Raw genomic sequence first — 225,493 nt, 5'->3', positions numbered from 1 at the left:
AGGCGAGCACCGCGAGACGCTGCTCGAGCTGCTGCGCGATCGCCGGATGCTGATCTTCGCGTCATGCGTCGTGCTGTTCCACCTGTCGAACGCGGCGATGCTCAACCTCGCGGCCGGCGAAGTCACGGCCGGGATGGGCGAGAACGTGCAGCTCGTGATCGCCGCGTGCATCATCGTGCCGCAGGCGATCGTCGCGATGCTGTCGCCGTGGGTCGGCCGCTCGTCGCAACGCTGGGGACGAAGGCCGATCCTGCTGCTCGGCTTCTCCGCGCTGCCGGTGCGCGCGCTGCTGTTCGCCGGCGTGAGCAGCCCGTACCTGCTCGTGCCGGTGCAGATGCTCGACGGCATCAGCGCGGCCGTGTTCGGCGTGATGCTGCCGCTGATCGCGGCCGACGTCGCGGGCGGCAAGGGCCGCTACAACCTGTGCATCGGGCTGTTCGGTCTTGCGGCCGGAATCGGCGCGACGCTCAGCACGGCCGTGGCCGGCTATGTCGCCGATCACTTCGGCAACACGACCAGCTTCTTCGGGCTGGCCGCGGCCGGCGCGCTCGCGGCGCTGCTGGTCTGGCTCGCGATGCCCGAAACGCGCGTCGAAAACGGCGACGTGACCGCCGGCGAGCCGGCCGCCGCGTCGCCCGAACAGGCGCACTGACGCGCTCGCACCGCCCCCGCTTCTTGGCACGACACGATGGATACGATCAGGACACTCAACGAAGCCCGCCAGCAGATCCAGCAGTCGATCTTCGATCTGTTCAAGGGGCTGACCTTCGGCGAACGGCTCACGCAGGGCGCGCTGATGGCGCTGCAGGCGGTCTGCGGCGCGTGCCTCGCGTACACGATCGGCCGCGCGCTGCACACCGAACAGGCCGTGTGGGCGGCGGTCACCGCGATCGCCGTGACGCAGCACAACTACTCGGACACGATGTCGCTGTCGCGCGATCAGTTCATCGGCGCGATGATCGGCGGCCTGCTCGGCTTCGCGGGCGCGGCGCTCGGCGGCGACCGCCTCGTCGCCTATGCGATCGCGGTCGCGCTCACGATCGTCAGTTGCTGGTGCCTGAACGTCGGCAGCGCGGCGCGGCTTGGCGGCGTGACCGCGACGATCGTGCTGCTGTTTCCGGGCAACGGCCCGCTATGGGACATCCCGCTGATGCGGCTCGGGGAAGTGGCGCTCGGCACCGTGTGTGCGCTGGCCGTGTGCTGGGCGATGTCGCTGATCGAGCGACGCTGGTCCCGCCGGGCGGCGGCAAAGTGACGCGGCGCCGGGCAACGCGCCCGGCAGCCGGATGAACCATCGAAAAGAAACGTTACGGACCGACCCGCAGCACGATGCCCGAACCGATCTGCACGAGCAGGTAGTCGCCGCCGACGCCGACCCACTGATAGCCGCGCGGCGGCGCACTCAGATGATAGCCGCGCCAGTCCTCGACCACGTACTGGCGATCGCGGAATTCGCCGGGAAGCCGGTCGCCCCTGTGCCACTCGCGACGCGGCTGGTCGGCCCAGCGCGGCGGCACGTCGTCCTCGTGGCGCATCTGGCCGGGTGGCATGTGCTTCGGGCCATGACCGCGGTGCATGCCATGATTGCCGTGGTTGTCATCGTTGCCGTGATCCTGCGCCATGGCTGCGGGTGCCGCGAAACCCGCCACGATCAGCGCGGCCAGCATCGTCCCGTGCATCTTGTTCATTGTTCTTCCCTCCGAGTTGTCACGTCGAACCGGAAACAACGGTGCCTGCCCGATCAAGACTAGCACACCGGCGTGACCCGGCGTCACGCCGCCTGCTGCTGGTACTGGATCCGGTGGAGGTGCGCGTACAGCCCGCCGTGGCGCAGCAGTTCTTCGTGGCTGCCCTCTTCGACGATCTTGCCGGCTTCGAGCACGAGGATCCGGTCCGCACGCTCGATCGTCGACAGCCGGTGCGCGATCACGAGCGTCGTGCGCCCTTCCATCAGCCGCTCGAGCGCGGCCTGCACGTGGCGCTCGGACTCCGAATCGAGCGCGGAGGTCGCCTCGTCGAGGATCAGGATCGGCGCGTCCTTGTAGATCGCGCGCGCGATCGCGAGCCGCTGCCGCTGGCCGCCCGACAGACGCATCCCGTTGCCGCCGACCAGCGTGTCGAGCCCGTCGGGCATCGCGGCGACCGCGTCGGCCAGGTTCGCCGCCTCGAGTGCCGCCTGCACGCGTGCGCGGTCGGGCGTCTGGCCGTACGCGACGTTCGCGGCGATCGTGTCGTTGAACAGCACGACGTCCTGGCTGACCATCGCCATCTGGCCGCGCAGCGCGTGGAGGTCGTAGTCGGCCACCGGCACGCCGTCGACCAGGATCGCGCCGCCCGTGGGGTCGAAGAAGCGCGGCAGCAGGTTCACGAGGGTCGTCTTGCCGCTGCCCGACGGCCCCGCGAGCGCGATCATCTCGCCCGGCGCGACCTTGAACGAAATGCGGTCGAGCGTCGGCCGCTCGGATGCGCCGTAGTCGAACGACACGCCGCGGAATTCGATCTCGCCACGCGCGTGCGTCAGCGCACGGCCGCCGCCCTGCGGCTCGGCCGGCTCGTCGATCAGCCCGAAGATCAGCTCGGCGGCCGTCATCCCGCGCTGCAGCGGCTGGTTCACGTCGATCAGGTGCTTGAGCGGCGAAATCACCAGCAGCATCGACGTGACGAACGCGACGAAGCCGCCGACCGTCGTCTGATCGTTGGTCGACTGCACGACCGCGATCGTGATCACGACCGCGAGCGCGATCGACGCGAGGAACTGCGTCAGCGGCTGCGCGAGGCCGCCCGAGATCGTCATGCGCATCGCGTAGCCGCGCAGGCGCTTGCTCATCGCCGTGAAGCGGTCCATCTCGTACGTCTCGCCGTTGTGCACCTTGACGACCTTGTAGCCGCCGACCGTCTCCTCGACGATGTACGACAGCTCGTTGGTCAGCGTCTGGTGCTCGCGGTTCAGGCGGCGCAGGCGGCGGTTGATCTTGCTGACGAGCCAGCCGATGCCCGGCAGGATCACCGCGACGATCAGCGTGAGCCGCCAGTTCAGGTAGAACAGGTAGCCGAGCAGGAACATCACGGTCAGCGAGTCGCGCACGAGCGTGACCATCACACCGGTCAGCACCGACAGGATCTGGTTGACCTCGAACACGATCGCGTTGATCACCGTGCTCGCCGTCTCGCGCTGGAAGAACGACGCGCCCGTGTGCAGCATCCGCTGGAACATTTCGAGCCGCAGCTGCAGCAGGATGCGGTTCGATACGTAGTTGAGCAGGTAATTCGACGCGTACTGCGACACGCCGCGCACGAGCGCGAGGCCGATCACGGCCATCGGCACATACCATTTCGCGCGGTCGCTGCCGTGCGAGCCGAAGCCGTGGTCGAGCAGCGGCTTGAGCAGCGCCGGAATCCCGGCTTCCGTGGCCGCGACGACGCCCATCGTGACGACGGCGAGCACCACGATGCCGATCAGCGGCCGGATGTACGGCCACAGGCGCTTGAGAACCGTGAGCGGCGACGTGCCCGTGCCGTCCATCGGTTTGCGAAGAGTGTTCTGGGTTTCCAAGGCAATCCTTCTTGAGCCGCGACGCGGCGCCCGGGGCATGGCTGCCCGGGATTCGCCCAGTCCGGCGGTTGCCGAAAAAGGCCCAACATTATAGCTGTACCGCCCGCGCCGGCACGGCCGTTGCCGAAGCGGCCGCCGGCCGGTGCGCGGGTATACTGCCGCTCACCGTTTTCTCCGCCTTTTCGACGATTTCATGGCAGAACCCACCCTCGGCGTCGCCCTCATCGCCCTCAACGCGGCCGCGCGGCTTGCGCAGTGCCTCGACGCGCTGGCCTTCGCCGACGACGTCGTCGTGATCGACGGCGGCAGCACCGACGATACCGTCGCGATCGCCCGTGCGCACGGCGCCCGGGTGATCGTCGAGCGTGACTGGCCGGGCTTCGGCCCGCAGAAGAACCGCGCGCTCGCCGCGCTCGACACCGACTGGATCCTGTCGCTCGACACCGACGAGGTGGTCAGCCCCGAACTCGCACAGTCGATCCGTGCGGCCATCCGTGCGCCGGCCGCGCAAGTCTACGCGCTCGATCGGCTGTCGAGCTTCTGCGGCCAGTGGATCCGCCACAGCGGCTGGTATCCGGACTGGGTACCGCGCCTGTTCCGGCGCGGCGCCGCACGCTTCTCCGACGATCTGGTGCATGAACGGCTCGTGTTCGACACGCCCGCGCAGCGGCTGCCGGGCAAGCTGATGCACTATTCGTACGAGGATTTCGAAACCGTCGTGCGCAAGCTCGATGCGTATTCGACGGCCGGCGCGCGCCAGCGCCGCGCGGCCGGCCAGCGCGGCGGCTTCGGCAAGGCGCTCGCGCGCGGCGCATGGGCGTTCGTGCGGACCTACGTGCTGCGGCGCGGGTTTCTCGACGGACGCGCGGGCTTCATGATCGCCGTGTTCAACGCGGAAACGGTGTACTACCGGTTCCTGAAGCTCGGCCACGAACCAGCCCGCTGAGCGCGGCACGGCCCGCCCCACCCCGACGCCGCCGGCATGCGGCCGGCCCGGCGTTACAATGCCGGGCTGCCTGCGTGCCATGCGCGCCCCAAGCGCGGCGCCGCGCCACGCGCCGCCGACACGACGACCACCGAATCCGACCGCCATGTTCTCCATCATCATCCCGACCTGGAACAACCTGCCGTACCTCAAGCTCGTCGTCGACAGCCTGCGCCGCCATTCGGCGTACGACCACCAGATCATCGTGCACGTGAACGACGGCTCGGACGGCACGCTCGACTGGGTGCGCGGCGAAGGCATCGAGCACACCGCGTCGCCGACCAACATCGGCATCTGCCACGCGGTGAACCTGGCCGCCGCGCGCGCGACGCGCGACTACGTCGTCTACATGAACGACGACATGTACTGCTGCCCCGGCTGGGATGCGGCGCTCGTGCGGCGCATCGAGCAGATGCCGACCGACCTGTTCATGCTGTCCGGCACGATGGTCGAGCCGGTCGACACGCGCAACCCGTGCGTCGTCGTCAGCAATTTCGGCCGCGACGCCGAGCAGTTCGACGCGGCCGGCCTCGTCGCGGCCACGCCGCGGCTCGCGCGGGCGGACTGGCTCGGCTCGACCTGGCCGCCGACGCTCGTGCACCGCGACTGGTGGAACCGCATCGGCGGCTACAGCAGCGAACTGTCGCCGGGAATGAGCAGCGACAATGACTTCTCGATGAAATTCTGGGACGCCGGCTGCCGGATCTTCCTCGGCGTCGGCGACAGCCTCGTCTATCACTTCCAGCAGAAGAGCACCGGCAAGATCGTCAAGAACGACGGCCGCCGCCAGTTCCTCAACAAATGGGGCATGACGCAGGCCACGTTCGACCGCTATTACCTGCATCGCGGCGAGCCGGCCGGCTCGCGTATCGCGCTCGACACGCCGGCCGTCGACGGGCGCCTCAAGCGCGCGCTGCTGCGCTCGCGGATCAAGCGCGCATTCAGCTGATCAGACCCCGGAAACCCCACGGAAACGCGCGCCGCTTCGCGTATACTGCGCGCTTCGTCCCGGGCACTGCCGCCGCGGGGCGCGCGGCGCGCAGCACGGTGCCCGCATGCCGCATTCGTCCATTCGACAGGTTCCGATGCTTTCGTTTTCCGCTCCCGCCACGCGGCGCCTGACCGCCGCCCGCGCCTTCGCCGTCATCGCGCTCTGCATGGTGCCCGTCTCGACCGCGCTGACCAATGTGTTCTGCGGGCTGTTCGCGGCCGCGCTCGTCATCTCCCCCGAATTCTGGCGCGACCTGCGCTCGTTCGTCACCGAACCGGCGTCGCTCGCCGCGCTGCTGATCCTCGTGGCGCTGACGGCGAGCGTCACCTATACCGTCGCGCCGCACCCGAAGGCGTGGAACTGGATCGGCAAGTACGACAAGCTGCTGCTGCTGCCGTTTGCGGTAGTCGCGTTCCGCCATTCGAACTGGGCGCCGATCGTGCGGCGCGCGTGGTTCGGCACGCTGTGCGTGATCCTGTTGCTGTCGACCACCAACTATCTCGGCCTGACCGCGATCGGGCCCGCGCATGCGACCGATCTGCCGCTGTCGCGCGCGTGGGTGTTCAAGAACCACATCGCGGCCGGCATGTTCGGCGCGCTGCTGTTCTATCAGGCCGCCGACCTGGCGCTGTCGGCCCGCACCGCGCTATCGCGCGCCGCGTATGCAGCCGTCGCCGCATGGTCGTTGATCAACGTGTTCGTGATGCTGCAGGGGCGCACGGGGCAGGTCATCGCGCTGCTGCTGATCCTCGTCGTCGCGGTGCGTTTCGTGTTGTTGCTGCGCCGCCAGTCGGCACTGCGCGCGACCCTCGCCGCCGGAGCGCTGGTCCTGGCCGGCGTCGCGCTCGTCGCCGCCGCGTGCACGGTGCACAACGGCCGCCTCGTGAAGGTCGTGACGGAAGTGCAGCAGTATCGGCAGACCGATGCGGCCACGTCGACCGGGCTGCGTCTCGAGTGGTACAAGAAGGGGCTCGAGCTGTATCGCATGCGCCCCGTGATCGGCTACGGCTCGGGCGGTCTCGAGTTCGAGTTCGAGAAGCTCACGGCAGGCAAGACGGCTGCCGAAGGCCAGCTCACGTCGAACCCGCATAACGAATACCTGCTGATGGCCGTGCAGCTCGGCACGCTCGGGGTACTGCTGTTCGTGAACCTGATCGTGCAGATCGCGCGCGGCAGCCGCGCGCTCGGCCCGCGTTCGCAGCACTTGCTGCTCGCATGGCTCGCGATCTTCGCGATCGGCAGCCTCGCGAATTCGCTGCTGCTCGATTTCGCCGAAGGTCACCTGCTGGTGCTGCTCGCCGGCATCCTGCTCGGCTGCGCCGAGCGCGGCGAAGCGCTGCCGCGCGAGACGTCGGCGATCCGGCGCAGCGCGTAACGCATCACACGCCGGGCTGGTGGGCGGCGCATGGTGCCGCCCGCCCCCGGCTCGTCTTCAATGACGGCGCGCGCCGCTGCCGGATGCGCGGCCGCACGCCTTCGACGCGTGGCGCCGCAATGCCACGCTCCGCCTTTCAAATCGGGAAATGTTCAGGGCTCGCGCGTCAGTCCGAGCGCGCGCGATGCAGCCGCGACGTGTCGATGACCGTATCGGCGGCGTCCGGCGGATTCAGCCCGAGCATCTCGGCCGCCGCCATCTTCACACGCTGCGTGCCGAGATTGACGAGGCAGTCGCTGTGGCTGTCCACATGGCGCTCGCAGCCCTCCTGCCGGCACGGCACGCAATCGCCCTCACCCTGCAGCAGCCATACGTTGCCGTGCCGCGCGGAGCCGCGCAGCGCCCACGGGTTTTCGGTCGGCGGCCAGTGCTGCGGCCACGGCCCCCAGCGCACCGGGTCGGACGGACCGAACAGCGCGATCGTGTCGACGCCCGTCGCGGCCGCGACGTGCGTCGCGCCCGTATCGGGCCCGATGAACAGCCGCGCGCGCCGCACCAGCTCCGCGCTTTCGCCGAACGTGAGGCGGCCCACCAGGTTCAGCAGGTCGCCGCCCGCCCCGGCCGCGACCTGCTCTGCGTACTCGCGCTCGCGATCGGCCGGGCCGCCCGACAGCGCGATCGCAAAACCCTGCGCGCGCAGCCATTCGATCATTTCGATCCAGCCTTCGAGCCGCCATTGCTTGTAGCGAAACATCGGGTACGGATGCAGCACGACGAGCGGCTTGCCGTCGCGGACGGCCGGCGACTCCGCGAGCCACGCGTCGAAACGCGCGCGCCGCGCGGGATCGTCGCCGATCCCCGGCGCAACGACCTCGGACACCGGCTCGATGCCGATCACCGGCGCGAGCGCGAGCGTGCTGACGACCGTATGCGCGGACTCGTGGTGATTGATCGCGATGCCGTTCAGCATCATCCGCGTGAGCCACGTGACACGGTTCGGATCGACGAGGCCGACGCGCTTGCGGCCGGCGAACCAGCTATAGAAGCGCGGCCGGTCAGAGCTCAGTGCCGCGCACGCGAGATCATAGCGGCGCCACATCGACAGCGCGTCGCGCAGCCGCTCCCGGAACCCGGCGCGCTGCGCGACGACGATCACGCGCCGCACGTCGGGGTTGTGCTCGAGCACGCCCTCGGTGCCGCGAAACACCAGCATGTCGATCTGCGCATCGGGCCAGCGCGCCTTCAGCGAACGCACGAGCGGCGTCGTCAGCAGCACGTCGCCGATGCGGCGCGGTGCGGCGACGAGGATGGTTCTGGGCGGGTGGGCGGAAGAAAACAGGGCCACGGCGATCGTTCCGTCAAGCAGGCTGGACAAGGCTCGCAATGTACAGGATTTTGCGGCGGCAGGCGTAGCGTCGGGCAGCGCGTCGAGCGTGGGCGGCACGTGCCGGCGGCGGCCGGTAGCCGGTGCTGCCCTTTCCGGCGATGCGGCAACGGCGGGCGGCGGGCGGCGGCCAGCGGGCATCGAGCGGGGGCGGCACGTCCCGGCGGCGGCCGGTAGCCGGTGCCGCTCTTTCCCGGCGACGCGGCAACGGCGCGCCGCGCGCTGCGGGACCTGCGGCCACCGCGTCGCGTTGCTCCCGTTTGCGCCCGTTTGCGCCCGTTTGCTGCCGCTGGCCTGTCCCGTGTCAGCGCCGGCCGGGCGCGCTACGAAACGATCGCACCGACCTCGGGTACGGCTAGCGTAACGTCCGGAAGCGGCAGCGCGCCGCCCGTCGCGTCGTCGGCCCGCCCGGCCTTCTCCAACAGATGCAGCACCGCGCGCTCGAGCGCGTCGACGCCGATCGCGTCGACCGTCGCGCCGGCCCGCAGGATCATGTGCGGCACGCCGAGCGGATGCCAGCGCCGGTATTTCTCGGGACGGTCCTCGAACAGCGCGGCCACCGGCACGCCGAGCGCCGACGCGAGATGCACGGGAGCGCTGTCGGCCGACACGATCGCGTCGAGCAGGCTCGTGGCGGCCACCAGTTCGGCCACCGACGACGGCGCGACATGCCGGGCGTTCACATCCCGCCACGCGTCGCCGTCGGCCTCGGCTGACACCGCGGGATCGCGAAACACGATCACGTCGGCGAACGGCGCGAGCCGCCGGCCGAGATCGCACCATCGATCGGCCGGCCAGCGCCGCTCCGTCGCCTTGTTCGAGACGAACAGCCCGACGCGCGGCTTCGTGCGGGCCCCTAGCAGCCGATACCAGGTGTCCTGCAGCGCGCGATCCGGATGGACGGACAGCGCGAGACCGTCGACGTCGGCACGACCGAGTTCGGGCACGAGCCGGAATCCCGACAGCGCTTCATGGCACATCGGCCGCGACGCAACGTGTGCGGGCTTGCGATCGTCGAATTCGGAATCGGCATCGTGCCAGCGGCAATCCTTCACGCCGAGCTGCCGTGCCAACTGGATGCTGCTGCGATGCATGCCGCCGTTCGGCACGACCACGAGGTCGAACCGCAGGCGGCGCAGCCGACGCACGAGCCGCAGCCGGTCGAAGAACGCGCGCATCCGTCCGGGGCGGTCGTTGCGCTCGCACTGACGGCTGTACACATACGTATGGACCGCGTGCACGTCCGGGTTGCCGTCCAGCGCGCTCGCGTTGTAGCGGTTCGCGACCACGTGCAGTTCCGCGTCCGGCCAGCGCCGTTTCAGCGCGCCGAGGAAAGCGGTCGTGCACAGCATGTCGCCCAGAAAATCAATCCGGATCACGAGAATCCGCCGCTTCGGTGTCCCATTGGCCATTGTTATGGTGTCACTGTCGATTTGTTATCGTCGCGCACCGACCGGCATCCTGACGTCCAGCGCCGCGCCGGCCTCCTCGCGGGGTAGCTCACGGCGCCGCGCCGCATCGTGTGCCGCGCGAACCGTCCCCGTTTTCAAGCTCGTGATGTCACGGCCGGCCGGAGGATGGACCGCGGCCGGCGTCGGATCTGCATTGCGCGCGATGGATTGTATAGCGTCCGGATGACAGTCCCAAGCACCCGCCAAAATGAAAACGGCCCGCCGCACCGCACGATGGCGATGCGACGGGCCGTAAAAGCGCCGACCGTCCGGCGGGGACGCGTTCAGTACGTGATTTCGACGACGCTGCCGTCGAAGGTCGCGCGCAGCTCCGCGAGCAGCGTGTCGCTCGGCTTCACGCGCCACGCGTCGCCAAGACGCATTTCGCCCTGCGCGCGCGCGTTGCTGTAGTGAACCTGCACCGCGAGCCCGTTCGGCAACGGTGCCTGCGGGCGACGGCCGCCGTCGCGCCCGCCGCCACGCGGCATGGGCGCCTCGACCGGAGGCGCGGCCGCCGAATCGTCCTTCGACACGTGCGGTTCGAGCACGCGGCGCAGCACCGTCGCATCCGCATTGCCGTTCATCGTGAGCCGCACCGCCTGCGCGTAGCGGCTGCGCGCACGTTCGAGATCCATCACCGTGTCGGCCGTGAAGCGCAGACCGCCGGTGAACGCGTCGTTGCGCGCCTGCCCCTGCACGATCAACAGTTCGTCTTCCTTGAACAGCGCCTTGTTCGCCTCGAACTGCTCGTTGAAGATCGTGATCTCGCACTGGCCCGAACCGTCGTCGAGCAACGCGATCAGCATCTTGCCGCGCTGGGTCATCTGCGTGCGCAACGACGCGATGATGCCCGCGACGAGCTTGTCGCGCCCCTCCTTCAGATCGCCGATCTTCTGCCTCACGAACCGGCGCACTTCGTCGCGATACGCGTCGAACAAGTGGCCGGACAGGTAGAAGCCGAGCGCGCCCTTCTCTTCCTGCAGGCGGCGCTTGTCGTCCCACGCGGGTTCGTCGACGAGCGCATGCGCGTGCGGCGACTCGGCGCCCATGTCGAACAGGCCGGCCTGCATCGCGTTCGCCGCGGCCTGCTCGGCCGCTTCCATCGCGAGCGGCACCGACGCGAGCATCTGTGCGCGGTTCGCGTTCAGCGAATCGAATGCGCCGGCGCGGATCAGCGCCTCGACCGTGCGGCGATTGACGACGCGCCGGTCGATCCGCTCGCAGAAGTCGAACAGGTCGGTGAACGGCTTTTCCTCGCGCGCGCGCAGGATTTCCTCGATCGCATTCTGGCCGCTGCCTTTCACCGCGCCGAGGCCGTAGCGGATCGTGCGCGAGCGCTTGCCGTCGGCTTCGCCGACCGGCTCGAAGCGGTAATGCGACTGGTTGATGTCCGGCGGCAGCACGACGAGGTTGTTCACGACGCAATCGTCGAACAGGATCTTCACCTTGTCGGTGTCGTCCATCGCGAGCGTCATGTTGGCCGCCATGAATTCGGCCGGATGGTGCGCCTTCAGCCACGCGGTGTAATACGCGAGCAATGCGTAGGCCGCCGCGTGCGACTTGTTGAAGCCGTAGCCCGCGAACTTCTCCATCAAGTCGAAGATCTCGTCGGACTTCTCGCGCGTGAGGCCGTTCTTCGCCGCACCTTCGGCGAAGATCTCGCGGTGCTTGACCATCTCCTCGGGCTTCTTCTTGCCCATCGCGCGACGCAGCAAGTCGGCGCCGCCGAGCGAGTAGCCGCCGATGATCTGCGCCATCTGCATCACCTGCTCCTGATAGACCATGATGCCGTAGGTCTCTTTCAGGACAGGTTCGACGCGCGGATCCGGATACTCGACCTTCTCGCGGCCGTGCTTGCGTGCGCAAAAGCTCGGGATCAGGTCCATCGGGCCCGGACGGTACAACGACACGAGCGCGATGATGTCCTCGAAGCGGTCGGGCTGCGCATCCTTCAGCATGCCCTGCATCCCGCGGCTTTCCAGCTGGAACACGGCGACCGTGTTCGCCTTCTTCAGGATCTGGAACGACGCGGGATCGTCGAGCGGCACCTGCGCGAGCGACCAGTCGGCCTTCGACGCATCGAGGCGGCGGATGTAGCGCTCGGCCCAGTCGAGGATCGTCAGCGTCGTGAGACCCAGAAAGTCGAACTTCACGAGGCCGACGGCTTCGACGTCGTCCTTGTCGTACTGGCTGACGACGCCGCCGTCGTCGCCCTGCGTGTACAGCGGGCAGAAATCGGTCAGCTTGCCGGGCGCGATCAGCACGCCGCCCGCGTGCATCCCGACGTTACGCGTCAGGCCCTCGACGCGCTGCGCGAGGTCGAGCAGCTGGTGCACTTCGTCCTCGTGGTCGTAGCGCTCCTGCAGTTGCGGCTCTTCCTTCATCGCGTCGGCGATCGTCACGTGCTTGCCCGGCTTGAACGGGATCAGCTTCGCGATGCCATCGGTGAACATGTAGCCGAGATCGAGCACGCGGCCGATGTCGCGCACGGCCGCCTTCGCGGCCATCGTGCCGAAGGTGGCAATCTGCGACACGGCGTCCGCGCCGTATTTTTCCTTCACGTACTGGATCACGCGATCGCGGCCGTGCTGGCAGAAGTCGATGTCGAAGTCGGGCATCGACACGCGTTCCGGATTCAGGAATCGCTCGAACAGCAGGTTGTAGCGCAGCGGATCCAGATCGGTGATGCCGAGCGCGTACGCGACCAGCGAGCCGGCGCCCGAGCCGCGGCCCGGGCCGACCGGCACGCCGTTGTTCTTCGCCCAGTTGATGAAGTCGGCAACGATCAGGAAGTAGCCCGGGAAGCCCATCTTCGTGATGGTCCCGCACTCGAATTCGAGCCGCTTGTAGTACGTGTCGCGCTGCGCGTCACGCTCGGCCGTATCCGGAAACAGCTGTTCGAGGCGCTTCTCGAGCCCCTCCTTCGACAGCTGGACCAGGTAATCGTCGAGCGACATGCCGTCCGGCGTCGGGAACAGCGGCAGCTTCGGCTTGCCGAGCTCGAGCTTCAGGTTGCAGCGCTTCGCGATCTCGACCGTGTTCGCGACCGCCGACGGCAGGTCGGCGAACAGCGCGACCATGTCGTCCTGCGTGCGGAAGTACTGATCGGTCGTGAAGCGCTTCTGGCGCCGCGGATTCGCGAGCATGTCGCCTTCCGAGATGCACACGCGCGCTTCGTGCGCGGTGAAATCATCGTCGGTCATGAACTGCGTCGGATGCGTCGCGACGACCGGCAGACCGAGCGACGCGGCGAGCGTCGCGGCCTGCTGGATGTACGCCTCGGCGCCCGGCTGGCCGTAACGCTGCAGCTCGATGTAGAAGCCGCCCGGGAACACCTTCGCCCAGCGCTCGGCATGACGGCGCGCGGCTTCCTCGTTACCGGCCGCGAACGCGAGCCCGATATCGCCCTGCTGCGCGCCCGACAGCGCGAGCAGCCCTTGCGACAGTTCGCCGTCGAGCCAGCTCGCGTCGAGCTCCGCGCGGCCGCGATACTGGTTCGTGAGCCACGCCTTCGACAGCAGCTCGCACAGGTTCAGGTAGCCGACCTTGTCCTTCACCAGCAGCAGCAGGCGCGACGGTTTGTCGCGATCGTCCGGATTGGTGATCCAGACGTCGCAGCCGGCGATCGGCTTGATGCCCTTGCCGCGGGCTTCCTGGTAGAAACGGACGAGGCCGAATGCGTTGCCGAGATCGGTGAGGGCGAGCGCGCCCTGGCCGTCCGCGGCCGCCGCCTTGACGATGTCGTCGAGACGCACGATGCCGTCGGCAATCGAGAATTCGGAGTGAACGCGAAGATGGACGAAGCGGGGATCTGACATGGGCGTTATTGTAGCCGCGTCGTCGCGCAGGCTGCCCAAAAAATCCCCGCGCCCGGCCGTTCGGCCGATGCACGCGATGCAGGCCGAACGCTCAGGTGCCGGCGCATGCGCAGTTTGCGGGATAATACGGGTTTTCGAATCTTCGCCCCGGCTTCGCACCCTTTTTTGCGGGGCCGCCGTGCGCCCCGCCGCACGGCCGCGGCCGTTTCCCGTCGGACCATCATGACCATCGTCAACCTCGCCGCCTACCACTTCGTGTCGATCGACGCGACCGAGCAATGGCGCCCCCTCGTCACCGCCCGCTGCAACGAACTCGGCCTGCGCGGCACGATCCTGCTCGCGCCGGAAGGCATCAACCTGTTCGTCGCCGGCCCGCGCGAAGCGACCGACGCGTTCATCGACTACATCCGCCACGATCCGCTGTTCGAAGGCAAGTTCGCGACGCTGCAGTTCAAGGAGAGCCTGTCCGACTCGCAGCCGTTCCGCCGGATGCTCGTGCGCCTGAAGCGCGAGATCATCACGATGAAGAAGCCCGCGATCAAGCCCGAGCTCGGCCGCGCGCCGTCGGTCGACGCACGCACGCTGAAGGCGTGGCTCGACCGCGGCCACGACGACGCCGGCCGCCCGGTCGTGATGCTCGATACGCGCAATGCCTTCGAAGTGGACGTCGGCACGTTCGACGGCGCGCTCGACTACCGGATCGACAAGTTCAGCGAGTTCCCGGAGGTGATCGACGCGAACCGCGCCGATCTCGAGGGCAGGACGGTCGTGTCGTTCTGCACCGGCGGGATCCGTTGCGAGAAGGCGGCGATCCACATGAAGGAAATCGGCATCGACAACGTGTACCAGCTCGAGGGCGGGATCCTGAAGTATTTCGAGGAAGTCGGCGGCGCGCACTATCACGGCGACTGCTTCGTGTTCGACTACCGCACCGCGCTGAACCCGCAACTGCAGCCGACCGAGAACGTCACGTGCTTCGCGTGCCGCGCGGTCGTCACGCCGGACGCCCAGCAATCGCCGAGCTACGTGCCCGGCAAGTCGTGCCCGGCCTGCGCGCAGGCAGCCAGCGCCGCGTAAGCGCGCGTTGCGCCGCGCCCCGATGAACGGCTACCGCGGCCGCTTCGCGCCGTCGCCCACCGGCCCGCTGCATTTCGGCTCGCTGGTCGGTGCGCTCGCGAGCTGGCTCGACGCGCGCGCGCACGGCGGCGCGTGGCTCGTGCGCATCGAGGACATCGACGGCCCGCGCACGGTGCCCGGCGCCGCTGACGACATCCTCGCGACGCTCGCGCATTTCGGCATGACGCCCGACGAGCCGCCCGTATGGCAAAGCACGCGCGATGCCGATTATGCGGCCGCCCTCGAACGGCTCGTCGCCGCGGGGCGCGTCTATCCGTGCGGCTGCACGCGCAAGGAAATCACCGATTCGCTGCGTGCCGCGCACGAGCGTCACACGACACTCGCGTACCCCGGTACCTGCCGCACCGGCCTGCACGGCAAGCCCGCGCGCGCGTGGCGGCTGCGCGTGCCGGACGGCGACGATGCGATCGTCACCTTCGACGACCGCTGGCAGCACACGCAAACGCAGAACCTCGCGACCGAAGTCGGCGATTTCGTGCTGAAGCGCGCGGACGGCCAATGGGCGTATCAGCTCGCGGTCGTGGTCGACGATGCCGACGCGGGCATCACGCACGTCGTGCGTGGCGCCGACCTGCTCGATTCGACCGCGCGCCAGATCTACCTGCAGCGCTGTCTCGGCGTGCCGACACCCGCCTACCTCCACGTGCCCGTCGTCGTCGACGCGAACGGCGAAAAGCTCAGCAAGCAGACGGGCGCGATCGCGCTCGAACGCGACGATCCGCTGCCGGCGCTGCGGGCCGCCGCCGCGCATCTCGGCCTGGCAGTCGATGGCGGTCCATCGGGCGATACGATGGATGCGTTCTACGCGGCCGCGACCGAGGCGTGGGCACGCCGCTTCGGACAGCGCGCCGATTGAATCGCGCGCAGGACACGGTCCGGGCCGACCGCGTTCCTGCATCCGTCGGCGCCGATTCAAGTTGCATGAGGACAGCACGCCCGCTGACTGCACGGCACCGGAGCGTCCCCCGGACTGCGCCGCCCCGCGCGGCACGTCATGGCCCCCGCTCACCCACGCGCTCGCAATCCACTCGCCCAATGAAAAACGGGCACATGCTCATCGCATGCACCCGTTTCTGCGGCAGCGCTCGCGCGCCGCACCAACCGCTTGACCCGCCCGCTTACGCCGACGGCTTGCGCGGCATCCCGAAGCCGCCGAGCAACGCGGCGACCTGACGTTTCGGCCCCTTCTTCTCGTGCTGCTGCGCGGACTGCGTCTCTTCCGGCTGCGTCGCCGGCACCGACGGTTCGTACGGCTTCAGGAAGAAATCGTCGACCGGCGCCTCGTGGCGACGATGGTGGCCGCCACGCTCGGACCCACCCGAACGACGCGCCGACGCACCGCGATGCTCGTCGCGCTCGCGCCGACCGCCGCGTTCACCACCGCGTTCGCCGCTGCGCTCCCCGGCACGCTCGCCGCCACGTTCGTCGTGGCGATGACGCGACGGCTTGTCGAGCGCGAGCGTCTGCACCTCGAGCGGACGCTTGATCAGCTTTTCGATATCGGCCAGCTGCTTGCGCTCGTTCGGGCTGCACAGCGACAGCGCATCGCCCGTCGCGCCCGCGCGACCCGTGCGGCCGATCCGGTGCACGTAGTCTTCCGCGTTGAACGGCAGGTCGAAGTTGATCACGGCCGGCAGTTCGACGATGTCGAGACCGCGCGCGGCCACGTCGGTCGCGACCAGCGCCTCGATCTCGCCGCGCTTGAACGCGTCGAGCGCCTGCATCCGCTCGAGCTGCGACTTGTCGCCGTGGATCGCCGACGCGACCACGCCGTCGCGCTCGAGGTTGCGCGCCAACCGGCTCGCGCCGATCTTGCTGTTGCAGAACACGATCACCTGCTTGAGCCCGCGATCGCGCAACAGTTGCACGACGGCCGAGTGCTTGTCGCCTTCGGCGACGTCGTAGACGATCTGCGTGACGTTCGCGTTGGTCGAGTTGCTGCGCGCGACCTCGATCGTCTGCGGGTTACGCAGGTAGGTCGATGCGAGCTTCTTGATTTCCGGCGAGAAGGTGGCTGAGAACAGCAGCGTCTGGCGTTCCTTCGGCAGCAGGTTCAGGATGCGCTGCAGGTCGGGCAGGAACCCCATGTCGAGCATCCGGTCGGCTTCGTCGAGCACGAGGATCTGGACCTGACCGAGGTTCGCCGTCTTTTGCTGCACGTGGTCGAGCAGGCGGCCCGGCGTCGCGATCAGGATCTCGACGCCGCGGCGCAGCTCGGCCATCTGCGGATTCATGTCGACGCCGCCGAACACGACCGCGCTGCGCAGCGACGTGTGCTTCGCATACGCGTGCACGTTCGCGGCGACCTGGTCGGCGAGCTCGCGGGTCGGCGTGAGGATCAGCGCGCGCACCGGGTGGCGCGCCGGGGACGCGCTCGTGCTGGCCTGCGGCAGCAGCCGCTGGATGATCGGCAGCGAGAAGCTCGCGGTCTTGCCGGTACCCGTTTGCGCGGCGCCCATGACGTCGCGCCCGGCGAGCACGACGGGAATGGCCTGCGCCTGGATCGGCGTCGGCGTCGTATAACCCTGCTCCGCAATGGCTTTCAGGATATCGGCGGCAAGGCCGAATTGATCGAAGGTTGCGTCGACTGGCTTGGCGACAGAATCGGACATGGTGGCGTTTCGCTCAAAAGGCGCGGCGGGGACATCGTGCGTCAGGCCCGCCGGGCCTGCGCTCATCACAATTCGGAAGTAGACGGAGCCGCGGCGCGCCGCGCGGCGCCGCTCTGGCGCTTGGGACCGGTTCGATTCGAACAGCGGGCACCACAGGCCGTGCGGACTCCGTTCGGCGCGAATGCCGGCGGAAAGGGCCGTATTGTAGCACTGCGCGGCCATCTGTCCGTGACAACACCGCGAACGGCCCCGGGTGGCGGTTCGCGGCGTGCGCCGGGAGGCTGGGCGCGGGCGATGCGCGGAGCGATCGGGCTATTCCGATCGGCCGATGGCCGCTATTAGGGGCCGGATCGCGGTCGTGGAGATCGAAAAATCACCGGATGGCCGGCGAGCCCGGGGGGCCGCCCGATCCGCCGTCCGGTTCAGGACCCCACCCGGCTGGCCGCGCCGGTCGCGGCGATCGGCACGCTCGCATCACGTATCCGATCGCGTGCGGCGCTCAGCCCTTCTTCTTTTTCTTCTTCTCGACCTGCATGCAGTCGCCCAGCAGCGGTGCCGCATTCTGGTCGGCGATCTCGTCGCGCAGCGTCCCTTCCCTGCCCTTCGTCCACCACGTATAGCGTCCGGCCTGATAACGCGCGCCCGACGCCGATACGGTGTCGACGAACAGCAACTGCTGCCCGTTGACCGGCACCAGCGCGAAGCTCTGGCCGTTGGCCGCGCGCCAGTACGACACGCGTACCGGCTGCTTCAGGTTCGCGCACTGATAGATGGTCTGCTCGCGCGCATCGGCGTCGATCTCCTCGACGGTCAGTTGCGCGGCATGCGCGACGGAAACGGCGGTGCCGGCCAGCGCGAGCGCGGCGAAGGTTTGGCGAATCATGCAGATCCTTTCACGAGACGGGTGGAAGCGCGCCCTCGCGGAACGCGCGGTTATCGTTGGTGATGGGCCGAGGGGACGAGGATTCGGCGCTCAGGGATCGATGACGTCGGCGCACGCGTCGGTCGGCGCGGCCGCGATATGGCCGACGAGCGGCACGATCTTCAACCCGGCCGATGCGACCCGGCACGGCGCGGCCGCGAGGCCGCACCCCGCGAGACTCGCGATCAGCGCCAGCGCGGTGCCCAGCCTGCCGATACGTCCGATCCGCCGCCATCTCGATGCCATCGCGCGCGCCTCGTCTCGTCAGCGCGCCGACACGGGCCGCACGGCCGCCGCGGCACGCTTCGCGCGTTCGCGGGCTTCGTCGACGCTCGCGCCGGTCGCGAGGGCGACGCCCATGCGCCGCTTCGCAAAGCTTTCCGGTTTGCCGAACAGGCGCAGGTCGGCGCCCGGCACGGCCAGCGCGTCGCGCACGCCCTCGAACGCGATGCCGCGCTCGTCGAGCCCGCCGTAGATCACCGCCGAGGCGGCCGGCGAACCGAGCGTCGGATCGACCGGCAGCCCGAGAATCGCGCGCGCGTGCAGCTCGAACTCCGACTGACGCTGCGACGCGAGCGTGACGAGACCGGTGTCGTGCGGCCGCGGGCTCACCTCGGAGAACCACACGTCGTCGCCGCGCACGAACAGCTCGACGCCGAACAATCCGCGCCCGCCGAGCGCCTCGGTCACCTTGTGCGCGATCTCGCGCGACTTTTCCAGCGCGAGCGCGCTCATCGGCTGCGGCTGCCACGATTCGACGTAGTCGCCCGCCACCTGCACGTGGCCGACCGGCTCGCAGAAGTAGGTCCGCGTCTCGAGCGTCGCCGGGTCGATCGCGCGCACGGTCAGTTGCGTGATCTCGTATTCAAAATCGATGAAGCCCTCGACGATCACGCGGCCGTGGTTCACGCGGCCGCCCGCCATCGCGTAGTCCCACGCGGGCTTCACGTCGGCTTCGGTCCGCACGACCGACTGCCCCTTGCCCGACGACGACATCACGGGCTTCACGACGCACGGCATGCCGATCTTCGCGACGGCCGCGCTGAATGCGTCGAACGAATCCGCGAACGCGTACGGCGACGTCGCGAGCCCGAGCTCCTCGGCCGCGAGCCGGCGGATGCCTTCGCGGTTCATCGTGAGCTGCGTCGCGCGCGCGGTCGGGATCACCTCGGCCAGGCCGGCCGCCTCGATCGCGGCGAGCGCGTCGGTCGCGATCGCCTCGATCTCCGGCACGATCAGGTGCGGACGCTCGGCCTCGACGACCGCGCGCAGCGCGGCGGCGTCGGTCATGTCGACCACGTGCGCGCGATGCGCGACCTGGTGGCCCGGCGCGTCCGGGTAGCGGTCGACCGCGATGACTTCGACGCCGAGCCGCTGCAACGCGATGATGACTTCCTTGCCGAGTTCGCCCGCGCCGAGCAGCATGACGCGCGTGGCCGAGGGAGAAAGCGGTGTACCGAGCCGCTGACCGATCTGCATGTGATTTCCCGCTGGTTCTGTTGGAGGACGAAAACGGCTTCGATGTTAACACGCGCACCCGCGCCGGTTTGGCCGGTTTCGTCGCGCCGCCGCCCCGCCGCGCGCGGCCCGCGGGCGGGCCGCGAACGTTTTCACGCGCGAAGTGTCGGCTCGCCTCGCGCGGGGCGGGTGCGTTACTCTTACGCCTTGATCAGAATCCGATGAGGAACGAGGCTCATGTCCCACTTGTCCGCAGCCGCACGCGCACGCACCGGTCTGCTTCGCCCGTTGCGCGCGCCGCTCTGCGCGTTGACGCTTGCCACGCTTCTCGCCGCCTGCGCGATGCCGACCCACCCCGATTCCGCCGCCCCCGCACCCGACCCGTACAACCCGGCCGCCGTCCAGCTGCTCGACGACACGAGCTGGGAGCTCACGAGCTGGCTGAACGCCGACGGCACGCCGCGCACGATTCCGCACGGCGACAACGGCGAGCCGATCAAGCTCGCGCTGTCCACCGAATCGGGCGTCCGGCGCGCCAGCGGCTTTTCGGGCTGCAACCGTTACATGGGTACCTATGCGCTCAAGAACGGCCTGCTGAGCTTCGGACCGCTCGCCGGCACGCGCATGGCGTGCCCGAACGCGCTCGGCGGCCAGCTCGAGCACGCCTACCTCGATGCGCTCGCGCACATCGAAAAGACCGGCGTGCAGATGCGCGAGCCGCAGCAACTGCAGATCGTGACCGAAGCCGGCGCGACGCTGACCTTCACGCGCCGGAGCCCCTGATGCAGCGCGCGGGCGAAGGCCGACCGGCCGCCTTCGCCACGCGCGGAACCCGGACGCATGCGTCCCGCAGCCTGGAAGCGCTCCGCTGCCTTCATGCTGCATTAGAGTCCTGTTCGTCGGCCGGTTAAACTCGGCGGGTCGCGCACCGCGCTCCCCGCCCTCTTCCTGTTTCATCAAAGCATGCACACGGTTGTCTTCGGCTGGTTCGGCATCTCCGCCGTCTGGTTCCTCCTTCTCTTCTGGCGTCTCGTTCAGGCGATGCTGCCCGGTGGCGGCGGCCTCGCCGGCCGCGGCTCGATTCGCCTGTGGCTGGGCTTCGCGGCCGTGTTCGTCGCGAGCTGCGCACTGACGAGCCCGTTGTCGGGCCCCGACACGAATGCGCTCGGCCACGCGTTCTCGAACGGCTTCGCGCACGTGCTCGGCCCGATCGGCACGCCGGTCGCGATGGTCGTGCTGTTCTTCGCGGGCCTGCCGTGGCTGACCGGCATCGGCTGGCGGCAGTTCGCCGCGTGGGTCGACACGTCGTTCGGCGTCAAGCTCGCGCGCGACGTCGACGACGACGATGTGCGCGGCGTCGCCGATCTGCCGCGCAGCGCGCTGCACCGTGACGACGACCTCGTGCAGCCGACGACCGCCCATACCGTCAACTCGATGGCGCCGCGGCAGAACGGCCGGTATTCGCGCCCGACGGTGTGGAAACCCGATCCGCAAGCCCGGCCGAAGCCGCGCAGCAAGGCAGCACCGCGTCCGCTCGCGGAGCCGGTCGCGCCGTCGGGGTGGCTCAAGCCGACGCCGGCCAGCCGGATGCCGGCACCGCCCGCACCGGGCACGGCGAGCGCAATGCCGCCCCCGACGACCGGCAGCACCGCCAGCCTCGCGCGCGCCGCCGCGAACGCCCAAGTCCCGCGCCCCAGTCCGGCCCCGCTGCCGGCCGGGTTCGAGCCCGTTCGGCCGCAACCGACCGCCGCGCGACCGGCCGCGGCCGCCCTGAAGCAGCCGGCCGCGCCTCGCACCGCGGTCACGCCGCGTCCGGTCGGCACGACGCCGCCGCGCACGCCGGCACGCCCGGTGACGGGAGCCGGCGCCGCCGGCCAGTCGCAGGATGCGGCACGCCGCCGCCCCACGCCGCCGACACCGGCACGCGCGCCGCTCTACGCATGGGTACAACAGCCCGCGGAGCCGATCACGCCCGCGCCGAGCGTTCACGACACGCTGCGCTCTATCGAGGCCAGCACCGCGCAGTGGGCGACGCTGGATGGCGTGCGCCCGACCGATGGGTCGCCGGCGACGGCCGCCGCAGCGACCGTGGTCGGCACGGTTGCCGCCGCAGGCAGCGTGGCCGCGTCGGCCTCGACGGCCGTACCGGCCGGCGTCGTTGAGGGTGCGCCTCAGTTCGCACCGCACGACGCAGCCCGTCCGGATGCGCACGAAGCTGCGTCGGCATACGACGACAACGCACCGATCGTGCTGGATGCGTTCATGCCGGCCGAGCCGATCGTGCGCGCGCCTGCTGTTACTGTTGATGCGGTTGATGCGGTTGATGCTGTTGATACCGGCACCTCTACGTTCAGTGACGCCGCGCGCCATGCCATGTCGGATTCCGCCGTCGAGGCCGATGCGCCGACGCGTCATGCGGACGGCGAGCATCGGCATGGTGCCGATGTCCCAGCCACGCCGGCATTCGATGCGCCGATCGACTTTGCGCCGTGGGAAGACATCGTCAGCCAGCCGGTTTCCGGACTCGGCGAATCACACCAGAGCCCGGTTGCCACGCCGCTGTCGGCCACGCGTGAGCCGGTGGCCGCACACACGGCTGTCGAAGCGCCTGCGGCCGCCGTCACACCGACGGCAAGCGATATGGGCCGCCCCGTCGATGCGAAGGACGTGGGAACGGCAGCCAGGATCGCCGGCCAGTTCCAGCCGCAATCCGCGCCTCCTGCCGACACCGGCGTATCGGTCGAGGCGAAACAACACGCACACGCAACCCTGGACGACGTGAAGCCCGTCCAGCCGGTCGCGCTGGGCACTCCCCTCCCCGCTTCGTCGATCGCGGCAACGCCGACGCGTCCGCCCGCCGACGCAATGCCCGTCGCGGCAACGACGACGGCGCCCTTCGCCGCGTCGAATGCCGCAGTGGCCGACGCCGTGACGGGAACGGTCTGGAAGGCAGCGGAAAAGCACACTGGCGACACCGCGCCGTTGCCCGCAGACACACAACGCGCGACGCCGGTGGCGTCTGCTGCGTCTGCTGCGTCTGCTGCGTCTGCTGCGTCTGCTGCGTCTGTTGCGTCTGTTGCGGCGACTGCGTCGACCTTCGCGAGCGCTGAATCTGCGTCCGTCGATTCCGCTGCGCCCGCGTCGTGGTCGAAACCGTTGTCGGCTGAACCCTTCGCTGCCGCGCAGACAGCCCCGGTAGCTGGCACGCCGTCGCCCATGGGCACCACGCCCGGCTCCGCTGCGCCGGCACCGGCACCGGCAAACACGTCGAACAGCACGCCGCTTGCCGCCACGCCTTCGTTTGCCGGCGTGACGAACACGGCCTCCGGTTCGCTGTCGCAACCAGCCGCATCGGTCGCGACATCCGTCCCGACGTCCGCAGCGGGCGCTTCCAGCCCGACCACGGCGCCGTCTTCCGTATCCGCGCCGTTCGCAGCGGCTGCGACGTCCGCGACGGGCGCCTCGGGCATGCCCCCCGCGCAGCCTGCTGCGACAGCGCCGAGCGTGACAGCCTCGTCGGCACCTGCATCGACCGGCGCGTCCTTCAACGCAACCGCCTCGCAACCGGCGCCAAGCACGCCGGTGTCGCCTGCCGCCGTGCCGTCCGCCGCGTCGGGTAGCGCATTTACCGCAACGTCGAGCGCGTCGACCACGCCTTCGGCAGCATCGTCGAGCCGTATGCCCGACGCTTCGGCGATCGGTCACCCGTCCATGTCGACTGGCGCAGCGCAGACGGCAACCGGCACCGCGCCTGCCGCGGCCGTTGCCGCCGCCGTCCCAGGCGCTCTCACCCCGACGAGCCCGGTCGCGGCCGCTTCGCCCGCCGCATTCGGCGGCACGCCAGTCTCGACGAGCGGTGCGCTTGCCTCCGTCGCCGTAACCCCCACCGCGACGGCATCGGCTGCGCCCGCGACTTCCGCGAGCCCGTCGGCGTCGGCCTTGCCGACCCTCTCCGTTCCGGGCGCCTCCATCGACGTGGCGACACCGACACCACCCATCGCGCCCACCCCGGCGCCGCAGGCCCAGCCGTTCGCCGCCTCGCCGGCTCCCGCTGCTTTGCTGTCGAGTTGGGCCATGCCCGGCGCAGGCGCAATGCCCACGACGACCGGCACCGCGATCCCGGCCGTCACGACCGCGCCGCTCCCGGCCGCAATGCTTCCCGCGGCCACCCTGCCGACCGCAGTCGATCCCGCCGCACTCGTGGAATCGAGCGCCCCGAGCCCCGACGCACCAGCCGCACCCGAACGCCCGCCGCGTCCGAACGCATTCGAATTCCACGCGCCCGCCTCGTTCAACGTCGAACTGCCGACACTCGATCTTCTCGAGCCCGCCTCCGGCGACGTCGAACCGATCACCGAAGAACATCTCGCGCAGACGGGCCAGGTGATCGAACAGCGCCTGCAGGAGTTCAAGGTGCCGGTGACGGTGGTCGGCGCATCGGCGGGCCCGGTGATCACCCGCTTCGAAATCGAACCCGCGCTCGGCGTGCGCGGCAGCCAGATCGTCGGCCTGATGAAGGACCTGTCGCGCGGCCTCGGCCTCACGTCGATCCGTGTCGTCGAAACGATTCCCGGCAAGACCTGCATGGGCCTCGAACTGCCGAACGCGAAACGCCAGATGATCCGCCTGTCGGAGATCCTCGAATCGCGCCAGTACCAGCACTCGACGTCGCAACTGACGATCGCGATGGGCAAGGACATCACCGGCCACCCGGTCGTCACCGATCTCGCGAAGGCGCCGCACATGCTGGTCGCCGGCACGACGGGCTCCGGCAAGTCGGTCGCGATCAACGCGATGATCCTGTCGCTGCTGTACAAGGCGACGCCCGAGGACGTGCGGCTGATCATGATCGACCCGAAGATGCTCGAGCTGTCGGTCTACGAAGGCATCCCGCACCTGCTCGCGCCGGTCGTCACGGACATGAAGCTCGCGGCGAACGCGCTGAACTGGTGCGTCGGCGAAATGGAGAAGCGCTACCGGCTGATGTCGGCCGTCGGCGTGCGCAACCTCGCGGGCTTCAACCAGAAGATCCGCGACGCGGAAGCGAAGGAAAAGAAGATCGGCAACCCGTTCTCGCTGACGCCCGAAGATCCCGAGCCGCTGTCGAAGCTGCCGCTGATCGTCGTCGTGATCGACGAGCTGGCCGACCTGATGATGGTCGCCGGCAAGAAGATCGAGGAGCTGATCGCCCGTCTCGCGCAAAAGGCGCGCGCGGCCGGCATCCACCTGATCCTCGCGACGCAGCGCCCGTCCGTCGACGTGATCACCGGCCTCATCAAGGCCAACATCCCGACGCGCGTCGCGTTCCAGGTGTCGTCGAAGATCGACTCGCGCACGATCCTCGACCAGATGGGCGCCGAATCGCTGCTCGGCCAGGGCGACATGCTGTTCCTGCCGCCGGGCACCGGCTACCCGCAGCGCGTGCACGGCGCGTTCGTCGCCGACGAGGAAGTGCACCGGATCGTCGAATACCTGAAGCAGTTCGGCGAGCCGCAGTACGAGGAAGGGATTCTCGACGGCCCCGCTGCCGACGGTGCGACGCAGGACCTGTTCGGCGACGCGCCGGATGCGGAAGCCGATCCGCTGTACGACGAAGCGGTCGCGTTCGTCGTGCGCACGCGGCGCGCGTCGATCTCGTCGGTGCAGCGTCAGCTGCGCATCGGCTACAACCGTGCCGCACGCCTCGTCGAGCAGATGGAAGCGGCCGGACTCGTGTCGGCGATGGGCATCAATGGCAGCCGCGAGGTGCTCGTGCCGGCCGCGGCCGACTGAGCATGGCGGCCGCATGGCCGCAGACGATCGTTACGGGCGCCCCGCGCAAGCAGCCGCCCGACACTGAAAGGGCGCTGCCTCGGCAGCGCCCTTCGTGCATTTACTGCGCCACGGGCACCAGCTTGAAGTCGACCGGGCTGCCGAGCGCAACCTTCTGCGGATTCGAGCCGAGCTGCCCCGTTTCGACATCGCGGCTGAACACGTAGAACGTGTCGCTGTCCTGGTTGCCGACGATCAGCCACTTGCCGGTCGGATCGATCAGGAATTCGCGCGGCGTCTTGCCGAGGCTCGACTGGCGGCCCACGAGCTTCAACCGGCCGTCGGCCTGGCTCACCGCGTAGATCACGATGTCGTTCACGTCGCCGCGGTTGGTCACGTACAGGAAGCGGCCGTCCGGCGACAGGTGGATCGCGCCGCCGCCGACCTTGCCCTTGAAGCCCGGCGCCGTCATCGGCAGCGTCTCGACCGGCGTCAGCTTGCCGTCGTGGTAGCCGAACACCTCGACCGAAGCGTTGAGTTCGCTCGTCACGTACGCGAACCGGCCGTCGGCGCCGAATACCATGTGACGCGGGCCGGAGCCGGCCTTCACGGGCGTGTAGCGCGTGTCGGTCGGGCTGATCAGCCCGCGGCTACCGTCCACCGTGTAGCGGTAGCCATAGAGCTTGTCCGCGCCGAGATCCTGCACGAACAGGTAGCGACCATCGGGCGAGAACACCGTCGAGTGCACGTGCGCGCCGTCCTGGCGCCCCTTCACGGGCCCCGTGCCTTCGTGGTGCACGGAGAGCACGGCCGGGCCGACCGCGCCGCCGTCGCGGGTCGGGAACACCGCGAAGCTGCCGCCCGGATCGGCCGCGACCGAATAGTTGGCCGTGACGAGGTACTTGCCGTCCGGCGACAGCGCGAGATAGCAGGGATCGTTCCCTTCCGACGAAACGCGGTCGATGAACGTGAGCGCACCCGTTTTCGGATCGAAGCCGAACGCGCTGACGCCGCCGCGCTGCGTGGCCGGTCCGTTGTCGCCGGGCAGTTCGTTGACCGCGTAGACGGTGCGACCGTCGCGGCTCGGCAACAGATAGGACGGATTCACGGTCTTCGCCGACGACACGGGCGCGACGCTGCCCGTTTTCGTATCGAAGTGGTACACATAGATCCCGTCGCTGCCGTGCCCCGTATAGGTGCCGACGAGCAGGTTGTAGACGCCGTCGGCCGGTGCCGGCGATTGTTGTGCGTAGACGTGGGTCGCGGACAAGGAAAGCACGAGCGCGAAACCTTTCATCCAGTGAGCGAGCCTAAGCGGGAACCCTCGTGTCGAAGCGCGTGCGTCATGCTCGCGTAAACGGTTGGGCATTGAATCCTCCTTGCATCGAGTCGCTTCAAGTGTTGAGATAGGACGAAACGCCGGCCGTTCATGCGCTCCGCCGCCCGGCCGAGTATACGGGGCGCGACGCCGACACGTGAAGCCCGGGCGACGCAGCCTGCATTGTGAACTCGAATAACCCAAGGACCGCTTGCCCATGCCCGCCCTGATCGAAGACTACGCCCTCGTCGGCGACGGACACACCGCCGCGCTGATTTCGAAAGACGGCTCCGTCGACTGGCTGTGCTGGCCCCGCTTCGATTCGGGCGCCTGTTTCGCGGCGCTGGTCGGCACCCCCGAGCACGGCCGCTGGCTGCTCGCGCCGGCCGCCGACGCCGCGATCACGCACACGTCACGCCGCTACCGCGGCGACACGCTGATCCTTGAAACCGACTACGAAAGCGTCGACGGCGCCGTCACCGTGATCGACTTCATGCCGCCCGGCAACGGCTGGTCGGAACTCGTGCGGATCGTCGTCGGCCGGCACGGCACGATGAAGATGCGCATGGAACTGGTGTTGCGCTTCGACTACGGTTTCTCGATCCCGTGGGTCACGCAGTTGTCACGCGAGAACGGGATGAAAGCAATCGCCGGACCCGATACGGTCGTGCTGCGCACACCGGTCGAGCTCACTGGCAAGAACCTGCACACGCTCGCCGAATTCACGGTGAGCGCCGACGAGCGCATCCCGTTCTCGCTCGGCTACGCGGCGTCCCACCTGCGGCTGCCGCCCGCGCGCGACCCGCTGTCGATGCTCGCGCGCACCGAGAACTACTGGCTCGAATGGTCGGGGCGCTGCCAGGTGCAGGGCCGCTACGCGGCCGCCGTGCGCCGCTCGCTGATCACGCTGAAGGCGCTCGCGTACGAGCCGACCGGCGGCATCGTCGCGGCGCCCACCACGTCGCTGCCCGAGAAGATCGGCGGCAACCGCAACTGGGACTATCGCTACTGCTGGCTGCGCGACGCGACGATCACGCTGCTCGCGCTGATGCGCGGCGGCTATTACGACGAGGCGCGCGCGTGGCGCACGTGGCTCGGCCGCGTGATGGCCGGCTCGCCCGAGCAGATCCAGATCATGTACGGAATCGCCGGCGAGCGCCGGCTGCCGGAAATGGAGCTCGACTGGCTGCCCGGCTATCAGGATTCGAAACCGGTGCGCGTGGGTAATGGCGCCGCGAACCAGCTGCAGCTCGACGTGTTCGGCGAGATCATGGCCGCGCTGCACCTCGCGCGCGTAGGCGGCCTGCAGGCCGACGACACGGTCTGGTCCGTGCAATGCACGCTGCTCGACCATCTCGAGAAGATCTGGCAGGAGCCCGACGAGGGCATCTGGGAAACGCGCGGCGGCCGCCGCCATTTCACGTTCTCGAAGGTGATGGCGTGGGTCGCGTTCGACCGCGCGATCAAGTCGGCGGAGATGTTCCGGCTGCCCGGCTCGCTCGACCGCTGGCGCGCGCTGCGCGACCGGATCCACGCCGACGTATGCGAGAACGCATGGCATGAAGGCAAACGGTCGTTTGCGCAGAGCTACGGCAGCGACGAGCTCGACGCGAGCGTGCTGCTGATGCCGCTGCTCGGCTTTTTGCCGCCGGAAGACTCGCGCATCGTCGGCACGGTCGACGCGATCGAGCGGGAATTGCTGCACGACGGGCTCGTGATGCGCTACCGCACGACCGAATACGACGACGGCCTGCCACCCGGCGAAGGCACGTTTCTCGCGTGCAGCTTCTGGCTGGTCGACAATTACGCGCTGCTCGGCCGGATCGACGACGCGCACCGGCTGTTCAGCCGGCTGCTCGCGCTGTCCAACGACCTCGGGCTGCTTGCCGAGGAATACGACCCGGTCGAAGGCCGGCTCGTCGGCAATTTCCCGCAGGCGTTCTCGCACGTGGCGTTGGTGCATACCGCCATGAACCTCATGCACCACGAAGATGCAATGGCACGCGCGGCAGGCCAGCCCGCACCGGCCATGGCGACAGGGCGCTGACCGGCGGCGGGGCGGCTTCTTCAGAGATCGTCAATTCGCAAAAGTTTGATGAAAAATCGGGGAAATGTTGCATTGCAACATCCATCGTTGTCCGATATGATCAACTCGATTGTCCGGCCGCACTGCAATATGGCCGGTTGCTGACCCACACGGCACGCCGCGACGCACCACACCGCCCCTGCGCACCGTCCCCCAAGCGGGAGTAGTCTGCATGCTTTACCAACTGCACGAATTCCAGCGGGCCATGCTGAGCCCGCTCACGGCCTGGGCCCAGGCCGCCTCCAAGTCGTTCGCCAATCCGTCCAGCCCGTTCTCGCTGATGCCCGGCGCGACGCGGATGGCGGCCGCTTACGAGTTGATGTACCGGCTCGGCAAGGATTACGAGAAGCCCGAATTCAACCTGCACCAGATCGTCAAGGACGGCCACAACATCCCGATCGTCGAGCAGACGATCGTCGAGAAGCCGTTCTGCCGGCTGCTGCGGTTCAAGCGCTATTCGGACGACGCCGACGCCGTCACGCAACTGAAGGACGAGCCGGTCGTGCTGGTCTGCGCGCCGCTGTCGGGCCACCATTCGACGCTGCTGCGCGATACCGTGCGCACGCTGCTGCAGGATCACAAGGTGTACATCACCGACTGGATCGATGCGCGGATGGTGCCGGTCGAGGTTGGCCCGTTCCACCTGCACGACTATGTCGCGTACATCCAGGAATTCATTCGTCACATCGGCGCGCGCAACCTGCACGTGATCTCCGTGTGCCAGCCGACGGTGCCGGTGCTCGCGGCGATCTCGCTGATGGCGAGCCGCGGCGAGGACACCCCGCTCACGATGACGATGATGGGTGGCCCGATCGACGCGCGCCGCAGCCCGACCTCGGTGAACTCGCTCGCGACGCAGCACTCGACCTCGTGGTTCGAAAACAACGTGATCCACACGGTGCCCGCGAATTATCCGGGCGAAGGCCGCCACGTGTATCCGGGCTTCCTGCAGCACACGGGCTTCGTCGCGATGAACCCGGAGCGCCACGCGCAATCGCACTGGGATTTTTATCAGAGCCTGCTGCGCGGCGACGAGGAAGACGCCGAAGCGCACCGCCAATTCTATGACGAGTACAACGCGGTGCTCGACATGGCCGCCGAGTACTACCTCGAGACGATCCGCGTCGTGTTCCAGGAATTCCGGCTCGCGGAAGGCACGTGGGATGTCGAAGGCGAGCGCGTGCGTCCGCAGGACATCAAGCACACCGCGCTGATGACGATCGAGGGCGAGCTCGACGACATCTCGGGCAGCGGCCAGACGCACGTCGCGCACGAGCTGTGCACGGGCATCCCGCAGGACGATCGCCGCAGCCTGACCGCGGAGAAGTGCGGTCACTACGGGATTTTCTCGGGCCGCCGCTGGCGCACGATCATCTACCCGCAACTGCGCGACTTCATCCGCGAGCATGCGCCGGAACCGAAGAACGGCGCGACGAAGACGCCCGCCGATGCCCCGGCCACGACAACCCTCGCCGCCGTGCCGTCCAGCAAGCAGCCCGAAACGACGCGCGCCACCGTCGCGAAGCGCGTGCGCGCGAAGGCCCCGGCCGCGACGGTTGCCCCCGCCAGGACGGCAACCGTGAAGGCCGCGCCGGCCGCGAAAAGCGCGGGCAGCACGCGGGTCAAACCCGTTCGCGCGCGCAAGGCCGCCTGACGCGCCGCATTCCGACGCAAAAACGCCGCCGTTGCTTGTTGGGCACGGCGGCGTTTTCTTATGCAGCGAGCGGCCGCGAGTGGGCCGCGCACCGGCGCACGACTCAGCGTCGCAGCAGATACGCGAGCAGCACCTCGGTGTTCATCCTGACCATCTCCGCACGCTCGTCGGCTTCGCTGAAGTCGCGCCCGAGCGTCGCGGCGAGCGTGAAGCGGTTCGACACGATGTAGTAGCCGAGTCCCGACAGCGTCACGTAGAAGTGCAGCGGATCGACGTCGCCGCGGAACAGCCCGGCCTTCTGGCCGCGCATCAGCACGTTGCCGAGCTTCGCGACGATCGGCGACATCATCTCGCGGATCCGCGTCGACTTGTGCAGGTAGCGCGCCTCGTGCAGGTTCTCGTTGTTGATGAGCCGCAGCAGCTCCGGATGATCGCGGTAGTAATCCCACACGAAATGCGCGAGCCGCGTGACGGCTTCGACGGGTGCGACGCCATCGAGATCCAGCACGCGCTCCGCGTCGGTCAGCGCGGAGAACGCGTGCTCGAGCACGGCCGTAAACAGCTGCTCCTTGCTGCCGAAGTAGTAATAGAGCATGCGCTCGTTGGTTTCGGCCCGGCGTGCGATCTGATCGACGCGTGCGCCGAACAGCCCTCCACTCGCGAACTCTTCGGCTGCCGCCATCAGGATGCGACGGCGCGTACCTTCAGGATCTCTTTTGATTTTTGGCTGATTCATGTGGCGTTTTGCTATGTGAGCCGCGTGATCCGGACCGGCACCCCCACCGCCTCGGCGCCGGCCGCCCTGGAACGGGCGCACCACGTGCGGCCGCCCTCCTGCTGAGCCCCTGCAAAAAAGCGGTTCGATTATGCGCACAGACGGCGTCCAGCGCAATGCGGGAAATCGGCGATAATCAAGGTTTGGCAAACCTTTCCGGCCGCGCCACACGCGGCCGAGAGCCATTCGGCGCTACAGCGCCCGTTGTCACCGTGACTGATTCCAAGACCCTCGCGGATCGCATCGAAGATCTGCTTCCCCAGACGCAATGCACGAAGTGCGGCTATAACGGCTGCCGTCCGTACGCCGACGCGATCGCCGCCGGCGACGCGAGCTACAACCAGTGCCCGCCCGGCGGCGCCGAAGGCATCGCGCGCCTCGCGCGCCTGCTCGGCAAGCCCGTGATCCCGCTGAACCCCGTCAACGGCACCGAGCATCCGCGCGCCGTCGCGTTCATCGACGAAAGCCTGTGCATCGGCTGCACGCTGTGCATGCAGGCGTGCCCGGTCGACGCGATCGTCGGCGCACCGAAACAGATGCACACGATCGTCGAATCGCTGTGCACGGGCTGCGACCTGTGCGTGCCGCCCTGCCCGGTCGACTGCATCGCGATGGTTCCCGTGACCGGCGAGCGCACCGGCTGGGACGCGTGGTCGCAGCAACAGGCGGACGCCGCACGCGAGCGCCACGACCGCCGGCTCGCCCGCCAGCGCCGCGAACGCGAGGCCGCCGAAGCGCGCGCCGCCGCCCGCCGCGCGGCCAGCGCCGGTGCGGCCAGTACGGCGCCGGCCGCGGCCGAACCCGGCAAACAGCCTGACGCACCGAGCGCCGCGCCGGCCGACGACGCCGACGCGAAGAAACGCGCGATCATCGCCGCCGCGCTCGAACGCGCGCGCAAGAAGAAGGAAGAACTGTCCGAGCAAGGCACCGGGCCGAAGAACACCGAAGGTGTGAGCGCGGCCGTGCAGGCGCAGATCGACGCGGCCGAAGGCCGCCGCAAGCGGCTCGCCGAGCAGCAGGCGCAGCGCGACGCGCAAGCCGCGGCAGCCGGCGACGATAACGACAACGACGATCCAGACAACAACGACGACCGGAGCAGCCCGTCCGCGCCGCCCAAGAACCGTCCATGAACGCCACCAAACGACGCGCGATCTACGAAACGCTGCAAAGCCTCAATCCGCATCCGACCACCGAGCTCGAATACACGACGCCGTTCGAGTTGCTGATCGCGGTGATGCTGTCCGCGCAGGCGACCGACGTGTCGGTCAACAAGGCGATGCGCAAGATGTTTCCGGTCGCGAACACCCCGCGACAAATCGTCGCGCTCGGTGAAGAAGGCGTCGCCGACTACATCAAGACGATCGGCCTGTACCGCACCAAGGCGAAGAACGTGATCGCCGCGTGCAACATCCTGCTCGAGCGCTACGACGGCGAGGTGCCGGCCGATCGCGAAGCGCTCGAAAGCCTGCCGGGCGTCGGCCGCAAGACCGCGAACGTCGTCCTGAACACCGCGTTCGGCCAGCCGACGATCGCGGTCGACACGCATATCTTCCGCGTCGCGAACCGCACGGGGCTCGCGCCCGGCAAGGACGTGCGGGCCGTCGAGGCCGCGCTCGAGAAGTTCACGCCGAAGGAATTCCTGCAGGATGCGCATCACTGGCTGATCCTGCACGGGCGCTATGTGTGCAAGGCCCGCAAGCCCGAATGCTGGCACTGCGCGATCGAGCCGCTGTGCGAATTCCGGCCGAAGACGCCGCCGCCGAACGAGTGAGCGCGAGCCGCGGCTGACGGGCCGCGCGCCTTGCAACCGGCCGGCTCCATCGTTGCGCCGGCGGCTTTCCCCTTCCCTGCTATGCGTTGGACGTCGCCGTCGCGTCGTCGGCCGCCGCACCGCCCGCGCGCACGAGCGCCAGCACGGCCGCGAGGATCGCGACGCCGCCGGCCCACTGCAGCGGCGACAGCGCCTCGCCGAACAGCAGCGCCGCGAGCGCGACCGTCACGACCGGTTCAAGCGTCGACAGCATCGACGTACGCGCGGCCCCCAGCCGCTCGAGCCCGGCGAAGAACGCGAGCATCGCGGCGACCGTCGACACCAGCGCGATCGCGAGCATCGACGCCCAGCCGGCGGTGGTCGCCGGCCAGCGCGGCGGCGCGCCGAACGCCGTGGTCCGCACGATCGCGATCGCGACGAGCGTCGCGGTCGCCGACAGGCAGATGATCGCGGTGGTCGCGAGCGGATCAACGCCGCGCGTCGCCTTCGTGCCGCCGACGATATACAGCGAATAGATCACCGCGGAAGCCAGCGCGAGCGCGATGCCGAGCGGCTCGCCGTGGCCGCCGCCGACCATCAGCGCCGAGCCCGCGACACAGAGCACGAGCGCGACCGCCTTCGCGCGCGTCAGGCGCTCGCCGAGCCACCACGCGGCCAGCAGCGTGACGAAGGCCGGATACAGGTACAGCAGCAAGGCGACGAGGCTCGCCTGCGCATGCTGGAGCGCGCTGAAATAGCAGAACGACTGTCCGACGTAGCCGAGCGCACCCATCGCCACGAGCGGCACGAGCGTGCGGCCGCGCGGCCATGCGACGCGGCGGTGCCGGGCGATCGCGGCGAGGATCGCGCCGCCGATCGCGAAACGTACGATCAGCAGCCCGAGCACGTCGACACCGGCCGCATACGCATAGCGGCCGAAGATCGCCATCGCGCCGAATGAGGCGGCGGACAGCGCGACATAGAGCGCGCCCTGCAGCGCGGGGGACGATGAGCGGGCGGTGGCGGACATGTTGAGCGGGTTGAGCGGTGCAAGCGCGACGACGGGAATCGTCGGAGTGTAGCGGCGCGGCGGCCGGCAGCCTAGCCCGCGCTTACCCGTTGCGCCGCGCCGCGGCCCGCGGCAGGCTGGCTCCCGCCCACGCCGCCCACGCCACCCCCGTGGACCGCCACGATGCGCGCCCCGCCCGCGCGCCCATCGCCGCCAGCACCGTGCGCCGACCCGGCGTACAATGCGCGACGCGGCATGACGCCGCCCGAATCACGACGTTTCCCCACCATGTTCAATCCGAGTCGCGACGAAGTCCGTCGCTTTTTCACCGAGACCTGGCGCAAGCAGCGCGCCGGCGAGATCCTGACGCCGCTGGAAGCGATGGCAGCCGACTGGATCGTCGAGCACCCCGAATACCACGCCGACCTCGCGGACGCCGACGGCGCCACCGCGCGCGACTACACGCCCGAGGAAGGCCGCACGAACCCGTTCCTGCACCTGTCGATGCACCTCGCGATCAGCGAGCAGCTGTCGATCGACCAGCCGCCCGGCATCCGCGCCGCGCACGACAAGCTGGCCGCGAAGCTCGACTCGACGCACGAAGCGCAGCACATGATCATGGAATGTCTCGGCGAGACGATCTGGGAAGCGCAGCGCACCGGCACGCCGCCCGATACGGACGCGTACCTGCAGCGCATCCTGCGCCGCGCGTCGCGCGACTGAGCGCCGCGGACAAAAAAATACCCCGCCATGGCGGGGTATTCCTGCTGCACGGACCGGCAAGGTCCGGCGCGCTTACTTCTTGAAGACGAGATCGGTCTCTTTCAGCGACTCGATGTAGGCCGCGATGTCCTTCATGTCGCTGACCGACAGGTTCTGGACCTGCGCCTGCATGATCGCGTTGTTGCGACCGAGCAGCGGGTTCGTCAGCCCCATCTGGTACTGGCGCATCGACCACACGAGGTAGTCGGCGTGCTGGCCCGCGAGGCGCGGATACTCGGCGTTGATCGGCTTGTTCAATTGCGCGCCGTGGCAGGCCGCGCAGTTGTGCGACTCGACCAGTTCCTTGCCCTTCACGGTGTCCGCCGCATGCGCGGTACCGATCGCGAGGCCGGCCGCCAGTGCAACCGCCGCCGTCTTGAATGCGTTGTTCATGAATGCTCCTGTCCCGCCGGTCAGATCGGCGGCGCGCGCTTTACTTGTAGGGATTGTCCTTCGTGTCGGCCTTCTGGGCGGCGTAGTAGGCCGCCAGATCCGCGATGTCCTGGTCCGTCAGCGAACCGGCGATCGCGTTCATCGACGGGAAATGACGATCCTTCTTGCGGTAAGCCTTCAGCGCGTTCTCGAGGTATTGCTGGTTCTGGCCGCCAAGGACGGGCACCCGGTAGACCTCCGGGTACGCCGCGCGGTAATCCTGGATGCCGTGGCAACCGATGCACATGGCGGCCTTGCCCGCCCCGTCCTTCGGGTTGCCGACCACACCGGCCGCCTGCGCGCTGCCCGCGAGCGCCACGAGCGCCGCGACAACGACGTGTTTGCCGACGAATTTGTTCATAGCTCTTGTAACCTAGCTTGAGGGGAAACTGGCGCCGAAGCGGCAACGGCCCGCGCCGTTTTGCTATCGGATCGCCACGCAGGCCAAAAAAAACGGCCAGATTGTACCGCGTCGGCGGGGAACGCGTCCACCAGGCGCCCCGGCCCGCCCCGCCGCAGCTCCGCAACGATACGCGCCCCCGGCCCGACTGGACAGCCCTTCTGACTTATACTGGGTTTTTTTGCGATTAAGAAGAGCGCCACCATGCGTTTCGAAGGATCCTCGCACTACGTCGCCACCGACGACCTGAAACTCGCGGTCAACGCCGCGCTGACGCTGCAACGCCCGCTGCTGATCAAGGGCGAGCCCGGCACCGGCAAGACCATGCTCGCCGAGGAAGTGGCGGCCGCGCTCGACATGCCGCTGCTGCAGTGGCACATCAAGTCGACGACCAAAGCGCAGCAGGGCCTGTACGAATACGACGCGGTATCGCGGCTGCGCGACTCGCAGCTCGGCGACGAGCGCGTGAAGGACATCTCGAACTACATCGTGAAGGGCGTGCTGTGGCAGGCGTTCGACGCCGAGCGCCCGAGCGTGCTGCTGATCGACGAGATCGACAAGGCCGACATCGAATTCCCGAACGACCTGCTGCGCGAGCTCGACCGGATGGAATTCCACGTGTACGAGACGCGCGAGACCGTGCGCGCGAAGCACCGCCCGCTCGTGATCATCACGTCCAACAACGAGAAGGAGCTGCCCGACGCGTTCCTGCGCCGCTGCTTCTTCCACTACATCCAGTTTCCCGACGCGTCGACGATGCAGAAGATCGTCGCGGTCCACTTCCCGAACATCCGCGAGGAGCTGCTGCGCGCGGCGCTCGAGAGCTTCTTCGAATTGCGCACCGTATCGGGGCTGAAGAAGAAGCCGTCGACGTCCGAGCTGCTCGACTGGCTGAAGCTGCTGCTCGCCGAGAACATCCCGGCAGACGCGCTGCGCAGCGTCGACGCGAAGCAGATCGTGCCGCCGCTCGCAGGTGCGCTGCTGAAGAACGAGCAGGATCTGAGCCTGCTCGAGCGGCTCGTCTACATGAACCGGCACAACCGGTAACCCACCCGCGAAGGCCCGGCCATGCTGCTCAATTTCTTCTACGCGCTGCGCGCAGCCAAGCTGCCCGTCTCGGTGAAGGAATACCTGACGCTGCTCGAATCGCTGAAGGCCGGGCTGATCTCGCCGTCGATCGACGCGTTCTACTTCCTCGCGCGCATGACGCTCGTCAAGGACGAGCAGTACTTCGACAAGTTCGACCAGGCGTTCGGTGCGTATTTCCACGGCGTGTCCGCGTTGCCGTCCGAAGCGTTCGACCTCCCGCTCGACTGGCTCGAGAAGCGTCTCGAACGCGAGCTGTCGCCGGAGGAAAAGGCGCAGATCGAGGCGATGGGCGGGCTCGACAAGCTGATGGAGCGCCTGAAGGAACTGCTCGACGAGCAGAAGGAACGCCACGAAGGCGGCAACAAGTGGATCGGCACGGGCGGCACGTCGCCGTTCGGGCACGGCGGCTACAACCCCGAGGGCATGCGCATCGGCGGCCCGTCGAACGGCAACCGCACGGCGGTCAAGGTGTGGGAGGCGCGCGCGTACCGCGACTACGACGATTCGGTCGAGATCGGCACGCGCAACATCAAGGTCGCGCTGCGGCGCCTGCGCCGCTTCGCGCGCGAAGGCGCGGCCGAGGAGCTCGACCTGCCCGGCACGATCCGCAGCACGGCCGCGAATGCCGGCTGGCTCGACCTGCGGATGGTGCCCGAGCGTCACAATAACGTGAAGGTGCTGATGCTGCTCGACGTCGGCGGCTCGATGGACGACCACATCAAGCGCACCGAGGAGCTGTTCTCCGCCGCGAAGGCCGAGTTCAAGCACCTGGAGTTCTACTACTTCCACAACTGCGTGTACGACCACCTGTGGAAGAACAACCGCCGCCGTCATGCGGAGCGCACCGCGACGTGGGACGTGCTGCACAAGTTCACGCCCGACTACAAGCTGATCTTCGTCGGCGACGCGACGATGAGCCCGTACGAGGTGCTGCAGCCCGGCGGCTCGGTCGAATACAACAACCCGGAAGCCGGCGCCGTCTGGCTGCGCCGCCTCGCCGACCAGTTCCCCCACCATGCATGGCTGAACCCCGAGCCCGAGCGGCTATGGGAATACCGGCAATCGGTCGCGGTGATCCGCGACCTGCTCGGCCAGCGCATGTATCCGCTCACGCTCGCGGGCCTCGAAACCGCGATGCGCGCGCTCAGCAAGTAACGAACCCAACCTGCAGACACGAAGGCCGCGTCCGAGCGGCCCTCTCCGGAGATAGCATGAATCCTTCGCCCACCGCGAGCGCAGCCCGCGCCGGCGGCCGCCGCTTTTTCACCGATACGTCCGTCTCCGCGCTCGTCGCCGGCTTCGTCGCGATGATGACGGGCTACACGAGCTCGCTCGTGCTGATGTTCCAGGCCGGTCGCGCCGCGCACCTGAGCGACGCGCAGATCTCGTCGTGGATCTGGGCGCTGTCGATCGGCATGGCGCTGACGACGATCGGCCTGTCGCTGCGCTTTCGCGCGCCTGTCGTGGTCGCATGGTCGACGCCCGGCGCCGCGCTGCTGATCGCGTCGCTGCCCGGCGTGCCGTATCCCGAGGCGATCGGCGCGTTCGTCGTGTGCGCGCTGCTGCTGACTGCGGTCGGCGTGAGCGGGCTGTTCGACACGCTGATGCGGCGCATTCCGGCCGGGATCGCGGCCGCCTTGCTCGCGGGCATCCTGTTCGAGATCGGCATCGAGATCTTCCGCGCCGCGCAGTTCCAGACCGCGCTCGTGCTCGCGATGTTCTTCACGTACCTGATCGTCAAGCGGCTCGCGCCGCGCTACGCGATCGTCACGACGCTGATCGTCGGCACCGCCGTGGCCGGCGGCCTCGGCCTGCTCGACTTCAGCCGCTTCCACATCGCGCTCGCGCAGCCCGTGTTCACGATGCCCGCGTTCTCGCTCGCTTCGATCGTCAGCATCGGCATTCCGCTGTTCGTCGTCGCGATGGCGTCGCAGAACGTGCCCGGCATCGCAGTGCTGCGCGCGGACGGCTACACGACACCGTCGTCGCCGCTGATCGCGACCACCGGCCTCGCATCGCTGCTGCTCGCGCCGTTCGGCTCGCACGGCGTGAACCTCGCGGCGATCACCGCGGCGATCTGCACCGGCCCCGAAGCACACGAGGAGCACGCGAAGCGCTACACGGCCGCCGTGTGGTGCGGCACGTTCTACCTGATCGCCGGGATCTTCGGCGCGACGATCGCCGCGCTGTTCGCGGCGCTGCCGAAGGCGCTCGTCGTGTCGGTCGCCGCGCTCGCGCTGTTCGGCTCGATCATGAGCGGCCTCGCGAACGCGATGCAGGACGTGAAACAGCGCGAGGCCGCGCTCGTCACGTTCATGGTCACCGCGTCGGGACTCACGCTGCTGTCGATCGGCTCGGCGTTCTGGGGGCTCGTCGCGGGAATCGTCACGCAGGTGATCCTGAACGCGCGGCGCCCCGCGTAGCGCCGCCCCACGGCGGGGCCCCCCCTGCAAACGGCACGCCAAAACGTGCGCGACACGAATCGGGCCTAAAATGATGAATCGGAGGCGGCGCCCGGCGCCGCTTCGCTTCGCTGCCGCGCTCGCGCGGCCCGTGAGAACCCCGGCGCCCCGCGCCCTCCTCCCGAATCGCCATGACTACCGCACTCGACCAGCTGAAGCAGTACACGACCGTCGTCGCCGACACGGGCGATTTCCAGCAGCTTGCGCAATACAAGCCGCAGGACGCGACCACGAACCCGTCGCTGATCCTGAAGGCCGTCCAGAAGGACGCGTACAAGCCGATCCTCGAGAAAACCGTCCGCGATCACCGCGACGAATCCGCCGATTTCATCATCGACCGCCTGCTGATCGCATTCGGCACCGAGATCCTGAAGCTGATCCCGGGCCGCGTGTCGACCGAGGTCGACGCGCGCCTGTCGTTCGACACGCCGCGCTCGATCGACAAGGGTCGCGAACTCATCAAGCTGTATGAAGACGCCGGCATCGGCCGCGAGCGCATCCTGATCAAGCTCGCGTCGACGTGGGAAGGCATTCGCGCGGCCGAGGTGCTGCAGAAGGAAGGGATCAAGTGCAACATGACCCTGCTTTTCTCGCTCGTGCAGGCCGCCGCGAGCGCGGAAGCCGGCGCGCAGCTGATCTCGCCGTTCGTCGGCCGTATCTACGACTGGTACAAGAAGCAGGCCGGCGCCGACTGGGACGAAGCGAAGAACGGCGGCGCGAACGATCCGGGCGTGCAGTCGGTGCGCCGCATCTACACGTACTACAAGACGTTCGGCTACAACACCGAAGTGATGGGCGCGAGCTTCCGCACGACGAGCCAGATCACCGAGCTCGCGGGCTGCGACCTGCTGACGATCAGCCCCGACTTGCTGCAGAAGCTGCAGGACAGCAACGACACGGTCGAGCGCAAGCTGTCGCCGGACGCGCTGCTCGACAAGCCGACCGAGCGCGTCGCGATCGACGAGGCCTCGTTCCGCTTCCAGCTGAACGACGAAGCGATGGCGACGGAAAAGCTGTCCGAAGGCATCCGCGTGTTCGCCGCCGACGCGGTGAAGCTCGAAAAGCTGATCGACTCGCTGCGCTGATCCGTGCCGCGCATGACTGCTGTCAGTTGAACTGTCAGCAACGCTGACAACAGCCGTCAGCAAGCGCTGCGAACGGCCGCGAACCTCGTGTTCGTGGCCGTTTTTATTTTTCATTCCATCGTCAAGCGCGCGCACTACAATCCACGTCACGAGTGCGCCGGCCGCATCCCGACGCGCTCTTCCCGGTCAATCTTCGAAGTACCCGGGCCGGCCCCGACACGCCAGCCCGGTCAACAGGAGACAACGATGCAAGTCCAACCGTACCTGACGTTCTACGGCCGCGCGGAAGAAGCCCTTCAGTTCTACGAAAAGGCGCTCGGCGCGAAGACGATGTTCAAGATGCATTTCAAGGATGCGCCGCCCAATCCCGATTACCCGATGACGCCGGAAATGGCCGACAAGGTCATGCATGCGAGCTTCACGATCGGCGACTCGATGATCATGTGCTCGGACGGCGACTGCAGCCAGCCGGGCGGCGGCATGCACGCCGGCTATTCGCTGTCGTTGAACCCGGCGACGGTCGACGAAGGCCAGAAGCTATTCAATGCGCTCGCCGACGGCGGCGAAGTGACGATGCCGTTCGGCAAGACATTCTGGGCGCTCGGCTTCGGGATGGCGAAGGATCGTTTCGGCGTGCACTGGATGGTCAACGTCGAGGATCTGTCGCAGCGCGAGGATCTCGCGAAACGCGCGCAGGGCTGACGCCAGCGAAAACGCCCGCCACTTCGCAGTGACGGGCGTCGTTGTTGCGGCGCGATGCGCGGCGCGCGGCGCGCGGCCGCGCCGCCCGTATCAGCTCTCGACGACGTCGAGATAATCCTCCGGCCGCGTGCGGTCCTCCGCATGCGCCATGCCCATCACGCGCACCAGCACGCTCACCGCCACCGACACCACCAGGTTCACGATCAGCGACCACACGGCCGCGTAGCCCGGAATCGCGAGACCGAACACGTGGATCGTGAAGATCGATCCGGCCAGCTTCAGCGAGATCGCCATCCACGTGCCGCACACGATGCCGGCCGCCCAGCCGGCCAGCAGGCCGCGATGGTCGAGCACGCGCGTGTACAGGCCGAGCACGATCGCCGGCAGCGTCTGGATGATCCAGATCCCGCCGAGCAGCTGCAGCTGGATCGCATATGTCAGCGGCAAGCCGAGGATGAACGCGACCGCGCCGACCTTCACGATCAGCGACACGAGCTTCGCGACGTGCGTCTCCTGCTGGTGCGTCATGTTGCGGTTCACGAACTCGCGGTGGATGTTGCGCGTGTACAGGTTCGCGGCCGCGATCGACATGATCGCCGCCGGCACGAGCGCGCCGATGCCGATCGCCGCGAACGCGACGCCGACGAACCACGACGGGAAATACTCGAGGAACAGCGCGGGCACCGCGAAGTTCGGGCCGAACGCCTTGAAGTACGGCGCGTACTGCGGCATGTCCTTCACGCCCGCCGCGAGCGCCATGTAGCCGAGCAGCGCGAGCAGGCCGAGCACGAACGAGTATGCGGGCAGCATCGCCATGTTGCGGCGGATCGAGTTGCCCGACGACGACGACAGGATCGCCGTGACCGAGTGCGGATACAGGAACAGCGCGAGCGCGGAACCGATCGCGAGTGTCGCGTACGCGCTGTAGCCGTTCAGGCTCATCGCGTCAGGCGCCTTCAGCAGCAGCTTGGCCGGCGGCACCGACGCGAAGATGTGCCCGAAGCCGCCGAGCTTCGCGGGAATCACGATGACTGCTGCTGCGATCGTGATGTAGATCAGGACGTCCTTCACGATCGCGATCATCGCGGGCGCGCGCAGCCCCGACGTGTACGTGTACGCGGCGAGGATCGCGAACGCGATGATGAGCGGCAGATCGCCGACGAAGCCGGTCGTGTCGAAACCGAGCGCGCCGATCACGACTTCGATGCCGACGAGCTGCAGCGCGATGTACGGCATCGTCGCGAGGATGCCCGTCACCGCGATCGCGAGCGCGAGCATCCGGCTGCCGTAGCGTGCGTTCACGAAGTCGGCGGCCGTCACGTAGCCGTGGCGCTTCGCGATGCTCCACAGCTTCGGGAACACGACGAACGCGAACGGATAGATCAGGATCGTATAGGGCAGCGCGAAGAAGCCCATCGCGCCGGCGCCGAACACCAGCGCGGGCACCGCGACGAACGTATAGGCCGTGTAGAGGTCGCCGCCGAGCAGGAACCACGTGACGATCGTGCCGAAGCGGCGTCCGCCGAGGCCCCATTCGTCGAGATGGGCGAGATCGCCGCGCCGCCAGTTCGCGGCCAGGAAACCGATGATCGTGACGCCGATGAACAGCAGCACAAAGACGAAGGTTGCGCCGAGGTTCATTGCGCACCTCCCTGCGGGCCGCTCGCCTTCCACGCGTTCTTGGTCTTGAAATAGACGAACGCGGTGATCACCGCGCTAATGAAGACCCACAGCAGCTGGTACCAGTAGAAAAACGGAAAACCGAACCATTGCGGTTCGATCTTGCTGTACGACGGTACCCAGACCATCGCGATCAGCGGCAGCACCAGCAGCCAGAGCCAGCGCTTCGCGGCCCGATTGGCGTCGGCATCGTGAGCCATGACGTCTCCTCTTCTTTCCCGGTTATCGATCTTGTTGAGCGGGTACGGCGCCGGGAGGAGCGGCGAAACGGGTAGGCTGCGGCTCCCCTGGCTTCGCGCCAGTATAGGAGCCGCGAGCACGCGGTCAAGCGGGGGCGAACCCGAGGTGATCCGCCCCCAGTCGCGCGGTTGCACCGGCATGCGGCCGGTGCATGAGCGTCAGATCGCGAACGAGGATTCGCGTGCGCCGGTCGTTTCTTTCAAAGCTTTCACCCACTTGCGCGCGGGCAGCTTCAGCGTGTCCTCGATCAGCTTCGCGCGTGCTTCCAGCTGCGCGAACGACACGTCGAGCACGGGGCCCGAGAACGCGATCGCGATCCGGTTGCCGTCGTGCACTTCCGGCAGCGCGATCACGCGATGGTCGAACGCCGCGTTCAGGTGCTTCATGTTGCGCACGAAGCTCGGATGGTCGCCGAACAGGTTGATCGTCGCGATGCCCGCGTCGGCGAGGCAGCCGCGCACCGCGCGATAGAACGCGACGCTGTCGAGCACCGGGCCGCGCGCGGTCGCGTCGTACAGGTCGATCTGCAGCGCGCCCGTCGTGCCGCGGTTGGCCGGATCGTTGACGAAATCCCATGCGTCGGCTTCGTGCACGACGAGGCGTTCGTCGTCGGGCGGCAGCGCGAACATCGTGCGCGCCGCGACGATCACGGCCGGGTTCAGTTCGACGGCCTCGACCTTCGCGTGCGACAGGAAGCGGTGCGAGAACTTGGTCAGCGCGCCGGTGCCGAGCCCGAGCTGGACGATCCGTTCGGGCGTTTCGAGGAACAGCAGCCACGCCATCATCTGCTGCGCGTATTCGAGCTCGATGTGCAGCGGCTTCGAGATCCGCATCGCACCCTGCACCCATTCGGTGCCGAAGTGCAGGAAGCGCACGCCGCGCTCTTCCGAGAATGTGACGGGCGCGAAGCGCGGCTTGCGCGGCGCTTCGAGCACGGGCACGTCGTCGTGTTCGTCGATCTCCGGGCGGCGCTTCATGCGCGGCGGCTGGAGCTTGTCGGAGCCGTTGTAGGCGGACGTCTTGCGTTGCTTGAACGCGCGCGCCTCGGCGGACGCGCGCTTGATGAGTCGGGACATGATTGAATCTCGCTGGGTGATGCTGGGTAATGCCGGATGAGCGGACGAGAGGATAGCATTGGTGGGAGCGGGCCGGCCGCCAGGCAAGCGCAGGACCGGTAGCCCGGCCATTCGGTCGACTTGCATGCGCTTCGGGCATGCGGGACAGTCGAACGGTGACGACGCTTGCAGTTCGCCATCCACGAGAAGGCGACTACCACTGACGACGGGGAGTCATATGAGCTCGAACGACAAAAAGATCTGGTTTCCGGCCAAGCGCTACGGATGGGGATGGGGTTTGCCGGTCGCGTGGCAGGGCTGGGTCGTGTTGCTGCTGTTCGCGATCGGGATCGGCGTCACCGCATGGCTTCTGCCGCCGCATCGATCGCCGCTGGCATACGGCGCCTGCATCGTGGTGTTGGTCGCGCTGCTGACCGCCGTGTGCTGGCTCAAGGGAGAGAAGCCCCGGTGGAGATGGGGCGAGGACGAGTGATCACGCGGCGCGCAGCGGAAACGTCTACGCTGATCTTCATCACGGCGCGCAAATGCATGCTGCGCTCGATCACGCCCTGCCAACGACTTCACAGCGCTAGCCGTGAGTGCGGCGGCAGCGCTTGGGCGCTCAGGAAGCAATGTGACGCCACTGCTCAAGCTTCTGCTCGAACGACAGCATCGCATTCGCCGGGCTCGACGAAGGCAGCACCAGCGTTTCATACCCGGCCTGCCCGATCACGTCGGCAAAGCGCCCCGCCGTCTTCCCGTTGAAACACACCTTCTTCAGCAACGGCGCATGCTCGCGCAACGACGCGAAGTCGTTCGGCTTCGCATTCCGGATCGCTGAATCGAGACTGCCTTGCCGATGGCATGCATCGAGGACATCCCAGATGCCGATGCCGTGCGAAAGCACACTTTCGAGCCGTGCGTCGTACGCAAGTTCGTGCAGCCCGGGCTCGCCGAGCACCGCACCGAGCAACCGCCAGAACTGATTGCGCGGATGCGCGTAGTACTGCGCGGCATCGAGCGACGCCTCGCCCGGAAAGCTGCCGAGAATCATCGTGTGCGTATTCGGCCCGACGACCGGCGCAAAACCTTGCAGCATCACGCGGCTCCGCGCGGCCCGTCGCCATGCGCATCGAGATGGCGCCACAACGCGGGCAGCATGCACTCGGTGACCATCAACGGCTTGCCGTGCCGCTGGAACACCGAGCGCCGCGCGACGAACGCGTGTGGCGCCCGCGCGCCCTGCAACGCATGGCTCGCGAGCGCATAGAGCGGATGACCGGCGATCACGCGCCGGCTGACGAGCGCCGAGCGCTCGACCTGCGGATCGCTGTACAGCAGCTCCGCGAGCGGCCGCGTGCGCAACCGCCGCATCGCCTGCCATACCCCCTTGCTGGCCGCGAGCGGCGCGATGCTGTGCGCGGCGACGTACGGCGTGCCGTCGACCGACAGGATCACCTCGCGCACCCACATCGGCGCGCGCGGCGCACTGTCGAGTGCGTCAGGCTCGTCGAACCACGGACAGTCGACGGCCTCGCGTGTCACGCGCACGCTCACGCTGCCGAGCCGCGCGAGATGCGCGGTCAGCGAACCGCCGCGCGTCAGCCAGTCGCGCTGGTCGAGCGTGCAGCCGGGCCGGGGCGTTTCGCGCCAGCCCGCCTGTGCGCCGTCGAATCGAATCCGCGTGCTCACGCAGTGCGCGACAGCAGCAGCGCGTTGGTTCGCTTCACGAAGCTCGCCGGATCGTCGAGCATCCCGCCTTCGGCCAGCAATGCCTGGTCGAACAGCAGATGGCACCAGTCGCCGAAATTGGCGCTCTCGGCGTTGAGCTGCTTCACGAGCGCGTGCTCCGGGTTGATCTCGAGGATCGGCTGCATCGCCGGCGCGTTCTGACCAGCCGCCTTCAGCATCCGCTGCAGGTAGCCGCTCATGTCGTTGTCGTCCGCGACGAGGCACGACGGCGAATCGGTCAGGCGGAACGTGACGCGCACTTCCTTCACCTTGTCGCCGAGCGCTTCCTTCATCTTCTCGACGACCGGCTTGATCGCCTCGCCCGCCTGCTCCTGCGCCTTCTTTTCCTCGTCGTTCAGCTCGCCGAGGTCGAGATCGCCGCGGGCAACGCTCGCGAGCGGCTTGCCGTCGAATTCATGCAGGAACGACAGCATCCATTCGTCGACGCGATCGGTCAGCAGCAGCACCTCGACGCCCTTCTTGCGGAACACTTCCAGATGCGGGCTGTTCTTCGCGGCCTGCCACGTATCGGCGGTCACGTAGTAGATCTTGCTCTGCTCCGGCTTCATGCGCGACACGTAGTCGGCGAGCGACACGTCCTGCGCATCGGTGTCGCCGTGCGTCGAGGCGAAGCGCAGCAGCTTCGCGATGCGCTCGCGGTTCGCGTGATCCTCGCCGAGGCCTTCCTTCAGCACCTGGCCGAACGCGCTCCAGAACGTCTTGTACTTCTCCTTGCCGGCATCCTCTTCCGCGTTCGCGAGTTCCTCGAGCATCGACAGCGCGCGCTTCGTCACGCCTTCGCGGATCGCCTTCACGTCGCGGCTTTCCTGCAGGATTTCACGCGACACGTTCAGCGGCAGGTCGGCCGAATCGACCACGCCCTTCACGAAGCGCAGGTATTGCGGCAGCAGCTGCTCGGCGTCGTCCATGATGAACACGCGCTTCACATACAGCTTCAGGCCGCCGCGATAGTCGCGGTTCCACAGATCGAACGGCGCGTGCGCCGGCACGAACAGCAGTTGCGTGTATTCGCTGCGGCCCTCGACGCGGTTGTGCGTCCACGTGAGCGGATCCTGGTGGTCGTGCGCGACGTGCTGGTAGAACTGCGTGTACTGCTCGTCGGTGATGTCGCTCTTCGAACGCGTCCACAGCGCGCTCGCCTGGTTGACGGTCTCGTCCTCGTCCTTCAGGACCATCTCGCCCTTTTCCTGATCCCACTCTTCCTTCTGCATCAGGATCGGCAGCGCGATGTGATCGGAATACTTCTGGATGATCGACTTCAGGCGGTGCGACGACAGCAGCTCGTCCTCGCCTTCGCGCAGGTGCAGCGTGATCGTCGTGCCGCGCTGCGCGCGCTCGATCGCGTCGATCGTGAAATCGCCCTCGCCCGCGCTTTCCCAGCGCACGGCTTCGTTCGCCGGCAGGCCGGCGCGGCGCGTCTCGACGGTGATCTTGTCAGCGACGATGAAACCCGAGTAGAAGCCGACGCCGAACTGGCCGATCAGCGCCGCGTCCTTCTGCTGGTCGCCGGACAGCTTCGTGAAGAATTCCTTGGTGCCCGAGCGCGCGATCGTGCCGAGGTTCGCGATCGCCTCGTCGCGGCTCATGCCGATGCCGTTGTCGTCGATCGTGATCGTGCGTGCGGCCTTGTCGAAGCCGATGCGGATGCGCAGGTTCGGATCGTTCTCATACAGCGCGTTGTCCGCGAGTCCTTCGAAACGCAGCTTGTCGGCCGCGTCGGACGCGTTCGACACCAGTTCGCGCAGGAAGATTTCCTTGTTGCTGTAGAGCGAATGAATCATCAGGTGGAGGAGTTGCTTGACCTCTGCCTGAAAGCTCATCGTTTCGTGTGCCATGGATGCTGTTTCCTCTTACTTGAACTTGAATGGTGTGGCGCGGGCGCCCGGCGCGCGATGCCGGAAGGCCCGTCAAGGACGACCGCCTGGCGCAAGCGGTTTGCGCGGGTATCTGGGGCCGGGCGACCGGATTTCAAGGGGCGTCGTGCCGCCCCATCATGACGCGCGCCGCGCCGCCGACTCGATATAGCGCGCGAGAAAGCCCGGCAGCGCCGGATCGCCGCAGTTCGCGACGTTGAAGCGCGTCCACGTCGACGACGACTGCTGCGGCGAGAACAGGCTGCCCGGCGTCAGCAAGAATCCTTCCTCGTGCGCGGCGGCCGCGAGCGCGTCCGAATCGACGCCCGTGTCGGCCCACAGGAACATCCCGGCTGCCGGCATCGTGAACAGCCGCAGCCCGGTGCGCTCGAGCATCCGCGCGGTCTTGTCGCGCACGCCGTCGAGTCGCGCGCGCAAGCGCTCGACGTGGCGCCGGTAATGCCCTTCGGTCAGGATCTTGTAGAGCACGCGCTCGTTGAGCTCCGGCGTCGTCATCCCGACCAGCATCTTCTGGTCGGTGATCGCCTTCGCGATCTCCGGCGCGCAGGCGACATAGCCGACCCGCAAATTCGCCGCGAGCGTCTTCGAATAGCTGCCGAGGTAGATCACGCGCTTCAACTGGTCGAGGCTCGCGAGTCGCGTCGCCGGGTAGCTCGGCGGGCACAGGTCGCCGTACACGTCGTCCTCGACGACGAGAAAGTCGTACGCCTCCGCGAGCTTCAGGATCCGGAACGCCTGCGCGGCCGACAGCGACGTGCCGGTCGGGTTCTGCAGCACCGAATTGATCACGAGCATCTTCGGCCGCCACATCTGCACGAGCGTTTCCAGCGCGTCGAGATCGGGGCCGTCGGGCGTATACGGCATGCCGACGAGCTGCGCGCCCTGCGACGCGAAGCGGCCGAACATCTGGAACCATGCGGGATCGCCGACGATCACCGCGTCGCCCGGCTGCACGTAGATGCGCGAGATCAGGTCGATCGCCTGCGTGATGCCCGACACCATCACGAGTTGCTCGGGCTTCGCGCCGATCTCGACTTCCGCGAGCCGCGTCTGCAGTTGCTGGCGCAGCGGCAGGAAGCCCTGGGGCGTGCCGAAGCCGAGCATCTGAGCGCCGGACTGGCGCCCGAGCGCGCGCAGCGAGCCGGTGATCAGCTCGCCGTCGAGCCAGCGGCCCGGCAGGTAGCCGAGACCCGGCCCCTTTTCCGGGCTGGCGGTGTGCAGCATGTTGCGCAGCAGCCAGACGACGTCGATCGTGTTGTGCACGGGCGCGGCCTCCGCCACGCGCGCCACGTTGTCGACCGGCTGCGGACCGACGGCCGTGCGCTCGCGCACGTAGAAACCGGAGCCGCGCCGCGAATCGAGATACCCCTGCGCGACGAGCCGCTCGTACGCCTCGACGACGGTGAAACGCGACACGCTCTTGTCGAGCGCGAGCTTGCGGATCGACGGCATGCGCATGCCGGGCCGGAACACGCGCTCGTCGATGCGGCGCCGCGCCCACTGGACAAGCTGGTCGACGAGCGTGAGGGTGGCCGTATCGTGCGGCGCGGGAATCTGGGCGAGAGGAACGGTGGACACGGGCGGGCAACTCCAACTGTACCGAAGGCTATCGCGCCGATTGTACCGTTACTGTGCCGGTGCCGACGATTACAGTTGACCTCAATGGCGACCTGCGGCCGCCGTTCCGGCCCGGCCGCACGCGGGGCCGCACCGCCCGGCGTGCAACGCGGCCCGGGCACCGGCCGGTCGCGCTACCGTCCGCCCACCATGACACTTTCGCTTCCCGACCGACGTTCATGCCAGCCCGCTCCCTGACCCTCGACCATCTCGTGATCGCCGCGCGCACGCTCGACGACGGCGTGCGCCATGTCGCCGACGCGCTCGGCATCCAGCCCGCCGGCGGCGGCCGCCATCCGCTGATGCGCACCCATAACGCGCTGTTCGGCGCGTGGGGCGGGCTGTACCTCGAAGTGATCGCGATCGATCCCGACGCACCGGCCACCGGCGACGACGCCACGCCGCCGCGCGCGCGGCTGTTCGGCCTCGACGATCCGGCGATGCACGCACGGCTCGCGCACGGTCCGTTCCTCGCGCACTGGGTCGCGCGCGTCGACCGCCCGCGCCAGCTCGCGCTGTGGCAGAGCCAGTACCCGGCGCGCATCGCGCCGGTCGTCGCGATGCGGCGCGGCGACCTGAGCTGGGGCCTCACGGTGCCCGACGACGGCGCGTTCCCCGCGTGGCAACGCGCCGGCGACGGCCTCGTGCCGTCGCTGATCCAGTGGGACAGCCCGCGTCATCCGGCCGAATCGCTGCCGGACAACGGCGTCGTGCTGAAGTCGCTCAAGGGCGTCCACCCGCGTGCGGACGCGATCCGCGAGCAGCTCGACTGGCTCGGCGCCAGCCATCTCCTCGACGTCGAAACCGGCGACGGCCCACCCGCGCTCGTCGCGGAATTCGACACGCCGCAAGGCGCCCGCACGCTGCGCTGACCGCCCGGCCGCCCGTTCGATTACACAAACCCAGCAATACGGAGACACCCAGTACATGAATTCGCGCGAAACCCGGGGCATGCTGCTCGGCCTCATCGGCGTGATGATCTTCAGCCTGACGCTGCCGATGACGCGTATCGTCGTCTCCGAACTCAATCCGCTGCTCAACGGGCTCGGCCGCGCGCTCGCCGCGTCGGTGCCGGCCGGCCTGCTGCTGTGGTGGCGCCGCGAACGGCTACCGACGCGCGCGCAGCTGAAAAGCCTGGCCGTCGTATCGGCCGGCGTGATCATCGCGTATCCGGTGTTCTCCGCCTGGGCGATGAAAACCGTGCCCGCGTCGCACGGCGCGGTCGTCAACGGCCTGCAGCCGCTGTTCGTCGCGCTGTACGCGGCGTGGCTGTCGCACGAGCGCCCGTCGAAGGCGTTCTGGGCCAGCGCGCTGGCGGGCAGCGCGCTTGTGATCGCGTTCGCGCTGCGCGACGGCGGCGGCACCGTGCAGGCGGGTGACGCGCTGATGCTCGTCGCGGTCGGCATCGGCGCGCTCGGCTATGCGGAAGGCGCGCGCCTCGCGCGCCAGATCGGCGGCTGGCAGGTGATCTGCTGGGCGCTCGTCGTGTCCGCGCCGTTCCTCGTGCTGCCGGTCGGCTGGCTCGCGTGGACGCAGCACGTCGCGCATCCGGCCCCGCTTGCGCTGCGCACGTGGCTCGCCTTCGGCTACGTGACCCTTTTTTCGCAATTCATCGGCTTTTTCGCGTGGTACGCGGGGCTGGCCATGGGTGGCATCGCGCGCGTCGGCCAGGTGCAGCTGCTGCAGATCTTCTTCACGATCGCCTTCTCCGCGCTGCTGTTCGGCGAAACGGTGACGCCGTCCACCTGGCTGTTCGCCGCCGCCGTGATCGCGACCGTGATGCTCGGCCGGCGCTCGGCCGTGGCCACGGCCCCGCGTCCTGCTCGCGCCGGTTGATGAGGTGCGCCATAATGTTTGTTTTGCCAGAACGGTTTTGCCCACCCGGCCGCGACGGCCCGATCGCGCTCCCGCATGCCTACCCGGCCGCGTCGACGCAATCTGCCTGATCGACCTTTCTTGACTGACCCCGATATCCGAACGAGGAGACTATGAATCCGACCGACCTGCATCCGCCGCACTGGCAGCTTTCCGAACGCGCCCGCAAGCTGACGAGCTCCGCGATCCGCGAGATCCTGAAGGTCACGGAACGCCCCGAGGTCATCTCGTTCGCAGGCGGCCTGCCGGCTCCGGCGACGTTCCCTGCCGAACGCATGCGCGCCGCAGCCGACCGCGTGCTGCGCGATGCGCCCGCCGCCGCACTCCAGTACAGCGCGACCGAAGGCTACCTGCCGCTGCGCGAATGGATCGCCGAGCGCTACAGCGTGCGCGTGTCGCAGGTGCTGATCACGACCGGCTCGCAGCAGGCGCTCGACCTGCTCGGCAAGGCGCTGATCGATCCGAACAGCCCGATCCTCGTCGAAACCCCGACCTACCTCGGCGCGCTGCAATCGTTCTCGCTGTACGAGCCGCGCTACGTGCAGGTGCCGACCGACGAGCAGGGCCTCTTGCCCGAAGGCCTCACGCCCGAGCTGACGCAAGGCGCGCGCCTGCTGTACGCGCAGCCGAACTTCCAGAACCCGACCGGCCGCCGCCTGCCCGTCGAGCGCCGCCGCGCGCTCGCCGCGTTCGCGCAGTCGAGCCCGTTCCCGGTGCTGGAAGACGACCCGTACGGCGCGCTGAACTACCAGGGCGAGCCGCTGCCGACGATGCTGTCGATGGCGCCGGACCACATCGTGCACCTCGGTACGTTCTCGAAGGTGCTCGCGCCGGGCCTGCGGATCGGCTACATCATTGCCCCCGAAGAACTCCACTTCAAGCTCGTGCAGGCCAAGCAGGCCACCGACCTGCACACGCCGACGCTCACGCAGCGCATCGCGCACGAAGTGATCAAGGACGGCTTCCTCGACGAGCACATCCCGACGATCCGCCAGTTGTACGGCGCGCAATGCGAAGCGATGCTCGCGTCGCTCGCACGCCACATGCCGGAAGGCGTCACGTGGAACCGTCCGGAAGGCGGGATGTTCATCTGGGTGAACCTGCCCGCGCAGATCGACAGCATGAAGCTGCTCGCCGCGGCCGTGGACAACCACGTCGCCTTCGTGCCGGGCGCGCCGTTCTTCGCGGACGACGCTCAACAGAACACGCTGCGCCTGTCGTTCGTGACGGTGCCGCCCGAAAAGATCGAGGAAGGCGTCGCGCGCCTCGGCAAGCTGCTGCGCGAGCGCCTCTGATCCCCGCTTTTTCCTGTCACGACTCTCTACGAGGAATCGAACGCATGGCTAACGTCTACGACAAACTGAAGTCGCTCGGCATCGAGCTCCCGACCGCCGGCGCACCGGCCGCCGCCTACGTGATGAGCGCGCAAAGCGGCAACACGGTCTACCTGTCGGGCCACATCGCGAAAAAGGACGGCAAGGTCTGGGCCGGCAAGCTCGGCGCGGATCTGCAGACGGAAGACGGCAAGGCGGCCGCACGCTCGATCGCGATCGACCTGCTCGCGACGCTGCACACGCACACCGGCGACCTGAACAAGGTCACGCGCATCGTGAAGCTGATGAGCCTCGTCAACTCGACGCTCGACTTCACCGAACAGCACGTCGTCACGAACGGTGCGTCGGAACTGATCGCGGAAGTGTTCGGCGACGCCGGCAAGCACGCGCGTTCGGCGTTCGGCGTCGCGCAGATTCCGCTCGGCGCATGCGTCGAGATCGAGCTGATCGCCGAAGTCGCGTAACTCACGTCACGCAATCGTCACGATGACCAGCCACCGCGTCCGTTTCAAGCAGGTCGACGTCTTCACGTCGGTGCCGTTCAAAGGCAACCCGCTCGCGGTGGTGTTCGACGCCGATTCGCTCGGCGACGACGACATGCTGGCGATCGCCCGCTGGACGAACCTGTCGGAAACGACGTTCGTGTGCACGCCGACCGATCCGGAGGCCGATTACCGCGTCCGGATCTTCACGCCGGGCGGCGAACTGCCGTTCGCCGGCCACCCGACGCTCGGCACCGCGCACGCGTTCCTGGAAAGCGGCGCGCGACCGCGCACGCCGGGCGTGCTGATCCAGCAATGCGGCGTCGGCCGGGTCGAACTGCGCGAACAGGCCGCCGGCTGGGCATTCGCCGCGCCGCCGGCACGGTTCACGCCACTCGACCGGTCGGACTATCCGGTGCTGGCGGCCGCGTTGCGCAGCAATGCGATCGATCCGGACGCCGAACCGTGCGCGGTCGACAACGGCGCGCCATGGCTCGTCGTGCGGCTCACGTCGGCCGAGGCCTGCATCGGCCTCGCGCCCGATCCGGCCGCGCTCGAGGCCCTCACCCATCGCTACGGCGCGCACGGCCTCGCGGCCTACGCGCCCCACCCCGACGACGGCCCCGCGACGTTCGAAATCCGCTGTCTGATGACGGGCGGCGGTTTCGGCATCGGCGAGGATCCCGCCACCGGCAGCGCGAACGCCGCGCTGGCCGAGCTGCTGAGCCGCCAGCAGCGCCGCCCCGGCACGTCGTATACAGCCCGCCAGGGCACGGCGATCGGCCGCGACGGCCGCATTGCCGTTCGCTATGACGACGACGGCACGATCTGGATCGGCGGCCACGTCGTGACGGTCGTGGACGGCACGTTCCAGATGCCCGCCTGACGTTTCGACGTTTCGCCATGTGCGATGGCCCGGCCGGGCGCCCTGAGGTTGCCCGGCTATCGCAAAAACGTTCCAACCAGTAATATCGGGCCTAATCCGTCGCTTCGGCGGGTCTGTCCATGGTTGCGCACCCCGCGAACGAACAGACGCCGGGGCGACCCCAACCATAGCCGGCCATCCCGACGAGGATGGCGCAAGCGAGCAGGACGCCGCCCTTCTTCAATGAGCTCCGCCCGGTCCAACCACACGCCGCCGACCCGGCCGCTACGTGCGCCGCGCAAATCGCGCCGGCGTGCGCTGTTCGCGATCCCGCTGCTCGGGATGCTGGCGCTCGCGCTGCTGTGGGCGGTGATCATCGCGCGACTGTCGGTCGAAAAGGACAGCGCGTACAAGGAAGCGGCGGCATCCGCGGCGATCCTGTCGTCCGCGCTCGAGCAGCACACCGTCAAGGCGATCCACCAGGTCGACCAGATCACCCGCTTCGTCAAGTTCGAATTCGAGAAATCGCCCGCGCACTTCAACCTCGCGAGCGCGGTCGAAAAAGGCGTCGTGCCGAGCGACACGTTGATCCAGGTCTCGCTCGTGAACGCGAAGGGTATCCTGTTCGCGAACACGGCCGAACTCCATCCGCAGCCGATCAACCTGTCGGATCGCGAGCACTTCAAGGTGCATCTCGCGCACAACGACGACCGCCTGTACATCAGCAAGCCGGTGCTCGGCCGCGTGTCGAGCCACTGGACGCTGCAGATGACGCGGCGCCTGAACAACCCGGACGGCAGCTTCGCGGGCATCGTCGTGGTGTCGGAAGACCCGAGCTACTTCACGAACGACTTCTACAACAACGCGGCGATCGGCAAGGAAGGCGTGATCTCCGTGGTGTCCGACACGGGTGCCGTGCTCGCGCGGCGCACCGGCTCGCTCAGCAACGCACCGGGTGCGTTCTCCGCCTCGGGCGTGTACCCGATCGCCGAGCGCGTGACGGGCACGATCATCGACCCGATCGACGGCGTGACGCGCATCGTGTCGTACCGCCACCTCGACGGCTACCCGCTCGCCGTGATGGTCGGGCTGTCGCAGACCGAGGAATTCGCGGACTACTACCACACGCGCAACGTCTACCTGCTGATGACGAGCTTCATCACGCTCGCGATGCTCGCGTTCTTCAGCGTCGCGACAGGGCTGATCGGCAAGTTGCTGGGGCGCGAGCGCGAGATGACCCAGCTCGCCGAATACGACCTGCTCACCGGCCTCGCGAACCGCTACGCGACGCTGCGCGGGCTGCGTAACGACGTGTCGATGCCGGCCAGCCTGTCGCGGCTCGGCCTGCTGTTCATCGACCTCGACAACTTCAAGACCGTCAACGACACGCTCGGCCACAACGCCGGCGACATCGTGCTGCAGATGACCGCGTCGCGCCTGTCGGATGCCGTCGGCGACGAAGGGTCACTCGCGCGGATCGGCGGCGACGAGTTCGTGGTCGTGATGAAGGGCGACGACATCGAACGGCGCGCGGTGCGACTCGCGGAAGCGATCATCCGGATGTTCGGCGAGCCGTTCGACGTGCGCGGCAGTTCGTTCGTGCTGCACGCCAGCATCGGCATCGCGCTGCACAGCGTCGCGAACGAAAGCGAGATCGACCTGCTGAAGAAGGCCGACCTCGCGATGTACAGCGCGAAGGACGCCGGCAAGAACTGCTACCAGTTCTACGCGCCGCACCTGTCGCACCGCGCGGACCACCTGATGCGCTGGGAACAGCAGTTGCGCGTCGCGCTCGCCGAAGGGCAGCTGTTCCTCGCCTACCAGCCGAAGATCGACCTGACGCACCGCACGATCACCGGCTTCGAGGCGCTCGCGCGCTGGGACCACCCCGAGCACGGAGTCATCTCCGCGAACGAATTCATTTCGATCGCCGAATCGACGGGCCTGATCGTGCCGATCGGCGACTTCGTGATTCGCACCGCATGCGAACAGATCGCGCGCTGGCGCGACGACGGCCACGACACGCTGACACTCGCGATCAACATCTCGCCCGTGCAGTTCTGGCGCGGCGACCTGATCGAGACGATTTCCCAGGCGCTGCAGGACACCGGCATCGACGCGAACCGGCTCGAACTCGAGATCACCGAAACCGCGATGATGGAATACCCGGAGCTCGTGTCCGAGAAGATCGTCGCGCTGAAGAAGCTCGGCATCCGGATCGCACTCGACGATTTCGGCACCGGCTATTCGTCGCTGTCGTACCTGCACCGCTTCTCCGTCGACACGCTGAAGGTCGACCGCTCGTTCGTGCAGGCCATCCCGAACGATCGCAGCGTGTGCGTGATGGTGTCGTCGATCGTGCATCTCGCACGCTCGCTCGGCCTGACGGTCGTCGTCGAGGGCACCGAGACCGAGGAGCAGATCGCGTGGCTGTCCGCGCTCGGCGAGATCGAGGCGCAGGGCTTCCTGTTCTCGCGCCCCGTGCCGGCCGACGCGATTCCCGCGCTGATCGCACGCTTCGGCGTGCGCGGCGCCCGGCCGAACGTCCTCGCCCACCGCGCGACCGGCAGCACGGGCGCCTGAGCCCGCAACACGCACCGCACGTGTTGCGCGGCCCATCGATTGTTTCGGCTTCCGATCCGATTGTTTAGTCCATTTACTAGCGTTTTCGCGCATGGCAGTGTCACGATGCGCGGCGGACAATCGGGAGGGCCACCGTGTCGGCGGGCCGCCGGCACGTTTTCACGCGCGAGACCAGGCCCAGCGCCAACAGCATAGTCATGACAACCGTCGAAGTCGAAGCGGCCGAACGTGTCGAACAGGCACAGGCCTCCCTATGGACCTTGTTCAAGGTCATCGCCGGCATTTCCGCCGTGTCGTGGGGCGGGCTGTCGATGATGGCGCAGCTCGAACGCCACTACGTCGACCGGTTGCAGCGCATCGAGCCGCACGTGTTCGCCGATTTCATCGCCCTCGCATGGCTCGTGCCGGGCCCCGTCGGCTGCAATGTCGCGGTGCAGGTCGGCCAGACGCTGCACGGCCGCATCGGCGCGTGGATCGCCGGCATCGCGAGTGTGCTGCCGTTCTTCCTGCTGATGACGCTGTTCGCGATCTTCTACCGCACGCCGATCGTGCGCTCGCTCGCCGCGCCGATGCTGATCAATCACTTCGGGATGGTGCTCGCCGCGCTGATCGGCGTCACATGGATCAAGCAGTTGCGTACGCTCGTGCGCACGCGGCTCGAACAGTTGATTGCCGCGCTATCGACGATTCTGCTCGCTTTCGCGCATAGTCCGGCCGCGTTCGTCGGGATTCTCTTCGCTGCGTTTGCAGCCGGCTGGCTGACCGGACCGCCGCAAGACGACGTGGTCGACTTCACGCTGTCCAGGCGCGACCGCAACCTGCTCGTGCTGCTCGCCGTCCTCGTCGCGCTGTTCGCGCTGCCGCTGTCCGGCGACTACCAGATGACGCTGCTGTGGCCGCGGCTCGCCGGCGCCGGGATGACGCTGTTCGGCGGCGGCTTCTCCGCGCTGCCCGTGCTCAAGACGCTGTTCGTGTCGCCGGGGACCGGCATCTCCGATCACGACTTCACGCTCGCGTTCGCGCTGTCGCCCGTATCGCCCGGCCCGCTGCTGAACGTCGTGCCGTTTCTCGGCTACCTGACCGACGGCTGGATCGGCGCGCTGCTCGCGACCGCCGCGCTGTTCATTCCGTCGGGGTGTCTCGTCGTGTTCGCGCAAAACCATCTGTTCCGGCTCAAGCGCCACTCGCGCTTCGAGCACGGGATGCGCCTGATGCGCGCGGCGACGACGGGCTTTCTGGTCGTCGCCGTCGTGAAGATCCTGCATCGCGAACCGGCCGATCCCGTCTATTGGCTCACGGGCGCCTTTGCGATGCTGTGCTTCGCGCGCTTCAAGGTGCCCGTGTATGCAGTCTACGGCGCGGTCGCGATCGTGTGCGGCGTATGGCTGTGGGCCGTCGCGCATTGACGGCCGGCGGCGGTCACCGCCACCGCCACCGCTTGCCGCTCAGCCTGCTTGCACCGCGACGCGGCGTGCGACCCAGCGCGCCCGCAGCGCGTCGTAGGCGAGGTTGAAGCAGAACGTGTAAGGCAGGAAGAACAGCACGATGCCGAGGTCGAGCAGCAGCGCCTCGACGAGGCTCACATCCAGCCACCACGCGGCGACCGGCACCACCATCGCGACGAGGCCGAGCTCGAACGCGACCGCATGCGCGATCCGCATCCCGAGCGTGCGCGTGAGGCCGGCCCGCCGCTCGAAGCGGTCGAACAGCGTGTTGAACGTCATGTTCCAGGCCATCGCGATCAGCGACACCATCACCGTCAGCACGCCGACGTGCGAGACCGGCATGTCGAGCAGCCACGCGCCGATCGGCGCGCACAGCGCGATCGCCACCAGCTCGAACGTCAGCGCGTGAACGAGGCGTTCCGTCACCGTTTTGTTCATCTGTTTCATGCTTCCCTCCGATTCGTTGGTCCAGCTCATGTCGGCCATTTTGATCGGCACGACCGTATGAATCCAGTTTGATATCATCGGTTTTACCGATACAACGCCGTGAGGTCCGCCGCATGCGCCACGCCCCCGAAGCCCTGCTCGCCTTCGCCGAAGCCGCGCTGCTCGGCTCGTTCACGGCCGCCGCGCGCAAGCTGGGCAAGCGGCAGTCGACGGTCTCCGAAGCGATCGCGAACCTCGAGATCGATCTCGGTGTGCAGCTGTTCGACCGCTCGACGCGCACGCCGACGCTGACCGATGCCGGCCGCGCGCTGCTGCCGCAGGTGCAGCGCACGCTGGAAGCCGGCGCGGCGATCGACCGCACCGCCGCGCGGCTCGCGCAGGGCGAGGAAGCGCGGCTCACGCTCGTCGTGTCCGATACGTACCAGTCGAAGCGATACGAGGAAACCTTGATGGCGCTCGAGCGACGTTTTCCGGCGCTCGAGCTCGAATGCCAGATCGCCGAGCACGAGGACGTGCTCGACCTGATCCAGCAGGGCCGCGCCCAGCTCGGGCTGATGGCCGCGCGCGCCGTCTACCCGCCCGATATCGGCGCGGCGACGGTGGCGGAGGAATCCGAGATCGGTCTGTTCGTCGGACGCACGCACGCGCTGGCCGCCCACGGCGACGCTGACGTGCCGCATGCGGCGCTGCGCGACGCGCGCGAGCTGCGCCTGAACACCTACGTGAAGCCGGAGGATCGCGGCGCCGACGACCGGATCGTCGTCGGCACGCAGCGCTGGCTCGCGCCGAGCTATCTGATGCTGCTGGAGATGGCGGTGCTGGGGTTCGGCTGGGCCGAGCTGCCGCGCTGGATGGTCGAGCACTTCGCGCGCGACCGGCTGTGCGAGCTGCGCTCGCGCGGCTGGCCGCGGCGCGTGCGGGTCGATGCGGTCTGGTCGCGCAACCGGCCACTCGGCCCGGCCGGCGCGTGGCTGCTCGACGCGATGCTGGCCGCGTAGCGGCGCGCGGCACCGCGCCGGCGGCGGGCGCCGAGCGGCGCCGCGGAATCGGAGGTCAGAAGCCGCGCGACAACACGGCGGCGCCGATCGTCACGACGCCGAGCACGAGATTGACGACGACGAGCAGGCGCACCGTGTTCACGGCACGCGCGCCATCGGGCCAGTTCTGCGCCTGCACCGCGCGGCGGATACGCGGGAACAGCGCGAAGCGGATGTGGCCGAAGATCAGCATCATCACGACGCCCAGCCCCGCCATCGCATGCAGCGTCCACGTCGCGTGCGCGCCGCCGAATGCCATCAGCAGGAACCCGCCGGACAGCAGGATCACGATCACCGAGCCCGACACCCAGTTGAAGAAGCGGCCGAACACGCCTTCGATCAGCGGCAGCCGGAGCTGCGGCGTCAGGTCGGACAGCGCCGGGCGCAGGCAGAAATTCGCGAAGACCATCCCGCCCACCCACACGGCGACGGCCAGCAGGTGAAGAAACAGCGCGACGGCAACAGCGTGGGACATGGCGACAATCCTGATAGGGGTTGGGTGCAACGAACAGCCGCGTCACGCGCGGTCTCGAGCGACGTTCGACCGGCGGCCCGCCGCTCGGTTCAGACCCCGGGCGGCATTTCACACTATTTTGCAAATTCCGCGTGGCGCCGCCACTGTCGCTTACCTGAATACGCCGCGCAAAAGAACAGGCCGCACGCCCGCCGAAGCGGAGGTGCGGCCTGCGATGCCGGTCGAGCCGGCAAGCGGATGCGGCGTCAGCCGAGCAGCGGACGCAGTTCGTTGACGACCTTGAGCTTCGTCTCCGGCGCGCGGCCCTTGCGTGCGCGCTTGCCGATGTGCGGCGCGAGCCCCGCGTACGACAGCGTTTCGTCCTGCGCCTTGCCGCCGCGACCCGTGCCGATCAGCACGACGCCGGCCGGGTCGATCGCGAGCGCCTGCACGAGCGTTTCCTTGTCGTCGAGCGCCATCAGGATCACGCCGCGGCCGCCGCCGGACAGCGTCTTCATCTCGTCCATCCCGAACACCAGCAGCCGGCCGCCGCTCGACAGGCACGCGACCTGCGTCGCGTTCGGCAGCACGGGCATCGGCGCGAGCGGCACCGCGCCCGTATCGATCGTCATGAACGCCTTGCCGGCCTTCACGCGGCTCACCATGTCGCCGACCTTCGCGAGGAAGCCGAACCCGTTGCTCGACGCGAGCAGCAGTTGCTGGTCGACCGGCGCCGCGTAGTAGTGCATCAGGTGCGAGCCCGATTCGAGCTCGATCAGCGATGTCACCGGCACGCCGTCGCCGCGGCCGCCCGGCAGCACCGACACGTCGACCGAGTACACGCGGCCGCTGCTGCCCCACGCGATCAACCGGTCGGGCGTGCGGCACTGGAACGCGGCGTACAGGTGGTCGCCCGCCTTGAACGTGAAGCCGGCCGGGTCGAGCCCGTGACCCTTCAGCGCGCGCACCCAGCCCTTCTGCGACACGACGACCGTCACCGGCTCGTCGACGACCTTCGCCTCGAACGTCGCGCGCTTTTCCTGCTGGATCAGCGTGCGGCGATCGTCGCCGTACTGCTTCGCGTCGGTCTCGATCTCCTTGATCATCAGCCGCTTCATCGCGCTTTCGTTCGCGAGCAGTTCCTCGAGCTTCGCCTTCTCGTCGCGCAGCGTCTCGAGTTCCTTCTCGATCTTGATCTTCTCGAGCCGTGCGAGCTGGCGCAGCCGGATTTCGAGAATGTCTTCCGCCTGGCGGTCGGTGAGGCCGAACGCGCTCATCAGCGCGGCCTTCGGCTCGTCCGCCTCGCGGATGATGCGAATCACCTCGTCGATGTTCAGGAAGACGATCATCCGCCCTTCGAGGATGTGGATGCGGTCGTCGACCTTCGCGAGACGATGGCGGCACCGGCGCGTCATCGTCAGCTGGCGGAACTTCACCCATTCGTCGAGGATCGTCAGCAGCCCCTTCTGGCCCGGCCGGCCGTCGGCGCCGATCATCACGAGGTTCAGCGTCGCGTTCGACTCGAGGCTCGTGTACGCGAGCAGCGTGTTCACGAATTCCGTCTGGTCGATCGTGCGCGACTTCGGCTCGAACACGAGCCGCACCGCCGCTTCCTTGCCCGACTCGTCGCGCACCGCGTCGAGCAGGTCGAGCATCGCCTTCTTTGTGTTGAGCTGTTCGGGCGTGAGCGTCTTCTTGCCGAGCTTGAGCTTCGGGTTGGTCAGCTCCTCGATTTCCTCGAGCACCTTCTGGCCCGACGTGCTCGGCGGCAGCTCGGTGACGACGAGTTGCCACTGGCCGCGCGCGAGATCCTCGATCTTCCAGCGCGCGCGCACCTTCAGGCTGCCGCGGCCAGTTTCATAGGCCGCCGCGATCTCGGCGTCGCTCGAGATGATCTGGCCGCCGCCCGGGAAGTCCGGGCCGGGGATCAGGTTCATCAGCTCCGCGTGCGTGAGCTTCGGATTGCGGATCAATGCGACCGCCGCCGCCGCGACTTCGCGCAGGTTGTGCGACGGGATTTCGGTGGCGAGGCCGACCGCGATGCCCGATGCGCCGTTCAGCAGCACGAACGGCATGCGGCTCGGCAGCGTCTTCGGTTCCTCGAACGAGCCGTCGTAGTTCGGCATGAAGTCGACCGTGCCCTGGTCGATCTCGTCGAGCAGCAGTTTCGAGATCGGCGTGAGCCGCGCTTCGGTGTATCGCATCGCCGCCGCGCCGTCGCCGTCGCGCGAGCCGAAGTTGCCCTGCCCGTCGATCAGCGGATAGCGCAGCGAGAAATCCTGCGCGAGACGCACGAGCGCGTCGTAGGCCGATTGGTCACCATGCGGGTGGTATTTACCGAGCACGTCGCCGACCACGCGCGCCGACTTCACCGGCTTCGCGTCGGGGCCAAGGCCCATTTCGTTCATCGCGAACAGGATCCGGCGCTGCACCGGCTTCTGGCCGTCGCACACGTCGGGTAGCGCGCGGCTCTTCACGACGCTGACCGCGTAGCTGAGGTACGCCTGCTCCGCGTAATTGCCGAGCGTCAGCGCATCGGCGTCCGGTGCGTCGGACCCGGCGAAGAGATCGGAAGTATTGTCGTCCATCTGAATTCCGTATTCGTAAATGGCGTGAGGCCGGGCCGGGCGTCATGCCCGGCCGCGCGGACTAGATGTCCGCTTCGACGTCGTTGCCCTTTTCCTCGAGCCAGCCGCGCCGCGCGGCTGCCTCGCCCTTGCCCATCAGCATCGTCATCCGCGCGACGGTCGCCTCGTAGTCGAGCTCGCCGAGCTTCACGGGCATCAGGCGGCGCGTGTCGGGGTTCATCGTCGTGTCCCACAGCTGCTCGGCGCTCATTTCGCCGAGACCCTTGAAGCGGCTGATGCTCCATTGGGTTTCACGCACGCCGTCCTTGCGCAGCTTGTCGAGCGTCGCCTCGAGTTCGCCTTCGTCGAGCGCATAGAGCTTCTGCGCGGGCTTCTTGCCGCGCGCGGGCGCATCGACGCGGAACAGCGGCGGCCGTGCGACATGCACGTGGCCGCGTTCGATCAGCTGCGGGAAGTGCTTGAAGAACAGCGTGAGCAGCAGCACCTGGATGTGCGAGCCGTCGACGTCCGCGTCCGACAGGATGCAGATCTTGCCGTAGCGCAGGTTCGACAGGTCGACGGTTTCGTCCGGGCTGTGCGGATCGACGCCGATCGCGACCGAGATGTCATGCACCTCGTTGTTCGCGAACAGGCGGTCGCGCTCGGTTTCCCACGTGTTCAGCACCTTGCCGCGCAGCGGCAGGATCGCCTGGTATTCCTTGTCGCGACCCATCTTCGCGGAACCGCCCGCCGAGTCGCCCTCGACGAGGAACAGTTCGTTGCGCGCGATATCTTCCGTCTCGCAATCGGTCAGCTTGCCGGGCAGCACCGCGACGCCCGAGCTCTTGCGCTTCTCGACCTTCTGGCCCGCGCGCGTGCGCGCCTGCGCCTGCTTGATCACGAGTTCGGCGAGCTTCTTGCCGTGCTCGACGTGCTGGTTCAGCCACAGCTCGAGCGCCGGCCGCGAGAACGACGACACGAGCTTCACCGCGTCGCGGCTGTTCAGGCGTTCCTTGATCTGCCCCTGGAACTGCGGGTCGAGCACCTTTGCGGACAGCACGAACGACACGCGTGCGAACACGTCTTCCGCGAGCAGCTTCACGCCCTTCGGCTGCAGGTTGTGCAGTTCGACGAAGCTTTTCACCGCCTGGTAGAGACCGTCGCGCAGGCCCGACTCGTGCGTGCCGCCGGCCGGCGTCGGGATCAGGTTCACGTACGACTCGCGCACGAGCGAACCTTCCTCGCTCCATGCGACGACCCACGACGCGCCCTCGCCTTCGGCAAAGGTTTCGTCGGTCGAACGCGCATCGGCAAAGCGCTCGCCCTCGAACAGCGGGATCAGCAGCTCGCTACCGTTCATCTCGTCGAGCAGGTAGCCGCGCAGGCCGTCCTCGTATTTCCAGGTCTGGCGTTCGCCGGTCTTCTCGTTGACGAGCACGACCTCGACGCCCGGCAGCAGCACGGCCTTCGAGCGCAGCAGGCGCTGCAGCTCGCCGAGCGGCAGGTTCGGCGAATCGAAGTACTTCGGATTCGGCCACACCTGCACGCGCGTGCCGGACTTCTTCTCGCCGCGGCCCGCGCCTTGCGTCGCGAGCGGCTTCACGACATCGCCGTCGGCGAAGCCGAGTTCGGCGATCTTGCCGTCGCGCCAGACTGTCACGTCGAGGCGCGTCGCGAGTGCGTTCGTCACCGACACGCCGACGCCGTGCAGGCCGCCCGAGAACGTGTACGCGCCGCCGGCGGCCTTGTCGAACTTGCCGCCCGCGTGCAGGCGCGTGAACACGATCTCGACGACCGGTACGCCTTCCTCGGGGTGCATGCCGAACGGGATGCCGCGGCCGTCGTCCTCGACCGACACCGACTGGTCGGCGTGCAGCGTGACCGTGATCTGCTTGCCGTGGCCGCCGAGTGCCTCGTCGGACGCGTTGTCGATGACTTCCTGAATGATGTGCAGCGGATTTTCGGTACGGGTGTACATGCCGGGCCGCTGCTTGACCGGCTCGAGACCCTTGAGCACCTTGATCGATGCTTCGCTATAGGCCGCGCTGGGCTTCTTCGTTGACATAGGCACTGAATTTCGTCATTCATCGGGACGTTGTCCACACCTCGTGTGGATAACGTCGTGGACAAAACGTTGAGTTCCGTAAAAAAGCGAATCGAAACAACGCTGTGCTTGGACTGCTTCGAAAGCGGGCGCGCGGCATGCGCTACGCGACCCGGGACGCGCGGTATTTTACTGGTTCCGCGTGGCGCGCCATCGCAAGATCGTCGCACGGCGCAACCGGCCATGCGACCGGTGATACGACGCGCCCGCCAGCGACGCGCCGCGCGCCGCGCGTCAGACCGGTTTGCGCTTCGCCTCGAGCGTTTCCCACCGCTCGAGCGCGGCGAGCAGTTCGTCGTCGATCGCCGCGAACCGTTCGGTCAGGCGCGTGCCTTCCTGCGGATCCTTCGCGAAGATCGCGCCGTCCTCGAGCTGCGCGTTGATCGTCTTCTGTTCTTCCTCGAGCGCCGCGATCTTCTGCGGCAGCGCATCGAGTTCGCGCTGCTCGTTGAACGACAGCTTGACCGTGCGCTGCGCGTTGCGGCCGGCCGCACTTTTCGCCGGGTCTTCCTTGACCGGCGCCGCTTCCTTCACCGCGCGCTTCGCCGCGTCCTGCTGCGCGAGCTGCTGCGAACGCTCGCTCTGGATCTGCCAGTCAGTGAAGCCGCCGACGTATTCGCGCCACTTGCCGTCGCCCTCGGCCGCGATCACCGACGTCACGACGTTGTCGAGGAACGCGCGATCGTGGCTGACGAGCAGCACCGTGCCGTCATAGTCGGCCAGCAGCTCTTCGAGCAGTTCGAGCGTCGGGATGTCGAGGTCGTTGGTCGGTTCGTCGAGCACCAGCACATTGGCCGGACGCGCGAACAGGCGCGCGAGCAGCAGCCGGTTGCGCTCGCCGCCCGACAGCGACTTCACCGGCGAGCGCGCACGTTCCGGTGCGAACAGGAAGTCGCCGAGATAGCTCATCACGTGCTTGCGCACGCCACCGATCTCGACCCATTCGCTACCCGGGCTGATCGTGTCGGCCAGGCTCTTTTCCTGGTCGAGCTGCGCGCGCATCTGGTCGAAATACGCGACCTGCAGGTTCGTGCCCGTGCGCACCGTGCCCGTGTCGGGCTTCAGCTCGCCGAGGATCAGATTGAGCAGCGTAGTCTTGCCCGCGCCGTTCGGGCCGACGAAACCGATCTTGTCGCCACGCATGACCGACGTCGAGAACGTGTCGACGACCGTTCGATCGCCGTAGCGCTTCGTCACGTCCGTCAGTTCCGCGACGATCTTGCCCGACTTCTCGCCCTGCGCGACGTCGAGCTTCACGTTGCCCTGCGAATTGCGGCGCTCCGAGCGCTCGTTGCGCATCTGCACGAGCCGCGCGATGCGCCCGACGCTGCGCGTACGCCGCGCCTCGACGCCCTTGCGGATCCACACTTCTTCCTGCGCGAGCAGCTTGTCGAACTTCTCGTTTTCCACGCGCTCGACTTCGAGCTGCTGCGCCTTGCGCGTCTGGTACGCGGAGAAATTGCCCGGATACGACAGCAGCCCGCCACGATCGAGCTCGACAATGCGTGTCGCAACGCGGTCGAGGAACGCGCGATCGTGGGTGATGAACAGCAGGCCCGCGCGCTGCGAGACCAGCAGTTCTTCCAGCCAGCGGATGCCGTCGAAGTCGAGGTGGTTGGTCGGTTCGTCGAGCAGCAGCACGTCGGGCTGCAGCACGAGCGCGCGCGCCAGCGCGACGCGCTTCTGCATCCCGCCCGACAGCGCGTCGACGCTGGCGTCGCCGTCCGTCAGGCCGATCTGCGCGAGCGTCATCGACACACGCGTGCGCCAGTTCCACGCGTCGTGCATGTCGAGCGACGACTGCAGCGCGTTCATTCGCGCGAGCAGCGCATCGTGCTCGGCGCCTTCGGGTGTGTCGGCGAGGCGGTGCGCAATCGAATCGTATTCTTCGAGCACTTCGCGCGTGTGCGTGAGCCCCGATGCCACGGCCTCGAACACCGTCGCGCCGGGTTCGAATTCGGGCTCCTGCGGCACGTAGACGGTCACGAGCTCCTGCTGGCGCGTGATCAGCCCGTCATCGGGCTTCGCGAGCCCGGCGACGATCTTCAGCAGCGACGACTTGCCCGCGCCGTTGCGGCCGATCAGGCCGACGCGTTCGCCTGCCTCCAGCGAGAAGTCCGCGTGATCGAGCAACGCGACGTGACCGAACGCGAGGTGCGCGCCGGTAATGGAATAAAGCGACATGGGGAGACGGCGAAGAGAGAAATCGGAAGCGCCCATTGTACCGGTGGCGGACGCCTGCGCCGGGATGGCCGGACGGACTATGCCGGTGCGCGGTGCTTTTTGTGCTGTGACTGCGTGCGGCGTGCGCTCGGCGGACGGCGCCGGCATCGCGCACTTCGCCGCCACGCGAAGCCGGCACGGCGGGCATCCGGCCGCAGCTTCCCGGCCGGGCGCCCGCACGCGGGAGGTGCGATTACTTCACGTTGACCGTGATCGTCGAGCTCAGCTCGGGACCGTACGAACGGTGTGCGCCGTCGCCGAGTTGCAGCGTCAGCGTGTGCTGGCCAGGCGGCAGCTTCACGTCGGTTTCGGTCTGGCCCTTGCCGAAGTGCAGCGAATGGTCGGAGGCGGGAATCACGTCGCCCTTCGGCACCGGCTTGCCGTCGATCAGCAGGTGATGGTGGCCCGTGTCCGGCGTCATGTCGCCGGCCGGCTTGAGCGCCATCCCTTCGAGGCCGAACTGCACGTGCACGGGGCTCGACACCGTCGCGCCATCCTTCGGCTCGACGAAGAACACGCGCGCCTCGGCACGCGCGAGCGTCGACACGGCCAGTGCCGCGACACATACCGCACCCGCGATCCATTTCTTGTTGAGCATCGTTTCCTCCTTCAGATTGAAAGGCTCACGAAGCATACACTGCGTGCCCGGCCCGTGCGATGACAGCCGTTGTTCGCGATGCGTACGTTTAAAAGGACGTTGCGCAGGTGTTCGGCGAAATTACGGTACTATTGCGCCTTTCGTCCGTTGGCCGCACCGCGGACGGCATGACCGACTTTCTTCATCCCGAACGCCCTATGAGCGAAGTAATCGAATACCAGAGCTGGGTCTGCCTGATTTGCGGGTGGGTCTACAACGAAGCCGAAGGGCTGCCCGACGAGGGCATTCCCGCCGGCACCCGTTTCGCCGACATTCCCGCCGACTGGCGGTGCCCGCTGTGCGACGTGGGCAAGGAAGATTTCGTCGTCGTGGATTTCTGATTTCGATTTTCGGTTTCTGGACACACTGAGCACGCGCGCCGCGCATCGGCACGCTTTCCGTCCGCCGATTCGCCGCGCGTTTGCTATACTCTGCGCGCTGTCCACATCGCCGTCCCGGTCGCGTTTTTTGCACGCGATATCGCGGACTCGGCTCTCCCCGTAGTTCAGGGGGCGGAATGATAAGCGCAAGGCTTGTCCAGCAAGGATCCAACCGGTTGCTGTAGCAAATTTATAGCACGTAAAAAAGCCCGCTCGCAGCGGGCTTTTGTGTATCTGGTTCCCGCCAAGTTACTTTGGCTCGGCCATCATGCCGTCAGCCGGATAGAGCTGCAGCATAGCGCGTGCGGCCTCGACATTCTTCGAGTGCAGCCATTCGTCATAGTCGGTCGGTTGCAAGATCACGACTGAACGCTTTTCGTCGCCGGGCTTGTGCATCCGCCCCATCACGGCATGGCCATCGGCGTTGACGGTAAGCATGGACATACCAACCAGCGTGCGGCCATCGTCTCCGTCATAGCGCCGCCAAATACCAGCGACGCAATACGGCTGCCAGTCCGTGAGCCCGATCCGTTGCCAGACGTTCCGACCTGACTCGTAACACGGCTCGTATATCCAGCGAGCCGGGATGAGGCAGCGCTGACCAGCTCGCCACGCCTTGCCGTACAGCCGGGACTCTCCGACTGTTTCCGAACGGGCGTTGACCGTGTCGAGCTTTCTCCGCTTCTTGCCGTTGTCGTCGACGCGATCAGGCTGCATGAACTTCGGCCAGAAGCCGAACACCGCCTTGACGACGCCAAGGCCGTCCCCGTCCGCCCATGCGACTGGCGCTGCGTAGTCCGGGTACACATCCGGCTCCCACGGATCGCGGCGGTACAGATCACCAATGCCAATCTTCAGCTCGTTGATGCCCGGATCTTCGTTTGGCGCTTTGTAATTTGTGCACACTGCCCGCCCCCATTTTTGAGACTTGACGGCCCCATCTTACCGCGCGATAAACTGTATATCCATACAGTGTCGTCCGCGCATCATGATATTGCCCCCATTTGACCCGCCCCGGTTCGACGCTATGTCGGAATGGTGGCGCACGTGCACGTACGCCGAAGTTCATCGGCTGATTCTAGAGGTGCTACACCTGCGGATTACGTTGACCGAGATGAGTTCGCTTACTGGCGACGCTACGCGCATGATCGCGTACCTCGAACGGGCCGACGAGTTGAAGTACGCAGCCCCACTGCGCCGGTTGTCGCTCAAGATCGACAAAGAAATTATGCGAGCCGGCCGAATGGGCAACCCACGTGCGCCCATCGCGCCGTTCTCCGACGAGTGGCGCGCACGCGAAGCCATGAAATGCAGGCTCCACGCCGTCCCCGGCGAACCAGATCCCGGCTCCGACAAGGCAACGAAGTTGCCAGAGTTCCAGCGCCTGACATGGTCCGAATTGCGCGACGCGTGGAGCGCGGCCAACTTCAAGAAAAATCGCGCGCTGACGCTTGAACAGCGCTTCGTGCTGGAAGTCGTACATGTCCGCCGAACGCTGCGACTCATGGAGAAAATGGTTTGCGCCGCAGAGCTGGAATTGAAGAAGAACGGTTATCCCGACTCGTTCGCGCTCGACCAGCTCCGCCGCATGATCGACGTCGCTCGCTTCGATTGACAATAGTTGACCGACTGCAAGATAGCCAACGACCGGCCGCTCTCCCGGAAATGGTAAATTCATACGAAAACCACACCTACGAGAGAACATATGGCCCGAGCCATGATCTGCGTCGGCGACACGACGACGCATGGCGGCCGCGTGCTGGAGGGCAGCGCGACCGCGACCATTGACGGGAAACCCATTGCCGGCGTCGGGCACAAGGTACTTTGCCCGCAGTGCAAGGGAGTCTTTCCGATCTTGCCCGCCACGGGGCGGCGATACCCGCACACCTTTGATGGACGAGAAACCGCCATCGAGGGTATGAAAACCGCGTGCGGAGCGACGCTGATCGCATCGCAGTCGTCCGCCACACTCGACGACGTCGGATCTGGCGAAGCGACGACAGGCGGCGCAGGTTCGGCCGTCGCCGCTACTGCAGCAGCGCTTGCCCCCTCACCGACGCTCTGTCTCGAATGCCTGAAAGCTGCGGCCGAGAATGCCGCGACGATGATCGCGCGCGGGTAGGACATGACCGAAAATTCGATTGAAGCATTCTTCTTCAAGCGGCAACAGCAGTTGACCATGCAGGTTCACCTGTACGCCCTTGTCGACGGCCTTCTTTACGCCGACGCGGCCAACGGTTCACCACCGCAACGATCACAGTCGGCCGCCGCCCTGTTCGACAACACTCCCGACGCGTCGCTGGCCGATGCCGGACCGTGGCTAGTCGACTACGAGCGCGCATCCGGCAATACCCGTCGCACTCTTTCTGCAATGGCCAGTAGCTCAACGGGCGTGTCCTGGCTAATCAGCGCATATCCGATCGAATCACTCGCTGACGAGCTGCGCAGCCGCCTCGACGTACGCTTGCCGGACGGAAGCACAGCCCTGCTCCGCTTCTACGATGCCCGCATCATGGCCGACATGGCGTCGCTGATGGAATTCACGCAGCGCATGCAGTTCTTCGTCTCGACATTCGACTGGCTCGTCGAAATGAATGGAAAACTGAAGGGAGTACACCCGCATGCTTGAGCTGACGAGCGAACAGGTTGCCGGACTTGCCGAGATCGACGCACGCGGATACGTCGAACGCACCAGACAGGATCTCGTCAAAGCCGACCCAAAGCTGGGCGACGACGGCACCCTACCCACGCGCCTTTGGAACGCATACATCGCTGCTCGACAGCTCGGCATTCAGTCCGATGAGAACGTCGCGGCGTTTCTTCGAATCGAGGCATACGCTCCGAAGTTTTACGAGAAGCCGGCCACGCGCGCGTGGTTGACTCGGCCTGGACGCTCGGCCGACGAACGTTTTCACGATTACCTACGCGTCATGAAATGGCGCATCGAACATCAGAACGACAAGGGAGGGGCTGAGCATGGCGGGATTGGTGGTGCCGGCGATCGAAGCGGCGATAGTGGAACTCGGACCGGTCTTGGCGCGCGCTGGCGTCGCCTTATTGGGCGGGGCGGCAGTCGCGGGAACGGGGAGTCTGTCGGGTGATACCCCAAAGGATGAAAGCAAGGCAAAGCCGGACGTCCGGGCGATTCCGCGTACAGGAGAGAGCTGCAAGAAGTGTCCACCTGAGACGGGGAGCATGCAGCGCCGCAACTGGAGCATGAGTGACAACTCCCGAGAGTATCAAGGGCGAATTACGGGGTTCCCCTATAGCGTTGAAGAGGCCTGGAGCATGGAGTGGGTCTGGCAGCGCGACTTCGACGGCTTTCGACCGGAAAGCTGTTTGTTGATAGAAGCGAAGGGAAAGTACGATCAGTTCTTGAAGAAGGACGATGTACCGTACACCAAGACCTTTGATGACATGGAGGAGCAGGCTGGAGCTCAGGCCGCGGTTGTAGATGATCATCCTCCTGCGAGGTTGAAATGGTATTTTCAGACGGAGCGGACTTGGAACTACATGAGAACGCCGCTTGCCCGTCTTCGCGTCGAATCAGAATGGGTGCCCTGACAAACATGGAAATAGTTACGCAATTTCGTAGCCCTGCCGATTTCGCCCAGCTTGGCGATTTTGCGGCTCATCTTGTCCGTCTGTGGCCGGTGGTTGAGGCTATGTCACGCGAGGACGAACGTTTAGGGCAGTGGTGGCTGAAGGCGGATACCGAGGAAGAAGCCCGTCTGTATCCCATGTATGAAGCGCCCGGCATACCTTCGACAGCCGTTTTGGCAGTCTTGGCGCAACGGTACGAAAAAAAGATGGACCTGCCTAAAGTATTTGGCTTCTGGAATGGTCAGATGGACGCGGCCGACAGCGCGAGGCTGAAGTTAGCCATCGATGCGAAGAGGCGACCCAGCGAGGTAGAAATTGGGCTACCGGCACAGAGCGCAGTCTCGGCGGACGAGCGCAGCTATAAGGGCGTGGCTAAGATAGTGTCCGCGATGGTCTCGGTTTATGACCCGATGTATGTCTCTGTTTCACCACGAGAGTATTTTCCCCGGCAGGTGTTTGATGACAAGCCGGGCGTTGGCTGGATGCTGTATCTCCCGAAGCTCCTCACGGTTCAGCAAGTCCCGGAAGCACGCGAATTGATTCCAGTTCCCGAAGCCGGTCGGAAGCAGACCGGGACGATCATTGTGAGCGTCCCAGATGCCGTTTTTTCGGTGGACAACGCCGAACACGTCGAGGTTGCCAACCGTATCGAGATTCGGCTCGTCGACCAAGACCTTCTGCCCAATTTCGCTGACCTGTAAGTGTGTAAGTCTAGACCTGATCTCTCAGTCAACGTCAGATCAGGTCTGAGATTGCTTGGACGTCACCTCTTCAAGGGCCGTGATCGACCCAATGCCGCCGCTCGACTCGGCACTACCTCAATGTCGGCTTTCAAAGGCCCAACGGTCATCCGCGCGTTGGTGTAGGCCCGTGGAGACCTTACTGCGCGTTCGTTAATGCCTGATAGAGTGCAGGGTTCACCCGCTGCAGATCCAACTGTTGCACAGCGTCCTCTGGCGAAGCACCAAGGCTCTGGCAAACGACGGCGACACTCACGTTTTGTCGTGCGGCTGCATCTTCCGTGGTCGACCGGATAGTCTGCTCCAAGCTCGGCCCCATCTGCTTGTAGAGCATGTCTTCAAGCGTATCCGCCGAATACGGTCCCCTGGCATTAATCACACGGCTTTTCGCATATAAAGCTGCGTTGTGTTGCTTGAATGCTTCGACGAAAGCAGTGATGTCGACCCCTTGCGACTTGCAGTAGTCAGGCCGGGCCCGAACATTGACGAGGTAGTATCCGAGAAACTGTCCAGCCGCCGCGTCGGCTTTCTGCGCGCCCGATTTCGCGGCCAGGTCAGCCTGACTCTGCAACGCGGCGGCCTCACGGGCGGCTTCACCAAGCGGCATCTCAGGATGCTGCTTCGCCGCCTGGTCCTGAAGCTCGCGCATCGACGCAGTCGCATTCGCAGCCCCCTGAGCTAACGCTCCCTCGTCGGCGATATGCTGCCTGTATGCTTTTACGGCTACGAACGCTACGGCGAAGCTAATCAGCCAGACAATCCGCCGTTTCCACGACGATTTTTTGGGTGGAGCGTTGGTGTTGTTCGACGCCATCTTGGTCTCCGTGTAGTGGTGCTAGCCACTAAATTTATTCAGCAGGAATTGTTCAACGAAGCCGATAATGCTATTGACGTCCGGCTCCGTGAGCTTATCCCACTGGGCATGCAACGCGAAATTCCGGAGCTTCGGCATAGCGTCGAGCAGTGTTTTTTGTGCGCCCCCTACTAGTCCGGCGCTCTTGAGCAAGTTCACTATATCCTGCATCGACTTCTCGTCTACTTCTAGCCCTTGGACTACTGCGTAACGCTTTAGCGCGTCTTCGAGCGCCGCGCTTGCAAGGACTGCGGCAACGTCTTTGTGACCTTCCGAAAGAGCTTGACGTGCCAGGACAACAAAATCGCCAAATATTTCTCCAGACACACGTAGTTCGACGTCGAACACGTAACCGCCATCAAAGTCATCCTTGGCGCTGCGAAAAATCGCATCTAGGGCCGCCACATCGCTGACGGTACCTTTGCATTTAGCATAGGTCGACGTGAAGTTCTGATAGTGCGGCGAATGCTCTCCAAAAACGGCCTTTATTAGGCTCTGCGCACTGGTCGCCCATTGCCGCCATTTTCCGTCCGGCACAACGGCCGGGAATCCGTGCCCGCTGTGCTTGGGCATCCTACTGAAGCCATCCTCCAGTTCGGAGAATCTGCGCTCAAATGTTTCATTGATCGTTGTTTGGTCCGGTCGCACCCTGGCACCTCACAAAATTAGCACAAGTTTCCGCAGTGATTTTCCGCATTTTGGCAGACACTATCAACGATGTTCGGTAACGAATGAACAACAAACAAAACAGTCCACAATGGAATCGTCCATCTGTCGTGAGTGGCGGCGATGTCGATCGTGCCACTCGCATCGTCGCCGATCGCATGGCCGTTACATGTGCGGATCCGACACTCAGGCGACCACGCGGAGGCGCCGCCGAGTGGCAGAAACTGGCCGAACTGAGTCGGACGATCTGACGCTGTCTGCTTGGTCTAGTCCAACCTCATATACCTTGTAAGCACGATGCCGGCGCGAGAGTCAGCGCCGGCATCGTCGGTTAAAACAGCCCCACGGGCTGCGCCGCGTCGTCCCAACTGAAGATGATCAACTCGTTTCGCTCGACGCCCCTCCCACCACCGACCGTGTATTGAATCGGCACGGTCTCGATATGAAATCCGTCGAACACGCGCCGAATGTCGGGATGGTCGTTGAGGCTCACGATAGCGTGCCCCTTGATTGACCGCAGACGCTGCGCCATCTTCTCGTACTCCGAGAACGGAAACGCCACGCCGTACCCTTCCGTCTCGTAATACGGCGGATCGAGGTAGAACAGCGTATGCGCGCGATCGTATCGATCAATGCAAGCAGCCCAATCAAGACGTTCAATATAGGCGCTCGCGAGCCTCAGGTGCGCCATCGATAACTCCTCCTCCAATCGCAACAGATTCAATGCCGGCGGATGTTCAGTCCGCGTCCCGAACGTTTGCCCCTCCAGCTTCCCGCCAAAGCAACTTTTCTGCAGGTAGTAGAACCTCGCCGCACGCTGGATATCCGTGAGGGTTTCCGGGACAGTTTGCTTCAGCCACTCGAACACCTGCCGGCTGGTCAGCGCCCACTTGAACTGCCTTACGAACTCCTCCAGGTGATGCTGCACGACGCGATACAAGTTGATCAGCTCGCCGTTCACATCGTTGATGACTTCGACCTTCGCCGGCGGACGCAGGAAATACAGCGCAGCCCCGCCCGCGAACACTTCGACATAGCAGTCGTGAGCCGGAAAACGCGGAATGAGGTGATCTGCCAGCCGGCGCTTGCCGCCGATCCAAGGAATGATGGGATTTGCCATTGTGAAAGCCGTTTTTAAACTTGGTGTAGAATCCGGCCCGCCTACGTAGGTAAGCAGGGCCTTGGCTGATTCACTGGCTCAGACAGTGGAAAGGCGACCGGGGGCAATGCGCGAACATTTCCCCGGTCGCCCTGTTTCTTTCGAGACCGCCCGGCCTCGATTGCCGCGCTACTGCGGCAGATCGGTTTGCGCGTCGACGATCAACGCGTCGTAACTGCGCTCGCACTGCCGACCGGCGATGCCACGCTCGTCAGCGATTCGCGCGAACTCTCCCGCAGCCTCGTCAGTCCGGCCGAGCACGTCGGCAAGCAGATCGAGGGCGTCGCCGGCTGTCGTGCTTCCGGTCGAAGCGCCGGCACGCCGGATGTCGGCAACGAGTGCGGCGACCTGCTTGCGCAGGCCGACAGCAGCACCATCGGCAGCAGCCGCATCAGCGACCGCCTGATCTCGTTCTTTCGCAGCATCGGTTGCGATCTCCTGTTGTGCCGCCAACCGGCGGCGAACCTCGTTACGCTCGTTCGTCAGGTCATCGATCTGCCTCTGCTGGTCCACAACCTTCGCGAACTGGTCAGCGTCACGGTGCCCCTTGAAGTAACCGCAGGCCGAGCCGGCGACGACGCCGGCAACGACAAGCAGCCAGATACGCGGATCGATCCACGTCATGCGACGACCTCCCCGCCGGCCGCGCGATACGCGGCCAGCAAATGCTCGATGTCGTTCTCATGCTGGCCGTAGCCGGCCCCCGGCAGACTGGCCCACACGTTCGATACCTTCGCGACGGCTTCGCGAAAGCGTCCGGCGTCGATCAACGGCAATGCGCCGTGCTCGCGCAACTGCTGCAACGCGTAACGATCCTGCGACACCGGCCCGAAGTCCGGCAGCTTCATTTGCGCCTGATAGATCCGCCACCAGCGCGTGAGGATCTGGTAACGACCGGCCGCCGTCGACGGCACCCGGATCTGCCGGTTGAGGACGTTCGGATGCGTCGCGTAGCTCGAAAACAGCAGCGGTCGCGATGCCGTCGAACCGACCAGCACGTTGTAACCATCGTCCGACTTCGCGAGCAACGCCGAGCTGATCTCGCTTACCGCGATCGCATCGAGAAACGCAACACGGTTCTTTCCGCCTGCGGCGGTCACACTGATTCGCGCCATTGTTACTTCTCCCCAAACACACGCTTTGCGTGCCGACGCAGCAGCACTTCGAGGTACTGCGACCCGACAATGCCGAGCGCGCTCCCGAGGCCGAGCAACGCGATCGGCGGCAAATCCGGAATCTGCAGCAGCGCAAGCCCGGCCACCATCGACGTCGCCGACCCCAACACGGCACGGCCTGCAACGAGCCGGAACGTCAAATGTTCATTACCCACCAACACCTTCGCGATGCCAATCAAACCGCCCATGATGATCAGCTCCAGAATCGTCTTTTCATGGTCTTGCATCGGTTCCCCTTGCCCGATAAAAAGAAAGGCCGCTCCGGTTGCCCGTGAGCGGCCTTCAAATAACAGTGCGCGGCGTTACTTCGGCGCCGGCACCACCAGATCGATCTTCTTGCCCTTCTTCTTCCCGTGTCCGACCTTCGCTTTCCCCTTGTTCCCTCCATTCAAAGTCACGACCGTGATCCATCCGCGCGATGCGAACGTGTGTTCGACCGACTCGATCAGAAACTCGCCGTCGACTCCGGTCTTGAACCCCTTCAGCGCGATCGTCTTTTCGGCCGACAGATCCGACCGGCCGCGCATCGTGAGCCGGCTCGTCGACGTATGCCGATTAAGCGTCGCCAAGCGTGACGTCGCCCCCGCTTTCGCAGCCTCCGGACTCGCGAACGCATGCCGCTCCGTATGCACCGCGGACGCACCTGGCGGAGCGTCAGGATTCGGAATCGTGAGATCGATCTTCTTCCCGGTCTTGCGGTTGTGCACCTTCGTGCGAACGGCCGCGAAGCTCGCGCGATCCGGAAAGTTGATGTCGTAATCGATCAGGTCGCCGGGCTTGAGCGTCACGATCGGTAACGGCTTACCGCTCGCGCTCTTGCCGCCGCCGCGTGGCAGCACGATCAGCTTGCCGGCCTTCACCGTCGCCGTCGCACCGTACTGGCGAGCCACGCGCGTGATGAAATGCAGGTCACTCTCGCCGAACTGGTCGATACGCGGCACGACGACGTCGACGTCACACGCGGCCGACCACTTGTTACGACGCGCGACGTCGCCGACGATGTCGGCCAGCTTCGCGTTCGACCAGCTCCCGTAACGCTGCGTCTTCGACGTCGCGCGCATGTTCGCGGGCTTGCCCCGGATCACGACGCTGGCCGGCGGTCCGCGCACGCCGACCTCGTCGACCGCGTACTCGCCAAGCATCGACAGCCCCTGCCCCTCCCACCCGATCGACACCTTCAACGTCGCGCCCTTCGGCGGAAATGCGATCCGGCCGTCGCGGTCGTCGAGCGTGATCGTGCACTCGTCTGCGTCCAGACCGGGTTTGTCGACCGCGCGGATCTCCAGCACGCGGTCCTGAATGACCTTGGTCACGTCAGAGCCGTTCGCGACGACCTGAAAAATCGCTTCCATCGCACCTCGCTATGTCCAGAGCTGGACCGATTCAACACGCGGCGCATCGAGATCCGGCAACAGGATCTCGACGCCGGCCGGGAACGGCTGCGGCCGAGCCGCAAGGCCCGGATTCGCGTCGTACACCGCCTCGACCGTTCCCTGCAACGTGCCGTAGTACCGGAAGCAGAGCGTGTCGAGCACGTCGCCGTCAGACGTTCTTAAAGTCTTCGCCATAGCGGCCGAACTCCACCGAAAAAGTTTGCTTGCGCGGCATGCCGTCGACGAGCAGCGCGGCCTGCTCCTCCTCGATCGACTGCAACAGCCACCGGCCGAGCACCTCGCCGTCGCCCGTCGTGAGCTGCACGGGCTTCATGCGCCCGCCGATCGCCCGCAGCCGGTTGATCTGCTTCGTGCCGGCCCCTAGCGACGGGAACACGACGCCCGACAGCGTGATCGTCTCGCCACCCTCGCTGACCGCCTGCAGCGCCTCCTGACGGTTCAGTCGCTCCTGCGATGCCACGCGATACCGCGTCGCCCGACGCAGCTTGTCGTGAGCGGCCGTCGACAGGTTGAAGTGGAACGCCTCGCCCGCGTCCGTCGTCAACGACATCAGGTGCGGCGTGCTCGACGTCGCTCCGTCGAACAATCCAGACAACATCGAACCGACGCCTGTCGACTTGATCACGCCCATGACCGCCGAGTCCTTCAGGCCGACCGCCGCGTTAAACTGATTCCACGCCCCGCCAAGCGCCGACTTCACGCTGTCAGCGGCAGCCTGCACAAGGGGGAAATTCGAGCCGTCGACCGCCTTCAGAATCGAGCCGATCGACGCCTGCGTCGCGTTAAAGCTGCGCAGCACTGCGCCGACCTGCGGAAACAGATCCGACGCCACCGACAGCGCGCTCGTCGCGCCCGTCAGCAGCTCGGCCGCGCTGCTCAGATTGCCGGTTGCGAGACGCTGCAGCACGTCGACCGTCGCCATGCTGGCCGCGCGGTTCCGATCGAATATGCGGACCATCTGCCGCACGCGCTCGGTCGCGATCCCTGCCTGCGTCGCCGCGCCCGTGATCTGCCGAATCACATCCATTGCGCGTCCCTTACATATGCGGCGCGTCGAACATTGCCGTTCGACTGTTCGCCTTGCGTTGTTGCTCGTCCATCATCCGCGTCAACATCGGACTGACCTGCGCGAGGAACTTGTTAGCCATGTCGGTATCGCTCGCTTCGATCTTCACGTGGAAGACAGGCGCGAAGGTGTTGGTCTGCTCGATACGTGGCCCCGGTCGAGCGCCGACACCTGCCCCATCCGGCACGAGCGCCTTCGCTTTCGCGAGCGCGGCGGTGTTCGCAGGCGTCTCGTCCGTCTTGCGATCCAGTACCTTGCGGGAAATCGCGCTGAACAGCTTGTCGCCGGCAAACGTACCCACAGCGCCACCAATGACGCCGAGCACCGCCGAGCCAATCGGCCCGCCGATCGCACCGACCATCGCGCCAAGCTTCGCGCCCATCACGCCACCGGCAAGACTGCCCGCGATCCCCGCGAACCTGTTCGCCTTCTGCGTGTTGGTATCCGTGCTCGACGCAACGGCGTACGCCTCGCGGGCCGCGAGACCGAACTTCAGCACCGTGCCGGCTATGGCCAGCTTTCCCGCGTACGGCGCGACGCGGCCGAACAGCGCACGCCCGGCGTTGAAGACTCGCCCGAGCCGCCCAAGCCGTCCGCCCCGAGCCGCCGCACGACGCGCAGCTCGACCGGCACGGCCACCACCCGCTAGATCGCCAAGCCCGCCACCGTCCACACCACCGCCCGGCATGTTCACGACGAATACGCGCTGCACACCGCCAGCGGCACCTACTGCCCCGCCGAGCGCGTCGACCGCCCGCCCGACCACGCCACCCGCCGCACCGGCCCGCCCTGCCGCCGCTCGACCGCCACGTGTAAGTACCGTGCCGCGCACGATGTCGAACACGCCCCGGCCTATGCTCCAAAGTGCCTTTGCCCCACGCGCGGCGATAACCGCCCCTGCAATGCCAACGACGGCGGCCGTCGTCTTCGGCGCGGAGTCAGCGGCAGACCGGACACCCCCACCGAGCGCCTTCGCTGCCTCGCCCGCGCGATCCGTGATCGGACGCAGCGCGTCGCCGATGCTGCGCATCGCGTCGTCCCACTGTTGCCCGACCTCGCTCCAGATCTGCTTGGACGTCTCACGGCGGGCTTCCAGATCCTTCTGGATCTCGCCGCTCGCCTGCTGCGCGTTGCGCTTCAGGTCGTTGTATAGCTCGGCGTTTTGCATGTACGCGGTCAGCGCCGCCTTGACCTGCATGTCGTTGAACAGGTCACCAGTCTTCATCGTCTCGGCGAACGCGGCCATCTGCGCCTGCCGCTTCGCCGGGTCCATCTCCGAATTGAACTGCTTCGCCGCCGTCGCAAGCTGCTTTGCCTTGGCCGGATCGACACGCTCGATGTACGCGCGGGCGAGCACGAACGACGCTTCCAGCGTCGACCAGCCCTTGCCGATCGCCTCGCGCATCTTTGCCTGATAGTCGACGCCGGCTTTCGCGTAGTTGCGCTCGGTCTCGCCCGAACCGATCTTCGAGAACCAGTTTTTCAGGTTGTTCGCGGCTTCGTCGGAGCTGCCCGCCGTCTTCATCTGCACCTGGAGCATCGCCCCGAGCTGCGTCACGGAATCCTGCCCCGTGATGCCGATCTTCTTCATCTCGGCGAGCAGCACCGGGAACCACCGCGCCATGTCGACGGACTCGAACGACCCTTCCTTGCCGAGATACGCGATCGCTTCGAGTGCCTTCGCCATCTGGCGCGGATCGACGATCTCCGCGTTTTGCTGCAACGCTTGGATCATCTTCGCGGTCTCGACCGTCGTCGCCCCTTGGCCGATCGAGAACTTCGCAACCAGCGGTGCGAAGTTGAGCGCCCGATTCAGATCCATGCCGCCCGCAACCATCTGGTTGACTGCGTCGGCCAGCTCGTTGCGACCGATGCCGTTCGACGCAGCGTCGCGTCGAATACGCGATCCCATCGCGGCCTCTTCCTGCGTACGCGCGATGCCGGCCTTGATCGCGATGTCGCGAATGATCGCCTGATAGTTCGCGGCGATCGTCGCCGGCACCGCGACCGCTGCCGTCAGCTTCACTGCATCACCGATCACGCCGCGCCCGGCCTCTTGCCCGGCTGCCAGCCGCTCGTGTCCGGACGCTTTCAGATCCAGCCCCCGCGCCGTCCGGCCCAGACGCGCATAAGCGCGATCGAGCCGGTCGACCTCGATGCCAGCGTCTCGCAGTGATTTGAGATTGCCGTCGAGCTTGCGACGGATGCCGTCCGCCGCACTGTCGCCCGCCAAGTGCAGCCGGCGAAACTCGTCCTGCAGACGCATCGTCTCGCCGATCTGGCGCTGCCAGAGCCGCGAGTCGTTCGCCCGCTTCTTCATCGCGTCGATCTTCGACGACGTGTCGGTGATCGCCTTGCCGAACGTTGCCGATACGGCCCCGCCGATCACGATGCCAAGCGCTAAGTCTTTCGCCATCCCGGCCCCCTCAATCCGTCAGCCACCAGAGCATGTCGTCGACCGTCATCACATCGATCGACGTCGGTGACATGCCAAACTCACGCACCAGCCGTTTCGCCAGTGCCTTGAGCGTTTTTCGGTCCAGCTTTGCGTACGGGTCGAAAAGAGTAGTAGGCGTCTTGCACGCGCTCGTAATCAGCCATGTCCATCGCGTCGAGATCGCTCGGCGCAACATCGGCGAGCGATGCGAAGAGGATCAGCTCCTGTTCCTCGGCATCGTTGGGCGCGAGCTTCTGTGCACCACGCATATCGCGCACCTTCGGCCGGCGCATCGTGAAGGTGTCGCACTCGACGCCGTTGAGATCGATCGGATAGTCGAGCTTGATCGTGACCTTTTCCATTGCGATTCCTGAAAAGAAAATGGCGAGCCACCGGCTCGCCATTGATTGAAGAAAGTAGCTTTGCTGCTTGATTTTCCACATGAGCGTCGAATGACGCTCACGCTGCAATCACATGCCGAGACCCTTACGGACTTCGGCGAGTTGATCGACGCCGTTGATCACGCGCTTGCACGCGAAGAGGTCGATCTCATGCACGATCGCGCCTGCGACCTCCAGCTTGTAGTAGTCGCACGACACGCTGAACTTCGCGTCGACCTTTTCGCCGGGCTTCCATTCGCCCGGATCGACTTCGTACAGCATGCCGCGCAGATAGACAGCGACGTGCTTCGCCTTGCCGCTACGGTCCATGAAAACCGCGCGAAAGACGCCGTTGAACGCCCCCTGATCCACCAGCCCGAAGAAGCGCAACACCTCGTATTCCATCGTCGACATCGAAAACGACGCATCGAGCGCTTCCATACCCTGATCGACCTTGGCCGTCCCGTCCATACCGCCCGCGCGGAAATCGTCAGTCTTAATCTTCAGCTTCGGCGGCGTCATGCTCGTTGCGCGGCCCGCGTATCCGCGGCCGTCGACGAACGCATTGCAGTTGTGCAGAGTTTCCGGAATCATCGCCCTTCCTTTAGATCTGGTTGTCGAGCACTTCGGTCAGCCACTGATTCGTGACTTCGAAGCGGAAAATCGGGTTCTCGGCAGGCGGGACATCCGTAAAGCGAATGTTCCAGTACACCTTGCCGTCTTCGAGCTGGCTCGCCGTGTTCAGCAGCGGGTCCGGATAGACCTCGAAGTTGATCAGTGCGCCCTGACGCTTCAGGTCGCGCATGAAAGCCTGCAGCCCTTCGGTCACGTCGCTGACGTACGTCGCCGTGATGCCACGGTCAACCGCCCACTTGTGCCCCGCCTGGACAGCATCCATGACGATGTCGAGCGTGCGCACCCGCGTGACGAACTTCCACTTCGGATCAGCCGACAGCGTGCGGTTCCCCCACAGGCGGAACCCGCCGTCGCGAATGATCGTCGTAATGTTCGCGTTGTTGAGCAGGTTCGCGCGACACGTCTCGTCGCCGTCGAGGTATTCGATCGGCCGGCCCGTGCCCGTGATCTCGACGATCTCCTTGTTCGACGGCGACGCCCAGAAACCGATCTTCGCGTCGGTCTGACAGAACAGCCCCGCCGCGTACGTCGATGCCGGCAGCGAGATCTCGCCGTTCGTCGCGTTGCTCCACGCCTTCGCGCCGGGGTCGACCATGTACAGGCGCTTGCTGCCGAAATTCTTCGCATACGCAATTGCCGCTTCGTCGTCGGTATTCGGACCGTCGATCACGGCGACCGCGCGCAGTTTGCCGGCGAGCGAGTCGGCCGCCGTCGCGACCGGTTGCTTGGACGTATGCCCAGGTGCGATCAGCAATCGCGGCTGCGCGTTGAAGCGCGACTTCGCATCGAGCAATGCCTGCATGCCGGTGCGTGCGCCGCCGGCCGACACACCGCCGATGATCGCCGATGTGAGCTGCGCAGCATCGGCCGCTGCCGCCACACCGACCGCAACGACAACAGCGCTGCTCTGCGCATAGATCGCACGGGCAGCCCGCGCGATCGCGCTGTTCTCGCCGAACGCCCGGACCGCCTCGCCGTAGCTGGTCAGTTGCACAGGGACATTCGGCTGGGCCAGATCAGGGCCGGGCGTGTAGGTGTCTGTCATACCAACCACCGACGACGAAGGCACCGCAATCGTACGCGGGCCGCTGTCGACGATGGTCGTCGTGATACCGTGAAAAAAGGAAGTCGCTGCCATGCGGATCTCCGGAAATTAAAAAAGCCGCTCGATTGAGCGGCTTACGAAAACGGGACGGCGTGTTATCGCGCCGGGAAAGTTACTTTGTGTCGACCTCAACGGCCGGCGCGGTATCGCTCACGCTTGCGCTGTCGGCTGACGTTGTGGATGCAGCGTCGGCTGCCATTTCGTCCGCGCTATCAACACGCGGGGCCTCCTCCTCACGCCGAGCAGCTTCCTCGGCTTCGCGAGCAGCTTTCTCCGCCCGTTCGGCCTCGACCTTGACCAGCACGGCGGCCGGATCAGGTTCGTCAGGCCACACGATGTCCTTGGGGAAGGTCGGCAGATCAACCACGCGCACAAGTGCGACCTGATACGCGGCCCATGCGTCAAACATCGCCTCATCGACGTCCGACAGCAGGTCCGCTGCTCGCGCGTCCATCTTGCCGAGATTCTGCTGACGCGCCTTTTCCATGCGCACGTAGAAGTCCGTCATCGCGGCGGCTCGCACCCGTTCGGCGACAATCGCCTCGTCGACGACCCACGCGCCATCTCGCCAGACGTACTCGTCGGACGGACGCGGCAACTCGGTGAGCCCTTCACCGTGCGGGCTGATACCGGCGACCGTGATCTCGCCGGGTTCGCCCGTATCGGTTCGATACAGGCGCACGCCGCGATAGTCAGGACGCACCACCCACTTCCCATCAATCCAGAAGGGCCAGGAACGCGTCGGCACATCGGGAAGCGGTGTGAGCGTGCAGAAGGCCGGCACGAGATACCGGTCCGCGCTCATCGGATCGCGCTCGGCGAGAAAGCTCACCACGTAGCGCCCCGTCAGGTTGTCGTATTGATTGCAAAGCATGTTCTACCTCGATTTAGTAAGCGCGAATCATGGCGAGCAGAGCAAGATTGCGCGGGCGGCTTTCGTTGCCGCCGTCGACGGCGACGTTGATCGTGTGCGAGTGAGCGCCGGCCGCGCCGATTCCGACGTTGTGCGCGTGGTTGCCGTCCGCCGCGATCGAGATCCCCGTGCCGGAGCCCGACGATCCAAAATTGTCGCCCTGATCCCAGTTATATGGGCCGCTGCCCTGACCGTAACCCGTACCGACGACCCCGACGCGACCGATGCGCGTACTGTGCGCGTGCCCCGGATCGTTGACCCCGTGAGCGTGGACACCTTGAGCGTCCGTCCATGCGCCGTGAGAGTGGTCGCCAACAGCAGCGGCAGACGCACCGTGCGCATGTAAGCGATTCAAGCTGTCCTGCCAGCTCCCGATCTGGCGCTGCGCATCCGCACCGCGCGCATCGTCCCAACAGCGAATAAACTCGCCCCGAAGATCCGGCAGCCGGAACGTCGTGTTGCCGTCTCCACTGGAAAAGCAACCGTGACGGCCCTTGCCCCAATCAGCGTCTGCGACCATCGCACCGCTGCCCTGCGCGTACGCCCACAGCAGCGGATAGTCAGCACGCTTCAGCTCGGTGCCGTTCAGCTTCAGAAAACCGGCGCGCGGCGCAGTTCGAGCCTCCCAAACGATCTGCCCGATCTGCACGTCGGCGACCGCCGCCGCAAACCATGCCGATGTGATCAGCTTGTTCGAGTTGTCGCCGGCCGGCGGCGACACGGCAGTGACCATGCCACCGATCTGCAATTGCGTGGAACCGTCGTCGCCGACCTTCCCGACCACGACGCGCCCGCCCTGCGGCATCAATTGCAACGTGCCGAGCGAATAGCTCGAACCACGGGTCACGTTAATCGCGGCCTGCGAGTTGCTGTACGCGTCGTTGACCGTACGAACCGCCAACGAGCCATCCGCGCCCGCGATCATTTCCCACGTTTTCTGGTCAGTCGGTGCGCCCTCCCGTATCAGATGAAGCGATGTCTGCCCCGCACCACCTCCGTTCGAGGCGACGAGTGCTCCCGCCGAGTTAATGCTCTTGAGCGTACCCTTGTTTTGGAACGACGAACGCCCGTCATCCCACGCGCCCCCGGACAACACGCGCCCGGTGTTTGGTACAAGCTCCAGCGTCTTGATCGACGTGCTCTGATCGGCACGCATGATGCGAATGGCCGGGATGCCGACCGTCCAGTCGTCGTCGAGTGCACGAATGCTCATGCTCTCGTTGTTCGACTGAATGTCCCACATCTTCATATCCTTGCCGGCACCGGCAGCCCGCAGGACGACGTCGCCACCCGTATTGGCGCCGAGGGTGACGCCCGAGCCCATCGTTTTAGCGTTACCTGCGCCACCGCCGAAATAGCCGACGCCTGCGCATTCCACGTTTCCGGCAACCCGAGCGTAACCGCCGAATACTGTGCCGCAGCCAGTTCCATCGAGCCGCACCACCCCGGTTTCGAGATTCCATGCGAATGGTCGATAGTCGTTCCAAGGCCCGAGTGGATCACCTTTCTTCGTCTGGAACAGATACAAGTCTCGGTCGTCGTTGCGCAGTATGACGCCGTAGTTGACCCCTACAGCTCGATACTGCCCCCCCAATGTTCCGTCAAGGTCCATCCCCGTAGAACGGACCCCGCTTGCGAACGACGCCCGGTATGCAACCTGCAATCCATCGCGCCCGTTGTCAGCCGCCGTCCCCAAGAGCGCACGCCCCTCGGGAGTAAAGCGCATCCGCTCTGCACCGCCAGAGATAAGTGCAAGCCAACCATTCGCAGCCGCCGGTCCGACGAAGCTGTTGTTGCCCTGGACTTCGAGGTGCGAAACCCCCTGCGCCCCGATCTGAAGGTACCCGTCTCGCGGCGAGAACATGCCCGTATCCGGATCGTTGTCGAACCCATAGCCGGCGTTATTGGCGTTGTTCGGAGTGATCGCACCCGCCTTCGCCTTCAACACTCCCTTCATTGCAACGCCACCCGCAATCGGCAGCTTGTCGGTGCCGAGCGAGTCGACCTGCTTGCCAATCGCATCGACCCGCTTGTCGTTAGCATCGGCCCGGTCTTTGAGGTGCCGTGTCCGATTCGCGAGTTGCTTTGACGGTACGTTGTCGACCCCATCCGGGCCGCCCTGTACGGGGTCCGATGTCTCGAACTGATAGACCCCGTCCTCCCACTTACTTTCTTCTTTCAGATTGGCCATGTACCGATCACCCCTCGCGTAAATTGACCATTGCGCGTCGCGACACCGTTGTGTCGAATCGCCACCTCAGAAAAGTCGAGCCATGCGAGCCGGCTGCGAGCCGGCGCATAGCGCTCGATTGCTCGCTTCAGGTTCTCGCCCTGATCGCGCGTTACCGGCCGCCGCAGCTTCACGATGTACTCGGCCCATGCTGTTGACCCGCCGTGCAGATATCGACCGTCGCGCATTGCCGACCCGTCGCGGCGCTTGATTTGCCGCCCCTCCTGAATGTCGATCTCGCCGAACCCGAGCCGTCGCACGATCTCGCGAATCGCCCACGGCGTGCCCTTGCGCTGGTAGATCACCAGCGACGACTTGATCAGCTCGCGCCGAGCGTCTTCGGACTCCGCCAGCTCCCATCCGTCGACTGCCAGCGACCACGCGAGCCACGGCAAGAAAGCGGCCGGGCAACGATCCGCATCCCACAACGTCCGAATCACATCCGGGTCAACACTCGGCCGCATCACCTGTGCGAGTGCAGCCTCAAGACTCGTCTGGTTCGTTGGCAGCAGTGCTTCAGTCGTCATCGTTCACCTTCGGATTCAGCATGATCGATGTGCATCGCGCGAACTGGTCGACCGCGCACACAACATCGAGCGCAGGCGACTTCAGATCGACACGGACGACGCCCGACTCCTTCGGATGCAGCGCCCCGGTCACTGCCGATCGCGGCATGCCAACGCGCAAACCCTCGCCGGCTGCAACAGCGATATCCAGATCCTGCCGTCGCGCGGTAAGCACGACGCCCGGATCAGGCCCGCGACCGATGTACACGTCCGCGACGATCTCGTAATTGACGGGCTGCGCCGGCACAACACGCAATTTGTCGTTGAGCGGCCGACGATCTTCCGGCGAAAGCGCGCGGCGCACCGTGTCGAGCAATGCGGCACTCGCGATTCCATCGTTCGAATACGACTTCACGACCACGCGCACGACACCCGGCTCCGGACGATCGACGCGCACGTCGGCGACGTCGGCCGACGCGTCCATCGCAAGCGATCGATACGAGCCGAACGGCCCGGCCGTCGACGACCGCTCGATGCCCATCTGCGTGCGCAATCGCAGTCGTTCGTCACGCTCGCCAGTCGCAGGAATCGGCGGATGCGCTTCAGGGTCACCGGGATCAACAATCTCCCGTCGCAAATTCCAGAGCACCGCGAGGTGTTCGAGATCTGCGCCCGTCGCATAGGCCAGCAACACCGCGCGCCCCGCATCGTTCACGCGCGCACGAAACCGGATCTCTTCGTATGCCGCCAGCTCCAGCAGCTTGACGACAGGATCGGATTCGAGCGCAGCCGTCCAATCCGGATAGATGCTCTTGAAATGCTGCAGCTTGAACTGATACGCGGCCTCGAAGTCGAGCGTTTCGACGAGGTCGGGCGGATCAAGCGCCGACAGATCGATCACTGTCATATCGTCACCTCGAATACAACGTCGTCGCCGTCGTAATGACCGGCGATCCGAAAAGTTACTTTGCCTTCCACAACCGACAGCGCGTTCACGCGATCGAGCGCGATGCGCGGCTCCCATCGGCCGATTGCGCGTGCGGCCTCTGCCTGCGCGGCCGAGATCCAGCCGCGCGTGACGGGCAAGTCGACCATGGCCGGAAGATCCGAGCCGTAGTCGGGCCGCTCACGGCGCGTGCCCTTCCGCGTGCCCAGAATGTCCGCGATGCTCTGCACCAGATGATCGAGTCCGCCGATCAGCCGGCCTGTACGGCGACACATGCCGACCAGCGCAACCATTACTGCACCTTCGTCGGCACGCGCTTGAAGCACACGCACGATTCGAGATATGCGATGTGCTCGGGCTGCGTGACCTCCGTCTTGCCCGCCAGCACGGCAACGTGCGAGCCATCCGGAAACACGATCACGCGACTGCGGAACTCGGTGTCGATAAACGTCACGGGCGCTGTCGCCGTGCGTTGCTGCGTGTCTTTCGCCATAACCACCCCCACAAACGAAAAACCCCGCGCGGGCGGGGTCAAAAGTTACTTTGCTGTGCTCACACTGGCGGGCCAACCAGCTCGCCGTCGCCTTGCTCACGGTGCCTGTGCTTCGTGAGCGACCGCCCGCCGGCAACGACATCGTCGGTGTATTCGGCACCGCCCGCGATTTTCATCGCGACACCGCCACCCTCGCCCGGCTTGCCCTGCATGCCGCCGTTGAACGTCAGCAGTTGTTCGGTCGTCGTGTTCCCCGTGAACGTTGAGTCAGGAACATCTGCCAGCAGCTTCGCGCTGCGCAGCGTTGCGCCGTCCGCCTTCAGCTCGAACTCCGTGCCACCGATGCGGAACACGATCCGACCACCGGCCGGCACCGACAGCACGTATTCATGGTTCGCATGGTTGTACTGCTCGAATGCCCCGTCCGGGTAGTCGGTCGCGGTTTCGTCAGGACTCGACCGCCCGGACCCGCCGTGCTGCTCCGTGTAGTAGCCGGGCGCGACGAACGCACCGGCGAGATCGCCGGACGGTGCCCACAGGGCGACCTCTTCGTCGACGGATGGCGGACGCCAATGTCGAACCTTGCCGGCGGCACCGGCCTGCCATTTGAGCCAGTCGCTTACCCAATCGCCGACACGGACTTTCACGCGCGGCGGGTCGTATGTGATCGCCTCCACGACTGCGGATTGCGTCAGGCACGCCATACGGCGATCCATCTCGCCAAGCTCGAAGTCGCTCACACGTCACCCCGTTCCCTGTTCCGCCGGATTCCAGTAGCGGTCTTCATGCCCCGGCCCCGTCTCCGGATCGACACCCCACACCACCGCGCGCCCCTTCGTCGGCGGCTCGTACGCATCGCCCAGGTCGAGTTCGTGTACCCACTCGACGAGCCAAACGAGATACGTATCCAGTTCCGGCCGGAACGGATCTTCACCGGCCGACCCGACCTGTTTGCCGGGCGTCATGGGCAATCCCCACGTCGCACCGTGCACCGCTTGCAGCACGCGCGCGGACAGCTCGCGCACCTGGACCTCGGCATCCTCCACCAGCGGGTCAACGATCACGCGGGCCTGCATGCGCGCGATCAGCGGCACCCGGCCCGTTCCGTCATCGTGCCCCGGCTCCAGCTCCGCAAGCTCGATCGCGACGAACGGCGTGTCGATCGACTTGCCGATCTTCGGATACGCATGGATGCGTTCGAGATCCGGCAGCCGCTCGCGCAGGCCGGCCTCGATGCCGGCATGCAGTTGTTTCAGGTTATCGAGCACGCCTCACCGCCTTTTGCAGTTCATAGTTGACCTCTTGCCGCAGGACCGTCATCAGCCGCGCCTCGCACGCACGCGCAGCCCGTCGAAAAGCCGGATCGCCCGTCTGCGCCCACTCGACCGTCACGACCTCGAACGGCGTGCGCGCCTTACCGGTGCGTCGGTAGATCGCGCCGTCCGGCTGCGCCTTGGTCTTTCGCCACGCGCCCTCGAACAGCGATTTGCCGGCGCGCATCCCCTTCTTCGTCCACCGTACCGCGCCGAGCCGATGCGCCTCAATCGGATTCAGCCCGAGCCACACCTTGCCCGTATCGAGCGAGCGCATGAAGAAGTACATCCGCTGCCGCAGCAGCTTCTGCTGGATGCCCGTCGCACCGCTGACCTCTTTCGCCGTCTGGCTTCGAATCCACGCGCTCGTCTTGCGCAGCGTCCGACGCCATGCCGCCTGCATCGCCGCAGGGGGCAAGCCCGCGAGCACTTCGAGCGCTCCCCTTACGTCGATCTCGACCTTCAGCAGATCCATCGTTACCTCAGAATCAGGATCGTCCAGCCCGTGCCGGTCGGGTGGATCTCGAAAACGCGGAACCGCTCGCCAGCCGCTTCGACGATGCTGCCCTCGCGCACACGGGCCGCATCGTCGTCCGTGATATCGAGGATCGGCGCAACGAGCTGCGTGCGTTGCGTTCCGAGATCCGGGCCGAGCCAAGGCGCCTTGAACATGCCCTGCAGCGGTTTGCCGTCGATCTTGACCTCATCGGACAGGTCTCGCTTCACGGCCGTGTCGACATCGACCATCAGATCCCGGAACGCCATGTCATGCCTTCAGCTTGATCAGCGCCTTCGGGCGCGTGCACAGGTGGATCGGGTTCGACTGCGCCTCGATCTCGACGCCCTTGCCGAAGTCCATCAGCTCCTGCTTGGCGTAGTACGGAATGCCCGTCGTGTTGACCGCCTCGACGTAGTCGGCCGGCGCGAAACGCGTGATGAACAGATCGGACACGCCCTCCGGCACCGCATGCGCCTCGTCGTCCGCGACATACCCGACATCGCCAACGCGACCGCGATAGCGCTCGAACGTGCACCCGCCGAAGTCGAACGCGTCGCGCGCATCGCCACGCAGCTGCGCGGCCATCACGGACGCGAGATACGTTTCCTTCACCGACTTCGCGACGATCAGCTTGTTCCAGAATTCACGCCCGCAGAGCACGCGCACGCCCGTGTACGTCATCGCACCGAGCGCATCTTCGATCGCGTCCTGCACCTCAACGCACTTCTGACGAATCTCGGTGGTCGCGGTCGATAGCTCGAACGGAATGACCGTCTGGTCGATACCGAAGTACTTCAGCAGATCGATCAGCACCGTCTTGCCGTCCGCGTCGAGCACTGCGCCCTTGATTGCGCCGATGCGATGGAATTCGTGCGTCGCATCGAGCTGCCGACGCATCTTCGCGAGTCGCCGATTCACGACGGTCTGGAGCGCCTCCAGCTCCGTTTCGGAACCGAACGCGCGCAGGTTCGCGATCTCGTCGGCCATGATCACCGCACGCTGCGGCAGATGCACCGTATTGAACGGGATCATGCTGCGCTTGCTGCCCGCGACGACAGCGGCCGGTGCACCGCGCTGGCCAGCCGCGACGAGCGACAGCGTGTCGCCGTCGCGCTCGATCTGCACCGTCGTCGTCGTGATACCGTCCTCTTCGAACAGGCCGAGCGTACCGATCCGGCCGGGAACATAGGGCTGCTCGTTGATCGCAGCACTCAGGGACGACAGCGAAAACGCATCGTCTTGAAACAGGGCGATATCCGCCATACAACCTCCGACATGAAAATGGATACAAAAAAAGCCACGCGGTCGGCGTGGCCTTGAATGGGGTTCGCCGCGATCAGCGGACGATCACGTGTCGCTCGGCGAGATCACCGCGACCGGCAGTGTCCAGGCCGTTGAGCAGCGCACCCGCGACCTCGGCGAGACGGACGATCCCGGTCGCCGGGCGAGACGCTTCGGACGCTGCCAGCGGTGCATAGAGAATCGCGGCCGCGACCTCGGAACCGTCATTCGCCGCGTTGTCGTACGGCGCGTACTCGCCGGTACTCGTCACGCCGAGCACCTGACCGGCCGGCAGCGCCGGACCGGCCTTCACGATGATGTGCTCGCGCGAGATCCGCCCGTTGCCTTCCGACACGAGAAATGCGGCCGGCAGAGTGGCCTGTACCTTCCAGTTCGACATGAGTTTTCCCCTCCTCGGATTACGTCAAAGTTACTTGCCGCTCTTGCGAGCCGCGTAGATGGACGCCGCACGCGGCGCATTCGCGACCACGGGCGCGTCTTGCGACGCAACCGGGGCAGCACGATGGTTGATCGGCTTCTGCGAGGCCGTCATGCGCTCGAACAGCCGCGCACGCACCTGATCCGGCGACAGGCCATCCGAGACAAAGCCGGCCGTCAGCTCGGTCAGGCTCGCGGCCAGACAGATACCGGCGATGTCCTGCGCGTTGCGGATCGCGGCGTCGACGCTCGCGCGATCCCGCAGGCCGGTGGCCAGCACGATGCCTTCGGCGCAGTGCTCGATGCGCGCGTCGCGGCATGCGGCATACACATGCGACGCCAGCGCCGTCACGTCCGGCGTCTGTGTCAACTGCGGCTGCGGCGCAGGATCGGCCGGCGGATTGGGTGGCGGATCAGACGGCGACACCTCGCCGTCGTCTTCCAGCACGGCCCTGATCTCGGCCGGGACCGCCGAGAAGCGCGAAGCGAGCCGCGCTGCGCCCGCGTATGCCGCGATTCGGATCGGGTCAGCAATCGCATCGCAAAAACCCTGCTCCTTCGCCTGCGCTGCCGTCAGCCAAGTTTCGGCATCCATGATCGCGCGGACCTCCTCCTCAGTCCGGCCGCTTCGCTCGACGTACGCTGAAAGCATGTTGTCGGACGTGCTGTCGAGCAGATCCGCGAGCTTGCGCAGATCACCCGCCTCGCCGGCCGCGACCGTGTGCGGGTTGTGAATCATCAGCATCGCGTTCGACGGCATCTCGATCGTGTCACATGCCATCAGGATCAGCGACGCGGCGGACGCGGCAACGCCGTCGACACGGCCGGTCACCTTCCCGGCATGCCGACGCAGCGCGTTGTAGATCGTGAACGCGTCGAACACGTCACCACCCATCGAGTTGATCGCGACAACGATCGATGTCGCCGTGGCTGCCGCCTCGTCGAGCTTCGAAGCAAACAGCTCCGCGTCGGTGCCCCAGAATCCGATGTCGCCGTAGATCCGGATCTCGACCACATTCCCACCCGCCGCGTTCACCTGCGCGCGGATGTCCCACCAGCGCTTCTTCCCTTTCATTCGCCATCCCCATTAGAAAGATTGCCCGCCCCGTCGACCGGATCGAGCGTGTCATACCGAATCCCGAGCCGGCGCTCACGCGCGAGATCGTCCGCGTTCTCTTGATCGACCTGCTCGGGATCATCACCACGCGATAGCACCGCCCCCGACCGGCTCGCCAACCCGGCGCGGATCTCCATCCGCTTCGCCGTGACGTCCTGCACCGGATGAATGTACGGCCAGCCCTGCGGCACCCATCGCACGCGCAGATAGTCGCGCCGGCGGCGGTAGTAGTCCGGCATCGGCATCGCACCCGACAACGCGCACGCGTCGACCCACCAGCGCCAGACCTTCCGGCAGAACTGGTGAATGAACACGTTCCACTGGATCTGTTCGACCGATCGGCGGAACTCATTCAAGATCACGCGAAGCACGCGATCGCTCACGTCGCGCAGATCCCCCGTCATGACTTCGTACGGCATGCCAACCGATGCCGCAGCGGCCATCAACTGCTGCCGCATGAACGGCGCATAGTCGGTTCCAGCGCCCGGTGGCTCAGCAAACTCGACGCCCTCTCCCGGAGCCAGCTCCTGCATGCTCCCCGGTTCGAGCGATACGACCGGTGAGAAGCCGTCGACGTCGTACTGCATTGCCCCGCCCGTGACGGGATCTCCGATTGTTTCCGGATCGGTCGGCGGCTTGGTGATGAAGCCCGCAAACAAGTTGCTGACCTCCTGCCGAAACAGCACCGCGTCGTCGAAGTTGTCCAGCGACTTGAGCCGCAACAGCACGGTCGACAGTTCCGGAACACCGCGCACCTGGCCGGGCCGAAGCGCGAGAAAGACATGTGCGATCTCGTCGGCCGGCACGCGAACGGTCTGCATGTTGGTTGTCGACGCACGCCCGTACTCGCCGGGATGGCGCTTGAGCAGGTGATACGCCACCCGCCGACCGTCCGCGTCGAACTCAACGCCGTTGATGATCTCCCCGTCCCGTACGATCTCGTTCTTCTCCATCGGCAGCAGATCGCCTTCGAGAAGCTGGATCTGCATCGGGACCGCCAAGCCCTCGCGCGGACTGCGCAATCGGCGACGGATCAACACCTCGCCGTCACTGAAGAACGCACGTGCGGCGAGCGTCTGCACGCCCCCCATATCGAACAAATCGTCCGCGTCGATTTCCTCGCAGCTATCCTCCCAAAGTTGCTTTTGCATCTTGCGCACCGCGTCGTTCGGATGCTGCGGATGCGCTTGGATGCCGTTCCCGATCGTGTTCGACACGAGTCGCGCGATCGCCGTTTTCGCCCACGGATCGTTTCGGATCGCGTCGCGAGCGCGCGACCGCAACAGCGGCAGGTTTTGCACCGCTGCCGCATTCGGTCCCGCGCCCGACACCCGCCACGACTTCGCCCGTGCGCCCGCCGTGCCTGCCGACTCATAGGCGGCCGCCTTCAGCCGCGTTGGCACCACGAACCCGCGCCGTGCGAGTGACGGATAACCCGACTTCATCGCACCCCCTTGCCCGCGTGACGAATCCGGACGATCGACGAACGTCCGGCAGCGCCATTCAGGTCGCGAATGATCTCGGTGCGTGCTTCGCGCAGTTCGCCGATCGAGCGATATTTCACTCGCCGGTCGGCATACTGCACTTCCAGCTCGCCCTTCGCGATTGCCGACTGGATACGCTCCAGGTCCTGCTTTGTGTATGCCATGCGATTCCCTCGTTTAGCGACGCTTCAGGTACGTTGATCGACCAACACGACGGCCCTGAATGCGCGAAACCCCGCTCGGTGGCGGGGTTTCGGCGGGTTTTGCTACAGGCGGCGACGGTCGCGCAGCCTCATTGACGTCCAGTTCATCGGGCGGATCGGGCAGCACCTCTGCAGGTAGCGCCGAAGGCAATGCCTCCAGCACCGGAACCGCATCGAACAGCGAGACCTGCGACGCGCGATGCTGCTCGACCTGCCAGTGCGCCTCGGTCATCAGGTGCACCTTCACGCTGCGGGCCGCGTGCAGCGCGTACCCTTCGCAGTCCAGCGCCTCGTTGCGCGGGCTGATCTTCTTCCACACGCGCTTACCGCCACGTGGACCGGGCACCTTTACCTCTGCGGTGAGCTGCGACAGGTAGTCGCTGCGCACGCCGCTATACCAGTGCATGCGGCCCGGCCCGTCGCCTTCGAGCTTCAGCCGGTTTTCGAGGATCAGATCCTTCGCGCGGCTCACGCCGACCATGTACGGGCGCAGCCCGTATTTCGCCGCCTTGCTGTTGTTGCGCGTCGAGTCGATCGACGCCTTCGGCACGCTGAAGATCTCCGCGTCGACGTTGCTGCTGCCCTTGGCGGCCATGACGTTGTAACCAGCCTTCTGCGCCGCGCGCACGTACTTGTACACCGCGTCCGACGTCGCGCCGTCCGACGAGTCGATCGACGTTGCACGTACACGCATCAGCCAGCCATTCTCATGGCGGTATGCGTGAGACAGCAGCATCGTCAACGCGCCCCAAACCCCGCCCGTCATCGGGTCTTGCTGCTGCTCCGTCACCTTGCCGTAGATCTCTCCCCACACGACGAGCCAGCTTTCCTCGCCGCGCCCCCAAGCACGCACGACGACCGCGAGGCGGTCGTGCTGCACGTCGACGCCAAGCGTCAGCAGCAGCCCGCCGATCGGCACCGTCAGCTCCGCGTACGGCAGCGCCCGTTGCGCGAGCACGTCCAGCTCGGGCAGGTCGGTCTTGTATTTGTACGCTCGCCCCTGCGAGTTGTTCACGAACGAGCGCATCTTCGTATCGTCGCCCTCGCGCAGCGCCTTGTCGGCCGTCAACCACTTCTTGACCAGCTCGGCCATATTCGAGCCGGGGAACGGCGACACCAGCTCGTTGATGCGGAAGCCGGCGACGCCGTGAAACGGTGCCGTCGCAACCCATCGACCGCGACGGACGGCGCGAATGCGCGTCGCGTCGTCCCACAACGAGCCGCAATGCGGGCAGGTGTATCGTGCCGACTCCGGTTGTGCGCGGCCGTAGACCTCGTGCACGACCTCGGCGCCCTCGCTCCAGGTGACGTTTTCCCACGCCAGCTCGTGCTCCTCGTCGCAATCAGGGCAAGGCACCAAATAGACGCGCTGATCCGAAGCCGCGTAGCCCTGCTGGATGCGCGACAGGCCGTCGACGGTCGGCGTCCCGCCCAAGATCATCTTGCGTCGCCGAGCCGAATAGCTCTTGTTCCGCTCCTCCAGCAGCGTGATCGAGTCACCCTGTTCGCGCACGTTCGTGTTCGCGTCGTCCGGTTCCTCGACCGCGACGACCGGGGCCGGCGTCGACTTCACGTCGTCCGGCGCGTTCGATGTGATGAACTTCAAGAAGCCGCGCGCGAACGTCTTGTGATCCCACAAGTTGTTTTTGTCGCGGGCCGCATGAACCGGCAATTTCGCCGACAGGCGAGGCGTCACCTCGACCATCGGTTCGAACTTCTCCAGATTGAACTTCTTCGCCGTCTTCTCTTTCGGGAACATGACGATCATCGGACACGGGTCGACATCGATCCGCTTGCCGATGTAGTTCAGCAGCACGCCGTCCGTCCACGCAACCTGCGCTGACTTCATGCAGACAACCTTCTGCACAGTCGGGTCGTCCAGCGCTTCGTGCATGCCGAACACCCACGGCGTGATATTCGGGTTATAGCGGCCGGGGCTGGCCGATCCCTTCGCGCTCAACCTACGATGCTTGCGCGCCCAATCCGTCGTCCCAATTCGCTCCGGCGGGCACAGCATCTTCGCGATCCGGCGAATCACCGCGTGGACTGTCTGGGTCGTATTCAGAAAGCTGCTCAAGGCATCCATATATATGCTCGTTCAACCATTCGACGTCCACCTCGACGCCGTATAGCGTGTGCAGCTCCTGCACCAGCTTGTCGGACAGCGACAGCAGTTCCGTTTGAAATGCGCCGACCATCAGGCCGTACGCCTGTTCGAGCTGCGCCGCGTTGACGAGCTGCCCCTTCTTCTCGGCCAGCGTCAGCAGCTTGATCTCGCGATCGACGCGCTCCGTCATCGCCCGCTCGGCGACGAGATCGATCCCGGTCTCGCTGGAGCGGCCGGCCGCGACCTCGCGCAGGTGCCGAATGTAGGCGATGCGGATCTCGTCGATCGACACCGCGCGGTAATCGAGCCGGACCTTGTCGACGAACCGAGAAACGGCCGACTGGTCAAGGTCGAGATGGTCGGCAATCTGCTGCTGAGTCGGCATGAATATGACCCCCTATGGAAACTCGCCAGTAGAGAAAAAACGCGGGTGCGAGCCCCCGCGTATGGCGATGCCCGTAGGGTCCCCGCCTGCTCAAAAAGTGGGCAGACCCACCCCGATCGCGACATCGGCGCTCGCGCCGTCGCCCGCGCGGTCCATCGCCCACACGACACGGTCCATTGCGTCGTCAAACACGAAGCACCGCGCGGTAACGCGCCCCATGCTTCGATCTTCATCCCACGTCGACCAGACCTCGCTCGGCCCGGCGCTCGTCGACTCGATTCGCATTTCAGCGCCCCAATGCAAAAAGCCCCGAGGGCTTTCGCACTCAGGGCTTTGACACAACCATCTAGCCGACCACGTCTCGGCTAGATACCACTTCACTTCACTTCATTTCGTTTCGCTTCGCTTCACGCACAGCTTCTCGAACAAGGATCAGAAATTTGAGCATGAAGATCAGAAATCCCTGCGCCGCATTTCGGACCTCATCGAAGTCGACAGTCTCAAGCAATTCGACGACCACATCGAGATGGCTATCATAGTGACCAGTCGCCTTATTCCTGAGCCTCTCCCAGTTTCGTATAACCGCGAGATTGGGCCGCTCCTCCTTTTGCAGCGCGCGCACTTGACTCTCAAAGTTCGCAAGGCCGTGAACTTGCGCGTATCGCAGCATCTCTTGGACCGTCACTTCTCGAAGATGCTTATCAAATTCGACCAAACGGTGAATGAGCCCCTTGGCGGCGACGGCCATCGCGAACCCTTGTGCGCCGTGAGCAAGCAATAACTCGAATTCGCGCGTCACTTCGTACTGGAACATTGTGACCTGCAACTGAATCGCCAGCAGAGTGTGATCATCGTCGACACTCCGGTGCTTGTACTTATCGTAGAAATTCGCCAACGATTTCTCAAGCTTTGGACGAAGATCGCGCATCATCTGCAACGAATCGAAAGTCGCGTCGTCCGCCCCGTCTTCACTTGCTGCCACTCCTTGCACCACGCGCCCTCCGTTTGATCAAAAGCCCTGAGCGCTTGCGCACTCAGGGCTTCGATATTCATTTCGTAAGGGCGAAAGCCCTCCCAACAGATCCCGACAGACAGTTATCGTTGTTGGTCGCGGCGCTCCCGCGATTCAGTACGCCTGTCGGGCGAAGGTTGCGACACGAGTATGCGATCGCGCATTTATCCAGTGACGCGGTAAAGGATGTGCAAAGTTTACGCGATCCGCTCTTGAAATGGAATACGTTTCATCCTCGCAATTGTCGACGCAATGTGTCGTACACCGATCCATCGACCGTATCCAGCAGCGCGAGCATGTCGTGAAAGCGCCACGACCAGTTCTTCCGATACTCGTCGAGCGATACACCAAGTGCGTGCGCCCGGCCAGCATCGTCGACCTGCCGTTTGCCGGAACCGGAACAGTCGGGGCAGATGTGCCGGCCCTTTGCATCCGACACCGGCGACGCGGCGATCCGCCCCATCCCGCCGCAGTCGTCGCATGGTTCGTATTCCCGAAAGACCAGCGGCCCGTTACGCCCTTCGAAGAACGGGATACGCTCCTCCGATACACACACCTTCCCGCTGCCCCCGCATACATCACACGCGTGCGTTGATGTCGTGACGGCACGCGCGCGACGCACGACGCCACGCCCTTCGCACTCGACACACTGATCGTTCACCCACTCGTCCAGCAACCGCAGCGCGAAGCGCTCGACGATGTCGACCTTCGAACGCTCGACAGCGTGCCCCGCACGTTGATCGCGACGCTCGTCGCGCGACAGGCCCGTGAACCGCGCACGCTTGAATCGGCCCGACGTCCGGATCATCTGCGCCAACAGCAACGTTGCACGTCGAACCATCGCAGGCGTCGGCAGCGGCCCGGCTTTGATTCGGGCCAGCAAGCTCCCGAGATCGTTCGCAAAGGCGAGCGCGCCCAAAGTAACTTTAGGATCGGCAATCGGGTCGGTGAACTGACCACGAACGCTCATCGCAACGCCCACCCGCTCTTTCAAATCGATCATCACTCTCTCCTACTCGTCCTAATGTCCCAATGTCCCAAGGGAAGAAGCTTGCAGGGGTGCGCGCCTGCGACATGCGACATGCGCCGCTCACGTCGCGCATGTCGCGCCCCTGCACCCGCGCCCGAGACCGCGCCTTGGGACGTTGGGACATGGGACGTCCACAGCGCGCCAAGACGGGGCATGTGGCGCGCTTACCGTGCAGGCACAGCGCGCCACGCGATCACAGCGGACTGTCGTCATCGCCCGCTGCGACCAGTTCGCGCTCCGCTTCCGGCTCTTGCTCTTCCTTCACGTAGTACCAACCGCGCGATCCGGTCGACTCGCGCTTGCGCACCCACCCGAGCGACTTCAACGCCTTGCCGATACGGCGCTGCTCTGCCAGCGTCCATTTCGACGTATCCAGCTTCAGGATGTCCGCGAGGATCTCTTCCATCGTCGTGCGCGACACGAATTCCAGGGCCTTGGCGATCTTGTCCTCGTACACGTCCCCTTCATAGCGCTCCGCCTGTTCGATCTCGAACAGCGGGCGCTCATGCTCTTCTACGTGCCACACGACGCCCGAGCGGTACAGGTACACGGCTTCCGCCCAAAGCTGTTCACGAACGGCCACAATGCCGTCGATGTCGACCAGACCACCGACACGCAGCGGCCAGTAACGCCGGTTGCCCGATTCGTCCTTCAGGTACGTGTCGAAGTTGACCGAGCCGGCGAACACGCACTGACGCGGGACGTCGGTCGCCCGCTTGCCGTAGAAGTTGCGGAACCGGTCGACGGCCGTCGCGAAGAAGCTCTTCACCGCCGACGAGTCAGCCTTGTTCAACGAGTCCAGCTCGGCCAGCTCGATCACCCACTTCCCGGCCAGCACCGCGTACGTGTCTTTGTTGCCGATCTGGATCGGCGTATCGGTGAACCACGGTGCGCCGGCCAGCACCTTCAGCGCCGTCGATTTGCGATGCCCCTGCTTGCCTTCGAGGATCAGGACGTTGTCGACCTTGCAGCCCGGCTCCATCACGCGTGCGACGGCCGCGATCGTCCACTTCATGAACGCGAGCTGCACATACTCGCTGTCGGCCACGCGCAGGTATGTCGACGGCATCGTTCGCACACGCGGCACGCCGTCCCATTTCAGCCCTTCGAGGTATTCGCGTACGTCATGGAAGTGCGTCGCGTCCGCCACCAGCAGAACCGCGTTCATCACGATATCGGTGCGCACCGAGAGGCCGTAGCGCTGCGACAACCAAAGCGCGCAGCGCTGATCGTCCATGTCGGTCCACTCGCCCTTCACGCCCTGCGGGAACGGCGGCGCTTTGCGCTTCATCACGCGGCCACCGAAGTCGTCCTGCTCGATGACGCCCTGCCATGCCTTGTGATTCGACAGGATCATGTGCACGTTGCCGAGCGTCGGCAGCAGCGTACCCTTGTCCGACCGCGCGAGATCCTGCTCCCACGTGTGCGCGCCGTTCTCTGCCTCACGGCCATCCCATTCCGGCTGTTTCGCGGCAGCGGACGTCGCGGCGGATTTCGTCGGCGTGTCGTCCGCGGTCGACACCGCAACCGTCGCCGGGCGGATCTCTTCGTTCGCTGGCGCGATGACGCGCAAGATTGCCGCCTGCACTTGCGCCTCGACCGCCTCGAAGCCCTCTTCGACGTGCAGGTCGTTGAAATCGGTCAGCTTGCGCTCGCCGCGATTGGCGAATGCTGGATAGACGACGCTGACGTCGGCGACCGTCGCTGCCGCCTCGTATGCACGCTTCAGGCCCGTGTTCTCGAAGCGCTTCCGGCGCAACGGCATCACGTCGTTTCCGTAGCTCACCTCGACATACGGCACTCCATTGTCGTCACGACGGCGTGACGCGGCGACCATGTACCACGTGTTCTTCGCCTCGATCCGCACCGGTTCGGCACCAAACACCAGTTCACCCCGGAAAGCGAACTCGTCGGCGAGCCAGTCACGCATGCGCTGCTCGATCTTCCAGTCGTCGTCGGCGCAAACCAGCACATGAACATCCGGATACGTCGCACGCAGGTAGCGCACGGCCGGAAGGATGCCACCCGCGTCGAAGCAGACATTGACTGCGAACGCCTCGTCGATCGCCATGCGGACCGAGCGCGCGGTCGCGTAGCCTTCGGCGACCAGCACGATCTGATCGTCTGCGCCGACCTCGCCGAGCAGATACGACGCGCCCTTCTTTTCCATGCCTTTGTTGAAGCGCTTCGCGCCGTCCGGGGTGATCTTCTGCAGGCCGACGAGCCGAGCATCGTCGCCGTATTGATACATCGGCACGAACATCGTGCCGTCCGCGTCGAAACGTACGCCTTCGGCCGTGATGCGCTTGCGTTCAAGATAGGTGGACTCGCCGTGCTCTGCCGCACGGTTCCACTGATCTCGCGCGCGGTTCGCGGCGAGCTTCGCCTGACGCGCGTCACGCTCCGCCTGCTCACGGTCGGCGGCTTCCTGCCGGCGACGTGTCTCCGCGAGCACGTCCTCGCTCAGCGGTGCGCCGCTCCACTCGAAACGCTCGGTGCCCGGATCGTCGCCCGAGAAGTGGCCGAACGTACCGCCATAGCCGATCACTGCGCCCTTGCTGACGACCTCTCGAAGCTGATACCAGTATTTTTTGCGCGGCCCGTACCGATGATGTTTGCCATCCGCGACCGGATGGCCGGCAGGCAGGTCAGGATGCCCCGCCGCACGCAATTGCTGAATGATCTGGTCCAGTGTCGCCATATGAATATTTCCTCTGTCAAAGTCACTTTGGCCGCATGTCGCGGCCAGATCACAATTCGTTGAGTTGCGCCCTGTTAGCTCGCACGTCGAGCCGCATCCAGTTCCACGAGGCGGCGGTCGCGTGCGACCTTGTGAGAGAAGCTGCGCCACGCTCCCCGCCCGGCCGCATAGGACTGCCGTCCACTCGGCGAGCGGCTGTACTGCGATGCGCTGCGTCGCAACGCGCTGCTGATTCCGTTCACGTTCACAGGGGTCTCCGTTTATTTGCCGCGCAGTCGACGCCATTCCGCCGACATGGATTCGTCGAACGCGGCAAGGTCAAGCGCGCAGAGACGATCGGTAAGCTGGTCGCGGAACGCGTGACGTTCCGCCTTGGTTGCGAGCGCGGCGCATGGGCGCACAGCTCGCTCGACGAACAGACGCACGCGCCCCGCTGCGTTCGCTTCCGCAAGAATCGGAGCGAGGCGATCGGGGAACGTGGCGATCAGTTCGGACAGCAAGCGCCCCACTTCGGCGGGGGCACACTCGAATCGGGATGCCAGCGTCGTGCGAGCGCACGTCACTTGCTGTTCAGGCGAGCAGCACAGGCCGACCCTTTCACGGTCGGGACGGCAGCACCCCATGCCGGGTTTAAATCGTTCCATGACGACGACGGCGACGTGCAGCGAGATTGCGAGCAGCGTGAATCAAACGCTGGAACAGACGCTGGCCCTTGCGGCCGGTCGCGATGATCTTCTCGGCGTGTTGATCGTCAATCCGCTGTTCCGCCAGTGCACGTGTCACGTCGTCAGCAACGAGACCCACATGCGCCTGCAGGTGCAGCGCCGTCGAGACGAGACGCAGCGTGCCGGGCTCGCCGACATCGTCAGCGGCGTGGTCGTCGACATGTTCGGCAACCAGTCCGAATCGCGCGTTCAGCGCATGCAGTGCGTCGAGCGCATACACCTCGCCTTCGGCTTTTTCCTGCATCCATTCGATCAGCAGCTCGAACATCTCCATCGACAAACGACTGTCGCCAACACCACGCAGACGCAGGCGAAGCGATTCCGGCGTGATGTTCTTACCGCGCCGGATCGTGAGATGGTTCGCCGCGTCGGCGACACCGCCCGGCGTGTTGCGAACGGACGTATAGAGCACGTCCAGCCATTCGGTACTGTCGTATCGGCAGGTCATAGTGGGAGATTGGTAGACGGTGGCTTTCATCCTGTCGCGCACTCGGGGCCGCAACTAAGATTCGGCTCATGGGGTACGAATCGGATGCGGTCACGCAACAGCGAGCGCTTCACAACGACTCGTCGTGTGAATCCAGAGAGGCAAACAGGTCGGGACGCGCGAGCTTCAAGAACAACAGACGCGCTCGCGGAATGCCGTTTCGACGCCATTCCGATACGGAGGGCATCCGGACTTCACAGAGTTGTGCGGTTGCAGCCGTACCGCCAAATGCATCGATCACGGCACACGCGTACGGGTCTCGATTCAGGAGCGTATTCATGCCGCAATGTTAGGCGCTCCTTACACAAAAAGCAAGGCATTCCTAATGCCCATTCAGTTAGGCTTTCCTAATGACGACACTAGCCGAACGCCTGGAACAGGCAATGAAGTTGCCGCCCGAGAAAAAGGCTGCGGATCTGGCGCGAGCGTGCCGAGTGCGAGCACCCTCGGTCAGCGACTGGTTAAGCGGGAAGACAAAAAAGATGGAAGGCGCGAATTTGCTGCTCGCGGCCGAATTCCTGAACGTCGATCCTTGGTGGCTTGCCACTGGTGAAGGGCAGATGCAACGCCGCGCCAACGCGCCCGCGCCGCAGAGACAGGAGACGCTAGGCGCACATGCTCAAGCGCTGGTTGACGCGCTTGCCAAAGCAGACAAGGTCGGGTTGCCATCTACAGCGTTTGTCGCGCTGCTTGAAACCCTCAGGGTGTTTGAAGACCTGCGCGGACAGCAGTCTGGTGATCTTCTCGATCTGAATGCCCCCGACCCACAAGAGGGGTAAGGTTCCAGTCGAATACTGCGGCTCTGCGGTGCGTCCCGACCTGCCCGGAACGTATTCCACGCCCCCTGATTGGCCCTCCAAGAAGCTCCACATCCCAATCGAAGTCTTCACCGCTGTGCGGGCCGATAACCCGCACCAGCGCACCGATACGCGACCGGTTCCGGCATCGACTGACGATCGCCACATCGCCCGGTTTGCAGCGCAATTCCCCTGTTGACATAGCCCCGCAACAACCTCCCCTTGGCAATGTTTTCGCTCAATCACTGTATAAACATACAGTATTAAGTCGGAAGAATACAACACCTTTCAACGAGCTTCATCGCGTTCGCCCCGCGCTCAACTCAATGACGAACCTCGATGCTACCGAAAAGAGTTAGGAATTCCTATTGCAATCAGGCAAAGGAATGCCTAACATTCGACTCCATTGCTGCCGCTCGCGCAGTCATCGGAGAAGCCCATGAAAATGTTCGACCATCAGTCCACCGATCGCCACGAATGGCTTCGTGACGAACACACGCCTCACATCACACCGTCTGAGCCGGCCCGTCAAAGCAACTTTGAGAAGTCGAAAATCTTCCGCTGGACGGTCGTCGCCGCATTGCTGTTTGTCGTCGTGAACGTGTTCCAGGACGACCCGGTCGTCGCACCGACGACCGCCTATCACGTCACCGTCTAAACCGCCCCGATCCTGCCGGGGCGAACGCCCCCGGCGTCATGGAGACCACCATGCCGCGAACCAAAGCCCGCACCCTTCCCGTCGTCGAAGTTGAGCGTCGCGACACCCTGTCACTGCGCACCATCACGCGATACGACCGGAACGCGCGACGTCCGTCGACCCCGATCCTAATCGGCAAATACGTTGTCGGTCGCCGCCCCTTGGCCGACAGCGTCCACACGCTGTATCTGATCCTCGACGGCGCAGAGATCGCCAGCACCCAGATCTCGATCCCGAGCGAAGGCGACTGCGCCAGTGCGATCAAGCGCCTGCGCGACGCGAAGCGCGCGGCAGGCATGGCCGCATCGGACGCGATCAACAAAGCGAAGAAGTCCGGCAAGGCTCGCACGGCGGCGACTCAGGAGGCCGCGTAATGGACGACCGCACGCAACAGCTCGACCTGACCGCGCCGATCCCGACCGGCAACATCAAGGCAGCAGCAGCAGCGGCCGGCGCAACGTCAGCGGACCTGTGGATGGTCCCCTACGATCAGTTGCACTACGACCCAGCCGACAACATCCGCACGGTTGATACCGAATGGGTGTCACACCTCGCCGCGCTTATACGGGAGAACGGATACGACAAGGGCTCCCCCCTCCATTGCTACGCCCGAAAGGTTGACGGCAAGGATCTTCTCTATGTTTACAAGGGGCAGCACCGCTATCTCGCGGCGGGACACGTGATCGCAACCGGGAAAGATCTCGGCAAGATCCCGGTTGTCGTCCGCGACGCGAAGAACGTCAACCGCGCGGAAATGGTGATTGACGGCTATCTGAGCAACAACGGCAAACCGTCGTCGCCGCTCGATCTGGCCGCTGCCGTCGCAGAGCTGCGCGACATTCACGGCATGACCCTTGCTGCGATCTGTAAGCGCCTGAACGTCACTGACCAAACGGTCCGCGACGTAGGCTTGCTCGAACGTGCACCGGCCGAATTGCATCAGCTCGTACGGAACGGCCAATGTACCGGCACACTGGCCATCGAACAGATACGCCTGCACGGTGGCGACAAAGCGCTCGAACGCATCGTAGTCGGGATCGCCAAAGCCGCTGAAGCCGGCAAAACGAAGGTCACGAAGAAGTACCTCGAAGCTGCGCCCCTGCTCGACACGCAGCCGGACCCGGAACCTTCGCCCGGGCACGCAGCCCCCGCAGTCGCCAACACCGACGCCGCGCCGCTCGTCGCGTCGACGGCCGCGGAAACCACGATCGAGACGCAGGCGCCGATGCAGGCAGCGTCGCGCCAAAGCGCCCCCGCCAAGATCAGCGAGAAGCAATCAAAGCAACTTTTGCAGGCCTTGCAGGCTGTACTCCACGACAAGAATTTTGGCCGACTGGCAAAGCCGACGATCGAAGCGGTTCATACAGCGCTGCTGCCGCTCGCCGATCTACTCGGCTGCCCCTCGTCCGGAAAGGTCTGGCCGGTCTCCGAACCGGACGCAAATGGCTGCTGCAAGCCACTTGAAACAGTGTGCGGACCGGAGCGGACCGGAAGAATCAAGGGACCGCTCGCATACATTCGCGTCGCACAGCCCTCACCCGGCGCGTGGATCTACTCGATCGAATACAACACCGGCACCAGCTTCGCCAGCGACCCGCTGAAGGTGTCGCACCAGACGCGCGCGGTTTGGACGCGCGTCCAAGCGATTCGCTCAGGCGCAGCGCGGCTTATCGAGACAATCAAATCACCTGTTCACGGGCGAACAAAGGCCGAGCAAGCATCATTCAAGCGCATTCTCGAATGGGCGAACGAGATCATCGAGATGCCAGATCCCGACATGACTGCTGAATTCTCAGCCGCCACCGCCAAGGGAGAACGCCCCGATTTGTCGGATGTGCTGACGGCCATCGGGCATAAGCAGCGGATCTCGTCGAATAAGGCGCTGCTCGATGCCTCATTCCCGGCACGGAAAGCAAAGCCCGGTCTCGACCCCGCGTCCGCATGGCCGTTCCCGACGGGAGCTGCAAATTGACCCCGCGCCCGGCCCTTTCTACCCCACGTCCGCTGCCGCGAAAGCGGGAACACGCGAAGAAGCGCCCGGCTATCGCACTGGCGAGCGTCAACGGTACTTCAATGCAGTCGAACAGCGGCGGGCTGACGCCCGCAAAAGCGATCCAGAAAGACGAAGCGCCGCTCGCGCGGCGCAACCCTATCCAGACGAACGAAGCCTTGGCGGATACCCGCCAAGGCAGGCTCGCGCAGCTCGACGCCCTTCGCATCCAGATCCGCACGCTGATCACCGAGATCTCGCACGCGGCCGACGTCGACCTGCTGGACCTGATGGCCGATGAGGTCGGCTCGTTCGCCCGTCACAAAGCCGCGCAGGATGCACGCACCTGGGCCGCGACCGCCGGCATCACGCTCGAAACCGGCCTTATGCAGCTCGCTCGCGCGCTCCCCGATACCAATAGAGGACACCGATCATGACCACCACCGACAAGAGCCGCGCTGATGCGCTGACGGAAAGCGCGCAGTTCCTGACTGACGTTGTTACGGCTGCCGGCCTTCTGTCATGCGGGCGTACCGATAAGAAGCTGGCAACGAGAATCACTGAGCAGGCATGCGAACTGCGAAAGCGTATGCACCTTCTCGCCGCATCCCCTGTCGAGCAGCACGAAGCAACGCCGGCCGACGCAGCGAGAATGTCGAAGGCCGTGCGCGACGTGCTCGCCGAGCGCCATCGACAGATCCTGCATGAAGGCATGACGCCCGACCAAGACGACAGGTACACCGAAGCGGAATTGTCCCGAGCTGCCGCCGCATACATTCTCAGCGCCTGCGGCTTTAGCAATGCGATTACTTTGGACTTCTGGCCTTGGAGTACAGACTGGTGGAAGCCGACGACACCGCGACGGAATTTGGTAAAAGCCGCCGCGCTGATCTTCGCCGAGATGGAACGCATCGACCGAGATCCCGGCGACGAATCCCACCATGACCACCTGAACGGGGGATCGCTGTGAGCCTGTTGACCCGCGCATACATCCTTGAGAAGTACGGCCCACGCATGACGCTGGCGCAGCTCGCTCAGCTCCTTCTCATGTCGGAAGGAACCATCCGCAATCAGATCAGCGCTGAGACGTTTCCGATCGCAACGTACAAAGAGGGGGCCTCTCGTTTCGCCCCTTACGACGCCGTCGCAGACTATCTTGATGAGATGTCAGCACAAGCGCGAAAGCAGGCCGCGTGAGTTTCAGTGGAAGTTATGGACAAGTCGCAGGGGAAGAATGAGCAAAACGACTCAATGCATCGCGTCGCCGCTTTCGCCTGCACTCCGAATGGTCTTGTCCGTTAGACGGGAGAAATGAATTGCAAGCTTGAGGAGCAGCAACCAATGCCCGTACTGACTCAAAGAGAAAATCCGCGTCTCGGGAAGCTTCTCTCTATCTACCGACCTATTCTGGCAGTTGTTGATACGGTCCAAGAAGACGATCGAATCGCCCTCCAATCGCCCCGACTGCGGGAGAAAAAATATCTGTGTCAGAGCTTGGCGACGAATATCGCTTTCGTGCTGAACAATGTATTCCTCCGTCTTCACCTGGCGTTTCCGCAACGCATCGAGATACTTGTCGAGTCGAAAGATCGGGGCATAACAAAGCGCCGTCGGGAAGGCGCGATTGTTACTTGTGTCAGCATCGCAGCTATTCGACAGCACAAGCGCCGGCACCGGCTTAACCTCTGGTTCCGGCAGATTGACGACAAGCAAACCACTAATGCCGTCCCCTTGCAGAACGGCATGTTGATCCTCCGCAACCGGCGTCATGTACAAACGCTTGTCGAGATTCCCCGGGTACATCTTGATATCTTCGAAGAGCTTCGCTGTCTCTTCTTCGGTCAAGTGACGCGGAAGGAACCGCTGCGCGTCGTCCAGCAAGCTCATACGAGATTCCAGAATTCTTCGTCAATGAGTTGCGAGATATCCGCATCGATGTCAACCGACTGCGAAGCGAGCGTGTGCGCCACACGCATCATGGCTTCCATGCCACTCTCTTCGGGCGTGTTCGTCTGCACATGGACATTGATCGCCGTGCCTTGTTCGAAGACAGCGTAATAGCGAGCTTGCGCTGCGCGAGCAAACATCGCAGCCCCGACGTCAATGTGGGTATTGGCAAAGGCGGTCCCGGGCAAAGTGATCATGGCGACAGCAGTCGCAGCCGCCGCGCGCGCGCCAGATATACGTGCTTGCATGTTAGTCCTCCGGCCCAAGCTCAAGAATAAGATCGTCGGTCAACGCCTTGAAGAATAGCTTCTTCGCGACATCGTGCGCATCTCTAAACATTCCGATCAACTGATCAGGTCTATTGCCGTCTTTTAGCTTGAGCGGATCAGCATACACATCAATGTCCAAAACCGAGCCGGTCTTTGCGTCCGACGGCGAAACTCGAACGACCGGATTGCCGAATGCAACTTGTGCATTAGTCGCCACCGACAAAGCTGCCGTGAATCCGGGAAACGGAAGTTCGACACGAAGCTGCGCTGTGTTGCCGATCAGGTTGTCGCCCTCGAGGCTCAGGCCGAACGTCGATTGTTCCATCACGTTTCTTTTCTCAAAGAAATTGATGTATCTGAGACCGAGCCGATCGTAAGAAGTTACAAGACCAAGTCCATCGAACACGCTCAAGAGACGACGTAATTCGCCATTTATGTAAGCCAGGTCGAGATGAGGTGCATCCGGCTCTCCAGACACAGAAATCGTGCGCGGTCCGATCTGAATCGCTGGGCCGCCAGCCGCCGGCACAAGCTTATAGTGGGCCTGTAACGCTAAATTAGGGTCAGCACTCAAAAACTCTGCCGGAAAGCTAGCCGCAGGAAGCTGCTCGACCGTCGGGTAACGGTCCCGCTCCTGCGTGTAGAGCATCGAAAAGACCACCCCCACCGGAAGCGCGGCTGTAAAGCGCAACTCCGCAGTGGACGTTATCAGGGGCGAATGTTTGATGACCCGAGGGTATTGCCGTCCCATGAGTGCGTAGTGTGGTCTCTAGTGTCGAACGGGCGAATCCTAGCACATAGCTCAGATGCGTCGCCTCAATATTATCGGATCATCTCAGGCGAACTTTAGCCTACGCCGTCGGGGTTAGATTCCTTCGCCCCTTGAGCGCGACCTGAGCCGGATCAAGATTCGTATACCGTTTGAGGTTACGCCAATCTTTGTGGCCTGTCACTGCGGCGACTTCCGGAATATCCCATCCATCCTCGAACAGCGAACTCGTCGCTTCGTGCCTCATGTCATGCAGGCGCAAATCCACGATGCCTTTCGTGTCGCAGGCCAACTTGAAATACTTGCTTGCCGTGCTCTTACTGAATCGAAAGATGTACTCGTTCGGATGTGGCTCGACCGTCGGGTCCGCCTTGCGCTTCGCCTCGTACGCTGGAGGCACCGGATATCGCGCCTGACGCAGCAACACTTCGAGCGAGTCGCCTATCAGCGGCACCCACTCGTCATTACCTTTCTTCTGCCTCGGATGCTTGCGATCGCGGACGAGCGCGAGCCGACGCTCGACGTCAAGATCCGACCACGTCAGCCGAAACAGTTCGCCGCGTCGGAATGCGCTTTTCATCGCAACGCGGATCACATCCGGCACCGCCTGCTCGCGCTCCGGATGTTCAGCAAACCACTGGAAGATTTTTACGATCTCGTCCCGAGTCGGCCGGCGATCGCGATGTTTGCCTGGGCCGATAAGCTGCAGGTGATCGAGTGTCGGACGCGCAATGCTCGGCGCATGCGGCAATCGCAGATCGAGTAGTGACGCCATGTGCTTGTACACAGTCCCGAGCTTGGATATGTCCATGTCGATTGTGTACTGACCAGCGCCCTCCTTCTTACGATCCTGCGCGAACTTGACCAGGCGCTTGGTCGACAGCTTCGCTGCCACCTCGTCATCAAAGTGACTTTGGAGCCGCTTGAGCATGTAGTCTTCATTCGACTTCTCGGCGACTGGCCGGCCGGAGTCACTTCGTGCGTTTCGATACAAGCGCACCAGCTCGCCGACCGTGATCGTTTGTTCGTCGACGGCTCCCTGCCCCTTGTCGATGCCGCCCTCGATCTCACGCGCCCATGCTTCAGCCGCACCCTTCGTTCGAAACGTCTTTGATATACTCTGTCCCCGCCGGCGGACTTGAGCCCGCCAGCGCTCGCCGATCTTGAGGATCGAAGCCATGAAACACCCCGTTTGTGGACTGTAGCAATGCGTCATCCACATACGCTGCTACAGGGTCGATTTGTAGCAGAATTGTAGCAGGTGGGGCGTTAAACTATGCTTCACAGCCTGTCATTTCGCGTCACGCGTGGACAGGCGGAAATCCCTGAAAGGCAAGCGGGACAAGGCTAAGATCCTGATTCATAAGGGTTCAATCCATCCCGCTCAAGCTATCCGCTCCCCGTAGTTCAATGGATAGAACAAGCGCCTCCTAAGCGCTAGATACAGGTTCGATTCCTGTCGGGGGGACCAGAGAGCCTCCAAAGTTTCACCAGCTTCGCCACAAAAACCCCGTCACGCTTGGCTGTGCGGGTTTTTTTGTTGCGGACTTCCACCAGCGACCAGCAGCAGAAACAACCGCCGATTCCGCGCGGGTCCTTCCGGCGCCCTTCGGAATGCGCGGACACTGCGCGCCGCGTTTTTCGATCAGGTGTTCCGGCTGTTACCCAAAGTGTTATCCAACCGCCGGACGGTAACAAACATGGATCGGTTACTTGATCGAAACCAAGGCAACACTCGGGTATCCGAGAGAACCCTGGCAATGCCAGCGAGCGCATTCTGATGGGCGACGCGCCATCGCCCCGGACGAGCCATATCACTGATCATTTGACGCACCGCAACAGTCCGGGGTACACTTCGCGCCGCGGGGTGGAGCAGTCTGGCAGCTCGTCGGGCTCATAACCCGAAGGTCATAGGTTCAAATCCTATCCCCGCAACCAACATCGAAGCCCGCTATGCGAAAGCAAGCGGGCTTTTTGATTTGCATGTTGTACCAGCACGGCCGGCCCCCAGCCTCACCGCATCAACCCCGCCCTGACCTTCGGCATCAAACTCACATTCACCCCCGTCACGGCAAACGTCCCTGTCGACGACGCCCCGGCCGGCAGCGCCAGCACACTGCCATCCCCGAGCCGATTCGCATCGACGACGATCTGGCTCACCGCGCACCCGTTCGTCAACAGACCGACCGGCAACCCGGCGATCGACGAGAACGTGTTGCCCGTCACGCTGAACGAACACACGTTTCCATACGCCCGGAACCCCGCATAACCGGACCCCGACACGCGGTTATCCGTCACCGCGACGCCCGAGACCGTTCCCGTCCACGTATCCAGCTCGATCGCGCCCTGTTGCGTCGGCTGCAGGCCGTTGTTCACGTTCGAGTTCTGGATGTTGGTCACGGTATTGCCGGTGATGACGACGTTCGATGAACCATAAGTCTTCCAGCTGTCTTCCTGCGCGACCAGAATACCCGCCGCCTTCTCGACGCCGTCGACCGTGTTGTTCGAGATCGTCACGCCCTGCCCGCCGACAACGGTAATACCGCGCCCCCACGAGTTCCCCGACACTGAATTGTGATCGATCAGCACGTTGCTGCTGAGCCGGCCGTCGCCGAGATAACTGACCACGGCGATCAGATCGTCGCCGGTGCCCGTCACCGTATTGTTCTGCACCAGCACGTTGGTCGAACCGTAAGTCGTGTGGATGCCGTCGGCCAGCGTCGCGCGCACGGTATTGCCCACGATCGCGATACCGTTGCCGCCGAACACGAAAATCCCCGCGCTCGCGCCGCCCTGGATCGTCACGCCGAGCACCTGAACGTCCGCGCCCGTCACCTCGACCTTGGTCGACTCGGGCGTCGTGAGCCGCGTCGTGCCGGTGCCGGCGAGCGTCACGCCGACGAGCGTCGAACCGGCGCCGCTCATCACGATCGTCTGGTCGGCCGGATTCGTGGCGGCGAGCGTCGCACCGTATCCGGAAATCACCGCCTGCGGCACGGTCACGGCAAGCGAATGCCCGACGACGTAGCGGCCCGGCGCGATCACCAGGCGCTGGCCGGCCTGCAGGCTGTCGAATGCTTTCTGCAACGCGTCGGCCTGATCGCTGCCGTCGGCGGCCGGAGAGACCGTCACATCGGCGACGAGAACTGGATTGGAGCCGTTGGACGGCGGAAGCGGCGCGCCGGGAGTGGCGCCGGTCGCCCCCGCGATTGGGCCGGAGCTTCCGGAATTCGTCGATGAAGTGGATGCGCCGGATGCCGTGCCGGCAGATGTCGATGTACCCGCAACGGTTTGCGGTGCCGGCGCCGCGTTGTCGTCGCCCCCGCCGCATGCGGCAAGACAAAGGCAGAGCGCGGCAAGCATCGCCTGATCGACTGTACGCATACGATGTTCCGCTAGCCCAAGTTGGCGTCATCGTAAGTACGCCAGCGCACTTTGTAAATGGATTCCGTGCGGAGGCACCGTTCGCAGTCCTCCATCATTCATCGCGGCTGACGCGCATCCTACATTGCATAGAAGCCCGAACCTTATTCAGCACGCGAACGTCAGGGCTGATTCGGGCGCGCGCGACCGCGAGATCGCGCGCGGCATCGGTGCCGCGGTTGCCGGCAGCACACGAGCAAATTACATCGCACTTCTACGCTTATGCATTCGCGCCGCCATCGATTGTCAACCCGGCACCGTTAATCGACCGCCCTTCCGGCCCGACGACGAACGCGACGAGTGCCGCCACGTCCTCGGCCTTGCCGTACTGCGGAATCGCCATCCGCGAACGTTGCGCACCGGCATGCTCACCGCCGGCCGGATTCATGTCGGTATCGGTCGACCCCGGATGCACGAGATTGACCGTGATGCCGCGCGCGCCGAGATCGCGCGCGAGCCCCTGCGTCCAGCCGATCAGCGCGGCCTTGCTCGCCGCATAGAGGCTCATCCCCGTATCGGGCACGCGTGTCGCGAGACAACTGCCGGTCGACACGATACGCCCGCCCTCCCCGAGATGCCGCGCAGCCGCCTGCGACGCGACGATCACCGCGCGCACGTTCACGTTCAGCGTCGCGTCGATATCGTCGAGCGTGAGGTCGTCCAGCGCGCCCGCGCGGAAGATGCCCGCGTTGTTGACGAGGATGTCGAGGCCGCCGAGCGTCTGCGCGGCATGATCGACCGCGCGACGCACGGCAACCGGATCGGCGCTGTCGGCCTGGATCGCGACGGCCCGGCGGCCCAGCGCCTCGATGTCGGCAACGACGGCCCGCGCCCGCTCCGCCGATTTCTCGTAAGTGATCGCGACGTCGGCGCCGTCGGCCGCCAGCCGTTTCGCAATGGCCGCGCCGATGCCGCGACTGCCGCCCGTGACGAGTGCACGCTTGCCCTGAAGTCGATTCATGAAAGCTCCTGTGGTCATTTATGTAACGACCGACACAGAATGTGGCAGGTTGCGCGACGCTGTCAATTGAATTATTTTATCGATCGATACAGATATCACCGAAGGAACGGACGTCATGGCTGAACGGGGCCGACCGAGAAGCTTCGACAAGGAAGCGGCGCTGGATCGCGCGATGGAGGTGTTCTGGCGCCTCGGCTACGAAGGTGCGTCGATGACGGACCTGACGGCCGCGATGGGCATTGCGTCGCCGAGCCTGTACGCGGCGTTCGGCAGCAAGGAGGCGTTGTTCCGGCAGGCGGTCGAGCACTATCGGGAAACGGAGGGCCGTGAGATCTGGGACGGCGTCGAACAGGCCGGCAGCGCACACGACGCGATCGAGAACTACCTGATGCAGACCGCGCGCGTGTTCACGCGCCGGTCGAAGCCGGCCGGCTGCCTGATCGTCTTGTCGGCGCTGCATCCGGCCGAGCGATCGGACACGGTCCGGCAAATGCTGATCGCCATGCGCGAGCAGACGCTCGCCGCGTTACGCGCGCGGCTCGGCGAAGGCGTTGCAGCGGGCGAGATCTCCGCGCACGCGGATCTCGACGCGATCGCGCGCTACTACGTGACGGTGCAACAGGGGATGTCGATTCAGGCGCGCGACGGCGCGAGCCGTCGCGATCTGGAAGCGGTCGCGCAAGCCGCGCTGGCCGCATGGCCGGCGCTCGCGGGCGCGCGCGCCGGCTAACGGCGGGCCCCGGAAAGAAACCCGCGAAACCGCGCGCGGCCGGGCGGCGGCAAGCGGCCGGCATGGCCGCGCGGGTACCTTACTGCGTCACGGCGTGCTGCACGTCCTTCGACGCATGCCACACGCGGTAGCGCACGTCGAAGCCGTCCGGCACGTACACGACGAGCGGCAGGCGGCTGTTGTAGCGCAGCAGCTGGCCGTCGCCACGCACCTGCACGAACCGCTGCTGCGGCGCCTGGCCCGGGCAGGCCATCAGCGTCGACGCCGGCCCCTTCACATCGGTCAGCCGATAGTACGTATAGCCCCAGCCCTTCACGTCCTCGGCGGTCAGCTCGCCGCCGAACCATTGCTGGTTGCAGTCGGTCTGCAGCGTCTTGCCGATCATCAGTTCGACGCGCGCGTCGCCTTCGTTCTCGAGTGCTGGCAGCGCGATCACGGCGCGTTGCTGGCCGGCCGCCGGCTGCGGGAACATCTTGATCGACTCGGCCGGCACGGCGGGCGCCGATGCGGGCCCGGCCGCGCAGGCGGCGGCGGTCGTCACGCAAAGGGCGGCCAGGACGGCCCGGATCGCGAATTTCATCGATGTGCTCCTGATAAACAAAATGGGCCCCGGATGCTAACACTTTCGTCGCAAGACCTTACGAGGCTGTAATTTGACGACACAATTGCAAACAGTCGCCAATCCCCGCGCGCGGTACTTATAGGGGAACCCACGGAGAACATCATGCTGAAGCTCATTGCTGCCGCCGGCGTCGCCACGCTGCTGGCCGGCTGCGTCGTCGGCCCGGACGCCGGATACGGCTACGGACAGCCCTACTATTCCGATCCCGGCTACGCGTACGGACCGGCCTACGGGGCGGCCCCGGTCTATGGCACGGTCAATATATGGGGCGGCGGCGGTGGCGGGCGCGACTGGGATCGCGGCCACCGCGACTACCGCCGCTGGGATCGCGATCGCGGCGATCGCGGTGACCACGGCGGCTGGGGACGCGGCGGCGGACGCCGCGGCGACTGGAACGAAGGCGGCGGCGGGCGCGGCGACGGCGGCCATCGCCACTGATTCGCCTGATCCCGCGGATCCAATTGCAACCGTTTGTATCCGCAGGCGGCTCCGTGCAGCCGCTGCGTGGGGCGCAAAAACCGGCTCCCCCGACATGACAAAGGCCCTCGCATCACGCGAGGGCCTTTCCTTTTGTCATCCTGCGTACCGGCAACTCAGTCGGCACCGATCAGGCGCCGCCGAGCCCGGTCACGCGTCCGCTTACCAGCCGGCCGGCTGCGCATAGCCGCCCGACACGGGCGCGCCGCACACATACGCGCGCTGATAGCGGTCGTAGCAATAGTTCGGGCCGCCGTCCTGGTACTGCGCCTGCTGGTAGCTCGGATACGCCGGCTGCTGGTAGGCCGGCGCCTGGTAGTACGTCGGCGGCTGATAGGCCGGCGCCTGATACACGGGCGCCTGGTACGCGACCGGCGGGTTCATCGCCGACGTCACGATCGCGCCGAGCACCGCGCCGCCGATCAGCGCGCCAATGACGGCGCCCCCGTCGCGGCCATGCGCGGACGCCGGGCCCGCCACGGCGAGCGAACCGGCGAGGACACATACAGCGGCAATTTTTTTCATGATGGACTCCCACGCGAAGTGGTACTGGATGCGATGCATTGTGGCCGCACGCGGTCGTAATAGATGCAGCAAGTGGTAACGCGCCATTACGGGTATCACGCACACCGAAACGCGGTACGGCCGTGCTACGATTTTCAGCCCACAGGAGACGCGTTCATGCAGCCCGAAACCGCCCGCCGTTTCGATACCGAATTCGCGCCGCGCATTGCGCAGGCGATCGCCGCCTTCTTCGCCGATCACGTCCAGGCCGACGTCGTCCCGTACGGCGGGCACGGGCAACCGACGCGCGTGCGGATCCGCAGCGCGCCGCACGAGCACGTGAGCGGCTTCGTGCATCCGTTGAACCTCGAGCTGACCTGGGACACTGACGAGATCGAGCGGCTGATGGAGCCGGACAGTCCGCAGCGCTTCGAGCACTATCTGGCCGCGCTGCCGAAGAAACTGGGCGCGTGGCAGAGCGCGCGCGACATCGATCTCGCGTCGCGCACGCAGGCCGACCCGCTCGTGCGGCTCGGCGGCCTCGATTTCGAAGGCTGAATGCGCGCGCCGGACGGCGGCCGGCGGCCCCGGGCGCGTCGGCGTCGCGCGATGCGGCCCGGTGATACACTCGACCGGCCCCGCGCCGGCGCCGCCAGGCCGGCCGGGCCACTCACCGCCGCCTCCACCCGCGAGCATGGTTGCGCACACAACCGGCGCCCGGGCGCGCGGACAACCACGCTTTCGCTCCCGTCATGAACGCCGATACCGGCCTGCCGCTTCCGCAACGCTACTGGGCGATCGTCTGCGTCGCACTGGGCATCACGCTCGCCGTGCTCGACGGCGCCATCGCGAACGTCGCGCTGCCGACGATCGCGCGCGACCTGCACGCGTCCGATGCCGCATCGATCTGGATCGTCAACGCGTATCAACTCGCGGTCACGATCACGCTGCTGCCGCTCGCGTCGCTCGGCGAGCGCGTCGGCTATCGCCGCATCTATATCGCGGGGCTTGCGCTCTTCACTGCGGCGTCGCTCGGCTGCGCGCTCGCCGGCTCGCTGCCGATGCTGGCCGTGATGCGTGTGATCCAGGGGTTCGGCGCAGCCGGCATCATGAGCGTCAATGCTGCGCTGGTCAGGATGATCTACCCGTCGTCGATGCTCGGGCGCGGGCTGTCGATCAACGCGATGGTGGTCGCGCTGTCGTCGGCGATCGGGCCGACGGTCGCGTCGGCGATCCTGTCGTTTGCGTCGTGGCCGTGGCTGTTCGCGGTCAACGTGCCGATCGGCATCGCCGCGGTACTCGGCAGCGTGCGCGCGCTGCCGGCCAACCCGCTGCACGACGCGCCGTACGATTTCCCGAGCGCGCTGATGAACGCCTGCGTATTCGGGCTGCTGATCACGGCCGTCGACGGGCTCGGCCACGGCGAACGCCACGCTTACGTCGCGGCAGAGCTGGCCGTCGCGTTCGTCGTCGGCTACTTCTTCGTGAAGCGCCAGTTGTCGCAGCCGGCGCCGCTGCTGCCGGTCGACCTGATGCGTATCCCGATGTTCGCGCTGTCGATCTATACGTCGATGGCGTCGTTCACGTCGCAGATGCTCGCATTCGTCGCGCTGCCGTTCTGGCTGCAGAATTCGCTCGGCTTCTCGCAGGTCGAAACCGGCCTCTACATGACGCCGTGGCCGCTCGTGATCGTGTTCGCCGCGCCGCTGGCGGGCGTGCTGTCGGACCGCTACTCGGCCGGCGTCCTCGGCGGAATCGGACTCGCGCTGTTCGCGGCCGGCCTGCTGTCGCTTGCGACGATCGGCGCGCACCCGGGCACGGTCGACATCGTGTGGCGGATGGCGCTGTGCGGCGCGGGCTTCGGGCTGTTCCAGTCGCCGAACAATCGCGCGATGCTGTCGTCGGCGCCGCGCGAGCGCAGCGGCGGCGCGGGCGGGATGCTGAGCACGGCGCGCCTGACCGGCCAGACCCTCGGCGCCGCGCTCGTCGCGCTGATTTTCGGGCTCGCGCCCGACCACGGCCCGACGATCGCGCTGTATGTCGCCACGGTGTTCGCGGCGATCGCCGCGGTGGTCAGCATGCTGCGCATCACGTCGCCACGCCCGGACGCGGCGACCTGACGCCGCCGCGCGCCGCGTGCGCGCGTCATGCGGCGTCGAGCGCGTCCATCACGAAGCGCACGCGCGCCTTCACGCTCACCCGCGGCAGTTCGATCAGCCGATACCCGTACGCCGTATAGCAGTCGACCATCGCGTCGTAGGTACGCACGGCCTCAGCGAAATCCTGCCGCCGTTCGGTGTCCTGCGCGTAGATCTCGGGCCACGGCGGCGCGATGAACACGCGCCGGTGATAGCGAAAGCGCCGCGCCGCGGCCTCCGCATGCGCGGGCACGGCGAGGCCCGTCAGCCGCAGGTAACCGATCACGTCCGGCACGCCACGATCGAAGAACACGGGCCCGCGCGCATCTTGCGCGAGACGGTACGAACGCATCTCCCAGCTCAGCATCTGCTCGGCGAACGCGGCCCGGTCGCGCCACGGCAGCGCAGGGCCGTCGATCGCCATCTGGTCACGGATCACGCCGCGCCCGGCCTCGTGCGAGCGCGCGAAACCGGTGCGTTCGAGCGCATCGAGCAACGTGCTCTTGCCTGAGCCCGGACCGCCCGTCACGACGAAGAAGCGGGCCGACGCGTCGTCCGCCGCGCTGCCCTCCTCCACCCGCTCAGACATGCACGGCCCGCCGGCCCGCGCGCTGCGTGACCGACGCGGCCGCCGCGACGCTGCGCAAGTCGGCGACGAACGTGTCGCGCCAGACCGACAGGTTGTTCTCGCGCAGCCGCGCGAGGTTCTCTTCATGTCGCGCCTGGCGTTCCGCGAGCGGCATCGACAGCGCGCGTTCGAGCGCGTCGGCCATCTGCGACAGGTCGTACGGATTGACGAGCAGCGCGCCGGTCAGCTCGGCCGCCGCACCGGCGAACTCCGACAGCACGAGCACGCCCGGATCGGCCGGATCCTGCGACGCGACGTATTCCTTCGCGACCAGATTCATCCCGTCGCGCAGCGGCGTCACGTAGCCGACCTGTGACATCCGGAAGAACGCCATCAGCAGATTGCGCTCGTATTTGCGGTTCAGGTACTGGATCGGCGTCCAGTCGAGTTGCGAGAAGCGGCCGTTGATGCGGCCGGCCTCGCCTTCGAGCGTTTCGCGAATGTTCTGATAGGTCTTCACGTCGGAACGGGTCGGCGGCGCGATCTGCACGAGCGATACGCGCCCCTGCCAGCCCGGCGCGTTGGCGAGCATCCGCTCGAACGACTGGAAGCGCTCGACGAGCCCCTTCGAATAGTCGAGCCGGTCGACGCTCATCACGAGCTTGCGGCCGTCGAGCGCGTCGCGCAGCATCTTCACCGGCTTGCGCGAGCCGTACTGGACGGCCGCCTCGGCAATCGCATCCGGATGCACACCGATCGGATAGGCGGCGACCTTCACGACGCGGCCGTGCGCATGCAGCATCCCGTCGTCGCTCGCCGCGCCGATGCCGCGCCGCTCGATGTAGTCGGTGAACGCCTGCTTGTCGGCATCGGTCTGGAAACCCGCGATGTCGTATGCGCACATGAACTTCACGAGCTCCTCGTGCGGCGGCACGACGCGCAGCATGTCGGGCGAAGGGAACGGAATGTGCAGGAAGAAGCCGATCGGGTTCTTCACGCCGAGCTCGCGCAGGCAATGCGCGAACGGCAGCAGATGATAGTCGTGCACCCAGATCAGGTCGTCGGGCCGCAGCAGCGCGGCGAGCTGCTTCGCCAGCATCGCGTTCACGCGCAGATAGCCTGCATACTCCTGCCGGTCGAAGCGCGTGAGATCGCCGCGGTAGTGGAACACCGGCCACAGCGTCGCGTTCGAGAAACCGCGGTAGTACTGATCGTAGTCGCGCCGGGTCAGCCCGACCGTCGCATACGTGACGTTGCCGTCCCGCTGAATCGCGGGTTCGGCGTCGGGCGTACCGACGATCTCGCCGTTCCAGCCGAACCAGACACCGCCCGTGTCCTTCAGCGCGTCCATCACGCCGACCGCGAGACCACCTGCACTCGGGCGTGTGTCCTCGCCGGCGGCGACACGGTTCGATACCACGATCAATCTGCTCATGCGGCTTCCCCTCCTCGATTCGATTGGATGACGCGCGACACGCGCCAAGGCGGACGCGACGACCCGCAGGCAGTCGCGCGGCGATTCAGATGTGAGCGATGCAACAAAGAGCGCAATGAAATGCGGCAGCGGAATGCAACGGCGACGGGATCAAGCGTCCTGCTCCTGACCGAGGTCGCGTTGATAGTCGAGCCCTTCCGGGCGTGCGCCGCCCTGGTTGTGATCACCGTCGGACGGCGTCTCGCCGGGCGCGCCGGCAGGCGGTGCGGCCGGCGCGTCGGTCTGCGGACGCGGACGCTCGGCGCCCCCATCGGGCGGCCGGGGAGAAAATCGTTTCGAACGGCGCATGGCTGGGTGTCTCATAGGCAGCGCGGCTCGGAGCCGTCGGAGAAACATTCCATAACAAAACAGTCTAGGTCGCTTCCTTGCATGCCAAGGTAACAATTACCTTCAATTTGTAACGTTTCGACCCCGCTCCAGGCGTCTGTCCGACAATAGCGCGGCGCGTACGCGCGCGAGCCGCCAGCCGCGATTTGTCAAAGCTTTGCAGTTTTCCTATGACAATTGCGAAACAATGACGCGGCAAGGGGGCGCGCATGCGTCGCCGCTCACCCAGACAGGACTTGCACTCAGGGATGAACATTCGTTTTGAACCGCCGCGCCGGGCCATGACGGCGCGCATCGTGTTGGCCGCGCTCGCCACGGCCACACTGCTGTCCGGCTGCAACTCGCTGTACAGCGAAGGCGCGACCGCCGGTGCCGGTATCGCGGGCGCCGCGATTGCCTCCAAGGTCACCAACAACGCCGCCGTCGCGACGGGCATCGGCCTCGGCGCCGTCGCCGGCGCGCGGGCGGGTGTCCAGTACTCGCAGCGCGTCGCACACCGCTACACGCAGGAACAGATCGCGAAGGCGGCCGCCCCGCTCGACGTCGGCGGCGTCGCGCCGTGGTCGACGCACCATTCGTTCCCGATCGAGGACGACGAACAGGGCCGCGTGACGGTCAGCCGGATGATCAGTATCGGTCCGCTCGACTGCAAGGAAATCGTGTTCGCTGTCGACACGCCCGCGAAGGCCGACAAGGCCGCGCAGTCGGCGTTCTACGTCGCCACGATCTGCCGCGACGGTCCCGTGTGGAAATGGGCGTCGGCGGAGCCGGCAACCGAACGCTGGGGCGCGCTGCAATGAGCATCGCGATCCGTATCGCGACGATCGGCGCGCTGTGCGCGGCCAGCGCCGCGCTGTCGGGCTGCGGGTCGGTCGGCGCGGCGAGCGGCGCGCTCGCCGGCGCGGCGACGGGCCTCGTCACCGCCAATCCGGCCGTCGGCGTCGGTGTCGGCATTGCCGTGCAGGCGGCGACGGACGAAGCCGTCAACCGCACGATGAAGCAGCTCCATCAGAACCAGCAGGATGCGATCGCGAAGGCGGCCGGCAGCCTGGCCGTCGGTGAAGTCAAGCCGTGGAAGGTGAAGAACACGCTGCCGCTGGAAAACGGCGAAGGCGAGGTGCGCGTCACGCGGGCGTACTCGACGGCGCTTGCGCTGTGCAAGGAATTCGCGTTCTCAGTGAAGGACGGCGACAAGGCCGACTGGTATTTCGCGAATGCGTGCCAGCAAGGTACGCACTGGAAGTGGGCGTCTGCCGAACCGGCCGTCGACCGGTGGGGCAATTTGCAGTAACGATGTGATGCGCGGCGCTGACCCCAAGCGCGGCGCAGGCGGATGCCGGGCCATACGGCCCGGCTCGGCGGCCTCAGGACTCGACGTCCTCGAGGCTGAAGATTTCGGTCTGGTCGTTGTACGAGAAAATCTCGCCGTAACGGCCCCAGTCGATCACCGCGTCGAGCGTTTCCTCGGCCGCGCCGTCCGACAGAAAATCCTCCAGCTCCTGCTCGAAGCGCACACGCGGCGCGCGATGGCCCGGGCGCTCGTTCAGCACCTTCTTGATCCGCGCGGCGAGCGGCACGTGCTTGAGCAGGTGATCCGCGAACATCAGCTTGCGCTCCTGCGTGCCGAATTCTGCGAACACGCGCCCCGGCGGCGTCAGGAACACGTCCCCTTCCCGCACGTCCGCGAAACCGAGGTACTGCAGCACTTCGGCGATCGGGAACAGGTCGTCCACTTCCAGATGCAACGTGCGCGCGATTTCCGGCATGTCCGCGCGGCCGTGGTACGGCGCCATCGCGAGCGTCTCGATCAGGCCGGCCATCAGGTTGGTCGACACCTGCGGCAGCCAGCTGCCGAGCTCCAGCCCCTTCTTCGTCGCCTCGCCGGTCTGGCGTGCGGTCATCTTCGCGTAGATATCGTCGACCAGCTTGCGGAAGGCCGGGTCGAGCCGGTTGCGCGGATGCTTGAACGGCACCTTGATCTCGGCGATCACGCGGCCCGGGTTCGACGACAGCACGAGGATCCGGTCGCACATGAACACCGCTTCCTCGATGTTGTGCGTGACGATCAGCACCGACTTGATCGGCATCCGGCCTTGCGTCCACAGGTCCAGCAGATCGGTACGCAGCGTTTCGGCCGTCAGCACGTCGAGCGCGGAAAACGGCTCGTCCATCAGCAGGATCGTCGGATCGACGACGAGCGCGCGCGCGAAGCCCACGCGCTGGCGCATGCCGCCCGACAGCTCGCGCGGATACGCGTTCTCGAAGCCGTCGAGACCGATCAGGTCGATCGCGGCGAGCGCGCGCTCGCGGCGCTCGCGTGCGCCGACGCCCAGCGCTTCCAGCCCGGCTTCCACGTTCTGCAGCACGGTCAGCCACGGGAACAGCGCGAAGGTCTGGAACACCATCGCGACGCCTTCGGCCGGGCCGCGCAGCGGCTTGCCGAGATAGGTCACTTCACCGCCGGTCGGCTCGATCAGCCCGGCGATGATCCGCAGCAGCGTCGACTTGCCCGATCCGGAACGGCCGAGCAATCCGACGATCTCGCCTTCGCGCAGCGACAGGTTCGCGTCGTCGAGCACGAGCAGTTCGCCCTGCGTCTTGTTGAAGCCGCGGCAGACGTGATCGACACGCAGGATTTCCTCGCCGAGGCGCGGCGGCTGGGACGTCTGGACGGGGGCGTTTACAGCATTCGGATTGTGCATCGCGTTTCGCTCTCAATCGGTCTCAGTCGAGCCGCAGCTTCGCTTCGGCGAAGGCATACAGCGGGCGCCACAGCAGGCGGTTGAACAGGGTAACGAACAGGGACATCACGGCGATGCCCAGGATGATCTTCGGAAAGTCGCCGGCGGCGGTGGTCTGCGCGATATACGCGCCGAGGCCGTGCGCCTCGATCTTCGTCGTGCCCCACTGCACCGCTTCCGACACGATGCTCGCGTTCCACGCGCCGCCCGACGCGGTGATCGCGCCGGTCACGTAGTACGGGAAGATGCCGGGCAGGATCGCCTGGCGCCACCACTGCCAGCCGCGGATCCGGAAGTTCGTCGCCGCTTCGCGATAGTCGTTCGGATAGGACGTCGCGCCAGCAATCACGTTGAACAGGATATACCACTGCGTGCCGAGCACGATCAGCGGCGACAGCCAGATGTCGGGGTTCAGGTGGAAGCGCGCGATCACGATCACGAACACCGGGAACAGCAGGTTGGCCGGGAACGCGGCGAGGAACTGCGCGAGCGGCTGCAGCTTCTCCGCCAGCCGCGGACGCAGCCCGACCAACACGCCGATCGGCACCCAGATCACGGACGCGATCGTGATCAGCACGACCACGCGCAGCAGCGTGATGAGCCCGAGCACCAGCACGTGGCCGACGTCGGCCATCGTGACGCCGGTCGCGACGAAGCTGAAGACGCGCCACACGATATAGGCCGTGCCGATCAGCACGAAACCCGACCACGCGATGTCGACAGTGCGCGACGCCTTCTTCTCGACTTTCGGCAGCGTGAAGCGCATCGTGCCCGACAGCGGCAGGCGCAGCGGAATCCGCGCGGCCTTCGCGAAGAGCCAGCCGGCCGGCACGAGCAGCTGATGGATCAGGCGCGTGCGGCGCACGAGGTCGAGCAGCCAGGACTGCGGCGCATCGCCCGACGCGGTGTTCTCCATCCGGAACTTGTCGGCCCACGCGATCAGCGGGCGGAACAGGAACTGGTCGTACGCGAGAATCACGACCGTCATCGTGAGGATCACCCAGCCGATCGCGCCAAAGTTCTTGTCCGAGATCGCCTGCGCGAGATACGCGCCGATCCCCGGCAGCGTGATCGTCTGGTTGCCGACGGTGATCGCCTCCGACGCAACGACGAAGAACCAGCCGCCCGACATCGACATCATCATGTTCCAGATCAGCCCGGGCATCGAGAACGGCACCTCGAGCTTCCAGAAGCGCTGCCACGACGTCAGGTGGAATCCGCGCGACACTTCGTCGAGATCGCGCGGGACCGTGCGCAGCGACTGGTAGAAGCTGAACGTCATGTTCCACGCCTGGCTCGTGAAGATCGCGAAGATCGCCGCGAGCTCGGCGCCGAGCACCCGGCTCGGGAACAGCGCGAGGAAGAACGTGACCGTAAACGAGATGAAGCCGAGCACCGGCACCGACTGCAGGATGTCGAGGATCGGGATCAGCACCATCCCCGCGCGGCGGCTTTTCGCGGCGAGCGTACCGTAGACCAGCGTGAACACGAGCGACGCGACCATCGCGGCGAGCATCCGCAGCGTCGTGCGCAACGCGTATTCGGGCAGGTTCGACGGATCGAGCGAGATCTTCTGGGTCTGAAGGGTCCCGATCGGCGCCATCGTTTCATGAAAGCCGACGACCGCCATCGCGATCAGGCAGATGATCAGCGGGAATGCGATGAAGTCCCACCGGTTCGGCAGAACGCGCCACGCGGACGCGTTGGCGGTCCGGTTCGGATTGAAGAATCCGACGTCCATCAGGCGCCCTCCCCGGTAAGGCCGAACGAAGCCGGCAGACGATGTTGATTCATGGCAAAGCGCACGGGCGCGGTAATTCGACGCGGTAATTCGATTGATTCACGATCTCACGCCGGCGCGACGCGCCGTGCGTGCAAGCTGCGCCCCGGCGCGGCGAGTCGGCCGCGACGGCACGACACTACACCAACCTGTATTTCAGGTACAACCGTCCGGGGCCAGTGTGGCGCCGCGCGACGCGTGGGCGGTGCGTGGATCGTGCCCGGCGCGCGGGCGGACGGCGGGCGCGAGGGGCGGTGCAGCCCGGCCGCAGTCGTTCGGCCGGCGTGCAGGCCCCGAATTATGCCGTGATCCGGGCCGGCCGGGAACCCGCCAGCCGCACACGGGCGCAAACCACGCCGGACGTCAGCGGACGATCGCGGCGATGGGGGTATGATCGGGGCTAGCCCCTGGGGTGTGCCGACCCATGGCCCCGGGGATTGACCGACCAGCTGGAGGAAGGGAATGGCAGGAAATTTGGTGATCGTCTGCCGCGATCAGGACGCCGAGGCGTTCTACGAGCTGATGCAGGAATACGGGTCGTTCCAGACCCGGCTGTCGTCGACGGCGTGGTACCTGAACATGAACGTCGTGCCCGAATCACTGCAGGAGGAAATCCTGGAGCGCCTCGGCCGCTATACGACCGTCTATATCTTCGAGGCCACGAGCGTGACCTACAACACCATCGACAGCAACGCCGCCGAGACGCTCGGCACGCTGTTCGGCGAATGATGCCGGGCGGCGCCTGCCCGGCAGGCGCCGCTTCTCACGCAGCCTGTGCGTGAAGTTCGTCTTTCGGCACCACGTCGAACGGGAACGTCATCGCCACGCGCAGGCCGCCCTCGGGACGGTTACCGATCTCGCACGTCCCGCCCAGCCTCAGCACGAGCCGCTCGACGATCGCGAGCCCCAGCCCGCTGTGGCCGTTCCCGCCGCGCGCGGGGTCGAGTCGCACGAACGGCCGCGTCGCGGCCGCCAGGTCGCGCGGCGCAATCCCGCCGCCGCTGTCGCTGACCGACAGCACATAGCCCGTCGGCGTACGCGCCGTCTCGACCAGCACCGGCGGCGCGCCGTACGCATGTGCATTGTCCAGCAGGTTCGACAGGATCCGGTCGAGCGTCGCGGTCGGCAGGCGGAAGCCCGCGTCGGCCGTGAGATGCGTCTGGACCGCCGGCGCGTTCGGTGCGACCGCGCGATAGCTGCGCGCGATCCGCTCGCAGGTCTGGTCGACCGGCACGGGCTCGCTGCGGTCCGCCCCGCCGTGCGCGAACGCGAGGAACTGGTCGACGATGTGCGACATCGAGTCGACATCGCGCACGACGCCATCGCGCAGCCGCGCGTCGTCCATCATTTCGGCACGCAGGCGCATCCGCGCGAGCGGCGTGCGCAGGTCGTGCGCGACACCGGCCAGCATCACCGCGCGGTCGCTGTCGGCCTGCGATACCTGCTCCACCATCTGGTTGAAGCCGCGCGTGAGCTGCCGCAGCTCGCGCGGGCCGCGCTCGCGCAGCGGCGGCACCGGCTGGCCGCGGCCGAAGCGCGCGACCGCACGCGCCAGCGAGCGCAGCGGCTGCTGCAGCTGCCAGGCCGCGAACAGCGCGGCGATCACGCCGGCCGAGAAGATCGTGCCGAGCCACAGCAGCATCCGGTCGAGCGAGCGCGGCGGCCGCAGCGGCTGCACCGGCACCACGATCCAGTTAGGGTCGGTCGGCTCCTTGACCCACAGCACCGGCGGATGACCCGGCGCGCCGATCTCGACCTGGGTGCCGTGCGGCATCCGCTCGCTCACGTCATCGCGGAAGCGCTTGAGCGGCGCCGGCAGGTTCGTGTCGGCCACCTTCGGCACGTCGGGACTGTCCGGCGACACGAGCCGCACTCGCGACGGCAGCGGCTGATCGGGCGTGCGCTCGACGTGCTGGCGCACCGCGTCGACCAGGAACGCGGCCTCCTCGACCGCGTAGCGCGTCTGCATCTGGCTGCGCTCGATGCGCATCGCGAAGAACCACGCGAAGTGCGACAGGAGCAGCACGCCGATGACCAGCAGCGCCAGCCGCCCGAACAGTGAATCAATGGGCTTGCGCATGGGCCTCGCCGTCGGGCACGAACACGTAGCCGCGCCCGCGGACCGTCTGGATGAAGCGCGGCGCGGACGGATCCGTTTCCAGGATGCGGCGCAGGCGCCATACCTGGACGTCGATGCCGCGGTCGGTGCCGTCGTACTCGGGCCCGTGCAGCAGCTCGAGCAGCCGCTCGCGCGTGAGCGTGCGCAGCGCATGGTTCACGAAGATCTTCAGCAGCGCGAATTCGCTGCTCGACAGCGTCGCCGGCTTGCCGTCGACCGACAGCGTGCGCGCCTGGAAATCGAGCACGAAGCGGCCGAACGCGAACGGCTCGCGCTGCTCGGGCGCCGCCGCCGACGGCGTCGCGCGACGGCGGCGCAGCACGGCCTGCACGCGCGCGAGCAGCTCGCGCGGGTTGAACGGCTTGCCGAGATAGTCGTCCGCGCCGAGCTCGAGCCCGACGATGCGGTCGACGTCGTCCGCGCGCGCGGTCAGCATGATCACGGGGATGTCGTCGCCGGCCGCGCGCAACTGGCGCAGCGCGGTCAGGCCGTCCACGCCCGGCATCATCAGGTCCAGCACGATCAAATCGGGCCGCTCGCGCTCGAGGCGCTTCTCGAGCGTCGCCGCGTCGTGCAGCACGGACACTTCCATCCCCTGACGCACGAGATAGTCGCGCAGCAGGTCTCGGAGTTCTTGGTCGTCGTCGACGATGAGGATCTGGGTAGTCATGGCTTGAAGTTTACCGCGCGAGTGTGGAGTCGAAGAACGAAACAAAGGGACGAAAGGGTTACTGCGGGTTACGGCGCAAGGGAACTGTAATGCGCCGTAACCCGCCAGCCACCCCGCGTAACACCGGCGGGGACCCGCGCCGCTAACCTGCGTCTTACCGGATGCGGACACGAATCACCGCGCATCGCATCGCCGGACCCTTTGATACAAGGAGTTTCTGAAATGTATAAGAAGACTTCCCGCGTGGCCATTGCGGCCGCCACCGTGCTCGCTCTCGCATTCGGCACCGCGCATGCCGCGCAACCCAACGACATGCCGCCGCCGGGCGGCCCCGGCATGCACCAGATGCACGGCGGCCATGACGGCGGCCCGTTCGGCGTGATCATGAAGCTGCACGACCAACTGAAGCTCAACGCGTCGCAGGAACAGCAGTGGCAGACGGCCGTCAACACGATGAAGCAGAACCATGAGGCGATGCGCAAGAGCCACGAGCAGATGCGCGAGCAATTCAAGGCGCAGCAGAACCAACCGATCCTCGACCTGAGCGCGATGCACGCCGCCCGCCAGCAGGCCGAGCAGCAGAATGCGCAACTGCGCGAGCAGAGCTCGGCCGCGTGGCTCGCGTTCTATAACGGGCTGAACGACCAGCAGAAGACCACCGTCAGCACGGCGCTCAAGCAGCAGTTCGCACGGATGGAGCAACGCCACGAGAAGATGAAGGAACGCTGGCAGCAGCACGGCGCGGCCAAGGGCGCGTCGGCGCCGGCGCAGTAAGCCGGCAGGCGGCACCGCGGGGGACGCGTGCGCACGGCGCCGCGTCCCCTGTTTCATTTCAGGCGACGTCGAACAGCAGCACCTCGGCCGCCCGGCCGCGGGCGAACGCGACCGTGTCCACGCCGGCGATCCGCGCGCCGTCGCCCTCGGCCAGCGTGTGGCCGTTGACCTCCACGTCGCCGCGCGCCACGTGCACGTACGTGCTGCGCCCGGCCGGCACGCCGAAAGCCGTCTCCTCGTCGCCATCGATCAGCCCCGCGAAGATCCGCGCGTCCGCACGGACCGACAATGCGCCGTCGTCGTCGCCGTCGGGCGACGCGACGAGCCGCAGCCGGCCGCGCTTCTCGTCGTCGGCAAAGCGCCGCTGCGCGTAGCCGGGCCGTCCGCCGCGCTCGGCCGGCTGCAGCCAGATCTGCAGCAGATGCAGCGGCCGGTCGCACCACGCATTGGTTTCGCTGTGCATGAGCCCCGTGCCGGCGCTCATCCGCTGGATGCCGCCGGCGCGCACGATCGCGCCGTTGCCGAGGCTGTCGCGATGCGCGAGCGCGCCGTCCAGCACGTAGGTGACGATCTCGAGGTCACGGCGCGGCTGCATTCCGAAGCCGCGCGTGGGTGCGATCCGGTCCTCGCTCAGCAAGCGCAGCGCGCCGAACGGCGGATGCGTGGCCCCGGCGTGGCCGGCGAGCGGGAAGCTGCTGCTCGATTCGAGCCAGCCTTGACGCGTGTGGCAACGGTCGGCGGCGCGGCGGATCTGGAACATGGGGCGGGCACTCCGGCAGGCGGCTGTTCTTTTCGGGTTTACCAGTACTGTAGGCTCGCCCCCATCCAGCCACAATCCACCGCCCGCGCACCGCATCGTTGCGCTCACGAATCCAATGGGCGCAATACTCGTTGCGAATACCGCGATTGCCGCAACGGCCGATTCGAAGAATCGATCGGTCGCGCCGGATTGCCGTTTTCCGGGTATCGCGTTCGGGTAAAATACCGCCCTTTTGGCGTTCGCCCGTCCGGCGAGCGCCGTTGCCAGCGCGCCGAAACACGAATTTTGGCCGTCTAGAATACGCCGCGGCGCCCGGCCCGACCGGCCGCGAGCGCCCCCGGAAGTGAGCGACAAAAAGGATGGAAATGAAGAAGGCCGCCCTGTGCGCCGCCCTCGCCCTCGTGGCGAGCGGCGCCTTCGCGAAGGAGTGGAAGACCGTGCGGATCGGTGTCGATGCCAGCTACCCGCCGTTCGAGTCGACCGCGCCGAGCGGCGAGATCGTCGGTTTCGACGTCGATCTCACCAAGGAAATCTGCAAGCGGATCAACGTGAAGTGCGTGTGGGTCGCGCAGGATCTCGACGGGATCATCCCCGCGCTGAAAGCGAAGAAGTACGACGTCATCGTGTCGTCGCTGACCGTCACGGACAAGCGCCGCGAGCAGATCGACTTCTCCGACAAGGTGTACGACGCACCGGCACGCATGATCGCGAAGGCCGGCTCGCCGCTGCTGCCGACGGTCGCGTCGCTCAAGGGCAAGCACGTCGGCGTCGAGCAGGGCTCGACGCAGGAAACCTACGCGAAGGCGTACTGGGAACCGCAGGGCGTGACGGTCATTCCTTACCAGAACCAGGACCAGGTCTATGCCGATCTCGGCTCGGGCCGCCTCGACGCGACGCTGCAGGATGAACTGCAGGCCGACTACGGCTTCCTGCGCACGCCGCGCGGCAAGGGCTTCGCGTTCGCCGGGCCGGAAGTGAAGGATCCGAAGACGATCGGCGACGGCACCGCGATCGGCCTGCGCAAGGAAGACACGGACCTGAAGCTCAGGATCAACAAGGCGCTGGCCGACATGCACAAGGACGGCACCTACGACCGGCTGTCGCACAAGTATTTCTCGTTCAGCGTCTACTCGGCTCGCTGAGCGCCGACAATGACGGGAAGCGGATGCGGGGGCGGCCCCGCGTCCGGCAGTACAGGCAGTCAACCACGCGCCGCCCGCCCCCTTGCCCGCCGCTCGCGCGACGGGCGGGCCCGGCACCGTTGCCGGGGCGGACGGTCATGATACGCACGGGGCGTTCCGCGCAGCTTGGCGGGCGCGTATTTCGCGGCGCACCGCATGCGCCCTCAGGGACCACACCAGGGACCACTCTATGTTTCTACAAGGTTACGGCCCGCTGATCCTCGCAGGCACCTGGCAAACCGTCAAACTGGCGGTGCTTTCGCTCGCGTTGTCGTTCCTGCTGGGCCTGCTCGGCGCGGGCGCGAAGCTGTCGCGCAACCGCGTGACGAACGGCATCGGCACCGTCTACACGACGCTGATCCGCGGCGTACCCGATCTCGTGCTGATGCTGCTGCTGTTCTACAGCCTGCAGATCTGGCTGAACTCCGCGACCGACGCGCTCGGCTGGGACCAGATCGACATCAACCCGTTCCTCGCCGGCGTGCTCGTGCTCGGCTTCATCTACGGCGCGTACTTCACCGAGACCTTCCGCGGCGCCTTCCTGTCGGTGCCGCGCGGCCAGCTCGAGGCCGGCAGCGCGTACGGGATGACCAACTGGCAGGTGTTCGCGCGGATCATGTTCCCGCAGATGATGCGCTTCGCGCTGCCCGGCATCGGCAACAACTGGCAGGTGCTCGTGAAGTCGACCGCGCTGGTATCGATCATCGGCCTCGCGGACGTCGTCAAGGCGTCGCAGGACGCCGGCAAGGGCACGCTGCGGTTCTTCTTCTTCACGCTGATCGCCGGTGCGGTCTACCTCGCCATCACGACGATCTCGAACTTCGTGCTGATGTGGCTCGAAAAGCGCTACTCGACCGGTGTCCGCAAGGCTGACCTATGATCGAACTCATCCAAGAATACTGGCGCAACTACCTCTATACCGACGGCTTCCGGATCACCGGCGTCGCGATCACGCTGTGGCTGCTCGTCGTGTCGATCGGCCTCGGCTTCTGCCTGTCGGTGCCGCTCGCGGTGGCCCGCGTGTCGAAGAGGAAGTGGCTGTCGCGCGCCGTGTGGCTCTACACGTACGTGTTCCGCGGCACGCCGCTCTACGTGCAGCTGCTGCTCTGCTACACCGGCCTCTACAGCCTGCAGTTCGTGCGCGGCACGCCGCTGCTCGATTCGTTCTTCCGCGACGGGATGCACTGCACGCTGCTCGCGTTCACGCTGAACACCTGCGCGTACACCACCGAGATCTTCGCGGGCGCGATCAAGGCGACCTCGTACGGCGAGATCGAAGCCGCGCGCGCATACGGGATGTCCACCTTCACGATGTATCGTCGCGTGATCCTGCCGTCCGCGCTGCGCCGCGCGCTGCCGCTCTACAGCAACGAAGTGATCCTGATGCTGCACGCGACCACCGTCGCGTTCACCGCGACCGTGCCGGACATCCTGAAGATCGCCCGCGACGTGAACTCGGCGACCTACATGTCGTTCCACGCATTCGGCATCGCCGCGCTGCTCTATCTCGTGATCTCGTTCATGCTCGTGTGGCTGTTCCGCCAGGCCGAGCGTCGCTGGCTCGCGTATCTGCGCCCGCAAGGCAAGTAAGTTTTCGCAGGACTATATGAATTCCCAGACTCAGAAGCTTTTCGTCGACGATCTGCACAAGCGGTACGGCGACAACGAGGTGCTCAAGGGCGTGTCGCTGAAGGCGAACTCGGGCGACGTGATCAGCGTGATCGGCTCGTCCGGTTCCGGCAAGAGCACGATGCTGCGCTGTATCAACTTCCTCGAACAGCCGAACGCGGGCCGCATCGTCGTCGACGGCGAGGAAGTGCGCACCACCGCCGACAAGACGGGCGCGCTGCGCGCGGCCGATTCGAAGCAGCTGCAACGCGTGCGCACCAAGCTGTCGATGGTGTTCCAGCACTTCAATCTCTGGTCGCACATGAACGTGATCGAGAACGTGATGGAAGCGCCCGTCAACGTGCTCGGCATCCCGAAGAAGGAAGCCGAGGATCGCGCCCGCGCGTATCTCGAGAAGGTCGGTCTCGCGCCGCGCGTCGAGAAGCAGTATCCGTCACACCTGTCGGGCGGCCAGCAGCAGCGCGTCGCGATCGCGCGCGCGCTCGCGATGCATCCCGACGTGATGCTGTTCGACGAGCCGACGTCGGCGCTCGACCCGGAACTCGTCGGCGAAGTGCTGAAGGTGATGCAGAAGCTCGCCGAGGAAGGCCGCACGATGATCGTCGTCACGCACGAGATGGGCTTCGCGCGCAACGTGTCGAACCACGTGATGTTCCTGCACCAGGGGCGCGTCGAGGAAGAAGGCGTGCCGTCCGAGGTGTTCGCGAATCCGAAGAGCGAGCGCCTGCGCGGGTTCCTGTCGGGCAGCCTCAAGTAACGCGCGCGACGCGGTACGACACACGAGCGGGCGCCAGACGGCGCTCGTTTCGCGTTTACGCGGCGTCCACCGGCGCGCCGTCCGCGAACGCGCGCAGCGCATCGCCCGCGAGCCGGTAGCGTACCCATTCGCTCTGCGGCGCCGCGCCGACGCTTTCGTAAAAGCGGATCGCCGGCTCGTTCCAGTCGAGCACGCTCCATTCGAACCGTCCGCAGCCGGTGTCCACGGCGATGCGCGCGAGCGCCTTCAGCAGCCGCAGCCCGGCGCCCGCGCCGCGAAAGCGCGGCGATACGTACAGATCCTCGAGATACAGCCCCTGGCGGCCGAGCCACGTCGAATACGAGAAGAAGTACACGGCGAAGCCGGCCGGCTCGCCGTCGACCTCGCAGATCAGCGCACGCGCGGGCGAGCCTTCGCCGAACAGGCTGCGCTCGAGCGACGCGGGCGTCGCGACCACTTCATGCTCCGCCTTCTCGTAGATGGCCAGCTCGGTGATGAAACGCAGGATTTGCGGGACGTCGGCGACGGTGGCGCAACGGATGTCGATTTGCACGGCGGGGAGCCCTCCTTCGGCCCGGATGGGAAACGGAATGCGGCGCCGCCCGCGCAAATGCGCGTGGCGTCGGTCAGATCCCCATGCTACGTTCCCGGCTCAACTGCAGGAAGTGCAGTTTCTTCATCCGGACATGAACATGATGCATCCCGATCTGCGCCGTCTCGACCTGAACCTGCTGCTCGCGTTCGACGCGCTGTATCGCCACCGGTCGGTGGCCGCGGCCGCGCACGAACTGGCGATGAGCCCGTCCGCGCTGAGTCACGCGCTCGCGCGGCTGCGCGACACGATCGGCGACGCGCTGTTCGTGCGGCTCGGCAACGAGATGCAGCCGACCGTGCGCGCCGACGACATCGCCACCTGGGCCGGCGATGCGCTCGACACGATGTCGAAGGGGCTCGCCCGCGCGCGCCGCTTCGATCCCGCGCAAAGCGACCGCACGTTCGTGTTCGCCGCGAGCGACTACACGGCGTTCGCCGTGCTGCCGGCCTTGCTCGCGCGCATCGAGCGGGTCGCGCCGCGGCTGCGGATCCGCGTCGTCCATTCCGAGCGCAAGATTTCGATCGACGAGCTCGCGGCCGGCCGCATCGATTTCGCGCTCGGCTATCACGAGGAGTCGGCCGCCGACTCGCCGGGCATCGAGGATTTCGACTGGTTCTCGGATGACTACGTGGTGATCGCGAGCGCCGCGCATCCGGACATCCGCCGGCGGCTGACGCTGGACCAGTATCTCGCGGCACGCCACGTGGTCGTCACGCCATGGAACGAGTCGCGCGGCGTCGTCGACTACGTGCTCGACCGGCTCGGCCTCGCGCGGCAGGTCGCCGTGCAGCTGCCGAGCGTGCTGGCCGCACCGTTCGCGATCGCGGAATCGACGCTGCTGATGACGGTGCCGAACCGCGCCGCGCAGGCGCTGCGCCACGCGGCGCCGATCCGCATCTTCCCCGCGCCGTTCGAGATCCCGCGCTACACGGTGAAGGTCTACTCACACGCGAAGCACGCACGCACCGATGCGCACCGATGGATCCGCGCGCAACTGCTCGCTGCACGACCGGCGCAGGGTTGAGCCGGGCGCGCTTGCCCGGCGGTCGAGGGCCCATGCCGCACAAGCGTTTCAGCGTCGTTTCAGATGCGGCCCGGCGACCGCGGGCCACGCCCGATTTATTACGAAATACTTACCAATTTCACGTCTCCGACGCTTACGCTCGCGCCTCGGCAACGTCAATAGTGGCAATCCTTGACCCCACACCGCGGAATCCGTGTCTCCCTTTCCGGACAAGGGTTTACGGGGACCGGCGGCCCTCCGCGCTGCCGCCGCGCACTCTGTTGCATGGCAAATTGGCGACACGTGTTAGTCAAACAACGATTTCCATCGCCACAAAATTGTATTTTTGCTAAATTAGTAACCAAAGTAGCAAAACGAAGTTCGTGAAATGTAGTTTAGCTTCACGACACAACAAGGAGACCCCGCAAGCCGACCCGGCCGCGCGGGACCGCTCAACGGTTTTTCCGTCCGCTTGCCCGCGTGCCGCGCTTACCGGCCCTGCACGAGGTCTCCCTGGTTATCCCGCTTTTCGCTTTTGCCCGACGCTCGCAGCGCCGGGCATCTCGTGCAGTCTGGGTTGACTTTTTGACAGGGTATGGAGGAGATGATGAAGAAAGCTTTGGTCGCGGCCGCGCTGATGGCTGCTGGGGTGGTTACGGCGCACGCGCAGAGCAGCGTCACGCTGTACGGTCGCCTGGATGCCGGCCTTGAGTACCTGAACGGCCTGCAGAACGGCCACCAAGTGCGCGCGGAAAGCGGCGACTGGGGCACGAGCCTGTGGGGCTTGAAGGGCAGCGAGGACATCGGCGGCGGCAACAAAGTCCTGTTCCACCTCGAAGGCGCGTTCAACACGATGAACGGCGGGCTCGGCACGAGCGGCTCGATCTGGGATCGTTTCGCGACCGTCGGCATCTCCAACGACCGCTACGGTACGCTGCTGCTGGGTCGCGAACTCGCGATCGCGAACGGCGTGTGGGACTTCGATCCGCTGGGCCAGTCGAGCTGGTCGTCGGCATCGCTCGTGCGCGGCCGCAACTGGAACAAGACCAGCAACAACGTGTCGTACCAGTCGCCGCAGTTCTACGGCCTCGACTTCTACGGCCAGTTCGCGTTCTCGAACTCGACCAGCTTCAACGGCAACACGACGGCCGGTCAGCCGGGCCGTGCAGCCGGTGCGCAGGTCACGTACACGAACTCGCTGTTCCAGTTGCGCGGCATCTACGACGAAACGCGCGACAGCAACGGCCGCTTCTCCGACGTGTTCAACTACTCGCGTGAATACTTCGCGGGCCTGAACGTGTTCCTCGGCCAGTTCAAGCTGCAAGCGGCTTATCAGTCGTCGCACGCGGACGGCAGCGGCGGCCCGGCCGTCAACAACGGCATCACCGGCACCCAGCAGGTCTGGGGCGGCGTGACGTGGCAAGCCACGCCGGCGGCCGCGCTGATCGCAGCCGTGTACCACGTGAATGCGAACCACGGCGGCGGCAACGCGAACATCTACACGGTCGGCGGTTCGTACAACATCTCGAAGCGCACGCTGTTCGACCTGCAGGTCGCGACGGTGCGCAACAGCTCGACGGCCAACTTCGGCCTGAACGCGAACGGTGCGGGCACCGCCGTATCGACGGGCAACCCGCATCCGGGCGGCAGCCAGACCGGCGTCTACGCCGGCATCCAGCACCTGTTCTGATCAGGCGCCGTCCAGAGAACGATTCGACAACACTTTCCACGCTGCTGCGAGAGGCGCGTATCGGTGCGGTACCCACCCGGGTATCGCACCGTTTTTTATTGGCGGGCCGGAATCGTGCGACCCGCGGCCGGATCGACCTGATCGGCCGAGTGCGGCGCTCAGACCGCCGCTTCGTTCTCTTCGCCGGTGCGGATGCGGATCACGCGCTCGACGTCCGACACGAAGATCTTGCCGTCGCCGATCTTGCCCGTGCGCGCCGCGCCGATGACCGCGTCGATCACCTGGTCGACCTGCGCTTCCGCGACGACCACCTCGATCTTCATCTTCGGCAGGAAGTCGACGACGTATTCGGCGCCGCGATACAGCTCGGTGTGCCCCTTCTGGCGGCCGAAGCCCTTCACTTCCGTTACGGTCAGGCCCGTGAGGCCGACTTCGGCGAGCGCTTCGCGGACTTCGTCCAGCTTGAACGGCTTGATGATGGCGGTGATGCGTTTCATGATGGTTGTCCCTCAATGCTCGTTTGGATGCACAATCGCGATCCCGATTGTAAGCCGGCCGGCCGCGTACGGCCCAGCACCGCTCAGTCGAGACGTTCGGTAAAGCGTGACGTGATCGGATAGCGCCAGTCGCGCCCGAACGCGCGATGCGTGACGCGAATGCCGATCGGCGCCTGGCGGCGCTTGTATTCGTTGATCTTGATGAGCCGCGTCACGCGTGCGACGTCGGCCTCCGCATAACCGGCCGCGACGATCTCCGCGAGCGGGCGGTCCTCCTCCATGTACATCCGCATGATCGCGTCGAGCACGTCGTACGGCGGCAGGCTGTCCTGGTCCGTCTGGTTCTCGCGCAGCTCGGCCGACGGCGCGCGCGTGAGGATCCGCTCGGGGATCACGTCGCGCTGCCCGTAGTCGGCGGTCGCGTTGCGATAGCGGCACAACTGGTAGACCAGCGTTTTCGCGATGTCCTTGATCACCGCGAAGCCGCCGGCCATGTCGCCGTACAGCGTGCAGTAGCCGACCGCCATCTCGCTCTTGTTGCCGGTCGTCAGCACGATCGAGCCGAACTTGTTCGACAGCGCCATCAGCAGCGTGCCGCGGATGCGCGCCTGGATGTTCTCTTCCGTCGCGTCCTCCGCGCGGCCCGCGAATTCGTCCGCGAGCGCCGCCCGGAACGCGTCGAACATCGGCGCGATCGCGATCTCGTCGTAGCGCACGCCGACGCGCCGCGCCATCTCCGCCGCGTCGGTGGTCGAGATGTCGGCCGTGTAGCGCGACGGCATCATCACCGCGCGCACGCGCTCGGGCCCGAGCGCGTCGCATGCGACCGCGAGCACCAGCGCCGAGTCGACGCCGCCCGACAGCCCGATCAGCACGCCGGGAAAGCCGTTCTTGCCGATGTAGTCGCGCACGCCGGTCACGAGCGCGCGATAGACCTGCGCGTCGACCGGCAGCGCGGGTGCGACCGCGCCGGGCAGCGGGCGTGCACCGTCGAATTCGACGATCGCGTGCCCTTCGTCGAACTGCGGCATCTTCGCGACGAGCGCACCCTGCGCGTCGAGCACGAACGAGCCGCCGTCGAACACGAGCTCGTCCTGGCCGCCGACGAGGTTCACGTACACCATCGGCAGCCCGGTCTCGCGGATCCGCGCGCGCAGGATGTCGATGCGCAGCGCCTCCTTGTTCATGTGGTACGGCGAACCGTTCGGGATCAGCAGCACCTGCGCGCCGGCGGCCTTCGCGATCTGCGCGGCCGACGCATGCCATGCGTCCTCGCAGATGATCACGCCGAATTTGACGCTGTTCAGCTCGAACACGAGCGGTTCGGCGTCGGTCGCGAAATAGCGCTTCTCGTCGAACACGTCGGCGTTCGGCAGATCCTGCTTGCGGTAGGTGCCGGCGATCTCGCCGCCGACGATCAGCGACACCGCGTTGTAGGTGTCGGCCGGCGGCACGCCGCGCTCGATCGGGCGGTTTGCATTACCATCGACGGCTGGCGCGCGTGCATCGTCGCCACGATCGCGCAACGGATGACCGACCAGCACCGCGAGCCCGTCGAACGGGCGCAGCGCGTCGGCGAGCGTGTCGAGCGCGGCAGCGGCCGCCGCGTAGAACGCGGGCCGCAGCAGCAGGTCTTCCGGCGGATAGCCGGACAGCGCGAGTTCGGGTGCGACCATCAGTTGCGCACCATCGTTGTGCGCGGCGCGGGCGGCCGCGACGATTCGCGCGACGTTGCCGGCGAAATCGCCGACGGTGACGTTGATCTGGGCGAGAGCGAGTCGGGTCTTCATGACGGGATCGGCGCAGCCCGGCGGCGCGCCCTGAACGGCTGACGAAATCGTCCCGGACGCGGGCCATGGCGGCACGCATCCGGCGGCATCCAACAGTACGGATTCACGCTTGAAACACGAACGCAACGATTATCGCACGGGCATCCTGTCGTCCCCCGCGGAAGTGCCGGCCGACGAATGGAACGCGCTGCTCGAGCGCGACGCGCAGCCGACGCCGTTCCTGCGCCACGAATTCCTCGACGCGCTGCACGTCGCGCGCTGCGCGGTCGACGACACCGGCTGGTCGCCGCACTTCGTCACGCTGACCGATCCGCGCACGGGCCGGCTCGCAGCCGCCGCGCCCGTCTACGCGAAGCAGCATTCGTACGGTGAATACGTGTTCGACTGGGCATGGGCCGACGCGTACCAGCGCAACGGCCTGTCCTACTACCCGAAGCTGCTGTGCGCGGTGCCGTTCACGCCCGTGCAGGGCACGCGCCTGCTCGCGGCCGACGACGACGCACGCCGCCAGCTCGCGGCCACGCTGCTCGCGTTCGCCGAGCAGAGCGACGTGTCGTCGCTGCACGTGCTGTTCCCGACTGGCGACGAAGCGCGGCTGCTGGAATCGATGGGAATGATGTTGCGCGAAGGCGTGCAGTTCCACTGGCTCAACGACGGCTACCGCGACTTCGACGACTTCCTCGGTACGCTCGAGCAGAAGAAGCGCAAGAACATCCGCGCCGAACGGCGCAAGGTGCGCGATGCCGGCGTCACGTTCCGGCGGCTCACCGGCGACCGGATCACCGATGCCGACTGGCGCTTCTTCTCGCGCTGCTACCGGCAGACCTACCGCGAACACTACTCGAGCCCGTACCTGAATCTCGACTTCTTCCGCGCGATCGGCGCGACGATGCCGGAGAACCTGCTGCTCGTGATCGCCGAAGCCGACGGCCGCCCGATCGCGAGCTCGCTCGCCGTCTACCGGCGTGGCGCGAACGGCGGCGGCACGCTGTACGGTCGCTACTGGGGCGCGCTCGAGCACGTGCCCTGCCTGCATTTCGAAACGGCGTACTACCAGCTGCTCGAATTCTGCATCGAGGCCGGGCTCGATACGTTCGAGGGTGGCGCACAGGGCGAGCACAAGCTCGCGCGCGGCTTTCTGCCGACCGTCACGCATTCCGCGCACTGGCTCGCACATCCGGCGTTCTCCGATGCGGTCGCGCATTTTCTCGCACGCGAGACCGAGCATATCCACGCGTACGTCGACGAGTTGCGCGAGCACGATCCATTCCGGCACCGCACGTGACGACGCTCGCGCATCGCGTCTTTCGCGGTGCGCGCCGCCATTTCTGAGACACTGGCGGCTTCGCATCCCGCCGCTTTCCCATGTCCTGGTTTCTGTATCTGATCGAGTGCGCCGACGACAGCGTCTACACGGGCATCACGACCGATGTCGCCGCGCGCTTCGACGAACACGCATCCGGCAAGGGCGCACGCTACACGCGTTCGCGCAAGCCGCGCGCGGTGCTCGCGTCGTTCCCGCTGCCCGACCGCTCGATCGCATCGCGTGCCGAGTACTGGGTGAAGCGGCTCACGGCCGCACAGAAGCGCGAGCTGGCGGCCGGAATCCGGACGCTGGAATCGGTGTTGCCGGCCGGGATGTCGATCGACGGCAGCGTCGAGGCGGCCGGTGTGCAGGCCGGCTCGCGCGGGCGGAAGAAGGCGAAGGGCAAGGACACGCCCGGCGACGATGCGCCGCCGCCTGCCGAAACGAAACAGCATCTCAAGAAAGCCGCGAAGTCAGGCAGCGACGCGAAAGCAGCCAGGACCGTGAAGTCGGGAAAAGCCGCGAAGGCTCCCACGAAGACCCCGGCCGCGCCCGCCAGGAAGCGTGCAAAAACCGGCGACGCCCCTGAAGTGAAACAGATCGCGTCGCGCGGCAAGTCGGCCACAAACGCAGCGCCGCAACGGAAAGCGCCGGCGGCGGCCGGCGGCAAGTCCGCAACGGATGAACGGCCAGACACCGCGTCCGCACCGGCGCGCGGCCGTGCATCGACGAGAAAGGCCGCCACCGAAGCCGTCGCAGTCACGGCCGCGCCCGTCGCCGCTGCACGCCGCGCAACCGGCGCGAAACGTGCGAAGTCCGCACCGAACGCTGCCGCCCTGCCCACCGCCGCACGCGCACGAAAGAACACCCCCGCACGCGCCGCACCGCGCACAAAACAAAACCGCGCGGCCTCCTGAGGAGACACGCGCGGTTTGCGTTCCGAACGAACCGGCGCGAAGCCGGCCAACGGGCTTACTTCTGGTAGTTCGCGGCGCCGTCGGTGATTTCCTTGTGCGCGGCGTCGATGCCGGCCCAGCCTTCGACCTTCACCCACTTGCCCTTCTCGAGCGCCTTGTACTGCTCGAAGAAGTGCTTGATCTGATCCTTCAGGTATTCGGGCACGTCGTCGATCGACTTCAGGTTCGCCGTCATCGGGCAGACCTTGTCGTGCGGCACGGCGACCAGCTTCGCGTCGACGCCCGACTCATCGGTCATCTGCAGCATGCCGAGCACGCGCGAACGCACGATCGAGCCGGCCAGCAGCGGGAACGGCGTGATCACCAGCACGTCGACGGGATCGCCGTCGCCCGACAGCGTCTGCGGGATGTAGCCGTAGTTCACCGGGTAGCGCATGCCGGTACCGATGAAGCGGTCGACGACGAGGAGACCCAGTTCCTTGTCCGCCTCGTACTTCACCGGATCGCTTTGCGCGGGGATCTCGATGATCACGTTGAAATCGTGCGGCAGGTCCTTGCCGGCCGGAACATGATTAAAGCTCATAGCGCTCTCTGTTGGTCGATGGAATTCGGGACAGGGCGCCGCGGGCGCTGCACCGCCGCGGGCGTCCCCGCAGGGAATGCGCCATTATAGCCAATCGACCGGTGGCGTCCGGATGACGATCGGCGCGATAATCGTTCCGGATGTCCGGCCACCGAACCACGGGCGACGTCGTCCGTCGCCTCGAAGCATGGGACCCGAGGAGCAGGCATGGAAGAAGCGAAGCACTTCATCGCGGGCGAATGGACGTTGCCCGCGCAACTGGAGACCATCCCGGTCGTCGATCCCTCCGACGGCCAGCCGTTCGCGACGATCGCGCGCGGCACGGCACCCGACATCGAGCGCGCGGTCGCCGCGGCCCGCGAAGCGTTCGTGGGCCCGTGGGGCGCGGCGAGCGCCGCCGAGCGCGGCCGCGTGCTGATGCGGCTATCGGCACGCATCGCCGACCATCTCGAGGAACTCGCGACGATCGAGGCGCGCGACACCGGCAAGCCGCTGAAGCAGGCGCGTGCCGATGCCGCCGCGCTCGTGCGCTATTTCGAGTTCTACGCGGGCGCCGCCGACAAACTGCACGGCGAGACCCTCCCCTATCAGGCCGGCTATACGGTGCTGACCGTGCGCGAGCCGCATGGCGTCACCGGCCACATCGTGCCCTGGAACTACCCGATGCAGATCTTCGGGCGCAGCGTCGGCGCGGCGCTCGCGGCCGGCAACGCGTGCGTCGTGAAGCCGGCCGAGGATGCGTGCCTGTCGGTGCTGCGTGTCGCCGAGCTGGCCGCCGAAGCCGGGCTGCCGGCCGGTGCGCTCAACGTCGTCACCGGCTACGGGCATGAAGCGGGCGCCGCGCTCGCGCGCCACCCCGGCATCGACCACATCTCGTTTACGGGCTCGCCCGCGACCGGCAAGCTGGTCACGCAGATGGCCGCCGAGAACCACGTGCCCGTCACGCTCGAGCTCGGCGGCAAGTCGCCGCAGATCGTGTTCGCCGACGCCGATCTCGAAGCGGCGCTGCCCGTGCTCGTGTCGGCGATCGTGCAGAACGGCGGGCAGACCTGCTCGGCCGGCAGCCGCGTGCTGATCGAGCACGCGGTCTACGAGCCGCTCGTCGATCGGCTCGCCACCGCATTCAACGGGCTGCGGGTCGGCCCGAGCCGCGCGGATCTCGACTGCGGCCCGCTGATCAACGCGAAGCAGCAGCAGCGCGTGTGGGATTTCCTGTCCGACGCGCAGCATGACGGCATTCCGATGGCAGGGCACGGCCAGGTCGTCGCCGACGCGCCCGAAAGCGGCTTCTACCAGGCCCCCGCGCTGCTGCGCGACGTGCCGGCGTCGCACCGGCTTGCGCAGGAGGAAGTGTTCGGCCCGGTGCTCGCGGCGATGCGTTTCGTCGACGAGGAGGAAGCGGTCGCACTCGCGAACGGCACGCCGTACGGCCTCGTCGCAGGCATCTGGACCCGCGACGGCGCGCGCCAGCTGCGCCTCGCGCGGCGCCTGCGCGCCGGTCAGGTGTTCATCAACAACTACGGTGCGGGCGGCGGCGTCGAACTTCCGTTCGGCGGCGTCGGCCACTCGGGCCATGGCCGCGAGAAAGGCTTCGAGGCGCTGTATGGCTTCACCGCACTGAAGACGATCGCGATCCGGCACGGTTGACCAGTCGAACCCGGCCGGCAACGACCGGCCGCGCACCGAAACACCACGCACGCATCCAACAGAGGAGACACACCATGCGGTTGAGCGGCAAGACGGCCATCGTCACCGGCGGCGGCTCGGGCTTCGGCGAGGGCATCGCGAAGACCTATGCGCGCGAAGGCGCGAACGTCGTCGTCAACGACCTGAACGGCGCGGCGGCGGAGCGCGTCGCGAGCGAAATCGCGCTGGCGGGCGGCAAGGCGATCGCGGTCGCGGGCGACGTGTCCCGCGACGCCGACTGGCGCGCGCTGCTGCAGGCCGCGCTCGACGATTTCCATGCGGTGCAGATCGTCGTGAACAACGCCGGCACCACGCACCGCAACAAGCCGGTGCTCGACGTGACGGAGGCCGAGTTCGATCGCGTGTACGCCGTCAACATGAAGAGCCTGTTCTGGAGCGTCCAGACCCTGGTTCCGTATTTCCGCGCGCAGGGCGGCGGCGTGTTCGTGAACGTCGCGTCGACGGCCGGCGTGCGGCCGCGCCCGGGCCTCGTCTGGTACAACAGCACGAAGGGCGCGATGATCACCGCGAGCAAGTCGCTCGCGGCCGAGCTCGGCGCCGACCGGATCCGCGTGAACTGCATCAACCCGGTGCTCGGCGAGACGGGCCTGATGACCGAGTTCATGGGCTGCGAGGACACGCCGGAGAATCGCCGCCGGTTCCTCGCGACGATTCCGCTCGGCCGCTTCTCGACGCCGCAGGACATCGCGAACGCAGCCCTGTACCTCGCATCCGACGAAGCCGAGTTCATCACCGGCGTCTGTCTCGAAGTCGACGGCGGGCGCTGCATCTAGCCGCACGACCGTGATTGCGCCGCGCCGGCATCGCCGGCCGCATCCACGCATGGTGCACCCACGCATCGGCATTGCTTCGCAAGACACCGGATCGGGCGCCGACGCGCCGGCTCCGGCACATGACAAAACAAGGACAGGAGACAACATGGCTACATCGATGCAGTCGCTGCCGGGCTCGTCCGGCGCATTCGAGGAAGCAACCTACCGCAAGGTGTCGTGGCGGCTCACGCCGCTCCTGCTGCTGTGCTACGTGGTCGCGTATCTCGACCGCGTGAACGTCGGCTTCGCGAAGCTGCAGATGGCGAGCGACCTGAATCTCAGCGACACCGTCTACGGGCTCGGCGCCGGGATCTTCTTCTTCGGCTACTTCCTGTTCGAAGTCCCGAGCAACATCATCCTGCACAAGGTCGGCGCGCGCGTCTGGATCGCGCGCATCATGGCGACGTGGGGCGTGATCTCGATCCTGACGATGTTCGTCACGACGCCCGCGATGTTCTACGTGATGCGCTTCCTGCTCGGCGTCGCCGAAGCCGGCTTCTTCCCCGGCGTGATCCTGTATCTCACCTACTGGTATCCCGCGCACCGGCGCGGCCGGATGACGACCTTCTTCATGACCGCCGTCGCACTGTCCGGCGTGATCGGCGGACCAATCTCGGGCTTCATCCTGAAGGCGTTCAACGGCGTGAGCGGCTGGCACGGCTGGCAATGGCTGTTCCTGCTCGAAGGGATCCCGTCGGTGCTGGCCGGCGTGCTCGTGTTCTTCGCGCTCGACGACCGAATCTCGAAGGCCAAATGGCTCACCGACGAGGAAAAGGCGCTGCTCGCGCGCAACGTCGACGCGGAGGAAGCGACCAAGGAAGACCTGCCGCTCGGCGCGGTGATGGCGAGCCCGCGCGTGTGGCTGATGGCGCTCATCTACTTCTCGTTCGTGATGGGCCTGTACGGCGTCGGCTTCTGGCTGCCGACGATCATCAAGGCGACCGGCGTGGTCGACACGTTCACGATCGGCCTGCTATCGGCGATTCCGTATGCGGCGGCGGTGGTCGCGATGATCCTGATCGCGTACAGCGCGGACAAGCGGCGCGAACGACGCTGGCACCTTGCGATTCCGGCCGCGTTCGGCGCGCTCGGCCTCGTATTGTCGGTGATCTGGGCGCACCAGACGGCGCTGGCGATGCTCGGCCTCACGCTCGCGACGATGGGCATCCTGACGACGCTGCCGCTGTTCTGGAGCCTGCCGACCGCGTTCCTCGGCGGCGCGGCGGCCGCGGCCGGCATCGCGATGATCAACTCGATCGGCAACCTCGCGGGTTTCCTGAGCCCGTACCTGATGGGCTGGCTCAAGCAGGCGACGGGCGCCAACGACGCGGGCATGTACATGCTCGCCGCGTTCCTCGTGCTCGGCGGGCTGCTCGCGCTGTCGGTGCCGAAGCGGCTCGTCGACAAGTGATGCGGTGGGCGGGACCTCGTCGCACTCGCGCGCGAGCATGAAGCCGACCGGGTCGCGCCCGCCGCCGGTGCGCCGCACGACGACGTCTACCGGCTCGACAGCGGGCTCGACTGCGGGCTCGCGGGCGCCGTGCTGCAAAAGCACGTGAACCACGGCGTCCGGGCCGGCCTGCCAGGCGGCACCGAATAAAAAATGCCCCGAAGGCCAATCGGCGTTCGGGGCATGTCCACGCGCGGCAGAGGACCGCCGCCGCGTCAGACCACGGTGATCGCGAGCGCGCTTTCGCGGTAGTGCTTCGCCGCCTTGTCGGTTTCGCCGAGATGCTCGAACAGGCGTGCGAGCGCGCGGTGCGCGCGCACTTTCAGCGCCTCGTTGTCGGCCTGCTTCAGCGCGGCCTCGAGGAACGACTGCGCCTTGCCCCACAGCTGCTGCTGCTGGCAGAGACGGCCGAGCGCGAACAGCAGGTCGGCATCGTCCGGGTGATCCTTCTTCCACCCTTCGGCCTTCTGGATCAGCGGCAGCGCATCGCCGCCGGCCGTATCCGGATAGCGGCGCAGCAGCCGCGCATCCCAGTTGTGCGCGAGCGCGTCCTCGACGATGCGGCGCGCTTCGGGGCGACGCTCGAGCGGCACCAGCAGTTCGGCCGCGAGATCGGCGAGGCGCGGCGACTGACGCTCGAGCGGCGACAGCGACTGCCACACTTCGAGCAGCGCGTCCGGGTCGTGCCGGCGTTCGCGCAGCAGGTTCTCCGCCGCCTGCTGGCGCAGCCGCACGGCCGCGGCCGGATGCAGCGCCTCGCGCTTCTCGAGCGCCTTCGCGAGCTTCAGCACCTCGGCCCAGTTCTTCAACTGCTGCTGCGCGCGCAGGGCGACCTGCTGCGCATGGATGCGCTTGCCGCCCGCCTGCAGGTCGGCCAGCGCGGCGAGCGCGCCGTCGGCATCGCGTGCATCCGCGCGCATGTCGGCCGCGGCAAGCAGCCTCGCGTCCTGCCATTCGGGCGCGTCCACCTTCGACAGCCAGTCGTCGCGGCGCGTGTACTCGTGCATCCGGTGCGCGGCGGTCGCCGCGACGAGACTCGCGGCGCCCTGGTTCGCATCGACCGCGAGCGCGTCGCGCGCGGCCTTCTCGGCGCGCGAGAAGCGGCCCGCATACAGGTTCGCGATCGCATCGCGCAGCGACGCCTGTGCCTTCTCGTTGCGCGAACGCGCACGATACGCGGCGACCCGCTGCGGCATGCGCCAGATGTTGCGCACGATGCGCAGCAGCGCGTACACGACGATGAACAGCACGACGATGCCGATCACGAACAGGTTCAGCGACACGTCGATCCGGTACGGCGGATAGACGAGCAGCACCTGCCCCGCGTCGAAACGGCCGACGGTGGCGAGTGCCGCGGCGATCCCGAACAGGATCGCGAGCCAGACGATTCCTCGAAGCGTCATCGTTACCCCCGGCTCTTGAACTGCTGAACGGCGTTCAGGCTCGTGTTCAGGTTCGGCACCGCGACCGTCAGCGATGCGCCGTCGACCTGCCGGAGCAGATCCTGGACGGTTTGCGTGTCCTTCGATGCCGGGTCGAAATACTTGCCGAGCGACGCCTGCGCGGCATGCAGGTCGGCCTTCATCGCGGTGTCATTGCGCGAGAGCAGCGACAGCCGCGCGGTGAGCAGGCGCAGCTTCACGTTCTCGCGCACGAAGTAGCCCTGGTCGGGCGACGCGAGCATCGCGTCCGCATTGTCGATCCGGCGCACCTGCACGAGGCCCTTCAGTTGCTCGCCGAGGCCCGCCGAGAAGTCATGCCACCACACCTTCCAGCGCGGCGTGTCCGCCGCGACCGACGATGCGGCATCGGCCGGCGCGGCCTTCGGCGCCGCGTGCGGAACGATCGCCTCGCCCGACAGCGGCAGCGCGTCGATCTTCGCGATCGCGTCGTCGAGCTTGATCGCGAGGCCCGTGAGGTCGGCCGACGGTGCGGCCTTCAGCTTCTCGATGTCCTGCGCGAGCGCCTTGCGCACCGTGACGGCCTGCGCGCTCTGCGACGTCGCGAGGCGCGCATCGGCATTCTGCAGCGCGATCAGCGCGAGCTGCGTGTTGCCGCTGAGCTGCAGCTGCTGGCTCGCGCTCGACAGCATCTGGTCGACTTCTTCCAGCATCCAGGCATCGCGGTTGCGCGACAGGTCCTGGTACTGCTGCTGCAGCGCCTGCTGCGCGCTCTGCGCGTCGGCGAGCTTGCCGTCGAGCTGCGCGAGCTGCGTGTCGACCTGGTGCGTGCCCGCGAGCGCCTGCTCGGTCTTCATGCGGGTCTCGGCCGTTTGCGCGTCGAGCGCCTTCTGGCGCGCGACGAACGTGGCGTCGAGCCGGTCGACCTTGCGGTTCAGCGCGTAGGCGCCCACGCCCGCGGCGCAGCCGAGCACGACGACGACGAACCAGAGCGCCGCGCTGCTGCCGCGGCGCGCAGGCGATTGCGCGAGATAAGGGGGACTGGACGGCGGCGCGGAGGCAGCGGCCGGCTGGGAAGCGACGCTTTTGGAATCGTTGGTATCTGTCATGCGTTTAGTCACCGGTGCGGCTGTCGCCGGTTGGACGGCCTCGTCGGCCATCGTTCGAAACGCGCGGACGATGCGCTCATCGCCCGCGCCGGTCAGCGTAATCCTATCAAAACCCAGTGCGCGGGCGGTCTGCTCGATGCGCGGGTGCGGCGTCACGAGCGGCGCATGCTTCAGCGCTTCGATCTCGGCGTCGTTCAGGTGGGTGCGCGCGAGTTCGTGCAGGTTGCGCACCCCTTCCGAGCTCGTGACGAGCCACGCGTGCGGCGCGCCGGCGAGCAGCGCATGCACGCGCTCCCACGCGCCGACGCGCGGCTCGGGCACGACGCGCCGGTACGCGGCGACCAGCGTGACATCCGCGCCGGCTTCGCGCAGCCGCTCGGCGAGCCATTCGCGCCCGCCGTCGCCGCGCACGATCAGCACGCGCTGGCCGGCGAGCGCCTGCGCGCCGCCGAACGCGGCCTCGATGCTCGCGAACAGGTTTTCCGAATCGTAATGCGGGACACCGCCGTCGGCGGGCGCCTGCGGCGCGATCACGCGATGCGCGGGCGCCGCGATTCCGTGGCGCTCGAGCGCCGCGACGCTGCCCGGGCCGACGACGCCGACCGGCAGTGCATTCGGCCAGATCGCGCCGTAATGCGCGAGCGCGCGGTCGATCGCGTTCGGCGACACGAAGATCACCAGCGCGTAACGGTCAAGCGCCGCGAACGCGGCGTCGAGCGGCGCCGGATCATCGACCGGCGCGATGTCGATCAGCGGGAATTCGAGCACGTCGCAGCCGGCCTCGGCCAGTTGGGCCGAGAGTCCGGCCGACTGCCCGTCCGGGCGCGTCAGGACGGCGGTGAACGCGCGCGCGCCGCCCGCCATCAGGCGTCGCCCTTGCCGGCCTGCGACGCGGCCAGCAGTGCGTTGACGATGTCGAGCGCGCCCTGCGCCTCGAGCTCGTCGGACACCGCGCGGCCGAGCGCGAGCGCATCGGCGACGGTCATGACGGCGCCGCACTCTTCGGCCGTCAGCACGCGCTGGCCGTCGGTCGTCGACACGCGGCCCGTCAGGTACAGCTCGCCGGCGCGCCACACCGCGTGCGCGGCGAGCGGCACCTCGCAGCTGCCGCCGAGTGCGCGCGACACCATCCGCTCGGCCTCGACCGCGAGCGCGGTCCGCAGGTCGTGCAGCGGCGCGAGCCATGCGGCGACGTCCGTGCGGTGCGCAGCGATTTCGATGCCGAGCGCGCCCTGACCGGCGGCGGGCGGGCTATCCTCGACGTCGATCAGTGTACGGATTCGCGCTTCGAGGCCGAGGCGCTTCAGGCCGGCCGCCGCGAGAATGATCGCTGCGTAGTCGCCGCGATCGAGCTTCGACAGGCGCGTGTCGAGGTTGCCGCGCAGCGGCAGCACGTCGAGGTGCGGATAGCGCGCGCGCAGCATCGCCTCGCGGCGCAGGCTCGACGTGCCGACGACGGCACCGGCCGGCAGCGCGTCGAGCGACGCGTAGTCGTTCGACACGAACGCATCGCGCGGATCCTCGCGCTCCATGATCGCGGTGAGCGCGAAGCCGTCGGGCAGCGCCATCGGCACGTCCTTCAGCGAATGCACGGCCAGGTCGGCGCGACCGTCGGCGAGCGCATTCTCCAGCTCCTTCACGAACAGGCCCTTGCCGCCGACCTTCGACAGCGTACGATCGAGAATCTGGTCGCCGCGGGTCGTCATCCCGAGGATTTTCACGTCGCAAGCTGGATATAATTTGCGCAGCGCATCACGCACATGTTCGGCTTGCCACATCGCCAGGCGGCTCTCGCGCGAAGCAATCGTCAGCGTCGCAGGGGCTTGTGCCGAAATAGTCTCGGAATTCATTGCTGGAACATCGAAGGACGGGATGGAAGATCGAACAATGGTAGCACGCACGCTTCGGCCCGCCCGGGCCCGGAGCCCGCGCCCGCCGCGCTTCGGCGCGGGCGGGGACACCGATGCGCGGATGCGCCGCACGTAGCTGGTTGCTTGACCGCAGTTCCCGTAGTTTCCGCAGTACCCGCAGTCCCTTTTGACTCGAGCTTTCCCAAGGAAACCCATCGTGAAGTCTTCCGGATCGGCGCGTACGACGCGCCGCAATGCTGCCTTGCCCTCCCCCGACGCCCAGACGGGCACCATCGCTACCGCCGCGAACGGCCGTGCGAAAACGGCAACGAAACCGAAAGACCCGATACCTCGGACAAAACGCGCGATCAAGACGTCGGGCCCGGCTGCCCGCACGGCGAAGCCCGGCGTGCGCACGCGCGAGGACAAGGACGGCCCGCTGTTCGAGGACATCCGCTTCCTCGGCCGCCTGCTCGGCGACGTGGTGCGCGAACAGGAAGGCGACACGGTGTTCGACGTCGTCGAAACGATCCGCCAGACCGCGGTGAAGTTCCGCCGCGAAGACGACAGCGAAGCCGCGCAGACTTTGGAGAAGAAGCTGCGCAAGCTGACGCCGGAGCAGACGGTGAGCGTCGTGCGCGCGTTCAGCTATTTCTCGCACCTCGCGAACATCGCGGAAGACCGCCACCACAACCGCCGCCGCCGCATCCACGCGCTGGCAGGCTCCGCGCCGCAGCCCGGCACCGTCGCGTATGCGCTCGAACAGCTGAAGACGACCGGCAACGCGTCGAAGCGCCTGCTGCAGCGCTTCTTCGACGATGCGCTGATCGTGCCGGTGCTGACCGCGCACCCGACCGAAGTGCAGCGCAAGAGCATCCTCGACGCGCAGCACGACATCGCGCGGCTGCTCGCCGAACGCGACCAGCCGCTCACCGCGCGCGAACGCTCGTACAACGAATCGATGCTGCGTGCGCGCGTGACCGCGCTGTGGCAGACCCGCATGCTGCGCGACTCGCGCCTGACGGTCGGCGACGAGATCGAGAACGCGCTGTCGTACTACCGCGCGACGTTCCTCGACGAGCTGCCCGCGCTGTACGGCGACATCGAGGCCGCGCTCGCCGAGCACGGCCTGTCCGCGCGCGTACCCGCGTTCTTCCAGATGGGCAGCTGGATCGGCGGCGATCGCGACGGCAACCCGAACGTCACCGGCCCGACGCTCGACGAAGCGATCAACCGGCAGGCCGCGGTGATCCTCGAACATTATCTGGAACAGGTTCACAAGCTCGGCGCCGAGCTGTCGGTGTCGAACCTGCTGGTCGGCGCGAACGACGCGGTGAAGGCGCTCGCGGCCGCCTCCCCCGACCAGTCGCCGCACCGCGTCGACGAACCGTATCGCCGCGCGCTGATCGGCATCTACACGCGGCTCGCCGCCAGCGCGCGCGTGCGCCTTGGCGAAGGCACGGTGCCGGTGCGCAGCGCGGGCCGCGGCGCGCCGCCGGTGCGCGCGATTCCGTATGCAGATTCCGAAGCGTTCGTCGCCGACCTGAAGGTGCTGACCGCATCGCTCGACGAACACCACGGCGCGTCGCTCGCCGCGCCGCGTCTGGCTCCGCTGGTGCGCGCGGCCGAAGTGTTCGGCTTCCATCTCGCGAGCATCGACCTGCGCCAGAGCTCCGACATCCACGAAGCCGTGGTCGCGGAGCTGTTCGCGCGTGCCGGCGTCGAAGCCAACTACGCGGCGCTCGCCGAGGAAGACAAGCTGCGCGTGCTGCTGGCCGCACTCGCCGATCCGCGCCCGCTGCGCTCGCCGTACCTCGAATACTCGGCGCTCGCGCAGAGCGAGCTCGGCGTGTTCGAGAAGGCCCGCGACGTGCGCGCGCAGTTCGGCGCGCGCGCGGTGCGCAACTACATCATCTCGCATACGGAAACCGTCAGCGACCTCGTCGAGGTGCTGCTGCTGCAGAAGGAAACGGGCCTGCTCGAAGGCCCGCTCGGCAGCCATGCGAAGAACGGCCTGATGGTGATCCCGCTGTTCGAGACGATCCCCGACCTGCGCGACGCCGCGCGCATCATGCGCGAGTACTTCGCGCTGCCGGGCATCGACGCGCTGATCGCGCACCAGGGCGCCGAGCAGGAGGTGATGCTCGGCTATTCGGACAGCAACAAGGACGGCGGCTTCCTGACGTCGAACTGGGAGCTGTATCGCGCCGAACTCGCGCTCGTCGACGTGTTCCGCGAACGCAAGATCACGCTGCGGCTGTTCCACGGCCGCGGCGGCACGGTCGGCCGCGGGGGCGGCCCGACCTACCAGGCGATCCTGTCGCAGCCGCCGGGTACCGTCAACGGCCAGATTCGCCTGACCGAACAGGGCGAGGTGATCGCGAGCAAGTTCGCGAACCCCGAAATCGGCCGGCGCAACCTCGAGACGGTGGTCGCCGCGACGCTCGAGGCGTCGCTGCTGCCGCAGTCGAACGCGCCCGCACAACTGCCCGCGTTCGAAGCCGTGATGCAGACGCTGTCGGACGCCGCGATGGCGTCGTATCGCGCGCTCGTCTATGAAACGCCCGGCTTCACCGACTACTTCTTCTCGTCGACGCCGATCACCGAGATCGCGGAACTGAACATCGGCAGCCGCCCGGCCTCGCGCAAGCTGCAGGATCCGAAGAACCGCAAGATCGAAGACCTGCGCGCGATTCCGTGGGGCTTCTCGTGGGGTCAGTGCCGGCTGCTGCTGACGGGCTGGTACGGCTTCGGCAGCGCGGTGAGCGCGTATCTCGACGGCGCGCCGGACGAGGCCGAACGCACGAAGCGCCTGACGCTGCTCAAGAAGATGAACAAGACCTGGCCGTTCTTCGCGAACCTGCTGTCGAACATGGACATGGTGCTCGCGAAGACCGATCTCGCGGTCGCGTCGCGCTATGCGCAGCTGGTCGCCGACCGCAAGCTGCGCAAGCACGTGTTCGAGCGGATCGTCGCGGAATGGGAGCGCACGTCGCAGGCGCTCGCGGAAATCACCGGGCACGAAGGCCGCCTCGCGACCAACCCGCTGCTCGCGCGCTCGATCAAGAACCGCTTCCCGTATCTCGATCCGCTGAACCACCTGCAGGTCGAGCTGATCAAGCGTCACCGCGCGGGCGACACGAACGCGCGGCTGCGCCGCGGGATTCACCTGACCATCAACGGGATCGCCGCCGGCCTGCGCAACACGGGCTGATCCGCGCGCGGCGCGGGTCCGCCCCGCGCCGCGCCGGCATCGCGTTACGAAAGCCGCGATACGCGCGTCACGCGTATCGCGGCTTTTTTCATCGGTCGGCGCGGCGGTACGACGGCACGACGGCGACGACCGCCGTGCCGCCGATTCATCGCGCGTCGATCAGCAACGCGTCGTGCTCGAACGATCCGTCCGACTGCACCGCGTAGTAGCCGCGCACCTCGTCGGGCGCATGCGCCCACAGCGCGCGGATGCCCGCGACGCTGTCGGCCGGGGTGCGAATCCGCTCGACCCACGTCTCGAAATCGATCGGCAGGCGCCAGCGGCTCTGCACCTGTGCCTCGAAACCGGCGCCGCGGAACATCGCGAGCCATTCGTCGGCACGGTAGTCGCGCACGTGGGACGCGTCGCGCAGCACTTCCGCGGCCTGCAGATACGTGTCGAGCAGCGGATGGTCGTTGCCCGCGATGTCGATCATCAGCACGCGACCGCCCGGCTTCAGCACGCGGCGCACCTCGGCGAGCGCCGCGCGCACGTCGTGCCAGTGATGCGCACTCATCCGGCTGACCACCCAGTCGAAGGTGCCCGCGTCGAACGGCAACCGCTCGGCCGGCCCCTGCTGCGTGCTGATGTTCGCGAGCCCGCGCTCGCGTGCGGCGGCATCGACGGTCGCGAGCATCGGCGCGGCGAGATCGTAGGCGACCACGTCGCGCACGTGCGGCGCGACCGCGAAGCTCGCGTGGCCCGCGCCGCAGCCGAGATCGAGCACCGCGCCGTCGGGCGTCGCGCGCACGGCGTCCGCCAGTGCCTGCAGATCGGCGCCAGTCGCGTGGACCGTGCTCGTCAGATAGGCGGCGGCCGTCGTGCCGAATGCGTCGGCGACCTGGTCGTGGTGTTTCATCGTTCGCTCCTTCGTTGGGTGGGGCGCCCGCTGCCTGTCAGCGCGCGAATCGCTACAATAGGGCCGCGCTTGTACCAGTACAAGTTAAGCGGTTATTCTGGTATTTGTTACACCTGCCTGATTTCCGGCCCGATCTTCGCCGCGCGTCCCGCGCCCCTTTTCGTCGTTTCAGCCGTTTCCGCATGAACCAGCCGTCCTCCGCCCCCACCCCGCCGCTCGACGCCACGCCCGCCCGCGCGCTCGGCGAATTCATCCGCGCGCACCGCGAACGGCTGTCGCCGCAGGCCGTCGGCCTGCCGCCCGGCCCGCGCCGCCGCACGCCGGGGCTGCGGCGCGAGGAAGTCGCGCAGCTGTGCGGCGTCAGCCCGACCTGGTACACGTGGATCGAGCAGGGCCGCCCGGTGTCGGCGTCGGCCGACGCGCTCGCGCGGATCGCCGTCGCGCTGCAGTTGTCGAAGGCCGAACGCGCGTACCTGTTCGAGCTGGCCGCGCAGCGCGATCCGGCCGAGCCCGACGTCGCGGCCGGCGACCTGCCGCCGACGCTCGCGGCGACCGTCGCCGCGATCGCCACGCCTGCCTACGTGCTCGACCGGCAATGGAACGCCCTCGCCTGGAACGCGCCGGCCGCCGCGCTGTTCACGGGCTGGCTCGACGGCGAGCACGACCGCAACCTGCTGCGCTTCACGTTCATGGCGCCGGCCGCGCGCACGCTGATCGTCGACTGGGAAACCCGCGCGCGCCGGCTCGCGGCCGAATTCCGCGCCGACTCGATCCGCCACCTCGCCGACGCGCCGACACGCGCGCTGATCGACGCGCTGATGGCCGGCAGCGACGCGTTCGCGCAGTACTGGGCGTCGCAGGACGTATTCGAGCGCGAAGGCGGCCTGCGCGAGTTCGACCATCCGGCCGACGGCCGGCTCGTGTACCAGCAGATCACGCTGAAGCCCGCGCACCGCGAGGATCTGAAGCTCGTCGTGCTGGTGCGCGATTGACGCAACTCAGAAGCTGATCGTCGCGGTAATGGTGTCGCTGTAGTTGCCGGGCGCCGGCGTCGTCTGCGCGGGTACGCGGCCGTACACGGTGATCGCCTGCGCGAACCCGCTGCCGGTGCCCGTCGCCATCGACGTGCCGCCGGTGCCGTCGCCCCACGGCTGCGTGTGGCCGCTGTCCTGATAGAGCTGATAGCTGACCGAGCCGCCGCCCGTGCGCTGCATCGTGCGAGCGACGACACTGCCGCTGGCCCCGCCGTTCAACGCAATCTGGAAGGCATCGCCGCTCGTGCACCGCGCACTGATCGAGCCGCTCGCGCTCAGCGCCGACGTCAGCACGCCCGCCGCCGGAAACGCAACGCCGGTCGCGCTGATGATGCAGTTGTTGATGACGGTGGCGGTAGCGGCAAAGCTCATCGTGCCGGCCGTCGACTGCGACGCACACGGCGTCGGCAGCACGCCCAGCAGCGAAAAACTGAAGCTGTAGGCGGCCTGGTTGCCGGCGAAACTTTGCGTATAGACCGTGCTGGCATTGTTCACGGTCGGCACGGTCGGCTGGTTCGACGCGATGCGGCCATAGATGGTCACGTTGGTACTCGCGGTCGTGCCGAGCACCGGTTTCGTCAACGAGACGGAGATCGGCGTCGTGCCGGCACTGACGGCACCCCAAGGCTGCGAATAGCCGGCGTCCTGATACAGGTCGTACTGCATCTGGTTCGTCCCGTTGGTCAGGTAGCGCGGGCTCGTGCCGCCGAGGTTCACGCAAACGAGCACGCCGGTGTTCACGCTCAGTGCATCCCACGTGCAACTGACCGTCATCGTGCTGTTCGTCGTATAAGCCTGCAGCGTGATCGGACTGACCGAGCCGAAGCTCGGCGCCGGCGGCGTCACGGAACACGTGTCCGCTCGGGCCGACATCCATGGCATGCCGAGCAGTGCGGCCAGCAGCACGCACGCTAGCGCGCGCATCCAGCGGCGCGCCGTGTCGAATTCGTCATCCGCCATGCGTTCCCCCCGAACATGCTCGTCCGCTCGACCGGGCTTCTGGCCCGTGCGGCGCCCCATCGTATCCGGCTGAGCATCAATCGTTCGCACTGTTACTTGATCCATGTCAAATGGGCCACTGGCAACCGGTCCGCCACCCCGCACAATGCCTTCCGGGTCGGCGTTTTCTCGATTGCGCGCCCCTGAATCCGTGGAGTAGTCTTCCAACAACGACAGAGCGGTTACGGCGACCGGCAACAGACCACGCGGCAGGCACTCCGCGTCCGGGCGACCCCTTGAACGGCAGGAGACAATCATAATGAACGATTCCCGACGTCGTGTTCTTTCGGCCATGCTCGCGGCCAGCTTCGCATTCGCGCCCGCGCTGCAGCCCGTCGCCATTGCGGCAGTCTATTCGAACGGCACCGCCACCACCCAATTCAACGTCACGCTCACGATCCAGGCCAACTGTACGATCGCCGCGAACCCGCTTGCATTCGGCACGGCCGGCGTGCTCGCGTCGGCAGTCAACCAGCAGACCACGGTCTCCGTCACCTGCACGAACTCGACGCCCTACAACGTCGGACTCGACGGCGGCACGGTAAGCGGCTCGACGGTCGCCAGCCGGCTGATGGGCGGCACGACGACCGGCAATACCGGCACGACGGTCGGCTATCAGCTCTACCAGGACTCGGGCCACTCGACGATCTGGGGCAACACGCAGGGCACCGACACGGTCGGCGGCACCGGCACCGGTTCCGCGCAAGTGCTGAACGTGTACGGCCAGGTGCCCGCGCAAGCGACGCCGAAGCCCGACACCTACCAGGCCTCCGTCACCGCCACCGTGTACTTCTGACGCGCCATGGCAGGGTTCCCGCGCGCATTGGCCGCGCTGTGCGTCGTGTCGGCGTGCGCGGCCGCATCCGCCGCCACGCTGCAGATCACGCCCGTGACGATCGAGCTGGCGCCGACGGCCGCCGCCGCGAGCATGACGCTCAGCAATCCTGGCGGACAGCCGATCTACGGCCAGGTCCGCACCTATCGCTGGACGCAGCAAAACGGCGACGACGTGATGACGCCGACCGACACGCTCGCCGCGTCGCCGCCGCTGCTGCAGATCGGCGCGAACGCCGAACAGTTGATCCGGCTCGTGCGCACGAGCCGCGGCGCGCCGCCCGCCGAGGAAAGCTATCGCGTGCTGATCGATGAACTGCCCGCGCCCGGCACGCCGGTCGCGAACGGCGTCACGATCCGGCTGCGCTACTCCGTGCCCGTATTCGTCGAGCCCGATGGCGCACCGGCGTCCCCGAACCTTGACTGGCGCGTCGAGCGTGACGGCGCCGGTGCGCGGCTCGCGGTCGACAACCGCGGTGGACGGCGTGCTCAGATTTCCGCGGTTCGGCTCATCGACGCGCGCGGCACCGTGCATGACGTCACGCGCGGCCTGCTCGGCTATGCGCTCGCGGGCAGCACGCGGCGCTGGCCGCTCAAGCTGGATGCGGGCCCGGCGACATTCGTCAGGATCCAGGCGACCGTCAACGCGCAGCCGGTCGAAGCGCGGCTGACACCGCCCTGATCCGGCTCGGAAGGATCGCACGACGTTGCCCGTTCCGACGACGCGCACGGCCCTCCAGGCTGCTGCCTGCCCCGCACGATATGCCCGGCACGCCGCCGCGTTGCTTGCACTGGAGCTGACACTGCATGCAGGCCCCGGCTGCGCGCTAACGGCGCCGGTGCAGGTGGCTGCCGCGCCGGTGCAGGTGCCCGTGCCCGTGCCCGTGCCTGCGCCGATGCCCGCGCCCGCATCCGACGCACTGTTTCTCGACGTATCGGTCAATGGCGAACCGACGCACCGGATCGCACGCTTCCAGCAAATCGGCGGACGACTGTACGCGGCCTCCGCCGACCTGAACGACCTGGGTATCGCGACGAACGACCGGACGAACGACCGCACGCCGGAGCCGTCGAACGCGCTCGTCGCCCTCGACACGCTCGCCGGGCTGCGCTACGACTACGACGCGGGCCGGCAGACGCTCGACCTGCGCGTGCCCGACGCGCTGCGCATCCCGCACACGTTCGATACGCGCGCACTCGCGGCCGCGCCGCCTGCCACGTCCGGCCGCGGCTTCGTGCTGAACTACGACGCCTACGCACAGACCATCGCCCATGCCCCGCTCGCGGTCTGGAGCGAGGCGCGCTATTTCGATCCGTACGGCGTATTCAGCAGCACCGGCGTCGCGTATCTGTACGACGACCGCCGGCGCTACGTGCGCTACGACACGTCGTGGAGTCATTCGAACCCCGGCACGCTCACGACGACCCAGATCGGCGACACGATTTCGTCGTCGTTGTCGTGGACCCGCTCGCTGCGCATCGGCGGCGTGCAGTGGCGCAGCAATTTCGGCCTGCGCCCCGATCTGGTCACGTTTCCGGTGCCCGCGCTGTCCGGCAGCGCGGTCGTGCCGACCTCGGTCGACCTGTACGTGAACAACGTGCGCCAGTTCAGCGGCAACGTGCCGAGCGGGCCGTTCGTGATCAACAGCGTGCCCGGCATCACCGGCGCGGGCAACGCAACCGTCGTCACGCGCGACGCGCTCGGCCGCTCGATCGCGACGTCCATTCCGCTGTACGTCGACACGCGCCTGCTCGCCCCCGGCCTCGCCAGCTATTCGGCGGAAGCCGGGTTCCTGCGCCGCGCCTATGGCGCCGATTCGTTCGACTATGCGCGCACGCCGGCCGCGAGCGGCTCGCTGCGCTACGGCATCAGCGAGCGGCTGACCGTCGAGGCGCACGCGGAAGCGACGGCCGGCGTCTACAACGCAGGCGCCGGCGCGCTCGCACGTCTGGGCGAACGCGGCGTGGCGAACGCGTCGCTGGCGCTCAGCGCGCCGGGCCGCACGGGCATGCAGGCCGGCATCGGCTACCAGTACGTGACGCCGCGCTTCTCCATCGATGCCCAGACGCTGCGCGCCTTCGGCGACTACAGCGACCTCGGCAGCCGCGAAGGCGTGCCGGTGTCGCGCGCCACCGACCGCGTCACGGTCTCATTCCCGTTCCTGCGCATGCAGACGCTGTCGTTCAGCTATCTCGGCCTCAAGTATCCGGGTGTCGCCGCCTCGCGCATCGGCTCGATCGCCTACCTGGTCAATCTCGGCGGGCTGACATCGATCACGGTCAGCGGCTTCCAGGACTTCCGGCAGCGCGACACGCGCGGCTTCTTCGTGAGCCTGAGCATCGGGCTCGGCGGCAACACGTCCGTCTCTGCGAACGCCGGGCGGCAGAACGGCGACTCGACCTACACGCTGAGCGCGACACGGCCGCCCGACTATGGCGGCGGCGTCGGCTGGAACGTGCAGGCGGGCGCCAACGCAGGCATGCGCTACGCGCAGGGGCAGTTGCAGTATCTCGGCCGCGCGGGCGAGGTCACGCTGCTCGCGCAGTCGTTCGACGGGCACCGCAACGCGTCGGTCGACGTCACGGGCGCGATCGTGCTGATGAACGGCCAGCTGATGACGGCACGCCGCGTCGACGACGGCTTCGCGCTCGTCTCGACCGACACCGGGCGCGTGCCCGTGCTGCACCAGAACCGGCTGATCGGCGAGACGGACCGGGCTGGCTACCTGCTCGTGCCCGACCTGAATGCGTACCAGAGCAATCGCGTCGCGATCGACGGCACCGCGCTGCCCGCTGACGCACGGATCGCCGACACGACGCTCGATGTCGTGCCGCAGGCGCGCTCCGGCGTGCTCGCGCACTTCGCCGTGACACGCTACAGCGCCGCGTCGATCGCGCTGCGCGCGCCGGACGGCACGCCGCTGCCGCCCGGGCTCGAGGTTCGCCACGTCGAAAGCGGTCAGCGCACGATCGTCGGCTATGACGGCCTGACCTTCGTCGACGGCCTCGTCGCGAACAACCATCTGGAAATCTCCGGCGGCGGCCGCGATTGCGCCGTCGCGTTCGCGTACCGGCGCCCGGACGACGGCACGCTGCCGCGGATTGGCCCGCTGACCTGCGGCCCCCGGTAATCCGCGCCCGTTCGCGACCGGCGCGCGCCGGCCGTCAGCCCCGCGAATGTTAGAATTGCGGGATTCCCTCGGCGGCGCACGCCGCCCAACTCCCCTTCGAAGAATCGCCATGACGTCCCAACTGCACAAAAAGGGCGAGGCCTGGTCGGCCCGCTTCTCGGAACCGATGTCGGAGCTGGTCAAGCGCTACACGTCGTCGGTGTTTTTCGACAAGCGCCTCGCGCTCGTCGACATCGCCGGCTCGCTCGCGCACGCGAGCATGCTCGCGGCGCAGAAGATCATCAGCGCCGACGACCTCGCCGCGATCGAACGCGGGATGACGCAGATCAAGGGCGAGATCGAGCGCGGCGAATTCGAATGGCAGCTGGATCTCGAGGACGTCCACCTGAACATCGAGGCGCGCCTCACCGCGCTGATCGGCGACGCCGGCAAGCGCCTGCACACGGGCCGCTCGCGCAACGACCAGGTCGCGACCGACATCCGTCTGTGGCTGCGCGGCGAGATCGACCGCATCGGCGGCCTCCTGAACGACCTGCGCGGCGCGCTGATCGACCTCGCTGAGAAGAACGCCGACACGATCATGCCGGGCTTCACGCACCTGCAGGTCGCGCAGCCGGTCACGTTCGGCCATCACCTGCTCGCGTACGTCGAGATGTTCACGCGTGACACGGAACGCATGCGCGACTGCCGCACCCGCGTGAACCGCCTGCCGCTCGGCGCGGCCGCGCTCGCGGGCACCAGCTACCCGATCGACCGTCACGCCGTCGCGAAGACGCTCGGCTTCGACGGCATCTGCGCGAACTCGCTCGACGCGGTGTCGGATCGCGACTTCGCGATCGAATTCACGGCGGCATCCGCGCTCGTGATGACGCACGTGTCGCGCTTCTCCGAAGAACTCGTGCTGTGGATGAGCCCGCGCGTCGGCTTCATCGACATCGCCGATCGCTTCTGCACCGGCAGCTCGATCATGCCGCAGAAGAAGAACCCGGACGTGCCCGAGCTCGCGCGCGGCAAGACGGGCCGCGTGAACGGCCACCTGATGGCGCTCCTCACGCTGATGAAGGGCCAGCCGCTCGCGTACAACAAGGACAACCAGGAAGACAAGGAACCGCTGTTCGACACGGTCGACACCGTCGCCGACACGCTGCGGATCTTCGCCGAGATGGTCGCGGGCATCACCGTGAAGCCGGACGCGATGCGCGCGGCCGCGCTGCAGGGCTTCTCGACCGCCACCGACCTCGCCGACTACCTCGTGAAGCGCGGGCTGCCGTTCCGCGACGCGCACGAAGCCGTCGCGCACGCGGTGCGGATCTGCGACGACCGCGGGATCGACCTCGCCGACCTGACGCTCGACGAAATGAAGCAGGAGCTGCCGAACGTCGCGCACCTGATCGGCGACGACGTGTTCGGCTATCTGACGCTCGAAGGTTCGGTCGCAAGCCGCAACCACGCGGGCGGCACCGCGCCCGACCAGGTGCGTGCGGCGGTCAAGGCTGCCCGCGCCGCGCTCGGCACGTAAGCCCGTCGTCCCGGACGGACGCCTCCGGCGTCCGTTTCTCATTCGGGCGGCCGCCGCGCCGCCCATTGCCTGCTCCGCTTCCCGGATACCGCCGATGACCTTCTCCGCCGCGCTCTTCGACATGGACGGCCTGCTCGTCGATTCCGAGCGGACCATCATGAACACGTGGATCGACGTGTCGAACGCACACGGCGTCACGTTGACCGAGATCGACTACCTGCAGATCGTCGGGCGCTCGTTCGCCGAAGGCCAGGTGATTCTCGCGCGGCTGATCGGCGACACCGATACGTTCGACGCCGTGCGCCTCCTCGTGCGCGAACAGCTCGCCGCGCCCGAACCCCATCCGAAGTTTCCGCTGAAAGCGGGCGCGTTTGCGCTGCTCGAGGCGCTCGCGCAGGCCGGCATTCCGTGCGCGGTCGCGTCATCGTCGGCGCGCGACGTGATCCGTGCACGGCTCGACGCGGTCGGCGTGCTGCCGTTCTTCCGCGCGATCGCGGGCGGCGACGAAGTCGCGCGCGGCAAGCCCGACCCGGCCGTGTACCGGCTCGCGGCCGAGCGCCTCGGCGTGCCGGCGCACGCGTGCGTCGCGTTCGAGGACAGCGACTTCGGCGCGCAGTCGGCCGCCGGCGCCGGCGCATCGGTCGTCACCGTGCCCGACCTGAAGGCGCCGACGCCCGAGATCGTCGCGCTGAGCCTGCACGTGCTCACGTCACTCGACGATGCGGTCGCGCTCGTGCCGTCGTGGTTCGGCGGCCTCGACACGCAGCAATCCGCGTAAGCGCCGCACGCGGCACGCCACATGCAAACGGGCACCCGAGGGTGCCCGTTTTGCGTTGCCGCGCCGGATGACCGGCGTCGCGGCGATGCCTACTTGTTGCCGGCCGTCTCCGACAGCCGCTTCATCGTCGCGATGCGCGCGCCGATCAGGTCGACGCGCCCGTCCTCGCCGACGAGCGGCGCCGTCGCATCGCGGAACCCGACCCATGCGCGTTGCGCGCGCACGAGCGTCGCGGCCGAATGCGCGGGCATCTTGCGACGCAGCTTCTGGTAATAGCGGTTCAAATCGAACAGCGCATGCTCGCACGCGGCATCCTCCCCGCACGGCCGCACGCGGCGGATCGCCGGATCGCGCGACCCGTTCGCCGGCTTGCCGCCGACTGCCGCGGCAGCGCCCGGCGCCGCGCTCACACCGCCCTGCGCACCGCTCGTGGCGGCCACCGGCACGGCGGCAGGCGGCGGCGCATAGCGGTCGGCCGCCGCGCGTAGCGCCAGCGCGCGATCGCGCACCGGCTGCAGCTGCATGTCGGCGCTCGACATCGCATATGCCGTGCCGCGCGTCGTGTCGTACACGGCCTTCAGCAGCTGAATTTCATCCTTGCGCCACGTGACCCAGTGGCGCTGGCTGTCCTGCCAGCCGCGCTTCACGTCGGCCGGCGCATCGTCCGACAGGCGCTGGTACGCGCGGTCCATCACCGTCTGCCACTGCTGCTGCGCCTCGCCCATGCACTGGATCTGGCCGGCCGTCGACGACCGGTCGCGCCGCGCGAGACACTGCCGCATCGCGACGTCGATCGGGTCGGCCGCCGCCACTTCCGCATGCGCGGCATTCAACCCCGCCGGCCCTGCCGACCACGCGGCCCAGACGACGAGCGCGGCCAGCGCCGCGCGCATCGTCCGGATTCGTCCCTGCGTCGCCATCAGTCGCGCACGCAGTCGACGAAGTACTCGACGCGACCGTTCACTTCTTCCGCGACGAGGCCGTGGATGTCGGTATGGAAGCCCGGGAAGCGTTCGTTGAAGTCGCGCGCGAACCGCAGGTAGTTCACGATCGTCTTGTTGAAGCGCTCGCCCGGGATCAGCAGCGGAATGCCCGGCGGGTACGGCGTCAGCAGGATGCTCGTCACGCGGCCTTCGAGCTCGTCGAGCGGCACGCGGTCGATCTTGCGGTGCGCGAGCTTCGCGAACGCGTCCGACGGCTTCAGCGCCGGCTCCATGTCCGACAGGTACATCTCCGTCGTCAGGCGCGCGATGTCGTTCGCACGGTACACGTCGTGGATCTGCGTGCACAGGTCGCGCAGGCCGACGCGCTCGTAGCGCGGATGCTGCGCGACGAATTCCGGCAGCACGCGCCACAGCGGCTGGTTGTTGTCGTAGTCGTCCTTGAACTGCTGCAGCTCGGTCACCATCGAGTTCCAGCGGCCCTTCGTGATGCCGATCGTGAACATGATGAAGAACGAGTACAGGCCGGTCTTCTCGACGATGATCCCGTGCTCGGCCAGGTACTTCGTGACGATCGCGGCCGGAATGCCCGTCTCGCCGAACTCGCCGTCGACGTCGAGCCCCGGCGTGATGATCGTCGCCTTGATCGGGTCGAGCATGTTGAAGCCTTCCGCCAGCGGGCCGAAGCCGTGCCAGTGGTCGTTCGGCTTCAGCATCCAGTCCTCGCGCGAACCGATGCCTTCTTCCGACAGGTCGTCCGGGCCCCACACGCTGAAGAACCAGTCGTCGCCGTATTCGGCGTCGACCTTGCGCATCGCGCGGCGGAAGTCGATCGCCTCGGCGATCGATTCCTCGACGAGCGCGGTGCCGCCCGGCGGCTCCATCATCGCGGCCGCGACGTCGCACGACGCGATGATCGCGTACTGCGGGCTCGTCGACGTGTGCATCAGGTACGCCTCGTTGAAGCGGTGCTTGTCGAACGTGCGGTTCTCAGAATCCTGCACGACGATCTGCGACGCCTGCGAGATGCCCGCGAGCAGCTTGTGCGTGGAGTGCGTCGCGAACACGAGCGCGCCCGTGCGCGGACGGCCGTCGCCGATCGCGTGCATGTCGCGGTAGAAGTCGTGGAACGTCGCATGCGGCAGCCACGCTTCGTCGAAGTGCAGCGTGTCGAGCAGGTCGCCGAGCAGGTCCTTGATCATCTCGACGTTGTAGACGACGCCGTCGTACGTGCTCTGCGTGATCGTCAGGATGCGCGGCTTCAGGTCCGGATTCTCGCGCAGCGCTTCGCGTGCGAACGGGTTCGCCTCGATCTTCTTGCGGATGTTCTCCGGCTTGAATTCGTCGCGCGGGATCGGCCCGATGATGCCGAAGTGGTTGCGCGTCGGCGTGAGGAACACCGGAATCGCACCCGTCATCGTGATCGCGTGCAGGATCGACTTGTGGCAGTTGCGGTCGACCAGCACGATGTCGCCGGGCGCGACCGTCGCGTGCCAGACGATCTTGTTCGACGTCGACGTGCCGTTGGTCACGAAGAACAGGTGGTCCGCGCTGAAGATGCGCGCCGCGTTGCGCTCGGATGCCGCGACCGGGCCCGTGTGATCGAGCAGCTGGCCGAGTTCGTCGACTGCGTTGCAGACGTCCGCGCGCAGCATGTTCTCGCCGAAGAACTGGTGGAACATCTGGCCGAGCGGGTTCTTCAGGAACGCGACGCCGCCCGAGTGGCCCGGGCAGTGCCACGAGTACGAGCCTTCGTCCGCGTACTTGACCAGCTCCTTGAAGAACGGCGGCGCGAGCGAGTCGAGATAGACCTTCGCCTCGCGGATGATGTGGCGCGCGACGAACTCCGGCGTGTCCTCGAACATGTGGATGAAGCCGTGCAGTTCGCGCAGGATGTCGTTCGGCAGATGCCGCGACGTGCGCGTCTCGCCGTACAGGAAGATCGGGATGTCCGCGTTGCGGCGGCGCACTTCGGTCACGAACGCGCGCAGCTCGATGATCGCGGTCGCCAGCTCGGGCAGCTCGCCGTCCGAGCCCGTTTCGCCGAGCATGAGTTCGTCGTCGTCGATCGACAGGATGAAGCACGACGCGCGGCTCGACTGCTGCGCGAACGACGTCAGATCGCCGTAGCTCGTGAGGCCGAGGACTTCGACGCCCTCCTTCTCGATCGCTTCGGCCAACGCCCGGATGCCGGAGCCCGAGATGTTCTCGGAGCGGAAATCTTCGTCGATGATGACGACGGGAAAACGAAACTTCATGGGCGATTCTCCAAAAAGAACGACCGCGGCGCGTCACGCGCAGCGGTCACCCGGAAACCGGTGAGACGATATGCAACCAGATCAGGTTTTCGGCAGCGTGACACCACGCTGACCCTGATACTTGCCGCCGCGATCGGCGTACGACACGTCGCACACCTCGTCGCTTTCGAAGAACAGCACCTGCGCGACCCCTTCGTTCGCGTAGATCTTCGCGGGCAGCGGCGTGGTATTCGAGAATTCCAGCGTGACGTAGCCTTCCCACTCGGGTTCGAACGGCGTCACGTTGACGATGATCCCGCAGCGCGCGTACGTCGACTTGCCGAGGCAGACCGTCAGCACGGTGCGCGGGATGCGGAAATATTCGACGGTGCGAGCCAGCGCGAACGAGTTCGGCGGGATGATGCACACGTCGCCCTTGAAGTCGACAAACGAGCCCTCGTCGAAGTTCTTCGGATCGACGATCGTCGAATTGATGTTGGTGAAGATCTTGAATTCGTCCGCACAGCGGATGTCGTAGCCGTAGCTCGACGTGCCGTAGCTGACGATCCGGCGACCGTCCTCGGACGCGCGAACCTGATCCGGCACGAACGGCTCGATCATCTTGTGTTCTTCGGCCATGCGCCGAATCCACTTGTCGGACTTGATGCTCATGCGAGCCTCCGCCGGGCCGTCCCAGGAAGGCTGACCGCCCCGTCGGAGGGCAGCGAACAAAGTGAGCGTTGGGGTCGTTTCATATCGGGGCGCCTGGAAACGCTGCGTGACAGTCGGTGACGGCCGTACCCGCGAGGCAGCGGCCGGGAAAGGCGCACATTTTACGCGATCATCGGCTCGCGCACGCGGCGACCGTCAACGGATCACGCCGCACGCGAGCGCAGCGCCCGCGCCATGCTGCGAAAAGATCGGATCGCTCGGGTCGCGGTGCACCAGCGCCGCGCGGTTCAGCGCGGAGCGCACGCCATCGAGGGCCAGATCGGGCGCGACGATGAAACCGGCCGCGACGCCGTTCGCGTCCGCATGGATATTGCCGAGATCGCCGGCGACCCGCGCACCCGCGCGCAGGCGCTCGGCGGCCGGCGCGAACACCGGGCCGGCGCTCGAGCCGTCGCCCGCGTTGCAGTCGCCGCGCTCGTGCACCTGCAGCGCGTGATCGCTGTTCGGCGGCAGGCCGACCAGGTTGTACGTGACCTGGACGCCGTCCGGGCGTTCGACGAACGTCACCGCGCCGCGTGCCTGCGAGCCGACCGTCGGCTGCAACTGCGCGTCGGCGCGCTTTTCGTGCGACGAGGAAAAGGAGGTACAGCCGGCCAGCAGGCCCAGCGCGGCGGCGGCCAGCAGCGCGCGCCGCGCGCGGCCGGCGCGCACGCCGTGATGTCGTTGGTTCATTCGATCCTCATGCCGGCTGGCGGCTGTTTGATACGGCCGCCATGCCGGGTGGGTAAAGGGACCCGGGAAAAGTCGCCATGATACCGCGCCTCGCGGCGCCGTAAACAGCGTGAGCCCCCGCCCCGCAAGGGTTTTACGTATTTTGAACAACGATCGACGGGAACTTCGACGTCATGTCGCGCGCGCGCTCGGCGATCGCCAGCGCGACGCCGCGCGCGATGTCGCGATAGCGCCGCGCCAGCGCGCCGTCCGGCTCGGCCGCGACCGTCGGCGTGCCGCTGTCGGCGCGCTCGCGGATCGCGATGTCGAGCGGCAGGCTGCCGAGCACGTTCACGCCGTAGTCCTGCGCCATCCGCTCAGCGCCGCCCGCGCCGAAGATGTGCTCCTCGTGGCCGCAGTTCGAGCAGATGTGGATGCTCATGTTCTCGACGATGCCGAGGATCGGAATCCCGACCTTCTCGAACATCTTCAGGCCCTTCTTCGCGTCGAGCAGCGCGATGTCCTGCGGCGTCGTCACGATCACGGCGCCCGTCACCGGCACGCGCTGCGCGAGCGTGAGCTGGATGTCGCCCGTGCCCGGCGGCATGTCGACGATCAGGTAGTCGAGCTCGCGCCAGTTGGTCTGGCGCAGCAGTTGCTCGAGCGCCGACGTCGCCATCGGGCCGCGCCACACCATCGGATTGTCTTCCTCGATCAGGAAGCCGATCGAGTTCGCCTGCAGCCCGTGGCCGACCAGCGGGTTCATCGACTGGTTGTCCGGCGACTCGGGGCGCTGGCCGTGAATGCCGAGCATCGTCGGCAGCGACGGACCGTAGATGTCCGCGTCGAGAATGCCGACCGATGCGCCTTCCGCGGCGAGCGCGAGCGCGAGGTTGACGGCCGTCGTGCTCTTGCCGACGCCGCCCTTGCCCGACGCGACCGCGACGATGTTCTTCACGTTCGGCAGCAGCTTCACGCCGCGCTGCACCGTGTGCGCGACGATCTCCTGCGACACGGCGACACGTGCGTCGCGCATGCCCGGCACGGCCTTCAGCGCAGCGGCGATGCGCGCGCGCACGTCATCGTGCTGGCTGCGCGCGGGATAGCCGAGCACCACGTCGACCGCCACGGCGTCGCCGTCGATCGCGACGTTGCGCACGCCCTTGTTCGCCGCGTACGGACGGTCGGTATTGGGGTCGACGACAGCCGCCAGTGCGGCGTCGACTTGTGCCCGGTCAATGCTCATCGAAACTCCGTGAAAACGTTTTTCTCCCGCGCAAACGTCAAAAAATATCAAATTACGCTGCGAAAATCAGGAAAAGTGAAAGAATCTGTTGCATGCCATTGCGCGAACGCGCGCGGCGGCGCACTCTTCGCGTGCGGCATGCTATGGGGCCAAATCGGCCGCCAACCGCCTATATTGTAGAGGCTGACGCGTCACCCTGTCCGGAACAGCCACGCTGGCGAACAGGGCATGCTGCCGCCTCGGCGGCTGCCGCGAGCCCGGGCCTGCCCTCCTTTTTCGGGCGCCCGTGGAGGGAGCCGTAACTGTTGTTTGTCGTCGTTGTCGACTCGTTCAACCAAGAAAGAGAGGAATCCAAGATGAACATGAAAATCGCTACCCGCTTGTCCGTCTTCGCATTGGCCGGCGCATTGCTGGCAGGCTGCGCCACGCAGCAAGGCAACAACGCGGCTGTCGGCACCGGCACCGGTGCGGCGCTGGGCGCGGGCATCGGCGCACTGGCCGGTGGCGGCAAGGGCGCGGCGATCGGCGCGGGCGTCGGCGCACTGGTCGGCGGCGTGACCGGTTACAACTGGCAAGCGATCAAGAACAAGCTCGCACCGTCGGCCGCCCAGACCGGCACGCAAGTGACCGAGCAGCCGGACGGCTCGCTGAAGCTGAACGTGCCGAGCTCGGTGACGTTCGCGACGAACCAGTACGCGATCACGCCGGCCTTCACGCCGCTGCTGAACGACCTGGCGACGACGCTGAACCAGAACCCGCAACTGACGGCATCGGTCGTCGGCTACACGGACAGCACGGGTTCGGCACAGCTGAACCAGACGCTGTCGCAGAACCGTGCGCAAAGCGTCGTGAACGCGCTCGTGCAGCGCGGCGTCGCGGGCGGCCGCCTGTCGGCCCAGGGCATGGGCGCGTCGAACCCGATCGCGGACAACGCGACCGAAGCCGGCCGTGCGCAAAACCGCCGCGTCGAGATCTACCTGCGCGCGCCGCAGCAGCATCAGTAAGCATCGCCACAAGAGGGAACGGGGCCGTGCGCCACGCGCACAGCCCCGCTGCACAAGGCTTCCAGCAGGATCCGTGACAAATCGAAAAAAATTTCGAACTTCCGTCGCGGCCTGCGGTCTGTCTTTACGGTACGCGGCTGGCGCTGCCGGCGCGTCACCATTCTCCTCTTGTCGTTGTTGCTCCGGGGCCGAATCCGCCCCGGTTTTTTTTGCCCGAAAATCGTGTGCTGCATTGCAGCATTTCACTACCGGGCACGCGTCCCCCGCCCTCTCGCCCGTTGCGGCGCCCGCTCCCGAACACCCGCCCCGGCTGACCGGCGCGCGCCCCTGCTAGAATCGCAGTTTCCGTCGTTTCCGCCGTTCTTCTACAGACCCTATGTCCGCATCCGACCTGACTTCCGTGCAGGCTACGGCGCCGCAAGGCCGCCGCCAGATCCTCGTTACGTCCGCACTGCCCTATGCCAACGGCCAGATCCACATCGGCCACCTGGTCGAGTACATCCAGACCGACATCTGGGTGCGGACGATGCGAATGCACGGCCACGAGGTCTACTACATCGGCGCCGACGACACGCACGGCACGCCGGTCATGCTGCGCGCCGAGAAGGAAGGCCTCACGCCGAAGCAGCTGATCGACCGCGTATGGACCGAGCACAAGCGCGACTTCGACAGCTTCGGCGTGTCGTTCGACAACTTCTACTCGACCGACTCGGACGAGAACCGCGTGCTGAGCGAGAACATTTATCTCGCGCTGAAGGAAAACGGCCTGATCGCCGAGCGCGCGATCGAGCAGGCATACGACCCGGTCAAGGAAATGTTCCTGCCGGACCGCTTCATCAAGGGCGAGTGCCCGAAGTGCCACGCGAAGGACCAGTACGGCGACAACTGCGAAGTGTGCGGCTCGACCTACCTGCCGACCGAACTGCTGAACCCGTACTCGGTGGTGTCGGGTGCGACGCCGGTGCGCAAGACGTCGACGCACTACTTCTTCCGCCTGTCCGACCCGCGCTGCGAGTCGTTCCTGCGCGAATGGGTCAGCGGCCTCGCGCAGCCCGAAGCCACCAACAAGATGCGCGAATGGCTCGGCGACGCCGGTGAAGCCAAGCTCGCCGACTGGGACATCTCGCGCGACGCGCCGTACTTCGGCTTCGAGATCCCGGGCGCGCCCGGCAAGTACTTCTACGTGTGGCTCGACGCGCCGGTCGGTTACTACGCGAGCTTCAAGAACCTGTGCGACCGCGAGGGCATCGACTTCGACGCGTGGATCCGCGCGGGTTCGACGGCCGAGCAGTATCACTTCATCGGCAAGGACATCCTGTATTTCCACACGCTGTTCTGGCCGGCGATGCTCGAGTTCTCGGGCCATCGCACGCCGACCAACGTGTTCGCGCACGGCTTCCTGACGGTCGACGGCGCGAAGATGTCGAAGTCGCGCGGCACGTTCATCACCGCGCAGAGCTACATCGACACCGGCCTGAACCCCGAATGGCTGCGCTACTACTTCGCCGCGAAGCTGAACGCGACGATGGAAGACATCGACCTGAACCTCGACGACTTCCAGGCGCGCGTGAACAGCGACCTCGTCGGCAAGTACGTGAACATCGCGAGCCGCGCGGCCGGCTTCCTGATCAAGCGTTTCGACGGCCGCGTGCAGGACAGCGCGATGAACCATCCGCTGGTCGCGAAGCTGCGCGATGCGATCGCCTCGATCGCCGCGCACTACGAAGGACGCGAATACAGCCGCGCGCTGCGCCACACGATGGAGCTCGCGGACGAAGTGAACGCGTACGTCGACGGTGCGAAGCCGTGGGAACTCGCGAAGGATCCGGCCAACGCGGTCGCGCTGCACGAAACCTGCAGCGTGAGCCTCGAGGCGTTCCGCCTGCTGTCGCTCGCGCTGAAGCCGGTGATGCCGCGCGTGGCCGAAGCCGTCGAAGCCTTCTTCGGAGTCGCGCCGCTCACGTGGGCCGACGCCGCGACGCCGCTGTCGTCGGCGCAGCCGATCAAGGCGTACCAGCACCTGATGACGCGTGTCGATCCGAAGCAGATCGACGCGCTGCTCGCCGCGAACCGCGATTCGCTGCAGGCCGACGCGGCGGGCGCCGCTGCCGCGGGCGCGACCGCCGCCAACGCCGCGAAGGATGCGAAGAACGCCAAGGCCAACGCGAAGGCAGTTGCCGCGAACGGTGCCGACGACGCGCCGATCTCGATCGACGATTTCGCGAAGGTCGACCTGCGCATCGCGAAGATCGTCGCGTGCCAGGCCGTCGAAGGCTCGGACAAGCTGCTGCAGCTCACGCTCGACATCGGCGAGGAAAAGACCCGCAACGTGTTCTCGGGCATCAAGTCGGCCTACCAGCCCGAGCAGCTCGTCGGCAAGCTGACGGTGATGGTCGCGAACCTCGCGCCGCGCAAGATGAAGTTCGGGCTGTCCGAAGGGATGGTGCTCGCCGCGTCGGCGACCGACGAGAAGGCCGAACCGGGCCTCTACATCCTCGAACCGCACAGCGGCGCGAAGCCCGGCATGCGCGTGAAGTAAGCAGCACACGCCGCTGCTTGACCAAGAAAGCCTCGCACGATACGTGCGGGGCTTTTTTTCATGGCGTGGCGCGTGCAGCACCGCCCGACGCGCAGCGCGCGCGAGTTCCGCTAACATGGCGACGACATCGGGCCCGCCGGATTCCGAAGACCGCCTCGAGCGGTCACCCCTGGCCGTGGCGGCGGGCCTCGCCCCAGAACAACGACATGACACACACTTCCGACGCCCCGCCAGCGGAACGCACGCGTGCTTCGCCGCGCCCGAGCCGTGCCCGCGCCCCGATCACGATTCCGCTCGTGCCGATCGCGCACGCCAACGCCGTCGCGCCGCTCGTCGCACGCAGCCGCGCGTTCGACACGCTCGCCCGGCGCTTCGCCTGGCTCGCGTTGCGCGAGCCGCCCGCCGACGACAGCCGCCGCTGGCATGTCCATACCGTTGCCGGCCGAACGATCCGCTTCGCGCAGCCGCTCACGTTCACGCCGTACGCCGCGGCGCAGCCCTGCTCCGCACGCTGCCGGTTCTGCTCGGAAACGCTGGTCGACGAAACCGCGTCGGGCCCGGTCGCGGCAGGCCTGCGCCCGCCGGCCGACTATTTCGACACGCTGCGGCGTGCGCTGCGGGCCCTGCGCGGCGTGCCGCTGTCGTACTCGCTGTCCGGGCTCGAGAACACGGACGATCCGCGCTGGCTGCTGTCGCTCGTCACAACGCTCGGCACGGCCGGCGACGACGGTCCGGACGCGACCGGCAGCGTGCTGTACACGAACGGCGCCGGGCTCGTCGAACACGGCGACGCGCTGCTGCCGGCCCTCGCGGACTTCGGGCTGTCCTGGCTCGAATGGTCGCGTCATCACGACCGCGACGACGTGAACCAGTCGATCATGCGCTTTCGGCCCGGCCGGCACGTGATGCACCAGCACGCATTCGAAACGGCATTTGCCGCCGCGCGCGAGCACTTCCCGGTCAAGCTCGTCTGCATCGTGCAGCGCGGCGGCATCGAGACGCCGGCGGACGTGCTCCGCTACCTGGCCCACGCACGTGCGCTCGGCGCCCGCGCGGTGATCTTCCGCGAGTTCTCCGCGCTGCCCGACACCTATCGGCACAACGCGACGCGGCGCTACATCGACCGCACGCGGGTTCCGATCGACGCGCTGCTGCTTGCCTGCGCGGCGGACGCCGCGTTTTCCGCGCAGTACGAACCGATCGCGCTGACGGGCGGCTACTACTTCTGGAATGCGCGCTGGACGCATCGCGACGGCTTCGAGGTCGTGTTCGAGACCTCCGACTACGGCGCGATGCGCGAGCACGAGTTGCGCGACGCCGTGTACAAGCTCGTGTTCCACCCGAACGGCAACCTGTGCGCCGGCTGGCATCCGGCGCGCGACATCCTGTGGAGCAACGATGACCGCCGTGACTAGCTGGCTGCGCCTGACCGACGAGGCCGCCGACACCACCCTGCCCGCCGACCTGCGCGCGCGGGATGCGTTTGCCGCGCGCGATTGCGGCTGGGTCGAGCAGATGGTGCCGTTCATCGGCAGCCACGCGACGCCGGGCGGCTGGATCGTCGATCCGTTCGGCGGCTTCGGCACGACGCTCGTCGCGGCCGCGCGATGCGGCGTGCCGGCGCTCGGCGTCGAGATCGACCCGACGCGCGTCGCCTTCGCACGCGAACGACTCGCGCGCACGGGCGCGCCAGCCGCCCGCTACCCCGTGCTGGCCGGCGACCTGTCGAGCGACGCGACGCAGGCCGCGGCACGCCGCGCCGGCGGCCCGTTCACGCTGTGCCTGACGAGCGTGCCGTACTTCGGCTGCGCCGGGCTGCCCGACAGCGCGCGCGACGGGCAACTGTACGGCGTCGATTGCTATGCGCCGTATCTCGAACGGATGCGCAACGTGTTCGCCGGCGTGCATGCGCTGCTCGAACCCGGCGGCTGGTGCATCGCGATGGCGCAGAACCTGCGGGTCGGCGGCCGGTTCGTGCCGCTTGCATGGGATGTCGCGCGGCTGCTCGGCGAGCGCTTCGTGTTGCACGAGGAACGCGTGCTGATCTACGAGCGCGCCGACGGTCCCGCGCCGCACGGCGCCGGCGCCACCGACCGCACGCATGAATACGCGCTCGTGTGCCGCAAGGCGCCGCTCGCGAGCGACGCCGACGCGGCCCGCGCGCTGGTTGCCGCGCTGACGCGCGCCGGTTTCGCGTTCGCGGTGATCGGCGGCTTCGCGCGACGGCTCGCGGCGGCAGCGGACGATGCCGCCGCCGATGCGCTGCTGAACGACGTCGACCTCGTCGTGCCGCCCGACGATGCGAACCTGTCGCGGCTGCTGCAATGGCTCGACGCCGACGGCTTCTCGATCGAATCGTGGAATGCGCGGGTGACGCCGCCGGTGGCGGCCGCCGCGCTGCAATACCGCCACTACTTCCGCGCGCGGCGGATCGATGCACGCGGCCGCTGGCTGCAGGTCGACGTGACGGTCGCCGCTACGCGGGAAGACTTCGACGCATGCATGCGCGCCAACCCGAGGCCGGGCGCGTCGGGCTGAGCGGGCCCGGAGCGCGCCCCTTGATCACCGCTGGCTGAACCAGCGATCGAAGCGCCGCGTGTAGTTCAGGTCGACGCCCTGGAACGTGCCGCCATACGCGGACACCGACCAGAAGCGCGTCAGGTTGATCGTCGCCTTGAACGCGTTGCTCGCCGATTGCAGCCCTTGCTCGTAGCCGAGCACGAAGCGCTCGTTGATCGCCTTCGAGATCTGCACGACCTGCGAATCGGTCAGGCCGACATCGCTGCGGCCGATCGAGAATTCGTCGAGACCGATGCTCTGCGCGACCCGCTTGCCGGTCGCGCTGCCGAGCAGCGCAAGCGCGGCGGTCATCGCATTCTGCTGGCCGACGTTGTTGCCCTGGTCGGTGCCGTGACCGAACAGCAGCCACGACAGCTTCTCGTTGTCGGTGACGTTCGGCTCGGACACGAGCTTGACCGTCGGCGACTGGATCGTGCCGATGACCTGCACGCCGGCCTCGACCTCCTGGTTGCGCCGCATCGCGAGGATGTTGATGCCCGGATTCGACACCGGGCCGTTGAACGTGAAGAAACCGTTCTCGACCGCGAGCTTGCGGCCGAACGACGTATAGGTCGACCCTTCCGTCACGCGCACGTTGCCGACCGCGCGCAGCGGCACGCCCGGCGCGCTCATCACGGTGATCGTGCCGCGCAGCCCGAGGTCCGCGCCGTGGCCCCTGAAGCGGAAGTTGTTGCCCAGGCCGATGTCGATGTTGGCGCGCGGCGCGAGCGACGGCGCCGGCTTTTCGTCGACCTTCTGCGGCTTCGCGACCGCGGTGCCCGTCTGCACGTCACCGCGCACCGTGCCGTCCGGGCGCACGATCACGACGTCGTCGGACAGATGCGGCGCCCCGTTCTCCGGCAGGTCGAACAGCGCGCGGTCGACGACGAACTTGCCGTCGATCGACAGCGCGCCGCGCGGCCCGTCGTTCGCGACGGTCGCCTTGCCCGACAGCGACAGCTTGCGATCCGGCGCCGCGAACAGCTCGAGCTTGTCCGCGACGATGCTCGCGGTCAGGTCCGGCGCCTCGCCGTCGAGACGCACGCGGCCGATCGCGCGCAGCGTGCCGTCGCCACCGTGGAACTCGACCTGCTGGAATTCGACGAGGTTCTCCGCGAGCTTCACGCGCACGATGCCGTCCTTCAGCTGCACACCCTGGTCGACGAGCGTCGCGGACAGATCGTCGCCCGTCAGCATCCCCGACACGTTCGGCTTTACCGGCGTGCCCGCGATCGTCAGGTTCAGCGCCGCACGGCCGCCGAGCAGGTAGCTCGGCCCGAACAGGTTGCCGGTCGCCTTCAGCGACGGGATGTCGGCGTCGATGCGGCCCGACAGCGGGCCGTCGTCGACGACGCCGAACACGCCGTCGCGCAGCGCGAACGGCACGGTGACGTTCGCGGCGAGCGAGCCGATCCGGTTCGCCTTCGCGAGCGCCACCACGTTGAGCCGGTTGCCGGGGACGAAGCTCGCGCGCGCGGACAGGTCGGTCAACCCGAGCGATGCGATGCCGCGCCCGCTCTCGATCGTCACGTCGCCGCCGCGCCGCTTCACCTGCACGTGGCCCGTTGCATTCGCGCCGAGCGAGAAGTCCCAGTCGGCATCGAGCACGACGTCGGTGCGCACCGGCGGCCGCTGGCCCGTCAGCACCTGGCGGATCTCGAAGAAACGCGCGACCGATGCATCGCGCACGGAGCCTGCGGAGCGCATCTGGCCGCGATCGAACACGAACGACTTCAGGTCGATCGCCGCGCCTTCGAGCGTGAGCCGCGTCGCGCCGAGCGTCACGCGGCCGGCGCCGGCCGATACGGTGAGCGGCGCCTGCAGCGCGAGCGCCGGCGTGCCGCGGTTCGCGAGGCGCGTGACGGTGCCGTCCCAGCGCATCCCGTCGCGGTTCTCGACCACGGCGCCGTTCGCCGCGAGCGTCAGGTTGATCACGCGGCCGTCGGCGATCCCCATCGCTGACGCATCGAGCGTGTGCTTCGCGCGCGTGCCGTCGAGGTTCGCGCGCAGCGATTTCAATTGCAGCGAGCCGAGCGCGATATCGGTCGCGTCGGCCGTGAACACGAGCGCGCCGTGCGCGCCGTCGCGGATGTCGGCGTGGCCCTGCGCGGCGCCGATCCGGTTCGAGCCGACCACGACGTGCTGGGCCTTGTAGGTGGCCGTCACGTTCGGATGCGCGAAGCTGCCGGTCAGGTCGCCCTGGGCCTGCACGAGCCCCTGCATGCCGAAGCCGAGCCGGTCGAGCTCCGGCGCGTCGACGACGAAGCGCAGCCGGTCGCCCGGCGCGCCGAAGCTGCCGCGCAGGTCGACATGGTTGCCCGCGATCGACAGGGTCGCGTTGCTCGGCAGAATCCGCGTGCCGACCAGTTGCACGACGCCGGCGCCGGTCAGCGGCACGCCGTCGTACAGGCTGTCGCCGAGCTTGAAGGTCGCCTTTGTCGACACCTGCGGCGCGAACGCGCCGGAGGCCGTCAGCGTGCCCGATACGCGCGTCTCGCCGTGCTTGGCCGGCGCCTTGGTTGTCGCTTTGGCCACGTTGGCCGTCTTTGCCGGCTTTGCAGCCGCCTTTGCAGCCGGCTTGCCGCCAGCCGCGCCCGGCGCATTCATCGCGGCGAGCAGCAGCGGATCGAACGCTGTCAGCGTCGCCTTCGCGTCGTAGCTCGAATGCGCGTCGTGGCGGAACACGCCCGTCAGGTCGATACGGCCCTTGCCAGCCGTCACGCGCGCATCGGTCAGCACCGTCTGTTGCGCCGTCAGCGCGACCTTCGCACGCGCGCCGAGCGCGAGCTTCGGATCGTTCAGGTTGAAGTCGACGGTCGTCACGTCGCCCGCGAGCGTCACGCCGAGCGGGCCGCCGAGGCGCATCGGCCGCAATTGGGCGACGAATGCATTGAGGTCGAGATTCGCGACCTGCAGGTCGAAGCGGCCCTTGCCGCCCGTCAGCGTGCCGCTGCCGGTCACGCTGCCATCGCGGATCAGCTTCAGCGCGAGGCCGTCGATCCGCTGCGCATGCGCGTCGAGATTCACGGTCGCATACGCGTCGACGACCGGCAGCAGGTGCTCGCCGAGCAAGCCGGGCTTCGCGTTGACGATCGACACCGGGCCCGTCACCGCGAAGCCCTTCGCCGGTGCGGCGCCGGCCGGCGCGGTCACGGGCGCCAGCTCCGCGCGCACCGCGAGATCAGCGGCCGGCGCCCCCGGCGAAATCGCCTGCGGGTTCACGTGCTCGAACGCGATCGACGCCCGCGTGAGCGGCACCGCGCCGAACGGCGCGGCCTCGACGTGCGCGCGCCCGTTCAGCTTCATCCCGCTCGCGGCGACGTCGGCGACCAGCGCCTCGAGCGAACCCGATACGTTCGCGCTCGCGTTGATCGGTTCGTCGGCGAGCTTGCCCACGTAGGTCGCGTTGCCCGTCAGCGCGAACGGCTTCACGCCGTCGAGCTTCGCGCGCGCGGTGAGCGCGCCGTACGGCGTGTCGACGCCGTCGAGCGCGAGTTCATGGTGACGGCCGTCGCTGCGGCCGTTCAGCGCGAGATGGTCGAGCTGCGTCGTCGAGCCGCCTTCGTGGATCGCCAGGTGATCGACGCGCAGGTCGTCGATCCGCACCTGCAGCGGCAGGCTCAGGTCCTGCGGTGTCGTGGCCGGTGTCGACGGCCCCGGCACGATCCGCACGTCGATCGTGCCCGCGCGCAGGTACGCGACCGACAGCCGCCACGGCGCGCGGGTCAGCGCCCAGCGGCCCTCGAGCCGATCGATCCGCACTTCGGTGCCGGCGCCGCCGGGGCTCGTCCACGCGAAGCCGCGCAGCCGCACGCCGGTCGCGAGCGCGCCGCCTTCCAGCGTGCCCGTCAGCCGAGCGCCCAGCACGCGCACGGCCGTCTGCCATGCGAGCCGCGTGCCGCGCTCGGTCGTCGCGGCGGCCAGCACGAGCCCGACCGCCAGCACGACGAGCAGCACGACCGTCGCGAGCGTCCACCCGACGATCCGGCCCGCCCGCGTGCGGCGCGGTGCGCGCGGCGGCGCGGCGGGCACGCGCTCGGGCGAATCCGGATCGTGAGGCGGCGGCGTGTCGTTCGGGTCCTTCGTCATGCGGTTCGTCGTGGATCGGGCAATAAGGTCAGAAAGCGATGCCGAGCGTCAGGTACGGGCGCACGCTGTGGTTGCGCAGCCCGTACGCGACGTCGACGTTGATCGGGCCGACCGGGCTGCGCCAGCGCGCGCCGATGCCGACACCCGGATAGAACACCTTCTCGCCCCACGCATCGGTCGCGGTGCCGATGTCGAAGAACGTCGCGGCGCCCCAGTCGCGGTTGAACCAGTGCTGGTATTCGGCGGTGCCCGTCATCAGGTACTTGGTCGGCAGCACGGAGCCGGCGACGCTGTTGCCGATGCTCTGGTAACCGTAGCCGCGCACCGAGTTCGAGCCGCCCGCGCGGAACAGCAGCGACGCCGGCACGCCGGTCGAGCTGCCGCTCGTGAACACGCCGCCGAGCTCCGCGCGGAACACGAACAGGTCGCGCTTGCCGACCGGCACGTACTGCTGGCCGCGCGCGTAACCGCGGATGAAGGTCTGGTCGGTCAGCACGCCCTTGATCGCGAAGCCGGCCTCCGCGTGGATCAGGTTGCCCGAGCGCGGGAACAGCGGATCGTCGACGTTGCGGCGCGTCCATGACCACTGCGGCACCAGCGCGCGGCTCGTAGTCGGGCCCGCGCCGTTCTGGTCGAGCCGGTCCTGGTAGTACATCAGCGAGTACGCGTAGTCGATGAACTGGCCGGTGCGCGTACGCTGCGCGCCGATCCGCGCGCTGTAGATGCGCGTGTCCGACACGTTGGTGTTCGTGTACGACGCGAGCACGCTGTTGGTCCACCCCTTCTCGCCGGGCGGCATCGACAGCTGCACCTGGCCGTACTGCTGGATCTGGTCGACCCGGCCCGACACGGTGAACGGCCACGCGGCGCCGAACGTGTCGAGGTACGTGTACGAGCCCTGCACGTGCGGGCCCGTGTCGGTCGCGTAGCCGACGCCGCCGCGAATGTTGTTGTACGGGAACTCGCTGACCTTCACGTGCACGGGCGTGAGCTCGGGCTTCGACGTATCGTCGCCGACGTCGATCGCGACACTCGCGTAGTACGGCGTGTTCTGCAGTTGCCGCTGCAGCTCGGTGATCCGCCGTGCGTCGTAGATCTCGCCTTCGGACAGCGGGTTGACGTTCGTGACGATCTTCTCCGGATAGCGGCGCACGCCGTCGACGTCAACCTTGCCAATCGTAAATGTCGGGCCGCTGTCGAACGCGACGGCCAGCGTCGCGCGCTGCGTGCGCGGATCGATGCGCGCCTCCGACGACGTGATTTTCGCGCCCAGGTAGCGGCGCGACTGCAATTGCTTGAGCGCCTCGCCCTTTGCGGTGTCCCAGTCGGACTGCGTGAATGGATCGCCGGGCTTCAGCGAGAACGCGAAGCGGGTCGCGGTCTCCTGCTTCGGATCCTCGGTGTCGACGGGCCCCTTGAACGTCAGGTCGACCGTCGACACGACGGTCTGCGGCCCCGGATCGACGGCGACACGGACGTCGCGCTTGCCGTCGCGCGTGCGCACGTCGGTGCGCACGACCGGCGAAAAATAGCCGGCCGTCGCGGCCAGGTCGCGAACCTGCTGCGGCGTGGCGGTCACGAGGAAGTCGAACTGGTCGTCGCTGATGTCGTCGCGCTTCGCGAAGCGCGCAATGTCGAGATGGGCCTTGAGGAGCTTGCGGATCGAGCGCGGCGCGTCGATGTCGACGTCGTACTTTGCGTAGGCCGGCAATACGACGCACGCGGCGAGACAGCCCACGAGGGCGGCCCGGGCCGCGGCACCGACGCCGCGCCGTGCGCGATCACCCGCGTGACGGGCCGCGCGCGGCCCCGCCTCATGCGCCGGATATGCTTGCTGGTTCGCCTGACCCGCCAAATATGACCTCGCCCTCGGTTGTCATGGTTTCGTGGAAAGCCCTGTATTTGACCACAGGGCAGCGGCCCTGCCCGCGCGGGCGCCGCTTTGACGCTTGCGCGCAACGACGCGCGCGCCCGGCCAGTCATGCCCGGCCAGCCGCGCCGCACTCGCCGGCCAGCGGATTCGACGCGCGATTGCCGCCGGCTGTTCCCCGCGATGCGGTAAAATCCCGCCATCGAGAATCCGGCGCATCGTGCGCCGCCCGAAACGGAAAGCCAAGCCATGCCGTACCAGTCCGACGTCACGCAATTCCTGAATCAGCTCAAGCAACAGAAGCCGACGCTCGAAGCCGAGCAACGCAAGGGCCGCTCCCTGCTGTGGGACAAGCAGCCGATCGACCTCGACGAGCGCGAAGAGCAGCAGGAATCGCGCGTGAAGCAAACGTCCTACGTCTACTACCAGAACTTCTGACGACGTGAGCGCCGCCGACGAGGCCAGCGCCGCCCGGCAGGACGACGCGGTCGCCGCGCCCGCGGGCGCCGATTCGACGCCCGACACGGTAGATGGCGTCGCGGCGTTCGCACGCCTGTACGGCGAGCCGCTCTTCAAGCTGCCGCAGGATCTCTACATCCCGCCCGATGCGCTCGAGATCTTCCTCGAGACGTTCGAAGGCCCGCTCGACCTGCTGCTGTACCTGATCCGCAAGCAGAACTTCAACGTGCTCGACATCCCGATGGCGCAGGTCACCGCGCAGTATCTGGGTTATGTCGACCAGATCCGCACGTCGAACCTCGAGCTGGCCGCCGAATACCTGCTGATGGCCGCGATGCTGATCGAGATCAAGTCGCGGATGCTGCTGCCGGTCAAGAAGGCCGACACCGGCGAGGAAGCCGAGGATCCGCGCGCGGAACTCGTGCGCCGCCTGCTCGAGTACGAGCAGATGAAACTTGCCGCGCAGCGCCTCGACCAGTTGCCGCAGCTCGGCCGCGACTTCCTGCGCGCCGAGGTCTACATCGAGCAGAGCACCACGCCGCGCTTCCCGGACGTCGATTCGAACGACCTGCGCGCCGCGTGGGCCGACGTGCTCAAGCGCGCGAAGCTCGTCCAGCACCACAAGATCTCCCGCGAGGAACTGTCGGTGCGCGAACACATGAGCCTGATCCTGCGCCGGCTGCAGAATGCGCGCTTCATGGAGTTCGCCGACCTGTTCGACACGTCGCGCGGCGTGCCGGTCGTCGTCGTGAACTTCATCGCGATGCTCGAGCTCGCGCGCGAGTCGCTCCTCGAGATCACGCAGGCCGAACCGTTCGCGCCGATCTACGTGCGCCTCGCTTACCTGCCCGCCTAAGGGGCGCCCCCGCGCCCGCGTCGTCCCCGCACACCGCCACACACCGCATTGCGCCGCCGGGCCCCGCCCGGGCGGCCGGCCAGCGGCACGCCCGGCCAAAAAGTGAACGACCGTACTTTTTTCGATGCACCCGGCGGCCAAATCCTCTACAATCCGCCGACGCCCGATGCGCCGCCCGCGCGCCGGCGTTCTCCGCTTCGACCCCGACGCCGCTGTTGCGGCGCCAACGCGCGCATGCGCGAGGAACCCGCTACCCGATCATGAAAGTCATCAGCTCGATCCAGGAACTGCGCGACCAGTTGCGCGGCCAGAACCGCACGGCGTTCGTGCCGACGATGGGCAACCTGCACGAAGGTCACCTGTCGCTGATGCGCCTCGCGCGCCAGCACGGCGACCCGGTCGTGGCGAGCATCTTCGTCAACCGGCTGCAGTTCGGCCCGAACGAGGATTTCGACAAATATCCGCGCACGCTGCTGGACGACATCGAGAAGCTGCAGAAGGAAAACGTCTACGTGCTGTTCGCGCCGACCGAGCGCGACATGTATCCGGAGCCGCAGGAGTATCGCGTGCTGCCGCCCGACGACCTCGGCGGGATCCTCGAGGGCGAGTTCCGCCCGGGTTTCTTCGCCGGCGTGTGCACGGTCGTCACGAAGCTGATGTCCTGCGTACAGCCGCGCGTCGCCGTGTTCGGCAAGAAGGACTACCAGCAGCTGATGATCGTGCGCCGGATGTGCCAGCAGCTCGCGCTGCCGGTCGACATCATCGCGGCCGAGACCGTGCGCGACGAGGACGGCCTCGCGCTGTCGTCGCGCAACCGCTATCTGACGACCGACGAGCGCAAGGAAGCGCCCGAACTCGCGAAAACACTTCAGCGCGTGCGCGACGGCGTGCTCGGCGGCGAACGCGACCTCGGCAAGCTCGAGCAGACCGCGTGCACGCACCTGGCCGAGCGCGGCTGGGCGCCCGACTACATCTCGATCCGCCGCCGCGCGAACCTGATCGCGCCGAGCGCCGCCGAGCTCGAAGCCGGCGAGCCGCTCGTCGTGCTCGCGGCCGCGAAGCTCGGCGCGACGCGCCTGATCGACAACCTGGAAATCTGACGGGCCGCCCGCCCTCGCCTCTCACGCATCACGGAGATACCATGCAGCGCCACATGCTCAAATCGAAGATCCACCGCGCGGCCGTCACGCACTGCGAGCTGCATTACGAAGGCTCGTGCGCGATCGACGAAGACCTGCTCGAAGCGGCGAACCTCGTCGAAAACGAACGGATCGACATCTGGAACATCAACAACGGCGAGCGCTTCTCGACGTATGCGATCAAGGGCGAGCGCGGCAGCGGGATGATCTCGCTGAACGGCTCGGCCGCGCGCCGCGCCCAGCTCGGCGACCTCGTGATCATCGCGGCGTTCGCGATGGTCGACGAAGCCGAGCTGCAGGCCGGCTGGAAGCCGAAGCTCGTGTTCATCGACGAAGGCAACAAGATCAAGGGCCACCGCGATCACGTGCCGACCCAGAACTGGACCTGAGCCAGGCGGCCGCCGGCGTGTCGCGACACGTCGGGTCGCGGTCGCGGCGCCGCGCGCGCCGTGGCGGCCGGTGTCGTGCAGCCGTATACGTACGAAGGGCCTGATCCGGCGCGATGCCGGATCAGGCCCTTCGTCATTGACCGGATCGCCGCCGGTCCACCGCCGTCGGTTCGCTCCGGGCTCGGCCGGTGCGGTCAGGATGCCTTGCCGACCTTCTCCGCTTTCGGCGCGCGGCGCTCGGCCCATTCGACGATCGGCCGCCACTGCTCGAGATCCTTCTCGACGCGGCTCTTCGCGACGTCCCACAGCGTCAGGCCGTGCGCGGCGATCTGCACGTAGTTCTGCGTGTCGCGCACGTAGCCGAGCACCGGCAGCCCGAGCCCCTCGACGAAACGATGCAGCTGGTCGGACGAGCGCGTGCGCGCGTCGACCCGCATCCCGACGATCCCGACCTCGACGCTGCCCTTGCGCACGGCCTTCTCGCCGGCGAGGCGCTCCAGAAACTGCTGGGTCGCGAGGATATCGAACATCGACGGCTGCAGCGGCACGATCACCTTGTCGGCGAGCTGCAGCGCGACGCTGAGCCGGTTGCCGTGCAGGCCGGCCGGCGTGTCGATCACCGCATATTCGAGGCCGCGCGGCGGCTTCGACGGCGCGTCCGGATCGAGCTCCCACGCCTCGATCGCCGGCAGGCCGGCCGGCCGCAGGTCGAGCCACGCATGCGCGGACTGCTGCCGATCGAGATCGGCGAGCGCGACCCATGCGCCCTGCGCCGCGAAATAGCCGGCAAGATTGGTGGACAGCGTGCTCTTCCCCACGCCGCCCTTCGGATTCGCCACCACGATGACCGTCATGAATTCCCCCAAAAAGCCGCGCGGCGCCTGCCGCCTTGCAGGCGCCGCTCGATTGCGGATACAGGGAGCGATGATATCGGCAAACGGGGTATCACCGGAACGGGTCGCGCCGATGCCCGCCCCGTTTATGCGGTCCGCGTTGCGGCGCGCGGTGCGCCGAGCGCGAACGCGCCACCGCCCAGCAGCGCCTGCACGGCCAGCGTGACGGCCCAGAACGCCGGGTATTCCCAGCCGCCGTTGGGCGACGCGAAGCTCCAGCCGTTCGGCAGATGCGCGGACACCGCGCCGAGCATGAACGGCAGCAGCACGAGCGCGGCGATGCGCACGCGGAAACCCGCGAGCAGCGCGAGGCCGCCGGCCAGTTCGACGAACGTCGTCACGTACGCGAGCCAGCCCGGCAGGCCGATCGACGCGAAGAACTGAGCGGTGCCGGGCAGCGTGAAGACGAACACCTTTTGCGCGACGTGCGCGAGATACAGCACGCCGAGTGCGACACGCAGCAGCGTCGCGCCGAGATCGTTCAGGCGATTGGGGTTCATGGCGAATTCCTTCGTGAGTGGCTGAGAATGGATTGCACTCTATTCGAATCGATTCGGCCGATAAACACGCGCCAAGGCTTTAATTGATTCCTATTGAGAACGAATCGGGCCATAAAAAAGGGCATGACCGATCATGCCCTGACGTCCTGTCTCCGATACGCCTGTCAGCCGCCGCTCTTGCCTTGTGCGGCGTCGCCCGAGCCGGTCGAACCGCCGCCCGGTGTGTACGAGTCGCACGCGTGCGCAAGCGCCGACGCGCCCAGCAGCGCCGCGAGCAGCACGCTCAACCACCATCGAGCCTTCATCGTCGCGCTCCTTCGGGCGGACCTCCGCCCACCTGAGTTGTACGCGATTCTGCGCAAAATGCCAGGCCGGCCGCGCCGCGCCGCGCCGTGCGTCAGCGGAACTCGGCGTACAGTGCGCGCAGGTCGAGATGCTCGGCGAACGAATCGGCCAGCCGCTCCAGCGACGCTTCGCGCAGCGCCGGATAGTCGATGCGTTCCGCGCCGTCGAGCCCGGCCCACGCGAGCAGTGCCGCGCACCCGTCAGGCGCGTCGAACAGCCCGTGCACGTAGGTCGCGAGGATCTGCCCGTCGGCCGACACCGCGCCGTCCGTGCGTACGCCGCCCGGTGCGTCGCCCGCCGCCAGCGCCAGCGCGGGTGCCGCGAGCGCGGGCCCGCGCGTGTCGCCCATGTGGATCTCGTAGCCGTGCACGGCGGCCGCGCCGGGCAGCGCGAGATGCCCGGTCACGTTCTTCAGCGTCTTGTCCGGCTGCAGCGTCGTGTCGAAGTCGAGCAGCCCGAGCCCCGGCACGCTACCGGGCGTGCCCTCGAGGCCCAGCGGATCGTCGAGCGTGCGGCCGAGCATCTGCATCCCGCCGCAGATGCCGATCACCTTGCCGCCATAGCGCAGGTGCCGGCGGATCACCGCGTCCCAGCCCGCGTCGCGCAGCCACGCGAGATCGCGCTGCACGCTCTTCGAGCCGGGCAGGATCAGCAGGTCGGCGTCCGGCACCGGGCCGCTCTTCCAGTACGTGAACTCGACCTGCGGATGCGCGCGCAGCGGATCGAAATCGGTGTGGTTGCTGATCCGCGGCAGCGCGGGCACCACCACGCGCAGCACGCCGGCGTCGCCGCGCGCGGCGGCGCTGCGTGCCTGCGACGGCAGCATGTCCTCGGCGTCGAGCAGCAGCCCGTGCAGGTACGGCAACACGCCGAACACCGGCTTGCCCGTCTGCGCGCGCAGCCAGTCGAGGCCCGGTTCGAGCAGCTTGATGTCGCCGCGAAAGCGGTTGATGACGAAACCACGCACGCGCGCGCGCTCGCTGTCCGACAGGCACGCGAGCGTGCCGACCAGGTGCGCGAATACGCCGCCGCGATCGATGTCGGCCACGAGCACGACCGGGCAGTCCACGCGTTCGGCGAAGCCCATGTTCGCGATATCGCCTTCGCGCAGGTTGATCTCGGCCGGGCTGCCCGCGCCTTCGACGAGCACCGTGTCGTAGCCGGCGCGCAGCCGCGCGTACGATGCGAGCACCGCGTCGAACGCGACCGGCTTGTAGTCGTGGTACGCACGCGCATCGAGGTTCATGCGCGCCTTGCCGTGAATGATCACCTGCGCGCCGCGATCGCTCGTCGGCTTCAGCAGCACCGGGTTGAAATCGGTATGGGGCGCCACGCCCGCGGCGAGCGCCTGCAGCGCCTGCGCGCGGCCGATCTCGCCGCCGTCGGCCGTCACCGCGCTGTTCAGCGCCATGTTCTGCGGCTTGAACGGCGCGACGCGCGCGCCCGCGCGGCGCGCGAGGCGGCACAGGCCCGCGACGAGCGTGCTCTTGCCCGCGTCGGACGTCGTGCCCTGGATCATCAACGTGCCGCGCGGCGGCGGTTCGGGTGCATTCATCGTGTGCAAGGTCGTGGCGAAGCAAAGGCCGCATTATCGCCCGCGCCGCCGCGCGCGCGCCGTTACAATCACGCGATGATTCCGCACGACCTCACCTTCGTCCTCGGCGGCGCGCGCTCGGGCAAGAGCGCGCACGCCGAGCGGCTCGCCGCCGACAGCGGCCGCTCCGTCACCTATATCGCGACCGCAACCGCGAGCGCCGCCGATGCCGAGTTCGAACGGCGCATCGCGCATCACCGCGCGCGCCGGCCGGCCGACTGGGGCTTCGCCGACGCGCCCGTCGACCTCGCCGGCACGCTCGCGCGGCTCGACGATCCGCGCGCGTGCCTGCTCGTCGACTGCCTGACGCTGTGGCTCACGAACCTGCTGTGCCCGCTCGACGGCGAACCGCTCGACGACGCGCAGTACGCGGCGCAGGTCGACCGGCTCGAACACGCATTGCGCAACGCACGCGCGAAGGTAATCGTCGTCAGCAATGAAATCGGGCTCGGCGTCGTGCCGCTCGGGTCGGTCACGCGCCGCTACGTCGACGAGCTCGGGCGCCTGAACCAGCGCATCGCCGCGCTCGCGACACGCGTGACGCTGCTGGTGGCCGGGCTGCCGCTGGAGCTCAAGGCCGGAGCGCCGTCATGCTGATGCTGTCGCTGCCCGTCGTCGCGATGCTCGCGGTCGCGGCCGTGATCGTCGATCGCATCGTCGGCGAACCGGCCGGCTGGCATCCGCTCGTCGCGTTCGGCCGGCTCGCCAGCCGCATCGAAGCCGCGCTGAACACGGGCCGGCGCGGCCGCGTGGTCGGCGTCGCCGCATGGGTCGCGGCGGTGGTGCCGCCGGTTGCCCTCGCCGCGTGGCTCGTGGCCGTGCTGCCCTGGCCGCTCGCGGCCGCGCTGCACGTCGCGCTGCTGTGGTTCGCGCTCGGCGCGAAAAGCCTCGCGGACCACGTCGCACCGATCGCCGCCGCGCTGCTGCGGCACGATCTCGACGCCGCACGCGCGCTGACCGCGCGCATCGTGTCACGCGACACCAGCGAAGCCGACGAAGGTGCGCTGTCGCGCGCGGCCGTCGAATCGGCGCTCGAGAACGGCAACGACGCAATCTTCGGCGCGCTCTTCTGGTTCGTCGTCGCGGGCGGCCCCGGCGCGCTGCTGTTCCGGCTCGCGAACACGCTCGACGCGATGTGGGGGTACCGCACGCCGCGCTTCCTGACCTTCGGCTGGGCCGCCGCGCGCCTCGACGATGCGCTCAACTGGATTCCCGCACGCCTCACCGCCGCGAGCTACGCGCTGCTCGGCGACACGGCCGCCGCGTGGCGCTGCTGGCGCACGCAGGCACGCCACTGGGACAGCCCGAACGCGGGCCCCGTGATGGCCGCAGGCGCCGGCAGCCTGAACGTGCAGCTCGGCGGCCCGGCCGTCTATCACGGCGAAATCGAAGACCGTCCCGCGCTCGGCACCGGCGCGAGCGCGACGGCCGTGCACGTCGTCGCCGCGCTGTCGCTCGTCACGCGCACGCTCGCGCTGTGGCTCGCGCTGCTCGTCGCGAGCGGCGCCCTCATCCTCGCTACCCATCATGTCTGACGCACGCATCCCGCACGGCGGCAACCTGCACGAAGCCGCGCGCCGCCACGGCATTCCGCACGACGACTGGCTCGACCTGTCGACCGGCATCAATCCGGTCGGCTATCCGGTGCCGCCGGTCCCGGCCGACGCCTGGCGCCGGCTGCCCGACGACGGCGATGCGCTCGCCGCGTGCGCGGCCGGCTACTATCACGCGCCCGATGCCGCGCACGTGCTGCCGGTCGCCGGCAGCCAGGCCGCGATCCGCGCGTTGCCCGCGCTGCTGCCAACCGGCGACGCCGGCGTCGCCGCACTCGCGTATGGCGAATACGCGCCTGCCTTCGCGCGCCACGGCCATCGCGTCGTACCGTTCGACATCGACACGAACGTGTTGCCTGCAACGGTGCGTCACGTCATCGTCGGGAATCCGAATAATCCGACCGCCGAATGCGTGCCGGCCGAACGGCTGCTCGGCTGGCATGCGCAGCTGTCGGCACGCGGCGGCACGCTGATCGTCGACGAGGCCTTCGCGGATACGGGCGCCACGCCATCGCTCGCGCAGTACACCGATCGTCAGGGTCTGGTCGTGCTGCGCTCGGTCGGCAAGTTCTTCGGGCTCGCCGGCATTCGCGCGGGCTTCGTGCTCGCGCATCCCGACCTGGTCGCCGCGCTGCGCGACGTGCTCGGCGCATGGACCGTCAGCGGCCCCGCGCGTCACGCGGTCACCGCCGCGTTCGCCGATCGCGCATGGCAGGCGGCCGCGCGCGAACGGCTCGCGACCGACGGCGAACGACTCGCCACGCTGTTGCGCATGCACGGCTTCGCGGTGCACGCGACACCGCTCTTCAGCTGGACCGACGACCCGCGCGCCGGCGCGCTGCATGCGGCGCTCGCCGCGCGCGGAATCTGGACGCGGCACTTCGCGCAACCGTCGAGCGTGCGCGTCGGCCTGCCGGGCTGCGAAGCCGAATGGCGGCGCGTCGCCGGTGCGCTCGCGGAGTGCGTCCCGACGCTGCAACAGGTATCCGCATGAACGCTCGTCTGTTGGGCCTGTCGCGCCGGCTGCCGCCGCTCGCGACGCTGGTCGCGCTCGCGCACGCGCCCGTCGCGCACGCCGACGTCACGGCCCGCGACGATGCCGGCAATACCGTCACGCTGCCCGCCCCGGCGCAACGCGTGATCAGTCTCGCGCCGCATGCGACCGAACTGGTCTACGCGGCCGGCGGCGGCGCGAAGCTGGTCGGCACGGTCACGTACAGCGACTATCCGCCCGCCGCGCAGGCCGTGCCGCGCGTCGGCGACAACAAGGCGCTCGATCTCGAGCGGATCGCCGCGCTGAAGCCGGACCTGATCGTCGTCTGGCGGCACGGCAATGCCGAACGGCAGACCGATGCGCTGCGGGCGCTGCACATCCCGCTGTTCTTCAGCGAACCGAAGCGCCTCGACGACGTGGCGACGTCCCTGCGCCAGCTCGGTACGCTGCTCGGCACGGCACCGGTCGCCGACGCGGCCGCGGCATCGTTCTCGCGCGACATCGCGGCACTGCGCGCACGCTACGCGGCGCGCGCCCCCGTCACGATGTTCTTCCAGGTATGGGACCGGCCGCTGACGACGCTCAACGGCGCGCACTTGTTCAACGACGTCATTGCGCTGTGCGGCGGCCGCAACGTGTTCGCGGCGCTGAAGCCGCTCGCGCCGAGCGTCACCGACGAGGCCGTGCTCGCGGCCAATCCGGAAGCGATCGTGACGACGAGCGCGGGCGCGACGCGCTCGGACGCGCCGCTGCCGAGCCTCGCGCGCTGGCGCGCATGGCCCGCGCTGACAGCCGTGGCGCGCAACAACCTGTTCGCGATCGACGGCGATCTGCTGACCCGGCCGTCACCGCGGATCGCGCAAGGCGCGGCCGCGCTGTGCGAGGATCTCGACGCCGCGCGGGCGCGGCGGCCGGCGCACTGATTCCGGGTTTCGAAGCGTTTGCGCTTCAGGCGAGCATGCGCTTCGCCTACGCGTCCCAGTGGACGACTTCCCACGTGCGCGCGGCATCATCCAAGCGCAACCATACGACGCCGGCCGTCGGCACCGGTCGCGCCAGCAGCGTATCGAGCGGCACGCGCAACGCGTGCGCTGCGAGCGTGCGAATCACGCCTGCATGCGTGAGTACCCATTGCGGCGCGTCGGTCTGCGCGACCGCGTCCGCGATCCGTGCGACACGCGCGGCGAACCGTGCAACGCTTTCGCCGCCATGCGCGCACGCATGCATCAGGTCGGCCGCCCACGCATCGAGCGCGGCGCGGTCGATATCGTCCCAACGCTGCAGCTCCCACGCGCCGAAGTCCATTTCCTGCCAGCCCGCGTCGCGTCGCAGCGGCACGCCCAACGCCTGCGCGAGCCGTTCGGCGACCGACGCGCAGCGTATCAGCGGGCTCGTCCAGACCTGCTCGGGCAACGGCGCCCCGAGCGCCGCCAGACGCGCGCGCACGGCCCGCGCGCCCGCGTCGGCCGAGGCGGCGAGCGGCACGTCGCTGCGTCCGTAGCAAACGCCCGGCTCGACATCGACGGCCGGATGGCGAATCAGGACGAGATCCATCCGAGCACCACCAGATAGATCGCCAGTTCACTCAGTTGCTGCGCGAAGCCGAGACAGTCGCCGGTATAACCGCCGATCCGCTTCACGAAATAGCGGGCCGCCCATGCCCGCACGAGCATGAGCGCGACGAAGGCCGCGACGCCGGCGCGCCAGTCCGGCCACAACAGCCACGGCAGCCCGAATGCGGCCGCGACCCACGCCGCGCGCGCGCCCATGCGCTGCGCGACCGGCTTCGCCTTGCCCTCCGGCCGAACGTAGTCGAGCGACATCAGCAGGCTCACGGCCGCCGCCCGGCTCGCCGCATGCGCGGCGACCATCGTCCACGCGGCGCGCAGCGGCGGCATGGCCGCGAGCGCCTGCCATTTCAGGCCGAGCGTGATCACGAGCGCGACCGCGCCGAACGTGCCGATGCGCGAGTCGTGCATGATCCGCAGCACGTCTTCGCGCGTATAGCCGCCGCCGAACGCATCGCAGCTGTCGGCCAGGCCATCCTCATGGAACGCGCCGGTCGCGAGCAGCGTCGCGGCCATCGACAGGCCGACCGCGATCGACGCGGGCAGCACGCGCAGCGCCGCGAGATAGACGAGCGCGCCCCACGCGCCGACGCATACGCCCACCAGCGGGAAGTAACGCGCGGCCTGGTCAAGATCGCCGGCCGCATAGCCGATCGCGCGCGGCACCGGCACGCGCGTGAAATAGCCGAGCGCGACGAAGAAGTAGCGCAGTTCGGCGCGTACGCCGCCGCGCGCGCGCTCAGGCGTCACGATTGTCGACGCCCGCGGATTCGAAGCTCGCCATCTCGGTGAGGAACGCGGCCGCCGCGCGCACCAGCGGCAGCGCGAGCGCGGCGCCCGTGCCTTCGCCGAGCCGCAGGTCGAGCGCGAGCAGCGGCTTCGCGCCGAAATGCTCGAGCATGCGCCGGTGGCCGGCCTCGTGTGACGTATGCGAGAACACGCAGTAATCGCGCACGCCGGGCGCGATGCGCTCGGCGACGAGCAGCGCGGCCGTCGCGATGAAGCCGTCGACGAGGATCGTCATGCGCTCGCTCGCGGCCGCGAGATACGCGCCCGTCATCATCGCGATCTCGAAACCGCCGAACGTCGCGAGCACGTCGAGCGGCGCGATCGCGTGCGAATGCCGGACGAGCGCGCGGCCGAGCACCGCGCGCTTGTGCGCGAGCCCCTGGTCGTCGAGGCCCGTGCCGCGCCCCACGCACGCGTCGATCGGCACGTCGAGCAGGCGGCTCATCAGGCACGCTGCCGATGACGTGTTCGCGATCCCCATTTCGCCGAAGCCGATCACGTTCGTGCCGAGCGACGCGTGCAGGCGCACGCGCGCGGCGCCGGCCGCGAGCGCCGTCGCCGCCTCGTCGCGCGTCATCGCGGGTTCGGCCGCGAAGTTGCGCGTGCCGCGCCCAACCGGCAGCGACACGAGCCGGTCGGATACCGGCAGCGGCGACGCGACGCCCGCATCGACGATCTCGAGCACGCACTGCGCGACACCCGAGAACGCATTGATCGCCGCGCCGCCGGCCAGGAAGTTCGCCACCATCTGCGCGGTGACCGCCTGCGGATACGGGCTCACGCCCTCGGCCGCGATCCCGTGGTCGCCGGCGAACACGATCGTCACGGGACGCTGCACGTGCGGCCGCTCGGTGCGCTGGATCAGGCCGATCTGCAACGCGATCGCCTCGAGCTGGCCGAGACTGCCGGGCGGCTTGGTCTTGTGATCGATCACATGCTGCAGGCGCTTGCGCAGCGCGTCGTCGAGCGGCGCGATCGCGGGCGGGAAGTCGGTCGGATTCGTCATCGGAAGATTGCCTCGTTGGCGCGGCCGGTGCCGCGCATCGAAAGAAGGAAGTTCATCGCCGCTCGGGCCACGCGGGCAGCAGCGCGTCGCGGCCGTTCTCGCGGATCAGCACGAGCGGGTAGCCGAACGCGTCGCTCGCGCGCGCCGGCGTCAGCACGTCGTGCACGGGGCCCGCCCACGCATGGCCGCAGCCGTCGAGCAACAGCGCGTGCGTCGCGAAACGCCGCGCGAGATTCAGGTCATGACACGAGAACAGCACCGTGCGCGGGCCCGCGTCGAGCCATGTGCACAGCGCGGCGAGGCCATCGATCTGGTGATGCAGGTCGAGATGGGCGAGCGGCTCGTCGAGCAGCATCAGCGGCGCGTCCTGGCACAGCGTCGCGGCCAGCGCGACGCGCTGCCGCTCGCCGCCCGACAGCGACAGCACGTCACGCGACGCGAGCGCGCTCAGCCCGAACGTCGCGAGCGCATCGCGCGCAGCCGCGCGGTCGCCGTCGCGTTCCCAGCCCCAGCCGCCGAGATACGGAAAGCGGTTGAGCAGCACCGTGTCGAATACCGTCGCGCTGAACGCGTCGTGCAGTTGCTGCGGCATCAGCGCGCGGCGCCGTGCGAGCTGTTCGGGTGGCCACGCGGCGAGTGGCAGGCGGTCGATCTCGACGTGGCCGCCGGCCGGCTGCCACAGGCCCGCGAGCGTCGCGAGCAGCGTCGTCTTGCCGGCACCGTTCGGCCCCGCGACGCACCAGATCTCGCCGGGCCGGAACGCCTGCGTGAAGCCGTCGAGCAGGGTCCGGTCGCCGGCCTTCAGCGTCAGGTCGACGGCCGCGCAGGTCATGTCGCCGGCGGTGTGCGGTACGGCGTGCGTCATCGCATCGGTCTCCTCAGCAACATCCACAGGAACACCGGCACGCCGATCAGCGCGGTCATCACGCCGACCGGCAATTGCGCGGGTGCGATCGCGGTGCGCGCGAGCAGATCGGCCGCCATTACGCCGCCGCCGCCCGCGAGCATCGCGGCGGGCAGCAGCATGCGCTGGTCGTTGCCGAATGCGAGCCGCAGCGCGTGCGGCACGACGAGGCCGACGAAACCGATCGTGCCGGCCGTCGTCACCGCGGCCGCGGCGGCCAGCGACGCGACGAGGTAGATCCGCATGCGCAGCCGCGCGACCGGCACGCCGAGCGCGAGCGCGGTCGCGTCGCCGCGCAGCAGCACGTTGAGTTGCGGCGCGGCCGGCAGCGCGACGCATGCGGCCAGCAGCAGCGCGCCCCATGCGAACCAGGGCGCCGTCACGCCGTTCAGGTCGCCCGTCAGCCAGAAGATGATGCCGCGCAGCCGCGCATCGGGCGCGAGCGACAGCAGCAGCGTAACGAGCGCGCCCCACCCGGCCGCGATCACGACACCCGTGAGCAGCAGCCGCGGCGACGCATCGCGCGAATCACCGCGCCCCAGCTCGCGGCGAGCAAGCCCGAGCACGAGCGCGACCGACACGAGCGCGCCGGCGAACGCGGACGCATCGACGAGCCACCACGCGGCGCCCGCGATCATCGCGACGAGCGCGAAGCCGGCCGCCCCGCCCGATACGCCGAGCACGTACGGCTCCGCGAGCGGATTGCGCAGCAGCACCTGCAGCAGCGCCCCGGCCAGCGCGAGCAGCGCGCCGCATGCGAAGCCCGCGAGCGCGCGCGGCAGCCGCAGCGTGCGCACGATGTCGGCGAACAGCGCGTCGCCGCCGTGCGGCACGAGCGACGCGAGCGCCTGCCACGGCGACATCGGCACGCTGCCGATCGACAGCGACGCGACGAACAGCAGCGCGACCACGGCCGCGAGCGCGGCCCAGATCGACGCGGCACGCGCGGCGCTCATGCGGTGCACGACATCGTGCACGACGCACGACGCCTTCGCTTATCGCCGTTGCCGGCCGTGCGCGGCACGGGCATCGCGCCGCGGCGTGTTGTAGGCATACGCAAGCTCGTCATCCTCGTTGAGCAGGTTGTTGATGCGTGCGCGGACGACCGGTGACCCGGCGATGTCATCGCGCGCGGCAGGATTGACGATCGCGTCGTCGCCGCGCCGCGTGCCGCCCGAATCATTGGGCGCATGGCTCAGGCACCACACGCAGCCGAACGCGCGATTCGCCGCCATCGACGCACGATACCGCGTGCGGCGATCGGCCCCCCGATTCCGCGTTTGGCCGAGCGCGTCGCGCGACGTGGCGGTTGGTCGCGCGTCGGTCGAGCCGACGCCACACGGCCGCGCACACGCCCGCGATCCGCCGAGCCGCACGTTCGCGCGGCCGACGTTCTGCGCAATATAGTGGAAGCCGCCCCATCGGGTCGACCGGCGTCGCGCCGGCGTCACCGTCAAGCACGGCCGGCTCGGCAACGGCGACTTCCGGCGGCAAGGGTGCGTCAGTGCGCCGCGCGACGGATCGGGGCGCCGCTTGACGTGCAACGTGCGACGTCGCCGATCCGGACGGATCGGTGTATGCCGCAGCCTGCGCGACGGCGGCAAACAGTACGCCGCGGCGCGCACCGGGCGCCGGGCGAACGATTGGGGTCAGCATCGAAGACAAGTCCCGTGAAGCACTGCGCGCCCCGCTTCCCCGCAGGCCGCGCGTCATGAAGCCGTGCAGGCTCCTCGCCTCGGCCGGTATCCGGGCTGGCGGCGTACCGGCTCGCCTTCCCGCGCGTTTCACGCGCAGTGGCCCGCGCCCGCGTGCGACCTGCACGCGAAACGCGCCCGAGCCGGCCTGCGTCATGCGACGCGGCCGCTTACCGTTGCGGGGGCAGCGCAGGTTGGCGATCTCCGTGCGGAGCACGCGCCCTGCTTCCCGTTTAACCGCGCGACGCACGCGCGAGCACCGAGGCGGCGCCAGTTTAGGAGCGGGCCGCACGAGCGTCAAGAAAGCGCCCAAACGCATGCCGGGAGCGCGTCGGACGCGCATATTCGCGGCAAGAAGCGGGGGTGTTACGACTGGAAACGTTACAGATGTCGGAATGCGCGTTATTCCGCGCTAAAATGCTGGGTCTTTAGAGGACGCAGCAGATGCTCAACGAACTCGAAACTTTATCTCAAAATATTGGCCGTCTGATCTCGCTGAACAAGCGCTATCACTCGGAACGGCTCGCGCTCGAGGAGCAGGTCGCGCAAATGCGCGCGGAAGCGGACACCGTCCGCGCGGAACTCGCGCAACTGCGCGACGAACGCAATGCACTCGCGGCCGAGCGCGACACGCTGTCGGCAAAGATCGACGACGCTCAGGTCAAACTGAACGCGATTCTCGAAAAGCTGCCGCGCACGAAGAGCGCCGAGCAAGCCGACAACCAGCTCGATCTGCTGGATGCACAGGCGCGCCTGGATAGCGACGACGCGGCCAGCCACGGAGAACATGCATGAGCACCAAGCAGATCGAAGTCTCGATTCTCGGTCAGCCCTATCGGCTCGCCTGCTCGGCCGAGACCGAAGCGGCGCTGCTCGAGGCCGTCGCGCGCGTCGATGCCGAAATGTCGAAAATCCGCTCGAACAGCTCGGTGCGCGGCACCGATCGCATCGCGGTGATGGCGGCCCTGTCGCTCGCATCCGAATTGCTGCGACTGCAAACGAGCGTGCGGCACGGTGAAGCATTTCCGGCGGAAGAAATCCGTCGTACAATGCACCAGATGAACGAACAGCTCGGCGCGGTGCTCGCACAGCACGAGACGCAGTAACGTTTGATCGATGCGTCGATTCCCCTTGATCTCAGCGATCAACGGTGGTCAAATTGGCGCAACGAAACACAGTTCAGTCAGCTTCCCTGCCTGGTTCGCCAAGGTCATATATTCCTTGAACCAATGCCATGTGCACGGTTGCGGAAATTTGTAGCACGGGCGCGCGCGTCACTCTGTCTGATGTACCCGAAGTGCTGCTAACTGCGACCAATTCTGAACCTCAGGTTCAGGATGCCGGCCTAGCGGCCAAGGCGGGGACCTATTCAACGGCATCGGGCCATCCCGATGCCGTTTCCTTTTCAAGGTCTGTCTGCATGCCGAACGCGTATGCAGTCAGGCCGTCACGCCCTTTCTGCATCGATCACGATCCATGCAATACTGGCTGATGAAGTCCGAACCGGACGAAGCAAGCATCGACGATCTCGCCCACGCGCCGCAGCACTCGCTGCCCTGGACCGGCGTGCGCAACTATCAGGCGCGCAATTTCATGCGCGACACGATGAAGATCGGCGACGGCGTGCTGTTCTATCACTCGAGCTGCCCCGAGCCGGGCATCGCGGGCCTTGCCGAAGTCTCATCGACGCCCTACCCTGATCCCACCCAGTTCGATCCGAAAAGCCCGTATTACGATCCGAAGTCGACGCAGGAAGCACCGCGCTGGCTGCTCGTCGACGTGCGCTTCGTGAAAAAGTCGCCGCTCGTGCCGCTCGCCGCGCTGCGCGAACACGACGAACTCGCCGACATGCGTGTGCTCGCACGCGGCAACCGGCTGTCGATCACGCCGGTCACGCGCGCCGAATGGCGCTTCATCACCGAAAAGCTGATGAAGTAGGCGCACGCAGTAGGCGCGCGCAGCACGCGCACGCAAGCCAAAGGTCAAATCCCGTCAACACGCGCCACCGCCACGGAACTCGCGGCGCGTTCGCGCAGCCTAAGCAACCGCTGTCGCCCGCTCGGGCCGACGGCCGTTTTTTCGTCGCGCGGCACGCCCGCGTCGCGCACGCGTGATCCGCGTGCGCGCCCTCGCACAAGGAGTCCAACAATGACCAAGAAAACCGCACTCGCGCTGTCGCTCGCCCTCGCCGCCGCCGTGCCCGTCGCGCTGACGCTCGCGTCGCCGGCCGCGCATGCGCAAACGGCGAACCCGCACTTTCCGGAGCCGGCGGGCGTGCTGTCGCTGTCGTCGCAGGCCAGCGCCGACGTGCCGCAGGACATCATCCACATCACGCTGTTCTACGAACAGCAGGCGAAGGACCCGGGCAGCCTGACGTCCGCGCTGAACCAGCGCGCCGATGCCGCGCTCGCGCAGGCGAAGGGCGTGTCGGGCGTCACCGCGCACACCGGTGCGTTCTCCGTGTATCCGAGCACCGATCGCGACGGCAAGATCTCCGCATGGCGCGGCCGTACCGAAGTCGTGCTCGAATCGCGCGATTTCGCGGCGGCGTCGAAGCTCGCGGGCCAGTTGTCGAACCAGATGCAGATCGCGAACGTCGAGTTCTCGCTGTCGCCCGAAGCGCAGCGCGCGGCCGAGCAGAAGCTCACGACCGAAGCGATCAAGTCGTTCCGCGCGCGCGCGGACGAAGCCGCGAAGGCCTTCGGCTACGGCAGCTACTCGATTCGCGACGTCAACGTCGGCGGCGGGCGCAACGTGCAGCCATATCCGCGCATGATGGCGATGGCCGCGGCGCCGATGGACAGCGCGAAGATGAGCGCACCGATCGCGGTCGAAGGCGGCAAGGCGACCGTGTCGGTCACGGTCAACGGCTCGGTGCAGATGAAGTAACGCACATCGCACCGCACACGGCAGATGCAAAAACGCCGGCCCTCGGGCCGGCGTTTTTCGTTTGCGCTCCTGCGATCGATGCGCATGCCGATCGACTACATCGGCATCGCATCACGCATCATGCGTCACACTGCTCGCGCACGACGCAACCCCAGCACGCAACCCCATCACGCAGCCGCATTCACCGGGCGTCGGCGGTAGCCCCACACCAACAGCGCGATGCCCACGAGGATCATCGGCAGCGACAGCCACTGTCCCATCGACAGGCCGAGCGCGAGCAGGCCGAGGAAGTCGTCCGGTTCGCGCGCGAATTCGACCGTGAAGCGCGCGAGCCCGTAGCCGATCAGGAACAGCGCGGACACCGCACCCAACGGCCGCGGCTTGCGCGCGAAGAAGAACAGCACGAAGAACAGCGCAATGCCTTCGAGCGCGATTTCGTAGAGCTGCGAAGGATGGCGCGGCAGCATCTGGTACTGCATGAACACGTCGGCGAGATGCCACTTCTCGACGAGCGCCGGATGCTTCGGCAGCCATGCCGCGTCATCACGCATCGCGCCCGGGAACAGCATCGCCCACGGCGAATTCGGATCGGTCACGCGGCCCCACAGCTCGCCGTTGATGAAGTTGCCGAGCCGCCCGGCCGCGAGCCCCGCCGGCACCATCGGCGCGACGAAATCGGTGACCTGCAGCCAGTGGCGCTTGCGCTGCCACGCGAACAGCACCATCGCGAGCGTCACGCCGAGGAAGCCGCCGTGGAACGACATCCCGCCCTCCCACACGTTGAACACGTCGAGCGGATGCGAGAAGTAGAAGTCGGCCTTGTAGAACAGCACGTAGCCGAGCCGGCCGCCGAGCACGGTGCCGAGCACGCCGTAGAACATCATGTCGTCGATGTCCTTCGCGGTCCAGCCCTGCGCCGCGACATGCGGCAGCTTCAGGCGGATCCGGCCGACGACGATCGCCGCGATGAAGCCGACGAGATACATGAGGCCGTACCAGCGCACGGCCAGCGGCCCGAGATGGATCGCTACGGGGTCGAAATTCGGGTGAATGATCATGGATTAGCGATGAAGTTTTCGAATGCGATACGGCGCTCGCACCGGCGCCGCACCGCGCATTGGACGGCGCCGGCGCGCTATCGTTCGCATCACGTGGCGAGACCGTGCGCGCGCACGACGTCGATGAAGCCGGCGAGCACGGGACTGACATCGCCCGTGCGCCATACGAGGCCCGTCTCGACGACCGGCGCGTCGCCGGCGAGCGGCCGGTAGACCACGCCGGTGCGCCGCAGGTTACGCAGCGATTGCGGCACCAGTGCGACGCCCATGCCGGCCGACACGAGGCTGACGATCGTCTGCATCTGGATCGCCTCCTGGCCGATGCGCGGAGTTTCCCCCGCCGCGCCGTAGCAGCCCGTAATGATGTCATAAAAGCCGGGCGCCAAACGACGCGGGAAGATCACGAGCGGCAGCGCGGCCAGGTCGGCCAGATGCACGGGCTCGTCCTCGGGCACGTCGGGCGCCGCGGCCGCCGGCATCGCGACCACCAGCGGCTCGCGCACGACCGGCAGGTACGACAGCCCGGCCGCGTGGCGCGGCGGCACCGGGGGAATCACGAGCCCCGCGTCGATGCGTCCCGCGACGAGTTCGTCGATCTGCACGTCGCTCGTCGCCTCCGCGAGCTGCAGCCGCACCTGCGGATAGCGCGCACCGAACGCGCGCAGCAGCGACGGCAGCAGCCCGTAATCGGCGGTCGACACGAACGCGAGCGACAGCGAGCCGGCTTCGCCGCGCGCGAGGCGCCGCGCGAGCGGCGGCAGCGCATCGGCCGACGCGAGCAGCCGGCGCACGTCGGGCAGCAGCGCCGCGCCAACCGCCGTCAGCGCGACCGAGCGCTTGGTACGCACGAACAGCGCGACGCCCAGCGCATCCTCGAGCGCCCGGATCGCCTGCGACAGCGGCGGCTGCGTCATCGACAGGCGCTCGGCCGCGCGGCCGAAGTGGCGCTCGTCGGCAACGGTCACGAAATAGCGCCACTGGCGCAGGTCGGGCGTCGGCTCAGCCATGCTTCACTCATTCGCAAAACGACTTAATAAGCGACAAATAATATATTGGACATCCCAAACCGGAAACTCCATTCTTGATTGATCCGAACCGGCGCGCCGTTCGCGAGCGCCGCCAACACAACGATGGAGTTCCCCATGCCGTACAACCGTCGCTCGAAGCACATCACGCAAGGCGTGGCCCGTTCGCCGAACCGCTCGATGTATTACGCCCTCGGCTACCAGAAGGACGATTTCGACAAGCCGATGATCGGCATCGCGAACGGCCACTCGACGATCACGCCGTGCAACTCGGGCCTGCAGCGGCTGTCGGACGCGGCCGTCGCGGCGATCAAGGCGGCCGACGCGAACCCGCAGATCTTCGGCACGCCGACGATCTCGGACGGCATGTCGATGGGCACCGAGGGGATGAAGTACTCGCTGGTGTCGCGCGAAGTGATCGCCGACTGCATCGAGACCTGCGTACAGGGCCAGTGGATGGACGGCGTGGTGGTGGTCGGCGGCTGCGACAAGAACATGCCGGGCGGGATGATCGCGCTCGCGCGCCTGAACGTGCCGGGCATCTACGTGTACGGCGGCACGATCCGCCCCGGCCACTGGAAGGGTCGCGACCTGACGATCGTGTCGTCGTTCGAGGCGGTCGGCGAGTTCACCGCGGGCCGGATGTCGCAGGAGGATTTCGAAGGGGTCGAGAAGAACGCGTGCCCGACGTCGGGGTCGTGCGGCGGGATGTACACCGCGAACACGATGAGCTCGTCGTTCGAGGCGCTCGGCATGTCGCTGATGTACTCGTCGACGATGGCGAATCCCGACCAGGAGAAGGTCGATTCGGCCGCCGAATCGGCGCGCGTGCTGGTCGAGGCCGTGAAGCGCGACCTGAAGCCGCGCGACATCATCACGAAGGCATCGATCGAGAACGCGGTGTCGCTGATCATGGCCACCGGCGGCTCGACCAACGCGGTGCTGCACTATCTCGCGATCGCGCACGCGGCCGAGATCGACTGGACGATCGACGACTTCGAGCGCATCCGCAAGCGCGTGCCGGTGCTCTGCGACCTGAAGCCGTCGGGTCAGTACGTCGCGACCGATCTTCACCAGGCAGGCGGCATCCCGCAGGTGCTGCGCATCCTGCTCGATGCGGGGCTGTTGCACGGCGACTGCATGACGATCACCGGCCGCACGATCGCCGAGGAACTGAAGGACGTGCCGGGCGTGCCGCGCGCGGACCAGCACGTGATCTTCCCGATCGATCGCGCGCTGTACAAGGAAGGCCATCTCGCGATCCTGAAGGGCAACCTCGCGGAAGACGGCGCGGTCGCGAAGATCACGGGCCTGAAGAACCCGGTGATCACGGGCCCGGCGCGCGTGTTCGACGACGAGCAAAGCGCGATGGACGCGATCCTCGGCGACCGGATCCGCGCGGGCGACGTGCTGGTGCTGCGCTATCTCGGCCCGCAGGGCGGCCCCGGCATGCCGGAAATGCTCGCGCCGACGTCGGCGATCATCGGCAAGGGGCTCGGCGAATCGGTCGGCTTCATCACGGACGGCCGCTTCTCGGGCGGCACCTGGGGGATGGTGGTCGGCCACGTCGCGCCCGAGGCGTTCGTCGGCGGCACGATCGCGCTCGTACAGGAAGGCGATTCGATCACGATCGATGCGCACCGGCTGGTGCTGCAGCTGAACGTCGACGACGCGGAGCTCGCGCGCCGCCGCGCCGCGTGGAAGCGGCCGGCGCCGCGCTACACGCGCGGCGTGCTCGCCAAGTATGCGGCCCTCGCCCGCCCGGCGAATCAGGGCGCCGTCACCGGCTGATGCGGCGCGCGGGGCATGCGACCCCATTTCAGGCGACCGCTGGGGAAACGCGCAAAACGCGTTTCCCCTTTGCTTTTATAATGCGCGGACCGTGAAGCCGGCCGTCCCCGCCGGCGGAGAACCGCATGAAACAGACGATATTGCGCGCGCTGCTCGCGGCGCTGCTGACCGGCAGCGCGGCGGCCGCGCACGCCGACCTGGCCGGCGACGGGCTCGCGCTCGCGCAGCGCAAGAACTGCGTGGCCTGCCATGCGGTCAGCAAGCCGCTGATGGGCCCGCCGTTCCACGACATCGCCGGCAAGTACGCGGCGCGCGCCGACGCGGTCGATTACCTCGCGCAATCGATCGTGAAGGGCAGTATCGGGGTGTGGGGCAGCGTGCCGATGCCTGCCAATACGCAGCTGACGAGCGCCGAAGCGCACACGCTCGCGCAGTGGGTGCTGTCGCTGCATTGAACCGGATGAACAGGCGCACGCGCGCTGCGCTTCGCGCCGGGCACCGTGCTGCTCTCCTCGACATGACCGGCCCGGCGATCGTCATCGACGAGGAACGGAACCACACTCGCGTTCCCCTGCACGAAACGATCGTGCACTCAGCCTGAACGACCGGTCCGGCGGCGGGCGATCTCTTCGTCGACCGCGTCGCGAACCCACTCCATCACTTCGGTTTCGAGCGCCAGCGCCACCTCGCGCGTGATCTGGCCGACCAGCCACGCCGTATGGTCGTGCAGCGCGTCACGGCAGCGGGCCTCGATGGCCTCGCGCCCTTCCCCGGTCAGATAATTCGTCAGCCGATTGCGCAGACGCTCGGCGATATGCTGCGCGTCCTCTGGCGTCAACGCGACGGCCGCATGCGTGTCCGGCTGCGCCGCGCCGGCGAGATGATCGGTAGCCAGCCCGTCGGCAGCCGGCGCGCCCCGGTGCGACAGCACCGCTTCGTCGGCCTCCGCCGGCGCCGCGGCCAAGCCGGGCTGCTGCGCATCGTCGGCGGCCAGCGCGGATCGCAGCGGCGCCTGCATCCCGGCCGATTCCTCGGCGACGACGTGCCCGGCGGCACCGGGTTGCGCCGGTGCGTCGCTGTCGCCCGGCAGTTCGACGGTCGGGACGTGCGGCGTCGGCACCGGCTCGACCACCACGAATTCGGGGTCGGTTCCTGTGTGTTCCGGCACGGCGGCATCGTCGCGCGGCGGCATATCGGCCACGGAAGAACGCGCCGGCACCGGCTTGCCCGGCACCAGCACGTCGGTCAGCGTCGGGATCGAAGAGGATTCGGCTTGTGTCACGGGAAGGCTCCGTCGACGGTTGCGGCTAACTGCCCTGCTTGTAGTTGTTCAGCGCGTAGCCGCGATCGCGGTAGAAGCGATAGCGGTCGCGGCCCGCGGCCAGCTCGTCCGGCGCGTTGCCGACCACCTCGAGCAGGCGCTCGAAGCGGGCGAACTGCGCGGGCACGGCCGCGCCGAGGTTCAGCAGCACATGGTAATGCGGCGCCTGGTCGAGATCGGCGGCCAGCACGATCGGCGTACCGGCCGCGTGCGCGCTGTCGACGCCGCAATGCGGGATGAAATCGAGCGGCGAGAACGTCCAGAGCCGCTCGTCGAGCGCGCGCAGGCGCGCGGGTTCCGCGAGCACGACGACCGGCTGCCCGGCCTGATAGGCCTTGCGCAGCAGCCGGCACGCGTACGCGAGCGAATCGCCGACGTTCGAATGGAAATCGATTCGCGTCATTGCCCGCGCACCCGCATCGTCGTGAGACCTGCCATCACTGGCCGGCGCGGTCGATCAGGAACTGCGCGAGCAGCGGCACCGGACGGCCGGTCGCGCCCTTCGCCGCGCCGCCCTTCCAGGCGGTGCCGGCGATGTCCAGGTGCGCCCACGGATAGCTGTCGGTGAAGCGCGACAGGAAGCACGCCGCCGTCACGGCACCGGCCGGACGCCCGCCGATGTTCGCGATGTCCGCGAAGTTCGACTTCAGCTGATCCTGGTACTCGTCGTCGAGCGGCATGCGCCACGCCGGATCGTTCGCTTCGCGCGATGCGTCGAGCAGTTCGCCCGCCAGTGCGTCGTCCTTCGAGAACAGGCCGCTGTTGTGGGCGCCGAGCGCGATCACGCAAGCGCCCGTCAGCGTCGCAACGTCGATCACCGCGGCCGGCTTGAAGCGCTCCGCATAGGTCAGCGCGTCGCACAGGATCAGGCGGCCCTCGGCGTCGGTGTTCAGCACCTCGATCGTCAGCCCCTTCATGCTGGTGACGATGTCGCCCGGCTTCGTCGCGTTGCCGCCCGGCATGTTCTCGCAGGTCGGCACGATCGCGACGACGTTGATCTTCAGCCCCATTTCGGCGACCGCACGCATCGTGCCGAGCACCGAACCGGCGCCGCACATGTCGTACTTCATCTCGTCCATGCCCTCGCCCGGCTTCAGCGAGATGCCGCCCGTGTCGAACGTGATGCCCTTGCCGACCAGCACGACCGGTGCGACCTTCGCGGCGGCGCCCTGGTAATGCAGCACGATGAACTGCGGCGGCTCGACCGACGCGCGCGCGACCGACAGGAACGAGCCCATGTTGAGCGCCTGGATCTGCTTCAGGCCGAGCACCTCGGCCTTCAGACCCCAATCCTTCGCGATCTTCTTCGCGGTGTTGCCGAGATAGGTCGGCGTGCACACGTTGCCGGGCAGGTTGCCCAGGTCGCGCGTGAGATCCATCCCGTTCGCCAGGGCGACGGCCTGCTTGACTGCCAGCTTCGCCGCCTTTTCATCGGCCGGATCGACGCTGAACACGACACGCTTGAGCGTGTGCGACGCCGGTTCCGGCTTGCTCTTCATCTGCGTGAAGCGGTAGGTCTCGTTGCGCAGCGCGAGAATCGCCGCGCGCACGCCCCAGTCGGAGCTGCGCTCGTCGACCGGCAGCTGCGCGAGCGTGAACGTGACCTGGACGATCTTGGTCGCCAGCAGCGCGCGCCATGCGGCCGTCACCGCGTCGTTGTAGGCTTTCTGATTGAAAGCATCCTGCTTGCCGAGGCCGACGAGCAGCACACGCGACGCACCGATGCCCGATACTTCGTGCAGGAACAGCGTCTTGCCGCGCTTGCCGTCCATGTCGCCGGCCTTCACCACGCGCGAGATCAGCCCCTTGGTGGCCGTGTCGATGTCGAGCGCCGCGCCCGACAGGGTTTGCGCCTCGAAGATGCCCAGCACGATGCAATCGGACTTCCCCGTCAGGAACCCCTTGGCCTCGCCTTTGCTCCAATCACAGCCTTTTATGCTAAAGTCCATCGCGCTTGTCCTCGGATAAAATCTGGGCTAAGGATGAAAGCCGCAATTATCCGCTATTTTTCCCGTGGCGGCGCGAGCGCTCCACCACGCGTGCGCAGCCTCCCGCCCTCTTCTCATCAAGAATGATCTTCGAACGCTCCCTCCAGCGCGAGCTTGCGTATACGGCTGGCGCCGTGTTCATGGTGCTGCTCACGATCATGCTCACGACGATGATGATCCGCATCGTCGGCTATGCCGCGTCCGGCGAAATCGATCCGCGGGACGTGCTCGTGCTGATCGGCCTGACCGTGATCGGCTATCTCGCCGTGATGCTCGTCGTCACGCTGTTCGTATCGATCCTGTTCGTGCTGACCCGGTGGTACCGGGACTCCGAAATGGTCGTCTGGCTCGCGTCCGGCGTCAGCCTCACGCGCCTGATCAAGCCGATCGGCGTGTTCGCCACGCCGATCATCCTGCTGATCGCGTTCTTCGCGTTCGTCGGCTGGCCGTGGTCGAACCAGCAGAGCAAGATGATCAAGGCGCGCTTCCAGCAGCGCGACGAGATCTCGCTGCTCGCGCCCGGCCAGTTCCGCGAATCGGCGTCGAACCATCGCGTGTTCTTCATCGAGAAGATGTCGCCGGACCAGAGCAAGGTGCAGAACGTGTTCGTCACGTCGACCGAGAACGGCAAGGTCAATATCGTCGTATCGCACACGGGCCACACGGAAACGAAGGACGGCGATCGTTTCGTCGTGCTGGAAGATGGCCGCCGCTATGACGGCACGCCCGGCCAGCCGAACTTCAAGATCATGGAGTTCCAGCGCTACGGCGTGAAGATCACGAGCACCCCGGTCACCAACGTGCCGACCACCAACAGCACGCCCACGCCGGACCTGCTGCGCAACCCGACGCGCGACAACCTCGCGGAATTCGCATGGCGCGCGGGCTTGCCGCTGATCGCGATCAACCTGATGGTGCTCGGCATCCCGCTGTCGTACCAGAACCCGCGCCGCAGCCGCACGATCAACCTCGTGATGGCCGTGCTGATCTACCTCACGTATTCGAACCTGCTGAACGTCGTGCAGGCGCAGATCGAGCAGGGCAAGATGTCGTTCGGCGTCGGCCTGGTTGGCCTGCATGTGGTCGTCGCGGCGATCGTCGCGCTTATCTTCTGGTTGCGCGTGCGCAATCGTCCGCTGTTGACACGCGCGCTGTTCGGCCGCTCGGGAGCATGATCGATGCGGCTCTATGAAAAATACTTCGCGCGGCAGATCTACGTCACGTTCGTCTTCATCCTGTTCGCGTTCTCGGGCCTGTTCTTCTTCTTCGACCTGATCAGCGAACTGAACTCGGTCGGGCACGGCAACTACAAGTTCGGCTACGCGGTGCTGCGCGTCGCGCTGCAAACCCCGTCGCGCTTCTACGAGATCATCCCGGTCGCCGCGTTGATCAGCGCGATCTACGTGTTCGCGCAAATGGCCGCGAACTCGGAATTCACGATCTTCCGCGTGTCGGGCCTCGCGACCAACCAGGCGCTGCGCTCGCTGCTGAAGATCGGCATTCCGCTCGTGATCATCACCTACATGATCGGCGAATTCGTCGGCCCGTACGCCGACCAGCTGTCCGAACGCGTGCGGTTGCAGGCGCTCGGCGCGTCGGTGTCGTCGAACTTCCAGTCGGGCGTGTGGGTGAAGGACACGCTCGCGGCCCGCGAGAACGGCGAGCAGGTCACGCGCTTCGTCAACGTCGGCAACCTGTCGCCCGATTCGACGATCAGCAACGTGCGCATCTACGAGTTCGACTCCAAATTCCAGCTGCAGAACGTGCGGATCGCGCAGACGGGCCGCTACGAGCCGCCCGGCCACTGGCTGCTCACGGGCGTCACGGAAACCGAACTGACGCCGATCAAGCCGATCAGCGGCGCACCGGCCGACGCGCTGAACCCCGTGTACCGGTCGCAACAGGTGACGCTGCCGGAATACCGGCTGCGCTCGGACCTGACGCCGCAGATCCTGTCGGTGCTGCTCGTGTCGCCGGAACGGATGTCGATCATCAACCTGTTCCGCTACATCCAGCACTTGCGCGAGAATCAGCAGGACACGCAGCGCTACGACATCGCGCTGTGGCGCAAGCTGCTCTACCCGTTCGCGGTGTTCGTGATGCTCGTGCTGTCGCTGCCGTTCGCGTACCTGCATACGCGCGCCGGCGTGGTCGGTGTGAAGGTGTTCGGCGGCATCATGCTCGGCATGAGCTTCCAGCTGCTCAACACGCTGTTCTCGCACATCGGCACGCTGAACACGTGGCCCGCGCCGCTGACCGCGGCGACGCCGGGCCTCATCTATCTCGCGCTCGGCCTGTTCGCGCTCAAGTGGGTCGACCGGCACTGAGCGCCGTCACGACGGAGGCTTCGACATGAGTTCGCACGGCATCGTCCTGTTCGGCCACGGCGCACGCGATCCGCGCTGGGCCGAGCCGTTCGAGCGGCTGGCCGCGCGGCTGCGCGGCAGCGGCGCACCCGCGCCGCACGTGTCGCTCGCGTTCCTCGAACTGATGACGCCTTCGCTCGACACAGCCGTCGCCGCGCAGGTCGCGGCCGGCTGCACGCGCATCACCGTGGTGCCCGTGTTCTTCGGCCAGGGCGGCCATGTCCGTCGCGACCTGCCGCAGCTCGTCGATGCCTGCCGGGCCGCCCATCCGAATGTCGAGATCCATTGCGCGACGGCGGTCGGCGAAGACGACGGCGTGCTCGATGCCATCGCACGCTACTGCATCGACCAGATCGGCCGCAACGCGTAGCCGGATCAACGGCACCAACAAAAAAGCGCCGGCTTCCGCCAGCGCTCGTTTGAATCACCCACCGCGAAGCCGAGCGGCTGCCGCTTGGGAACCGCTACGTCGACTCAAGCCGCATTGCGCAACGCATCGCCCGCTTTCGCGGGTCGCACGCGTTCGGCGAATGCATCGCCGATCATCAGCAGGCTCGGTTCCGCCGGATCGAGCCACGCCTGCGCGTCGCCCGCCGCCATCTGCGCGAGCGTCAGCGTCAGCGTGCGTTCGCGCACCGTGCTGCAGGCCTCGACGATCGCCACCGGCGTCGCGGGCGCCCGGCCCGCGTCGATCAGCTCCTGCGCGATTCCCGGCGCGCTGTCGCGGCCCATGTAGTAGACGATCGAATCGGCGCGCGCCGCCTCGCGAATCTCGTCGCTGCCGGGGGCGCGGCTGTGCGTCGCGAACGCGACGCTGCGCGACACGCCGCGCAACGTCAGCGAGCGCTTCAGCGTCGCCGCGCCGGCCAGCGCCGCGGTGATGCCCGGCACGACCTCGTAGTCGATGGCGGCCGCCTCGAGCGCACGCATTTCCTCTTCGGCGCGACCGAACAGCATCGGGTCGCCGCCCTTCAGCCGCACGACGCATGCATGCTCGCGCGCCGCGTCGACGATCTGCTTGTTGATGAAGTGCTGCGCGGTCGAACGCTGCCCGCAGCGCTTGCCGACCGCGATCTTGCGCGCGTTCGGCGCGTAGTCGAGCATCGCCGGCTCGACCAGCGCGTCGTGCAGCACGACGTCGGCTTGCTCGAGCAGCCGCGCGCCGCGCACCGTGATGAGGTCCGCGGCGCCCGGCCCTGCTCCGATCAGATACACCTTGCCCATGTTTGTCGCTTCGCTTCGGTTCTGCCCGTGCGGACGGCGGCCGGCCCGCGCCGCCACGAGGGCGGCGCGCAACGCCGGTTACGCCGAGAACGCCCGGATCATGCCGGCGGCGACCGTGTGGTGCGTCGCCTCGTCGATCAGCACGAATGCGCCCGTGCCCGGATGTGCATCGTACGTGTCGCAGACGATCGGCTTCTGCAGCGTCAGCGCGACGCGGCCGATGTCGTTCATCTTCAGTTCCTGGCGGTCGGTCGCTTGCGACAGCGTATGCACGTCGAGCACTTCCTTGACCGCGCCGATCTTCGCGAACACCGTGCTCGTGGTTTGCTTCAGCAGATACTTGCGCTGCGGCGACAGCGGCGTCTCGTCGAACCAGCACAGGTCGGCCTCGAGCTTCTTCGCCGGCTCGACCGGCTCGGCGGTCGTGACGAACATGTCGCCGCGCGACACGTCGACATCCTCCGCGAGGCGAATCGTCACCGTCTGGCCCGCGAATGCGTGCGCGACGGACGCGGTGCCGCCCGGCACCGGCGCGACGATCTCGGCGACCGTCGCGGTGCGGTTCGACGGCAGCACGACGATTTCGTCGCCGACCTTCACCTCGCCCGATTCGATCCGGCCCATGTAGCCGCGGAAATCGTCGGCCGAGCTGCCGTCCTGGCGTGCGACCCACTGCACCGGGAAGCGCAGCGCGTCATGCGCCTGCGTCTCGACCGGCAGCGACTCGAGCACGTCGAGCAGCGGCTCGCCCGCATACCACGGCATGCGTTCGCTCGCACCGACGATGTTGTCGCCCTTCAGCGCCGACACCGGCACGAACCGCACGTCGGTCAGGCCGAGCTGCTTCGCGAGCGTGACGTATGCGTCGCGGATCTCGTTGAAGCGCGCTTCGCTGTAGTCGACCAGGTCCATCTTGTTGATCGCGACGATCACGTGCTGCAGCGCGAGCAGCTTCACGATCGCGCTGTGGCGCTTCGTTTGCGGCAGCAGTTGCGCAACGCCGTTCTCGAACGTCACGCGCGTCGCGTCGACCAGGATGATCGCCGCATGCGCGGTCGATGCGCCCGTCACCATGTTGCGCGTGTACTGCTCGTGGCCCGGCGTGTCGGCGATGATGAACTTGCGCTTCGCGGTCGCGAAATAACGGTACGCGACGTCGATCGTGATGCCCTGCTCGCGCTCGGCTTCGAGCCCGTCCGTCAGCAGCGCGAGGTCGAGCTCGTCGCCGACGGTGCGCTTGTTCTTCGCGCGCGACAGCGCGGACAGCTGGTCGGACAGCACGGCCTTGCTGTCGTACAGCAGGCGGCCGATCAGCGTGCTCTTGCCGTCGTCGACGCTGCCTGCGGTGATGAAGCGCAGCACGCCGAGGTCTTCGGTGTTCTCGATGATGCTCATGATTTGAATGTCCTCGTGTGCTTCAGAAATAACCTTGCTTCTTGCGCTGTTCCATCGCGGCTTCGGAGGCCTGGTCGTCCATCCGGGTCGCGCCGCGTTCGGTGATCTCGGTCACGGCCGTCTCGGCGATGATCTTCTCGACGTCGTCCGCATCGCTCGCCACCGGGCACGTGCAGCTGATGTCGCCGACCGTGCGGAAGCGCACCTGCGCGATCTCGCTCGTCTCGCCGTCACGCATCGGCGTGAGCGGCGTGACGGGCACGAGCAGCCCGTTGCGGCGCACGATCTCGCGCTCGTGCGCATAGTAGATCGACGGCAGTTCGAGGTTCTCGCGGGCGATGTACTGCCACACGTCGAGTTCGGTCCAGTTGGAGATCGGGAACACGCGCAGGTGCTCGCCCTTGTGCAGGCGGGCGTTGTACAGGCTCCACAGTTCCGGGCGCTGCGCCTTCGGATCCCACTGGCCGAATTCGTCGCGGAACGAGAAGATCCGCTCCTTCGCGCGCGCCTTCTCTTCGTCGCGGCGCGCGCCGCCGATCAGCGCGGTGTAGCCGTGCTGCTCGATCGTCTCGAGCAGCGTGACGGCCTGCGCGGCATTGCGCGAATCGGTTTCGCGGCGCAGCACGACCGTGCCGCGCTTGATCGAATCCTCGACGTGGCCAACCACCAGCTCGGCGCCGAGCTCTTGCGCACGGCGATCGCGGAAGTCGATCACTTCCTCGTAGTTGTGGCCCGTGTCGATGTGCACGAGCGGGAACGGCAGCGTGGTCTTGCGGTTCGTGCCGAGGCCGAATGCCTTCAGCGCGAGGTGCAGCACGACGACCGAATCCTTGCCGCCCGAGAACAACAGCGCCGGCTTGCTGCACTCGGCGACCAGCTCGCGCAGGATGTGGATCGACTCGGCTTCGAGCCAGTCGAGGTGGCCCATGCGGTTGTCGGTACCGGTGGGCGGGGCAAAGGCGGATTGCTCGAGCGTCGTGCTCATAATTTCAGTCCTTCTCTTCTGGGTTCGTGCCGCCCGCTGTCGCAGGCGGCGCAATATTCGGTTTCTTGTCGGCTGTCAGTGCGCGGCGCCAGCTTCGGCGTTCGCGGGAATCGGCGTGATCGTGATGTGCAGCCCGCATTCCTTCGTGTCGCGCGACTCCCACCACCAGCGGCCCGCCCGGCTGTCCTCGCCGGGACGGATCGCGCGGGTACAGGGCTCGCAGCCGATGCTCGGGTAGCCGCGCGCATGCAGCGGGTTGACCGGCACGTCGAACGCCTTCAGGTACGCCCACACGTCGGCTTCCGTCCAGTCGGCGAGCGGGTTGTACTTCGCGATCCCGCGCGCTTCGTCCTGCTCTTCCTCGTGCAGCTCCGCACGCGTGACCGACTGCTCGCGACGCTGGCCCGTGACCCACGCGCCGACGTCGGCCAGCGCACGGTTCAGCGGCTCGACCTTGCGGATGTGGCAGCACGACTTGCGCAGCTCGACGCTTTCGTAGAACGCGTTCAGGCCGTGCTCGGCGACGTACTGGTCGACCGCGTCCTGCTGCGGGTGAAACTGCTCGATCTCGTAGCCATAGCGCTCGCGCACGCGGTCGATCATGCCCAGCGTTTCCGCATGCAGGCGGCCGGTGTTCAGCGAGAAAATGCCGATCGATGCGCCCTTCGACAGGATCGCGTGCGTGAGCAGCATGTCTTCCGCGGCGAGGCTGCTCGCGAACTTCACCTTCTCGTGCCGGGCGCCGATCTGCGCGAGCAGCGCGTCGAGGCGCTCGACCTTCGCGGCGAGTTCCGGCGTCAGTGCGTTCGCGCTGCTCATGCGCTCACCTTCGCGTCGGGCGTCGCTGCGTCGGCGCGGCGGCGGAACAGCGGCGCCGGCTCGTCGAACGCGCCCTGGTAACGCTGCGTGAATTCGGCGAACGCGTTCAGCGCGTCGTGGATGTCCTTGTCGGCACGCACCGCGAACGCGTCGAAGCCGCAACGCGACATGTACAGCAGCTGGTCGCGCAGCACATCACCGATCGCGCGCAGCTCGCCGGTCCAGCCGTGGCGCTCGCGCAGCAGGCGGCCGATGCTGTAGCCGCGGCCGTCCGCGAAGCGCGGGAAGTCGACGGCGATCAGCGAGATCGCGCCGAAGTCGGCCACGAGATCGGCCGGCTCGCTGTCGGGCGCGAGCCACACGCCCAGTTCGCCCTTCGTCTTCGCGGCGACGAGCGCCGCGCGCTCGGCCTGCCACAGGGTGAACGGCACCAGCACCTTGCCGGCCGGCAACGCGTCGACCGCGGGCAGCGCACCGTCTTCCGCCGCGCGCACGACCTGCCATGCGTCGTCGATCACTGCGCGGTTCTTGATAATCGAAGCCATCTGCAAATTCCTTCTAGCCGGTTGGTTACGCGTTCACTGCCTGGCGCGCCGCATACACGCGCTCCTTGAACGGCGCGATGCCGATGCGGTCGTACGTGTCGATGAAGCGCTCGCCGTCGGTGCGCGCCTCGACGAACGTGTCGATCAGCTTCGCGATCACGTCCGGCACTTCTTCCGCCGAGAACGACGGCCCGATCACGCGGCCGAGGCGCGCGCCGTTGCGGCCCGTGCCCTGCTCGCCGCCGAGCGACACCTGGTACCACTCGGCACCGTCCTTGTCGACGCCGAGGATGCCGATGTTACCCACGTGATGATGACCGCACGAGTTCATGCAACCGGAAATATTCAGCGACAGGTCGCCGAGGTCGTACACGTAATCCAGATCGTCGAAACGCTGCTGGATCGCCAGCGCGATCGGGATCGACTTCGCGTTCGCGAGCGAGCAGAAGTCGCCGCCCGGGCACGCGATGATGTCGGTCAGCAGGCCGACGTTCGGCGTCGCGAAACCGGCCGCCTTCGCCTTTTCCCACAGCGCGAACAGGTCGCGCTTCTTCACGTTCGCGAGAATCAGGTTCTGCTCGTGCGACACGCGCAGTTCGCCGAACGAGTACGCGTCGGCCCAGTCGGCCACCAGGTCCATCTGCGCGTCGGTCGCGTCGCCCGGGGCCACGCGGTGGTCCTTCAGCGACAGCGTCACGGCGGCATAGCCCGGCACCTTGTGCGGCGCGACGTTGCGCTCGACCCAGCGCGCGAACGCCTTGTTCTCGAGCAGGTGCTGTTCGAACGATGCGTCGGTGTCGGCGAGCTTCTCGTAGACGGGCGGCAAGAAGGACTGCGACACGCGGTCGAGCTCGGCCTGCGTGAGCGTCGACGGGCCGTCCTTCAGGTGCTGCCACTCTTCCTCGACCTGCTGCGCGAACTTCGCGGGCGACAGCGCCTTCACGAGGATCTTGATCCGCGCCTTGTACAGGTTGTCACGGCGGCCGTAGCGGTTGTACACGCGCAGCACGGCTTCGCAGTAGGTGAGCAGGTGCTGCCACGGCAGGTCTTCCTTGATCACCGCGCCGACGATCGGCGTGCGGCCGAGACCGCCGCCCGCGAGGATGCTGGCGACCACTTCGCCCTGCGCGTTCTTCTTCAGGTACACGCCGAGGTCGTGGATCTGCACGGCCGCGCGGTCGTCCTTCGAGCCGGACACCGCGATCTTGAACTTGCGCGGCAGCCAGGCGAATTCGGGATGGAACGTCGACCACTGGCGCAGGATCTCGGCCCACGGACGCGGATCGATCTCCTCGTCCTGCGCGACGCCGGCGAACTGGTCGGCCGTGATGTTGCGGATGCAGTTGCCCGACGTCTGGATCGCGTGCATCTGCACCGATGCGAGCTTCGCGAGGATTTCCGGCGTGTGTTCCAGCTCGACCCAGTTGAACTGGATGTTCGAGCGGGTCGAGAAGTGGCCGTAGCCGCGGTCGTGTTCGCGGGCGATGCGCGCCAGCATGCGGAGCTGGTCGCTGCGCAGGTTGCCGTACGGAATCGCGATGCGGTGCATGTACGCGTGGCGCTGCATGTACAGGCCGTTCTGCAGGCGCAACGGACGGAACTCGTCTTCGCTCAACTCGCCCGACAGGCGGCGGCGCACCTGATCGCGGTACTGTGCGACTCGCTCGTCGACGATCGTCTGGTCGTACTGGTCGTACTGATACATTCGGGGACCCCAGGGTTTTCGTGGTGACCGCGCGACGTCCTAGCCACGTCGCGCCCGAATCTCCGTTCCGCCGCCACCGCCGGCGGCCTTCCGCTGCCCGGCTGGATTGCTAATGACGAAAACAGATATCCATATTTGAAAAACTCCGGTGAATCGTAATAAACTCGCCTTATATTTCAAACGACTAAAAAATTCTGTTGATATGCGAAAGGGTTATAAATGAACCTGCACCAATTTCGCTTCGTGCGCGAGGCCGTCCGGCAGAATTTCAACCTCACCGAGGCCGCCAAGGCCCTCTTCACGTCGCAACCGGGGGTATCGAAGGCGATCATCGAGCTCGAGGACGAGCTCGGGGTGGAGATCTTCACGCGGCACGGCAAGCGCGTGCGCTCGCTCACCGAGCCGGGCAGGATCATCCTCGCGTCGGTCGAGCGGATCCTGCAGGAAGTTGAAAGCCTGAAAAGGGTCGGAAAAGATTATGCGGCGCAGGATCAGGGCAACCTGACGATCGCCGCCACCCACACGCAGGCCCGCTACTCGCTGCCGGCCGCGATCGCCGAGTTCAAGAAGCGCTTCCCGAAGGTGCACCTGTCGATCCTGCAGGGCAGCCCGACGCAGGTGGCCGAGATGGTGATCCACGACCAGGCCGATCTCGCGATCGCGACCGAGGCGATCGCCGACTACAAGGAACTCGTGTCGCTGCCCTGCTTCCAGTGGCATCACGCGGCCGTGGTGCCGGCCGATCACCCGCTGCTCGAACGCAAGCCGGTCACGCTGGACGATCTCGCGCAGTACCCGCTGATCACGTACGACGATGCGTTCGCGGGCCGCAAGAAGATCAACCATGCGTTCGCGCTGCGCGGGTTGTCGCCGGACATCGTGCTCGAGGCGATCGACGCCGACGTGATCAAGACCTATGTCGAGCTCGGCCTCGGCGTCGGGATCATGGCCGACATCGCGTTCAACCCGGAGCGCGACCGCAACCTGCGGTTGATTCCGGTCGGCCACCTGTTCGGCAGCAACGTGACGCGCGTCGCGCTCAAGCACGGCGCCTACCTGCGCAGCTATGTGTATACGCTCGTCGAGCTGCTGTCGCCGACGCTGAACCGCAAGCTGATCGAGCAGGCGCTCAAGGGCGAAGCCGACTCGTACGAGCTTTGACCAGCGCCCCCACGCCTGTCGCTTCGCGCCAGGCGCCCCGCGGGGATCCAGAACACCTTGGGGCGGCCGGCGTTTTCTTGAAGCGACGTGTACGTGTATAACCACAGGGGCGCATATCGCGCCCCTTTTTGTTGCCCGACGGAGATTCCCGCATGACGCTTCCCGCCCTGTTGCGCCGCGCCGCCGGCGCCGCCCTCGTGCTCGGCTGCACGGCCGCGCATGCCGACCTGAAGGTCGGCGTCGACCTGTCGTCGACCGGCCCGGCCGCCGCGATCGGCATCACCAGCAAGAACGCGATCCTGATGTGGCCGAAGACGATCGCCGGGCAGCCGGTGCAGGTGACGGTGCTCGACGATGCGTCGGACCCGGGCACTGCCGTGCGCAACATCCGCAAGCTGGTCGACGAGGATCACGTCGACGTCGTGGTCGGGCCGAACATCACGCCGGCCGCGCTCGCTGCGCTCGACGCGGTGGCGGCCGCCCAGACGCCGATGATCACGCTGGTCGGCTCCGGCGCGATCGTCGAGCCGCAAGAAGGCGCGCGGACCTGGGCGTTCAAGATGGCGCAGAGCGACAGCGCGATGGCCGACGTGATGACGCGCTATATGGCCAATCACGGCGTGAAGACCGTCGGCTTCATCGGCTTCGCGGACAGCTATGGCGACAGCTGGCTGAATGAATTCACGCGCTTCGCGCAAGTGCGCAAGATTCGCGTGATCGCGACCGAGCGCTTCAACCGCACCGACGCGAGCGTCACCGGCCAGGCGCTGAAGCTGATCGCGGCGAAGCCCGATGCGATCCTGGTCGCGGGCTCGGGCACGCCGGCCGTGCTGCCGCAACGCACGCTGATCGAGCGCGGCTATAAGGGCGCGATCTATCAGACGCACGGGATCGCGACGCCGGAATTCATCAAGCTCGGTGGCAAGGACGTCGACGGGACGCTGTTCCCGACGCAGCCGGTCGTCGTTGCGCGCACGCTGCCGGCCGATCATCCTGCCCGCAAGGCGGCGCTCGCGTTCGTCGACGCGTACGAAGCGAAATACGGTGCCGGCACCGTCACGCAGTTCGCGGGCGACGCGGCCGGCGTGTACCCGCGCCTGGCGGATGCGGTCGGCCGCGCGCTGAAAACCGCGCAGCCCGGCACGCCGGCCTTCCGCGCGGCGCTGAGACGCGAACTCGAACGCGCGAACGAGCTCGTCGTGCCGAACGGCGTCGTCAATACGAGCGACAAGGATCATGTGGGACTCGACCAGCGCGCGAGCGTGATGGGGATCGTCAAGCAGGGCCGGTTCGTCTACCTGAGCCAGTAACGCGCGAACGGCTCGCCGCGCGGCTTGCCCCGCGCCCCGTTTTCCGCCATAATCCGCAGTTCGCCGCGCGCAACTGCAGCGCGGCCAGGATCAAAAAGCCCAGGTGGTGAAATTGGTAGACGCAGGGGACTCAAAATCCCCCGCCGCAAGGCGTGCCGGTTCGATTCCGGCCCTGGGCACCAGCATTTCGCAGCGTCATGCGCTGCACTCGAAACCCGCGCAAGCTCGCTGCTTCGCGGGTTTTTTGTTTTTCGGCCGTACGCCGCAACGCGTGCCGCCCTCCGGCGGTCCAAGCATCATGATGAATGCGCGGCACGGAGGCAGGCCATGTCGATGCGCACGATGTCATCCGCGCTCTGCCGCGGCGCGCTCGCGGCGGTGCTCGTCCTCGCGCTCGGCGGATGCGACGTGCTGACCGCACCGCCCGTGCCCGACTGGCCTGGGCCGCATGCGCCCTATCCCTTCCCCGACAACATCCCGCATCGCACCGAATGACCGGCCGCCTTGCGCCGTACACGCTCAGCCCGTCAATTCCCGCACGAAGTCGAGAAACACGCGCACCTTGGCGGAAACGAGATTCGACGCGTGGTGATACGCATAGAGCGGGAATGTCTCGTCCGCCCATTCCGGCAGCAGCTGCACCAGCCGCCCTTCGGCAAGGATGTCCCTCGCATAGAGTTCCAGCAGCTGCGCAACGCCCTCTCCGCCAACGCATGCGCCGAGCAGCGCCCCCGTATCGTTCACCGTCAGCCGGCCGGTGGCGTCGAACGGCACCACCTCGTCGCCGCGATGGAATTCCCATCCGTACGGCCGGCCCGTCACCGGATCGCGAATCAGCACGCAGCGGTGGCCGTCCGCGAGGTCCCGCGGGTGCCGCGGCTCGCCGTGACGCGCGACATAGGCCGCCGACGCGCAGGTGAGCACGTGCGTCTCCAGCAGCAGCCGCGCACGGTATGACGACGGCTCCGGAATGCCGAAACGCACCGCCACGTCGAACCCGTCGGCGACGAGGTCACCCATCCGGTCGCGCACGCTGATCTCGACGGACAGCTCGGGGAAACGGTCGAGGAATTCGGCCATCCTCGGCGCCAGCACGTAGTGGCCGAAGGTGCCGTCCACGTTGACCCGCAGCCGTCCCCTGACGCGCGCCCGGGAACGGCCGGCGTCGACCGCCGCCTCCTCGATGCCGGCCAGCAGCGGCGCGACCGCCTCGTAGAAGCGCCGCCCTTCGTCGGTCAACGTGATCGCGCGCGCCGTCCGGTTGAAGATCCGGATGCCGACGCGCTCTTCCAGCCGCGCGACCGCGCGGCTCACCGCCGGCTGCGTCAACCCCATCGCCTCGCCCGCGCGCGCGAAGGTACCGGCCTCGATCACCGCCGAGAGCACACCGATACCGCTGAGGAGCCTGCTGTCGAACGCCATGAGACATACTTTCAGTCATTCTTGATCTGATCATTATTCATTATTTTTATTTATCGAGGAAGCCTACATTAGTCCTGTCGCCGGATCGCCCGGCCCTCACGAACCAAGGAGCAGGACATGAACGCATCGAAACAGGTCGCCCTCGTCACGGGCTCGTCGCGCGGCATCGGCGCGGAAATCGCTCGCCGCCTCGCCCGGGACGGCTTCCGGGTCGTCGTGAACTACGCCGGTGGCGCCGGCCCGGCGCGCGAAGTGGTCGACGCGATCGCCGCCGACGGCGGCGAGGCCATCGCGGCACAGGCGGACATCGCCGACCCGGCGGCCGTGACCGCGCTGTTCGATGCGGCCGAGCAGGCGTTCGGGCGCATCGATGTGGTCGTCAACAGCGCGGGTGTCATGAAGCTCGGGGCGATCGCCGACTACGACGACACCACGTTCGACCAGACCGTCGCGATCAACCTCAAAGGCACCTTCAACGTCAGCCGCGAGGCGGCAAAGCGCGTGCGCAGCGGCGGCCGCATCGTCAACCTGTCGTCGACGATGGTCGGCGTGCGTCTGCCCACCTACGGCGTGTACGTCGCGACCAAGGCAGCCGTCGAGGGACTGACGCAGGTCCTCGCGCAGGAAATGCGCGGCCGCGGCATCAGCGTGAACGCCGTCGCGCCGGGGCCGGTCGCGACCGAGCTGTTCCTGCAGGGCAAGAGCCCCGAGCAGGTCGATCGCCTGGCGAAGATGAACCCGCTCGAGCGGCTGGGCCAGTCCGCGGACATCGCCGGCGTCGTCGCGTTCCTCGCCGGCCCCGACGGCGCGTGGGTCAACGGCCAGATCCTGCGCGCCAACGGCGGCATGTGCTGACCGACGCAGGAACCGCGCACACCGCACAAGGGCCGCCCGCCACGGCCCGCCCCCACCCGCTTGCAGGAGATCGATCATGAAGGAAGTCATTCTCGTCACCGGTGCGTCCAGCGGCTTCGGCCTGCTGACGGCCCAGGCACTCGCCCGCGCCGGCCATACGGTCTACGCGTCGATGCGCGAGAGCGCCGGCCGCAATGCGCCGCGCGTCGCCGCCATCGCCGACTACGCACGCGAGCACGGCGTCGACCTGCGCACCGTCGAACTCGACGTCGGCGACAACGCATCCGTCGCCGCCGCGATCGAGCGCGTGATCGCGGACAACGGCCGCCTCGACGTCGTCGTCCACAATGCCGGCCACATGGTGTTCGGCCCGGCAGAAGCGTTCACGCCCGATCAGCTGGCGCAGCTCTACGACATCAACGTCGTGTCGACGCAGCGCGTGAACCGGGCCGTGCTGCCGCACCTGCGCAGCCGGGGCCGCGGCCTGCTGGTGTGGGTGTCGTCCTCGTCGGCGCGCGGCGGCACGCCGCCGTTCCTCGCACCTTACTTCGCCGCGAAGGCGGCGATGGATTCGCTCGCGGTGTCCTATGCGGCCGAGCTTGCGCGCTGGGGCATCGAAACCTCGATCGTCGTGCCGGGCGCGTTCACCCACGGCACGAATCACTTCGCCCACGCGGGCAAGCCGGCCGACACGGCGGTGCAGGCCGCGTACGACGACGGCCCCTACGCGAGGGTCGCCGAGCAGGCGTTGCAAGGCCTCGCCGCACTCGAGCCCGCGGACGCCGATGCCGCCACCGTCGCGACGGCGATCGTCGACATCGTCGCCGCGCCGTCAGGCAAGCGCCCGTACCGCGTGTTCGTCGATCCGTCGCAGGACGGCGCGGAGGAAGTGTTCCGCGTCGGCGATCGCATTCGCCGGGAGATGTTCCGCAACATCGGACTCGCCGACCTGCTCGCGCCCCGCGTCGGCAGCTGATCGCGCCGCGCGCCGGGCCGGCCGGCGCGCGTCAGTCTCGCTCGCAGAACCCGAGGATTGCCTCCGCGACCGCCGCCGGCGCCTCCCGCTGCGGAAAGTGCCCCACCCTGTCCAGCACCTGTCGCGCGTAACGCCCCGTGAAGAACCGCTCGCGCCCGGCCGAGCCGTCCGGGTGATTGCAGGCATCCGCGCCGCCATGCAGCACGAGCGTCGGCACCGACAGCCGCGGCGCCGGGTTCAGCCGCGCGTCGTCGTCCGCATAGGCCGGCGTGCCGGGCGCGAAGCCCCACCGCTGCCGGTACGAATGCAGCACGACGTCGACCCAGTCGGGCCCGTCGAACGCCGTGGCAGCCGCGTCGAATTCCGCATCGCGATACCAGCCTGGCGGCGACCAGGTATCCCACATCAGGCGCGCGAACGCGCGTCGGTCGTCGCGCAACGCCTGCTCGCCGCGCGGCGTCGCCATGAACCAGTGATACCAGTAATTGCGCGCCTGCTGCAGCGACAGCGGCTGCGCGGGATCGTTGGTGCCGTAGCCGACCGACAGCATCACCAGGTGCGACGCGACGCCGTCGTGCAGCCCGCATGCGTTCGCGACCGCGCGGGCGCCCCAGTCGTGTCCGACCAGCACGGGCCGCTTAAGGCCGAGCACGTCGACGAATTCCAGCACGTCGCGCCCGAGCGCCGCGAGCTGGCCGCTGCGCGGCACCGTGGCGTCGCGAAAACGGGTCGGCGCGAAGCCGCGCAGCGCAGGCGCCAGTACGCGGTAGCCGCGGACAGCCAGCGTTTGCGCCACCGTCTCCCAGCCGACCGGGCTGTCCGGCCAGCCGTGCAGCAACACGGCCACGCGTTCGCCGCGCGGATTCCATTCGAGATAGGCGAGTTCGAGCGACGCGGTCGTCGCAAATCGATAAGCGGTCATCGTGCACTCCGGTGGGTCGGTTTGAAGGTCGATGGTAGAGCCGCCTCTCATCATGATTCGCGGCGTATCATGATCCATTCTTTGAATATCGCGTTGAATCGACCTATGGAACCGACCGATCGCGCATCGACCGCGCTCGACATCGCGCTGTTGCGCACCTTCCTCGAAGTCGTCGACAGCCGCGGCTTCGCGCCAGCCGCGGAGCGCCTCGCGCTGACGCCGTCCGCGGTCAGCGGCCACATCAAGCGGCTCGAGCAAGCGGCCGGCACGGTGCTGCTCGCGCGCACCACGCGCCGCGTCGCGCTCACGCCGGCCGGCGACACGCTGTACGCGTACGCGCGCAACATCGTCGACATGGAGCGCGAGGTGCGTGCCCGGCTGCGCGGCGCGCCCGCGCATGGCCGGCTGCGCGTCGGCGCGTCGGAGGACTTCGCGGGCACGTGGCTGCCGCAGGTATTGCGCACGTTCCGCGACAACCATCCGCGCACGTCGATCGAGCTGAAGGTCGGGATCACCGCATCGCTGTTGCGCGAGCAAGCGCTGGGCCGGCTCGACGTCGTGTTCGGCAAGCAATGCCGGCAGGTCGACGCAGCGGGCGAACTGCTGTGGGAAGAACCGCTCGTGTGGGCGTTCGCGTCGGATACGGCGCTCGACGCCGAAGGTGACGTGCCGCTCGCGCTTTTCCCGGAGCCGTGCGTGTATCGGGAAGCCGCGGTGTCCGCGCTCGCCGCCGCGCTGCGGCCGTTTCGCGTGCTGTTCGAAAGCGGCAGCATGGCCGGGTGCGTATCGGCCGCGCTCGCCGGCTTCGCGGTCACGGCGCTCGCGCGCAGCCAGTTGCGCGACGGCCTGCGCGCATGCGGGCCCGACGACGGCCTGCCGGCGCTGCCGGCCGCGCGCTTTCATGCGTTCGCGTCGAAGCCCGACGGTGCGGCAGCCGCGCTGATCGACGCGGTGCGGGCCACCGGGCGCAGCCGGCAGTTCGCCGCGCGGCCCGGCTGAACCCGCACGCCGCGGCCGCAGCACCCGTCGAAGGCTGCCGATCTCGGTCGGCGCAGGCGAGCGCGGCGCCCTTTTCAGTCGCCGCGCGCAGGCGCGCCCGTGTCGCTCAGCGCATTCGCCATCAACTCCCCGAACCACTCGATGAACGCGTTGAGCCGCCGCGACCGGTGCCGGCGATGCGGATACACGGCCGACACGTCCATCGGCGCGGCGCGATGGCCCGGCATCACCTCGACCAGCGCACCGCTGTCGAGCAGGTGCACGACATCGAAGCGCGGAATCTGGATCAGCCCCATCCCGGCGATGCAGCTCGCGATATAGGTTTCGGCGTTGTTGACGATCACGCGGCTCGGCAGCGCCAGCGTGTGCTGCCCGCCGGCCGCGCAGTATTCCCAGCCGAGTTCGCGCCCGGTCGTCGGCGACGCATAGCCGATCGCCCAGTGTCCGTGCGCGAGCGCATCCGGATGCTCGGGCACGCCGCATTCGCGCAGATAGTCGGGGCTCGCGCAGTTGATCAGCGCGAACTGCCCGAGCGGCCGCACGACGAGGCTGCTGTCCGCGAGCCGTCCGACCCGGATCGCGCAGTCGACGCCCTCCTGCACGAGATCGATCGTGCGGTCCGTCGAGCCGAGCGACAGTTGCAGCTTCGGGTAGCGGCGAAACAGCGACGGCAGTGCCGGCGCGATCACGCGGCGCGCGATCCGGCTCGGCGCATCGACGTTCAGCCGCCCGATCACGTCGCGATCGCGACGCCGGAACAGCCGGTCGAGTTCGTCGGCTTCCGCGAGCAGGCGCCGGCCGCGCTCGAGCAGCAGCGCGCCGTCGGCGGTCAGCTGGACCTGCCGCGTCGTACGGTGCAACAGGCGCGTGCCGAGCGCCGTCTCGAGCTGCTGGACAGCAGCCGACACGGTCGCGCGCGGCACGTCGAGCGCATGCGCGGCCTTGATGAAGCTGCCCATCTCGGCAACCTGAAGGAAGATTCTGACCTGGTCCAGCTTGTCCATCGGAGCAAAACGTAGGGTCGGACGACCGTCGCCGGCACCGTCGCATGGCGCGGCCGAGTGCGGCGGCACAGGAAAAGCGGGCGCGCGGCTTCGTGCCCGCGCGCCCGTCCATTGTCCATGCAAACGGTCCATTGCGGGTCGCCGCGCGCACGCGACGACCGCCGGCGCGGCCCGTTACTTGGTCGTATAGCCGCCGTTGATCAGGATCGTCTGGCCGGTGATCCACCAGCCGTCGGTCACGAGATGGCGGATGAACGGCACGACGTCCTCGATGTCGGTGAGGCCCGTCTTGCTGAACGGCGACAGCGCGGCCGCCGTCTTGTGATACGCGACCGCGTCGGCGCCTTCGGCCGGATAGAAGAACGGCGTGTCCATCGGACCCGGCCCGACCGCCGTCACCGAGATGCCGCGCGCGCCGTACTCCTTCGACGCGGCGCGCGTGAAGTGCTCGACCGGCGCCTTCGACCCTTCGTAGGCCGCATAGAACGGCGTGAACGCACCGAGCAGCGACGTCACGAGCGTGACGAGCTTGCCGTGATCCTCGAGGTGCCGCCCTGCCTCCTTGATGAAGAAGAACGCCGACTTGCTGTTCACCGCGAACATCTCGTCGTATTCGGCCTCGGAGATTTCGGTGAACGGCTTCTTCAGCACCTTGCCGACGGTATTGATCGCGATGTCGATCTTGCCGAAGCGCTGCTTCGCGTCGTCGAACAGCTTCTCGACCGCGGCGGCGGTCGTCAGGTCGGCCTGGAACGTCGCGGCTTGTGCGCCGGCCGCGCGCACCGCGGCAGCCGTCTCTTCGGCCTGCGCCTGCGACGCCGCGCTGTTGTAGTGAATCGCCACCGCCTTCGCGCCGTGGCCGGCCAGGTCCCGGGCGATCAGGCCACCGAGATTCTTGGCGCCGCCTGCGATCAGGACGACCTTGTCTGCGAGCGTGTGAGTCGCCACGGTTGACTCCTTTTAGCGTTGAATGAAGCTAGGAGTGTAGGCACGCACGCCGCGACGGTCAGCCGGGCACGGCTGGATGAATTATCCAGAAAAACGATCCAATCATTCGGCCGGAATGGTGGGCTGCCGCACCGACAGCGGCCGCTCGATCTGCCCGGCGCGACACGATGCCCGGCCACCGGGCCGCACGCGTCAGCGTGCGTACAGCACCGCGTCGATCTTGCCGAGCAGCCACTGCATGCCGGCCAGATGCTGCTGGTCGTGGCTGCACAGGTAGTGCAGGAGGCCGCGCACGGTCAGCGCGCCGTAGCCTTCGAACTCGCCGGTGCGGGCGAACTGCGCGGGCGTGACGCGCGCCACGAGGTCGAGCGTCTCGCGCCGGGCGTCGCGAATCGCCGCGAGCACATCGGATGCGTAGGCGGCGTCGTAGCGGCGTTCGATCGCAAGCGCGTCGCCGTCGACCGACACGAGCAGCGGATGATCTTCTTCGAGCATTCGCCGCAGCCGCACGTGATAGCCGTCGATCTCGATGTCGCGCACGTGGCAGAGCTGCCCGAGCGGCGAGAAGTGCTCGCTCGGGATTCCGCTCCAGTCGTCGGGAGTCCAGCGCGCGTAGCCGTCGGGCACGGCGGCGAAATGGGCTTCGAGCTGGCGGGGAAAATCGGCGAGTGCATCGAGCGTCGTTGGATTCATGCGGCAACCTCCGTGTCGGATGAAGACGACGGCAGCCCTGGCACGGGCCTGCCGTCACAGTGGCACTACTTCACGCTGAAGCCATACATCCCTTGCGTGCGATGTCCGTCGGCCGCGACGGCCACCCATTTCACCGTATAGGTGCCCGCGCCGAGCGCGGTGAGCGGCACCGTCATGCGCTTGCGGTTCGCGGCGTCGACCTTCGCCTGGCCGTCGGACACCGGCTTGCCTGCGCCGTCGACGACGACGATCGAGCTGAATGCCGGCTCCAGCGGCTCGGTGAACGCGATCGTGACCGCGGCCGGCGCGGCGGCCAGCGCCGCGTTCGCCGCCGGGTCGCTGCTCGCGACGTGCGCATGCGCGAATGCGGCCGACGAAACCGTTGCGGCCAGCACGATGGCGGCGGCCTGCCGGCCGAACAGCAGCGAATCGAATGGCATGGACTTTCCGTGAAGAATGAACGCGCGCAGCGCTCCGGGAGCTTACCAGCGCGAGCGCGTTCGTGCCGGTGCCGGCACGCCGCTTGATAGAATGCGCGCGCTATGGATCTCGAAAGCATTCTCTACACGCAGGGCTTCGGCTCGCGCCGCCAGTGCCGCGGCCTGATCGACGCGGGCCGCGTCTCCGTCGCGGGCGCGAGCGCGACCGACCCCGACGCGTCGTTCGACACCGACGGCCTCGTATTCACGGTCGACGACACCGCATGGCCGTTCCACGCCCGCGCGTATCTCGCGCTCAACAAGCCGGCCGGCTACGAGTGTTCGCGGGATCCGCAACACCACGCGAGCGTGTTCAGCCTGCTGCCCGCGCCGCTCGTCGCACGCGGCGTGCAGTGCGTCGGCCGCCTGGACCAGGACACGACGGGCCTGCTGCTGCTGTCCGACGACGGCCAGTTCGTGCACGCCTACACGTCGCCCAAGCGCAAGGTGCCGAAGACCTACGTCGCGACCGTGCGCCACCCGCTCGACGACACCCAGCTGAACGCGCTGCGCGCCGGCGTGCAGCTCCACGGCGAGCCGAAGCCGATCGCGGCGGTCGCCGCCCATGCGCGCGACACGCACGCGCTCGCGCTGACCGTCCTCGAAGGCAAATATCATCAGGTGAAACGCATGGTCGCCGCGGCGAGCAATCGCGTCGAGGCGCTGCACCGCGAAAGCATCGGCGGCTTCACGCTGCCGGACGACCTGGCGCCCGGCGCGTGGCGCTGGCTCGGGGAAGGCGACCTGTCAGCGCTGCGCGATTCCGTCAAAACCCTCTAAGGGAAAATCCGCACGACCGTTCGGTGTCCGGCCGCATCGCGGCCGCATGATCCCCCGCTATACTGAAATCACAAGCTGTACGAGCAGCGATGCAGGGGGAGACATCATGAACATCAATCATTCGTTGGAACTGTCGTACGTGATGATCGCGTTCGCGGTCGTGGGCGCCATCGTGATCGGCGCACTGCTGGCCACGATGCACAGGAAGCACAAATATCATCCGAACCTGATCGGCGCGCTGATCGGCGCGTTGCTGTGCTTCCTGCTGATCGAGGCGTTACCGGCGCTGACCTGACGCGTCGCGCGGCGCGAGCGTTTGAAGGAATTCGTCTACGGTCGGGTAGC

221 protein-coding genes, 3 tRNA genes, 1 other RNA gene, 1 pseudogene and 1 riboswitch (2 of these 227 cut by a window edge) are annotated in these 225,493 nt (G+C 67.1%); of the genes and pseudogenes, 102 read left to right on the top strand and 124 right to left on the bottom strand.

Annotated features, from left to right (window positions below; translation table 11 throughout):
• Both ACVK00_RS16220 and ACVK00_RS16215 read left to right on the top strand, forming a co-directional pair.
• On the top strand, positions 1–652 hold the 3' portion of the coding sequence (locus ACVK00_RS16220) for an MFS transporter (RefSeq protein WP_166726467.1). The gene continues 608 nt to the left of window position 1, outside the view; the window shows 652 of its 1,260 coding nt (coding positions 609–1,260); the start codon falls outside the window, past its left edge; its stop codon occupies positions 650–652.
• Positions 653–688: 36 nt separating this feature from the next.
• Positions 689–1,255: an FUSC family protein gene (locus ACVK00_RS16215; protein WP_284891073.1), complete on the top strand. Its 567-nt coding sequence runs from the start codon at positions 689–691 to the stop codon at positions 1,253–1,255.
• A gap of 52 nt (positions 1,256–1,307) precedes the next feature.
• On the opposite strand, the gene ACVK00_RS16210 is transcribed toward ACVK00_RS16215, so the two are convergent.
• Positions 1,308–1,688: an RcnB family protein gene (locus ACVK00_RS16210; protein WP_228905056.1), complete on the bottom strand. Its 381-nt coding sequence runs from the start codon at positions 1,686–1,688 to the stop codon at positions 1,308–1,310.
• An 83-nt stretch (positions 1,689–1,771) separates the two neighbouring features.
• On the bottom strand, positions 1,772–3,523 hold the full coding sequence (msbA, locus tag ACVK00_RS16205) for a lipid A export permease/ATP-binding protein MsbA (protein ID WP_284891123.1): 1,752 nt from the start codon (positions 3,521–3,523) through the stop codon (positions 1,772–1,774).
• A 223-nt stretch (positions 3,524–3,746) separates the two neighbouring features.
• On the opposite strand from msbA, the gene ACVK00_RS16200 reads away from it, so the two are divergent.
• From ACVK00_RS16200 to ACVK00_RS16190, 3 genes are all read left to right on the top strand, one after another.
• Positions 3,747–4,499: a glycosyltransferase family 2 protein gene (locus tag ACVK00_RS16200; RefSeq protein WP_175697357.1), complete on the top strand. Its 753-nt coding sequence runs from the start codon at positions 3,747–3,749 to the stop codon at positions 4,497–4,499.
• 145 nt (positions 4,500–4,644) lie between these two features.
• A complete protein-coding gene (locus ACVK00_RS16195; RefSeq protein WP_006753773.1) occupies positions 4,645–5,487 on the top strand; it encodes a glycosyltransferase family 2 protein in 843 nt (280 codons plus the stop codon).
• Positions 5,488–5,623: 136 nt separating this feature from the next.
• Positions 5,624–6,904 (top strand): O-antigen ligase family protein, encoded by a 1,281-nt coding sequence (locus tag ACVK00_RS16190; RefSeq protein WP_284891078.1) that lies wholly within the window; start codon positions 5,624–5,626, stop codon positions 6,902–6,904.
• Positions 6,905–7,070: 166 nt separating this feature from the next.
• Here the strand turns inward: ACVK00_RS16190 and ACVK00_RS16185 are convergent, their stop codons facing one another.
• From ACVK00_RS16185 to dnaE, 3 genes are all read right to left on the bottom strand, one after another.
• A complete protein-coding gene (locus ACVK00_RS16185) occupies positions 7,071–8,249 on the bottom strand; it encodes a glycosyltransferase family 9 protein (protein ID WP_284891081.1) in 1,179 nt (392 codons plus the stop codon).
• Between the two features lie 362 nt (positions 8,250–8,611).
• Positions 8,612–9,700 carry a glycosyltransferase family 9 protein gene (locus ACVK00_RS16180; protein WP_284891083.1) on the bottom strand — a complete coding sequence of 363 codons (1,089 nt, stop codon included), beginning with the start codon at positions 9,698–9,700 and terminating at the stop codon, positions 8,612–8,614.
• A 323-nt stretch (positions 9,701–10,023) separates the two neighbouring features.
• Entirely contained in the window at positions 10,024–13,557 is a 3,534-nt protein-coding gene (dnaE, locus tag ACVK00_RS16175) for a DNA polymerase III subunit alpha (RefSeq protein ID WP_228905064.1), read from the bottom strand.
• A 222-nt stretch (positions 13,558–13,779) separates the two neighbouring features.
• Between dnaE and ACVK00_RS16170 the strand changes: the two genes are divergently transcribed.
• Both ACVK00_RS16170 and gluQRS read left to right on the top strand, forming a co-directional pair.
• Entirely contained in the window at positions 13,780–14,634 is an 855-nt protein-coding gene (locus tag ACVK00_RS16170) for a sulfurtransferase (protein WP_175700136.1), read from the top strand.
• A gap of 22 nt (positions 14,635–14,656) precedes the next feature.
• Entirely contained in the window at positions 14,657–15,550 is an 894-nt protein-coding gene (gene gluQRS / locus ACVK00_RS16165; RefSeq protein ID WP_228905066.1) for a tRNA glutamyl-Q(34) synthetase GluQRS, read from the top strand.
• Positions 15,551–15,812: 262 nt separating this feature from the next.
• Here gluQRS and ACVK00_RS16160 read toward each other — a convergent pair whose 3' ends face one another.
• The 4 genes from ACVK00_RS16160 to purT all read right to left on the bottom strand — a co-directional run bounded on the left by ACVK00_RS16160 (position 15,813) and on the right by purT (position 19,707).
• Positions 15,813–17,372: a DEAD/DEAH box helicase gene (locus tag ACVK00_RS16160; protein ID WP_284891084.1), complete on the bottom strand. Its 1,560-nt coding sequence runs from the start codon at positions 17,370–17,372 to the stop codon at positions 15,813–15,815.
• Positions 17,373–17,805: 433 nt separating this feature from the next.
• Positions 17,806–18,189 carry an MliC family protein gene (locus ACVK00_RS16155; RefSeq protein WP_175675223.1) on the bottom strand — a complete coding sequence of 128 codons (384 nt, stop codon included), beginning with the start codon at positions 18,187–18,189 and terminating at the stop codon, positions 17,806–17,808.
• Between the two features lie 90 nt (positions 18,190–18,279).
• The gene (locus tag ACVK00_RS16150) at positions 18,280–18,474 is read right to left on the bottom strand and encodes a DUF6726 family protein (RefSeq protein ID WP_228905072.1); all 195 of its coding nucleotides are present in this window, start codon (positions 18,472–18,474) and stop codon (positions 18,280–18,282) included.
• Between the two features lie 18 nt (positions 18,475–18,492).
• On the bottom strand, positions 18,493–19,707 hold the full coding sequence (gene purT / locus ACVK00_RS16145; RefSeq protein ID WP_284891085.1) for a formate-dependent phosphoribosylglycinamide formyltransferase: 1,215 nt from the start codon (positions 19,705–19,707) through the stop codon (positions 18,493–18,495).
• A gap of 216 nt (positions 19,708–19,923) precedes the next feature.
• Here purT and ACVK00_RS16140 point away from each other — a divergent pair, with 216 nt between their 5' ends.
• From ACVK00_RS16140 to ACVK00_RS16130, 3 genes and pseudogenes are all read left to right on the top strand, one after another.
• Positions 19,924–20,469, top strand: a complete 546-nt coding sequence (locus ACVK00_RS16140; RefSeq protein WP_175760379.1) for an META domain-containing protein — start codon at positions 19,924–19,926, stop codon at positions 20,467–20,469.
• 180 nt (positions 20,470–20,649) lie between these two features.
• Positions 20,650–25,198: pseudogene (locus ACVK00_RS16135) on the top strand (DNA translocase FtsK); the annotation flags it as partial.
• Positions 25,195–25,458 carry a DNA translocase FtsK gene (locus tag ACVK00_RS16130; RefSeq protein ID WP_404842438.1) on the top strand — a complete coding sequence of 88 codons (264 nt, stop codon included), beginning with the start codon at positions 25,195–25,197 and terminating at the stop codon, positions 25,456–25,458. The pseudogene ACVK00_RS16135 and the gene ACVK00_RS16130, both read left to right, overlap by 4 nt.
• 100 nt (positions 25,459–25,558) lie before the next feature.
• Here ACVK00_RS16130 and ACVK00_RS16125 read toward each other — a convergent pair whose 3' ends face one another.
• Entirely contained in the window at positions 25,559–26,806 is a 1,248-nt protein-coding gene (locus tag ACVK00_RS16125; protein ID WP_284891087.1) for a lactonase family protein, read from the bottom strand.
• A gap of 166 nt (positions 26,807–26,972) precedes the next feature.
• On the opposite strand from ACVK00_RS16125, the gene ACVK00_RS16120 reads away from it, so the two are divergent.
• Complete coding sequence (locus ACVK00_RS16120; RefSeq protein WP_354123001.1) at positions 26,973–28,802, top strand: glycoside hydrolase family 15 protein; 1,830 nt, start codon at positions 26,973–26,975, stop codon at positions 28,800–28,802.
• A gap of 211 nt (positions 28,803–29,013) precedes the next feature.
• On the top strand, positions 29,014–30,495 hold the full coding sequence (phaZ, locus tag ACVK00_RS16115) for a polyhydroxyalkanoate depolymerase (RefSeq protein ID WP_284891089.1): 1,482 nt from the start codon (positions 29,014–29,016) through the stop codon (positions 30,493–30,495).
• A 103-nt stretch (positions 30,496–30,598) separates the two neighbouring features.
• Here the strand turns inward: phaZ and ACVK00_RS16110 are convergent, their stop codons facing one another.
• Positions 30,599–31,231, bottom strand: a complete 633-nt coding sequence (locus ACVK00_RS16110; protein WP_228905085.1) for a TetR family transcriptional regulator — start codon at positions 31,229–31,231, stop codon at positions 30,599–30,601.
• Positions 31,232–31,386: 155 nt separating this feature from the next.
• On the opposite strand from ACVK00_RS16110, the gene rsxB reads away from it, so the two are divergent.
• Together rsxB and nth are read left to right on the top strand one after the other, a co-directional pair.
• Positions 31,387–32,400, top strand: a complete 1,014-nt coding sequence (gene rsxB / locus ACVK00_RS16105) for an electron transport complex subunit RsxB (RefSeq protein WP_284891090.1) — start codon at positions 31,387–31,389, stop codon at positions 32,398–32,400.
• Positions 32,397–33,041, top strand: a complete 645-nt coding sequence (gene nth, locus ACVK00_RS16100; RefSeq protein ID WP_006754450.1) for an endonuclease III — start codon at positions 32,397–32,399, stop codon at positions 33,039–33,041. Before rsxB ends, nth begins: the two co-directional genes overlap by 4 nt.
• A 79-nt stretch (positions 33,042–33,120) precedes the next feature.
• Here nth and ACVK00_RS16095 read toward each other — a convergent pair whose 3' ends face one another.
• Positions 33,121–34,050, bottom strand: coding sequence for a DMT family transporter (locus ACVK00_RS16095; RefSeq protein ID WP_284891093.1), 930 nt, complete (start codon positions 34,048–34,050; stop codon positions 33,121–33,123).
• Between the two features lie 234 nt (positions 34,051–34,284).
• On the opposite strand from ACVK00_RS16095, the gene ACVK00_RS16090 reads away from it, so the two are divergent.
• Positions 34,285–34,752 carry a DUF1841 family protein gene (locus ACVK00_RS16090; protein ID WP_373421674.1) on the top strand — a complete coding sequence of 156 codons (468 nt, stop codon included), beginning with the start codon at positions 34,285–34,287 and terminating at the stop codon, positions 34,750–34,752.
• A gap of 72 nt (positions 34,753–34,824) precedes the next feature.
• Here the strand turns inward: ACVK00_RS16090 and ACVK00_RS16085 are convergent, their stop codons facing one another.
• Positions 34,825–35,184 (bottom strand): c-type cytochrome, encoded by a 360-nt coding sequence (locus ACVK00_RS16085; RefSeq protein WP_228905091.1) that lies wholly within the window; start codon positions 35,182–35,184, stop codon positions 34,825–34,827.
• Between the two features lie 40 nt (positions 35,185–35,224).
• A complete protein-coding gene (locus ACVK00_RS16080) occupies positions 35,225–35,584 on the bottom strand; it encodes a c-type cytochrome (protein WP_006754446.1) in 360 nt (119 codons plus the stop codon).
• Between the two features lie 243 nt (positions 35,585–35,827).
• Here ACVK00_RS16080 and ACVK00_RS16075 point away from each other — a divergent pair, with 243 nt between their 5' ends.
• The 5 genes from ACVK00_RS16075 to ACVK00_RS16055 all read left to right on the top strand — a co-directional run bounded on the left by ACVK00_RS16075 (position 35,828) and on the right by ACVK00_RS16055 (position 40,961).
• Complete coding sequence (locus ACVK00_RS16075; protein WP_228905093.1) at positions 35,828–36,670, top strand: AAA family ATPase; 843 nt, start codon at positions 35,828–35,830, stop codon at positions 36,668–36,670.
• Between the two features lie 21 nt (positions 36,671–36,691).
• The gene (locus tag ACVK00_RS16070) at positions 36,692–37,867 is read left to right on the top strand and encodes a vWA domain-containing protein (RefSeq protein ID WP_229050286.1); all 1,176 of its coding nucleotides are present in this window, start codon (positions 36,692–36,694) and stop codon (positions 37,865–37,867) included.
• Between the two features lie 56 nt (positions 37,868–37,923).
• Positions 37,924–39,135, top strand: coding sequence for a benzoate/H(+) symporter BenE family transporter (locus tag ACVK00_RS16065; RefSeq protein WP_228905096.1), 1,212 nt, complete (start codon positions 37,924–37,926; stop codon positions 39,133–39,135).
• 170 nt (positions 39,136–39,305) lie between these two features.
• Complete coding sequence (gene tal, locus ACVK00_RS16060) at positions 39,306–40,259, top strand: transaldolase (protein ID WP_165751814.1); 954 nt, start codon at positions 39,306–39,308, stop codon at positions 40,257–40,259.
• A gap of 246 nt (positions 40,260–40,505) precedes the next feature.
• On the top strand, positions 40,506–40,961 hold the full coding sequence (locus tag ACVK00_RS16055) for a VOC family protein (protein WP_175656562.1): 456 nt from the start codon (positions 40,506–40,508) through the stop codon (positions 40,959–40,961).
• A 90-nt stretch (positions 40,962–41,051) separates the two neighbouring features.
• On the opposite strand, the gene mctP is transcribed toward ACVK00_RS16055, so the two are convergent.
• The 3 genes from mctP to ACVK00_RS16040 all read right to left on the bottom strand — a co-directional run bounded on the left by mctP (position 41,052) and on the right by ACVK00_RS16040 (position 43,957).
• Complete coding sequence (gene mctP / locus ACVK00_RS16050) at positions 41,052–42,602, bottom strand: monocarboxylate uptake permease MctP (protein WP_284891098.1); 1,551 nt, start codon at positions 42,600–42,602, stop codon at positions 41,052–41,054.
• A complete protein-coding gene (locus ACVK00_RS16045) occupies positions 42,599–42,841 on the bottom strand; it encodes a DUF3311 domain-containing protein (RefSeq protein WP_006754439.1) in 243 nt (80 codons plus the stop codon). The genes mctP and ACVK00_RS16045 overlap by 4 nt, the downstream gene beginning before the upstream one ends.
• A 198-nt stretch (positions 42,842–43,039) precedes the next feature.
• Positions 43,040–43,957 (bottom strand): class I SAM-dependent methyltransferase, encoded by a 918-nt coding sequence (locus tag ACVK00_RS16040; RefSeq protein ID WP_228905100.1) that lies wholly within the window; start codon positions 43,955–43,957, stop codon positions 43,040–43,042.
• A 217-nt stretch (positions 43,958–44,174) separates the two neighbouring features.
• Between ACVK00_RS16040 and ACVK00_RS16035 the strand changes: the two genes are divergently transcribed.
• On the top strand, positions 44,175–44,429 hold the full coding sequence (locus ACVK00_RS16035) for a hypothetical protein (protein ID WP_284891100.1): 255 nt from the start codon (positions 44,175–44,177) through the stop codon (positions 44,427–44,429).
• Positions 44,430–44,558: 129 nt separating this feature from the next.
• Here the strand turns inward: ACVK00_RS16035 and ACVK00_RS16030 are convergent, their stop codons facing one another.
• The 4 genes from ACVK00_RS16030 to ACVK00_RS16015 form a co-directional block, all read right to left on the bottom strand.
• A complete protein-coding gene (locus ACVK00_RS16030) occupies positions 44,559–45,035 on the bottom strand; it encodes a DNA-deoxyinosine glycosylase (RefSeq protein ID WP_228905102.1) in 477 nt (158 codons plus the stop codon).
• Positions 45,035–45,616, bottom strand: a complete 582-nt coding sequence (locus ACVK00_RS16025; RefSeq protein ID WP_284891124.1) for a chorismate--pyruvate lyase family protein — start codon at positions 45,614–45,616, stop codon at positions 45,035–45,037. The genes ACVK00_RS16030 and ACVK00_RS16025 overlap by 1 nt, the downstream gene beginning before the upstream one ends.
• A gap of 8 nt (positions 45,617–45,624) precedes the next feature.
• On the bottom strand, positions 45,625–47,523 hold the full coding sequence (gene htpG / locus ACVK00_RS16020) for a molecular chaperone HtpG (RefSeq protein WP_166724889.1): 1,899 nt from the start codon (positions 47,521–47,523) through the stop codon (positions 45,625–45,627).
• A gap of 156 nt (positions 47,524–47,679) precedes the next feature.
• Positions 47,680–49,140, bottom strand: coding sequence for an aminotransferase-like domain-containing protein (locus ACVK00_RS16015; RefSeq protein WP_166724888.1), 1,461 nt, complete (start codon positions 49,138–49,140; stop codon positions 47,680–47,682).
• 218 nt (positions 49,141–49,358) lie between these two features.
• Here ACVK00_RS16015 and ACVK00_RS16010 point away from each other — a divergent pair, with 218 nt between their 5' ends.
• The 7 genes from ACVK00_RS16010 (at position 49,359) to ACVK00_RS15980 (ending at position 57,724) form a co-directional block, all read left to right on the top strand.
• A complete protein-coding gene (locus tag ACVK00_RS16010) occupies positions 49,359–50,051 on the top strand; it encodes a VOC family protein (protein WP_284891102.1) in 693 nt (230 codons plus the stop codon).
• 55 nt (positions 50,052–50,106) lie between these two features.
• Positions 50,107–51,015, top strand: a complete 909-nt coding sequence (locus ACVK00_RS16005) for a DMT family transporter (protein WP_006752871.1) — start codon at positions 50,107–50,109, stop codon at positions 51,013–51,015.
• A 152-nt stretch (positions 51,016–51,167) separates the two neighbouring features.
• Positions 51,168–52,349: an aminotransferase-like domain-containing protein gene (locus ACVK00_RS16000; protein ID WP_006752872.1), complete on the top strand. Its 1,182-nt coding sequence runs from the start codon at positions 51,168–51,170 to the stop codon at positions 52,347–52,349.
• A gap of 44 nt (positions 52,350–52,393) precedes the next feature.
• On the top strand, positions 52,394–52,852 hold the full coding sequence (locus tag ACVK00_RS15995; protein ID WP_105833026.1) for a RidA family protein: 459 nt from the start codon (positions 52,394–52,396) through the stop codon (positions 52,850–52,852).
• 22 nt (positions 52,853–52,874) lie between these two features.
• Positions 52,875–53,756: a PhzF family phenazine biosynthesis protein gene (locus ACVK00_RS15990; RefSeq protein WP_284891104.1), complete on the top strand. Its 882-nt coding sequence runs from the start codon at positions 52,875–52,877 to the stop codon at positions 53,754–53,756.
• 222 nt (positions 53,757–53,978) lie between these two features.
• On the top strand, positions 53,979–56,318 hold the full coding sequence (locus ACVK00_RS15985; RefSeq protein WP_166724885.1) for a bifunctional diguanylate cyclase/phosphodiesterase: 2,340 nt from the start codon (positions 53,979–53,981) through the stop codon (positions 56,316–56,318).
• A gap of 197 nt (positions 56,319–56,515) precedes the next feature.
• Positions 56,516–57,724: a chromate transporter gene (locus tag ACVK00_RS15980; protein ID WP_284891105.1), complete on the top strand. Its 1,209-nt coding sequence runs from the start codon at positions 56,516–56,518 to the stop codon at positions 57,722–57,724.
• A gap of 39 nt (positions 57,725–57,763) precedes the next feature.
• Here the strand turns inward: ACVK00_RS15980 and ACVK00_RS15975 are convergent, their stop codons facing one another.
• Positions 57,764–58,210, bottom strand: a complete 447-nt coding sequence (locus tag ACVK00_RS15975; protein WP_284891107.1) for a multidrug/biocide efflux PACE transporter — start codon at positions 58,208–58,210, stop codon at positions 57,764–57,766.
• A gap of 113 nt (positions 58,211–58,323) precedes the next feature.
• Between ACVK00_RS15975 and ACVK00_RS15970 the strand changes: the two genes are divergently transcribed.
• Positions 58,324–59,208 (top strand): LysR family transcriptional regulator, encoded by an 885-nt coding sequence (locus ACVK00_RS15970; protein WP_105833029.1) that lies wholly within the window; start codon positions 58,324–58,326, stop codon positions 59,206–59,208.
• Positions 59,209–59,263: 55 nt separating this feature from the next.
• Here ACVK00_RS15970 and ACVK00_RS15965 read toward each other — a convergent pair whose 3' ends face one another.
• From ACVK00_RS15965 to ACVK00_RS15945, 5 genes are all read right to left on the bottom strand, one after another.
• Entirely contained in the window at positions 59,264–59,722 is a 459-nt protein-coding gene (locus ACVK00_RS15965) for a CopD family protein (protein ID WP_006752878.1), read from the bottom strand.
• A gap of 245 nt (positions 59,723–59,967) precedes the next feature.
• Entirely contained in the window at positions 59,968–62,289 is a 2,322-nt protein-coding gene (gene parC / locus ACVK00_RS15960) for a DNA topoisomerase IV subunit A (RefSeq protein WP_228905118.1), read from the bottom strand.
• A gap of 61 nt (positions 62,290–62,350) precedes the next feature.
• Positions 62,351–64,333, bottom strand: coding sequence for a DNA topoisomerase IV subunit B (locus ACVK00_RS15955; protein ID WP_166725391.1), 1,983 nt, complete (start codon positions 64,331–64,333; stop codon positions 62,351–62,353).
• Positions 64,334–64,606: 273 nt separating this feature from the next.
• Entirely contained in the window at positions 64,607–66,556 is a 1,950-nt protein-coding gene (locus ACVK00_RS15950) for an ATP-binding cassette domain-containing protein (protein ID WP_435521225.1), read from the bottom strand.
• A gap of 232 nt (positions 66,557–66,788) precedes the next feature.
• A complete protein-coding gene (locus tag ACVK00_RS15945; protein WP_228905124.1) occupies positions 66,789–67,193 on the bottom strand; it encodes a DUF4399 domain-containing protein in 405 nt (134 codons plus the stop codon).
• A gap of 197 nt (positions 67,194–67,390) precedes the next feature.
• On the opposite strand from ACVK00_RS15945, the gene ACVK00_RS15940 reads away from it, so the two are divergent.
• Positions 67,391–67,573 (top strand): rubredoxin, encoded by a 183-nt coding sequence (locus tag ACVK00_RS15940; protein ID WP_012364402.1) that lies wholly within the window; start codon positions 67,391–67,393, stop codon positions 67,571–67,573.
• 288 nt (positions 67,574–67,861) lie between these two features.
• Here ACVK00_RS15940 and ACVK00_RS15935 read toward each other — a convergent pair whose 3' ends face one another.
• A complete protein-coding gene (locus tag ACVK00_RS15935) occupies positions 67,862–68,518 on the bottom strand; it encodes an SOS response-associated peptidase (protein WP_354123003.1) in 657 nt (218 codons plus the stop codon).
• Positions 68,519–68,756: 238 nt separating this feature from the next.
• On the opposite strand from ACVK00_RS15935, the gene ACVK00_RS15930 reads away from it, so the two are divergent.
• From ACVK00_RS15930 to ACVK00_RS15905, 6 genes are all read left to right on the top strand, one after another.
• Complete coding sequence (locus tag ACVK00_RS15930; protein WP_354123004.1) at positions 68,757–69,227, top strand: hypothetical protein; 471 nt, start codon at positions 68,757–68,759, stop codon at positions 69,225–69,227.
• A gap of 90 nt (positions 69,228–69,317) precedes the next feature.
• On the top strand, positions 69,318–69,734 hold the full coding sequence (locus ACVK00_RS15925; RefSeq protein WP_354123005.1) for a PAAR domain-containing protein: 417 nt from the start codon (positions 69,318–69,320) through the stop codon (positions 69,732–69,734).
• Positions 69,735–69,737: 3 nt separating this feature from the next.
• The gene (locus tag ACVK00_RS15920; RefSeq protein WP_354123006.1) at positions 69,738–70,241 is read left to right on the top strand and encodes a DUF4123 domain-containing protein; all 504 of its coding nucleotides are present in this window, start codon (positions 69,738–69,740) and stop codon (positions 70,239–70,241) included.
• Positions 70,234–70,713 (top strand): hypothetical protein, encoded by a 480-nt coding sequence (locus tag ACVK00_RS15915; protein WP_354123007.1) that lies wholly within the window; start codon positions 70,234–70,236, stop codon positions 70,711–70,713. The genes ACVK00_RS15920 and ACVK00_RS15915 overlap by 8 nt, the downstream gene beginning before the upstream one ends.
• Positions 70,598–71,176 carry a restriction endonuclease fold toxin 5 domain-containing protein gene (locus ACVK00_RS15910; RefSeq protein WP_435521235.1) on the top strand — a complete coding sequence of 193 codons (579 nt, stop codon included), beginning with the start codon at positions 70,598–70,600 and terminating at the stop codon, positions 71,174–71,176. The genes ACVK00_RS15915 and ACVK00_RS15910 overlap by 116 nt, the downstream gene beginning before the upstream one ends.
• A gap of 5 nt (positions 71,177–71,181) precedes the next feature.
• Positions 71,182–71,916: an immunity 52 family protein gene (locus ACVK00_RS15905; protein ID WP_456826954.1), complete on the top strand. Its 735-nt coding sequence runs from the start codon at positions 71,182–71,184 to the stop codon at positions 71,914–71,916.
• A 178-nt stretch (positions 71,917–72,094) separates the two neighbouring features.
• Here ACVK00_RS15905 and ACVK00_RS15900 read toward each other — a convergent pair whose 3' ends face one another.
• From ACVK00_RS15900 to ACVK00_RS15725, 36 genes are all read right to left on the bottom strand, one after another.
• On the bottom strand, positions 72,095–72,769 hold the full coding sequence (locus ACVK00_RS15900; RefSeq protein ID WP_354123009.1) for a hypothetical protein: 675 nt from the start codon (positions 72,767–72,769) through the stop codon (positions 72,095–72,097).
• A gap of 21 nt (positions 72,770–72,790) precedes the next feature.
• Positions 72,791–73,381, bottom strand: a complete 591-nt coding sequence (locus ACVK00_RS15895; protein ID WP_354123010.1) for a DUF4145 domain-containing protein — start codon at positions 73,379–73,381, stop codon at positions 72,791–72,793.
• A 424-nt stretch (positions 73,382–73,805) separates the two neighbouring features.
• Entirely contained in the window at positions 73,806–74,594 is a 789-nt protein-coding gene (locus ACVK00_RS15890; RefSeq protein ID WP_354123011.1) for a DNA adenine methylase, read from the bottom strand.
• Between the two features lie 168 nt (positions 74,595–74,762).
• Complete coding sequence (locus ACVK00_RS15885) at positions 74,763–75,257, bottom strand: DUF2514 family protein (protein WP_354123012.1); 495 nt, start codon at positions 75,255–75,257, stop codon at positions 74,763–74,765.
• Positions 75,254–75,748, bottom strand: a complete 495-nt coding sequence (locus tag ACVK00_RS15880) for a glycoside hydrolase family 24 protein (RefSeq protein ID WP_354123013.1) — start codon at positions 75,746–75,748, stop codon at positions 75,254–75,256. The genes ACVK00_RS15885 and ACVK00_RS15880 overlap by 4 nt, the downstream gene beginning before the upstream one ends.
• A 2-nt stretch (positions 75,749–75,750) precedes the next feature.
• Positions 75,751–76,035, bottom strand: coding sequence for a phage holin family protein (locus ACVK00_RS15875; protein ID WP_071810993.1), 285 nt, complete (start codon positions 76,033–76,035; stop codon positions 75,751–75,753).
• Positions 76,036–76,110: 75 nt separating this feature from the next.
• The gene (locus tag ACVK00_RS15870; RefSeq protein WP_354123014.1) at positions 76,111–77,160 is read right to left on the bottom strand and encodes a phage late control D family protein; all 1,050 of its coding nucleotides are present in this window, start codon (positions 77,158–77,160) and stop codon (positions 76,111–76,113) included.
• Positions 77,161–77,169: 9 nt separating this feature from the next.
• Positions 77,170–77,376 (bottom strand): tail protein X, encoded by a 207-nt coding sequence (locus ACVK00_RS15865; RefSeq protein WP_069227262.1) that lies wholly within the window; start codon positions 77,374–77,376, stop codon positions 77,170–77,172.
• Positions 77,351–78,229, bottom strand: a complete 879-nt coding sequence (locus ACVK00_RS15860; RefSeq protein WP_354123015.1) for a phage tail protein — start codon at positions 78,227–78,229, stop codon at positions 77,351–77,353. The genes ACVK00_RS15865 and ACVK00_RS15860 overlap by 26 nt, the downstream gene beginning before the upstream one ends.
• Before the next feature lie 10 nt (positions 78,230–78,239).
• Positions 78,240–80,684 (bottom strand): phage tail tape measure protein, encoded by a 2,445-nt coding sequence (locus ACVK00_RS15855; RefSeq protein ID WP_354123016.1) that lies wholly within the window; start codon positions 80,682–80,684, stop codon positions 78,240–78,242.
• A gap of 80 nt (positions 80,685–80,764) precedes the next feature.
• Positions 80,765–81,067 (bottom strand): phage tail assembly protein, encoded by a 303-nt coding sequence (locus tag ACVK00_RS15850; RefSeq protein ID WP_354123053.1) that lies wholly within the window; start codon positions 81,065–81,067, stop codon positions 80,765–80,767.
• Positions 81,068–81,175: 108 nt separating this feature from the next.
• The gene (locus tag ACVK00_RS15845; RefSeq protein ID WP_354123017.1) at positions 81,176–81,679 is read right to left on the bottom strand and encodes a phage major tail tube protein; all 504 of its coding nucleotides are present in this window, start codon (positions 81,677–81,679) and stop codon (positions 81,176–81,178) included.
• Positions 81,680–81,689: 10 nt separating this feature from the next.
• Complete coding sequence (locus tag ACVK00_RS15840) at positions 81,690–82,859, bottom strand: phage tail sheath family protein (protein WP_354123018.1); 1,170 nt, start codon at positions 82,857–82,859, stop codon at positions 81,690–81,692.
• Between the two features lie 79 nt (positions 82,860–82,938).
• Positions 82,939–83,700, bottom strand: a complete 762-nt coding sequence (locus ACVK00_RS15835; protein WP_354123019.1) for a tail fiber assembly protein — start codon at positions 83,698–83,700, stop codon at positions 82,939–82,941.
• 13 nt (positions 83,701–83,713) lie between these two features.
• A complete protein-coding gene (locus tag ACVK00_RS15830) occupies positions 83,714–85,930 on the bottom strand; it encodes a phage tail protein (protein WP_354123020.1) in 2,217 nt (738 codons plus the stop codon).
• Positions 85,918–86,496, bottom strand: coding sequence for a phage tail protein I (locus ACVK00_RS15825; RefSeq protein WP_354123021.1), 579 nt, complete (start codon positions 86,494–86,496; stop codon positions 85,918–85,920). Before ACVK00_RS15825 ends, ACVK00_RS15830 begins: the two co-directional genes overlap by 13 nt.
• Positions 86,486–87,382, bottom strand: coding sequence for a baseplate assembly protein (locus ACVK00_RS15820; RefSeq protein WP_354123022.1), 897 nt, complete (start codon positions 87,380–87,382; stop codon positions 86,486–86,488). Before ACVK00_RS15820 ends, ACVK00_RS15825 begins: the two co-directional genes overlap by 11 nt.
• Complete coding sequence (locus ACVK00_RS15815; RefSeq protein WP_354123023.1) at positions 87,379–87,714, bottom strand: GPW/gp25 family protein; 336 nt, start codon at positions 87,712–87,714, stop codon at positions 87,379–87,381. The genes ACVK00_RS15820 and ACVK00_RS15815 overlap by 4 nt, the downstream gene beginning before the upstream one ends.
• The gene (locus ACVK00_RS15810; protein ID WP_354123024.1) at positions 87,714–87,875 is read right to left on the bottom strand and encodes a hypothetical protein; all 162 of its coding nucleotides are present in this window, start codon (positions 87,873–87,875) and stop codon (positions 87,714–87,716) included. The genes ACVK00_RS15815 and ACVK00_RS15810 overlap by 1 nt, the downstream gene beginning before the upstream one ends.
• 98 nt (positions 87,876–87,973) lie before the next feature.
• Positions 87,974–88,654 (bottom strand): phage baseplate assembly protein V, encoded by a 681-nt coding sequence (locus ACVK00_RS15805; RefSeq protein WP_354123025.1) that lies wholly within the window; start codon positions 88,652–88,654, stop codon positions 87,974–87,976.
• A gap of 3 nt (positions 88,655–88,657) precedes the next feature.
• Entirely contained in the window at positions 88,658–89,182 is a 525-nt protein-coding gene (locus ACVK00_RS15800) for a hypothetical protein (RefSeq protein WP_354123026.1), read from the bottom strand.
• A complete protein-coding gene (locus tag ACVK00_RS15795; RefSeq protein ID WP_354123027.1) occupies positions 89,172–89,702 on the bottom strand; it encodes a phage tail protein in 531 nt (176 codons plus the stop codon). The genes ACVK00_RS15800 and ACVK00_RS15795 overlap by 11 nt, the downstream gene beginning before the upstream one ends.
• Positions 89,703–89,704: 2 nt before the next feature.
• The gene (locus ACVK00_RS15790; RefSeq protein ID WP_354123028.1) at positions 89,705–89,992 is read right to left on the bottom strand and encodes a head-tail joining protein; all 288 of its coding nucleotides are present in this window, start codon (positions 89,990–89,992) and stop codon (positions 89,705–89,707) included.
• A 1-nt stretch (position 89,993) separates the two neighbouring features.
• Entirely contained in the window at positions 89,994–90,989 is a 996-nt protein-coding gene (locus tag ACVK00_RS15785; protein WP_354123029.1) for a major capsid protein, read from the bottom strand.
• Between the two features lie 73 nt (positions 90,990–91,062).
• Positions 91,063–91,407 carry a head decoration protein gene (locus tag ACVK00_RS15780; protein ID WP_354123030.1) on the bottom strand — a complete coding sequence of 115 codons (345 nt, stop codon included), beginning with the start codon at positions 91,405–91,407 and terminating at the stop codon, positions 91,063–91,065.
• A gap of 30 nt (positions 91,408–91,437) precedes the next feature.
• Positions 91,438–92,520 carry a head maturation protease, ClpP-related gene (locus tag ACVK00_RS15775; RefSeq protein ID WP_354123031.1) on the bottom strand — a complete coding sequence of 361 codons (1,083 nt, stop codon included), beginning with the start codon at positions 92,518–92,520 and terminating at the stop codon, positions 91,438–91,440.
• On the bottom strand, positions 92,517–94,007 hold the full coding sequence (locus ACVK00_RS15770; RefSeq protein WP_354123032.1) for a phage portal protein: 1,491 nt from the start codon (positions 94,005–94,007) through the stop codon (positions 92,517–92,519). Before ACVK00_RS15770 ends, ACVK00_RS15775 begins: the two co-directional genes overlap by 4 nt.
• Positions 94,004–94,210, bottom strand: coding sequence for a phage head-tail joining protein (locus ACVK00_RS15765; RefSeq protein ID WP_034188735.1), 207 nt, complete (start codon positions 94,208–94,210; stop codon positions 94,004–94,006). Before ACVK00_RS15765 ends, ACVK00_RS15770 begins: the two co-directional genes overlap by 4 nt.
• A 13-nt stretch (positions 94,211–94,223) precedes the next feature.
• Positions 94,224–96,209: a phage terminase large subunit family protein gene (locus tag ACVK00_RS15760; RefSeq protein WP_354123033.1), complete on the bottom strand. Its 1,986-nt coding sequence runs from the start codon at positions 96,207–96,209 to the stop codon at positions 94,224–94,226.
• 1 nt (position 96,210) lies between these two features.
• Complete coding sequence (locus ACVK00_RS15755) at positions 96,211–96,741, bottom strand: MarR family transcriptional regulator (protein WP_354123034.1); 531 nt, start codon at positions 96,739–96,741, stop codon at positions 96,211–96,213.
• Between the two features lie 90 nt (positions 96,742–96,831).
• Positions 96,832–97,026, bottom strand: coding sequence for a hypothetical protein (locus tag ACVK00_RS15750; RefSeq protein ID WP_354123035.1), 195 nt, complete (start codon positions 97,024–97,026; stop codon positions 96,832–96,834).
• A 97-nt stretch (positions 97,027–97,123) separates the two neighbouring features.
• Positions 97,124–97,735: a hypothetical protein gene (locus ACVK00_RS15745; RefSeq protein ID WP_354123036.1), complete on the bottom strand. Its 612-nt coding sequence runs from the start codon at positions 97,733–97,735 to the stop codon at positions 97,124–97,126.
• A gap of 247 nt (positions 97,736–97,982) precedes the next feature.
• Complete coding sequence (locus ACVK00_RS15740) at positions 97,983–98,756, bottom strand: zinc finger-like domain-containing protein (protein WP_354123037.1); 774 nt, start codon at positions 98,754–98,756, stop codon at positions 97,983–97,985.
• Positions 98,757–98,976: 220 nt separating this feature from the next.
• On the bottom strand, positions 98,977–101,484 hold the full coding sequence (locus tag ACVK00_RS15735; protein ID WP_354123054.1) for a VapE domain-containing protein: 2,508 nt from the start codon (positions 101,482–101,484) through the stop codon (positions 98,977–98,979).
• Positions 101,485–101,744: 260 nt separating this feature from the next.
• Positions 101,745–101,993 carry a hypothetical protein gene (locus ACVK00_RS15730; RefSeq protein WP_456826953.1) on the bottom strand — a complete coding sequence of 83 codons (249 nt, stop codon included), beginning with the start codon at positions 101,991–101,993 and terminating at the stop codon, positions 101,745–101,747.
• Positions 101,994–102,114: 121 nt separating this feature from the next.
• Positions 102,115–102,657, bottom strand: a complete 543-nt coding sequence (locus ACVK00_RS15725; RefSeq protein ID WP_354123055.1) for a hypothetical protein — start codon at positions 102,655–102,657, stop codon at positions 102,115–102,117.
• A 389-nt stretch (positions 102,658–103,046) separates the two neighbouring features.
• Between ACVK00_RS15725 and ACVK00_RS15720 the strand changes: the two genes are divergently transcribed.
• From ACVK00_RS15720 to ACVK00_RS15690, 7 genes are all read left to right on the top strand, one after another.
• Positions 103,047–103,475 carry a transcriptional regulator gene (locus ACVK00_RS15720; protein WP_229050349.1) on the top strand — a complete coding sequence of 143 codons (429 nt, stop codon included), beginning with the start codon at positions 103,047–103,049 and terminating at the stop codon, positions 103,473–103,475.
• Positions 103,476–103,932: 457 nt separating this feature from the next.
• A complete protein-coding gene (locus ACVK00_RS15715) occupies positions 103,933–104,151 on the top strand; it encodes a hypothetical protein (RefSeq protein WP_229050350.1) in 219 nt (72 codons plus the stop codon).
• A gap of 50 nt (positions 104,152–104,201) precedes the next feature.
• Positions 104,202–104,564, top strand: coding sequence for a beta-hexosaminidase (locus tag ACVK00_RS15710; RefSeq protein ID WP_354123039.1), 363 nt, complete (start codon positions 104,202–104,204; stop codon positions 104,562–104,564).
• Positions 104,564–106,162: a ParB/RepB/Spo0J family partition protein gene (locus ACVK00_RS15705; protein ID WP_354123040.1), complete on the top strand. Its 1,599-nt coding sequence runs from the start codon at positions 104,564–104,566 to the stop codon at positions 106,160–106,162. The genes ACVK00_RS15710 and ACVK00_RS15705 overlap by 1 nt, the downstream gene beginning before the upstream one ends.
• A gap of 101 nt (positions 106,163–106,263) precedes the next feature.
• Entirely contained in the window at positions 106,264–106,617 is a 354-nt protein-coding gene (locus tag ACVK00_RS15700) for a hypothetical protein (protein WP_354123041.1), read from the top strand.
• On the top strand, positions 106,614–107,150 hold the full coding sequence (locus ACVK00_RS15695; protein WP_354123042.1) for a hypothetical protein: 537 nt from the start codon (positions 106,614–106,616) through the stop codon (positions 107,148–107,150). The genes ACVK00_RS15700 and ACVK00_RS15695 overlap by 4 nt, the downstream gene beginning before the upstream one ends.
• Positions 107,147–107,377, top strand: a complete 231-nt coding sequence (locus tag ACVK00_RS15690; RefSeq protein ID WP_354123043.1) for a hypothetical protein — start codon at positions 107,147–107,149, stop codon at positions 107,375–107,377. Before ACVK00_RS15695 ends, ACVK00_RS15690 begins: the two co-directional genes overlap by 4 nt.
• Before the next feature lie 51 nt (positions 107,378–107,428).
• Here the strand turns inward: ACVK00_RS15690 and ACVK00_RS15685 are convergent, their stop codons facing one another.
• From ACVK00_RS15685 to ACVK00_RS15670, 4 genes are all read right to left on the bottom strand, one after another.
• The gene (locus ACVK00_RS15685; RefSeq protein ID WP_354123044.1) at positions 107,429–108,067 is read right to left on the bottom strand and encodes a hypothetical protein; all 639 of its coding nucleotides are present in this window, start codon (positions 108,065–108,067) and stop codon (positions 107,429–107,431) included.
• Complete coding sequence (locus ACVK00_RS15680) at positions 108,064–108,375, bottom strand: hypothetical protein (protein ID WP_354123045.1); 312 nt, start codon at positions 108,373–108,375, stop codon at positions 108,064–108,066. The genes ACVK00_RS15685 and ACVK00_RS15680 overlap by 4 nt, the downstream gene beginning before the upstream one ends.
• Position 108,376: 1 nt before the next feature.
• Positions 108,377–109,147, bottom strand: coding sequence for a TIGR04255 family protein (locus tag ACVK00_RS15675; protein WP_354123046.1), 771 nt, complete (start codon positions 109,145–109,147; stop codon positions 108,377–108,379).
• 100 nt (positions 109,148–109,247) lie between these two features.
• On the bottom strand, positions 109,248–110,387 hold the full coding sequence (locus ACVK00_RS15670) for a site-specific integrase (protein ID WP_354123047.1): 1,140 nt from the start codon (positions 110,385–110,387) through the stop codon (positions 109,248–109,250).
• A gap of 174 nt (positions 110,388–110,561) precedes the next feature.
• Between ACVK00_RS15670 and ACVK00_RS15665 the strand changes: the two genes are divergently transcribed.
• A tRNA-Arg gene (locus ACVK00_RS15665) sits at positions 110,562–110,636 on the top strand.
• A 390-nt stretch (positions 110,637–111,026) separates the two neighbouring features.
• Positions 111,027–111,103 (top strand) — tRNA-Met (locus tag ACVK00_RS15660).
• Positions 111,104–111,178: 75 nt separating this feature from the next.
• Here the strand turns inward: ACVK00_RS15660 and ACVK00_RS15655 are convergent.
• A complete protein-coding gene (locus ACVK00_RS15655; protein WP_435521227.1) occupies positions 111,179–112,549 on the bottom strand; it encodes a right-handed parallel beta-helix repeat-containing protein in 1,371 nt (456 codons plus the stop codon).
• A 259-nt stretch (positions 112,550–112,808) separates the two neighbouring features.
• Positions 112,809–113,549: an SDR family NAD(P)-dependent oxidoreductase gene (locus ACVK00_RS15650; protein ID WP_284891112.1), complete on the bottom strand. Its 741-nt coding sequence runs from the start codon at positions 113,547–113,549 to the stop codon at positions 112,809–112,811.
• A gap of 115 nt (positions 113,550–113,664) precedes the next feature.
• Here ACVK00_RS15650 and ACVK00_RS15645 point away from each other — a divergent pair, with 115 nt between their 5' ends.
• On the top strand, positions 113,665–114,279 hold the full coding sequence (locus ACVK00_RS15645) for a TetR/AcrR family transcriptional regulator (RefSeq protein WP_284891113.1): 615 nt from the start codon (positions 113,665–113,667) through the stop codon (positions 114,277–114,279).
• Positions 114,280–114,358: 79 nt separating this feature from the next.
• Here the strand turns inward: ACVK00_RS15645 and eco are convergent, their stop codons facing one another.
• Positions 114,359–114,859 (bottom strand): serine protease inhibitor ecotin, encoded by a 501-nt coding sequence (gene eco, locus ACVK00_RS15640; protein WP_284891115.1) that lies wholly within the window; start codon positions 114,857–114,859, stop codon positions 114,359–114,361.
• A 144-nt stretch (positions 114,860–115,003) separates the two neighbouring features.
• Between eco and ACVK00_RS15635 the strand changes: the two genes are divergently transcribed.
• A complete protein-coding gene (locus ACVK00_RS15635; protein WP_166725399.1) occupies positions 115,004–115,339 on the top strand; it encodes a hypothetical protein in 336 nt (111 codons plus the stop codon).
• Between the two features lie 201 nt (positions 115,340–115,540).
• Here ACVK00_RS15635 and ACVK00_RS15630 read toward each other — a convergent pair whose 3' ends face one another.
• Positions 115,541–115,942 carry a hypothetical protein gene (locus tag ACVK00_RS15630; RefSeq protein ID WP_012364418.1) on the bottom strand — a complete coding sequence of 134 codons (402 nt, stop codon included), beginning with the start codon at positions 115,940–115,942 and terminating at the stop codon, positions 115,541–115,543.
• A gap of 117 nt (positions 115,943–116,059) precedes the next feature.
• Between ACVK00_RS15630 and ACVK00_RS15625 the strand changes: the two genes are divergently transcribed.
• Complete coding sequence (locus ACVK00_RS15625) at positions 116,060–116,440, top strand: DUF5594 family protein (protein ID WP_228905141.1); 381 nt, start codon at positions 116,060–116,062, stop codon at positions 116,438–116,440.
• Positions 116,441–116,634: 194 nt separating this feature from the next.
• The gene (locus ACVK00_RS15620) at positions 116,635–118,002 is read left to right on the top strand and encodes an MFS transporter (protein ID WP_228905142.1); all 1,368 of its coding nucleotides are present in this window, start codon (positions 116,635–116,637) and stop codon (positions 118,000–118,002) included.
• 25 nt (positions 118,003–118,027) lie between these two features.
• Here ACVK00_RS15620 and ACVK00_RS15615 read toward each other — a convergent pair whose 3' ends face one another.
• The 3 genes from ACVK00_RS15615 to ACVK00_RS15605 form a co-directional block, all read right to left on the bottom strand.
• Positions 118,028–118,609 (bottom strand): AAA family ATPase, encoded by a 582-nt coding sequence (locus ACVK00_RS15615; protein ID WP_284891117.1) that lies wholly within the window; start codon positions 118,607–118,609, stop codon positions 118,028–118,030.
• Complete coding sequence (gene otsA, locus ACVK00_RS15610) at positions 118,602–120,023, bottom strand: alpha,alpha-trehalose-phosphate synthase (UDP-forming) (RefSeq protein ID WP_284891118.1); 1,422 nt, start codon at positions 120,021–120,023, stop codon at positions 118,602–118,604. The genes ACVK00_RS15615 and otsA overlap by 8 nt, the downstream gene beginning before the upstream one ends.
• A gap of 150 nt (positions 120,024–120,173) precedes the next feature.
• Positions 120,174–120,371, bottom strand: a complete 198-nt coding sequence (locus tag ACVK00_RS15605; protein ID WP_284891119.1) for a hypothetical protein — start codon at positions 120,369–120,371, stop codon at positions 120,174–120,176.
• Between the two features lie 287 nt (positions 120,372–120,658).
• Between ACVK00_RS15605 and ACVK00_RS15600 the strand changes: the two genes are divergently transcribed.
• Both ACVK00_RS15600 and ACVK00_RS15595 read left to right on the top strand, forming a co-directional pair.
• Complete coding sequence (locus tag ACVK00_RS15600; RefSeq protein ID WP_228905145.1) at positions 120,659–121,210, top strand: hypothetical protein; 552 nt, start codon at positions 120,659–120,661, stop codon at positions 121,208–121,210.
• Positions 121,207–121,701, top strand: a complete 495-nt coding sequence (locus ACVK00_RS15595; RefSeq protein ID WP_011657617.1) for a hypothetical protein — start codon at positions 121,207–121,209, stop codon at positions 121,699–121,701. Before ACVK00_RS15600 ends, ACVK00_RS15595 begins: the two co-directional genes overlap by 4 nt.
• Positions 121,702–121,774: 73 nt before the next feature.
• Here the strand turns inward: ACVK00_RS15595 and ACVK00_RS15590 are convergent, their stop codons facing one another.
• Both ACVK00_RS15590 and ACVK00_RS15585 read right to left on the bottom strand, forming a co-directional pair.
• Positions 121,775–123,112 (bottom strand): ABC transporter ATP-binding protein, encoded by a 1,338-nt coding sequence (locus ACVK00_RS15590; protein WP_006755837.1) that lies wholly within the window; start codon positions 123,110–123,112, stop codon positions 121,775–121,777.
• 22 nt (positions 123,113–123,134) lie between these two features.
• Positions 123,135–124,892 (bottom strand): ABC transporter permease, encoded by a 1,758-nt coding sequence (locus ACVK00_RS15585; protein ID WP_228905147.1) that lies wholly within the window; start codon positions 124,890–124,892, stop codon positions 123,135–123,137.
• Between the two features lie 501 nt (positions 124,893–125,393).
• On the opposite strand from ACVK00_RS15585, the gene ACVK00_RS15580 reads away from it, so the two are divergent.
• Entirely contained in the window at positions 125,394–125,660 is a 267-nt protein-coding gene (locus ACVK00_RS15580) for a double-stranded DNA-specific endonuclease (RefSeq protein WP_006755676.1), read from the top strand.
• A gap of 34 nt (positions 125,661–125,694) precedes the next feature.
• Here ACVK00_RS15580 and ACVK00_RS15575 read toward each other — a convergent pair whose 3' ends face one another.
• Together ACVK00_RS15575 and ACVK00_RS15570 are read right to left on the bottom strand one after the other, a co-directional pair.
• Positions 125,695–127,011: an ATP-binding protein gene (locus ACVK00_RS15575; RefSeq protein WP_284896038.1), complete on the bottom strand. Its 1,317-nt coding sequence runs from the start codon at positions 127,009–127,011 to the stop codon at positions 125,695–125,697.
• On the bottom strand, positions 126,995–127,720 hold the full coding sequence (locus ACVK00_RS15570) for a response regulator (protein ID WP_012364426.1): 726 nt from the start codon (positions 127,718–127,720) through the stop codon (positions 126,995–126,997). The genes ACVK00_RS15575 and ACVK00_RS15570 overlap by 17 nt, the downstream gene beginning before the upstream one ends.
• A gap of 222 nt (positions 127,721–127,942) precedes the next feature.
• Here ACVK00_RS15570 and ACVK00_RS15565 point away from each other — a divergent pair, with 222 nt between their 5' ends.
• Positions 127,943–128,494 carry a Spy/CpxP family protein refolding chaperone gene (locus ACVK00_RS15565; protein ID WP_228905151.1) on the top strand — a complete coding sequence of 184 codons (552 nt, stop codon included), beginning with the start codon at positions 127,943–127,945 and terminating at the stop codon, positions 128,492–128,494.
• Between the two features lie 58 nt (positions 128,495–128,552).
• On the opposite strand, the gene ACVK00_RS15560 is transcribed toward ACVK00_RS15565, so the two are convergent.
• Entirely contained in the window at positions 128,553–129,254 is a 702-nt protein-coding gene (locus ACVK00_RS15560) for a pirin family protein (RefSeq protein WP_011657622.1), read from the bottom strand.
• A gap of 365 nt (positions 129,255–129,619) precedes the next feature.
• On the opposite strand from ACVK00_RS15560, the gene ACVK00_RS15555 reads away from it, so the two are divergent.
• The 4 genes from ACVK00_RS15555 to ACVK00_RS15540 all read left to right on the top strand — a co-directional run bounded on the left by ACVK00_RS15555 (position 129,620) and on the right by ACVK00_RS15540 (position 132,821).
• A complete protein-coding gene (locus ACVK00_RS15555) occupies positions 129,620–130,396 on the top strand; it encodes an ABC transporter substrate-binding protein (protein ID WP_146125729.1) in 777 nt (258 codons plus the stop codon).
• Between the two features lie 229 nt (positions 130,397–130,625).
• A complete protein-coding gene (locus ACVK00_RS15550) occupies positions 130,626–131,315 on the top strand; it encodes an ABC transporter permease (protein ID WP_228905153.1) in 690 nt (229 codons plus the stop codon).
• Positions 131,312–132,025, top strand: coding sequence for an ABC transporter permease (locus ACVK00_RS15545; RefSeq protein WP_166724204.1), 714 nt, complete (start codon positions 131,312–131,314; stop codon positions 132,023–132,025). The genes ACVK00_RS15550 and ACVK00_RS15545 overlap by 4 nt, the downstream gene beginning before the upstream one ends.
• Positions 132,026–132,041: 16 nt before the next feature.
• The gene (locus ACVK00_RS15540) at positions 132,042–132,821 is read left to right on the top strand and encodes an ABC transporter ATP-binding protein (protein ID WP_166724205.1); all 780 of its coding nucleotides are present in this window, start codon (positions 132,042–132,044) and stop codon (positions 132,819–132,821) included.
• A 55-nt stretch (positions 132,822–132,876) separates the two neighbouring features.
• Here the strand turns inward: ACVK00_RS15540 and ACVK00_RS15535 are convergent, their stop codons facing one another.
• Positions 132,877–133,374 carry a GNAT family N-acetyltransferase gene (locus ACVK00_RS15535; protein WP_175669685.1) on the bottom strand — a complete coding sequence of 166 codons (498 nt, stop codon included), beginning with the start codon at positions 133,372–133,374 and terminating at the stop codon, positions 132,877–132,879.
• Positions 133,375–133,513: 139 nt separating this feature from the next.
• On the opposite strand from ACVK00_RS15535, the gene ACVK00_RS15530 reads away from it, so the two are divergent.
• The gene (locus ACVK00_RS15530; RefSeq protein WP_284896054.1) at positions 133,514–134,440 is read left to right on the top strand and encodes a LysR family transcriptional regulator; all 927 of its coding nucleotides are present in this window, start codon (positions 133,514–133,516) and stop codon (positions 134,438–134,440) included.
• Between the two features lie 583 nt (positions 134,441–135,023).
• Positions 135,024–136,109: a porin gene (locus tag ACVK00_RS15525; RefSeq protein ID WP_166724208.1), complete on the top strand. Its 1,086-nt coding sequence runs from the start codon at positions 135,024–135,026 to the stop codon at positions 136,107–136,109.
• 158 nt (positions 136,110–136,267) lie between these two features.
• On the opposite strand, the gene ACVK00_RS15520 is transcribed toward ACVK00_RS15525, so the two are convergent.
• Both ACVK00_RS15520 and ACVK00_RS15515 read right to left on the bottom strand, forming a co-directional pair.
• Complete coding sequence (locus tag ACVK00_RS15520) at positions 136,268–136,606, bottom strand: P-II family nitrogen regulator (protein WP_006398637.1); 339 nt, start codon at positions 136,604–136,606, stop codon at positions 136,268–136,270.
• A gap of 83 nt (positions 136,607–136,689) precedes the next feature.
• The gene (locus ACVK00_RS15515; protein ID WP_284896233.1) at positions 136,690–138,396 is read right to left on the bottom strand and encodes an NAD+ synthase; all 1,707 of its coding nucleotides are present in this window, start codon (positions 138,394–138,396) and stop codon (positions 136,690–136,692) included.
• 109 nt (positions 138,397–138,505) lie between these two features.
• On the opposite strand from ACVK00_RS15515, the gene ACVK00_RS15510 reads away from it, so the two are divergent.
• Both ACVK00_RS15510 and ACVK00_RS15505 read left to right on the top strand, forming a co-directional pair.
• Complete coding sequence (locus ACVK00_RS15510; RefSeq protein ID WP_284896235.1) at positions 138,506–139,681, top strand: GNAT family N-acetyltransferase; 1,176 nt, start codon at positions 138,506–138,508, stop codon at positions 139,679–139,681.
• A gap of 80 nt (positions 139,682–139,761) precedes the next feature.
• Positions 139,762–140,619: a GIY-YIG nuclease family protein gene (locus ACVK00_RS15505; protein ID WP_284896238.1), complete on the top strand. Its 858-nt coding sequence runs from the start codon at positions 139,762–139,764 to the stop codon at positions 140,617–140,619.
• Between the two features lie 55 nt (positions 140,620–140,674).
• Here ACVK00_RS15505 and ppa read toward each other — a convergent pair whose 3' ends face one another.
• Positions 140,675–141,202: an inorganic diphosphatase gene (gene ppa, locus ACVK00_RS15500; RefSeq protein WP_014896363.1), complete on the bottom strand. Its 528-nt coding sequence runs from the start codon at positions 141,200–141,202 to the stop codon at positions 140,675–140,677.
• A gap of 207 nt (positions 141,203–141,409) precedes the next feature.
• Between ppa and ACVK00_RS15495 the strand changes: the two genes are divergently transcribed.
• The 3 genes from ACVK00_RS15495 (at position 141,410) to ACVK00_RS15485 (ending at position 145,132) form a co-directional block, all read left to right on the top strand.
• On the top strand, positions 141,410–142,849 hold the full coding sequence (locus ACVK00_RS15495) for an aldehyde dehydrogenase family protein (protein ID WP_284896242.1): 1,440 nt from the start codon (positions 141,410–141,412) through the stop codon (positions 142,847–142,849).
• A gap of 74 nt (positions 142,850–142,923) precedes the next feature.
• Positions 142,924–143,682 carry an SDR family oxidoreductase gene (locus ACVK00_RS15490; RefSeq protein ID WP_284896245.1) on the top strand — a complete coding sequence of 253 codons (759 nt, stop codon included), beginning with the start codon at positions 142,924–142,926 and terminating at the stop codon, positions 143,680–143,682.
• A gap of 145 nt (positions 143,683–143,827) precedes the next feature.
• Positions 143,828–145,132: an MFS transporter gene (locus tag ACVK00_RS15485; protein ID WP_228905163.1), complete on the top strand. Its 1,305-nt coding sequence runs from the start codon at positions 143,828–143,830 to the stop codon at positions 145,130–145,132.
• Between the two features lie 254 nt (positions 145,133–145,386).
• Here ACVK00_RS15485 and ACVK00_RS15480 read toward each other — a convergent pair whose 3' ends face one another.
• From ACVK00_RS15480 to hemC, 3 genes are read right to left on the bottom strand one after another with little or no spacing between them, the layout of a single operon-like run.
• Positions 145,387–146,574 (bottom strand): heme biosynthesis protein HemY, encoded by a 1,188-nt coding sequence (locus ACVK00_RS15480; protein ID WP_228905165.1) that lies wholly within the window; start codon positions 146,572–146,574, stop codon positions 145,387–145,389.
• 2 nt (positions 146,575–146,576) lie between these two features.
• A complete protein-coding gene (gene hemDX / locus ACVK00_RS15475; protein ID WP_284896250.1) occupies positions 146,577–148,544 on the bottom strand; it encodes a fused uroporphyrinogen-III synthase HemD/membrane protein HemX in 1,968 nt (655 codons plus the stop codon).
• Positions 148,544–149,530: a hydroxymethylbilane synthase gene (gene hemC, locus ACVK00_RS15470; RefSeq protein ID WP_284896254.1), complete on the bottom strand. Its 987-nt coding sequence runs from the start codon at positions 149,528–149,530 to the stop codon at positions 148,544–148,546. Before hemC ends, hemDX begins: the two co-directional genes overlap by 1 nt.
• Positions 149,531–149,747: 217 nt before the next feature.
• On the opposite strand from hemC, the gene ppc reads away from it, so the two are divergent.
• Positions 149,748–152,744 carry a phosphoenolpyruvate carboxylase gene (gene ppc, locus ACVK00_RS15465; RefSeq protein WP_284896257.1) on the top strand — a complete coding sequence of 999 codons (2,997 nt, stop codon included), beginning with the start codon at positions 149,748–149,750 and terminating at the stop codon, positions 152,742–152,744.
• Positions 152,745–152,889: 145 nt separating this feature from the next.
• On the opposite strand, the gene ACVK00_RS15460 is transcribed toward ppc, so the two are convergent.
• Positions 152,890–153,642 carry a class I SAM-dependent methyltransferase gene (locus tag ACVK00_RS15460; RefSeq protein ID WP_284896260.1) on the bottom strand — a complete coding sequence of 251 codons (753 nt, stop codon included), beginning with the start codon at positions 153,640–153,642 and terminating at the stop codon, positions 152,890–152,892.
• 182 nt (positions 153,643–153,824) lie between these two features.
• On the opposite strand from ACVK00_RS15460, the gene ACVK00_RS15455 reads away from it, so the two are divergent.
• Positions 153,825–154,634: a helix-turn-helix transcriptional regulator gene (locus tag ACVK00_RS15455; RefSeq protein WP_011657642.1), complete on the top strand. Its 810-nt coding sequence runs from the start codon at positions 153,825–153,827 to the stop codon at positions 154,632–154,634.
• A gap of 6 nt (positions 154,635–154,640) precedes the next feature.
• On the opposite strand, the gene ACVK00_RS15450 is transcribed toward ACVK00_RS15455, so the two are convergent.
• On the bottom strand, positions 154,641–155,636 hold the full coding sequence (locus tag ACVK00_RS15450) for a Csu type fimbrial protein (protein ID WP_284896263.1): 996 nt from the start codon (positions 155,634–155,636) through the stop codon (positions 154,641–154,643).
• A gap of 298 nt (positions 155,637–155,934) precedes the next feature.
• Here ACVK00_RS15450 and ACVK00_RS15445 point away from each other — a divergent pair, with 298 nt between their 5' ends.
• The 5 genes from ACVK00_RS15445 (at position 155,935) to ACVK00_RS15425 (ending at position 161,937) form a co-directional block, all read left to right on the top strand.
• Positions 155,935–156,471, top strand: coding sequence for a Csu type fimbrial protein (locus tag ACVK00_RS15445; RefSeq protein ID WP_284896266.1), 537 nt, complete (start codon positions 155,935–155,937; stop codon positions 156,469–156,471).
• A 6-nt stretch (positions 156,472–156,477) separates the two neighbouring features.
• Positions 156,478–157,191, top strand: a complete 714-nt coding sequence (locus ACVK00_RS15440; protein WP_284896269.1) for a fimbrial biogenesis chaperone — start codon at positions 156,478–156,480, stop codon at positions 157,189–157,191.
• Positions 157,192–157,216: 25 nt separating this feature from the next.
• Complete coding sequence (locus tag ACVK00_RS15435) at positions 157,217–159,640, top strand: fimbria/pilus outer membrane usher protein (RefSeq protein ID WP_435521229.1); 2,424 nt, start codon at positions 157,217–157,219, stop codon at positions 159,638–159,640.
• 109 nt (positions 159,641–159,749) lie between these two features.
• Positions 159,750–161,159 carry an argininosuccinate lyase gene (argH, locus tag ACVK00_RS15430; RefSeq protein ID WP_175696694.1) on the top strand — a complete coding sequence of 470 codons (1,410 nt, stop codon included), beginning with the start codon at positions 159,750–159,752 and terminating at the stop codon, positions 161,157–161,159.
• Between the two features lie 94 nt (positions 161,160–161,253).
• Positions 161,254–161,937, top strand: coding sequence for an HAD family hydrolase (locus ACVK00_RS15425; RefSeq protein WP_228905189.1), 684 nt, complete (start codon positions 161,254–161,256; stop codon positions 161,935–161,937).
• A gap of 89 nt (positions 161,938–162,026) precedes the next feature.
• Here ACVK00_RS15425 and ACVK00_RS15420 read toward each other — a convergent pair whose 3' ends face one another.
• The 5 genes from ACVK00_RS15420 to apbC all read right to left on the bottom strand — a co-directional run bounded on the left by ACVK00_RS15420 (position 162,027) and on the right by apbC (position 167,744).
• The gene (locus ACVK00_RS15420) at positions 162,027–162,857 is read right to left on the bottom strand and encodes a lysozyme inhibitor LprI family protein (RefSeq protein WP_284896274.1); all 831 of its coding nucleotides are present in this window, start codon (positions 162,855–162,857) and stop codon (positions 162,027–162,029) included.
• Complete coding sequence (locus ACVK00_RS15415) at positions 162,857–165,136, bottom strand: arginine/lysine/ornithine decarboxylase (protein ID WP_138847327.1); 2,280 nt, start codon at positions 165,134–165,136, stop codon at positions 162,857–162,859. Before ACVK00_RS15415 ends, ACVK00_RS15420 begins: the two co-directional genes overlap by 1 nt.
• Before the next feature lie 81 nt (positions 165,137–165,217).
• Positions 165,218–165,787, bottom strand: a complete 570-nt coding sequence (dcd, locus tag ACVK00_RS15410; RefSeq protein WP_006398615.1) for a dCTP deaminase — start codon at positions 165,785–165,787, stop codon at positions 165,218–165,220.
• A 195-nt stretch (positions 165,788–165,982) separates the two neighbouring features.
• Entirely contained in the window at positions 165,983–166,519 is a 537-nt protein-coding gene (sodC, locus tag ACVK00_RS15405; protein WP_105787525.1) for a superoxide dismutase [Cu-Zn], read from the bottom strand.
• A 133-nt stretch (positions 166,520–166,652) separates the two neighbouring features.
• A complete protein-coding gene (apbC, locus tag ACVK00_RS15400) occupies positions 166,653–167,744 on the bottom strand; it encodes an iron-sulfur cluster carrier protein ApbC (RefSeq protein WP_284896438.1) in 1,092 nt (363 codons plus the stop codon).
• A gap of 356 nt (positions 167,745–168,100) precedes the next feature.
• Between apbC and ACVK00_RS15395 the strand changes: the two genes are divergently transcribed.
• The 4 genes from ACVK00_RS15395 (at position 168,101) to ACVK00_RS15380 (ending at position 173,825) form a co-directional block, all read left to right on the top strand.
• Positions 168,101–168,748 carry an OmpA family protein gene (locus ACVK00_RS15395; RefSeq protein ID WP_006755121.1) on the top strand — a complete coding sequence of 216 codons (648 nt, stop codon included), beginning with the start codon at positions 168,101–168,103 and terminating at the stop codon, positions 168,746–168,748.
• A 376-nt stretch (positions 168,749–169,124) separates the two neighbouring features.
• Positions 169,125–171,287, top strand: a complete 2,163-nt coding sequence (metG, locus tag ACVK00_RS15390) for a methionine--tRNA ligase (RefSeq protein ID WP_284896440.1) — start codon at positions 169,125–169,127, stop codon at positions 171,285–171,287.
• Between the two features lie 206 nt (positions 171,288–171,493).
• Positions 171,494–172,702 (top strand): radical SAM protein, encoded by a 1,209-nt coding sequence (locus ACVK00_RS15385; protein ID WP_284896442.1) that lies wholly within the window; start codon positions 171,494–171,496, stop codon positions 172,700–172,702.
• The gene (locus tag ACVK00_RS15380; protein ID WP_284896445.1) at positions 172,686–173,825 is read left to right on the top strand and encodes a DNA methyltransferase; all 1,140 of its coding nucleotides are present in this window, start codon (positions 172,686–172,688) and stop codon (positions 173,823–173,825) included. Before ACVK00_RS15385 ends, ACVK00_RS15380 begins: the two co-directional genes overlap by 17 nt.
• 24 nt (positions 173,826–173,849) lie before the next feature.
• Here ACVK00_RS15380 and ACVK00_RS15375 read toward each other — a convergent pair whose 3' ends face one another.
• Positions 173,850–177,935, bottom strand: coding sequence for a translocation/assembly module TamB domain-containing protein (locus ACVK00_RS15375; protein WP_284896447.1), 4,086 nt, complete (start codon positions 177,933–177,935; stop codon positions 173,850–173,852).
• A gap of 28 nt (positions 177,936–177,963) precedes the next feature.
• Positions 177,964–179,790 (bottom strand): autotransporter assembly complex protein TamA, encoded by a 1,827-nt coding sequence (locus tag ACVK00_RS15370; protein WP_284896449.1) that lies wholly within the window; start codon positions 179,788–179,790, stop codon positions 177,964–177,966.
• A 264-nt stretch (positions 179,791–180,054) separates the two neighbouring features.
• Between ACVK00_RS15370 and ACVK00_RS15365 the strand changes: the two genes are divergently transcribed.
• The 4 genes from ACVK00_RS15365 to panD all read left to right on the top strand — a co-directional run bounded on the left by ACVK00_RS15365 (position 180,055) and on the right by panD (position 182,648).
• Positions 180,055–180,243, top strand: coding sequence for a DUF3460 family protein (locus ACVK00_RS15365; protein WP_166726287.1), 189 nt, complete (start codon positions 180,055–180,057; stop codon positions 180,241–180,243).
• A gap of 4 nt (positions 180,244–180,247) precedes the next feature.
• The gene (locus ACVK00_RS15360) at positions 180,248–181,120 is read left to right on the top strand and encodes a segregation and condensation protein A (protein ID WP_166726286.1); all 873 of its coding nucleotides are present in this window, start codon (positions 180,248–180,250) and stop codon (positions 181,118–181,120) included.
• A gap of 260 nt (positions 181,121–181,380) precedes the next feature.
• Positions 181,381–182,220: a pantoate--beta-alanine ligase gene (gene panC / locus ACVK00_RS15355; RefSeq protein WP_228905206.1), complete on the top strand. Its 840-nt coding sequence runs from the start codon at positions 181,381–181,383 to the stop codon at positions 182,218–182,220.
• 41 nt (positions 182,221–182,261) lie between these two features.
• Positions 182,262–182,648: an aspartate 1-decarboxylase gene (panD, locus tag ACVK00_RS15350; protein ID WP_006754524.1), complete on the top strand. Its 387-nt coding sequence runs from the start codon at positions 182,262–182,264 to the stop codon at positions 182,646–182,648.
• Between the two features lie 194 nt (positions 182,649–182,842).
• On the opposite strand, the gene ACVK00_RS15345 is transcribed toward panD, so the two are convergent.
• The 4 genes from ACVK00_RS15345 to ACVK00_RS15330 form a co-directional block, all read right to left on the bottom strand.
• Complete coding sequence (locus tag ACVK00_RS15345; protein ID WP_011657659.1) at positions 182,843–183,502, bottom strand: ParA family protein; 660 nt, start codon at positions 183,500–183,502, stop codon at positions 182,843–182,845.
• Between the two features lie 125 nt (positions 183,503–183,627).
• On the bottom strand, positions 183,628–184,041 hold the full coding sequence (locus tag ACVK00_RS15340; protein WP_124827279.1) for a DoxX family protein: 414 nt from the start codon (positions 184,039–184,041) through the stop codon (positions 183,628–183,630).
• 164 nt (positions 184,042–184,205) lie between these two features.
• Entirely contained in the window at positions 184,206–184,346 is a 141-nt protein-coding gene (locus ACVK00_RS15335) for a hypothetical protein (RefSeq protein ID WP_166488180.1), read from the bottom strand.
• A 92-nt stretch (positions 184,347–184,438) separates the two neighbouring features.
• Positions 184,439–185,941, bottom strand: coding sequence for a cobyric acid synthase (locus ACVK00_RS15330; RefSeq protein WP_284896460.1), 1,503 nt, complete (start codon positions 185,939–185,941; stop codon positions 184,439–184,441).
• 75 nt (positions 185,942–186,016) lie between these two features.
• Between ACVK00_RS15330 and cobU the strand changes: the two genes are divergently transcribed.
• The 4 genes from cobU to ACVK00_RS15310 are packed head-to-tail and all read left to right on the top strand — an operon-like array spanning position 186,017 to position 189,450.
• Complete coding sequence (cobU, locus tag ACVK00_RS15325) at positions 186,017–186,577, top strand: bifunctional adenosylcobinamide kinase/adenosylcobinamide-phosphate guanylyltransferase (RefSeq protein ID WP_284896463.1); 561 nt, start codon at positions 186,017–186,019, stop codon at positions 186,575–186,577.
• Positions 186,571–187,515 carry an adenosylcobinamide-phosphate synthase CbiB gene (gene cbiB, locus ACVK00_RS15320; RefSeq protein ID WP_284896466.1) on the top strand — a complete coding sequence of 315 codons (945 nt, stop codon included), beginning with the start codon at positions 186,571–186,573 and terminating at the stop codon, positions 187,513–187,515. Before cobU ends, cbiB begins: the two co-directional genes overlap by 7 nt.
• Complete coding sequence (cobD, locus tag ACVK00_RS15315) at positions 187,508–188,527, top strand: threonine-phosphate decarboxylase CobD (RefSeq protein WP_284896469.1); 1,020 nt, start codon at positions 187,508–187,510, stop codon at positions 188,525–188,527. Before cbiB ends, cobD begins: the two co-directional genes overlap by 8 nt.
• Entirely contained in the window at positions 188,524–189,450 is a 927-nt protein-coding gene (locus ACVK00_RS15310) for a cobalamin-binding protein (RefSeq protein ID WP_284896472.1), read from the top strand. Before cobD ends, ACVK00_RS15310 begins: the two co-directional genes overlap by 4 nt.
• Before the next feature lie 46 nt (positions 189,451–189,496).
• Here the strand turns inward: ACVK00_RS15310 and cobC are convergent, their stop codons facing one another.
• Genes cobC through ACVK00_RS15280 form a run of 6 tightly spaced genes read right to left on the bottom strand, consistent with a single transcriptional unit; the run spans position 189,497 to position 194,029 of the window.
• Positions 189,497–190,081 carry an alpha-ribazole phosphatase gene (gene cobC, locus ACVK00_RS15305; RefSeq protein ID WP_284896475.1) on the bottom strand — a complete coding sequence of 195 codons (585 nt, stop codon included), beginning with the start codon at positions 190,079–190,081 and terminating at the stop codon, positions 189,497–189,499.
• On the bottom strand, positions 190,066–190,845 hold the full coding sequence (locus tag ACVK00_RS15300) for an adenosylcobinamide-GDP ribazoletransferase (RefSeq protein ID WP_284896478.1): 780 nt from the start codon (positions 190,843–190,845) through the stop codon (positions 190,066–190,068). Before ACVK00_RS15300 ends, cobC begins: the two co-directional genes overlap by 16 nt.
• Complete coding sequence (gene cobT, locus ACVK00_RS15295; protein WP_228905222.1) at positions 190,835–191,890, bottom strand: nicotinate-nucleotide--dimethylbenzimidazole phosphoribosyltransferase; 1,056 nt, start codon at positions 191,888–191,890, stop codon at positions 190,835–190,837. The genes ACVK00_RS15300 and cobT overlap by 11 nt, the downstream gene beginning before the upstream one ends.
• A 52-nt stretch (positions 191,891–191,942) precedes the next feature.
• Entirely contained in the window at positions 191,943–192,755 is an 813-nt protein-coding gene (locus ACVK00_RS15290; protein WP_284896482.1) for an ABC transporter ATP-binding protein, read from the bottom strand.
• The gene (locus ACVK00_RS15285; protein WP_006761136.1) at positions 192,752–193,750 is read right to left on the bottom strand and encodes a FecCD family ABC transporter permease; all 999 of its coding nucleotides are present in this window, start codon (positions 193,748–193,750) and stop codon (positions 192,752–192,754) included. The genes ACVK00_RS15290 and ACVK00_RS15285 overlap by 4 nt, the downstream gene beginning before the upstream one ends.
• Positions 193,751–193,789: 39 nt before the next feature.
• Positions 193,790–194,029 carry a hypothetical protein gene (locus tag ACVK00_RS15280; protein ID WP_284896486.1) on the bottom strand — a complete coding sequence of 80 codons (240 nt, stop codon included), beginning with the start codon at positions 194,027–194,029 and terminating at the stop codon, positions 193,790–193,792.
• A gap of 485 nt (positions 194,030–194,514) precedes the next feature.
• Positions 194,515–194,767, bottom strand: a riboswitch (cobalamin riboswitch).
• A gap of 165 nt (positions 194,768–194,932) precedes the next feature.
• Here ACVK00_RS15280 and ACVK00_RS15275 point away from each other — a divergent pair.
• The 5 genes from ACVK00_RS15275 to ACVK00_RS15255 all read left to right on the top strand — a co-directional run bounded on the left by ACVK00_RS15275 (position 194,933) and on the right by ACVK00_RS15255 (position 197,377).
• Entirely contained in the window at positions 194,933–195,283 is a 351-nt protein-coding gene (locus ACVK00_RS15275; RefSeq protein ID WP_284896489.1) for an ATPase, read from the top strand.
• Entirely contained in the window at positions 195,280–195,594 is a 315-nt protein-coding gene (locus ACVK00_RS15270) for a cell division protein ZapA (RefSeq protein ID WP_006478091.1), read from the top strand. The genes ACVK00_RS15275 and ACVK00_RS15270 overlap by 4 nt, the downstream gene beginning before the upstream one ends.
• A gap of 80 nt (positions 195,595–195,674) precedes the next feature.
• A non-coding RNA gene (gene ssrS / locus ACVK00_RS15265) (6S RNA) lies at positions 195,675–195,856 on the top strand.
• Positions 195,857–195,964: 108 nt separating this feature from the next.
• Positions 195,965–196,426, top strand: a complete 462-nt coding sequence (locus ACVK00_RS15260) for an EVE domain-containing protein (protein ID WP_006750008.1) — start codon at positions 195,965–195,967, stop codon at positions 196,424–196,426.
• Between the two features lie 210 nt (positions 196,427–196,636).
• Entirely contained in the window at positions 196,637–197,377 is a 741-nt protein-coding gene (locus tag ACVK00_RS15255) for an SIMPL domain-containing protein (RefSeq protein WP_006750009.1), read from the top strand.
• Positions 197,378–197,544: 167 nt separating this feature from the next.
• Here ACVK00_RS15255 and lgt read toward each other — a convergent pair whose 3' ends face one another.
• Entirely contained in the window at positions 197,545–198,435 is an 891-nt protein-coding gene (lgt, locus tag ACVK00_RS15250) for a prolipoprotein diacylglyceryl transferase (protein ID WP_354122845.1), read from the bottom strand.
• An 89-nt stretch (positions 198,436–198,524) separates the two neighbouring features.
• Complete coding sequence (locus ACVK00_RS15245) at positions 198,525–199,442, bottom strand: LysR substrate-binding domain-containing protein (RefSeq protein ID WP_284896508.1); 918 nt, start codon at positions 199,440–199,442, stop codon at positions 198,525–198,527.
• Between the two features lie 135 nt (positions 199,443–199,577).
• Between ACVK00_RS15245 and ilvD the strand changes: the two genes are divergently transcribed.
• Both ilvD and ACVK00_RS15235 read left to right on the top strand, forming a co-directional pair.
• Complete coding sequence (ilvD, locus tag ACVK00_RS15240) at positions 199,578–201,251, top strand: dihydroxy-acid dehydratase (protein WP_354122846.1); 1,674 nt, start codon at positions 199,578–199,580, stop codon at positions 201,249–201,251.
• Between the two features lie 125 nt (positions 201,252–201,376).
• A complete protein-coding gene (locus tag ACVK00_RS15235) occupies positions 201,377–201,706 on the top strand; it encodes a c-type cytochrome (RefSeq protein ID WP_006750014.1) in 330 nt (109 codons plus the stop codon).
• Positions 201,707–201,843: 137 nt separating this feature from the next.
• Here the strand turns inward: ACVK00_RS15235 and ACVK00_RS15230 are convergent, their stop codons facing one another.
• From ACVK00_RS15230 to ACVK00_RS15220, 3 genes are read right to left on the bottom strand one after another with little or no spacing between them, the layout of a single operon-like run.
• Positions 201,844–202,533: a DUF2486 family protein gene (locus tag ACVK00_RS15230; RefSeq protein ID WP_284896511.1), complete on the bottom strand. Its 690-nt coding sequence runs from the start codon at positions 202,531–202,533 to the stop codon at positions 201,844–201,846.
• Positions 202,534–202,558: 25 nt separating this feature from the next.
• Entirely contained in the window at positions 202,559–202,975 is a 417-nt protein-coding gene (locus ACVK00_RS15225; protein ID WP_006750016.1) for a DNA polymerase III subunit chi, read from the bottom strand.
• A 34-nt stretch (positions 202,976–203,009) separates the two neighbouring features.
• Positions 203,010–204,521 (bottom strand): leucyl aminopeptidase, encoded by a 1,512-nt coding sequence (locus ACVK00_RS15220; RefSeq protein WP_228905242.1) that lies wholly within the window; start codon positions 204,519–204,521, stop codon positions 203,010–203,012.
• Positions 204,522–204,643: 122 nt separating this feature from the next.
• On the opposite strand from ACVK00_RS15220, the gene lptF reads away from it, so the two are divergent.
• The 3 genes from lptF to ACVK00_RS15205 are packed head-to-tail and all read left to right on the top strand — an operon-like array spanning position 204,644 to position 207,296.
• Positions 204,644–205,735, top strand: a complete 1,092-nt coding sequence (gene lptF / locus ACVK00_RS15215; protein ID WP_166722912.1) for an LPS export ABC transporter permease LptF — start codon at positions 204,644–204,646, stop codon at positions 205,733–205,735.
• Positions 205,736–205,738: 3 nt separating this feature from the next.
• Positions 205,739–206,887, top strand: coding sequence for an LPS export ABC transporter permease LptG (gene lptG / locus ACVK00_RS15210; protein ID WP_166722911.1), 1,149 nt, complete (start codon positions 205,739–205,741; stop codon positions 206,885–206,887).
• A 25-nt stretch (positions 206,888–206,912) separates the two neighbouring features.
• Positions 206,913–207,296 (top strand): sirohydrochlorin chelatase, encoded by a 384-nt coding sequence (locus ACVK00_RS15205; RefSeq protein ID WP_228905243.1) that lies wholly within the window; start codon positions 206,913–206,915, stop codon positions 207,294–207,296.
• 104 nt (positions 207,297–207,400) lie between these two features.
• Here ACVK00_RS15205 and cobA read toward each other — a convergent pair whose 3' ends face one another.
• From cobA to ACVK00_RS15175, 6 genes are all read right to left on the bottom strand, one after another.
• On the bottom strand, positions 207,401–208,150 hold the full coding sequence (gene cobA, locus ACVK00_RS15200; protein WP_284896515.1) for a uroporphyrinogen-III C-methyltransferase: 750 nt from the start codon (positions 208,148–208,150) through the stop codon (positions 207,401–207,403).
• A 78-nt stretch (positions 208,151–208,228) separates the two neighbouring features.
• A complete protein-coding gene (locus ACVK00_RS15195; protein WP_354122847.1) occupies positions 208,229–209,545 on the bottom strand; it encodes a sulfate adenylyltransferase subunit 1 in 1,317 nt (438 codons plus the stop codon).
• A 22-nt stretch (positions 209,546–209,567) separates the two neighbouring features.
• A complete protein-coding gene (cysD, locus tag ACVK00_RS15190) occupies positions 209,568–210,530 on the bottom strand; it encodes a sulfate adenylyltransferase subunit CysD (protein WP_228905246.1) in 963 nt (320 codons plus the stop codon).
• A gap of 75 nt (positions 210,531–210,605) precedes the next feature.
• The gene (locus tag ACVK00_RS15185) at positions 210,606–211,349 is read right to left on the bottom strand and encodes a phosphoadenylyl-sulfate reductase (protein ID WP_166722907.1); all 744 of its coding nucleotides are present in this window, start codon (positions 211,347–211,349) and stop codon (positions 210,606–210,608) included.
• Positions 211,346–211,894, bottom strand: coding sequence for a DUF934 domain-containing protein (locus ACVK00_RS15180; protein WP_284896521.1), 549 nt, complete (start codon positions 211,892–211,894; stop codon positions 211,346–211,348). The genes ACVK00_RS15185 and ACVK00_RS15180 overlap by 4 nt, the downstream gene beginning before the upstream one ends.
• Positions 211,895–211,919: 25 nt before the next feature.
• A complete protein-coding gene (locus ACVK00_RS15175) occupies positions 211,920–213,599 on the bottom strand; it encodes a nitrite/sulfite reductase (protein ID WP_284896523.1) in 1,680 nt (559 codons plus the stop codon).
• 219 nt (positions 213,600–213,818) lie between these two features.
• Between ACVK00_RS15175 and ACVK00_RS15170 the strand changes: the two genes are divergently transcribed.
• The 4 genes from ACVK00_RS15170 (at position 213,819) to ACVK00_RS15155 (ending at position 216,565) form a co-directional block, all read left to right on the top strand.
• Positions 213,819–214,760 carry a CysB family HTH-type transcriptional regulator gene (locus ACVK00_RS15170; protein WP_284896524.1) on the top strand — a complete coding sequence of 314 codons (942 nt, stop codon included), beginning with the start codon at positions 213,819–213,821 and terminating at the stop codon, positions 214,758–214,760.
• A 152-nt stretch (positions 214,761–214,912) separates the two neighbouring features.
• A complete protein-coding gene (locus ACVK00_RS15165) occupies positions 214,913–216,070 on the top strand; it encodes an ABC transporter substrate-binding protein (protein WP_354122848.1) in 1,158 nt (385 codons plus the stop codon).
• A gap of 97 nt (positions 216,071–216,167) precedes the next feature.
• A tRNA-Leu gene (locus ACVK00_RS15160) sits at positions 216,168–216,252 on the top strand.
• Positions 216,253–216,397: 145 nt separating this feature from the next.
• Complete coding sequence (locus ACVK00_RS15155; protein WP_228905297.1) at positions 216,398–216,565, top strand: hypothetical protein; 168 nt, start codon at positions 216,398–216,400, stop codon at positions 216,563–216,565.
• A 24-nt stretch (positions 216,566–216,589) separates the two neighbouring features.
• On the opposite strand, the gene ACVK00_RS15150 is transcribed toward ACVK00_RS15155, so the two are convergent.
• Positions 216,590–217,492 carry a LysR family transcriptional regulator gene (locus tag ACVK00_RS15150; RefSeq protein ID WP_006750030.1) on the bottom strand — a complete coding sequence of 301 codons (903 nt, stop codon included), beginning with the start codon at positions 217,490–217,492 and terminating at the stop codon, positions 216,590–216,592.
• 117 nt (positions 217,493–217,609) lie between these two features.
• Between ACVK00_RS15150 and ACVK00_RS15145 the strand changes: the two genes are divergently transcribed.
• Complete coding sequence (locus ACVK00_RS15145) at positions 217,610–218,347, top strand: SDR family oxidoreductase (RefSeq protein ID WP_284896531.1); 738 nt, start codon at positions 217,610–217,612, stop codon at positions 218,345–218,347.
• Positions 218,348–218,423: 76 nt separating this feature from the next.
• Positions 218,424–219,323: an SDR family oxidoreductase gene (locus tag ACVK00_RS15140; protein ID WP_284896533.1), complete on the top strand. Its 900-nt coding sequence runs from the start codon at positions 218,424–218,426 to the stop codon at positions 219,321–219,323.
• Between the two features lie 31 nt (positions 219,324–219,354).
• Here ACVK00_RS15140 and ACVK00_RS15135 read toward each other — a convergent pair whose 3' ends face one another.
• Positions 219,355–220,245: an alpha/beta fold hydrolase gene (locus ACVK00_RS15135; protein WP_284896536.1), complete on the bottom strand. Its 891-nt coding sequence runs from the start codon at positions 220,243–220,245 to the stop codon at positions 219,355–219,357.
• A 105-nt stretch (positions 220,246–220,350) separates the two neighbouring features.
• Here ACVK00_RS15135 and ACVK00_RS15130 point away from each other — a divergent pair, with 105 nt between their 5' ends.
• Entirely contained in the window at positions 220,351–221,244 is an 894-nt protein-coding gene (locus ACVK00_RS15130; RefSeq protein ID WP_284896539.1) for a LysR family transcriptional regulator, read from the top strand.
• A gap of 74 nt (positions 221,245–221,318) precedes the next feature.
• Here the strand turns inward: ACVK00_RS15130 and ACVK00_RS15125 are convergent, their stop codons facing one another.
• From ACVK00_RS15125 to copC, 4 genes are all read right to left on the bottom strand, one after another.
• Positions 221,319–222,248, bottom strand: a complete 930-nt coding sequence (locus ACVK00_RS15125; protein WP_284896542.1) for a LysR family transcriptional regulator — start codon at positions 222,246–222,248, stop codon at positions 221,319–221,321.
• Positions 222,249–222,422: 174 nt separating this feature from the next.
• On the bottom strand, positions 222,423–223,196 hold the full coding sequence (locus ACVK00_RS15120; RefSeq protein ID WP_027785181.1) for an SDR family oxidoreductase: 774 nt from the start codon (positions 223,194–223,196) through the stop codon (positions 222,423–222,425).
• Positions 223,197–223,388: 192 nt separating this feature from the next.
• On the bottom strand, positions 223,389–223,889 hold the full coding sequence (locus tag ACVK00_RS15115; RefSeq protein ID WP_284896552.1) for a DinB family protein: 501 nt from the start codon (positions 223,887–223,889) through the stop codon (positions 223,389–223,391).
• Between the two features lie 65 nt (positions 223,890–223,954).
• Positions 223,955–224,329 carry a copper homeostasis periplasmic binding protein CopC gene (gene copC / locus ACVK00_RS15110; protein WP_284896554.1) on the bottom strand — a complete coding sequence of 125 codons (375 nt, stop codon included), beginning with the start codon at positions 224,327–224,329 and terminating at the stop codon, positions 223,955–223,957.
• Between the two features lie 102 nt (positions 224,330–224,431).
• Here copC and ACVK00_RS15105 point away from each other — a divergent pair, with 102 nt between their 5' ends.
• Together ACVK00_RS15105 and ACVK00_RS15100 are read left to right on the top strand one after the other, a co-directional pair.
• Positions 224,432–225,148: a pseudouridine synthase gene (locus tag ACVK00_RS15105; protein WP_284896557.1), complete on the top strand. Its 717-nt coding sequence runs from the start codon at positions 224,432–224,434 to the stop codon at positions 225,146–225,148.
• A gap of 106 nt (positions 225,149–225,254) precedes the next feature.
• Positions 225,255–225,443 (top strand): hypothetical protein, encoded by a 189-nt coding sequence (locus ACVK00_RS15100; protein WP_166722891.1) that lies wholly within the window; start codon positions 225,255–225,257, stop codon positions 225,441–225,443.
• Here the strand turns inward: ACVK00_RS15100 and ACVK00_RS15095 are convergent.
• Positions 225,426–225,493 carry the final stretch of an NAD-dependent epimerase/dehydratase family protein gene (locus ACVK00_RS15095; protein WP_284896559.1) on the bottom strand. 970 nt of this gene lie beyond the right edge of the window, so only the last 68 of its 1,038 coding nucleotides appear in the window; the start codon falls outside the window, past its right edge — the gene reads right to left on this strand; it ends in the stop codon at positions 225,426–225,428. The two genes, ACVK00_RS15100 and ACVK00_RS15095, sit on opposite strands and share 18 nt — an antisense overlap.

The organism is Burkholderia sp. PvR073 (assembly GCF_054055695.1).
Note: the sequence above shows the minus strand (reverse complement) of the source record. Positions and strands in the feature narration are given on the sequence as shown.

Coding starts and splice junctions, on each gene's coding strand:
- ACVK00_RS16215 (WP_284891073.1), top strand. CDS start 689: ATGGATACGATCAGGACACTCAACGAAGCCCGCCAGCAGATCCAGCAG.
- ACVK00_RS16210 (WP_228905056.1), bottom strand. CDS start 1,688: ATGAACAAGATGCACGGGACGATGCTGGCCGCGCTGATCGTGGCGGGT.
- msbA (WP_284891123.1), bottom strand. CDS start 3,523: ATGGACGGCACGGGCACGTCGCCGCTCACGGTTCTCAAGCGCCTGTGG.
- ACVK00_RS16200 (WP_175697357.1), top strand. CDS start 3,747: ATGGCAGAACCCACCCTCGGCGTCGCCCTCATCGCCCTCAACGCGGCC.
- ACVK00_RS16195 (WP_006753773.1), top strand. CDS start 4,645: ATGTTCTCCATCATCATCCCGACCTGGAACAACCTGCCGTACCTCAAG.
- ACVK00_RS16190 (WP_284891078.1), top strand. CDS start 5,624: ATGCTTTCGTTTTCCGCTCCCGCCACGCGGCGCCTGACCGCCGCCCGC.
- ACVK00_RS16180 (WP_284891083.1), bottom strand. CDS start 9,700: ATGGCCAATGGGACACCGAAGCGGCGGATTCTCGTGATCCGGATTGAT.
- dnaE (WP_228905064.1), bottom strand. CDS start 13,557: ATGTCAGATCCCCGCTTCGTCCATCTTCGCGTTCACTCCGAATTCTCG.
- ACVK00_RS16170 (WP_175700136.1), top strand. CDS start 13,780: ATGACCATCGTCAACCTCGCCGCCTACCACTTCGTGTCGATCGACGCG.
- gluQRS (WP_228905066.1), top strand. CDS start 14,657: ATGAACGGCTACCGCGGCCGCTTCGCGCCGTCGCCCACCGGCCCGCTG.
- ACVK00_RS16160 (WP_284891084.1), bottom strand. CDS start 17,372: ATGAGCGCAGGCCCGGCGGGCCTGACGCACGATGTCCCCGCCGCGCCT.
- ACVK00_RS16155 (WP_175675223.1), bottom strand. CDS start 18,189: ATGATTCGCCAAACCTTCGCCGCGCTCGCGCTGGCCGGCACCGCCGTT.
- ACVK00_RS16150 (WP_228905072.1), bottom strand. CDS start 18,474: ATGGCATCGAGATGGCGGCGGATCGGACGTATCGGCAGGCTGGGCACC.
- purT (WP_284891085.1), bottom strand. CDS start 19,707: ATGCAGATCGGTCAGCGGCTCGGTACACCGCTTTCTCCCTCGGCCACG.
- ACVK00_RS16140 (WP_175760379.1), top strand. CDS start 19,924: ATGTCCCACTTGTCCGCAGCCGCACGCGCACGCACCGGTCTGCTTCGC.
- ACVK00_RS16125 (WP_284891087.1), bottom strand. CDS start 26,806: ATGCCCAACCGTTTACGCGAGCATGACGCACGCGCTTCGACACGAGGG.
- ACVK00_RS16120 (WP_354123001.1), top strand. CDS start 26,973: ATGCCCGCCCTGATCGAAGACTACGCCCTCGTCGGCGACGGACACACC.
- phaZ (WP_284891089.1), top strand. CDS start 29,014: ATGCTTTACCAACTGCACGAATTCCAGCGGGCCATGCTGAGCCCGCTC.
- ACVK00_RS16110 (WP_228905085.1), bottom strand. CDS start 31,231: ATGAATCAGCCAAAAATCAAAAGAGATCCTGAAGGTACGCGCCGTCGC.
- rsxB (WP_284891090.1), top strand. CDS start 31,387: ATGCGGGAAATCGGCGATAATCAAGGTTTGGCAAACCTTTCCGGCCGC.
- nth (WP_006754450.1), top strand. CDS start 32,397: ATGAACGCCACCAAACGACGCGCGATCTACGAAACGCTGCAAAGCCTC.
- ACVK00_RS16095 (WP_284891093.1), bottom strand. CDS start 34,050: ATGTCCGCCACCGCCCGCTCATCGTCCCCCGCGCTGCAGGGCGCGCTC.
- ACVK00_RS16090 (WP_373421674.1), top strand. CDS start 34,285: ATGACGCCGCCCGAATCACGACGTTTCCCCACCATGTTCAATCCGAGT.
- ACVK00_RS16085 (WP_228905091.1), bottom strand. CDS start 35,184: ATGAACAACGCATTCAAGACGGCGGCGGTTGCACTGGCGGCCGGCCTC.
- ACVK00_RS16080 (WP_006754446.1), bottom strand. CDS start 35,584: ATGAACAAATTCGTCGGCAAACACGTCGTTGTCGCGGCGCTCGTGGCG.
- ACVK00_RS16075 (WP_228905093.1), top strand. CDS start 35,828: ATGCGTTTCGAAGGATCCTCGCACTACGTCGCCACCGACGACCTGAAA.
- ACVK00_RS16070 (WP_229050286.1), top strand. CDS start 36,692: ATGCTGCTCAATTTCTTCTACGCGCTGCGCGCAGCCAAGCTGCCCGTC.
- ACVK00_RS16065 (WP_228905096.1), top strand. CDS start 37,924: ATGAATCCTTCGCCCACCGCGAGCGCAGCCCGCGCCGGCGGCCGCCGC.
- tal (WP_165751814.1), top strand. CDS start 39,306: ATGACTACCGCACTCGACCAGCTGAAGCAGTACACGACCGTCGTCGCC.
- ACVK00_RS16055 (WP_175656562.1), top strand. CDS start 40,506: ATGCAAGTCCAACCGTACCTGACGTTCTACGGCCGCGCGGAAGAAGCC.
- mctP (WP_284891098.1), bottom strand. CDS start 42,602: ATGAACCTCGGCGCAACCTTCGTCTTTGTGCTGCTGTTCATCGGCGTC.
- ACVK00_RS16045 (WP_006754439.1), bottom strand. CDS start 42,841: ATGGCTCACGATGCCGACGCCAATCGGGCCGCGAAGCGCTGGCTCTGG.
- ACVK00_RS16040 (WP_228905100.1), bottom strand. CDS start 43,957: ATGTCCCGACTCATCAAGCGCGCGTCCGCCGAGGCGCGCGCGTTCAAG.
- ACVK00_RS16035 (WP_284891100.1), top strand. CDS start 44,175: ATGAGCTCGAACGACAAAAAGATCTGGTTTCCGGCCAAGCGCTACGGA.
- ACVK00_RS16030 (WP_228905102.1), bottom strand. CDS start 45,035: ATGCTGCAAGGTTTTGCGCCGGTCGTCGGGCCGAATACGCACACGATG.
- htpG (WP_166724889.1), bottom strand. CDS start 47,523: ATGGCACACGAAACGATGAGCTTTCAGGCAGAGGTCAAGCAACTCCTC.
- ACVK00_RS16010 (WP_284891102.1), top strand. CDS start 49,359: ATGCCAGCCCGCTCCCTGACCCTCGACCATCTCGTGATCGCCGCGCGC.
- ACVK00_RS16005 (WP_006752871.1), top strand. CDS start 50,107: ATGAATTCGCGCGAAACCCGGGGCATGCTGCTCGGCCTCATCGGCGTG.
- ACVK00_RS16000 (WP_006752872.1), top strand. CDS start 51,168: ATGAATCCGACCGACCTGCATCCGCCGCACTGGCAGCTTTCCGAACGC.
- ACVK00_RS15995 (WP_105833026.1), top strand. CDS start 52,394: ATGGCTAACGTCTACGACAAACTGAAGTCGCTCGGCATCGAGCTCCCG.
- ACVK00_RS15990 (WP_284891104.1), top strand. CDS start 52,875: ATGACCAGCCACCGCGTCCGTTTCAAGCAGGTCGACGTCTTCACGTCG.
- ACVK00_RS15985 (WP_166724885.1), top strand. CDS start 53,979: ATGAGCTCCGCCCGGTCCAACCACACGCCGCCGACCCGGCCGCTACGT.
- ACVK00_RS15980 (WP_284891105.1), top strand. CDS start 56,516: ATGACAACCGTCGAAGTCGAAGCGGCCGAACGTGTCGAACAGGCACAG.
- ACVK00_RS15975 (WP_284891107.1), bottom strand. CDS start 58,210: ATGAAACAGATGAACAAAACGGTGACGGAACGCCTCGTTCACGCGCTG.
- ACVK00_RS15970 (WP_105833029.1), top strand. CDS start 58,324: ATGCGCCACGCCCCCGAAGCCCTGCTCGCCTTCGCCGAAGCCGCGCTG.
- ACVK00_RS15965 (WP_006752878.1), bottom strand. CDS start 59,722: ATGTCCCACGCTGTTGCCGTCGCGCTGTTTCTTCACCTGCTGGCCGTC.
- parC (WP_228905118.1), bottom strand. CDS start 62,289: ATGGACGACAATACTTCCGATCTCTTCGCCGGGTCCGACGCACCGGAC.
- ACVK00_RS15955 (WP_166725391.1), bottom strand. CDS start 64,333: ATGTCAACGAAGAAGCCCAGCGCGGCCTATAGCGAAGCATCGATCAAG.
- ACVK00_RS15950 (WP_435521225.1), bottom strand. CDS start 66,556: ATGTCGCTTTATTCCATTACCGGCGCGCACCTCGCGTTCGGTCACGTC.
- ACVK00_RS15945 (WP_228905124.1), bottom strand. CDS start 67,193: ATGCTCAACAAGAAATGGATCGCGGGTGCGGTATGTGTCGCGGCACTG.
- ACVK00_RS15940 (WP_012364402.1), top strand. CDS start 67,391: ATGAGCGAAGTAATCGAATACCAGAGCTGGGTCTGCCTGATTTGCGGG.
- ACVK00_RS15930 (WP_354123004.1), top strand. CDS start 68,757: ATGATCGCGTACCTCGAACGGGCCGACGAGTTGAAGTACGCAGCCCCA.
- ACVK00_RS15925 (WP_354123005.1), top strand. CDS start 69,318: ATGGCCCGAGCCATGATCTGCGTCGGCGACACGACGACGCATGGCGGC.
- ACVK00_RS15920 (WP_354123006.1), top strand. CDS start 69,738: ATGACCGAAAATTCGATTGAAGCATTCTTCTTCAAGCGGCAACAGCAG.
- ACVK00_RS15915 (WP_354123007.1), top strand. CDS start 70,234: ATGCTTGAGCTGACGAGCGAACAGGTTGCCGGACTTGCCGAGATCGAC.
- ACVK00_RS15905 (WP_456826954.1), top strand. CDS start 71,182: ATGGAAATAGTTACGCAATTTCGTAGCCCTGCCGATTTCGCCCAGCTT.
- ACVK00_RS15900 (WP_354123009.1), bottom strand. CDS start 72,769: ATGGCGTCGAACAACACCAACGCTCCACCCAAAAAATCGTCGTGGAAA.
- ACVK00_RS15895 (WP_354123010.1), bottom strand. CDS start 73,381: ATGCCCAAGCACAGCGGGCACGGATTCCCGGCCGTTGTGCCGGACGGA.
- ACVK00_RS15890 (WP_354123011.1), bottom strand. CDS start 74,594: ATGGCAAATCCCATCATTCCTTGGATCGGCGGCAAGCGCCGGCTGGCA.
- ACVK00_RS15885 (WP_354123012.1), bottom strand. CDS start 75,257: ATGACGTGGATCGATCCGCGTATCTGGCTGCTTGTCGTTGCCGGCGTC.
- ACVK00_RS15880 (WP_354123013.1), bottom strand. CDS start 75,748: ATGGCGCGAATCAGTGTGACCGCCGCAGGCGGAAAGAACCGTGTTGCG.
- ACVK00_RS15875 (WP_071810993.1), bottom strand. CDS start 76,035: ATGCAAGACCATGAAAAGACGATTCTGGAGCTGATCATCATGGGCGGT.
- ACVK00_RS15870 (WP_354123014.1), bottom strand. CDS start 77,160: ATGGAAGCGATTTTTCAGGTCGTCGCGAACGGCTCTGACGTGACCAAG.
- ACVK00_RS15865 (WP_069227262.1), bottom strand. CDS start 77,376: ATGGCGAAGACTTTAAGAACGTCTGACGGCGACGTGCTCGACACGCTC.
- ACVK00_RS15860 (WP_354123015.1), bottom strand. CDS start 78,229: ATGGATGTGATTCGGCAGATCACGGGCGCGGCGACGCAGGCAGGGATC.
- ACVK00_RS15855 (WP_354123016.1), bottom strand. CDS start 80,684: ATGGCGAAAGACTTAGCGCTTGGCATCGTGATCGGCGGGGCCGTATCG.
- ACVK00_RS15850 (WP_354123053.1), bottom strand. CDS start 81,067: ATGGAAAAGGTCACGATCAAGCTCGACTATCCGATCGATCTCAACGGC.
- ACVK00_RS15845 (WP_354123017.1), bottom strand. CDS start 81,679: ATGATTCCGGAAACTCTGCACAACTGCAATGCGTTCGTCGACGGCCGC.
- ACVK00_RS15840 (WP_354123018.1), bottom strand. CDS start 82,859: ATGGCAGCGACTTCCTTTTTTCACGGTATCACGACGACCATCGTCGAC.
- ACVK00_RS15835 (WP_354123019.1), bottom strand. CDS start 83,700: ATGCTTTGCAATCAATACGACAACCTGACGGGGCGCTACGTGGTGAGC.
- ACVK00_RS15830 (WP_354123020.1), bottom strand. CDS start 85,930: ATGGCCAATCTGAAAGAAGAAAGTAAGTGGGAGGACGGGGTCTATCAG.
- ACVK00_RS15825 (WP_354123021.1), bottom strand. CDS start 86,496: ATGACGACTGAAGCACTGCTGCCAACGAACCAGACGAGTCTTGAGGCT.
- ACVK00_RS15820 (WP_354123022.1), bottom strand. CDS start 87,382: ATGACAGTGATCGATCTGTCGGCGCTTGATCCGCCCGACCTCGTCGAA.
- ACVK00_RS15815 (WP_354123023.1), bottom strand. CDS start 87,714: ATGGTTGCGCTGGTCGGCATGTGTCGCCGTACAGGCCGGCTGATCGGC.
- ACVK00_RS15795 (WP_354123027.1), bottom strand. CDS start 89,702: ATGGATCTGCTGAAGGTCGAGATCGACGTAAGGGGAGCGCTCGAAGTG.
- ACVK00_RS15790 (WP_354123028.1), bottom strand. CDS start 89,992: ATGGCGTTCCGGGATCTGATGGTCGATGTCGACACGGCCGTGAAGCGA.
- ACVK00_RS15785 (WP_354123029.1), bottom strand. CDS start 90,989: ATGGCGGATATCGCCCTGTTTCAAGACGATGCGTTTTCGCTGTCGTCC.
- ACVK00_RS15780 (WP_354123030.1), bottom strand. CDS start 91,407: ATGTCGAACTGGAAGGTACAGGCCACTCTGCCGGCCGCATTTCTCGTG.
- ACVK00_RS15775 (WP_354123031.1), bottom strand. CDS start 92,520: ATGAAAGGGAAGAAGCGCTGGTGGGACATCCGCGCGCAGGTGAACGCG.
- ACVK00_RS15770 (WP_354123032.1), bottom strand. CDS start 94,007: ATGAAGTCGGGTTATCCGTCACTCGCACGGCGCGGGTTCGTGGTGCCA.
- ACVK00_RS15765 (WP_034188735.1), bottom strand. CDS start 94,210: ATGGCATACACAAAGCAGGACCTGGAGCGTATCCAGTCGGCAATCGCG.
- ACVK00_RS15755 (WP_354123034.1), bottom strand. CDS start 96,741: ATGCCGACTCAGCAGCAGATTGCCGACCATCTCGACCTTGACCAGTCG.
- ACVK00_RS15750 (WP_354123035.1), bottom strand. CDS start 97,026: ATGCGAATCGAGTCGACGAGCGCCGGGCCGAGCGAGGTCTGGTCGACG.
- ACVK00_RS15740 (WP_354123037.1), bottom strand. CDS start 98,756: ATGATCGATTTGAAAGAGCGGGTGGGCGTTGCGATGAGCGTTCGTGGT.
- ACVK00_RS15735 (WP_354123054.1), bottom strand. CDS start 101,484: ATGGCGACACTGGACCAGATCATTCAGCAATTGCGTGCGGCGGGGCAT.
- ACVK00_RS15725 (WP_354123055.1), bottom strand. CDS start 102,657: ATGACCTGCCGATACGACAGTACCGAATGGCTGGACGTGCTCTATACG.
- ACVK00_RS15720 (WP_229050349.1), top strand. CDS start 103,047: ATGACGACACTAGCCGAACGCCTGGAACAGGCAATGAAGTTGCCGCCC.
- ACVK00_RS15715 (WP_229050350.1), top strand. CDS start 103,933: ATGAAAATGTTCGACCATCAGTCCACCGATCGCCACGAATGGCTTCGT.
- ACVK00_RS15710 (WP_354123039.1), top strand. CDS start 104,202: ATGCCGCGAACCAAAGCCCGCACCCTTCCCGTCGTCGAAGTTGAGCGT.
- ACVK00_RS15705 (WP_354123040.1), top strand. CDS start 104,564: ATGGACGACCGCACGCAACAGCTCGACCTGACCGCGCCGATCCCGACC.
- ACVK00_RS15700 (WP_354123041.1), top strand. CDS start 106,264: ATGCAGTCGAACAGCGGCGGGCTGACGCCCGCAAAAGCGATCCAGAAA.
- ACVK00_RS15695 (WP_354123042.1), top strand. CDS start 106,614: ATGACCACCACCGACAAGAGCCGCGCTGATGCGCTGACGGAAAGCGCG.
- ACVK00_RS15685 (WP_354123044.1), bottom strand. CDS start 108,067: ATGAGCTTGCTGGACGACGCGCAGCGGTTCCTTCCGCGTCACTTGACC.
- ACVK00_RS15680 (WP_354123045.1), bottom strand. CDS start 108,375: ATGCAAGCACGTATATCTGGCGCGCGCGCGGCGGCTGCGACTGCTGTC.
- ACVK00_RS15675 (WP_354123046.1), bottom strand. CDS start 109,147: ATGGGACGGCAATACCCTCGGGTCATCAAACATTCGCCCCTGATAACG.
- ACVK00_RS15670 (WP_354123047.1), bottom strand. CDS start 110,387: ATGTGGATGACGCATTGCTACAGTCCACAAACGGGGTGTTTCATGGCT.
- ACVK00_RS15655 (WP_435521227.1), bottom strand. CDS start 112,549: ATGCGTACAGTCGATCAGGCGATGCTTGCCGCGCTCTGCCTTTGTCTT.
- ACVK00_RS15650 (WP_284891112.1), bottom strand. CDS start 113,549: ATGAATCGACTTCAGGGCAAGCGTGCACTCGTCACGGGCGGCAGTCGC.
- ACVK00_RS15645 (WP_284891113.1), top strand. CDS start 113,665: ATGGCTGAACGGGGCCGACCGAGAAGCTTCGACAAGGAAGCGGCGCTG.
- eco (WP_284891115.1), bottom strand. CDS start 114,859: ATGAAATTCGCGATCCGGGCCGTCCTGGCCGCCCTTTGCGTGACGACC.
- ACVK00_RS15635 (WP_166725399.1), top strand. CDS start 115,004: ATGCTGAAGCTCATTGCTGCCGCCGGCGTCGCCACGCTGCTGGCCGGC.
- ACVK00_RS15630 (WP_012364418.1), bottom strand. CDS start 115,942: ATGCATCGCATCCAGTACCACTTCGCGTGGGAGTCCATCATGAAAAAA.
- ACVK00_RS15625 (WP_228905141.1), top strand. CDS start 116,060: ATGCAGCCCGAAACCGCCCGCCGTTTCGATACCGAATTCGCGCCGCGC.
- ACVK00_RS15620 (WP_228905142.1), top strand. CDS start 116,635: ATGAACGCCGATACCGGCCTGCCGCTTCCGCAACGCTACTGGGCGATC.
- ACVK00_RS15615 (WP_284891117.1), bottom strand. CDS start 118,609: ATGTCTGAGCGGGTGGAGGAGGGCAGCGCGGCGGACGACGCGTCGGCC.
- otsA (WP_284891118.1), bottom strand. CDS start 120,023: ATGAGCAGATTGATCGTGGTATCGAACCGTGTCGCCGCCGGCGAGGAC.
- ACVK00_RS15605 (WP_284891119.1), bottom strand. CDS start 120,371: ATGCGCCGTTCGAAACGATTTTCTCCCCGGCCGCCCGATGGGGGCGCC.
- ACVK00_RS15600 (WP_228905145.1), top strand. CDS start 120,659: ATGAACATTCGTTTTGAACCGCCGCGCCGGGCCATGACGGCGCGCATC.
- ACVK00_RS15595 (WP_011657617.1), top strand. CDS start 121,207: ATGAGCATCGCGATCCGTATCGCGACGATCGGCGCGCTGTGCGCGGCC.
- ACVK00_RS15590 (WP_006755837.1), bottom strand. CDS start 123,112: ATGCACAATCCGAATGCTGTAAACGCCCCCGTCCAGACGTCCCAGCCG.
- ACVK00_RS15585 (WP_228905147.1), bottom strand. CDS start 124,892: ATGGACGTCGGATTCTTCAATCCGAACCGGACCGCCAACGCGTCCGCG.
- ACVK00_RS15580 (WP_006755676.1), top strand. CDS start 125,394: ATGGCAGGAAATTTGGTGATCGTCTGCCGCGATCAGGACGCCGAGGCG.
- ACVK00_RS15575 (WP_284896038.1), bottom strand. CDS start 127,011: ATGCGCAAGCCCATTGATTCACTGTTCGGGCGGCTGGCGCTGCTGGTC.
- ACVK00_RS15570 (WP_012364426.1), bottom strand. CDS start 127,720: ATGACTACCCAGATCCTCATCGTCGACGACGACCAAGAACTCCGAGAC.
- ACVK00_RS15565 (WP_228905151.1), top strand. CDS start 127,943: ATGTATAAGAAGACTTCCCGCGTGGCCATTGCGGCCGCCACCGTGCTC.
- ACVK00_RS15560 (WP_011657622.1), bottom strand. CDS start 129,254: ATGTTCCAGATCCGCCGCGCCGCCGACCGTTGCCACACGCGTCAAGGC.
- ACVK00_RS15555 (WP_146125729.1), top strand. CDS start 129,620: ATGAAGAAGGCCGCCCTGTGCGCCGCCCTCGCCCTCGTGGCGAGCGGC.
- ACVK00_RS15550 (WP_228905153.1), top strand. CDS start 130,626: ATGTTTCTACAAGGTTACGGCCCGCTGATCCTCGCAGGCACCTGGCAA.
- ACVK00_RS15545 (WP_166724204.1), top strand. CDS start 131,312: ATGATCGAACTCATCCAAGAATACTGGCGCAACTACCTCTATACCGAC.
- ACVK00_RS15540 (WP_166724205.1), top strand. CDS start 132,042: ATGAATTCCCAGACTCAGAAGCTTTTCGTCGACGATCTGCACAAGCGG.
- ACVK00_RS15530 (WP_284896054.1), top strand. CDS start 133,514: ATGATGCATCCCGATCTGCGCCGTCTCGACCTGAACCTGCTGCTCGCG.
- ACVK00_RS15525 (WP_166724208.1), top strand. CDS start 135,024: ATGATGAAGAAAGCTTTGGTCGCGGCCGCGCTGATGGCTGCTGGGGTG.
- ACVK00_RS15520 (WP_006398637.1), bottom strand. CDS start 136,606: ATGAAACGCATCACCGCCATCATCAAGCCGTTCAAGCTGGACGAAGTC.
- ACVK00_RS15515 (WP_284896233.1), bottom strand. CDS start 138,396: ATGAAGACCCGACTCGCTCTCGCCCAGATCAACGTCACCGTCGGCGAT.
- ACVK00_RS15505 (WP_284896238.1), top strand. CDS start 139,762: ATGTCCTGGTTTCTGTATCTGATCGAGTGCGCCGACGACAGCGTCTAC.
- ppa (WP_014896363.1), bottom strand. CDS start 141,202: ATGAGCTTTAATCATGTTCCGGCCGGCAAGGACCTGCCGCACGATTTC.
- ACVK00_RS15495 (WP_284896242.1), top strand. CDS start 141,410: ATGGAAGAAGCGAAGCACTTCATCGCGGGCGAATGGACGTTGCCCGCG.
- ACVK00_RS15490 (WP_284896245.1), top strand. CDS start 142,924: ATGCGGTTGAGCGGCAAGACGGCCATCGTCACCGGCGGCGGCTCGGGC.
- ACVK00_RS15485 (WP_228905163.1), top strand. CDS start 143,828: ATGGCTACATCGATGCAGTCGCTGCCGGGCTCGTCCGGCGCATTCGAG.
- ACVK00_RS15480 (WP_228905165.1), bottom strand. CDS start 146,574: ATGACGCTTCGAGGAATCGTCTGGCTCGCGATCCTGTTCGGGATCGCC.
- hemDX (WP_284896250.1), bottom strand. CDS start 148,544: ATGGCGGGCGGCGCGCGCGCGTTCACCGCCGTCCTGACGCGCCCGGAC.
- hemC (WP_284896254.1), bottom strand. CDS start 149,530: ATGAATTCCGAGACTATTTCGGCACAAGCCCCTGCGACGCTGACGATT.
- ACVK00_RS15460 (WP_284896260.1), bottom strand. CDS start 153,642: ATGAAACACCACGACCAGGTCGCCGACGCATTCGGCACGACGGCCGCC.
- ACVK00_RS15455 (WP_011657642.1), top strand. CDS start 153,825: ATGAACCAGCCGTCCTCCGCCCCCACCCCGCCGCTCGACGCCACGCCC.
- ACVK00_RS15450 (WP_284896263.1), bottom strand. CDS start 155,636: ATGGCGGATGACGAATTCGACACGGCGCGCCGCTGGATGCGCGCGCTA.
- ACVK00_RS15445 (WP_284896266.1), top strand. CDS start 155,935: ATGAACGATTCCCGACGTCGTGTTCTTTCGGCCATGCTCGCGGCCAGC.
- ACVK00_RS15440 (WP_284896269.1), top strand. CDS start 156,478: ATGGCAGGGTTCCCGCGCGCATTGGCCGCGCTGTGCGTCGTGTCGGCG.
- argH (WP_175696694.1), top strand. CDS start 159,750: ATGACGTCCCAACTGCACAAAAAGGGCGAGGCCTGGTCGGCCCGCTTC.
- ACVK00_RS15425 (WP_228905189.1), top strand. CDS start 161,254: ATGACCTTCTCCGCCGCGCTCTTCGACATGGACGGCCTGCTCGTCGAT.
- ACVK00_RS15420 (WP_284896274.1), bottom strand. CDS start 162,857: ATGGCGACGCAGGGACGAATCCGGACGATGCGCGCGGCGCTGGCCGCG.
- ACVK00_RS15415 (WP_138847327.1), bottom strand. CDS start 165,136: ATGAAGTTTCGTTTTCCCGTCGTCATCATCGACGAAGATTTCCGCTCC.
- dcd (WP_006398615.1), bottom strand. CDS start 165,787: ATGAGCATCAAGTCCGACAAGTGGATTCGGCGCATGGCCGAAGAACAC.
- sodC (WP_105787525.1), bottom strand. CDS start 166,519: ATGAACCAACGACATCACGGCGTGCGCGCCGGCCGCGCGCGGCGCGCG.
- apbC (WP_284896438.1), bottom strand. CDS start 167,744: ATGAGCATTGACCGGGCACAAGTCGACGCCGCACTGGCGGCTGTCGTC.
- ACVK00_RS15395 (WP_006755121.1), top strand. CDS start 168,101: ATGAACATGAAAATCGCTACCCGCTTGTCCGTCTTCGCATTGGCCGGC.
- metG (WP_284896440.1), top strand. CDS start 169,125: ATGTCCGCATCCGACCTGACTTCCGTGCAGGCTACGGCGCCGCAAGGC.
- ACVK00_RS15385 (WP_284896442.1), top strand. CDS start 171,494: ATGACACACACTTCCGACGCCCCGCCAGCGGAACGCACGCGTGCTTCG.
- ACVK00_RS15380 (WP_284896445.1), top strand. CDS start 172,686: ATGACCGCCGTGACTAGCTGGCTGCGCCTGACCGACGAGGCCGCCGAC.
- ACVK00_RS15375 (WP_284896447.1), bottom strand. CDS start 177,935: ATGACGAAGGACCCGAACGACACGCCGCCGCCTCACGATCCGGATTCG.
- ACVK00_RS15365 (WP_166726287.1), top strand. CDS start 180,055: ATGCCGTACCAGTCCGACGTCACGCAATTCCTGAATCAGCTCAAGCAA.
- panC (WP_228905206.1), top strand. CDS start 181,381: ATGAAAGTCATCAGCTCGATCCAGGAACTGCGCGACCAGTTGCGCGGC.
- panD (WP_006754524.1), top strand. CDS start 182,262: ATGCAGCGCCACATGCTCAAATCGAAGATCCACCGCGCGGCCGTCACG.
- ACVK00_RS15345 (WP_011657659.1), bottom strand. CDS start 183,502: ATGACGGTCATCGTGGTGGCGAATCCGAAGGGCGGCGTGGGGAAGAGC.
- ACVK00_RS15340 (WP_124827279.1), bottom strand. CDS start 184,041: ATGAACCCCAATCGCCTGAACGATCTCGGCGCGACGCTGCTGCGTGTC.
- ACVK00_RS15335 (WP_166488180.1), bottom strand. CDS start 184,346: ATGAAGGCTCGATGGTGGTTGAGCGTGCTGCTCGCGGCGCTGCTGGGC.
- ACVK00_RS15330 (WP_284896460.1), bottom strand. CDS start 185,941: ATGAATGCACCCGAACCGCCGCCGCGCGGCACGTTGATGATCCAGGGC.
- cobU (WP_284896463.1), top strand. CDS start 186,017: ATGATTCCGCACGACCTCACCTTCGTCCTCGGCGGCGCGCGCTCGGGC.
- cbiB (WP_284896466.1), top strand. CDS start 186,571: ATGCTGATGCTGTCGCTGCCCGTCGTCGCGATGCTCGCGGTCGCGGCC.
- cobD (WP_284896469.1), top strand. CDS start 187,508: ATGTCTGACGCACGCATCCCGCACGGCGGCAACCTGCACGAAGCCGCG.
- ACVK00_RS15310 (WP_284896472.1), top strand. CDS start 188,524: ATGAACGCTCGTCTGTTGGGCCTGTCGCGCCGGCTGCCGCCGCTCGCG.
- cobC (WP_284896475.1), bottom strand. CDS start 190,081: ATGGATCTCGTCCTGATTCGCCATCCGGCCGTCGATGTCGAGCCGGGC.
- cobT (WP_228905222.1), bottom strand. CDS start 191,890: ATGACGAATCCGACCGACTTCCCGCCCGCGATCGCGCCGCTCGACGAC.
- ACVK00_RS15290 (WP_284896482.1), bottom strand. CDS start 192,755: ATGACGCACGCCGTACCGCACACCGCCGGCGACATGACCTGCGCGGCC.
- ACVK00_RS15285 (WP_006761136.1), bottom strand. CDS start 193,750: ATGAGCGCCGCGCGTGCCGCGTCGATCTGGGCCGCGCTCGCGGCCGTG.
- ACVK00_RS15280 (WP_284896486.1), bottom strand. CDS start 194,029: ATGGCGGCGAATCGCGCGTTCGGCTGCGTGTGGTGCCTGAGCCATGCG.
- ACVK00_RS15275 (WP_284896489.1), top strand. CDS start 194,933: ATGCTCAACGAACTCGAAACTTTATCTCAAAATATTGGCCGTCTGATC.
- ACVK00_RS15270 (WP_006478091.1), top strand. CDS start 195,280: ATGAGCACCAAGCAGATCGAAGTCTCGATTCTCGGTCAGCCCTATCGG.
- ACVK00_RS15260 (WP_006750008.1), top strand. CDS start 195,965: ATGCAATACTGGCTGATGAAGTCCGAACCGGACGAAGCAAGCATCGAC.
- ACVK00_RS15255 (WP_006750009.1), top strand. CDS start 196,637: ATGACCAAGAAAACCGCACTCGCGCTGTCGCTCGCCCTCGCCGCCGCC.
- lgt (WP_354122845.1), bottom strand. CDS start 198,435: ATGATCATTCACCCGAATTTCGACCCCGTAGCGATCCATCTCGGGCCG.
- ACVK00_RS15245 (WP_284896508.1), bottom strand. CDS start 199,442: ATGGCTGAGCCGACGCCCGACCTGCGCCAGTGGCGCTATTTCGTGACC.
- ilvD (WP_354122846.1), top strand. CDS start 199,578: ATGCCGTACAACCGTCGCTCGAAGCACATCACGCAAGGCGTGGCCCGT.
- ACVK00_RS15235 (WP_006750014.1), top strand. CDS start 201,377: ATGAAACAGACGATATTGCGCGCGCTGCTCGCGGCGCTGCTGACCGGC.
- ACVK00_RS15225 (WP_006750016.1), bottom strand. CDS start 202,975: ATGACGCGAATCGATTTCCATTCGAACGTCGGCGATTCGCTCGCGTAC.
- ACVK00_RS15220 (WP_228905242.1), bottom strand. CDS start 204,521: ATGGACTTTAGCATAAAAGGCTGTGATTGGAGCAAAGGCGAGGCCAAG.
- lptF (WP_166722912.1), top strand. CDS start 204,644: ATGATCTTCGAACGCTCCCTCCAGCGCGAGCTTGCGTATACGGCTGGC.
- lptG (WP_166722911.1), top strand. CDS start 205,739: ATGCGGCTCTATGAAAAATACTTCGCGCGGCAGATCTACGTCACGTTC.
- ACVK00_RS15205 (WP_228905243.1), top strand. CDS start 206,913: ATGAGTTCGCACGGCATCGTCCTGTTCGGCCACGGCGCACGCGATCCG.
- cobA (WP_284896515.1), bottom strand. CDS start 208,150: ATGGGCAAGGTGTATCTGATCGGAGCAGGGCCGGGCGCCGCGGACCTC.
- ACVK00_RS15195 (WP_354122847.1), bottom strand. CDS start 209,545: ATGAGCATCATCGAGAACACCGAAGACCTCGGCGTGCTGCGCTTCATC.
- cysD (WP_228905246.1), bottom strand. CDS start 210,530: ATGAGCACGACGCTCGAGCAATCCGCCTTTGCCCCGCCCACCGGTACC.
- ACVK00_RS15185 (WP_166722907.1), bottom strand. CDS start 211,349: ATGAGCAGCGCGAACGCACTGACGCCGGAACTCGCCGCGAAGGTCGAG.
- ACVK00_RS15180 (WP_284896521.1), bottom strand. CDS start 211,894: ATGGCTTCGATTATCAAGAACCGCGCAGTGATCGACGACGCATGGCAG.
- ACVK00_RS15175 (WP_284896523.1), bottom strand. CDS start 213,599: ATGTATCAGTACGACCAGTACGACCAGACGATCGTCGACGAGCGAGTC.
- ACVK00_RS15170 (WP_284896524.1), top strand. CDS start 213,819: ATGAACCTGCACCAATTTCGCTTCGTGCGCGAGGCCGTCCGGCAGAAT.
- ACVK00_RS15165 (WP_354122848.1), top strand. CDS start 214,913: ATGACGCTTCCCGCCCTGTTGCGCCGCGCCGCCGGCGCCGCCCTCGTG.
- ACVK00_RS15155 (WP_228905297.1), top strand. CDS start 216,398: ATGTCGATGCGCACGATGTCATCCGCGCTCTGCCGCGGCGCGCTCGCG.
- ACVK00_RS15150 (WP_006750030.1), bottom strand. CDS start 217,492: ATGGCGTTCGACAGCAGGCTCCTCAGCGGTATCGGTGTGCTCTCGGCG.
- ACVK00_RS15145 (WP_284896531.1), top strand. CDS start 217,610: ATGAACGCATCGAAACAGGTCGCCCTCGTCACGGGCTCGTCGCGCGGC.
- ACVK00_RS15140 (WP_284896533.1), top strand. CDS start 218,424: ATGAAGGAAGTCATTCTCGTCACCGGTGCGTCCAGCGGCTTCGGCCTG.
- ACVK00_RS15135 (WP_284896536.1), bottom strand. CDS start 220,245: ATGACCGCTTATCGATTTGCGACGACCGCGTCGCTCGAACTCGCCTAT.
- ACVK00_RS15130 (WP_284896539.1), top strand. CDS start 220,351: ATGGAACCGACCGATCGCGCATCGACCGCGCTCGACATCGCGCTGTTG.
- ACVK00_RS15125 (WP_284896542.1), bottom strand. CDS start 222,248: ATGGACAAGCTGGACCAGGTCAGAATCTTCCTTCAGGTTGCCGAGATG.
- ACVK00_RS15115 (WP_284896552.1), bottom strand. CDS start 223,889: ATGAATCCAACGACGCTCGATGCACTCGCCGATTTTCCCCGCCAGCTC.
- copC (WP_284896554.1), bottom strand. CDS start 224,329: ATGCCATTCGATTCGCTGCTGTTCGGCCGGCAGGCCGCCGCCATCGTG.
- ACVK00_RS15105 (WP_284896557.1), top strand. CDS start 224,432: ATGGATCTCGAAAGCATTCTCTACACGCAGGGCTTCGGCTCGCGCCGC.
- ACVK00_RS15100 (WP_166722891.1), top strand. CDS start 225,255: ATGAACATCAATCATTCGTTGGAACTGTCGTACGTGATGATCGCGTTC.